The organism is Streptomyces paromomycinus (assembly GCF_003865155.1).
In the GTDB taxonomy this organism is placed as follows: domain Bacteria; phylum Actinomycetota; class Actinomycetes; order Streptomycetales; family Streptomycetaceae; genus Streptomyces; species Streptomyces chrestomyceticus.
The window spans coordinates 630,755-861,440 of the sequence record NZ_BHZD01000001.1 but is presented as its reverse complement, the minus strand read 5'-3'; the positions used below and the strand labels follow the sequence as shown (position 1 = coordinate 861,440).

The following is a 230,686-nucleotide window of genomic DNA, read 5'->3' as shown; positions in this document are numbered from 1 at the left end:
CACGGCCGACCCGGCACGTCCCGTCGGCCGTATCGACTTCCTGCTGCCCGGCGAGCGCGCCGAGGTGCTGCCCGTACGGTCGGCGGCGGACGGTCCCGAGGCCGGCATCCCCGTGACCGGTACTCCCGAGGCCGGTACACCCGGACCGACGCTGCCGACGCTGTTCGAAGCGCAGGCAGCGCGCACCCCCGGGGCCGTCGCCGTCGTCACCGAAGACGGCGAGCTGACCTATGCCGAACTCAACCGCCGCGCCAACCGCCTGGCGCGCCTGCTGCTGAAGCGGGGAGCGGGCCCGGAGCGGCTGGTGGCCGTGGCGCTGTCGCGCTCCGCCGACCTCGTGGTGACGCTGCTCGCGGTGGTGAAGACGGGCGCCGCGTACCTGCCGGTCGACCCCGGCCACCCGGCGGAGCGGATCGCGCTCATGCTCCGTGACGCCGACCCGGTGTGCCTGGTCACCACGGGCGAACCGGCCGACGGGGCTCCGTACGGAGCGGACGTCGTACGGCTGGACGACGCCGCCACCGTACGCGCCCTCGCCGCCGGGCCCGGAGACGGCCTGACCGGCATCGGCCTGACCGACGCCGGCCTGACCGACGCCGGCCTGGCCGACACCGAGCGCGCCGGGCGGCTCGACCCCGCGCACCCGGCGTACGTCATCTACACCTCCGGGTCGACCGGCACCCCCAAGGGCGTGGCGGTCCCGCACCGCAACGTCGTGCGGCTGTTCCGGCAGACCGAGGCGTGGTTCGGCTTCGGCCCCGACGACGTGTGGACGCTGTTCCACTCCTACGCCTTCGACTTCTCCGTGTGGGAACTGTGGGGGGCGCTCCTGCACGGCGGCCGGCTGGTCGTCGTCCCGCAGGACGTCAGCCGTTCCCCCGAGCGCTTCCTCGACCTGCTCGTACGCCACCGGGTGACGGTGCTCAACCAGACGCCGTCCGCCTTCTACCCGTTGACACGGGCCGACCGCGACCACCCGGAGCTCTCGGCGCGGCTGGCGCTGCGCACGGTCGTCTTCGGGGGTGAGGCGCTGGACCCCGGCAGGCTGCGCGAGTGGTACGAGCGCCATCCGGCCGACGCGCCGCGCCTGGTGAACATGTACGGCATCACCGAGACCACCGTGCATGTCACCCACGCCCCGCTGGACGAGCGGGACGCCACCGCCGAACCGCCCCGCAGCGTGATCGGCGAGCCGATACCCGACCTGCGGGCCCATGTGCTCGACAACGCCCTGCGGCCGGTGCCGCCGGGCGTCACCGGCGAGCTGTACGTGGCGGGCCCCGGCCTCGCCCGCGGCTACCTCGGGCGGCCGGGCCTGAGCGCGCAGCGTTTCGTGGCCGACCCGTTCGGCCGCCCCGGGGAGCGGATGTACCGCACCGGGGACCGGGTGCGCAGGCACCCGGACGGCAGGCTCGACCACGCCGGACGGGCGGACGACCAGGTCAAGCTGCGCGGGTTCCGTATCGAGCCGGGAGAGGTCGAGGCCGTACTGGCCCGGCACGAGGCGGTGGCGCAGGCTGTGGTGCTGCTGCGCGAGGACCGGCCCGGCGACCGGCGGCTGGTGGCCTACGCGGTGCCCGCTGACGGCCCCCGCCCTGAGCCCGCCGCACTGCGCGAGTTCGCCGGACGGCACCTGCCGGGACACATGGTCCCGGCGGCCGTCGTCGTCCTGGGCCGACTGCCCCTGACGGCCAACGGCAAGCTGGACCGGGCCGCTCTGCCGGCCCCGGAATACACCCCGGGGGCGGCACACCGCCCGGCGCGCGACACGGCCGAGCGGGTGCTGTGCGACCTGTTCACCGAAGTCCTCGGCGTGCAGCAGGTGGGCGTCGACGACGGGTTCTTCGACCTCGGCGGGGATTCCCTGCTGGCGACCCGGCTGCTGAGCCGGATACGGACCGCCCTCGGTGCCGAACTGCCGATCCGCGTCCTGTTCGACACGCCGACCGTGGCGGGACTGGCCGCGGCGGTACGGGAGTCGGGCGGGGAAGCCCGGCCGGTGGTGCTGCGCACGGAACGGCCCGAGGCACTGCCGCTGTCGTTCGCCCAGCGGCGGCTGTGGTTCCTCAACCGGCTGGAGGGCCGCGAGGCCGGGGCCGACTACAACATCCCGTTCGTCCTGCGGCTGGAGGGCGCACTCGACCGGGCCGCGCTGGAAGCGGCGCTCACCGATGTCGTGGCGCGGCACGAGAGTCTGCGTACGGTCTTCCCCGAGGTCGACGGCGTGCCGCGGCAGGTGGTGCGGAGCCCCGGCGCCGCCGCCGTCACCCTGCCGGCGCGCGGCATCGACGCGGCCGGGCTGACGGAGGTCCTGGCGCGGAGCGCCGCCACCGGCTTCGACCTGACCAGCGAACTGCCCCTGCGCGCGGCGCTGTTCGCGCTCGCCCCGGACCGGCACGTGCTGTCGCTGGTGGTGCACCACATCGCGGGCGACGCCTGGTCCATGGTGCCCCTGGGCCGTGACCTGTCCACCGCCTACGCGGCCCGCCTGCGCGGCGAGGAGCCCTCCTGGGCCCCGCTGCCGGTGTCCTACGCGGACTACACGCTGTGGCAGCTGGACCTGCTGGGGGAGGAGCGCGACGAGGACAGCCTCATCGCGCGGCAGGTGGCGTACTGGGCCCGCACGCTGACCGGGCTCCCCGACGAACTCGCCTTGCCCGTCGACCGCCCTCGCCCCGGCGTGGCGAGCCACCGTGGCGGGACCGTGCCGCTGCGCCTGGACGCCACCCTGCACGCGCGGCTCGCGGCGCTGGCCGAGGCCCACGGGGTGACCCTGTTCATGGTCCTCCAGGCCGGGCTGGCCGCGCTGCTGACCCGGCACGGCGCGGGCACCGACATCCCGCTCGGCTCGCCCGTCGCGGGACGTACCGACGACGCCCTGGACGACCTGATCGGCTGCTTCGTCAACACCCTGGTCCTGCGCACCGACACCTCCGGCGATCCGAACTTCGGCGAACTGCTCGCCCGTGTACGGGAGACGGACCTGGCGGCCTACGCCCACCAGGACGTGCCCTTCGAACACCTCGTGGAGGTGCTCAACCCTGCCAGGTCGCTGAGCCGGCACCCGCTGTTCCAGGTGCTGCTGACGCTCACCGGCCGGACGGCGGCGCCGGACGCGCTGCCCGGGCTGCGCGCCGAGGCCGAGCGGGTGGAGTCGGGTACCGCCAAGTTCGACCTGACGTTCAACCTGACCGAGGCCGCGGATGCCGGGAGCGGTCCCGGTGGTGTCGAGGGGTACGTCGGCTACAGCGCAGACCTGTTCGAGCGGGGAACCGTCGAGGCGCTGGCGGCCCGTTTCGTACGGTTGCTGGAGGCAGCGGCGGCCGACCCGGACCTGCCGCTGGGCGCCCTGGAGATCCTCGGCGAGGCCGAGCGGCACCGACTGCTGACCGAGTGGAGCGGCAGCGGCAGCGGTACTGGCAGCCGCACCGGTAACGGAGCCGCCGCTGAGGACGTCCGGCCCACCGCGTCGCTGCCGGAGCTGTTCGAGCGGCAGGCCGCAGCCACCCCGCAGGCCCGTGCGATCGCCGCGCCCGACGCCGAGTTGTCGTACGCGCAGGCCGACGCCCGGGCCAACCGCCTGGCCCGCCTGCTGATCTCCCGGGGCATCGGTCCGGAGCGGGTGGTCGCCGTCGCGCTGCCCGGCTCCGCCGAACTGGTCGTCGCGCTGCTCGCGGTGCTCAAGACCGGCGCCGCCTACCTGCCGCTCGACCTGGCGCAGCCGGGTGCCCGTATCGCCGGGCTGCTCGCTGACGCCGCCCCCGCCCTGCTGCTGACGGACGGCGCCTCGGCGGCCGCGCTCTCCGACGACACCGGCACCGCCCGTCTGCTGCTGGACGACCCGGACACCGCGCGGGCGCTGGAGCGGCAGTCCGCGACCCGCCCCACCGACGCCGACCGGAGTGCTCCGATGCTGCCGGAACACCCCGCGTACGTGATCTACACCTCCGGCTCCACGGGCCGCCCCAAGGGCGTGGTGGTCACCCACCGCGGCCTCGCGCACTACGTGGCCCGCGCCCGGCGCGTGTACACGGGCTTGGACGGGACGGTCCTCGTCCCGACCTCCCTGGCCTACGATCTGGCCGTCACCGGCCTGTACGGGGCGCTGACCTCCGGCGGCTGCGCGGTCGTGGCCGGGCTGGACGACGACCCCTGGCTGACGGCGCTGCTGGCCCGTACCCCGGCGACGTTCATGAAGGCGACCCCGAGCCACCTGGGCCTGCTGGCCGCGCTGCCCGCCGAACTCGCGCCGGTGCGGCAGATCGTGCTCGGCGGCGAGGCGCTGCCGGCAGCCCCCCTCGAAGAGTGGCGGGCACGCCACCCCGAGGTGGCCGTCGTCAACCACTACGGACCGACGGAGGCGACCGTCGGGTGCCTGGACCTCCATCTGGCTCCCGGCGAGACGGCGGACGGCACCACCGTTCCCGTCGGCCGGCCGATGACCGGTATGCGGGCGTACGTTCTCGACGCCGGGCTGCGTCCGGTGCCGCCGGGCGTGGCGGGGGAGCTGTACGTCGCCGGGCCGCAGCTCGCGCGCGGCTATCTCGGCCGTCCCGGCCTGACGGCGGAGCGCTTCACGGCCTGCCCGTTCGGTGCGCCGGGGGAGAGGATGTACCGGACCGGCGACCTCGCCCGGTGGACCGCGGACGGGGTGCTGGTCTTCGCGGGCCGCGCCGACGAGCAGGTCAAGATCCGGGGCCACCGGGTCGAGCCGGGGGAGGTCGAGGCCGCGCTGGCCGGTCATCCCTCGGTGGCGCGGGCGGCGGTGGTGGTACGGGAGGACCGGCCCGGCGACCAGCGGCTCGCGGCGTACGTCGTACCGTCCGACGACGCCGGTGCGGAACCGGTGGACCCGGCGGAGCTGCGCGCGTACCTGGCGCGGCGGCTGCCCGAGCCCATGGTCCCGGCGCTGTTCACCACCCTGGGCGCGCTGCCGCTGACCCGTAACGGCAAGGTGGACCGGCAGGCCCTGCCCGCCCCCGCACTGGCGCCGGCGAGCACCGGGCGCCCGCCGCGCAGCCCGGAGGAGGACATCCTCTGCGGCCTGTTCGCCGAGGTGCTCGGCGTCCCCCGGGCCGGTGTCGACGACGGGTTCTTCGACCTCGGCGGCCACTCCCTGCTCGCCACCCGCCTCGTCAGCCGGGTGCGGACCGTGCTCGGCGCCGAACTGCCCGTACGGGCCGTGTTCGAGACGCCCACGGTGGCCGGGCTCGCGGCCCGGCTGAAGGACGGGTCCGGCCGCAGGCGCCCCCCGCTCCGTCCCTTCCCCCGGCGCCCGGAGACGGTGCCGCTGTCGTTCGCGCAGCGCCGGCTGTGGTTCCTGCACCAGCTCGAAGGGGCTCCCAACTACAACCTGCCCTTCGTCGTACGGCTGGAAGGCCCGCTCGACCGCGCCGCGCTCACCGCCGCGCTCGGCGACGTGGTGGCCCGGCACGAGAGCCTGCGCACGGTCTTCCCGGACAGCGGCGGCACACCGCGGCAGGCCGTGCTGGACGCCGGTCCTGCCGCCGCATCCGTCGAGCTGCCGGTACGGCACGTCGAAGACGAGGACGAACTCGCCGCGACCGTCGTCGCGGCGGCGGCCCACCGCTTCGAGCTGACCCGAGGGCTGCCGCTGCGCGCGGAGCTGTGCGCGCTCGGCCCGGACCTGCACGTCCTGATCGTGGTCGTCCACCACATCGCGGGCGACGGCTGGTCGAACGGTCCGCTGGCCAGGGACCTGTCCGAGGCGTACGCGGCCCGCCGGGCCGGGCAGGCGCCGCGCTGGGAGCCGCTGCCGGTCCAGTACGCGGACTACACCCTGTGGCAGCAGGAGTTGCTGGGCAGTGAGGACGACCCGGGCAGTCTGGCCGCCCGGCAGGTCGCCTACTGGTCCCGTACGCTCGACGGGCTGCCCGAGGAGCTGGACCTGCCCGCCGACCGGCTCCGCCCGGCGGTGCCCGGCTACACCGGCGGCGTGGTGACCGTCTCCGTCGACGCCGGTCTGCACGCCCGCCTGGAGGAGCTGGCCCGTACCTCGGGCGCGAGCCTGTTCATGGTGCTCCAGGCAGGCCTCGCCGCCCTGTTCACCCGCCTCGGCGCGGGCACCGACATTCCGCTCGGCAGCGCCATCGCCGGGCGCACCGACGACGCGCTCGACGACCTCGTCGGATTCTTCCTCAACACCCTCGTGCTGCGCCTGGACACCTCCGGCGACCCGGCCTTCGAGGAGCTGCTGGGCCGGGTGCGGGAGACCGCGCTGGCCGCCTACGCCCACCAGGACGTGCCCTTCGAGCACCTGGTGGAGGTGCTGAACCCGGCCCGCTCGGCCGCCCGGCACCCGCTGTTCCAGACCATGCTGACCCTGCACAACAACGCCCGGCCCCGGCTCGACCTGCCCGGACTGCGGGTGAGCCCGGACATGGCCGAGGTCGGCACCGCCAAGTTCGACCTGTCCTTCGGGCTGGTCGAGGAGCGCGGCCCGGCCGGCGAGCCCGCAGGCCTCGGCGGCATCCTGGAGTACAGCACCGACCTCTTCGACCACGCCACCGCCGAGGAACTGGTGGCCCGCTTCGTCCGGCTGCTCGGCGCCGCGGCCGACGGCCCCGGACGGCGCATCGGGGAACTGGACATCCTCTCCCCGGCGGAGCGGGCACGGATTCTGGGTGACTGGGCCGGCACCCCGCGGGACGCGCCCGCCCTCACCGTCCCCGAGCTGTTCGAACGGCAGGCGGCGCTGACCCCCGACGCGCCCGCCGTCGTCGCGGCCGGCACGACGCTGACGTTCGACGAACTACGGGCCCGGGCAGACGGGTTGGCCCGTGGGCTGGCGGAACGCGGTGTCGGCCCCGACACGCTGGTCGGGCTGTGCGTGTCCCGGTCGGCGTGGATGGTCCCGGCGATGCTCGGGATCTGGAAGGCCGGCGGGGCGTGCGTGCCCCTGGACCCGGACTACCCGGCCGAGCGGCTGGCGTTCATGGTCGCCGACTCCGGGGTGCGGGTGCTCGTCGCGGAGCCCGGCCTGGCCGGCGTGCTGGAGGGCCAGGCCGCGGACACCGTCCTCCTCGGTACGGGGGAACGGCCGGACGCGGACGGCGAGCCGTTCCCGGTGCCCGCCGTCCGGGCCGATCACGCCGCGTTCATCGTCTACACCTCCGGCTCGACCGGCGTGCCCAAGGGCGTGGCCGTACGGCACGGCGGCATCGCGAACCTGTTCGCCAACCACCGCGAGCGCGTCTTCGCCCCGGCGGCGCGGGCGGCGGGCGGCCGGCTGCGGGCGGCGCACACCGCGTCGCTCTCGTTCGACCTGTGCGTCGGGCAGCTCCTCGCCCTCCTCGCGGGCCACGAACTGCACCTCGTCGACGAGGACACCCGCCGCGACGCCGTCGCGCTGGGCGCGTACGTGCGGGACCACGGCATCGGCTACCTGTCCATCACCCCGACCCTCACCCAGGAACTGCTCGGCCTCGGCCTGCTCGGCGCGGAGGGGCACCAGCCCGCCGCGATCCTGCACGGCGCCGAGGCCACCGGCCCAGGGTTGTGGCAGCGGCTGCGGGACCTGTCCGCCACCGAGGTGCACAACTACTACGCGCCCAGCGAGTGCACGGTCGACGCGATCGGTGCCACCGTGTCCGGCAGCGAACGGCCCCGCATCGGGCGTCCGGTCGCCGGCATGGCGGCGTACGTGCTCGACGCCGGGCTGCGTCCAGTGCCGCCGGGGGTACGGGGCGAGCTGTACCTGGCGGGCGCGCAGCTCGCCCGGGGCTACCTGAACCGGCCGGTCCTGACCGCCGAACGGTTCGTGGCCAACCCTTTCAGCGGCGTGCCGGGCGCCCGGATGTACCGGACCGGGGACCTCGCGCGGTGGACCGCCGACGGCGAGCTGGAGTACGCCGGGCGGGCCGACGACCAGGTCAAGCTCCGCGGGTTCCGTATCGAACTCGGTGAGGTCGAGGCGGTGCTGGCGCGGCACCCGGACGTGGCCCACGCCGTGGCCGTCGTCCGCGAGGACCGGCCCGGCGACCGCAGGCTGGTCGCCTACACGGTCGCGGCGCGCGGCGCCGTGCCGGACCCGGCCGGGCTGCGCGCCCACACCGCCCGGACGCTGCCGGAGTTCATGGTCCCCTCCGCCGTGGTGCCGCTGGACGCCCTGCCGCTCACCCCGAGCGGCAAGGTGGCCCGCCGCTCCCTGCCCGTCCCGGGCCCCGCCGTACCCCAGGGCGGCCGGGCACCGCGCACGGCCCGCGAAGAGATCCTGTGCGGGCTGTTCGCCGAGGTGCTGGGCTGCAGACGGCCCGGTGTCGACGAAGGGTTCTTCGACCTCGGCGGGCACTCCCTGCTGGCGACCCGGCTGCTGTCGCGCGTCCGCGCCGTACTGGACGTGGAACTGTCCGTACGGGACGTGTTCGAGGCGCCCACGGTGGCCGCCCTCGCCGCGCGGCTCGACGCCGGAGGCGCGGCGCGGCCCGCTCTGCGCCTTGTCGAACGCCCCGGCACACTCCCGCTGTCGTTCGCGCAACGACGCCTGTGGTTCCTCAACCGGCTGGACGGCGCCGGCGCCGCGTACGCCATGCCGCTCGCGCTGCGCCTGCGGGGCGATCTCGACCGTGCCGCGCTCGCCGCCGCCCTCGCCGACGTCGTCACCCGGCACGAAGTCCTGCGCACGGTCTACCCCGAGACCGCCGGCACCCCCGAGCAGGTCGTGCTCGCCCCGGAGCGGGCCGCGCCCGCACTGCCGTGCCGCGCCGTGGACGAGACCGGCCTGGCGGCGGCGGTGGCCGCCGCGGCAGCGCACCCGTTCGACCTGGCCGCCGAACCCCCGCTGCACACGGAACTGCTCGCCCTCGGCCCCGACGACCACGTCCTGGTGCTCGTGCTGCACCACATCGCGGGCGACGGCTGGTCCAACCTGCCGCTCACCCGGGACGTCACCGCCGCCTACGCCGCCCGCCGAGCGGGCGAGGCCCCGCCCTGGACGCCGCTGCCGGTCCAGTACGCCGACTACACCCTCTGGCAGCACCGGCTCCTCGGCGACCCCACCGACCCGGACAGCCTGATCGCCCGGCAGACGGCGTACTGGACCGAGACGCTGGCAGGACTCCCCGAGGAACTGCCGCTCCCCACCGACCGGCCCCGCCCTGCCGTGGCCCGCCACCGGGGCGGCCGGGTGCCGTTCACCCTGGACGCCGCCGCGCACGCCGGGCTCGCCGCCCTCGCCGGCGCCTGCGACGCGAGCCTGTTCATGGTCGTCCAGGCCGCACTCGCCGCCCTGCTCAGCAGGCTCGGGGCGGGCGACGACATCCCCCTCGGCACACCGGTGGCCGGACGCACCGACGACGCGCTGGACGATGCGGTCGGCTGCTTCGTCAACACCCTCGTGCTGCGCACCGCGACCGGCGGCGACCCCGCCTTCACCGACCTGGTGGCGCGGGCCCGCGAAACCGCGCTGGCCGCCTACGACCACCAGGACGTGCCCTTCGAGCACCTGGTGGAGCACCTGGAACCGGTCAGGTCACTGGCCCGGCACCCGCTCTTCCAGGTGATGCTGGCGCTGCGGAACGCCGGTGAGGCGCCGCTGGGCCTGCCGGGGCTGGCGGTGAGCGCGGTGCCGGTGGAGACCACGGCGGTGAAGTTCGACCTGGCGTTCACGGTGAGCGAGCGGACCGGTCCGCAGGGCGAGGCAGGCGGGCTCACCGGCGAACTCGACTACGCGAGCGACCTGTTCGACGCGGAGACGGCGCACCGCATCGCCGCCCGCTTCGTGCGGGTGCTGGAGGCGGTGGCGGCCGACCCGGCACGGACGCTGGAAGACCTGCCGGTACTGGACGAGGCCGAGCGGGAGCTGGTGCTGGCGGGGTGGAACGCCACCGAGCGGCCGTTGCCACCGGTCACGCTGCCGGAGCTGTTCGCGGCGCAGGTGGCCCGTACACCTGACGCGGTGGCCGTGGCCGGCGAGGGCGGCACCCTGGCGTACGCGGAGCTGGACGCGTGGACGGACCGGCTGGCCCGGGCCCTCGTCCAGCAAGGCGCGGGGCCGGAGCAGGTGGTGGCCGTAGCCCTGCCGCGTTCCGTGGAGCTGGTGGTGGCGCTGTTGGCGGTGCTCAAGAGCGGCGCGGCCTATCTGCCCGTCGACCCTGAAAACCCTGCCGAGCGCACCCGGGCGATGCTGGACGAGGCGCATCCGGTGTGTGTTCTGGATGACGTGGACGGCGTGCGCAACCCCCGGCTTGAGACGGCGGGCACCGGGCGTACCGCGCCGTTCTCCCCGTCGCACCCGGCCTATGTGCTCTACACCTCGGGCTCCACCGGCACGCCCAAGGGCGTCGTCGTGCCGCACGCGGGCGTCGTCAACCGGCTGCTGTGGGCGCAGGCCGAGTACGGGCTGGACGCCTCCGACGCCGTGCTGCAGAAGACCCCGTACGGATTCGACGTGTCCGTCTGGGAGTTCTTCTGGCCGCTGATCACCGGCGCCCGGCTGGTCGTCGCCCGGCCGGACGGCCACCGGGACCCGGCGTACCTGGCCGCGCTGATCCGCGAAGAAGGCGTGACGACCGTGCACTTCGTGCCGTCGATGCTGCGGGCCTTCCTGGACGAGCCCGCCGCCGCGCAGTGCACGAGCCTGCGGCGGGTGCTGTGCAGCGGTGAGGCGCTGTCCGCACAACTGGCCGCACACGGCCGGGACATCTTGGGCGGCTCGAAGCTGCACAACCTTTACGGTCCGACCGAGGCGTCCGTCGACGTCACCTCCTGGGCCTGCGCGGACCGGCCGGGCCCGGTGCCGATCGGCCGTCCGGTCCACAACACCCGGGCGTACGTGCTGGACGCCGCCCTGCGGCCGGTCCCGCCGGGCGTGACCGGGGAGCTGTACCTGGCCGGGGTGCAGCTCGCCCGGGGCTATCTCGCGCGACCGGGCTTGACGGCGGAACGGTTCGTCGCCTGCCCGTTCGCGCCGGGCACGGGGGTCCCCCCGGCCGAAGGCGGGGGCAGGATGTACCGTACCGGCGACCTCGCGCGGTGGGCCGCGGACGGAGTGCTGGAGTTCGCCGGGCGCGCCGACGACCAGGTCAAACTGCGCGGCTTCCGGATCGAACTCGGCGAGATCGAGACCGCCCTGTCCCGGCACGGCGACGTCGCTCAGGCCGCCGTCGTCCTCCGCGAGGACCGGCCCGGCGACCAGCGGCTGGTGGCGTACGTGGCACCCGCGCCGGGAACCGGTCCGGAGCCGGACGGGCTGCGCGAGTCCGTCGCCCGCACGCTGCCCGCCTACATGGTGCCGGCCGAGATCGTCGTCCTCGAAGCGCTGCCGCTGACGCCGAACGGAAAGCTGGACCGCCGCGCCCTGCCCGCCCCGGACACCACCGCCCAGGCCCCCGGACGCGCTCCGCGCACCCTCCACGAAGAGATCCTGTGCGGCATCTTCGCCGACGTGCTGGGCCGTCCCCTGCCCGGCATCGACGACGGGTTCTTCGATCTGGGCGGACACTCGCTGCTCGCCACCCGGCTCGTCTCCCGCGTCCGGGCCGCTCTCGGCGCGGAACTGTCCGTACGGGACGTGTTCGAGGCGCCCACGGTGGCCGGCCTGGCCGCCCGCATCGGCACCGGGGGCAGCCGACGGCCCGCCCTCCGGCCCGCCACGCACCGCCCGGACGCCGTACCGCTGTCCTTCGCGCAGCGCCGGCTGTGGTTCCTGCACCGGCTGGAGGGCCCCAGCCCGACCTACAACATGCCCTTCGCACTGCGGCTGTCCGGCCCGCTGGACACCGCAGCCCTGCGCGCCGCCCTGGACGACGTGGTCGCCCGGCACGAGACCCTGCGCACCGTCTTCCCCGAGATCAAGGGCGCTCCCGGCCAGGTCGTACTCGGCCCGGACGAGGCCGCCGTGGAGCTGCGCACCCACCGCACCGACGAGGCCGGACTCACCGGGGCGCTGGCCGAAGCGGCCGGGTACCGCTTCGACCTGACCGCCGAACCGCCCCTGCGGGCCGACCTGTTCGCCGTCGGCACCGACGATCACGTCCTGCTCCTGGTCCTCCACCACATCGCCGGGGACGGCTGGTCGAACGTCCCGTTCGCCCGGGACCTGTCGACCGCCTACACGGCCCGGTGCGCGGGCCACGCCCCGGCGTGGGCGCCGCTGCCCGTCCAGTACGCCGACTACGCGCTGTGGCAGCACGGCCTGCTCGGCAGTGAGAACGACCCCGACAGCCTGATCTCCGCCCAGGTCGCCCACTGGACCGAGGCGCTGGCGGGCCTGCCCGAGGAGCTGGCGCTCCCCGCCGACCGCCCCCGCCCGGCGGTCGCCGCCCACCGAGGCGGACGGGTGGTCTTCGCGCTGGACGCGGAGCTGCACACCCGGCTCGCCGGGCTGGCCCGCGAGCACGGCGCGACCCTGTTCATGGTCGTGCAGGCCGGTCTCGCCGCCCTGCTGACCCGGCTCGGCGCGGGCACCGACATCCCCCTCGGCTCCGCCGTCGCCGGCCGGACGGACGCGGCCCTGGACGACCTCGTCGGCTTCTTCGTCAACACCCTCGTGCTGCGCCTGGACACCTCCGGCGACCCTGATTTCAGCACCCTGCTGGACCGGGCCCGCGAGACCGACCTGGCCGCCTATGCCCACCAGGACGTGCCCTTCGACCACCTCGTGGAACTGCTCAACCCGGCCCGCTCGGCGGCCCGGCACCCGCTCTTCCAGGTGATGCTGACGCTCCAGAACAACGCCACGCCCGAGTTCGCCATGTCCGGCTTGCGGGTGACGCCCGACGTCGCCGAGCTGGCCGCGGCCAAGTTCGACCTGCTGTTCAGCCTCACCGACCACTACACCGAGGACGGCGCCCCCGACCGGGTCGACGGCGTGCTGGAGTACAGCGCCGACCTCTTCGACCACGGCACCGCCGAAGCCCTCACGGCACGCTTCGTCCGGCTGCTGCGCGCCGTGGCGGCGGCACCGGACCGGCCGATCGGCACCGTCGACCTCACCGACGCCGCCGAGCGTGAGCGACTGCTGGAGACGTGGAACGGCGCCGCCCTCAGCACGCCGCCGGTGACGCTGCCCGAGGCGTTCGAGGCGCAGACGCGGCGCACGCCGGTCGCGGTGGCCGTCACCGACGGCGCCACGCACCTCACCTACGCCGCACTGAACGCGCGGGCCAATCAACTGGCGCGGCTGCTCATCGGGCGCGGCATCGGCCCGGAGCAGCTCGTCGCGGTCGCCCTGCCGCGCTCGGCCGGGCTGGTGGTGGCGCTGCTGGCCGTCCTCAAGACCGGCGCCGCCTACCTGCCTCTCGACCCGGCACACCCGGCCGAACGGCTGCGCTTCCTGCTCGGCGACGCCCGGGCCGCGTACGGGATCACCGGCTCGGCTTTGGCCGGGGACCTGCCGGAGACGGACACCCGCTGGCTCACGCCCGACAGCGACGAGGCACGGCGGGAGGCCGGGGCACAGCCGGAACACGACGTGACGGACGCCGAGCGCACCGCGCCGCTGCGCCCGGAGCACCCCGCGTACGTCATCCACACCTCCGGCTCCACCGGCACACCGAAGGGCGTGCTCGTCGAACACCGCGCGCTCGCCGCCTACCTGGCGTTCGCCCGCGAGGCGTACCCCGGCACCGCGGGCACCGCCCTGCTGCACTCGCCCGTCTCCTTCGACCTCACCGTCACCGCGCTGTACGCGCCGCTCACGGCGGGCGGCCGGGTACTGATCGCGGAACTCGCCGCCGACGCGCCGGCCCCGGGCCCGTACACCTTCCTCAAGGTGACACCCAGCCACCTCGCGCTGCTCGGCGCCACCCCGCCCGGCCCCGGGACGGCGGTCGCGGACCTCGTCGCGGGCGGCGAACAGCTCACCGGTGAACAGCTCGCGCCCTGGCGGCGGGCCCAGTCGCAGGCCGCCGTGGTCAACGAGTACGGGCCGACCGAGGCGACCGTGGGCTGCGTCGCCCTGCGGATGCCGCCGGGCGCCACGGCCGGGGACGGCCCGCTGCCGATCGGGCGGCCGGTGCCCGGCACCCGGGCGTACGTGCTGGACGAGCGGCTGCGGCCGGTACCGCCCGGCGTGCCGGGCGAGCTGTACCTGGCGGGCGCGCAGCTCGCGCGCGGGTACCTGAACCGGCCCGCGCTGACCGCGGAGCGGTTCACGGCCGACCCGTTCGGCGCGCCGGGCGGGAGGATGTACCGCACCGGCGACCTGGCCCGGTGGTCCGCCGCGGGCGAACTGCACTTCGCCGGCCGCGCCGACGAGCAGGTCAAGGTGCGGGGCCACCGCATCGAGCCGGGCGAGATCGAGACGGCGCTGCTGCGCCACCCGGCCGTCGCCCGGGCCGCCGTCGTCGCACGGGAGGACCGGACGTCCGGCACCCAGCTGGTGGCCTACGTCGTCCCGTCGGACGGCGGGCGCGGCGGCGACGCTGCGGCACGGGCCCAGCTCGACGAGTGGCAGCAGGTCTACGACTCCCTGTACGGGGACGCCGGGCACCAGGACGCGGAACCCGCTCCGTTCGGCGCCGACTTCAGGGGCTGGACCAGCAGTTACGACGGGCGGCTCCTGCCCGTCGAGCAGATGCGCCGGTGGCGGGACGCCACGGTCGCCCGGATCCGCGAGCTGCGCCCGCGCCGGGTGCTGGAGATCGGCGTGGGCAGCGGACTGCTGCTCTCCCGGCTCGCCCCGGACTGCGAGACCTACTGGGGCACCGACATCGCCGCCGGCGCCGTCGACCGGCTGCGGACCCAGGTGGCCGGACGGCCGGACCTGGCCGGACGGGTGGAGCTGCGGGTACAGGCCGCCGCCGACGCGGACGGCCTGCCGGCCGGCTCCTTCGACACCGTCGTGATCAACTCGGTCGCCCAGTACTTCCCGGACGCCGGCTACCTCACCGACGTGCTCGACACGGCGCTGGGCCTGCTCGCACCCGGAGGCGCTGTCTTCCTCGGCGACGTGCGCGACCTGCGGCTGCTGCGGTGCCTGCACACGGCGGTGCAACTGCGCCGCGCCACGCCGTCCGCCGACCCCGCCGCCGTACGCCGTGCCGTGGAGCAGGCCGTCCTGCTGGAGAAGGAACTCCTGCTAGACCCCGCGTTCTTCACCGCGCTGGCGGCGGAGAACCCGGACATCGCGGGTGTCGACCTGCGGGTCAAGCGCGGCGCGTACGTCAACGAGCTGAACCGCTACCGGTACGACGTCGTCCTCCACAAGCGGTCCGCCGCCGATCCGACGGAACTGACGGCCGCGCCGGAACTGCGCTGGGGCCACGACGTGACCGGCCCCGACGATGTCGCCCGGCGCCTCGCCGCCGAGCGCCTGCCCGCGCTGCGGGTGACCGGCGTGCCCGACGAACGGCTGGCGGGTGAGGCCGGTGCCACGCGCGGACTGGACGAGGGACGGCCGCCGGCCGACGTCCTCGCCCTCCTCGGCCCCGCCGAGCAGCCGACAGCGCCGGACCTCGGCCCGGACACCTTCCACGAGCTGGGTGAACGCGTCGGCTACCGGGTCGCGGTCACCCGCTCGGGCGACGACGCCGAACTGCTTGACGTGCTCTTCGCCGACCCGGCGGCGACCGCCCTCAGCGGTGTCCACCGCCCGGCGGCGAACGCGGCGGCCGAGCCGTCGCACCCGCTCGCCAACGACCCGGCGGCCTCCCGGCAGCGCGGCGAACTGGTCGCCTCGCTCACCGCGTCGCTGCGCGCGGAACTGCCCGCGTACATGGTGCCTGCCGCCGTACTGGTCCTCACCGAACTCCCGCTGACCGGCAACGGAAAGCTCGACCGGGCGGCGCTGCCCGCCCCCTACCTCGGGTCCGTCGAGGGTTCGCGCGGGCCCTCGACCCCGCGCGAGCGGGTGCTGTGCGCCCTGTTCGCGCAGGTACTGGGCCTGGCGGCGGCCGGCGTCGACGACAACTTCTTCCACCTCGGCGGACACTCGCTGCTGGCGACCCGGCTCATCAGCCGCGTCCGTACCGCCCTCGGCGTCGAACTGCCCGTCCGCGCCCTGTTCGAGGCCCCCACGGTCGCCGGACTGGCCGCGCGCCTGGACGACGAGGAGAGCCGGGAAGCGACCCGGCCCGCACTGCGGCCGATGCCCCGGCCCGAAACCCTGCCGCTGTCGTTCGCCCAGCAGCGGCTGTGGTTCCTGCACCGGCTGGAGGGCCCGAACGCCACCTACAACATGCCGATCGCCCTGCGTATGCGCGGCGCCGTGGACCGTACGGCACTGCGCGCAGCGCTGGCCGACGTGACGGCCCGGCACGAGAGTCTGCGCACCGTCTTCCCGGTGACAGATGGAGTGCCCCGCCAGCTCGTCCTCGACACGGACGGCGCGCGCCCCGAACTGCTCGTACGGCACACCGACGAGGCCGGGCTGCGCGAGGCCGTCCAGGCGGCGGCGCGCTACCCCTTCGACCTCGCGGCCGACCTGCCGCTACGGGCCGAACTGTTCGTTCTGGGCGAGCGGGAGCACCTGCTGGTGCTGGTGGTGCACCACATCGCAGGCGACGGCTGGTCGATGGCCCCCCTGGCGAGGGACCTGGCCACCGCCTACGCCGCGCGGACCCGGGGGCGGGCGCCGTCGTGGACGCCACTGCCCGTCCAGTACGCCGACTACACGCTGTGGCAGCGCGCGCTCCTCGGGGACGAGACCGACCCGGACAGCCCGTTCGCCCGGCAGATCGCCTACTGGAGCGAGACCCTGGCGGATCTGCCCCAGGAACTCGCGCTCCCGACGGACCGTCCCCGGCCCGCCGTGTCCACCTACCGCGGCGAGATGCTCGGCTTTGATCTGAATCCCGAGCTGCACCGCCGTCTGACAGAGCTCGCCCGGGACACCGGAACCAGCCTGCACATGGTGCTGCACGCCGGCCTCGCCGCCCTGCTGACCCGGCTCGGCGCGGGAACCGACCTGCCGATCGGCAGCGGCGTCGCCGGGCGCCACGACGAGGCGCTCGACGACGCGGTCGGACTCTTCGTCAACACGCTCGTGATGCGTACCGACACCTCCGGCGACCCGTCGTTCGGCGAACTGCTGCGGCGCGTACGGGAGACGGCCCTGAACGCCTACGCCCACCAGGACGTGCCCTTCGAGCACCTGGTGGAGGCGCTCAACCCGGTCCGCTCCCCGAACCGGCACCCGCTGTTCCAGGTGGCGATGGTGCTGCAGAACACCCCGGAGGCCGGGCTGGCGCTGCCCGGCGTCGAGGTGACGCCCGAACCGGCCGCCTCCGGGACCTCCCGGTTCGACCTGTTCTTCAGCGTCACCGAACGCGGCTCTTCAGGGGGCGTGCGCGGGACGCTGGAGTACAGCACCGACCTGTTCGACCGGCGGACGGCCGAGACGTTGGTGGAGCGGTGGGCACGGCTGCTGGAGGCGGTCACCGCCGACCCGGCGCGGCCCATCGGCGAGGCCGATGTCCTCACCCCCGTCGAACACGCCCGTACGGCCCGTACGCTCCGTACATCGGGCGCCGACGGTCCGCAGGTGCCGCCCGCCACCGTGCCCGAGCTGTTCGCACGCCAGGTGGCCCGGCACCCCGCAGCCCCGGCGGTGCTGTCCGGTTCCGGCACGCTGACCTACCAGGAGCTGAACGTCCGGGCCAACCGCCTGGCGCACCTGCTGCGGTCGCGCGGCATCGGCCCCGGGCACGTCGTCGCCCTGGCATTCCCGCGCGGCGCCGACCTGATCGTGGCGCTCCTCGCGACGCTCAAGGCGGGCGCGGCCTACCTCCCCCTCGACACCGGCTACCCGGCCGAACGTCTGTCCTTCATGCTCGACGACGCCCGCCCGTCGCTGCTGCTGACGGGCGTCGCGGGCCAGGAGATACCCGGCTCCGGCCGCCTGCCCCGGCTCGATCTGGAGAAGGGCGACGGACGCCTGGCCGGTCAGCCGGCCACCGACCCCGGCGCCGAGCAGGCCGGACGGCCCGCCCCCGCACACCCGGCCTACGTGATCTACACCTCCGGCTCGACCGGCGTGCCCAAGGGAGTGGCCGTCACCCACGCGGGCGCGGCCGCCCTGGCGGCGACGCAGACGGACGCCTTCGGCGCCGGGCCGGGCTGCCGGGTCCTCCAGTTCGCCTCGCCGAGCTTCGACGCGGCGTTCTGGGAGCTGTGCATGGCGCTGCTGACCGGCGCGGCCCTGGTGGTGGTCCCGGCCGAACGGCTCCTGCCGGGCCCCGACCTCGCCGCCGTGCTGGCCGAGCACGAGGTGACCCACCTGACCGTCCCGCCCGTGGCGCTGGGTGTCATGACGCCCCACCAGCTCGCACCGGTGTCCTGCCTGGTGGTCGCGGGAGAGAGCTGCCCGCCGCGGACGGCGGCGGCCTTCGCCCCGGGCCGCCGGATGGTCAACGCCTACGGGCCGACCGAGTCGACGGTCTGCGGCACGATGAGCCGGCCGCTGACCGGCGACGGCGCCGTCGCGCCCATCGGCACGCCCATCACCGACACTCGCGCGTACGTGCTGGACGCGGCGCTGCGCCCGGTGCCCACCGGAGTGGCGGGCGAGCTGTACCTGGCGGGCGCGGGCCTGGCCCAGGGCTACCTGGGACGGCCGGGAGCGACCGCCGAGCGGTTCACCGCCGACCCGTTCGGCGCGCCGGGCGCCCGGATGTACCGCACCGGGGACCTCGCGCGGTGGAACGCCGAAGGCGAGCTGGAGTTCGCCGGGCGGACCGACGACCAGGTCAAGGTCCGTGGCCACCGGGTCGAGCTCGGCGAGGTCGAGGCCGCGATGGCCGCCCACCCCGAGGTGGCGCAGGCCGTCGCGACGGTCCGCGAGGACGGTCCGGGCGGCACCCGTCTGCTCGGGTACGTGGTCCCGGCGGCGGACGGACCGCAGCCCGGCGAGGCCACCGGCGGACCCGAGTCCGCGCAGGCCGCCGACGGCGCGCCGGAGCGGGTCCTCGGCGAGTGGCGGCAGCTCTACGACACCCTGTACGGCACGTCGCAGACCGCCCCGTTCGGCGAGGACTTCACCGGATGGAACAGCACCTACGACGGGGAACCCCTGCCCGCCGACGAGATGCGGCAGTGGCGGGACGCCACCGTCGCGCGCATCCGGGACCTGCGGCCCCGGCGGGTGCTGGAGATCGGCGTCGGCCGCGGCCTGCTCCTGTCGCGGCTCGCCGGGGAGTGCGAGGCGTACTGGGGTACGGACCTGTCGGCGGCCGTGATCGAGTCGCTGACGGCACAGGTCGCCGAACGGCCCGCGCTCGCCGGCCGGGTGGAGCTCCGCGCGCAGCCGGCGGACGACCTCACCGGACTGCCGGAAGGTTTCTTCGACACCGTCGTCCTCAACTCGGTCGCCCAGTACTTCCCGGACGCCGCCTACCTGACCGACGTGATCGGCGCCGCGCTGCGGCTGCTGGCGCCGGGCGGCGCCCTGTTCCTCGGCGACCTCCGCAACCTGCGGCTGCTGCCGAGCCTGCGGGCGGCCACCGGCGCCACCGCACCCGAGCGGGAACTGCTGGTCGACCCGGACTTCTTCCCGGCCCTGCCCGCCACCGTCCCCGAAATCGGCGCCGTCGACCTGCGCCTCAAGCGCGGGGCGTACCACAACGAACTGTCCCGGTACCGCTACGACGTCGTCCTGCACCGCGCGCCGCTGACCGCACCGGCCCGGCCGTTCGCCGACGCGCCCACCCTGCCCTGGCACCCGGGCCTGGGCGGGACGGCGGAGATCGCCGCGCTGCTGACGGAGCGGCGGCCGGACCGGCTGCGCCTCACCGGCATCCCCAACGCGCGGCTGGCGGGCGAGGCAGCCGCCGGACCCCCGGTGACCGTGGACCCCGAGACGCTGTGCGCGACGGGGGAGCGGCTGGGATTCTGGACGGCCGTCACCTGGTCGGGCACGGCCGGTGACGACTGCTTCGACGCCTTGTTCGCCGCTCAGGACGCCGCCACACCGGACGGCTCCGCTCCGTACGGCAGCGCCCCGGTCACCGGGGTCTACGTACCGGCGGTCGACCGCACCCCGCCGCCGTCCTTCACCAACGACCCGGCGGCGGGTGCCGCGCCGTCGGCGGCCCTGGGCTCCTCGGTACGCGCCTGGCTGCGCCGACGGCTGCCGGAGTACCTGGTGCCCTCGGTGGTCGTTCCGCTCGACGCCCTGCCGCTGACTCCGAACGGCAAGGCCGACCGCACGGCGCTGCCCGCGCCGCAGACGTCGGCCGGGGCCACGGCGGGCCGCCCCCCGGCGACCGCCCGGGAACGGCTGTTGTGCGACATCTTCGCGGACGTGCTCGGCCTTCCGTCCGTCGGCGCCGACGACGACTTCTTCGAACTCGGCGGCGACAGCATCGTCTCCATCCAGGTGGTCAGCCGGGCCCGGGCCGCCGGTATGGCGATCGGCCCGCAGGACGTGTTCCGGCACAAGACCGTGGCGGCCCTGGCCGTCGCCGCCGGAACGCCGGACGCGGCGCCCGCCACCACGGAGGCACCGCAGGCCGGCATCGGCGCGGTGCCGCTGACACCGGACCTGCACGCCCTGCGGGAGCGCGACGCCGGCCCCGGCACCGGATACGAGGCGATGACCGTACCCGTCCCGGCCGGGCTCGACGGCGAAGCACTGGAGACGGCCCTCCAGGCGGTTCTCGACCACCACGACATGCTGCGGGCGCGCCTGACCTCCGGCGGGCCCGTGGCAGCGGACGGGCCGGGGTGGCTGCTCGAAGTGCTGCCGCCCGGCACTGTCCGGGCCGCGGACCAGGTGCGCCGCACCGGCACCGCACCGCACGAGCCCGCCGTGGCCGAAGAGGAACGGGCCGCCGCGCACCGCCTGGCGCCGGAGTCCGGAGTGCTGGTCCAAGCCGTCCACTTCGACGCCCCACCCGGGCGCCCCGGCCTGCTGCTGCTCGTCCTGCACCGCCTCGTCACCGACCCGCAGACCTGGCGCATCATGCTGCGGGACGTCACGGACGCCTGCGAGGCGGTCGCCGAGGGCCGGCAGCCCCGGCTCGCTCCGGTCGGCACGTCCTTCCGGCGCTGGGCCCAGCATCTGCGCACCCAGGCACGGGACCCCCGGCGAACGGGGGAACTGTCCCGGTGGGCCGGCATGCTCGCCGCGCCCGGCCGACCGCCCGAGGACGCGGACGCCCGCCCGGCACAGGCGGCCGGGGACGGCACGCTGACGACCCTCCTGTCCGCCGAACGCACCGGGCAGGTGCTCACCGACGTACCGGCGGCCTTCCACGCCGACGCCGAGGACGTGCTGCTCACCGCGTTCGCGCTGGCGGTCGCCGACTGGCAGCGCCGCAGCGGGGCCGCCGACGGCACCGTGCTCGCCGACGTACGGCGCCCAGGCCGCGCACCCCTCGGCGAGGGCATCGACCTGACCCGCACCGTGGGCCGCTGCACGACCACCCACCCGGTCCGCCTGGACCTGGGCGACCCGGGCGGGGAAGCGCTGCGGGAGGACGGCGGGCACGCCGCCGCGACGGCTCTCAAACGCGTCAAGGAGGAGCTGCGGTCCCTGCCGGACGGCGGTCAGGGGTACGGCCTTCTGCGCCACCTCAACCCCGGCACCGCCCCCGAACTGGCGGCCCTGCCCGCGCCCCGGTTCGCCTTCCACTACCTCGGACAACTGCCGCGGGTGCCGTCCGGCCCGGACCCGGCCGGCGAACCGGCGCGCTACTGGGCCGAGGTGAACGTCACCGCCGTGGACGGCCCCGGCGGGCCCCGGCTGGCCGCGACCTGGCGCCGGGCCCACGCGCCGCTGACCGGCCGCGACCTGAACGACCTGGCCACCGCCTGGACCCGCGCGCTCGAAACGCTGGCCGCCCAGGCCGCCCGCCCCGACGCCGGTGGCCGCACCCCGTCCGACGTACCGCTGGTCCGGCTCAGCCAGGACAAGCTCGAACAGCTCGAAGCCGCATGGAGGCGATCACAATGACGCAGGCCGGGCCGCAGGCGGAACTGGAGGACATCCTCCCCCTGGCACCACTCCAGGAGGGGCTGCTGTTCCACGCGCTGTACGACACGGCAGCGCTCGACCTCTACACCTTGCAGAGCGCCTACGACCTGGACGGGGACCTCGACGCGACGGCGCTGCGCGAGGCCGCGCGCACGCTGCTGCGGCGCCACGCCGCCCTGCGCGCCGGCTTCTGGCACGAGGGGCTGGACGAGCCGGTGCAGATCGTTCCGCGCGACGTCGCCCTGGCATGGCATCAGGCCGACCTCTCCGGGACCGCCCCCGAGGAGCGGGAGGCGGAGGCGGAGCGCGTCGCGGCCGAGGACCGGCTCCGCCGCTTCGACCCGGCCCGCCCGCCCCTGCTGCGCTTCACGCTGCTGCGGTTCGGCCCGGCACGGCACCGGTTCGTCATCACCGCGCACCATCTGGTGCTCGACGGCTGGTCCGTACAACTGCTGCTCGACGAGTTGTTCCAGCTGTACGTCCGGGGCGGCCGGGAGGACGGGATGCCGCCGGTGGCCCGCTACCGCGACTACCTGGCCTGGCTGGCCGGACAGGACCGGGCCGCCGCCGAGGACGTGTGGCGCCGGGTGCTCAAGGGCGTCGAGGAGCCCACCCGCGTGGCGCCCGCCGACCCGTCCCGGGTACCGGCCCTGCCCGGCCAGGTCCTGCACGACCTGCCGGACGGCCTCGCCGCCGCGCTGGACGCCCTGGCCCGCCGCGAACGGCTGACCCTGAGCACGGTCTTCCTGGGCGCCTGGGCCGTCGTCCTCGGCCGGCTGACCGGCAAGGACGACGTGGTCTTCGGCACCACCGTCTCCGGCCGCCCGCCCCAGGTGCCCGGCGTCGAGCGGATGATCGGCCTGTTCGCCAACACCCTGCCGGTACGGGTCCGCCTCGACCTCGACCAGCCGCTGACCGGGATGCTGGCCAGGCTCCAGGAGGCACAGACACACCTGCTGGCCTGCCAGCACGTCAGTCTCTCCGGCATCCAGCGCACGCTCGGTTCGGGTGAACTGTTCGACACGGTGACCGTGTTCGAGAACCTGCCCGCCGGGGAGAGCGGCCTCGCCGCCACCGCGCACGGCAAGGGACCACGGGTGACGGCGAGCCGGAGCCAGGGCGTCACCCACTACCCGCTCAACTTCATGGTGATGCCCGGCCGGCCGCTGCGGCTGCGGCTGGACCACCAGACCGGCCTGTTCGACCGGGACGCCGCCGAGGCGATCATGGCGCGGGTGGTCCGGGTCCTGGAGAACCTGGTCGCGGACCCCGGCCGGCACCTCGGCGAGCTGGAGATCCTGACACCGGCCGAACGGGCCCGGGTGCTGGGGGAATGGAGCGGTACGGCCGGCGAGCCGCCGGCCGAGCTGATGCCGCAGGCGTTCGCGGCCCGGGTGGCGGCGACCCCGGACGCGGTGGCCCTGGTCTGCGGTGCGGCGTCCTGGACGTTCGCCGAACTGGACGCGCGCGCGGACCGCCTCGCGCGACGCCTGGCCGCCCGGGGTGCCGGGCCCGACGTCCTGGTGGGGCTGTGTGTGCGCCGGTCGGCGGACATGATCGCCGCCGTGCTGGCGATCTGGAAGGCCGGCGGGGTGTGCGTACCGCTGGACCCCGGCTACCCGGCGGAGCGCCTGGCGTTCATGCTGGCCGACGCGGCTGTACCCCTGGTGCTGACCGAACGGGAGCTGGCCGGGCGCCTCGGGGAGGACCGGGCGGCGTCCTTGGTGCTGCTGGACGAGGACGCCCCGCCCGAAACCGGTGTGGCCCTCCGTACCCCGCCCCTGCACGGCGACCACGCCGCATACATCGTCTACACCTCCGGCTCCACGGGCGTGCCGAAGGGCGTCGTCGTCACGCACCTGGGCCTGGCGAACCTGTACGCCGACCACCGCGACCGGGTGTTCGCCCCGGCGGCCGGCGCCGTGGCCGCGACGGCCGGACGGCGGCTGCGCGTGGCCCACACGGCGTCGGTGTCGTTCGACGCCTCCATGGGGCAGCTGACCGGCCTCGTCGCCGGCCACGAACTGCACCTCGTCGACGAGGAGACCCGCCGCGACGCCACCGCGCTGCTGGCCTACGTACGCGAGCGGAGCGTCGACTACCTGGGCGTCGCCCCCTCGCTGATGCGGGAACTGACCGCGCTCGGGCTGCTGGACGGCCCCGGACACCGCCCGGCGGTGATCCTCCTCGGCGCGGAGGCCGTCGACGCGGCGCTGTGGGAGACGCTGCGGGCCCACCCGGAGACCGAGGTGCACAACTACTACGGGCCGAGCGAGTGCACGGTGGACGTCGTCGGCGCCCGGGTACGCGACAGCGCGCGGCCCGTGATCGGCCGGCCGGTCGCCAACACCCGGGCCTACGTGCTCGACGCACGGCTGCGCCCCGTGCCGCCCGGCGTGGTGGGCGAGGTCTACCTGTCCGGCATCCAGCTCGCCCGCGGCTACCTGGCCCGGCCCGGCCTGACCGCCGCACGCTTCGTCGCCGACCCGTTCGGCACGCCGGGAACCCGGATGTACCGCACCGGCGACCTCGCCCGCTGGACGCCCGACGGACAGCTGGCCTTCGCCGGACGGGCGGACAACCAGGTCAAACTGCGCGGCTACCGGGTCGAACCCGGCGAGATCGAGACGGTGCTGGCCCGGCACGCCACCGTCGCGCACGCGGCCGCCGCCGTACGTGAGGACCGGCCCGGCGATCAGCGCCTGACCGCCTACGTGGTGCCCGTGCCCGGCGCCCGGGCGCACGCGGGGGAGCTGCGCGAGTTCTGCGCCGGGTCGCTGCCCGAGTTCATGGTGCCCGCGCAGATCGTCGTGCTCGACGCCCTGCCGATGACCCCCAGCGGCAAGCTGGACCGCCGCGCGCTGCCCGCCCCCGGCGCGCGCACCACCGGCGGCCGGGAGCCGCGCGACCCGTTCGAGGACATCCTGTGCGGCCTGTTCGCCGAGGTCCTCGGCGTGGACCGGGTCGGCGTCGACGACGGCTTCTTCACCCTCGGCGGCCACTCCCTGCTCGCGACCCGGCTGGTCTCGCGCGTCCGTGCCGCCCTCGGCGCGGAACTCGCCGTACGGGACGTCTTCGAGGCCCCGACCGTCGCCGGGCTCGCGGCCCGGCTCGGCACCCCGCGCGAGGACGCCCGGCAACGGCCGCGGCTGCGGCCCGCCGCCGAACGCCCCGCCGAACTGCCGCTGTCCTTCGCCCAGCGGCGCCTGTGGTTCCTGCACCAGATGGAAGGCCCCGCACCGACCTACCACATGCCGTTCGCGCTGCGCCTGACCGGCGAACTCGACGTCGCGGCCCTGCGCGCCGCCCTGAACGACGTGGTGGCCCGGCACGAGGTACTGCGCACCGTGTACCCGGACGCCGTGGGCACCCCGCGCCAGCACGTACTGGAACCTGCCGAAGCCCCCGCGCCGCTGCCCGTACGGACGGTCGCCGAGGACGCCCTCACGGCGGCCCTCGCGGACGCGTACGCGCGCCCCTTCGACCTCGCCTGCGAACCACCCCTGCACGCCGAACTGTTCGCGCTCGGCCCCGACGACCACGTCCTGCTGCTCGTACTGCACCACATCGCGGGCGACGCCTGGTCCAACCTCCCGCTCGCCCGCGACCTGTCCGCCGCGTACGCGGCCCGCCGTACGGGCGAGGCCCCGGCCTGGGCGCCGCTGCCGGTCCAATACGCCGACTACACCCTGTGGCAGCGCGGCTTCCTCGGTGAGGAGAACGACCCGGACAGTGCGCTCTCCCGCCAGGTGGCGTACTGGCGGACGGCGCTCGACGGACTGCCCGCCGAACTGGAGCTGCGGCACGACCGGCCCCGGCCGGAGGTGTCCGACCACCGTGGCGGGACGGTGCCGCTGCACGTCGGCCCCGCCACCCACGCCCGGCTCGCCGGGCTGGCGCGCGCGCACGGCGCGAGCCTGTTCATGGTCGTCCAGGCGGCCCTCGCGGCACTCCTGACCCGCGAGGGCGCGGGCACCGACATCCCGATCGGCACACCGGTCGCGGGGCGCACCGACGAGGGCCTGGACGATCTCGTCGGCTGCTTCGTCAACACCCTGGTGCTCCGCACCGACACCGGGGGCGATCCCTCCTTCACGGACCTGCTCGACCGGGTCCGCCGGGCCGGCCTGGCCGCGTACAGCCACCAGGACGTGCCCTTCGAGCACCTGGTGGAGGTGCTCAACCCGGCTCGCTCGGCGGCCCGGCACCCGCTGTTCCAGGTGCTGCTCTCCCTCCAGCACGCCGCGGACCTGCCGGTGGAGCTGCCCGGACTGCGCGTCCGGGCCGAGGAGACCCGGTCCCGGTCGGCCAAGTTCGACCTGACGTTCCGGCTGGCCGAGCGGAAGGGCCCGGACGGTGGGCCCGGCGGTCTCGAAGGCGGCGTCGAGTACCGCACCGACCTGTTCGACCGGAGCACGGCGGAGGGCCTGGCCGCCCGCTTCGCGCGGCTGCTCGACGCCGTTGCCGCCGATCCCGGCCGGCGGATCTGGCGGCTCGACGTCCTGTCCCCGGCCGAGCGGGAGCTGGTGCTGGCGGGGTGGAACGCCACCGAGCGGCCGTTGCCTCCGCTCACGCTGCCGGAGCTGTTCGCGGCGCAGGTGGCCCGTACGCCTGACGCGGTGGCCGTGGCCGGGGAGGGCGGTACCCTGTCGTACGCGGAACTCGACGCGTGGGCGGAGCGGTTGGCGCGCTCTCTGGCCGGTCGGGGTGCGGGGCCTGAGCGGGTGGTGGCCGTGGTGCTGCCGCGTTCGGTGGAGCTGGTGGTGGCGCTGCTGGCGGTGCTCAAGAGCGGCGCGGCCTATCTGCCTGTCGACCCCGCCCTGCCCGCCGGACGCGTCCGCCTCCTGCTCGACGAGGCGCGTCCCGTGTGCGTCCTGGACGATGCGGACGGCGTGCGGAACCCCCGGCCGGAGTCGGCGGGCACCGTGCGTCCCGTACCGCTCTCCCCGTCGCACCCGGCCTACGTGCTCTACACCTCGGGCTCGACCGGCGCCCCCAAGGGCGTCGTCGTCCCGCACGCGGCTGTCGTCAACCGGCTCCTCGGCATACAGGAGGAGTTCGGCCTCGACCCCTCCGACGTCTGCCTGTACAAGGCGCCCGCCGCCTTCGACGCATCAGTGTGGGAGTTGTTCTGGCCGCTCACCACAGGCGCACGCATCGTCGTGGCCGCCCCCGAGGGGCACCGGGACCCGGCGTACCTGGCCGCGCTGATCCGCGAACGTGCCGTGACCACGGTGCACTTCGTGCCGTCGATGCTGCGGGCCTTCCTGGACGAACCGGCCGCCGCCCGCTGCACGAGTCTGCGACGCGTCCAGACCGGCGGCGAATCGCTGCCCGCCGAGCTGCGTGACCGTGCCGCACACCTCCTCGGCGCGCCCCTGAACCACCTGTACGGACCGACGGAAACCACCATCCACGCGACGACCTGGTCCGGCGGCCGGCCCCCGGCCGCCGCACCGGACACCACCGACACCGCCCGTCCGGTGCCCATCGGCCGGCCCGTCCGCAACACCCGGGCGTACGTGCTGGACGCGGCGCTGGGGCCGGTGCCGCCGGGTGCGACAGGGGAGCTGTACCTGGCGGGTGTGCAGCTGGCCCGTGGTTATCTGGCGCGGCCGGGCTTGACGGCGGAACGGTTCATCGCCTGCCCGTTCGGCGCGCCGGGGGAGCGGATGTACCGCACCGGTGACCTCGCGCGGTGGACCGCGGACGGAGTGCTGGAGTTCGCCGGGCGCGCCGACGACCAGGTCAAACTGCGCGGCTTCCGCGTCGAGCCCGGTGAGATCGAGGCCGTCCTGGCCCGGCACGAGGACGTCGCTCAGGCGGCCGTGGTCGTCCGCGAGGACCGGCCCGGCGAGCAGCGGCTGGTGGCGTACGTGGTCCCCGCGCCGGAAACCGGGCCGCACCCCGCCGACTTGCGGCGCCACGCCGCGCGGCACCTGCCGGAGTTCATGCTGCCGGCCGCCGTGGTGATCCTGGCCGCCCTGCCCCTGACCTCCAGCGGCAAGCTCGACCGGCGCGCCCTGCCGGAGCCGGGCGGCCCGCTCTCCGTGACCGCCGGGCGGCCCGCCCGCACCCCGGAGGAGGAGGTGCTCTGCGGCCTGTTCGCCGAAGTCCTCGGCCTGACCGGAACCGGGATCGACGACGACTTCTTCGTCCTCGGCGGGGACTCGCTGGCGGCCATCCGGCTGGTCCGCCGCATCCGGGAGGCGGCGGACGTGGAGCTGTCGGTCAGCGACCTGTTCGCGGCGCCCACGGTCAGCCGTCTGACGGACCGGCTGCGCCTCGGCGTCCGGGGCGACGCTTTCGACGTGCTGCTCCCGCTGCGCGACTCCGGGGGGCTGCCGCCGCTGTTCTGCGTCCACCCCGCCGGCGGCCTCAGCTGGGCCTACACAGGACTGTTGCGGCACCTGGGCCCCGACCGGCCCGTGTACGGACTCCAGGCCCGCGGCCTTGCCCGTCCCGAGGCGTACCCGACCGGTATGGACGAGCTGGTCACCGACTACGTCCGGCAACTCCGCTCGGTCCGGCCCTCCGGCCCTTACCACCTGCTGGGCTGGTCCTTCGGCGGCCTCGCCGCCCACGCGATCGCCGTCCGCCTTCAGGCCGAGGGTGAGAGGGTCGCCTGCCTCGCCCTGCTCGACTCCTATCCCCGCGACCCCGAAGCCGCGGTGCCGCCCGTGGCGGAGCGGGACGTCCTGGCGACGCTGCTCGACTTCGCGGGCCACGGCGACGAGGTCACCGACGCCGAACGGCTGCGCGTCGAGGACGTCATGGAGATCCTGCGCCGCGGCGGCGGCCCCCTGGCGGACATCGAGGAACGCCGCGTGGGGGCCCTGGCCGACGTCTTCGTCAACAGCGCGGAACTCGCGTCGGCGTACGCGCCCCGCCGGTTCGACGGCGATCTCCTGCACTTCACCGCGACCGCCGGCCGCCCGGACGGAGCGCCCACGGCGGCTGCCTGGGAGCCCTTCGTCACCGGACGCGTACGCCGGTACGCCGTGGACTGCACCCACCACGACATGTGCCGTCCCGGGCCGCTGGCCGAGATCGGCCGGGTGGTTGCCGAGTGCCTGGACGGCACGGACGACGGCCCCGACCGGTAGGCCGCCCGGAGCCACCCGCCTTCCGTACCTCACGCCCCCGAACTCCTGCTCCCCTCCCCGAAGCCCCGAAACCCCGAAGCCCCGAAGCCCCGAGACCCCGAAGCTCCGAGACCCCGAAGCCCCGAAGAAGAAGGACCGCGCCATGACCAATCCTTTCGAGAACGCCGACAGCACCTACCTGGTACTGGTCAACGACGAGGGCCAGCACTCACTGTGGCCGTCGTTCGCCGAAGTCCCCGCCGGCTGGACGGTCGCGCACGGCGAGGACACGAGGGACGCCTGCCTCGCCCATGTCGAGGAGAACTGGACCGACATGCGCCCGAAGAGCCTCGTCCGCGTCATGGACGAAGCCGGGTCGCCGTCCGCCCGTTGACCGCCGCGGACCGCGAGGAGGAAGACACCGCTGTGCTGACGTACCAGGAATCCCCCGGCGGCAGCGCCGGGGCCGAGACGGTGGAGCTGACGCCGCAGGAAGCCGGGCAGTTCCGCAAGGTCGCCGACGAGATCACCGGCATGCTGCCGTACGGGAAGCCGGCCGGGCCCGAACAGCTCGACGACCCCGGGCTGCTCGCGGAGATCGAGGTGGCGGCGCGCTGGCTCCCGCCGCGACTGGCCCACGCGCTCAGCCGCTTCCGCAGGCAGGGCAACCCGCACGGCGTCCTGCTCGTACGCAACGTACCGCTCGACGACGGCCTGCCCCCGACCCCCGCCGACGGCGCCGCGCCCGCCTGGTCACGGCTCGGGACCGCGACTGTCGGCCAGCTCGCCGTGGTCTCCTGGCTCGGCGACGTCATCGCCTACGCCGACGAGAAGGCCGGCCGGCTGGTCCAGGACATCGTCCCGGTCAGCGGCGCCGAGGAGTGCCAGGAGAACAGCGGCAGCGTGCTGCTCGAACTGCACACCGAGGACGGCTTCCACCCGTACAAACCGGACTTCGTGACGCTGCTGTGCCTGCGCGCCGACCACGAGCGCCGGGCCCGCACCACCTACGGCGCGATCACCCGGGCGCTGCCCCGCCTGTCCGCCGAGTGCGTCCGTGTCCTGCGCCGCCCGCTGTTCCGGATCCGCTTCAGCAGTTCCTTCGGGGGGCCGGGCGCCGGGGCGAAGGGGAGCGGTGCGGGTACTGGTACCGGCGTGGTCTCGCCGCCGCTGCCCGTGCTGTCCGGGCCGGACGGCGACCCGGAGATCGTCGCGGACTTCCACGCCATGGAACCTCTGGACGAGACCGCGGCGCGCGCGTTCGACGAACTGCGCGAAGCCATGCTCGCCGTACTCGACGGCGCGGTCCTCGAAGCCGGCGACCTGATCGTCGTGGACAACCGCACCGCCGTGCACGGCCGCACCGCCTTCCGGCCCCGCTACGACGGGCGGGACCGGTGGCTGCGGCGCTGCTTCGCGGTCGCCGACCTGCGCCCGTCCCGCGTCGTCCGGCCCCCGGGCTCCCAGGTGTGCGCGCCGCTGAAGCCGGTGGGCGGGCCGTGACGGCGAACCGCCGCGCCGTCGCCCCGGCGGCCGCGGCCCCGACGGCTGGGGACTCGGCCACGGACCCTCGGCGGGCACACCGACGCCCAGTGGTCCGACGCCCGGCAGACCGACCAGCACTTCGGAGGCAGCAGTGATCGGCACGGGCTGGTCAGCCGGGTCGCGGCGCTGACGGGCCGCACGGACACCGTGGCGGCCACCTGCGGCGCCTCGCCCTTCATGGTGGAACAGGCTTGGGCGCACGGCATTCCGGTGGCGCGGCAGCGCGCCGAGTCGCTGCTGTTCCGCGACGCGCCGGTGGCGGCGTGCTGCTCGCCCACGGCAGCCACCACAAACCGGCCGCCCAGCGGGGCACGGTGACCCGGTAGGAGATACGAGTCCGTCAGCCCGGCGGGGGGTCCGTGCTCCGGCGGCGGACGCCGCGCGGTGGAGACGTCCCGGTCCGCGGGCAGGGGCGGGGCGGGGGGCGGGTGGTCGGTGACGATGCCTAGGCAGGCGCTCGTGGTCTGCGGACGCAGGCCGGTGCGGCCGGCCTGAAAGGCGGATTCCCGGCACGCGGCCCCGCCTCCCGGCTTCCGGCTTCCGCCTCCCGCCTCTCAGCTCTCGTCGTCGGAGAACTGCCGCGCGAGGTCGCGGAGCCGGTCGGCGGCCAGTCTGCCCTGGGCGGGAGTGAAGACCGAGCCCACCATGCGGCACATGCGTTCGACCTCCGCCGCGAAGCGCAGGTGCTCCCGCCGTGCGTGCTCACGGCAGGCGAGGCAGGTGACACGGTCCGGACGCCGTGAGGTCATCACGTACGGAACCCGCAGCCCGCATCCCGTGACGATGACGCTCGGCAGGTCACTGACCAGACCGAACGTGGATGCCATCAGGTTGCGGGCAGCGGCGTCGTCGTGGAGCGTTTTCACCGGAACGTGGATGTGCGGATCGTCCCCGCCCCTGGGCTCCCTGGGGTCCATGGGCCCTCCCCTGTCGCGGTGACCGGGCCGGACCGGAGCGCTCCCGCCCGGTCGCCTCCTTCGGAACGAGTCTGCCAGGAAGGAGTCTGCCAGGCGCCCCGGGATTCGCCGCGCCGGAAGGGGAGCAGGGGGCGCACGCAGGTTCCGCACATCGTCGGGTGGGGAGCGCGGTGCGCGGCGCGTGCGCCGGGTGTGTCGGTGGGTGTGTGAGCCTGTGCGCCGTCCGGTGGTGGTTGATAAGCGCACGGCTTTGCGGTCCCCTCATAAGGCCCGCCTGATTGCCCGCTGGAGAGGGGTCGATGTCGGCGACTGTCCGCAGTGCAGAAACCTTCGCGCACGGAAGACCGCCCCGGCTGCCGCACGCACGCGCCCGGCCTTCCGACTTCCGGGCGGATCATTTCTCGCCGCAGTAAGAGAACTGTGCAGAAATCTTCGAACGAAAGCGCCACCAGGACTGTGATTGCGCAGTGACCGGAATTCCGTCATGCCCGCATGTGCAACTGCTCCCCGCTCGACCGGTACCGGGCCCGAAAGTAATGATTGCGGCCTGTGTACCGCGGAGCTACCTTCTTCGGTAAGGCGCATTCGCCCGTCGGGCAGCTGAATTGTGGCGCTGCCGGACGGCGTCGAGCGGCGCCCGTGGCAATTCCATGGCGACCGCCGCTGGTTCGGCCCTGTCGCACACTTCTTCGGCATCAGCCGCACTCATCTCGTTGGGAAGTGATGCTCCGCATGCAATCTCACACCCTGGCCGATGGGCGCGGTGCGTGCGCACGCGAGGTGATGGTGGCCGGAATCCGTACCGGATATCTGGAGTCCGGCGAGGGGCCGCCGCTCCTGCTGCTGCACGGAAACGAGGGAACGGCTCACGACTGGGACGCGATCGCCCCGGCCATGGCGCCCGGGCACCGCGTGATCGCTCTCCATCTGCCCGGTTTCGGCATCACGGATCCGCTGCCGGACGCCCGGCCGGAGCGTGTGGCCGGCTTCGTCTGGGACTTCGCCGACACGGTGGGGCTCGGCCGCCCGGCCGTGGTGGGGCATTCGGCCGGCGGGCTGGTCGCGCTCCATGCCGCCTTGCAGCAGCCCGCCCGGGTGCCGCGCCTGGTCTTGATCGCGAGCGCCGGTCTCGGGCGGCTGATCGACGTGGCGCTCGTCCTCAAGGCGCGTACCGTCCTGGGGGACGCCGATGCCCTGGTGCGCCGGCTGCCGGGCATCTCCGAGGTGTCTTCCCTGGTGCTGTCCGCGTGGTACTTCCGGCAGCCGTGGCGCGTTCCGCTGTCCGCCTGGGCCTACCGGTTCTCCCTGGGGCACTCGCGGCAGTTCATGGAGATGTCCCTCCAGGCGCTGCGAGGGTCCGTGGGCTGGACGGGACAGAAGTCCACGGTCCTGCCGAGACTGCGTGAGCTTTCGATGCCCGTGCTCGTCGTCTGGGGGGCGCTGGACAATGTCATTCCCGCCTGGCAGGGATGTCACGCGCTCCGTCATCTGCCGGACGGCCGTCTCCAGCTGATTCCGGTGGCCGGCCACATGCCCCACCTGGAAGCCTCGGCCGAAGTTCTGGAAGCGCTGCGCCCGTTCGTCAATGCCGGGTCCGGCGGAAAAGAAGCGGGGTGGGCACGCGGAATTCCTTCCCGGGCCGGTTAGCGCGCGAGGGTCGGCCGCCGTGGCCGTGCCCGGAAGAAGTGCCCGGGGTGTACGTCATGACCATCCACAGGAGGGGCAATTCATGAGTGACCCGCACATCTTTGCGGAATTCGTCGAGCTGCTGGGCGCGACGGTGGAGGACTTCTCGCCCGAGGGCGTCGTCCTCGACGACGCGTTGAAGGACGACCTCGGCTTCGACTCCCTGATCATGCTGGAAGTGGTCGTGGCGATCGAGGAACGGTGGGGGATCAGCGTTCCGGAGAAGGAGGCGGAGAAGCTCACCACGGTGCGCGCGGCCGTCGACTACGTGGCGGCCAAGGTGAACGGCGTATCCAGGACGGCATGAGCAGATGCCGGACGGAAGGGCGGTGCTCGTGGGGACACGAGAAAAGCAACGCACTGTCGTCGTCACCGGTCTCGGTGCCACGACACCGCTGGGCGGCGACACGGCCACCAGCTGGCAGGGGCTGCTCGACGGCAAGTCCGGTGTGCGCCGACTGGATCTGAGTACGGACGGACACCCGCTGCCGGTGACGCTCGCGGCCCCCGTGGCGGTCGACCCGGCGGCGTCGTTCAGTGCGGTCCGCTCCCAACACCTCGACCGCTGCGCTCAGTTGGGGCTGGTCGCGGCGCGCGAGGCGTGGCTGGACTCCGGCAGGGAACTGCCCGACAGGCAGGAACGACTCCGCGGCGAGAGCGCGCGGACCGCCGTGGTCGTGGGGGCCGGGCTGGGCAGTCTCCTCAGCCTCACCCGGCAGTACGACCAGCTCACCCGGTACGGTCCGCAGCGGGTCGCCCCACGCTGCATACCGATGATCCTGCCCAACCACCCCGCCGTCGAGATCGGCCTTCTTCTCGGGGCGCGGGCCGGGGTCCACACGTCGGTCAGCGCCTGCTCCTCCGGGGCGGAAGCCCTGGCCCAGGCGCTGCGGCTGATCCGCTCCGGGCCGGCGACCTGCGTGCTCGCCGGAGGCACGGAAGCCGGCCTCCACCCGCTGATCGTCGCGGGTTTCGACAAGATGCAGGCCCTGTCCCGGCGCAACGACAGCCCCGAGGACGCCTCCCGTCCCTTCGACACCGCGCGGGACGGCTTCGTCCTGGCGGAGGGTGCGGCCATGCTCGTACTGGAGGACGCCGAGCGCGCCGCCGCCCGGGGCGCCCGGATCTACTGCGAGCTGGCCGGCGCGGGCGTCAGCAACGACAGCCACCACGTGGCGCGCCCGCACCCGACAGGAGAGGGATACGTGCGGGCCGTTCTCTCCGCCCTGGCCGACGGCGGGCTCGCCCCGGAAGCCCTCGACCACGTCAGCGCCCACGCCACCTCGACACCGGTGGGGGACCTCAGCGAAGCCATCGCGCTCAGCAGGGCCCTGGGGCCGGCGGCGCAGCACATCACCGTCTCCGCGGTGAAGGCCGCCACGGGCCACAGCCTCGGCGCGGCCGGCGCGATCGAGGCCATGTTCACCGTACTGGCGCTGCGGCACCGCATCGCCCCGCCCCACCGCAACCTCGGCGACCTGGACCCCGCGGTCCACCTCGATGTGGTGGGCCCCGAGCCGCGTCCGCTGCCGGACGGCGACCTGGCGGCCCTGAACGCCGCCCTCGGCTTCGGCGGCCACAACGTCGCCCTCGTCTTCCGCCGGAACGCCACCGATCCACCCGCGCCGCCGGCTCCGCTCCCCAAGACCCAGCACACCGCCCCGCGACAGGACCTCTCATGACGGCGCCCAGCGTCCTGCTCTGCCCCGGCCAGGGCGCGTACGTGCCCGGTGCCCTGGCCGAGGTGCGCCACCTGTTCCATGTCCGCGACACCCTGCGCGCGGTGGACGCCTTCTCGCCCGGCGGCCCCTACACCGCCACCCGGCTCCTGACCGATCTCTCCGCCCCTCCGCCGGAACAGCTGATCCGCGCGTCACCCCTCGCCTTCGACCTGGCCACCTACGCCGGTACGGTCGCGGCTGCCCGCGCACTGCGCTTCCACTTCGGGCACCGGCCCGACGCCGTGGTCGGCCACAGCGTCGGCGATCTCGCGGCCCTGGCCGCCGCCGAGGCGATCGCGCCCGTCACCGGGGCGGCCGTCCTCGCCGCCCGCCACCGGTTGCTCGTCGGTACGCCCACGCCGCCCGGCGGACTCGTCGCGTTGGCGGCGTCCGCGGAGGCCACCGAGGAGCTGCTGAGTCTGGCGGACGGGCACGGGGTGCGGGTCGCCGCGGACAACGCGCCGCGGCAGACCGTCGTCTCCGGACCCGAGCCGGGCCTCACCGCCGTCGAGGCCGTCGCCCGCGGCAAAGGGGTGCGGACCACCCGGCTCACCGGACGCACGCTGTACCACCATCCGCTGCTCACACCGGTGGCCGGCCGGCTGTCCGCTCTGCTGCGCCGGACGACGGTCCGCCCGCCCACGGTGCCGCTCTACTCCTCGGTGCGCGCGGCGCCGCTCGTCACGCTGGAGGACATTCGCCGCTCGGCTCTCGCGCACCTGATCCATCCGGTGCGCTTCCGGCAGGCGCTGCTCGCCCTGCAACGTTCCGGCATCAGGCTGTTCATCGACGCGGGTCCTGGTGCGCTCCTCGGCGCACTGGCCAGGGCCACCGTGCCGGCGGCCCGCGTCCTCGCGCCTTTGCACCGGCGGAACACCCTCGAACGCGTCGAAGAGCGGCTTCGGCCGGCCCTCGGCCGAAGCCGGCCCTCGGCTGAACCCGTGCGGGGCCGACCGTGAGAATGCGTCTGGTTCGTCTGGCTGAGGTGGCGTCCGTGGACAGGAAATACGTTCCTTCGCGACAGTTCCTGAACAGTCTCGAAACCCTGATGTGGCGTGCGGAAACGGATGTCTGCCGCTTCGACGCGGTACTGATCGGCGTGCTGGACCGGGCTCCGGAGTGGGAGCATCTGACGTCCTTCTGCGGGCACCTGGCGCGCCACCTGCCCCGGATGCGCCAGCGGGTCGGCGCGGCGCCCGCCGCCGGTCAGCGGCCGGCGTGGACCCCGGACCCCGCCTTCGCCGTCACCCGCCACATGAGGCGGATACGGGCCCCGGGGACCGGCGGGCCGCGGGAGTTGCTCGACCTCGCGGGCAGGATCGCCCAGTCGCCCCTGGACCGCGCGAAACCGCTGTGGAGCCTGGCACTCGTGGAAGGGCTGCGCGGTGGCGAAGCGGCCGTCGTGCTGCGCATCCACCATGCGGTCACCGACGGTATGGGGCTGTGGTGGGCCCTGCAGGCCAGACTGCCCCGCAGTCGCGAAGCGTCGCTGGCGCCCGTACCCGCAGCGTCGTGCGGCTTCGCCACAAGGACGCACGCCCCGTCGCCGCGGCCCTCCGGAGTCACCCCGTACCTGCTGGAGAAGCCCGCCTACGCGGCCACGTACGCCGAGCGGCTCGCCCAGTCCCTGCGCCTCCTCGTGCCGCCGCCCGCCAGCCCCTCGCCCCTGCTCGGCGGCCGCAGCCGCGCGGGACGGTTCGAGGCCGAGGAACTGCCCATGGCGAGACTGCGGGCGGTGGGCAGGGCGCTCGACGCCTCGCTCGGCGCGCTGTGCACGGCCGGACTGCTGGGAGCGCTGCAGGACTACCACAGCCACTTCGGTGTGCGGGTGCACACGATCCCCATGGCCGTCCCGGTCAGTCTGCGGTCCCTGGCGGACCGAGGCCCGCAGAACTCGTTCGGAGCGGTGCGCCTGCCGGTGCCGATGAGCGCCGCCGGCATGGCCGATCGCGTGCGCACACTGGAGAGACTGCTCAGCCGCCGGACCGGTGGTGCCACGGACCTGGCGGTTCCCGCCGCGGCCGAAGTCCTGTGCCCGCTCCCCGGTTTCCTCTCCGCACGGATCGCCTGGCCGCTGCTCAGATCCAGCGACCTGCACACCAGTACGGTCCCCGGGTTCTCGCGGCCGGTCTACCTCTCCGGCGCGCGTGTGACCGCCATGCTGCCGTTCGGTCCGCGCGGCGGCAGCGCCGCGATGGCCGCCTTCATGCCGCACGGTGACCGGTGCGCCGTCGGCGTGCACCTGGATCCGGCGGCGATCACCGATCCGGACCTCTTCTCCCGTCTACTGCACCAGAATTACGACTCCCTCCTCGCCAGCGCGGACGGTGCCCCACGGAGGATTCGAAAGAGCCACGGCCGCGGCGTGGCGGAAGTCCGGAACCAGACCTTTGAGAGAGATGAACAACTCCGTGAGTGAATCGCGGTCGTTACGGGGTGGTGTGCGTCAGCCGTGCCTCCATTACGGTTTCGATTGCCGTGGTGTACGTCAACTCCGCAGTTCTGAGATGGCATTCGACGGTCGCGCCGCCGGTACTCGGTACACAGGTAAGTATTGGCAAACCGACTGCCGCGCCCGTAGCGTCGATTACGGTGCCGGCACTACCTTGCCGGAATCTCACGTATAGCCTGGGAGGCTCATATGGGCATCGCTGTGCCGTTTCTCGGCTCCCGCTCCCTTTCCCTTTCGTCGCTGCTGGGTTCTCTCACGTCGGCGTGGAATGCCGACAGCGGCGTGGAAAGGGACACTTACCGGGTGGCGGGCGTCGGCGGTACACCACTGGAGGCCGTCGTGTACCGGCCCGCGCACCCCGCCAAGGCCACACCGCATTCGCACCCGGTCGTCGTGCTGCCGACCAGTTGGGCGTCCCCGCCGAGCGAGTACACCCTGCTCCTGGAATGGCTGGCCGACTCCGGATATCTGGCCGTCGCCTACATGCCGCGCGGTTTCCTGGGGTCCGGCGGGCGGATCGAAGTCGCCTCACCCACCGACGTCGGTGATTTCGGCGCCGTACTCGACTGGATCCTGGCGGAGTTCCCGATCGCCGACCCCGACCGCGTCGCCGCGGTGGGCCTCTCCTACGGCGCCGGGATCAGTCTGCTGGCGGCGGCCGCGGACCGGCGCCTGAAGACCGTCGTCGCCGTGGACGGCTGGGCGGACCTTTTCGCGGCGGTGAACCCCGGGGAGACGCCCCGGCTGTCCACCGCGCTGCTGGCCGACGGGGGCCTGCTGGGAGGAAGGCCCTCGCCGTCGTTGGTCGAGGCGGTGATCGACTACTACAGTGGCCGTCACCGGCAGCGGTTCCGGCGCTGGACAGCGGAACGTTCCGCCGCATCGGTCGTCGAGGAGATCAACGACCGCCCGGTCACTCTCCTGCTGGCCGCCGGCTGGAACGACACCGTGCTGCGCCCCGAACAGACCGTCGCCTTCCACCACGAGCTGACCGGCCGCGCCGTCCTGCTGCTCCACCCCGGTGATCACCCCGTCGTCCCGTTCGCCTCGTTCCTCGGCCGGGCCGCGGACGTCTGGACGTACGTACGCCGCTGGCTCGACCACGAACTGCTGGGGCTGCCGACGGGCGTGGAGGACGACGGCCCGGTCATCATCCTGCGCCCCGACGGGACGGACCAGCACGAGGAGACCTCCTGCACCCCGCCCGGCGAGCTGACGCGCCACCACCTCGGCCCACCGCCCACGGCCGGCAACGGCAAGCTGTCGGACCGCCCGGCGGCCTGGGAGAAACGCCTCGTGGGCGGCCTGCCGTCCGGCGCGGTCGACCGCGTCCCCGTGGTCTCCCAGTGGGCGGAGACGCTGGGGCTCTCGCCGATGGTGTTCTTCCCGCTGCTGCCGGGGCTCGTCGCGGGAAGCTGGCTGACCGAACCCTTCCACGAGGTGATGCAGGTGCGCGGCTCCCCGCACCTGCGCCTGTCCGTCAGCTCGCCGAAGTCCGCCACGACGCTCACCGCGCACCTCTACGAGGTGGACCGGACCGGCCTGGGACGGCTGCTGACGCAGGCGACGGCGACCGTGCGCACCGGGAACGGGGCGGTCCCGGTCGACCTCCGGTTCCGCACCACGGTGGCCGAGGTGCACGAGGGCCGGCGCATCGGGCTGGTCGTGGGGACCGTCGACCCGACGTGTGTGAGCCGTACCCTTCCCTTCAGCAAAGTCGTCCTCCACTCCCGCGGCGAGGCCCCGGCCCTTCTCTCCCTCCGTCTGCGGCGGCCTTGAGGGGAGGCCGGGAGCGCGTACCCTGCCGGTCGGCCGGCAGGGGCGTCGCACGGTCGGCAATTCGCACATGAAGCCGCAAGTGACTCGTTGGAGTGACATGGGTCGCCGCCCTCTTACCAGGGGGCGCCGCGTCAGCCGAGAATCATTTCAGAAGATTTCATGACATCACCAAGCCCGGACGGCGCGGCTGCGCCTGAGTCCCGGCAGCAACTCTCCGACGCGCAAAGGCACTGCTCCCACGCCACAGGGAAGGTGATCAGTGACGTCCCCGGACTTCGCCCCAGAAGACAGCGGTGCACCCGGACCAGGCCCCGGACCCGGACCAGGCCCCGGACCCGGACCCGGAGCAGGGCCGGCCGGCGCGGCAGAATCCTTGGCCGCGCAGTTGGGTAGGGCCTCCCGCCTTCTCGACACCGTGGCCTTTCTCTGTTCACGGGTTTGCCTGCTGCTCGAAGAAACACCCGGCGGACCGGGACACCGCCCGACGGCAACAACGGCAACAGGGGAGCCCGGCCGTCCGGACGCGATCGCGCACCCGCCCGTCGCGGTGCCGAAGAAGTCCCTCAGCTGTCAGGAAGAGCGCGTGGTGGTGCTGATGAGCGGCGGCATGTCGAACCGGGAGATAGCCCGCGCCATGGGCCTGTCGGAGCAGACGGTCAAGAATTATCTGTCGACCGCTTTCCGGAAACTGGGGGCGAAGAACCGCACCGAGGCCGCAGCGCGTCTTCTGCACCGGGCCCCCGGTTCGCCGCGCGGCAGTTCCGGCGCCCGGCCGCGCTCCGACTGCCCCGGAACCGGCCGCGCGCTCCCCGCCGAGGAGACGCAGTGACCCTCTCCCTGAGCCGCCGCAAACGCACGGTCGACACGGTCTTGTCACTGCCGTCCGCAGCCGAGGAAATCAGCCGACTCGCACACCGCCTGCGCTGCGACATCCCGTCCGCACGGCGGAAGGTGCGGCGCTGCCTCACCGAACTGGCGGCCGGTGACGGCACGTACACCGAACGGTTCGGGGACCGGCTCGGCAGGCTGCTCGTCCGCGGGTGGGAGGTGGACAGCGACGACGGCGCCCGGGACCTGATCCGCCGGCTGGTGACGACCGGCACCGTCGCCTTCCTCCCCAACCACCGGGCGTACGCCGACCCGCTCTACCTGAGCCGTGTCCTGCGCCGGTGGGACCTGCCCCGCAACATCTGGTTCGCCGGCGACAACCTCAGCCGGCTGCCGCTGGTCTCCGCGCTCGCCCGCAGGGCGGGAGTGGTGTTCCTGCGCCGCGCGGTGTCCGGTTACGACCATGCCTACCGCGTGGGGCTGCACCTCTACCTGACCCACCTGATCTCCACCGGGCGCCCGCTGGAGTGGTATCTGGAGGGGAGCCGGTCACGGAGCGGGCTGATGCGCCCGCCGAAGTACGGGCTGTTGGAGTGCTTGCTGGAAGCCGCGAGTCGCGCCTCCGGGAGGCCGGTGTGGGTGGTGCCGGTGTCCTTGACCCACGCGCCCCTGCCGGGGGCGGCCGCGCTGGCGGACGAGGCGGAAGGAGTCCGCAAGCGCGGGGAGGGCGTGCGGTGGGCCCGGGGCTACGTGCGCGAGCAACGCAGGACGCGGGGGACCGTCCATGTGCGATTCGGCACGCCCGTCCGGGCCGGGGACTACCTGGCGTCCTCGCACGGCAGGCCCTCGGCGGTACACGCCCTGGGGCGTGATGTGCGGCAGGCCATCGGCCATGCGACTCCGCTGACTCCGTTGCCCCTTCTCTCCTTCGTGCTCCTCCACGGCGCGGGCAGCCACACCGCGACCGGCATCCAGCGGGCACTGACCCCGCTGCTGGACGCGGTGGAGCGGTGGGACCTGCCACGCACCGCGCTGGACACATTGCGTACGCGGGAAGGCGTCCGGACGCAGCTGCACTCGCTCTGTGCCGCCGGGGGCGCCACAGAGGTGCCCGGCGCCGAGGAGCCGGTCGAGCCGGTCTTCCGCGGGCGGCGACACCTCACCGCGATGTACCAGAACCAGTGTCTGCACTGGTTCTGGCCGCGCGCAGCGGCGGAAGTCGTCGCCGTCCGGGCCTCGCGCTCACCCGCCGCGACGACATGGCGCAGCATGGTCCGTGACCTGCGGGGCGTCCTGCGCCTGGTCTCCTGCGGGTCCGGCATCGAGGCGGACCCGCTGCTGCTGCACCTGGCTGTCGCCGAGCTGCGCCACCTGGTGGGGCCGGCCCTCCGCGACGGCCGGGCCCGGGACGTCCGCAAGGCGATCGCGTCCAGCGGTCTCGTCCTCGCTCCGCAGGCACTGGGCACCGCGGCCCTCTCCCTGCTGGCCGTCCTGCTGAAGATCCAGCCGAACTCGTCCGGCCCCGGCATCGTCCTGGACCTCATGCCCGCCATCGCGGTACGGCCAGTCGAAGTGCCGCCTCAGGCTCGGGCCGACATTCTGCTCGACATGCGGCGCCAAGGGCTCCGCAACCCGGCGGCCGTCCGCGCGGAGATACGGTGCGCCCTCGCCCTCATGACCGATCTGGAGGAGCTCCAGCACCTGCGGGACTTGCCGTGCACGGAAGGCGGCACGGGAGGAGGTGCCCATGTCTCCGCCTCCTGACTCCGCCCCCTGGCGGACGCACCGGCCCGGCAGCGTACTGGAGGACCTGCTCGCCGACGTGGCCGCGTCCCCCGACGGCCCCCGGACAGCTGCCTACTTCGACCTCGACGGCACCCTTCTCCAGGGCCACTCGGCCCTCGCCTTCTGCGCCAACCGCCTGCGGCACGGCGAATGGCCCGCCGAGGTGTGGCACGGCTTGACCACGGTTTCTCCGCACCGGATGATCCGCGGCCTGCTCCAGGCACTGTCCGGCACGGAGGAACCTCTCGCCACCAGCATGTCGGCCGCCGCCTCCGCCTACTGGCACGGGCGCCGCACGGCGGAGTTGGCGGCCCTGGGCGAGCGTGTCTTCCAGGAGGAGACCGCGTCGCTCCTGTCCCGCCCGGCCTGGACCCTGGTCCGCGCCCACCAGGCGCGCGGCCACACCGTGGCCATCGCGACCGCCGCAAGCCGCGCCCAGGCGCTGCCCGTCGCCGAGACGCTGGGCATCGGGCACCTGATCTGCACCGAAGTGCCGGCCGCCGACGGCCGGGTGCACGCCAGCCCGCCCCCGCCGCTGTGCATCGGTCCCCGCAAACTGGCCCGGGTACGGCAGCACGCGCGGCGCAAGGACATCCGGCTCGACCAGAGCTTCGCCTACTGCGACGGCACCGACGACCTGCCGCTGCTGGAGAGCGTGGGACACCCCCGGGTCGTGGACCCGCGCGCCGCGCTGCGCGCCGAAGCGTTCCGCCGCGGTTGGCCGGTCGTCCGCTCCGGCTCCGGTACCCGGGCGTCCCTGGCCCCCCTCGTGTCGACCGCGGCGGGGTCCGCGGCAGCCGTGGCGGCCACCGCACTCATGACCGTACTGACCGACGGACCGGCAGAACCGGGACTCCGGCAGTCCGCCACGGCAGCGGTCGGGCTCGGCTGCGACCTCGTGCTGCGGGCGGCGGGGGTGCGGGTCGCCGTGACCGGTGAGGAACACCTCTGGTCGCACCGCCCGGCGGTGTTCGTGGCTAACCACACCAGTCCGATGGACGCGGTGCTCACCGGACATCTGCTGCGCGACGGCTGGTTCCCCCTGGCCAAGAAGGAACTCGCCGGCACCCCGGTCATCGGGCGGTTCCTCGCCGCGACCGGCGCCGTCTTCGTCGACCGGGACCGTCCCGGGCAGAGCGCCGCCGCACTCGCCACCGCCCTCGGGCGGCTGCGCCGAGGACTGTCCCTCGCCGCGGGCCCCGAAGGCACCAGGGCACGGACACCCGACCTCGGTCCGTTCCGGCCCGGCCTCTTCGTGGTCGCCCGTAAGGCCGGTGTACCGGTGGTGCCGATCGTCATCCACAACGCCACCGACGTGATGGCCAGGGACGGCCGGCTGCTCCGGCCCGGGACCGTGCGCGTCACCGTGCTGCCCCCGGTGGACACGAGTGACTGGCACAGAACCGACATCGACCGGCACACGGAACGGATACGCGACCTCTTCCTGACGACACTCGGGATGCCCCGCTGAGTCGTCACGATGCCGCGGTAGCTACGCGCTGTGCATGATCTGGATCAGATTGCCGCAGGTGTCGTCCAGGACCGCGGTGGTGACCGTGCCCATCTCCAGGGGCTCCTGGGTGAAGGTCACGCCGAGCCCGCGCAGCCGCTCGAACTCCGCCCGCACGTCGTCCACGGCGAAGGAGGCGGCCGGGATGCCGTCCTGGACCAGCGCCGTCTTGTACGGCTGCACTGCCGGGTGGCCGGAGGGCTCCAGCAGCAGTTCGGTGCCGTCCGGGTCCTCGGCGGAGACCACGGTCAGCCACCGGGCCTCCCCGCCCAGCGGGACGTCGTGCTTCTTCACGAAGCCCAGCTTGTCGGTGTAGAAGGTCAGCGCCTTGGCCTGGTCGTCGACGAAGACGCTGGTCACGTGGATTCTCATGGGGTGCTCTCCGGCGTGTCGGTGCTGAGCCATCGGGTCATGACGTGCTCAAGGGGTCCGGTGTCCAGGTCGTGGAACTTGTAGCGGCCCTGGCGTCGGGTGCGGACCAGGCCGGCGGATTCGAGTACGGCCAGGTGCTGGCTGACGGCCTGCCGGGACAGTCCCAGGCCGTGCTTGGTCACCAGCCGGGCGCATATCTCGAACAGCGTCTGGCCGTTCCGCTCCGCCAGCTCGTCGAGGATGCGCCGGCGGGTGGGATCGGCCAGCGCCTTGAAAACATCCTCTGCCATGACCCCACCATAGGCAAGTGGAGACTTGCCTGACGATGCGGGGGCTCCGGTGGTGGCCGGGGAGGGGTGCTGCCGGATCGTGCCGGACGGTCGGTGGTCCGCTGTTGCCGTCCCGGCGTGTCGGGCGTCAACTGGCAGCAAGGGTAAGCGGGTTGGCGACGTTTGGTGTGCGCACCCTTCCGTGCGGAGCCATGCCCGGATGGAAGATCGAATAGCCCCGGCCCCCTGCTTGGCGTCCGCGGTGCGGCCCGCTGCGCCGTGGCCGCCTCGTCCTCGCCGGTGCCGCCTGGGCGGCCCGCGCCCTGTGGCAGATCCGGCTCGCCACCGCCGGGATGCCGGCTTCCGGACCGCCGGACCAAGGCGAAGGAAAGCGCCGCCCGCTGACCGCGCTGGAGGACGGCTACCACATCGTCACCACCCTGGGCAGCGCGGCCACGGTGCTCTGCGCGACCGCCTTCCCGATCTGGCTGTCGCGTGTCCGGGACAATGCCCGCGCCCTCTCCGGACAGTCGCCCCGCTACGCCAGGCCGTGGCTCTACGCGGGCTGGATCGTGCCCGTCGCGAACCTGTGGGTGCCCCGCGGCATCGTGGCCGACATCCACCGCGCGAGCGCCCCGGGAGAACGGCTGCCGCACGCCGTGAACTGGTGGTGGGGCCTGTGGCTCGCCGGGATGCCGAGCGGGACGGGCCTGATGTACGCCGTCCCCACGGACCACGTCATCGAACGCGCCTACCGGCAGGTGTACCCGCTCCTGGCCGCCGACGCGGCCGTCGTCGCGGCGGTGGTGGCCGGCGTCTTCGTCGTCCGCGCCCTCACCGCGGCGCAGCGGCGACGCGGCGTCGATTCCGTACGGGCCCGACCGACCGCCGAGGCCACCGGGCGCGCGTGACCGGGCAGCCGGACGGGAGCTAACCTGCGGAGTTGTGACCAGGGTGCATCAGCTCACCGGCGCGGCCGGTTCGGCCGTGTCGGAGGCGACGTCCGCGGCGTACTACGCGTCGATCGCGCAGGCCGAGGAGAGCGGCGACGGCACGGTGCGGCACCGGCTGCGTCCGGAGGTCGGCGACGGCACCATCGAGGTGACGTCGCTGCGCAGCGGGTTCGACATCGTCCGCTACGACGTCGCGTTCGCCGGCGGACACCGGGTCGGATTCCGGTTCCCGGGGGACCACTTCGAGCTGGAGCACTGTGTCGACGGGCGCATGCACATCAGCGAGACCGGCGCCGGCGCCGGTGACCTGCGCGCCCGCTCGGTGGCGCTCAGCCCCCGCGGCGCCCTCGACGGTGTGGTGGCGCACGGCGACGGCGAGCGGTACCGCGCGGTGTCGGTCACCGGTACCTGGTCCGGGCTGGAGTCCTACCTCGGCGGCCTCGGCGCGGGCGCCCTGCCGCCCACCGGACCGGAGAGCGTCGCCCGCGAGCGGTATCTGGGCCGGTCCGCCGCGCTGCGCCCGGCCGCGGGACCGCTGGAGGAGATCTTCCTGCACCGGCGCTCCTCACCGGGGCGCCTGCTGTTCATGGAGTCGCGGCTGGTGGCGGCGCTCGCCGCGCTGATCGACGGGCTCTCGGCCGGCGCGTCGCCCGCGGACGCCCGGGACCGCGCCGCGCCGGCTCTGGCCGGGCACGAGACGGCCGCGCTGCGCCGGGTGCCCGAACTGCTGTGGCGGGAGCGCCACGCACCGCCGACACTCGCCGAGCTGGCCCGGGTGTCCTCGATGTCGGTACGGCGCCTCACCACCGGGTTCCGCGCGCTGTACGGGACGTCGGTGATGGAGTACCACCGGCGGCACTGCCTGGACCGGGCCGCTGTGCTGCTGGTCGAGACCGACTGGCCGGTCTCCCGGATCGCGCACGAGATCGGTTATGCCTCGGCCGGCAACTTCGGCTATGCCTTCCGGCGCGACCGGGGGACATCCCCTGCCCGGTTCAGGCGGGCGCACTCCTGAGACCGTCCGTACGGGCCGCGAGTCCTGCCGGCCCGGATCGCGGGCGAGTTCCCCCCGAGGCCGTCCGCCCAGGTGCCCCGCGCTGCTGGACGGACGTACCTCCGACGCCACCCGCCGAGTCAGCCCCGTGCTCCACATCCCCGGGCCCGGCGCTCCACACCGCGGCGCGTCCTCGGTGCCGACGATGGTCGCGCAGGCACCCCCGGAGGGAGACCGATGACCGTCCGCACCACTTCCGTACGCCCACGGAACGCCGCACCCCCACGGACCGGAACAGGACTACTGATCATGGTCCTTGGCGGGCTGTCGGCGGTCTCACCGTTCGCCATCGACATGTACGCGCCCGGCTTCCCGGAGATCGTCACGTCCTTCGGGACCTCGAAGACGGCTGTCCAGCTCTCCCTGACGGCGTGCCTCGTCGGGCTCGCCGTCGGACAGGTCGTCCTCGGCCCGGTCAGCGACGCGACGGGGCGGCGGCGCCTGCTCCTGGCCGGTTCCGGCCTGTTCAGCGTGCTGTCCCTGGTGTGCGCGGTGGCCCCGTCCATCGCCGTGTTCGACGCGGCCCGGCTGTTGCAGGGGGTCGCGGGCGGCGCGGGCATCGTCATCGGGCGGGCGGTCGTCAGCGACCTGTTCACCGGCGCCTCCGCGGCCCGCCGGCTCACCACGCTGAGCGTCATCGGGTCGACCGCGCCGGTGCTGGCCCCGGTGGCCGGCGGCCTCGTCCTGGGCGTCGGCTCGTGGCGGCTGGTGTTCGTGGCGCTGGCCGTGACCGGGCTGCTGTTGCTGACCGCGATCTGGGCGTGGGTCCCCGAATCGCTGCCCGCCGAGCGGCGCGGGACCGGCGGCCTGCCGGCCGTACTCCGCGCGACGGGCGCACTGCTCCGGCGCCGGGAGACGGCTGGCCACCTCTTGGTCATGGGATGCGGGCTGGCCGCCCTGTTCGCCTACATCACCGGCTCGCCCTTCGTCTTCGAGAACGTCTACGGCCTGTCGCCCACCCAGTACAGCCTGGTCTTCGCCACCAACGCCGTCGGCACGGTGCTGGCCGGCGCGGTCTTCGGACGGCTGGCCGGGCGGGTACGTCTCAACCTCCTGCTCACCGTCGGTGTGGCCGTCACCGTGGTCGCCCTGGTCACGCTGGTGACCCTGCTCACCGTCGGCATCAGCACGTTCCTCACCACATGGGCCTGCCTGTTCGGCCTGACGTCCGGGTTCGGACTGCTGCTGCCCGCCTCGACCACCATCATCCTCGCGATCGGCAGCGACGCGCCCGGAGCCGCTTCCGGGATGCTCGGCGGCGCTCAGTTCATTCTCGGGGCCGCGGCCGCGCCCCTGCCCGGAGTGCTGGGGGACACCACCGCCATGTCGACGGCGGTCGTCGTCCTGGGCTGCGTACTGCTGTCCGCGACCGCCCTGCTCACGCTCGCCCGGCCGTGGGAGGGCCATGGCGAGCCGGCCGGCTCACCCGAGTGAGCCGCGTGCAGCACCTGAGCCGCGCCCGTGCCGTCACGGTCTCCACTCCTCCCGCCACTGCCGGTGCAGTTCGTACGGCAGCGCGAGCACCTTCAACCGCAGCAGGGCGGCCAGTTCGTTGTGCGGCCAGTCGCGCGCGTCGTGATCGGGGTCGCGGAGCGCCTCCTCGCAGTCACGGGCGAGGCCGTGGCGGATGGTGACGTCATGGCGTACCCGCTCCGGGACGGGACAATGGCACGCCGACGTCCCGGCGTCGGGGCAGCCGGTTTCGTGGAACAGGTCCGCGGTGTTGCCCTCCTCGTCCAGACGGGCGTGCACGAAGGCGGTCAGCAGGGCGAGCTGGGCCGCCCGGGAGGTGGCGCCGCAGCGGATTTCCGTGGCCGGAAACCGTCGGAAGCCGGAGACGGCGTCGGGAGGGCGCCCGGACTTCATCCGTTCCATGTTCTGGCGCATCCGTACGGCCCGGAGCCTGGCTTCCGCCGCCTCGGCCCGCATGCGGCGGGCCCGGTCGGCCGCCTCCCGGGCCGAGCGGCGTAACTGCGCACATGTCTCGAACGTGTTGGCGGTGTGATGAAGGTCGATGGACCGGTGCATGACGCCTCCGAGACGACCTACGGACAGCAGTCTGGGTGAGGATGAATGTGCCCGAGGAAGGGGGAACCGGACAGGCGGCTTTCAGCCACTCGACGTCGGCGCGCCACTGTGGCAGCCCCCGGCGTCAACACTGGGTCCATGGACCAGAAACGGGAGATCAAGGCACTGATCGGCGACGCCCTCGGCCCCGCGGCCGTCGGCAGCTACCTGCACGGCTCCGCCGTGCTCGGCGGCCTCCGGCCGGCCAGTGACCTGGACGTCCTAGTCGTCTCCCGGCGGCGCACGACCGCACCGCAACGGCGTGCCCTCCTGGACGGGCTGCTCGGCATCTCCGGCTTCACGGGCGGCGCCCGCCCGGTCGAACTCACCGTCGTCGTCCACGACCAGGTACGCCCCTGGCGCTACCCTCCGACCTGCGACTTCCTCTACGGCGAGTGGCTGCGCGACGCGTACGCCACCGGTGTGGTCCCCGAGCCGGAACCGATGCCGGACCTGGCCCTGCTCGTCACCATGGCGCTGGCCGGTGACCACCCCCTCACGGGCCCGCCCCCGGCACAGGTCCTCGACCCCGTCCCGTGGGCGGACGTGGCACGGGCGAGCGTGCACGGCATCCCCGGCCTGCTGGACGAGGTGGACAGCGACACCCGCAACGTCGTCCTCACCCTCGCGCGCATCTGGAGCACCCTCGCCACCGGCGAGATCAGAACGAAGGACGCCGCCGCCGACTGGGCCCTCGACCGCCTCCCGCCCCGGCACCGCCCGGTCCTGCGCCACGCCAGGGACCTGTACCTCACCCGCCGGTACTCCGAGGAGAGCTGGAGCGACGGCCTCAGGTCGCGGGTGCGCCCCCACGTGGACCACGTGCTCACCGAGATCGGCGAACTGCCGTACGCGTGACGGTGGTTCACGGACGCACCGGCTCGGCCGGCGCCCCTCGTACCTCCTTCTGAAGCCGCTCGCCGATGTGACGGATCAGATGCTCCAGATCCGCGCAGTACACCGAAGGGTGATCGAAGCCCGAGCCGTGCAGGTAACGGTCGGTGTACCGGCCGCCCCCGCAGACGCCGACGACGGGACAGCGGCGGCAGCTTCCGCAGAGCGAGTCCAGCCCCCGGGCCTGCGCGGCCACGGTGTGCGGGTGGTCCAGGGCGTCCTCGAAGTCGTGCCGGAAGACGTCCATCCCCAGGTCGGGCGCGCCCGCGTAGGCGGTCTTGAGGGAGTCGAGCCGCTGGAGGGAACCGTCGGTGTCGATCACCACCACGGCCAGCGGGGACAGCCCCACCGCCTCGGACTGGCTCGCCGCCCCGAGCAGCAGCGCCACGATCTCACCGAACAGGCGTACCGGCACGGCCCGTCGGCCCCGCGGCGTGTCCCACCACAGGTCGAAGACCCGGGCGAGCCACGCACCGTACGGGACAGGGCGCGCTGCCCGGCCGACGGGCCCGGCGAACGGGCCGATGCCGGGCGGCGGCTCGCTCCAGTTCCCGTACGGGAGCAGGAAGTCCAGACTGGTGGGCTCCAGCGCGATCAGCGACCGGTAGACCTCGGCAGGGTCGGTCTCCACGTCGACGGTGCAGAGGATGCCCCCGTATGCGGCAGGTGCAGCGGCCAGCAGGCCGGCGGCCCGCCGTACCGCGGGCCAGGAGGAGCGGCCCGCGTGGTCGACACGCCGGTGGTTGAGCCGGGCGCTGCCGCCGTCGAGGCTCAGACCGACGCTGATGCCGGCCGCGCCGAACCGCCGCAAGGCGTCCGAGGTGAGCAGCGTGCCGTTGGTCTGCACCGAGACGGCGACGGCGCATTCTGAGGGCAGGGCGTCCCGGACGGCGCGCGCGTGGTCGATCAGTGCGCTGGGGCCGAGGAGAAGGGGCTCCCCGCCGTGCAGATCGACCCGTATCGAACGCAGCCCGTGTGTGGTGACGTGCTGGGCGATCCGTTCCGCGGTGCGGCGTACGGTCTCCTCGGCCACCCGGGCAGGGCGCTCGCGCCAGCTCTGGTCGGGCCCCTCGTACACGTAGCAGTAGGTACAGGCGAGGTTGCACCTGCTGTGCACCTTGAGCACGAACTGCCGGAACGGCACGCGCCGCCGGGACGGAGCGCTCCGGTCCGTTTGCCTCATTCAGGGGGCGCGTCGTCGTAGAACGCGACGACGTCCGAGCTGTCCATGCGGTCGCGCACGCCGGGCAGCAGCGTGCTCAGCACCGGGTGCCCGGTACGGGCGGACAGCTCGCCGAGCGGCAGGCCGGTGAGGTCGGGTAGCCGCGCGTCACTCGGTTTCGCGGGCGGCGGCTCCACGGGCGGCGGTTCGACGGACAGCGGCTCTACGGGCAGGCGGGTCTCGGTCATGCCAGGGCCTCTCTCGCTCGTCGGTCTCCCAAGGTTTCCACGGCGCGGTGGCGAATCCAGCGCACCATTCCGGCCAACGCCCGCAGCCGCCCGGGGGAGGGGCGGCGTCGGGCTGATGGGATCATGAGGCGTGATGAACGCGGAGACGGAAGCGCGGGGGCAGGCGGCGGCGGAGGCGCGGGCCGAGTCACCGATACCGGCGCAGGCAGCGGCAGCGGCAGACCTCATCGGGAGCGAGCCCGCAGCGACCGGCTGGGGGGACGTACCGGGCGACACCGCCCTCACGATCAAGGTCCCGGAAGCCGATCCGGTGGTCCGCGCGGGCTTCCCCGCCCATGTGACCGTGCTCTACCCGTTCGTGCACGAGAGCCGCATCGACGCCGCGACGCGGCACGACCTCACCCGCCTCTTCGCCGGGCACGACGCCTTCACCCTGACCCTCGACTCGTTCGGCCGCTACCCCGGCGTGCTCTACCTCGACCCGTGGCCCCACGCCCCCGTGACCGCGCTGACCGAGGACCTCACCCGGCGCTGGCCGGAAGCCGTGCCCTACCGCGGGGTGTTCGGCGCCGGACTCGCCCCGCACCTGACGGTCGCGAACCACGAGGGCCCCGCCACTCAGGAGGCCGCGTACGACGCGTTGCAGGCCGAGCTGGCCCCTTCGCTGCCGCTGAGCTGTTCCGTACGGGAGGTCCACCTCATCGTCTGGGACGGGCGGCGCTGGCGGGACCGGGCGGCATACCGGCTGGGCGCGCCGTACCGTGTCGCTTGACCTTGTCGCAGCGACAACGTTTCTACTGAAGCCATGCGAATCGGAGAGCTCGCCGGCATCGTCGGCGTCACCACCCGTGCCGTACGGCACTACCACCGCACTGGGCTGCTGCCCGAGCCGCCGCGGCAGCCCAACGGCTACCGTGAGTACTCGCTGCGCGACGCCGTCGAGCTGGCCCGGATCCGGCGGCTGGTCGAGCTCGGCCTGAGCCTGGACGAGGTCAAGGACGTGCTGGCGGACGACGCGGGCAAGGACCTCGTCGAGATCCTCACCGAGCTGGACGCCGACCTGGCACGCCAGGAGGAGGCCATCCGGCAGCGCCGCGCCCGGCTGGCCCGGCTGTTCGAACAGGCCGAGCGGACCGGCCGGCTGCCGGCGGAGGCTCCCGTCTCCCCCGAGCTCGCGGCCGTCTTCGACGACATGGCCCGCGCCTCGGCGCAGGTACCCGGACCGGAGCCGGCGATGGCGGCCAAGGAACGGCAGCTCCTGGCCCTGCTGGAGACCGGCTCGCCGGGCGGCGACCGCGGCTGGTTCAACGGTCTGATGCACGCCTTCCGGGCCGATCCGGCGGCGATGCGGCGGGCGTACGACGTCTATGCCCGGATGGACGAGCTGGCCGAGGCCGCCGAGGACGACCCACGGGTGGAGCGGACCGCCCGGGCCATCGTCGACAGCATCCCGGACGAGGCGCTGCGGGCGATGCGTCTGCCGGCCGCCGGTGCCGAGGAAGCGGGCGACGGGTTCTCCGACGCCTTCTTCTCCGACTTCGCCCCCGCCCAGGCCGCCGCCGTGCACCGCGCCATCGAACTGCTCACGGAGCGTGCCGGGTGAAGACGCTGAGGAAGGCCGTGCGGTGGTCCTGCGCGGCACTGGTGCCGGGCGAGCTGGTGCTCGTCCTGTGCGTGGCCGGCGGGGTCCGCATCGCCCCGGCCGTCCGGTCGGCCACGGAGCCGGCCATGATCACGCTCGCGGCCGCGGCGGCGGCTCTGATCGCCCTCGACCACCGCCGCCACCGCCGCGCCGGGCTCGGCCGCCGCGCCGCCTTCGTCGCCGCGATCGCCGACACCGTCCCGGCGCCGGTGCGCAAGCTGACCGCCCACGAGGTGTTCCTCTCTACCAGCTTCCTGCGCTGGGTGACCCGCCGTGGCCCGCACGGGGTGCGCGACGGTGACCTGCCCGTCCCGTACGCGCCGGGACAGACGGCGACCATGTACGGCTTCCTGTTCGTCTGCGTCGTCGAGACCGTGGGGTTCGCCTTCCTGATCCCGTGGCCGGTGGTGCACGCCGTGACGCTCGTCCTCGACATCTGGGGCTGCTACTTCGTCATCGCCCTGCACGCCTCGTGCGTGGTGCGCCCGCACGTGGTCGGCGCCGACGGTTCGCTGCGCCTGCGCTACGGCGCCCTGCTGGACATCCGGATACCCGCCGACCGGGTGGCCTCCGTCCGCCGGGAGCAGAAGTTCCCCGACGGCAAGCTGGCCGTCGTGGACAAGAACGGTGTCGCCGACATGGCCGTGGCCGGCCGGACGACGGTCCTTGTCGAACTCACCGAACCGGTGCGCTTCGTACGCGCCCTGGGCAAGACCGCCGAGGCCCGCGCCTTCCGCTTCTACGCCGAGGACCCCGCGGCCGTCGTCACCGCGCTGAAAGCCGGTGCTCCGTCCGCCTGCTTGGCCTCGACCCGTCCGACTGCGTCCGGGCCGGACGCCAGTGCCTCGCACGCCGCCTCCCAGGCGGAGTCCCCGGGGTAGAGCCGCGACCGCAGGTAGGCCCAGGTGAGCCGCTGCACCGCCGACACCCGTTCGGGGCTCTCGTCGGTGGTCTCGGCGACGTCGTACCCGGAGATTCCGCCGAGCCCGTGCTCCGCGCCGAACAGGGTGAGCAGGGACTTGGGGCCGGGGGAGAGGACGTACGGGTCGGTGTGCCAGCCGGGGCCCCGGACCGTCAGGTGGGCGGAGTCGTCCTTGTCCCCGGCGACCACGAGCGTGGGCGTCGCCATCCGCGAGAAGTCCGTGGTCGCCAGGAACGGGAACGCTTCGGCCACGGACGCGGTGAGGGCGGCACCGCCCCTGCCGGGGGCGGCGAGCAGGACACCCGCCTTGATCCGGGGATCGGTCAGGTCCACCACCGCCCCGTCGTCCGGGTCGGTGAGCCGGGCGCCGAGCAGCAGGCTCGCGGTGTGTCCGCCCATCGAGTGCCCGGCCACGGCGACCCGCTCGCGGTCCAGGCGCCCCGGAAGCTGCGGGACCGCCGCTTCGATCACGTCGAGCCGGTCGAGGACGTGCCGCATGTCCTCGGCCCGCGAGCGCCAGTGCAGGGGTGCGCCGGGGGTGGCGGGGTCCAGGTCGAGGGTCCGCGAACTGAGGTGGGTGGGCTGGATGACGGCGAAGCCGTGCGCCGCCCAGAAGTTGGCGAGGGGCGCGTAGCCGTTCAGCGAGGAGAGGTGGTGGGAGTAGCCCTGGCCGTGCGAGAGGAGGACGACCGGCAGGTCGCTCCCGGTGACCGGCGCGGAGATCCGTAGCTGGAGGTCCACGGCCCGGCCGGGCACGGTCAGCACCACCGGGCCGACCGAGAGGACGGGGGCGGGCGGGCCGAAGGTGCCGGCCGGGGAAGTCGATGCATTCATGAGGCACACGTCCCTTCAAGGGCCGCTGCCGGTGGCCGCGTTCGGCGGGCACGGGAAACGGCGGTCAAGGGCGTCCGGCTACGGCGCAAGCCAAAGCGGAACGCTGTTCCGGTTACGATATGGAACAGCGTTCCGCTTTGTCAACGGAGGTGGGGCGCCTACAGGCCGAGATCCAGGGCCAGGCACGAGAAGTGGTTCCAGGAGCCTTCGGGGGTGTACGCGTTCGGCGTGCGGCTCTCCGGCGAGGGCCGCTCCGTGACCATGTCCTCGAACGGGATGCGCTCGGGCAGCTTGCCGAACTTGGCCTGCCGGGCGGCTGTCGGGGTGTCCGTCGTGTTGCCGGTGTTCATCGTGGGCCTCCGTGCGGGGCGGGTGTGGAACGACTCTGACAGGCGGCGCGTCACCGGTCAAGGGGGTGACGCTGGAGGGATGTGACGGATCCGGCGGTGTCGGGCGGGGCGGGGCGGCGGCGGAGGTGTGTCCCACAACTCGGGCGCCTGGTGAGGCCGGTGCGCCGTGCGCCGGAGGCGGTGCTCAGCGGCGGCGCGCCCGCTGCGCACCTACGAATCGAGGTGGTCGAGGCTGAGCAGGCCGGAACGGCGGGTGAGTGCCGAGGGCGGGCGGCCGCCCAGTGCGGCGACGACGGTTCCCACATCGATTCCGTGCTGCTCCAGCACCGGCCGGACCGGAGCGGCCCGCAGGTGTTCCCGTGACCTTGCGGCGATGAGCTGTGCGAGCTGGGCGTGCTGTGAATCTGGTTGGCTGCCCATCGGGGCACCGCGCGACCTGTGGGACAGCGGGCGGCCGGTGCGGTCAGCGTGCGGCCGCGGCGGGTGCGCCCCTCTTGCGCGCGCGGTAAGCGGCGGCCTTGATCTTGTTGCCGCAGGACTCCATGCCGCACCACTGCCGCCGCGCGCCCCGCGACCGGTCGATGTAGACCCGCGTGCACTCGGGATTCCCGCACTCCTTCAGCAGCGGCACGTCCGGCCCGCTCAGCAACTCCACCGCCTGGCGGGCCACGGCGGACAGCGCTTCCTCCGGGGTGGCGTCGGTGCGGCGGCCGGCGCTCGTCAGCTGCGGCGCCGCGGAGGGTTTCCGCGCGGCCTTGTTGAGTACGTCCAAGGCCCGGTCGCCGAACGGCTCGCCGAGGCGACGCGCGGTGATCAGCTCGTAGACCGCCTCCCGCACCGACTTCGCGCGCTCCACCTCGGACGGCCGGACAGGCGTCACGGAATCCACCAGCCCGGCCTCCACGTACCACGCCTCCAGCCGCTCCGGCGTCGCGAACATCTCGAAGCGGACGGTGCGCCGGGCGCGGAGCGTCGCGGCGAAGTCGAGGGCGGGATGCCCGCAGACGAAGACATGGTCGGTGTTCACGATCACCATGCTGACGGGTGACGAGGGGCGCGGCAAGGCGCGTCGCGTCACCGGGCGGAGGCGCCGGGCCGGAGCCTGCCTTTCATGTCGTCAGTGCGGTCCGTGTTCTTCGTGCTGTCCGTGCCTACGCGCTGCCCGTGCCCTGCGTGCTCTCCGCGCCGTCCGAGGGCACCGGGCCGCCGGAGCGCAGTCGCAGCCGGCGGCCGGCCCAGCGCCCGCGCAGCCACCGGTCGTGACTGGCCACGACGATCGCGCCCGGCCCGGCGTCAAGGGCGTCCTCCAGTTCGTCGCACAGGCGCGGGGAGAGGTGGTTCGTCGGCTCGTCGAGCAGCAGGAGGTGCGGCGGGTGCGCCACCAGGAGGGCCAGCGCGAGCCTGCGGCGCTGGCCGACCGACAACTGCCCCACCGGCTTGTCGAGATCCCTGACGCCCAGCAGCCCCAACGATCCCAGCGGTACCGCCTCCGCCCGCTCGGCCCCCAGCTCGTGGGTGTACGTGTCGCGTGCCGAGCGGTCCGGGCGCTCGAACACGGTGTCCTGCGCCAGCAGGCCCACGGTCAGGCCGGGCCGTCTGCGTACCGCGCCCTCGCGCTCGGCATCGAGCCGCCCGGCCAGCAGGGACAGCAGGGTCGACTTCCCGGCCCCGTTGTCTCCCGTCACCAGGAGTCGGTCCCCGGCAGGGATGTCCAGGCGCGCGATGTCCAGCCGACCGGGCACGCGTACGTCACGCAGCGCGACGAGTGGGCTGTCCACGGGAGCGCTGGCCGCCGCAGTGCCGTGTACCGGACCGCTGTCCGCCGGAACACCGTCCACCAGCGCGCCCGTCAGCGCCCCGACGTGCAGGCGCAGCGGTTTCGGAGGTCTGCCGACCTGGGTCCGTTCCAGTTCGTCCAGCCGGCGGGCGGCGTTGCGTACCCGCCGGGAGACCTGTTGCTGCACCCGGCCGGCCCGGTGGCCGTACCCCATCTTCTCGTTGTCCCGGGGCCCGCGGTCCGGGGCGACGCGGCGCGCGGTCACCCCGGCCGAGCGGCGCAGCGCCTCCAACTCCTCCTGCTCCGCGGCGTACCGCTGGTCCCAGCGCTCGCGTTCCGCCTGTTTCTCGGCACGGTAGGCGCTGTAGTTGCCGCCGAAGCGAACCGGACCGTGCACCGCCGGGTCGAGATCGATCAGGTCGGTGCAGACCGCGTCGAGGAACGCCCGGTCGTGGCTGGCCGCCACGACGACGCCGGGCAGTGCGCGGAGCTGCTCCTCCACGAAGGCGGCCGCTTCGTCGTCGAGGTGGTTGGTCGGCTCGTCCAGCAGGAGGGCGGCGGGCCGGCGGACGAGGAGCGCGGCCAGCGCCAGCCGGCCGCGCTGCCCGCCGGACAGCGAATCGAGCGTCCGGTCCTGTCCGAACCCGCCGAGGCCGAGTCCGTCCAGGACGATCGCGGCCCGCCGGTCGGCGTCCCAGGCCTCGCTCTCCTGGGCGTGTTCGAGCTGCCTCCCGTACGCGTCCAGCAGTCCGGCGTGGCCGGGGCGGTCGTCCGGGGTATCGGCGAGCAGCCGGGTCAGCCGGTCGAGTTCGGCCAGGACGGCGCGGGCCTCCCGCAGGGCGTCGGCCAGCACCCGCGCGATCGTCGTGGCACCGTCGAACGGCATCTCCTGGTGCAGGAAGCCCAGGTCGGCCGGGCGGGTGACCTGGCCGGTGTCGGGTTCGTCCACGCCCGCGAGCAGGCGCAGCAAAGTCGATTTGCCGATCCCGTTCTCGCCGACGAGACCGACGCGCCGACCGGGGGAGACGGTGAGCGAGACGCCGTCCAGGACCCGTCGGGTCCCCAGCGTACGGACGAGATCATGGGCGAGCAGGGCGGGTCGGGGCATGGTGATCCTCCTGGAGCGGTGGAGCGGTGGAGCGGTGGGCGGCCCGCCGGGTGGACACCTCGGACGCGGGCCGGGCCGTGTTCCGCTCCCTCACACCTCGGGGGCCGCCGTCTCCCGCAGCTCGCCGCCGGCCAGCCGCAGCCACCGGTCGATCCCGATCCGGGCGAGGAACCGTTCGTCATGGCTGACCACGACGAACGCGCCCTGGTAGGACGCCAGCGCGCTCTCCAGCTGCCCGGCGCTGACCAGGTCGAGGTTGTTCGTCGGCTCGTCCAGGAGCAGCAGCTGCGGGGCCGGTTCGGCGCACAGCACACAGGCCAGGGTGGCGCGCAGCCGCTCGCCGCCGGACAGCACGTGGACCGGGAGGTGCGCCCGGGAGCCCCGGAAGAGGAAGCGCGCGAGCAGGTTCATCCGTTCCGCCGCCGTACGCTGCGGCGCGAACGCGGCGAAGTTCTCGGCCACGGTCCGGGACAGATCCAGCACGTCGAGGCGCTGCGAGAGGTACGCGATCCGGCTGTCGGCCCGCTTGATCTGCCCCGCGTCGGGTGCGAGGCCGCCCTCCAGCAGGCGCAGCAGCGTGGTCTTGCCGGCGCCGTTGGGGCCGGTCAGCGCGATGCGCTCGGGGCCCCGGATCGTCAGGTCGACCCCGCCGCCGGCGAACAGCGGCCGCTCGCCGTGGCTGACGCGCAGGCCCTCGCCGAGGAACAGGTTGCGCCCCGCGGGCACGTTGGTGTCGGGCAGGTCCAGCGTGATGCGCTGCTCGTCGCGCACGGCACGGCCCGCCTCGTCCAGCCGGGCCTTTGCCTCGCTGACCCGGGAGGCGTGCATCTGGCCCGCCCGGCCCGCCGACTCCTGGGCCCCGCGCTTCATGTTCCCGGCGAAGATGCGGGGCAGCCCCGCGTTCTTGAGGTTGCGCGAGGCGTTGCTCGCCCGGCGGTCGGCGCGCTCGCGGGCCTGCTGCAACTCCCGCTTCTCCCGCTTGAGTTCCTGCTCGGCGTTGCGGACGTTCTTCTCGGCGACCTCCTGTTCGGCCTGGACGGCTTCCTCGTACGCGGTGAAGTTGCCGCCGTACAGCCGCAGGGCGCCCGGCTCCAGCTCGGCGATGCGGTCCATGCGGTCGAGCAGGGCCCGGTCGTGGCTCACCAGGAGCAGGCAGCCGTTCCAGTCCTCCAGCACGTCGTAGAGCTTGTGCCGCGCGTCGAGGTCCAGGTTGTTCGTCGGCTCGTCGAGCAACAGCACGTCGGGCCGCTTGAGCAACTGCGCGGCCAGGCCGAGCGAGACGATCTGACCGCCGCTGAGGGTGCTCAGGCCGCGGTCCAGGGTCAGTTCGGTGAGGCCGAGCCGGTCGAGCTGCGCGCGGGTGCGCTCCTCGATGTCCCAGTCGTCGCCGATGGTCGCGAAGTGTTTCTCGTCCACGTCGCCGGACTCCACGGCGTCCAGGGCGCGGATCACCTCGGCGACGCCCAGCACCTCGGCCACGGTGAGGCCGGCGGCGAGCGGGAGGCTCTGCGGGAGGTGGCCGAGGGTGCCGGAGACGGTGACGGTCCCGGCGGCGGGGCGCAGTTCACCGGCGATCAGCTTGAGCAGGGTGCTCTTGCCGGAACCGTTGGGTGCCACCAGACCCGTACGGCCGGTGCCCACGGTGAAGGACAGGTCCTGGAAGACGGGGGTGTCGTCGGGCCAGGAAAAGGACAGGCTGGAGCAGACGACGAAAGCGTCGGACATGGGGATACCTCGGAAAACACGACGGGCCCGGCAGACACCGGTGCCCGGAGAGCGGGCAGGAGGGTACGACAAGGCAGCCACCACGGCGGTGCTCCGCGCACCGGCCGGCGGCCGTCAGGTCCGGGTATCACCCGGAGATGTCGTCGTCGCCCGCCACAGCTGCGTCTCCTCGATCCGAGATCAGTTCCTCGCCAGGCTAACACCCGTGCATGCCTGCCGCGTACTGCCGACGCCGTAAAAACTGGACTTGTGGGTCCATTTTTGCCGTCCTACGCTGCGCCGCAGTTGACGGTCGGCGGTGCGACGAGCCCGCCGGGGAAAGGACATGCGCATGCACGCGATCCGTATGGACCGGCACGGTGGCCCCGAGGTCATGAACTGGACCGCGATACCGGACCCGGTGCCTGGAAAAGGCGAGGTGCTGGTGCGGCTCTCCGTCGCTGGAGTGAACTTCATGGACATCGGGGCCCGGACGGCCGGCGGTCCCGGCTGGGCCGCTCCCGCGATCCTCGGAGCCGAGGGCACGGGCCGGGTGACAGCCCTCGGAGCGGGCGTCGAGGGCTTCGCCCCGGGCGACCGCGTCGCCTGGTTCTACCACCCCGGCAGCTATGCCGAACTGCTCTGCATTCCACAGGAATCGCTGGTCAAGGTGCCCGACGAGGTGTCCGACGAGACGGCGGCCGCGGTCATGATGCAGGGCCTGACGGCCAATCACCTCACCACCGAGACCTACCCCGTCGGGCCGGGGGACACCGCCGTCGTGCACGCCGCGGCGGGCGGCGTCGGACTGCTGCTGACCCAGATGATCAAAGCGCGCGGCGGCCGGTGATCGGGCTGGTGTCCCGGGAGGAGAAGAAGGCGGCGGCGCGGGAAGCCGGCGCGGACCATGTCCTGGTTCCCTGCGGGGAGGGCTTCGAAGGCCAGGTCAGAGAGTTGACGGAAGGCGTGGGCGCGCATGTGGTGTACGACGGGGGCGGCAGCGCGACGTTCCGCTCCTCGCAACGGGCGCTGCGCCCGCACGGAGTCCATGCCTACTACGGGCCGTTCATGGGCGTCCCGACCCTCGCTCCGACCGATCTCCCCGACAGCATCTTCCTGACGTACCCCGTGGTGCACCACCATGTGCCCACGCGTGCGGCCCTGGTCCAGCGCACGGGAGAGGTCTTCGGCCTGATCCGGGGCGGACGGCTGACCCCGCGCATCGGGGGGCGTTACGCCCTGTCGGACGCCGCGCGGGCGCACGCCGACCTGGAATCCCGCCGGACCACGGGCAAGCTCCTGCTCGTACCCTGACTGCCGTGCCTCCGCCGGGCCTCCGGCCCCGGACTTCGGCCCCGGACTTCGGTCTCCGGCCTTCGACGACAGGGAGAACCGTCATGCCGCTGACCCGCAAGGGCGCCGCCACCCGGCAGCGCATCGTCGAGGGCGCGGCCTCCGAGATGCGCCGGCTGGGCATCTTCGCCCTGACGCTGGACGACGTCATGCGGCACACCGCGACCAGCAAGAGCCAGCTGTTCCACTACTTCCCCGGCGGGAAGGACGAGCTGTTGCTGGCCGTGGCCCGCCACGAGGCGTCCGGTGTGATCAGCGATCAGCAGCCGGAACTGGCCTCGCTGAATTCCTGGAGCGCCTGGCGGAGTTGGCGCGACAAGGTCGTCGAGCGCTACCGCGAGCAGGGCCCCAACTGTCCGCTCAACGCGGTCATGGGGCAGCTCGGCCCGACGACGGAGGGGGCCCAGGCCGTGGTGCGGGAACTGTACGCCCGGTGGGAGGGCGAACTGGCCGCCGGCATCCGCGGTATGCAGAGCCAGGGCGAGATCGACGCCGCCCTGGACGCCGGGCGTGGCGCACGTGCCCTCCTGGCCGGCATCCAGGGGGGCGTGCTGATCCACCTCACGACCGGGAGCCTGGAACACCTGGAAGCGGCCCTGGACCAGGGGATCGAGTTCCTCCGCCGGTCGGCGGCGAAGGCGTAGCGCCGCACGCGGGCCTCGCCGCGACCGCTGCCGGACCGCCGCTCCTCGGTGCGGCGTCCCTCAGGCCGTACTGGGGTGCCGGCGGCTGTCGGGAAGCGCGGTGCGGTCGCGGTCCTGCTCGTCCTGGACGAGCAGGGACAGCAGGGACGCCACGGTCAGGCCCGCTTCGGCCGGGTGGCGCAGCACCTTGCTGGGGTCGATCCGGTAGGTGTTGCTGCGGCCCTCGCGGGTGTGCGAGAGGTAACCGTCGCGCTCCAGGTCCGAGATGATCTTCTGGACGGCGCGCTCGGTCAGCCGGCAGTGCGCCGCGATGTCACGGATGCGGGCATGGTGATCGTCGGCGATAGCGGCCAGCACCCGGGCATGATTGGTCACAAATGTCCAGCCGCTGTGCGGTTCGGGTACCCCGTTGTTCGACTCGGTCAGTCCGTCCATGCTCCAACTCTACCGACCGAACATTCACGCGTCTCGATACACGCAACGATTTTCGTGTATTAGTTGACGGGTGTCCGTCGATGGGCGAGCCTGAGATGGACGGCGGACGAGCCGATGACGACGGGAGAGGAAGGTCATGCCGGAAGCTGCGCACTGGGCGCGCCTCCCCGACGATCCGGCTGCGGGCAACGGGAACGGCGGCCCGCCGGCCGCGTATGCACCGAGCCTGGCGCGGACCGGGACCTCGCGAAATGGCGACCGTACGGCGGTGTCGGTGCACGGAGAGCTGGATCTGAACGCCTGCGGGACGATCGAGAGTGGTCTGCACGAAGCCGTGAACCGTTCGTCCCGGGGTGTCGACCTCCACCTCGGCTCGGTGACGTTCTGCGACTGCTCCGGCCTCAACATGCTGCTGCGACTGCGGCAGCGGGCCGGCGCGCAGGGCAAGTCCGTCGTCATCGTCTCCAGCAGCCGTGCGGTCGAGCGGCTGCTGGAGCTGACGGAGGCGCGCGAACTCTTCGTCCCGCCGGAGCCGGACCCCGACCCGGCCCCGGATCCGAACCCGGCCCCCGGCCCGGCCTTTGTCCCGGCTCCCCACTCGGACCACGGCGCGCACCACGCCCCGAACGGCGCTCCGGACAGCGCCCCGCGTCATGCCCCGGACGGCGGACGTCCGGCGTTCTCCGCGATCGACGACCCGGCCCGGTACGAGGACGCTTCCCGGGATCTGCCCACGGAGATCGCACAGCTGCGCCGTGCCATGCGGACCCGCCCGGCCATCGACCTGGCCCGCGGCATCCTGATGGCCACCTTCACCCTGAGCCCGGAGGCCGCCTGGTCCGTCCTGGTCAGTGCTTCCCAGAACACCAACATGAAACTGCATGTTCTCGCTCAAGAGCTGGTCGACAGCGTTCAGGGAGCGGCGCTGCCCGAAGCGGTGCAGGGGCAGCTGGGGGCCGCGGTCGCCAGGGCGAGGGCGGCTCCGGCGGTCCCGGCGCAGTCGGGTACGGCCGCCGTACGGAACACCGGGCCCGAGCCGTGGCGCGCGGCGCCCGGCGAGTAACCACGGAGCCTCGGGACTACGGAGCCCGGCCCGGCGAAACCGGCGGGCGGCCCCGTACTCCCTCACCCAGTCGACGGATTCCGGCGCGCACGTTGACGAGATACCTCCGCAGCGCGGCGCTGCGGAGAGTCGCGTACCGCACACTGACAAGCATGGACCACATCAGTCAGCCGGGGGCGGTGTCCTCGCGGCGGTTCCCGCCGCGGCCGGAGAGTGCGGGCCAGGCCCGGCGCTTTGTGCGGGCCGCTCTGGCCGACTGCGCGCCGGACGCGGTGGAGACCGCCGAGCTGCTGGTCAGCGAGCTGATGACCAACGTAGTGCTGCACGCGCGTACGGAGGCCGAGGTGTCGGCCCGGGTGCTCGGCCACGTGGTACGGGTCGGAGTCGGCGACAGCCGGCCGTGCCGCCGGCCGGTGCCGAGGGAGTCCGCCCCGTACGCCGGTCCGGGACAGGGACTGGCGGTCGTCGGGCATCTGGCCTCCCGGTACGGCGTCGACACCGGGGGCGGGCGCAAGACGGTGTGGTTCGAACTGTGGCTCGACGGGCGGCCACCCCCGCCCTCCACCTGGGCGACCGTCGCGCCGCCCTGCGGCCCTACCCGTACGGTGACGCTCGTCGATCTGCCCGGCACGCTGTACCTGGCGTCCCAGCACCACCGGCACGCACTGCTGCGGGAGCTGACGCTGGCCGCGTCCACCGGTGCGGACACCGGAGTGGACCCGGACGACCTGGCCGCCGCGCACGACGCGAACCATGCGATCAGCGCGGGCGTGTCGGCGGCGCTGGACGGCCGGCCGACGGTGAGCCATGTCCACTCCCTGAGCGTCTCCCTCCCGGCGGGCGTCGCACGGGCGGTACGCATCCTGGGCCGGGTGCTCGACGCGGCCGAGGAGGCGGCCCGGGACGAACGCCTCCTCACCTGGCCGTCGCTGCCCCAGAACCGTGTCTTCCGCCGCTGGCTGCTCGACCAGATCACCGGCCAGCTCACCGGCGGACCGCCCACCGCGTGGACCATGGTGCCCCGCGAGCCGAGCGCCAGCCCCTCGGAACTGGTGGCCTGGGACGCCAGTCAGGTGTGGGCGAGCAGGGTGCCCACCATCGCGGCCGACGACGACAACCGGATCGTCGTGGCGAACGGCCCGGCCGCCGACATGCTCGGCTGGCAGGAGGACGAACTGGTCGGCCAACGTCTCACCGTACTGATCCCGGAACACCTCAGGGACCGTCACGTGACGGCCTTCACCCGCCTGCTGCTCACCGGTCAGCCGCACATCCTGGGCCGCTCGGTACCGCTTCCGGCGCTCCACCGGGACGGCAGGCTGGTCCCCGTCCGGCTGTTCATCCAGACCCAGGTGACGGCTGACGGCCGTACCGTCTACGTCGCCCAGCTCGCCCCCAGGACCGCCCCGCCCGTTCCCGCGCCCCTCACCTCCGGGGAGAGCCAGGCCATCTCCCCGCAGCCGCCCGGCGGACCGGAACTGCCGGACGATCCGGAGCGCGTCACGGAAACGGAAAGTGACGAGCCGGACGGGCCGGCCCGGGAACGCCGGCTGCTGGCCGACATCGGGGAATCGCTGAGCAGCACCCCCAACCTGGACGAGGGGCTCCAGCGGGTCTGCAAGATCCTCACGCAGCGGCTGGCCGACTGGTGCGTGGTGGACCTGCTCGACGACGGCGAACTGCTGGAGCGGTTCTGCGTGGCGCACCACAGCTCCACGGAGCTGCCCGCCGAGGCGTACGCGGGCCGGCTCCCACCGGTGACCGGCGCGGCACGGGGGCCGCTGGCCCGGGTGCTGCGCGGCGCCGGACCGCTGCTGCTCACCGAGGGCCCGGAGCCGAGCCAGGTCAAGAGCCCGCTCGATGTCCACGACCGCGAACTGTTCGAACGGGTGGGGGCCAACAGCGCGGTCATCGCCCCGCTGCGGACCCGCGGGGCCGTCTTCGGCGCCCTCACCCTGATCCGCACCGACGGGGAACGGCCGTTCACCGAGGAGTCGCTGCCCCTCATCGGCGACCTGGTCCGCAGCCTCGCCCTGGGCGTGGAACACGCCCGCCTCTACCAGGAGACCCGGCACATCGCCGAGCGCCTCCAGCGCTCCCTGCTGCCCGAACTGCCCGAGATCGCACACCTGCGGATGGCCGCCCGCTACGCGCCGTCCTCCACGACCGCGCAGATCGGCGGCGACTGGTACGACAGCTTCGTCGTCCCCGGCGGCCGGACCGCCGTGGTCATCGGCGACGTCACCGGCCACGACCTGGAGGCCGCCGTCGCCATGAGCCAACTGCGCAGCATGCTGCGCGGCATCGCCATCGACCGCCAGGAACCGCCCGAGGAGGTGCTGCGCCGCCTGGACGTCGCGAACCACAGCCTGTCCGAGGAGGCCACCGCCACCTGCATCTACGGCCTGGTCACCGGCTCCGCCGACGGGCCCTGGCAGCTCAACCACTCCTCCGCCGGGCACCTGCCGCCGCTGCTGACGACCCGGGAGGGCGACACCCGGTACCTCGACGCGGGCTCCGGACTGCTGCTGGGCATGGAACCGGACATGCCCCGCCCGGGCGCCACCGACCCGATCCCGGCGCACGCGACCGTCCTGCTCTACACCGACGGCCTCATCGAACGCCGCGACGAGTCCCTCGACCACGCCATGGACCGGCTCCGCCGGCACGCCGCCGCCCTGGCGGCCGAACCCCTCGACGTCTTCTGCGACGAACTCCTCATCGCGCTGAGCGCCGACAGCGCCGACGACATCGCCCTGCTCGCCTTCCGCCCGGTACCGTGCGCCTGAAGTCCACCGCCCGTCCGCGAGAAGCCGCCGGCCCACGCCGATGAGCCGTCCGCTGCACGGCGAGAAGCCGCCTGTCCGACGGCGGGGAGCCGCCCGTCGCACGGTGCGGAACCGCCCGCCTCACGGCGAGAAATAGGTCCCGGGCGGCACCCCGACCACACGCCGGAACGCCGCCACGAACGCGCTCGGTGACGCGTAACCGACCCGACACGCCACCGCCGCCACCGTCGCACCGCCCGCCAGCAGCGGCATCGCGCTCTGCAGCCGGGTCCGGGTACGCCACTGGCCGAACGGCATCCCCGTCTCCGCGGCGAACGCGCGAGCCAGCGTCCGCGCGCTGGCCCCGACCTCCGCGCCCCACTCGGCCAGGGTCCGGTCGTCCGCCGGACATCTGCGCAGGGCGTGCGCGACGCGGCGCGCCCGGTCGTCGCGGGGCAGCGGCGCCAGCACCGTCGCCACCGACACCGGCCGTAGCTGATCGAGAACGACCGCTTCCGCATGTTCCCGGGCGCATGCCGACAAGCTGTCGTCCGCCAGGTACCCGATCAACTCGCGCAGCAGGGGCGAGACGCCGACGACGGTCGGGGCCGTCCAGCGCACCGGGCACCGGTCCGGCACGTAGTACAGGCTGTGGCCCTCGACCGGGCCGGTCGCCCCCGTCGCGTGCTCGACGCCGGCCGGGATCCACAAGGCCATCGTCGGCGGCAGGACCCAGGTGCTGCCCCGGGCGCGTACGGCGATGACTCCCTTCTCCGCCCAGGCCAGTTGGTGCGTCGTGTGCCAGTGCCGCCCGTACCACTGGCCGTCGGCCACCACGAAAGTGCCGACCACCACCGCCGCTTCCGGCGTCCCGTTCCCCGGGACGAGGTGTCCGTATCGCGACAGGACGTGTCCCCCTACCTCGTGGTGGACGTCCTCCGCGCTTCCTAGCATCGCCACATGGCCTCCATGAATCGCTTGCACCAGTGGATCTGCAGTTCCGGCAGGTGGGCCCGGGGGGTCGAGCAGAAACTGCTGCCCTGGGCCCTCGACGGAGTCGAACTCGGCACCGGGACCCTGGAGATCGGTCCCGGTTACGGTGCCACGACGCGCGTCCTCGCGCGCCGCGCACCGGGTCGCCTCAGTGTCCTCGAAGTCGACGCGGAGTTCGCCGGGAAACTTCAGGACGTCTACGGGGGACGGGTCGAAGTCGTGCACGGCGACGGGACGTCGATGCCGTTCCCCGACGGCGGATTCGACACCGTCGTGTGCTTCACCATGCTGCACCATGTGCCGTCCCCGGAACAGCAGGACCGGCTCTTCGCCGAGGCCCGGCGGGTGCTGCGCCCCGGGGGCGTCTTCGCCGGCTGTGACGGCCGCGCGAGTACGGCGTTCCGTCTGCTGCACCTGGGCGACACCTATGTGCCCGTCCCGCCGGAGACCCTGCCGCGGCGGTTGCGTGCCGCCGGGTTCGGCCCGGCCGAAGTGACCCTGGGGAAGGGGAGATTCCGATTCCGCGCCGTACGGGAGTGAGCCACTTCGGGCACGCGTACGGCGGTCCGGGAGAAGGAGGCCCGGGGAGCGGGGGAGCACGGTCGTACGGTCCCCGATCGGCGAACGGGGGTGGGGACCGTACGGCCAGGCGGTACCGAAAGTCAGACAGGCAGGCCGTCCGCGCTGGGAACGACGAGCCCGAACAGGTCGGTGACCGTGGTCAGGGCCGCGGTTTGGAGGGCGGCGGCGGACAGTACGGAGCCGTCCGGCGCGGCGAGGGCACGGGTGGCGGTGGTGTCGGCGACGACGGTGGGCCGGTACCCCAGGTTGAAGGCGCCCTGTGCGGTGAAGGCGACGCACATGTGCGTCATGAAGCCGGCCAGCACCAGATCCTTGCCGCTGCCCGGCCCGAAGCCCAGGCCGGACAGGGTCTTCTCCAGCTCGGTGGCGTGGAAGGCGTTCGGGAACTGCTTGACGACGACCGGTTCTCCCGTGACGGGGGCGACCTGGTCGCTGATGGCGCCGATGTGGGCGCGGATGTCGTACGGAGTGCCCTCGCCGCCGTCGTTGACGATGTGGACGACCGGGGTGCCCGCGGCACGGGCACGCTCCAGCAGGCGGGCGGCCGCCCCGAGGGCCTCGTCGGCGCCCGCCAGGGCCATGACGCCGGTGCGGTAGGTGTTCTGGAAGTCGATCATGAGCAGGACGGAATCGCTCAGCCGTGGCGGCCGGCCGTCCAGCCCGATCACGTCGCGCAGGGGTGTGGCGGGGGAGTCGGCGTTCATCGGGAACCTTTCGTCAGGGAAGGGCAGGCGGGAAAAGGGCACGGCGGGGCAGGGGCTACCGCCTCGCTGTGCCAGGGGAGGAAAACGGATGGGCGTGACGCTGGTGCGGCGGGTCAGCCGGCCCGGGTACGGAAGCGGCGTCGGTAAGCCGCCGGAGTGGTGGCGAGCTGCCGTCTGAACGCCCGGTGCAAGGTCTCCGCCGAGCCGAGCCCGGCAGCGGCGGCGACCTGGTCGAGCGGGCAGTCGGTGGTCTCCAGCAGACGCCGGGCCAGTTCGACACGGGCCGCCTCGACATAGGCGGCGGGGCTGCTGCCGGTCTCCTGTTTGAAGACGCGGGCGAAGTGCCGTTCGCTGAGGCACATCCGGGCGGCCAGGGCCGGTGCGGACAGATCCTCGTCGAGGTGGTCGGAGATCCACAGCCGTAGCTCGTCGATGTCCCGGCGCTCGGCGGCGGGGCGGCTGAGCGGTACGGAGAACTGGCTCTGGCCGCCCTGCCGTTTGAGGTACATCACGAGGTGCCGGGCGACCGCCAGGGCCGTCTGCTCGCCCAGGTCCTCGGCCACCAGGGCCAGCGCGAGGTCCAGGCAGGCGCTGATCCCGGCCCCGGTCCACAGCCGGCCGCAGTCGGAGCGGACGAAGATCGGGTCCGGGTCGACCGTGACGTCCGGATGGTCGGCGGCGAGCTGGGCGGAGGTCGACCAGTGGGTGGTCGCCGTCTTCCCGCCCAGCAGCCCGGCCGCGGCCAGCAGATGCGCGCCCACACACACCGACGCGACCCGCCGTGCGTACGGGGCCGTCTCCCGCACCCACGCCACCACAGCGGGATCGGTACGGGCCACCGGGCCGTCGTCGGTCATGTCGACCGCGCCCGGTACGAGCAGCGTGTCCACCTGTTCCCCCACATCCGCGAAGGCCACGTCGGCGAACAGCCGCACACCCGCCGACGTACGGACCGCGCCCGCGGCCGGCCCGGCGAGGCGCACCCGGTAGCCGGCGCGGCCGCCGGTCTCCCGGTTGGCCAGCGCGAAGACCTCGGCCGGGCCGGTGACGTCGAGGAGGTCGACATCGGGGAAGACCGCGATGACGACACGGTGTGCAGTGGGCATGAAGCGATCCTCACCGCTGCCGTCGGTGACCGCAATGACGATTACCTGTCACATCCGGACATCGCCGTCACCGTGCGGGCGCTGCCGCCAGACGAGCGTGTACCGCCAGAACAGCCGACGGCGCAGGCGGGCACCGGGCAGGATGCGGCGGGCCTCGCGGACGAGGGTGGGGAATCCGGTGTCCGCGGGGCGGGTCACGGCGGTCATCGCGAGCGGCCGGGGAGCGGGCGACGTACGGCCGCGGTTCTTCAGCCATCCGGTGGCGGCGTTGAGCGGGGCGGACACGGCGGCGAGCAGGTGGTCCACGGGCGTCTGCTGACGGGCCAGACCGACGACGACCAGGGTGCCGCCGGGAGCCAGGTGGTCGCGGAAGGCGGCGAGCGCGTCGGCGAGCGGCAGGTGGTGGAGGACGGCGACGCAGGTGATGACGTCGTAGGAGCCGCCCGGGATCCCGGAGGGCGCGTCGGCGACCGTGAAGGTCACGCCGGTCGTGTTCGCGGCCGGCGTCAGCTCCCGTGCCAGGGCGACGATCGCCGGGTCGGCGTCGACGCCGTGCACCGTGACGGCACGGGTGGCCAGCAGCCTGACCAGGTCACCGCTGCCGGATCCGACGTCCAGGGCGCTGCCGAAGCGCCGGGGGAGCTGCCGCAGGATCCACGGGTGGAAGTGGGCGTTGTGATCCCAGGGATGCGCGGCGTTGAACCGGTCGAGTGCTGGGAGGAGGCGGGGCAGCAGCGACGTCATGCCGTCAGTTCATCAGACCGGGCCTGTCGACCGCGCCGATCGTCGCTGCTGGCCGCCGACCGCCGCCGGACACGGGCAGGAGCGGTGGTCATGCCGCACCGGTGTCCCGGACCGGTGGGGCCGCCGCCTCAGGCTCGTGCGCGCAAGGAGGGCACGGCCGCGGCCCGGGAGGCACCGGTCCGCCACAGCGGGGCGTAGGAGAGCAGGAGCAGTACGGCGCCGAGCGGGATCAGATCCTTGAAGGCGGAGGTGAGCAGGGAGGTGGCGAGGACGAGGACCGGCGCCCAGGGTGCGAGGGCACGCAGGGCGGCCAGCCGGCCGGTGAGCAGCAACTGGCCCACGGAGAACAGCAGCGGGCCGACGAGGTAGAAGGCGAATGTGACGCCCGGTACGGACTGGAAGTCGCCCGTCAGCTCGGCCATCTCCGTATGGCTGTCCGCCATCAGGCCCGTCGTGATGTCGACGCTGAACTGGACCGCGAGGGCGACGACTCCGGCGCCGCCGGTCCAGAACCCCGCCGAGGACCACAGATCGCTTCCCGCCGCCTTCCGCATGGCGGCGAATCCCTGGGCGAAGAAGACGAGACCGACGAGAAAGCACAGGTGCCCTGCCGTCCAGGCGAGCCCCGGCCCCTTGACGCCGTCGAGCCCGTCGAGGAGCCGGATCACTCCGTAGGCGCCGAACAGGAGAGGACCGTAGAGAAGCGAGCGCTGTGCTGTTGTCGTCATGCCCCAAGGGTCGTGATGCCGGACCGCAACGTCATCCGGGACAACCCTGGTTGTACCCCGTCGTACCCCAAGGGCGGACTGGGGGTCGGACGGGGACGGGTCGGGGCGGGGGCGACGACGTCCGCGTTGCCCCCCGCCCGGTACCGGAGCGGCTCAGCTCCACGTCATCTTGATCTCACGCTCGAAGTTGCGGTAACCGGCGCGCCGGAAGGCGTTCGCCATCGGGACGTTGCCGAGGTCGGTGGACGCCCGGATACGGGGGACGTGCTGCTCGGCGAGTACGCGGGTGCCCTCGGCGAGGATGTCGTCGATGTAGCCGTTGCCGCGGTGCGCGGGCAGGACCGCGATATAGGCGATGACCGGGTTGTAGGCATTGCGGGCCGGGACGACGAAGCCCACCGGCTCACCCGCGGGCAGGGTCGCGACGCGCCACCAGTCCCTGGGACTCGTGTAGCGCGCCAGCTCGTCCTCGTAATGCTCGACGGCCGCCTCGCGCACGGACATCCGGGCCAGGTCGGCACGGCTGTGGGCGTCCAGCGTCCCGTCCAGGACCGACGTCATCAGGGCCACGAGCTCCTCGCCGTCGTGGACCGGCCGGAAACCGAGGCGCTTCCCGGGCTCGGGGAGCGGCGATTCCGGGCGCCACTCCAGGCGCAGCCTTTCGACGAAGAGCCGGGCGCCGGTCCGTTCCAGTACGGCCATGCGGTCTTCGACGGCCTGCCTGGTCGCCGGATGCCCACGCCAGTGCGGCGGGACGAAACGGCTGTATCCGACGGGGCCACCGGCAGCGGGACGTGGCCCGCCCGGGAGGGTGGCGGCCATCGCGGTCCGCAGCAGCCGCACGCCGATGTCCACGAGGTCGTCGCGTTCCGCGGAACCGTCTTCGACGTCGACGATGTCCAGGAGCTGCGGTGTGTCGCCGGCCGACCGGCCCCACCAGGCCACTCTGGCCAGCAGGCGGTCACCGCGCAGAGCGACCCACATCCATTCCGGGCGTCGGCGGCCGGCGGCGAGGTCGTCCGCCAATTCGTCGTTGAGGACGTACGGCAGGCGGCAGAAGAGGTCGAGTTCGGCGCGCCCGGTGATCGGGCGCATGGTCAGGTCGTTCGCAGGCACGGTCGAGACACGCTCCGGTGAAGGCTGAAGGCGCCCGTCCGCTCCGGGGTCAGACGCGGTCCGTACCCCGGAAGGACGCAAGCGCGACGATCTTGCGGATCATGGACATGTCCCTCCTTTCGGTGTCGTGTCCCCGCACCCTGCACGGCGAGGTCCAGCGGTACTGTCTATCCGGCCGAAGCCCTGCCCGCAAGCGCTTTTGATCACGCTGTCGGCAGGCAGAGGCGGCTTGTCCCGGTCGCCGCGGTACGCACCAGAGCACCCTCGACGCCCGAGGACGAGGAGCATGCATGCGCTTCACCGACCGCCGGCACGCAGGCCGGGCTCTCGCCCAGTGGCTGCGCGCCCCGACCGGCACCGAGACCGGCCCGCCGGACCCGGCCGGCCCGACCGATACCGAGACCGGTCCGTCAGACCCGGCCGGCCCGGCCGGCCCGTCAGCCGCCTACGGCCCGTCCGGCATGTCCGACGTACCCGACACCGCGCCATGGCCGTACGGCGCCGCCGACCCGCTCGTCCTGGCCCTGCCGCGCGGCGGTGTGCCCGTGGCCGCCGAGGTCGCCCAGGAGTTCCGGGCGCCGCTCGACGTGCTGGTGGCCCGCAAGATCGGCGTACCCGGTTCACCCGAGACCGGCATCGGCGCCCTCGTCGGCGAGGAACAGCCCGTCTTCGACCAGCGGGCCCTGCGGTTCCTGGGCCTGGCCGAGGACGGGCTCGCGCCCTCCGTCGCCCGCGAACGCGCCGAGCTGCACCGGCGGGAGGACCTCTACCGCGAGGGCCGCCCCGAGCCCCGCATCACCGGGCGGGCCGTACTCCTCGTCGACGACGGCCTGGCGACCGGCCTGACCGCCCTCGCGGCCCTGCGGTACCTGCGCCGACGGCAGCCCGCGCATGTGGCGCTCGCCGCGCCGGTCGGTTCCCGTAACGCCGTCATGGAGCTGTCGGGGGAGGCCGACCGCGTGCTCGTCCTGCACCAGCCGGACCACTTCCGTGCGGTCGGCGAGTGGTACGACGACTTCGACCAGGTCGGTGACGACGAGGTGATCGCTGTGCTGCGCGCCGCGTCCTCCGCGGCCTGACAGGAGCGCTGCGGTACGTACCCGGACGGTACGTACGAGGAGCCCGGAAAACCGGTCGACGCGGCGGGCCCCGGCGGAGCGAGACGACCCGGACCGCCTGCCGCCCGAGCGGACCGACAGCAGGAGCCGCGCGTGGCGACCGGGCCGTCCGACGACTTCCGTCCCGCCATCACCACCCCCTTGGTCGAACGCCTGATCGCGACGCAGTTCCCGCAGTGAGTCACAGGTGTCCCGCTCCACCCCGTCGGACTGGATCACGCCGGCCACGCTCGATGCCGTCACCTGCGCCGGCCAGCAACTGGTCCATCACCGACATCGCGTCACGCGCGAACGCGGCGTGGGACCATGCCTCCTCACGGCCGTCGAGACCGCATGCACCACCGACAAGCTGTTCACCTCGACCCACGTCTCCAACCACCCCATGCGGCACCTGCTGCGACGCGTCGGCCGGCGCCCGGTGGGCCTGCTCCATGGGCTCGACGAGGAAGGCCCCGAACTCCTCCACCGCTGTCCGAGTACGCGACTTCCGGCAGCCGCCGGCACCGGGGGCCGCCGTACCACCAGGTGAGTGCGTGTCTGCGGGGGCTCCTTCCTTCCGTACCACGAACCGAAAGGCAGCCACGTGAGCGCACAGCACTCCGCCGCGGGTACCGGAAACGACCGCCGCGACACCGGTGACTGGTGGCGGCAGGCCGTCGTCTACCAGGTCTACCCGCGCAGCTTCGCCGACTCCGACGGTGACGGCGTCGGCGACCTGCCCGGCGTGACCTCCCGGCTCGGCCACCTCGCCGGGCTGGGGGTGGACGCCGTCTGGCTCAGCCCCTTCTACCCCTCCCCGCTCGCCGACGGCGGCTACGACGTCGCCGACTACCGCGACGTCGACCCGCGCCTGGGCACCCTCGCCGACTTCGACACGATGGCCGGCGAGGCACACCGGCTGGGCCTGAAGGTCATGGTCGACATCGTGCCCAACCACTCCTCGGACCAGCACGCCTGGTTCCAGGAGGCGCTCCGCTCCGCCCCCGGTTCCGCCGCGCGGGAACGGTACGTCTTCCGCCAGGGCAAGGGCGAGCACGGTGAACTGCCGCCCACCGACTGGATCTCCTGCTTCGGCGGGCCCGCCTGGACCCGGCTGCCCGACGGCTGGTGGTACCTCCACCTCTTCGCGCCGCAGCAGCCCGACTTCAACTGGGACCACCCCGAGGTGCGCGCCGAGTTCCGTACGACGCTGCGCTTCTGGGCCGACCGCGGGGTGGACGGCTTCCGCGTCGACGTGGCCCACGGCCTGGCCAAGGATCTTGCCGCGCCGCTGCGCGACATCGGCGGTGTCGAGGCGTACGAACCGGACGACCTGCCCGAGGACGGCAGCCACCCCTTCTGGGACCGGGACGAGGTGCACGAGATCTTCCGCGACTGGCGCACGGTCTTCGACGAGTACGACCCGCCGCGCATCGCGGTCGCCGAGGCCTGGGTACGCAACTCCCGCCGCTCCGCCTACGCCACTCCGCAAGAACTCGGCCAGGCCTTCAACTTCGACTTCCTGACGGCGTCGCTGCACGCCGACGAGTTGCGCGCCGCCATCGACACCGCGCTCACCGACGCCCGCGCGGCCGGAGCCACCGCGACCTGGGTGCTCTCCAACCACGACGTGATCCGGCACGCCTCCCGGCACGGCCTGCCGGACGGCTGCGACGAGGAGGCGTGGCTGCTCTCCGACGGCCTGGCGTCCGCCCTCGACCGCGCGTACGGGCTGCGCCGGGCGCTCGCCGCCACTCTGCTGATGCTGGCGCTGCCCGGCTCGGCCTACCTCTACCAGGGCGAAGAACTCGGCCTGCCCGAGGTCGCCGACCTCGACCGCGCCGACCTTCAGGACCCGGTGTGGACCCGCAGCCAGGGCCGGTCGAAGGGCCGGGACGGCTGCCGGGTGCCGCTGCCCTGGCGGCGCGACGGCAGCTCGTACGGCTTCGGCAGCGGCGGGTCCTGGCTGCCGCAGCCGCCGTACTGGGGCGAACTGTCCGTCGAGGCGCAGGAAGGCGACCCCGCCACGCCCCTGGAGCTGTACCGCGCCGCACTGCGCCTGCGCCGCGAACTGCTCGCCGACGAGACCCTGGAATGGGTCGGCGCCCCGGCTGTGGTCGCCGAAGGGCTGCTGCACTTCCGCCGCTCGGGCGGCTGGCACTGCCTGACGAACCTGTCCGGCACGCCGCAGCCGCTGCCCGACGGCACCCTGCTGCTGTCCTCCGCGCCCGTCCCGGGTGACTTGCTGCCGCCGTGGACGACGGCCTGGGTGCGGGTGGCGACGGACTGAACCGAGCGGACGGGCGCACCGGGGCTCCGCGGGGCTCCGCCGGGTGGGATGCGGGCGGGCGGCCGCGTCCGGCCGTGTCTGTCGGAGCGCCGCCGCCGTTTCCTCCACGACCGGTGCGCGCCGCGCGGCCGCGCGGCCTGGCGCCGCTTCTGGGAGGAGACCGCTCATGAGGAGTCGCGGAAGGCCGAAGAGGAGGGCCGGGGCCACGGTGATCGTCGCGTTCCTGTGCGCGGGGACCGCGGCTCCGGCCGCACCCGCCGGCGCGCGGCCGGAGCCGGGCGCCGGACAGGACCGCGTCACCGTACGGACCGACACCGGCCTGGTGCGGGGCATCCGGACCGCCCGGCACCGGACCTTCCGAGGCATCCCGTACGCCGGACCGCCCGAAGGCGCCTACCGCTGGGCGGCTCCGCGCCCGGTGGTGCCGTGGCGCGGGGTCCGGGACGCCACCCGGCCGGGGCCGCTGTGTCCGCAGGTCCCGTCCCCGTACGCGCAGGTGTCCAGCGAGGAGGAGGACTGCCTGGTCCTCAACGTCACCGCACCCGCCCGCGTACGGGAGCGCGCCCCCGTACTGGTGTGGATCCACGGGGACGGCTCGGTCGGCGGCGGCAGCTTCTTCGACGCGCGCCGGCTCGCGGACCGTGGCCTGGTGGTCGTCACGGTCAACTACCGGCTGGGAATCTTCGGCGGCTTCGCCCACCCGGGCCTCAAGGGCTCGGGGACCTTCGCCCTCCAGGACCAGCAGGCCGCGCTGCGCTGGGTGCGGCGCAACGCGGGCGTCTTCGGCGGTGACGCGGGGAACGTGACGGTGGCGGGCTCCTCGTACGGTGCCTCGGCCATCACCGGGCACCTCACCTCGCCGGGCGCCCGGGGGCTGTTCCACCGGGCCGCGCTGTCCAGCGGGGAGGGCATGATGGACATGCCCGCCGGGGCCATGGGGCCCGGCGTCCCCGGCTATCCGTGGTTCGTCTGGCGCCCGGCCCGGGAGATGGAGGAGATCAGCGCGGAGATGACCGCACCGCTCGGCTGCGCGGCGCCCGACCCCGCACGGACTCTGCGGTGTCTGCGGGCCCTGCCGGTCAAGAAAATCCTTGCGGTGCCGTACATCATGAACGCCTTCCAGGCGTTCGGATACGGCAACGCGACCCTGCCGGAACTCCCGCCGAACGCCCTGCGCGCGGGCCGTCTCCACCGGGTACCGGTGCTTTCCGGGGCGACCCGCGACGAACACCGGACGTTCGTGGGCATGCAGTACGACGCCGTCAACAAGCCCTTTACGGAAAAGAATTACCGGCAGGCTCTCGCGATTGCGTTCGGCGAGCGGGCGGGCCGGGTGCGTGCGCGGTACCCGCTGACGGGATTCCCTTCCCCGGCCATCGCGTGGTCCGCGGTCGTCACCGACCGGATGTGGGCCAGGGGGACGTACGCCCAGCACACGGCCCTGGCCCGGCGCGTACCGACCTACGCCTACGAGTTCGCCGACCGGAACGCCCCCATGTACCTCCCCCTGCCGGGCCGTTTCGACTTCGGCGCCTATCACGCGGGCGATACGCCTTATCTGTTCGAGGAGGAGGCCGCGCAGCGGCGTTTCACCGCTGCGCAGCGATGGCTTTCGGACGTGATGACGGACCACTGGGCGGCTTTCGCGCGCACCGGGACGCCCAACGGGCCCCGGCTGCCGGTGTGGCGCCCGTACCGGAACGCCGACGCGCGACCGTACACCCATGGTCTGGCGACCGACCGGATCGCACCGGTCGATTACGCGGGGGAGCACGCCCTGGAATTCTGGCGCCGGTTTCCGTGAAGTGACGTGCCCGGCCCCGTCCTTCGGTTTCCGGCCCCGGTCTCCCGGTCAGGCACCGACGTACGCCGCCAGGTGCTCGCCCGTGAGGGTGGACCGGGCCGCCACGAGATCGGCGGGTGTGCCCTCGAAGACGATCCGGCCGCCGTCGTGGCCGGCGCCCGGGCCCAGGTCGACGATCCAGTCGGCGTGCGCCATGACCGCCTGGTGGTGCTCGACGACGATCACCGACTTGCCGGAGTCCACGAGCCGGTCGAGCAGGCCGAGCAGCTGCTCGACATCGGCGAGGTGCAGCCCGGCGGTCGGTTCGTCGAGGACGTAGACGCCGCCCTTCTCGGCCATGTGCGTGGCGAGCTTGAGCCGCTGCCGCTCGCCGCCGGACAGCGTGGTCAGCGGCTGGCCGAGGCTGAGATAGCCGAGCCCGACGTCCGCGAGCCTGCCGAGGATGCGGTGGGCCGCCGGGGTCCGGGCCTCGCCGTCGCCGAAGAACTCCGCGGCCTCGGTCACCGGCATCGCGAGCACCTCGCTGATGTCGCGGCCGCCGAGGCGGTACTCCAGCACCGACGGCTGGTAGCGCTTGCCCTCGCACTCCTCGCAGGTGGAGGCGGTGCCGGCCATCATCGCCAGGTCGGTGTAGACGACCCCGGCACCGTTGCAGTGCGGGCAGGCGCCCTCGGAGTTGGCGCTGAACAGCGCCGGCTTGACGCCGTTGGCCTTCGCGAACGCCTTGCGGACCGGGTCGAGCAGCCCGGTGTACGTCGCCGGGTTGCTCCGCCGCGAACCGCGGATCGGCGCCTGGTCGACCGACACCACCCCCGCGCCGGGCGGCAGCGAGCCGTGCACGAGCGAACTCTTGCCGGAGCCCGCCACGCCCGTCACCACGCACAGCACCCCGAGCGGCAGGTCCACGTCGACATTCCGCAGGTTGTGCTTGGTGGCGCCGCGGATCTCCAGCGCGCCGGTGGGCTTGCGCACCGTCTCCTTGAGGGCGGCCCGGTCGTCGAAGTGGCGGCCGGTGACGGTGCCGCTGGCCCGCAGCCCCTCGACGGTGCCCTCGAAGCAGACCGTGCCGCCCGCCGTACCGGCGCCGGGGCCCAGGTCGACGACGTGGTCGGCGATGGCGACGGTCTCCGGCTTGTGCTCCACGACGAGCACCGTGTTGCCCTTGTTCCGCAGCCGCAGCAGCAGGTTGTTCATCCGCTGGATGTCGTGCGGGTGCAGCCCGGTGGTGGGTTCGTCGAAGACGTACGTGGTGTCGGTGAGCGACGAGCCGAGGTGGCGGATCATCTTGACGCGCTGGGCCTCGCCGCCCGACAGGGTGCCCGACGGCCGGTCGAGCGAGAGGTAGCCGAGGCCGATCTCCACGAACGAGTCGAGGGTGTGCCCGAGGGTGGTGAGCAGCGGTGCCACCGAGGGGTCGGTGACGCCGCGTACCCAGGCGGCCAGGTCGCTGATCTGCATCGCGCAGGCGTCGGCGATGCTGGTGCCGTCGATCAGCGACGACCGGGCCGCCTCGCTGAGCCGGGTGCCGTCGCACTCGGGGCACGTCCGGAAGGTGACCGCCCGGTCCACGAACTCCCGGATGTGCGGCTGCATCGCCTCCCGGTCCTTGGCGAGGAACGACTTCTGGATCTTGGGGATCAGCCCCTCGTAGGTGAGGTTCACCCCCTCGACCTTGACCTTCGTCGGCTCCCGGTGGAGGAAGTCCCGCATCTCCTTCTCCGTGAAGTCGCGGATCGGCTTGTGCGGGTCCAGCAGGCCCGACTCGGCGTAGACCCGTACGGTCCAGAAGCTGTCCGACTTCCAGCCGGGGATGGTGAACGCGCCCTCGGCGAGCGACTTCGTGTCGTCGTAGAGCTGGGTGAGGTCGATGTCGGAGACCGTGCCCCGGCCCTCGCAGCGCGGGCACATGCCGCCGGTCCGGCTGAAGGTGGCCTTCACCGCCTTCTTGCTGCCGCGCTCGACGGTGATCGCGCCGCTGGCCCGGACGGAGGGGACGTTGAAGGCGAACGCGCCGGGCGAGCCGATGTGCGGCCGCCCGAGCCTGCTGAAGAGGATGCGCAGCATCGCGTTGGCATCGGTGACGGTGCCGACGGTGGAGCGCGGGTCGGCGCCCAGCCGCTGCTGGTCGACGATGATCGCGGTGGTCAGCCCCTCCAGCACGTCCACCTCGGGCCGGGACTGCGTCGGCATGAAGCCCTGCACGAAGGCGCTGTACGTCTCGTTGATCATCCGCTGCGACTCGGCGGCGATGGTGTGGAACACCAGCGAACTCTTGCCCGAACCGGAGACCCCGGTGAAGACCGTCAGCCGGCGCTTCGGGATCTCGATGCTGACGTCCTTGAGGTTGTTCTCCCGCGCGCCGTGCACGCGGATCAGGTCGTGACTGTCGGCGACGTGCGGCGCAGGGGACTGCGGGTCCGGTCGTACGGCCTTGCTCATCGGGTCTCCCTCGTTCGCGAAGTCCGCCTGCGCGGTCTCTGCGGTGCGGACGGTGCTGTCCACGGCCATGACGCTAGCCGGGGACGGGGCCCGGCGCTTCTCGATTCGTGATCGATCCGGCCGCCCGCGCGGGGCCCCGGCGGGCGGCGGGCGCGGCCTCCTTCGGACCAGTGATCCACTGTTGGGCTTTTTGTGCAAAGATTCGCTGCCCGGCCCGGGGTGGGCCGGGGTGACAAGGGGAAAATTCGTGACATCAACGATCCTCAGATCCGCCGTCGGCACGGTGCTCACCGTGGCCGCGGTGGCCGTGTGCCTGCCTGCCTCGTCCGCAGCCGCCGCGCCGCGGACCACCGCCGCGGACCAGGCGACGACGCAGACCTTCAGCCGCACCGCCGACGCCCTGCTGACCCAGCGGACGGCGGCGCTGCTCGACAACCGCTCGGGCCGAATAGCCGAGCTGCCCCGCAAGCAGGTGCGCCTGTCGGCGCGCCTGGCGCGGGCCGAGGACGCCGGGGTGTCCTCGCTGCGGGCCCGCAAGAAGCGGCTCGCCGGCCTGGGCGAGGCGTACACCGCCGCCGACACCCGCGTCACCGTGGACAGCACCCGGCTCACCGGCCGGCACGCCACGGTGGAGGTCACCGAGAGCACCACGCTCACCTACAAGAAGATCCGCGGTGACGAGCCGGCCACCACCGGCTTCAAGGCCCGCCACGAGATGGACTTCACCGCGGTCCCGGGCGGCACCTGGGAGCTGACCGGCATCAGGTCCCGCGACGAGGGCCCCGGCGCGATCAACGCCCCCACCCTGCGGGCGGCGACGGTCGCGGACGACGGCAACACCATGCCCAGCGCGCCCCGCGCCGGCATCTCGCGGCCCTCGCGCCCGTCGCCCCGCAAGCAGCTGACCGGCGGTCTCGACTACGCCGCGATGGCCGCGTACTCGGAGAAGTACTGGCGGAACTACAACCCGGAGTACCGCAAGTTCAACGCGGCCGGCGGCGACTGCACGAACTTCCTCAGCCAGGCCCTGAAGGCGGGCGGCTGGAAGACGGAGGGCGGCTCGGCCTCGGACTACCGCAAGTGGTGGTACGACGCGAGCTACCAGTCCGACAGCTGGGTGGGGGCCAACGAGTGGTCCTGGTACGCGCTGAACTCCAAGCGCGTGACCAGCCTGTCGAACGTGTACCAGATGGACGTCGGCGACGTCATGCAGATGGACTTCGACGGGGACGGGTCCAAGGACCACTCCATGATGACGACGTACCGCAGCAGTTACGGCGTGCCGTACCTGACGTACCACTCGACCAACACCTACCGGAAGTCGGTGGCGAGCATCATCGCGTCCTACCCGGACTCGGTGTACTACGCCTACCGCACCTGACGGCAGGCCGCGGGCCCGGCGGACCGGCCGGGCCCGCGGTGTGCGGTGTGGCGCAATTGGGTGCCGGGGCTGATGAGTGGCATGACTCCTCTGTGATACTTGGGTCAGAACACGTGTTTTGGTGCCAGGGGGTAGGGAAATGTCGAAGAAGAGCGTGCTCGGCGCGCCGGCGCTGGTCACCGTGGCGGCTCTCGCCCTCGGCCTGACAGCCTGCGGCTCCGACGACCAGGGCGGGGACACCAAGGCGGCGCCGACGCAGGACGCCGCCCAGCCGCGGCCGGCCCCGCCGGAGGGCGGCGCGGGCAAGGAGACACCGAAGCCGAAGCCCGAGGAGAAGTGGGACGGCAAGGTCAAGGTGCTCGGGGACGGCTCGACGTCGTACACCGGGCCCCAGCCGAACCAGCCCAAGCCCGCGAAGCTCAAGCCCGGCGAGAAGCCGCCGCAGTTCGTGGTGTTCTCCTGGGACGGCGCGCTGGAGGGCGACGACCATCTCTTCTCGCATTTCCGGGAGGTGGCCAAGGAGAACAACGCCAAGATGACGTTCTTCCTCACCGGCACCTACCTCCTGCCGAAATCGAAGGCGACGATGTACAAGCCGCCGCAGCACAAACCGGGCGCCTCGGCGATTTCGTACGCCACCGACGAGCACATCAAGGACACGCTGCGCCAGGTCCGGGGCGCGTGGCTGGACGGCAACGAGATCGGCACCCACTTCAACGGCCATTTCTGCGGGGCCAAGGGCGGTGGCGACTGGAGCGTCGCGGAGTGGAAGAGCGAGATCGACCAGGCGTACTCCTTCGTCCAGAACTGGAAGACGAACACCGGCTACACGAGCCTGCCGCCGCTGCCCTTCGACTACAAGAAGGAGCTGGTGGGCGGGCGGGCGCCGTGCCTGGAGGGCCAGGAGAACCTGCTCACCGCGGCCAAGGACTACAACTGGCGCTACGACGCCAGTTCGCCCGGCGACTTCCAGATATGGCCGTCGAAGAAGAACGGTATATGGAACTTCCCGCTGCAACTGCTGCCGTATCCGCAGAGCGAGAAGCAGGTCCTGTCCATGGACTTCAACTTCCTCTACAACCAGTCCGGTGACAACACCAAGGGCGACCCGGCGAAGTACGCGCAGTGGCGGAAGCTGACCCGGGACGGTTACCTCAACGGATTCAACCGCGTCTACCACGGGAGCCGGGCGCCGCTGTTCATCGGCAACCACTTCGAGGACTGGAACGGCGGCATCTACATGAAAGCCATCGAAGACCTCGTGAAGTCGGTCTGCAAACGGGACGGCGTGCGCTGCGTCACCTTCAAGCAGGTGGCCGACTGGCTGGACGCGCAGGACCCCGCGGTCCTGGAGCGGATGCGCGGACTCGACCCGGCGCAGATCACGGACTGGTCGTCGGTGGTGAAGTAGCCCGGCCACGGCCACGGCCACGGCCACGGCCACGGCCACGGCCACGGCCACGGCCACGGCAGCCGGTGCACCGGGAGCACGCGAAAGCCCCCGGCCCGCGGTCCCGGGAACAGGGACGCGGGCCGGGGGCTCTCCCGGTGTACGCCCCTACCGGGTGGCGGTCATGTAGCGCGTCCAGATGTCGGTCGGGTACGGGCTGCCGACCGCGCCCTTCGCCCGGCCGCCGATGCCGTCCAGCGGCAGCAGCTCCTGGCTCTTGGGGTCGATGCGGGCGAGCGAGACGGCGGTCGACACGGTGCCCCGGTAGCCGACGAACCAGGCCGACTTGTTGTCCTGCTCGGTGCCCGGCTTGCCGGCCGCACCCGGGCCCGCCGCCTTCGCCGCGGTGGCCGATCCCCGGCTGACGGCCTCGCGCAGCGCGTCGTCCACGGCGCCCGCCACGTCCTGCGGCAGCACCTGCGTGGCGGCCGGCTTCTCGACCGGCACGTCGCTGCCGTTGCGCATGAGCTTGCCGACCGAGTACGGCTCGCTGTGCTTGCCCCGGCCCGCGAACGTCGCGTACGCGTCGGCCATACGGATCGCGCTGGGCGTGGCGGTGCCCAGGGCGAAGGACGGCAGCTTCTCGCCGAGGCTGCTCTCCAGCAGCCCGGTCTGCACACCCACCTTGCCGACCCGCTCCAGGCCCACGTCCATGCCCAGCTGCATGATGCTGCTGTTCACGGACTGCGCGACCGCGCTCTTGAGGGGAATCCTGCCCCAGGACTTCCCGCCGTCGTTCTCCGCCTTGGCGATCTTTCCGGCACGGTCCCAGTACGGGCCCTCCGGCGTCCGCAGCGTGATCTTGTTGTTGCCGTCGTAGACCGTGGCCGGCGTGACCGGGGTACGGGGCTTGCCGCGCTCGCGCTCGACGCCGTCGCGCAGCGCCGCCGCGTAGACGAACGGCGTGAAGGCGCTGCCCGCCGGCACCACCGAGGAGTTGGCGTCGTTGAAACCCTGTTCGAGGTAGCCGGGCCCGCCGTACAGGGCCACGATCCGCCCGTCCGTGGTCACCGAGGCCGCGCCGATGCGCGCGTGGCGGTCGGCGGCGCGGCGGCCCGGGTCGAGTTTGGTCCGTACGGACTCGACGGCCTTGGTCAGCGCGGTCGTCCGGGGCGCTTCGAAGGTGGTGTGGATCTGGTAGCCGCCGAGGGCGAACTCCTTCTCGGAGATGTCGGTGTGCGCGCCGACGTAGGCCCGCGCGGTCTCCACGAGGTAGCCGTTCTGGCCAGTCAGCCCGGCGGGCTTGGGCGGGGCCTGCGGCTCGGGGAAGCGGGTGTAGCGGGCCCGCTCCTCGGGCGAGAGCTTGCCGATGGCCACCATCCGGTCGAGCACCCAGTTCCAGCGCTCCACCGCGCGCTTGCGGGGCTCGGCGCCGAGCGCCGGGTCGTAGAGCGCGGCGCCCTTGAGGAGGCAGGCGAGGAACGCGCCCTCGCTGGGGTTCAGCTGGGCGGCGTCCTTGCCGTAGTAGGCGTGCGCGGCGCGCTGGATGCCGTAGGTGCCGCGCCCGAACCAGCTCGTGTTCAGATACCGCTCAAGGATCTCGTCCTTGGTCATCTTGTTGTCGAGCTTGATCGCGATGAACATCTCGCTGAGCTTGCGGGTGAAGGTCTGGTCCTGGTTGAGGTAGGCGTTCTTCACGTACTGCTGCGTGATGGTCGACCCGCCCTGGGTGTCGCCGCCGGTGACCATCCTGGTGGCGGCCCGGAGGATACCGCTGGGCGAGATGCCGCTGTCGGAGTAGAACGTCTCGTTCTCGGCGGCGAGCGCGGCCCAGCGGACGTGTTCGGGGACGGCGTCGAGCGGGGTGTCCTGCCGGTTGATGTCACCGGTACGGGCCATCTCGGTGCCGTCGGCCCAGTAGTACACATTGTCCTGCTGGGTGGCGAAGGCGTTGAGGTCGGCGGGTATCTCGGTGCGCGCGTACATGATCGCCACGAGGACGGCCAGGACGCCGAAGCAGGAGCCGCCCAGCCCCAGCGTCTGGCGCCAGGACGGCACCCAGCGCCGGAAGCCGGTGCGCCCCGGGCGTGGGTAGGCCGGCCGGCGGAGCCGGAGTCTGCGGCGGTTCGCGGCCCACCACCGGTTGAGGACGGACCAGCGGCCGCCCGCGGCGGCGGTGGTCCGGGCGTGTGCCCCTTTTCGACGTTCGATCACCGCTCGACCCTATGGGATTACTCCCCGTACGAATGTTCTGCTCTGCCACGAAAACGTTACGTTTCCCTGGCGCGGGGGCGACAGGACGACGGGATCGATGGTGGAGCCGCCGGCCGGCCGTGGTGCGGTACGGCCGGCCGGCGGCGGGCGGACCGCCGGAGACCGAGGTGCGGCGCCCCGGCCGGTCGTCGTGCGCACGGGGGACGGCCGGGGCGGCCGCGTGGTCTCCGGCGGCCCTGGGGGAGGACCTGGATTTCGGCGGCCGCCGGGCCCGGCGGACCGAATGGAGCAGTTATTCGAACAACGGCCGTAATTCCTGGGCGTGGTGCGAATCTTCCATGATGCCGGGTGTGCGGTTACGCCGCGGTTACAGGCCGGATTCCGTGGAATAAGGGCATACCGAGAATGTCCAACCGCCCAATGGGGGCGGTTGGACGTACTGCCGGAAGGTCAGAACTCGGAAGGCAGACTCGGCGCCTTGGGCGCCGCCGGGCAGTCCTCGGTGCAGGTGAAACCGAGCTGCGGAGTCTCGGGCGTCACCGCCGCGGGCTCCTTCGGCAGGCTGCTGTTCTCGGGCAGTTTCGACGCGCAGGCCTTGGCCGCGGCCCGGTACGCCTTGGAGACCGGGTTGATGTTGCCGCCGGCCTTCAGCTGGAGCTGCCCGTTCTCCTTGACGGTGATCCCCGGGAAGTCCTTGATCCCGTTGTCCTTCATGCACTGCGTGAACGCCTCGGCCTGCCGCTCCCGCGCCGCCGAGTCCCCGGTGGCCGCCTTGCCCGTACCGGCCGAAGCGGACGTCGAGGACGCTGCCTGCGCCGCCCTGGCGACGGACTGCGACGAGGCGGCCGGGGCCGCGGACGACGAGGTCTGGAGCACCAGGGCGGTCCCGCCGGCCGCCAGTGCCGCGACGAGCAGCGGTACGGCGAACAGCCTGCGCTTCCTGCGGGGTGGTGTTTCTTCTTCGGACGGTGCCGACATGTCAACTCCTCTGGGACGCTGGATGTCTGGAAGCCAGTTCAGCAACCGGGCGGTTACCGCGGCGGAACATCGGGTGTTAGGCGTCTGTAACCCCGGTCAGCCCTTACCCCGCTGTAACCGCCCACCGCGCAAGATCACGGACAACGGTGCCGAACCGACGGTGGGGGCCATGCGGATTCTGGTGGTGGAGGATCATCGCGATCTCGCGGAGACGCTGGCCGCGGGCCTGCGCCGGGAAGGCATGGCGGTCGACGTCGTCCTGGACGGGACGGCCGCGCTGGAGCGCACCGCCGTCAACCGGTACGAGGTCGTCGTCCTCGACCGCGACCTGCCCGGCCTGCACGGCGACGAGGTGTGCCAGACGCTGATCACCGAGGGCTACCCGGCGCGGGTGCTGATGCTGACCGCCGCCGCCACGATCGAGGACCGGGTCGAGGGCCTGACCAGCGGCGCCGACGACTACCTGCCCAAGCCGTTCGCCTTCGCCGAACTGGTCGCCCGGATCCGGGCCCTGAGCCGCCGCAGCCAGCCCGCGCTGCCCCCGGTCCTGTGCCACGCCGACCTCAAGCTGGACCCGGGCAAGCGCACCGCGCAGCGCGCGGGCACCCGCCTCGACCTCAGCCCCAAGGAGTTCGCGGTGCTCGAACTGCTGCTGGCGGCCGGCGGGCGGGTGGTCTCCGCCGAGGAACTGCTGGAACGGGCCTGGGACGAGGCCGCCGACCCGTTCACCAACACGGTCAAGGTGACCGTGAGCCGGCTGCGGCGCAAGCTGGGCGACCCGCCGCTCATCGAGACCGTCGCCCAGGCCGGCTACCGGATCTGAGGGAGGCCGGGGATGCGCCGCACACTCTGCCCGGTCCGCCGCACGTCCGGCGGCCGCCCGACCGACGACCCGAAGCGCGGACGGGGGCCGGCCGGCCGGCCCCCGTCCGGCCGCCCCGCGCCCAGCCGTCCCGCCTCCGGCCCCCTCGCCAAGGTCCGCTGGACCATCCGGCTCCGGCTGACCCTCCTGTACGGGGCGCTCTTCCTGGTCACCGGCGTGCTCCTGCTCAGCGTGGTCTATCTGCTGGTGGCCGGCCGGCCGCCGTGGGCCGGTGTCGAACCGCCCGCCCCCCCGGCCGCGTCCGTGACACCCAGCGGCCTCGGCCTCGGCGCCGACGTACCGGCGCCGACGGTGGACCTGGAGCAGCAGCTCCAACAGCAGCGCGGCGACTACCTGGAGAAGCTGCTCACCTCCTCGGGGATCGCGCTGGTCCTGCTGACCTTCCTGTCGGTGTGGCTGGGCTGGCTGGTGGCCGGCCGGGCGCTGCGGCCGCTGCGCACCATGGCGGACACCGCGAAGGAGATCTCGGCCAACGACCTGCACCGGCGGCTCGGCGCGCCCGGACCGTCCGACGAGATCAAGGACCTGGCCGACACGTTCGACGCGCTGCTCGACCACCTGGAGGGCGCCTTCGAGGCGCAGCGCAGGTTCGTCGCCAACGCCTCCCACGAGCTGCGCACCCCGCTCACCTTCGAACGCAGCCTGCTGGAGATCACCCTCGCCGATCCGGACGCCGGCGCCGCCGAGCTGCGGGAGACGTGCGTCCGCGTGCTGGGCAGCAACGCCCGGCAGGAGAAGCTGATCGAGGCACTGCTGACGCTGGCGCGCAGCCAGCGCGGGCTGGACCGGCGGGTGCCGGTGGACCTGGCGGCGCTGGCCGCCGACCACCTGGACCGGCCGCGGGACGACGCCGACGGCCCGGCCGGTGTGCGGATCGGCGGCGAGCTGGCGCCGGCCGCCGTGCTGGGCGACCCGCCGCTGGTCGAGCGCCTGATCACCAACCTGGTCGACAACGCGGTCCGGCACAACGTGCCCGACGGGCAGGTACGGGTGCGGACGGGCCTGTGCGCGGGCCGGCCGGCGCTGAGCGTCCGCAACACCGGGCCCGAAGTCCTGCCGTCCCAGCTCGAACTGATCTTCCAGCCGTTCCAGCGGCTGCGCGCGACCCGGCTCGGCGGCCACGACGGCCAGGGCATCGGCCTGTCGATCGTCGCCGCCATCGCGGCCGCCCACGACGCGGAGCTGCATGCCGAGGCGCTGCCGGAAGGCGGTCTCGAAATCCGGGTCGAATTCCCACCTGTCGCACACTGAGGCCGCAGGGAATTCCTCTTCTTCTGGACGTCGATGTTCCGCTGTCTGGACACTGCGCGGGCCCGTCGCGTTACGGGTATGTTCGCCGCAAGAGCTGCCGCCGCGCGCCCCGGATAACGGTGTGGCGCGCGGCGTTGTAATTCATCGGGGGGAGCTCGGCGTGCGCGGAAACCGGAATAACCGCGGTGACCTGACGGAACCGACGGGATTTCCGTTGTCGTTCGGTCAGCAGCGGATGTGGTTCGTCAACAGGCTGGAGAACGCGGGCGCCGCGTACACGATGGCCATGGCCGTCCGGCTCGTCGGCAGGCTGCGCACGGCGGCGCTGGAAGCGGCGTGGGCCGATGTCGTCGGGCGCCACGAGGCACTGCGTACGGTCTTCGCCGAGGCGGACGGGGAGATCTGGCAGCGGGTGCGGGACGAACCGCCGGCCGGGCTCGGGAACCGCGGCGTGACCGAGGAGGAACTGGCGCGGGCCCTCGCCGCCGAAGCGGGCCGGGAGTTCGACCTGCGGGCCGAGCCGCCGTGCCGGGCGACGCTGTACGCCCTCTCCCCGCGCGAGCACGTACTGCTGCTGGTGGTGCACCACATCGCCGTCGACGGCCGGTCCCTGGAGGTGCTGGCCCGCGACCTGTCACGTGCCTACGCCGCCCGGTCGCGGGGCCGGACCCCGGAGTGGCCGCCCCTGCCCGTCGCGTACACCGACTTCGCCCGGCGGCAGCAGGAACTGCTCGGCGCCGAGCAGGACCCGGAGAGTGTGTACGGGCGGCAGCTCGCCTACTGGCGCCAGGCCCTGGCGGGCCTGCCCGCCCAGCTGGACCTGCCCTGCGACCGGCCGCGTCCCGCCGAGCCCCGGCACGAGGGAAGTTCGGTGCCGGTCCGCGTCCCGCCGGACACCCACCGGGCCCTGCTGAAGATCGCGGACGACTGCGGCGCCACCCCGCTCACGGTCGTGCGGGCCGCGCTCGCCGTCCTGCTCTCGCGCCTGGGCGCGGGGGACGACATCCCCATCGGCTCCCCGGTCGACGGACGGACCGGCCAGTCGCTCGACGACCTGGTCGGGTTCGTGGCCAACACCCTGGTCCTGCGGACGGACCTCTCCGGAGATCCCGCCTTCACCGACCTGGTACGGCGGGTCCGTGCCACCGGCCGCGCCGCCGAGGCCCACCAGGACCTGCCCTTCGAACACCTCGTCGGCGTGCTCAACCCGGACCGCTCGCTGGCCCGCCACCCGCTGTTCCAGGTGCTGCTGGTGATGGAGGACTCGCCCGGCTCCGCCTGGGACCTGCCCGGCCTGACCGCCGTACCGGAGCGGGTCGGCATCGAGGCGGCGCGCGACGACCTGACGTTCGGCCTCTTCGACCTCTACCTCAACCTCACCGAACGCCACGACGCGGACGGCCGGCCCGACGGCATCGACGGCGGGCTCTGGCACAGCGCGGCACTGTTCGACCGGGAGACGGCCGCCCTGCTGGCCGCCCGGCTCACCGCGGTCCTCGCCCAGGTCACGGCCGACCCGGCGCTGCGGCTGAGCGAGACCGGCGTCCTGCTCGACGGCGAGGAGACCCGGCTGCTCACCGAGGTGAACACCGGCCGGGAAGCCGCCCCACGCACGACCGTCCCCGCACGGTTCGCGGAGGTCGCCGCCCGCTTCCCGGACGCGGCCGCGGTCGTCTCGGACGCGGACACCCTCACGTACGCGGAACTCGACGCACGGGCGAACCGGTTCGCCCGGTACCTGCACGCCGGGGGAGTGGCGCCGGGCCACCGCGTCGGCGTGGTGCTGCCCCGCTCCGCCGGACTGGTCGTCGCCCTGCTGGGCATCGCCAAGGCAGGAGCGCTGGCCGTACCGGTGGATCCGTCCTACCCGGCCGAGCGGGTGCGGTACCTCCTGGAGGACTCCGCTCCCACGCTGGTCGTGAGCGGGGAGGAGGCGCTGCGGGAAGCTTTTCTGCGGGACTTCTCGGCCGCGCCGCTCCCGGTACGGGTGCCGCCGGAGTCGGGCCTGTACGTGATGTACACCTCCGGATCGACGGGCACGCCCAAGGGCGTCACGGCCACTCACGACAATGTGGCGACGCTCGCCCTGGACACGTGCTGGGACGGCATCGGCACCGGGCGCGTCCTCTTCCACGCCCCGCACGCCTTCGACGCCGCCACGTTCGAACTGTGGGTGCCGCTGCTCAACGGCGGGTGTGTCGTGGTGGCACCGGAGGCGGAACCGACCGGAAGCGCCCTGGCCCGGCTGGCCGACGCGCACGCGCTGACGGCCGTCCACGTCACGGCCGGGCTGTTCCGGGTGCTGGCGCAGGAGACACCCGACTGCTTCAAGGGGCTGCGGCACGTCCTGACCGGCGGCGACGTGGTGCCCGCCGAAGCCGTCGCCCGCGTCACCGAAGCGTGCCCGGACACCACGCTGCACCATCTGTACGGGCCGACGGAGATCACCCTGTGCGCCACCACGTACACCGTCCCCCCGGGGGCGCAGGCACCGGCGGTGCTCCCGATCGGCGGACCGCGCGACGGCGTACGGGTCTTCGTCCTGGACCGGGCCCTGCGCCCGGTACCGCCCGGCGTGGCCGGTGAGCTGTACGTCGCGGGGCGGGGCGTGGCCCCCGGCTACCTGAACCGCCCCGCGCGCACCGCGGAACGTTTCGTCGCCTGCCCGTACGGCGGCGGGCGGATGTACCGTACCGGCGACCTCGTCCGCTGGGACCGCCACGGCCGCCTGGTCTTCCTGCGCCGCGCCGACGACCAGGTGAAGGTCCGGGGCTTCCGGATCGAGCCGGCGGAGGTCGAGGCCGTCCTCGGCCGGGCACCGGGCGTGGAGCAGGCCGCCGTCGTCGTCCGGGAGGACCGGCCCGGCGACAAACGCCTGGTCGCGTACGTCGTCGGAACGGCGGACGGCCTACCGGACTTCGCCGCCGAGCACCTGCCCGACTACATGCTCCCCGGCACCGTCGTCCCCCTCGACGCCCTGCCGCTGACGCCCAACGGCAAGGTCGACCGGGCCGCGCTGCCCGCCCCCGACCACGCGGCGGCCACCTCGGGCCGTCCGCCCCGCACACCGCAGGAACAGACCCTGTGCCGGCTCTTCGCCGAAGTCCTGGGCCTGGACCGGGCCGGCATCGACGACCGGTTCTTCGAACTGGGCGGCGACTCCCTGCTGGCCATGCGGCTGATCAGCAGGGTCCGTACCGTCCTGGGCGTCGAGATTCCCCTCACCGTGCTGTTCGAGACGCCCACGGTCGCGGGGCTGGCCGGGCTGCTGAACGAACTGGGCGCCGGCCGCCCGCGCGTGGTCGCGGCGCGGCGGCCGGAGATCCTGCCGCTGTCGTTCGGGCAGCAGCGCATGTGGTTCGCGAACCGGCTGGAGGACACCGGCGCCTACAACATGGCCATGGCCGTGCGCCTGACCGGCAGCCTGGACCTGCCCGCGCTGCGCGCCGCCTGGGCGGACGTGATCGCGCGCCACGAGCCGCTGCGTACGGTGTTCCCCGAGCGGGACGGCGTACCGCACCAACTGGTGCTGGACGCCGGCCGGCCGGAGCCGGGGGACGCACCCGGCATTCCGGACCTGCCGGTCGTCCCCGCCGACGAGGAATCACTCGACGCCGTACTGACCGAGCACATCGGCCGCCGGTTCGCCCTCGACACGGCACCGCCCCGGCGGGCGACCCTGTTCAACCTGGCCGACGACGCCGCCCACGTATTCCTGGTGGTCGTGCACCACATCGCCGCCGACGGCTGGTCGATGGGTGTCCTGGCCCGCGACCTGTCGACGGCGTACACGGCGCGGAGCGCGGGGCGCGCGCCCGACTGGGCGCCCCTGCCCGTCCAGTACGCCGACTTCACCCTCTGGCAGCACGCGCTCCTCGACAGCGGCAACGGCCTGCTCGACACCCAGCTCGCCCACTGGACCGAGGCCCTGGCCGGCCTGCCGGACCAGCTCGAACTGCCCACCGACCGGCCGCGCCCGGCCACGGCGAGCCACCGCGGCGCCGTCCTGCCGTTCACCGTCGAAGCCCGGACGCACCAGCGGCTCGGCGCCGTCGCCCGCGCGTGCGACACCACCCTGTTCACCGTCGTGCAGGCCGCGGTCGTCCTGCTGCTGTCCCGGCTCGGCGCGGGCGAGGACATCCCGCTCGGTACCCCCGTCACGGACCGCACCGACGAGTCCCTGGACGGCGTGGTCGGGTTCTTCCTCAACACCCTGGTGCTGCGGACCGATGCCGGGGGCGACCCGTCCTTCACCGAACTGGTGACGCGGGCCCGGGACGCCGACCTCGCCGCCTACGCCCACCAGGACCTCCCGTTCGAGCACCTCGTGGAGGCGCTGAAGCCCGCCCGTTCGACCGCCCGGCACCCGCTGTTCCAGGTGCTGCTGGTGCTGGAGGACGAGCTGCACCCGGCGTGGGACCTGCCCGGCCTCGCCGCGGCACCGGTCCCGGTCGCCCCGGCCACGGTCGAGTTCGACCTGGTCTTCGGCCTGGGGGAGCGCCCCGGCGGCACCGGCCTCGACGGCTATCTGGAGTTCGCCACCGACCTCTTCGACCCGGACGGCGCGCAGCGCCTGGTCACCCGGCTGCTCGCGGTGCTCGACCAGGTCGCCGCCGACCCGGAACTGCGGGTCGGCGAGGTCGAACTGCTGGCCCCCGAAGAGCGGCGACGGCTCGTCACCGGCGTCAACGTCGGGGCGGCGGACCCCGGCGGCCGTACGGTCCTCGACCGGTTCGACGCCACCGTGCTGCGCTCCCGCGCCGACACCGCCGTGACGGCGGGCGCCACCTCGCTGACGTACGGCCAACTGGACGCGCGGGCCAACCGGTTCGCCTGGTACCTGCGTTCCAAGGGCGTCACCCTCGGCGACCGGGTGGCTGTCACGCTGCCCCGGTCGACGGAACTCGTCGTCGTTCTCCTGGGCATCGCGAAGGCGGGGGCCGTCTTCGTACCGGTGGACACGTCCTATCCGGCGGAGCGGGTGCGGTTCTTGCTGGCGGACTCCGCTCCGGTGCTGGTGGTGGGCGAGGAGGAGCTGCGCGAAGCCGCCGCTGGGGGATTCCCGGCCGCTTCGTTGCCGGTGCGGGTGGTGCCGGATTCGGCGCTGTACGTGATGTACACGTCCGGTTCCACGGGAGTGCCGAAGGGCGTCGTGGCTACGCACGGGGGTGTCGCGGGGCTGGCCCTGAATTCCTGCTGGGGTGACATCGGCACGGCCGGCCGGGTCCTGTTCCATGCGCCGCACGCCTTCGACGCTTCGACGTTCGAGCTGTGGGTGCCGTTGCTGAACGGCGGGTGTGTGGTGGTGGCACCGGAGGTGGGCCTGGACGGCGGTACCTTGGCCCGTCTGGTCGGTGAGTACGGGCTGACCGCTGTCCACGTGACGGCTGGGCTGTTCCGGGTGCTGGCGCAGGAGACGCCCGAGTGCTTCACCGGTCTTCGGCACGTCCTGACCGGCGGCGACGTGGTGCCCGCCGAAGCCGTGGCCCGGGTCGCCGAAGCATGCCCCGGCGTCGAGATCCGCCACTTGTACGGGCCGACCGAGACCACCCTGTGCGCCACCGCGTACGTCATCGGTCAGGGGGCGGAGGTGCCGTCGGTACTGCCGATCGGCGCGCCCCGGGACGGCCTGCGGGTGTTCGTTCTGGACGGCTTCCTGCGGTCTGTTCCGGTGGGTGTCGCCGGGGAGCTGTATGTGGCCGGTGGCGGGGTTGCGCGGGGATACCTGGGGCGTGCGGCGCTGACGGCGGAGCGGTTCGTGGCGTGCCCGTACGGGGACGGGCGGATGTACCGGACCGGTGACCTGGTGCGCTGGGACCGGGACGGCGATCTCGTCTTCCTCGGGCGGGCCGACGACCAGGTGAAGATCCGCGGCTTCCGGGTCGAACCGGCCGAGGTGGAAGCCGTGCTCGGGCAGTGCCCCGGCGTGGAGCAGGCCGCCGTCGCCGTACGGGAGGACCGGCCCGGCCACAAGCGCCTGGTCGCGTACGTCGTCGGGGAAGCCGCCCGGGTGAGGGAGTTCGCGGCCGAGCGGCTGCCGGACCACATGACTCCGTCGGCGACGGTCGTCCTGGAAGCGCTGCCGCTGACCGTCAACGGAAAGGTCGACCGGGCGCTGTTGCCCGCCCCCGATCACGCAGCGCCCGAGTCGTCCGCCCGCGCGCCCCGCACGCCGCAGGAGCAGATCCTGTGCCGGCTGTTCGCGGAGGTGCTGGGGCTGGACGTGGCCCGGGTCGGTATCGACGACGGGTTCTTCGATCTCGGCGGGGACTCGCTGCTGGCGACGCGGCTGGCGAGCCGGGTCAAGGGTGCGCTCGGTGCGGAGATTTCCGTGCGGGCGCTGTTCGAGGCGCCCACCGTCGCCGGGCTGGCCGGACGGCTGGACGAGTTCGAGGCCGTACGCCCGACGCTGGTCCCGGCCCAACGCCCTGATCCGCTGCCGCTGTCGTTCGGTCAGCAGCGGATGTGGTTCCTGCACAGCCTCGAAGGGCCGAGCGCCACCAACAACATTCCGCTCGCCGTCCGGCTGACCGGCGAGTTGAAAGCCGCGGCGCTGGAAGCGGCCTGGGCCGATGTCGTGGCCCGGCACGAGACGCTGCGCACCCGCTATCCCGAGCACGGTGACAGCGCTCGGCAGGACATCGTGGACGCCGCCGAGGTGCCCGTACATCTGGCCGTCGTCGGGATCGGTGCGGACGACGTGGAACGGGCGCTGGCCGCCGGTGTCGCGCAAGGGTTCCGGATCGAGCGGGAACTGCCGTGGCGGGTCACGCTGTTCGAGGTGGCGCCCGCCGAGCACGTCCTGCTGATCGTGGTGCACCACATCGCCGCCGACGGCTGGTCCATGGGCGTCCTGGCCGACGACCTGGCGACCGCTTACGCCGCACGGGCCGAGGGCCGCGCGCCCGGCTGGGCGCCGCTGCCCGTCCAGTACGCCGACTTCACCCTCTGGCAACGCGACCTGCTCACCCAGGACACCCCGGACGGCCTGTTCGGCAGGCAGGCCGCCTTCTGGTCCGAGACCCTGGCGGGCCTGCCGGAGCACCTGAAGCTGCCGTTCGACCGGCCCCGACCGCCGGTGGCGACCCACCGGGGAGCGTTCCTGCCCTTCACCGTGGACGCCACGGCGCACCGGCGCCTGGCGGAGATCGCGCGCGAGTGCGACGCGACGCTGTTCATGGTCGCGCAGGCCGCCGTCGCGGTGCTGCTGTCGCGCCTCGGCGCCGGGGAGGACATCCCGCTCGGCACGCCCGTCGCGGGCCGTACCGACGAGGCCGTGGACCACCTGGTCGGCAACTTCCTCAACACGCTGGTGCTGCGGACGGACCTCAGCGGCGACCCCTCCTTCACCGAACTGGTCGGCCGCGTACGGGAGACCGACCTCGCCGCGTACGCCCACCAGGACCTGCCCTTCGAGCACCTGGTGGAAGTGCTGAACCCGGTCCGCTCGCTGGCCAGGCACCCGCTCTTCCAGGTCGCCTTCGCCCTCCAGAACGCACCCGAGACGCACTTCGACGCCCCGGGGCTGGAGTCCCGTCCGGTACCGGTGGAGATGTCCACCTCGAAGTTCGACCTGTCGGTCCTGATGTGGGAACGCCGGGACTCCGACGGCGCCCCTGCCGGCCTGGACTGCTACCTGGAGTTCGCCACCGACCTCTTCGATCCCGCCACGGCGGAGCGGCTGGTCGCCCGGCTGCTGCGGGTGCTCGACCAGGTCACCGCGGACCCCGCCGTACGGGCCGGGGCGGTGGACGTGCTCGGTGCGGACGAACGGACCCGCGTCACGGAGGCGGTGGCACCGCGCCGGGCGGACACCCGGGACACGACCGTGCCGCAGCGCTTCGCGCAGGTCGTCGCCCGGCACGGCGACGCGGTGGCGGTGGAGACAGCGGACGGCACCCTGACCTACCGCGAACTGGACGCGCGGGCCGACCGCTGTGCCCAGTACCTGCACGCGAAGGGCGTCACCGCCGGCGACCGGGTCGCGGTGCTGCTCGACCGCTCGGCGGAACTGGTCGCCGTACTGCTCGGCATCGCCAAGGCGGGCGCGGCGGCCGTACCCATCGACACGGCATACCCGGTCGAACGGGTGCGGTTCCTGCTGGAGGACGCCGAGCCCGTCCTGGTCATGACGCGCTCCGAGGTGGTGGAGGCGCTGCGGTACTTCCCGGCCGTCCCACCGTCCGCGCCGGTCGCGCCGGACTCCGGGCTGTACGTGATGTACACCTCCGGCTCGACCGGGACACCCAAAGGCGTCCTCGCGACGCACGCGAACATCACGGCGCTCGCCCTCGACCCCTGCTGGCGCGGCATCGGCACCGGCCGGACGCTCTTCCACGCCCCGCACACCTTCGACGCGTCCACCCTGGAGCTGTGGGTACCGCTCCTCAACGGCGGGTGCGTGGTCGTCGCGCCGCCGCTGGACCTGGACGGGGAGACGGTGGCCCGGCTGGCCGACGCGCACGCGCTGACGGCCGTCCACGTCACGGCCGGGCTGTTCCGGGTGCTGGCGCAGGAGACACCCGACTGCTTCAAGGGGCTGCGGCACGTCCTGACGGGCGGCGACGTGGTGCCTGCCGAAGCCGTCGCCCGGGTCACCGAAGCCTGCCCCGGCGTCGCCGTCCACCATCTGTACGGGCCGACCGAGACCACCCTGTGCGCCACCACCCACACCCTCGCACCCGGCACGGCAGCACCGGCTGTCCTGCCGATCGGCCGCCCGCGCGACGGCGTACGCGTCTTCGTCCTGGACCCGCTGCTGCGCCCGGTGCCCACGGACGTGGCGGGCGAACTGTACGTCGCCGGGGAGGGCGTCGCCCGGGGGTACCTCGGCCGGGCGGCGCTGACCGCCGGACGGTTCGTGGCGTGCCCGTACGGCGGGGGACGGATGTACCGGACCGGCGACCTGGTGCGCTGGGACCGGGACGGCGGCCTCGTCTTCCTCGGTCGGGCCGACGACCAGGTGAAGATCCGCGGCTTCCGTATCGAACCGGCCGAAGTCGAAGCGGTCCTCGGGCAGTGCCCCGGCGTGGACCAGGCCGCCGTCGTCGTACGGGAGGACCGGCCCGGGGACAAGCGCCTGGTCGCCTACGTCGTCGGGGAGGCGGACGGGGTACGGGACTTCGCGGCCGAGCGGCTGCCGGACTACATGCTCCCCGGTGCCGTCGTCACCCTCGACGCGCTGCCCGTCACGGACAACGGCAAGGTCGACCGGGCCGCGCTGCCCGCACCCGACCACGCGGCGGTGTCCGGGAAACGCGCGCCCCGCACCCCGCTCGAAACGCTCTTCTGCGGTCTCTTCGCGGAGGTGCTCGGACTGATGACACCGGACGCGCGGACCGGTCCGCCCGTACCGCGGCCGGACGTGCCGCACCCGGACGTGCCGGAACCGCTCGTCCCGCGCCCGGACCTCCCGGACCGTCCGAACGGCCCGAACTCCGGTCCCCCGAGGCCCCCGGCGGCCCCCGCGCCCCCGGCCGCCCCCGAGGCCCCGGACCCGGCCTTCGCCGTCGGCGCGGACGCCAACTTCTTCGAACTCGGCGGCGACAGCATCATCTCCTTGCAGCTCGTCGCCCGCGCCGCCCGGGCCGGCTACCGGATCAGCGCGACGGACGTCTTCCAGCACAAGACCCCGGAGGCTCTCGCCCTCGCCGCCCGGCCCGTCACGGAGGAGGAGACCCGGCACGACGACGGAGACGGCCCCGTCCCCCTCACTCCGGTCATGCGGCAGCTCGCCGACCGGCGGGCCCTGGCCGGACCGCTGCACCAGAGCGTCATGGTCTGGACCCCCGTCGGCCTGACCGCCGCCGACCTCACCACCGCCCTGCAAGCCGTCCTGGACCACCATGGCGCCCTGCGGCTCCGCCTCGGCCCCGACGACACCGGCACCCTGCCCGACGCCACCGGCGCCACCGGCACCCTGCACATCCGGCCGCCGGGTTCCGTACACGCGGCGGACCTGCTGCGGACCGTACGGGTGCCCGGGCCGGCCGAGCAGATCACGGCGGCGATCGTCCGCGAGCAGTGCGCCGCCGCGACCGGCCGCCTCGACCCGCGCTCCGGCACCGTCCTGCAAGCCGTCCGGTTCGACGCGGGCGCGCACCGGCCGGGCCGGCTCTTCCTCGCCGCCCACCACCTGTGCGTGGACAGCGCCTCCTGGCGTATCCTCCTCGACGACCTGGCGCTCGCCTGCGAGGCCGTCCAGGCGGGCACCACCCCGGCCCTGCCACCGGTCCGCACGTCCTTCCGCCGCTGGGCCGAACTGCTGCGGCAGGCCGCCCACGACCCCGCCCGGACCGCCGAACTCCCGCTCTGGCAGCGGGTCGGCGCGCCCACCGCCCCGCTGCTGCCGGCCGCGCCCACCGGGCCGGGCGGGTCCGGGACGCTGAGCATGTCCCTGGCCCCCGAGACGTCGGCAGCCCTGCTCACCACCGTCCCGGCGGCCTTCCACGCCGAAGTGACCGAAGTGCTCCTCGCCGCACTCGTGCTCGCGGTCGCCGACTGGCGCGGCCGGCCCGGCGCCGTCCTGGTGGACCTCGAACGGCACGGCCGCGAGAGCGGCCTCGCCCCCGGCACCGACCTGTCCCGAACGGTCGGCTGGTTCACCAGCGTCCACCCGGTCCGGCTCGACCCGGGCGGCGCGGAGCCCGGCGCCCGCAGCGGCGCCCCCGACCCGGGGACCGTACTCAAACGCGTCAAGGAGCAGCTCAGGGAACTGCCCGAGCACGGCATCGGCCACGGACTGCTGCGCCACCTGAACGCGCGCACGGCCCCGGCCCTGGCCGGACTCGCCACCCCGCCGCTCCTGTTCAACTACCTCGGCCGCGTCCCCGCCGCGGACGAGCGCCGGACGGCCGCCACCGCGTGGACCGCCACCGGCGACGCCCACCCGCCCGAAGGCGTACGCACCCACCCGGTCGACCTCGACGCCCGCACCGTGGACACCGACGACGGCCCCCGGCTGACGGCGCACTGGGCCTGGGACCCCGCGCTGGTCTCCGAGGCCGCCGTGCGGCGCCTCGGCCACGCGTGGTTCCGGGCCGCCGAGGCCCTGGTGGCGTGCGCCGCGCAGACGGACGCGGGCGGCCGTACCCCGTCGGACCTCGACCTCGTCGCCCTGACGCAGGACGACATCGACCAGCTCGAAACGGAATGGGGAAAGTAGCCGTGAGCAAGCCCGGACTGGCCGACATATGGCCGCTCGCGCCGATGCAGAAGGGCATGTTGTTCCACGCCCTGTACGACGCCGAGGCCACGGACATCTACCGGGGCCAGGTGGTCCTGGACCTGGACGGCCCTCTCGACACGGACGCCCTCAGGTCGGCGGGACACGCGCTGTTACGCCGGCACCCGACCCTCAGGGCCGGGTTCCGCACCCTGAAGTCCGGCGACACGGTGCAGATCGTCCCGCAGCGCGCGGAACTCCCGTGGCAGGAACTGGACCTGCGCCCCGTACCGGCCGACCGGCGCGAAGACGCCCTGGACGAGGCGGTACGCGCCGAGTGGACCCGGCGCTTCGACCTCGCGGCACCGCCCCTGCTGCGCCTGACCGCCCTCCGCGTCGGCGACACCCGTACCCGCGTCGTGCTGACCGTCCACCACATCCTCTGCGACGGCTGGTCGACCTCGATCATCGCGAACGAGCTGGTCGAGTTGTACCGCAACGGCGGTGACGAACACGCCCTCCCGCCGGTCACCCCGTACCGCAGCTACCTCGCCTGGCTGGCCCGCCGCGACGGCGCGGCCGCCGCCGAGGCCTGGCGCCAGGCGCTGCGCGGGGCGCGGCCCACCCTCGTCGCGCCGGAGACGGGCCACCGCGCGCCGGTCGACCCCGACGAGGTACGCATCGAACTGCCCGCCCCGCTGGTGACGGACCTCGCGGCGCTGGCCCGCCGCACCGGGGTGACCATGAGCACCGTGATGCGCGGCGCGTGGGCCGTGCTGCTCGGCACGCTGACCGGACGCGACGACGTGGTCTTCGGCGGGACCACGGCCGGGCGCCCGCCGGAGATCCCGGGCATCGACACCACCGTCGGCCTGTTCATCAACACCCTGCCGGTCCGGGCCCGCTGGTCGGCCACCGACACCGTCGGCCGGCTGCTCACCCGCCTCCAGGAGGCCCAGGCGGAGCTGCTGCCGCACGAACACCTGAGCCTGGCCGAGGTCCAGGGCATCGCCGGGACCCGGACCCTGTTCGACACCCTGACCGTCTTCCAGAACTACCCCGTCGACCTCCTCGACCTGACCGGGACCACCGCACGGGCGGTGTCCGGGGACCTCGACCTGGCGAGCGTCGGCGGCCGGGACGCGGCGCACTACCCGCTGACGTTCACCGCGATGTCCGAACGCTTCCGGCTGACCTACCGCCCCGACCTGTTCACCCGCGCCGACGCCCAGCTCCTCGCCGACCGCCTGGTGCGCGTCCTCGGACAGCTGGCCGCCGGACCGGCCACCCGGATCGGCGACCTCGACGTCCTCGTCGACGGCGAACGGGACCGGCTGCTGCACGGCGTGAACACCGGCGCCCCGGGGCCCGCGCCGACGACCGTTCCCGCCCTCTTCGAGCGGACCGTCCGGCGGTACGCGGGGGAAGCGGCGGTGGTGTCCGCGGCGGAGACCCTGACCTACGCGGAGCTGGACACCCAGGCGAATCGATTCGCCCGGTACCTGCTCTCCAGGGGGGTGGCCCCTGGTGACCGGGTGGGCGTGGCGCTTTCCCGGTCGGCGGAGCTGGTCGTCGTCCTGCTGGGGGTCGCGAAGGCGGGAGCGGTGTTCGTGCCGGTGGATCTGTCGTATCCGGCGGAGCGGGTGCGGTGGCTGCTGGCGGATGCGGCTCCGGTGCTGGTGGTGGGGGAGGCGGAGGTACGCGAGGCCGCTCGCGGGGCCTTCTCGGCCGCTCCGCTGCCGGCGGAGGTGTCGCCGGAGCCGGAGTCGGCGCTGTACGTGATGTACACGTCCGGATCGACAGGGACACCCAAGGGTGTGGTGGCCACGCACGAAGGCGTGGCGGGGCTGGCGCTGGACTCCTGCTGGGGTGACATCGGCACGGCCGGCCGGGTCCTGTTCCATGCGCCGCACGCCTTCGACGCTTCGACTTTTGAGCTGTGGGTGCCGTTGCTGAACGGCGGGTGTGTGGTGGTGGCACCGGAGGTGGACCTGGACGGCGGTACCTTGGGCCGTCTGGTCGGTGAGTACGGGCTGACGGCCGTTCACGTGACGGCTGGGCTGTTCCGGGTGCTGGCGCAGGAGAGCCCCGAGTGCTTCGCGGGGCTGCGGCACGTCCTGACCGGCGGCGACGTGGTGCCCGCCGAAGCCGTGGCGAGTGTCCTGGACGCCTGCCCCGAAGTGACGTTACGGCACCTCTACGGCCCCACGGAGACCACCCTGTGCGCGACCACCCTCACCGTCGGCCCCGGCGCGAAGGTGCCCTCCGCCCTCCCCGTCGGCAGACCTCGGGACGGCGTACGGGTGTTCGTTCTGGACAGTCTCCTGCGGCCTGTTCCGGTGGGTGTCGCCGGAGAACTGTATGTGGCCGGTGGCGGGGTTGCGCGGGGGTACCTCGGGCGTGCGGCGCTGACGGCGGAGCGGTTCGTGGCGTGCCCGTACGGTGGCGGACGGATGTACCGGACGGGCGACCTGGTGCGCTGGGACCGGGACGGCCATCTCCTCTTCCTGGGCCGGGCCGACGACCAGGTGAAGATCCGTGGTTTCCGGGTCGAGCCGGCCGAGATCGAGACCGTCCTCGGGCAGTGCCCGGGTGTGGCACAGGTCGCGGTGCTGGCGCGGGAGGATCAGCCGGGCGACAAGCGCCTGGTCGCGTACGTCGTCGGGGAAGCGACCCGCATACGGGAGTTCGCGGCCGAGCGGCTGCCGGACTACATGGTGCCGTCGGCGACGGTCGTCCTGGACGCGCTGCCGCTGACCGTCAACGGAAAGGTCGACCGGGCCGCGCTCCCGGCCCCCGACTACGCGGCAGCGGCAGCCGCCTCGGACCGCGTGCCCCGCACGCCGCAGGAGCAGATCCTGTGCCGGCTGTTCGCGGAGGTGCTGGGGCTGGACGTGGCCCGGGTCGGTATCGACGACGGATTCTTCGATCTCGGCGGGGACTCGCTGCTGGCGACGCGGCTGGCGAGCCGGGTCAAGGGAGCGCTCGGTGCGGAGATTTCCGTGCGGGCGCTGTTCGAGGCGCCCACCGTCGCCGGGCTGGCCGGACGGCTGGACGAGTTCGAGGCCGTACGCCCGACGCTGGTCCCGGCCGAACGCCCTGATCCGCTGCCGCTGTCGTTCGGGCAGCAGCGGATGTGGTTCCTGCACAGCCTCGAAGGGCCGAGCGCCACCAACAACATTCCGCTCGCCGTCCGGCTGACCGGAGAGCTGAACGTCGCGGCGCTGGAAGCGGCCTGGGCCGATGTCGTGGCCCGGCACGAGACGCTGCGCACCCGCTATCCTGAGGACGGCGGCAGCGCCCGCCAGGAAGTCCTGACAGCCGTACCGGTACGGATACCCGTGACCGCCGTCACCGGGGAGTCGGTGGACGCGGCGCCGGCCGCCGAGGCCGCCCGCGGGTTCCGGCTGGACACGGACCTGCCGTGGCGGGTCACGCTGTTCGAGGTGGCGCCCGCCGAGCACGTCCTGCTGGTCGTGGTGCACCACATCGCCGCCGACGGCTGGTCCATGGGCGTCCTGATGCGGGACCTGTCGGCGGCGTACGCGGCACGGGCCGAGGGCCGCGCGCCCGGCTGGGCGCCGCTGCCCGTCCAGTACGCCGACTTCACCCTCTGGCAACGCGACCTGCTCGACCGGGGCACCGAGGACGGCCTCTTCGGCAAGCAGCTCGACTTCTGGACCCGCACCCTCGCCGGCCTCCCCGAACAACTGGAGCTGCCCTTCGACCGGCCCCGCCCGGCCACGGCCAGTCACCGGGGTGCGATGCTCCCGTTCACCGTGGACGCCGCCGTGCACCGGCGGTTCCTGGAGATCGCCAAGCAGTGCGACGCGACGCTGTTCATGGTCGCGCAGGCCGCCGTCGCCGTGCTGCTGTCCCGGCTCGGCGGCGCCGAGGACGTCCCCCTCGGCACACCCGTCGCCGGACGTACCGACGAGTCCCTCGACGGCCTCGTGGGCAACTTCCTGAACACCCTGGTGCTGCGGACGGACCTCAGCGGCAACCCCTCCTTCACCGAACTGGTCGGCCGCGTACGGGAGACCGACCTCGCGGCCTACGCCCACCAGGACCTCCCCTTCGAGCACCTGGTGGACGTCTTGAACCCGGTCCGCTCGCTGGCCAGGCACCCGCTCTTCCAGGTCGCCTTCGCCCTCCAGAACGCCCCGGACACGGCGTTCGCGGCGCCCGGGCTCGGCGCCGAGACCGTCCCGGTGGGGCTGGCCTCCTCGAAGTTCGACCTGTCGGTGGTGCTGCGGGAGCGTCCCGACGGAGGCGGTCTCGACGGCCTGCTGGAGTTCGCCACCGACCTGTTCGACCCGGCCACCGCGCAGGCCCTGGCCACCCGGCTGGTGGAGGTGTTCGGCCGGCTCGCGGCCGATGCCCGGGCCCGGGTGGGTGATCTGGACATCCTGCTGGCCGGGGAGCGGGAGCGGCTCGTCTCGGGGGTGAACATCGGGCAGCCGGGCACCGGCGCCGCGGACCGCACGGTGCCCGCCGTGTTCGCGGAGGTCGCGGCCCGCCGCCCGGACGCACCGGCCGTCGTGTCCGGCGCACTGACCCTGACCTACCGGGAACTGGACGCGCGCGCCAACCAGTACGCGCACCACCTGCACGCGCAGGGCGTCGGCCCGGGGGACCGCGTGGCGGTGCTGCTGCCGCGCACCGCCGAGCTGGTGACCGTACTCCTCGGCATCGCCAAGGCGGGAGCCGTGGCCGTCCCCGTCGACACCGGCTACCCGGCCGAGCGGGTACGGCACCTGCTGGAGGACTCCGCCCCCGCGCTCGTGGTGACCGAGACCGGGACGCGGGAAGCGCTCGACGGTTTCCCCGCGTCCCCGGCCCCCGCGTCGGTGGCGCCGGGGTCCGGCCTGTACGTGATGTACACCTCCGGCTCGACCGGGACACCGAAGGGCGTGCTGGTCACTCACGGGGGCGCGGCGGCCCTCGCGCGTGACACCTGTTGGGGCGGCATCGGCACGGGCCGGGTGCTGTTCCACGCGCCGCACGCCTTCGACGCGTCCGTCTTCGAGCTGTGGGTGCCGCTGCTGAACGGCGGCTGTGTCGTGGTCGCGCCCGCCGTGGACATGGACGGCGGGACGCTCGCCGGGCTCGTCGCGGAGCACGCGGTGACGGCGGTGCACGTGACGGCCGGGCTGTTCCGGGCGCTGGCGCAGGAGACCCCCGAGTGCTTCGCGGGGCTGCGGCACGTGCTGACCGGCGGCGACGTGGTGCCCGCGGAAGCGGTCGCCCGGGTGGCCGGCGCCTGCCCGCACGCCGAGGTGCACCACCTGTACGGGCCGACGGAGACCACCCTGTGCGCCACCACCCACACCGTCGCGCCCGGCACCCAGGTCCCGTCCGTCCTGCCGATCGGCCGGCCGCGCGACGGCTTCGCGGTCTTCGCCCTGGACCGGTTCCTGCGGCCGGTCCCGGTGGGGGTGCCGGGTGAGCTGTACATCGCCGGGGAGGGCGTCGCGCGGGGGTACCTCGGCCGGGCGGCGCTGACGGCGGAGCGGTTCGTGGCGTGCCCGTACGGCGGCGGGCGGATGTACCGGACCGGCGACCTGGTGCGCTGGGGCCGGGACGGGAATCTCGTCTTCCTCGGGCGGGCCGACGACCAGGTGAAGGTGCGGGGTTTCCGTATCGAACCGGCGGAGGTCGAGGCCGTGCTCGGGCAGTGCCCGGGGGTGGAGCAGGCCGCCGTCGTCGTACGGGAGGACCGGCCCGGCGACAAGCGCCTGGTCGCGTACGTCGTCGGAGACGCCACCCGCACACGGGAGTTCGTCGCCGAGCGGCTGCCGGACTACATGGTGCCGTCGGCCACGGTCGTGCTCGACGCGCTGCCGCTGACCGTCAACGGAAAGGTCGACCGGGCCGAACTCCCCGCACCCGACTACGCGGCCGCGTCCGCCGGACGCGCACCCCGCACGCCGCTCGAAACGCTCTTCTGCGGTCTCTTCGCGGAACTCCTGGGTCTCGGGACACCGGAAGCGGAAGACGAGGGGCAGGTCCCCCCGGTCGCCGCGGACGCGAGCTTCTTCGCACTCGGCGGGGACAGCATCGTCTCCCTGCTGCTCGTCGCCCGCGCCGCCAAGGCCGGCTACCGCATCAGCGCCTCGGACGTCTTCCAGCAGAAGACTCCCGAGGCACTGGCCCGCGTCGCCGAGCCCGTCACGGAGGACGACGCCCAGCACGAGGAGGGCCACGGAACCGTCCCCCTCACCCCGGTCATGCGCGAACTGACCGCACGCGGCGGTCCGGCCACGCTGGCTGCCAGGTTCGCGCAGTGGACCGTCGTACGCGTCCCCGCCGACGCCGGTCTGAACCGGCTGACGCGGGCCGTCGAGAAGGTGGTGGCCCACCACGCGATGCTGCGGGCCCGCCTGGTCGTCCCGGACGACGCCGAGCCGTACCTGGAAGTCGGTGACGCGGCACCCGTACCGGACCGGGTCCGGCGCGTGGACGCCGAGGGGCTGACGGATCAGACGCTGGAGGAGCTGATCGACACCGAGGCGCGGGCGGCGTCCGGACGCCTCGACCCGAGGACCGGCACCACCCTGCGGGCCGTCTGGTTCGACCGGGGGAGCGGACGGCCGGGACGGCTCGCGGTCGTCGTCCACCACCTGGTCTTCGACGCGGTGTCCTGGCGCATCCTGCTGCCCGACCTCGCCGCGGCCTGGACGGACCCCGACGGGAACCTGGCACCGGTCGCCGCCTCGTTCCGCACCTACGCCCGGAAGGTGGCGGCGGCCGGCCCGCCGCGGGCCGCCGGTCCGGCGCAGGGCACCGAGGGGCAGATGCGGCAGCGGACGTTCACCGTGCCCGCGCGCACGGCGTCCGCGGTGCTGACCACCGTCCCCGCGGCCTTCCACGCCACGACGGGCGACGTCCTGCTCGCCGCGCTCACCGCGGCCCTCACCGAGGAACGGCCGGGCCCGGTCGACCTGGACATCGAGGGGCACGGCCGCGACGGAGACCTGGACCTGTCCCGCACGGTAGGCTGGTTCACCACCTTGCGCCCGGTCCGGCTGGACGCGGGCAGCACCGACTTCGACGAGGTGCGCGCGGGCGGACCGGCCGCCGGCCGGCTGCTCAAGCGGGTCAAGGAACAGGCCGCCCAGCCGTACGGGGGCGGGCTGCCCGCGCCCACGGCCGGATTCAACTATCTCGGCCGGTTCTCCGTCGCGGGCCCGGAGGCGGACGACTGGCAGCCGGCCGGCCCCCGCTCCATGGGCGCCGACGCGGACCCGGAGCTGCCCGCCCTGCACACGCTGGAGTTCGGCGGCCTGGTCCGGGACGGCGACACCGGCCCGGAACTGGTGCTGCTGGTGTCGTGGCTGGCGGGCGCCCTCACCGAGGAAGCCGCCGTCCGGCTGGCCGACCGCTGGACCGGCCTGCTGACCGGCCTGGCCGCACTCTCCGAAGCACCGGACGCGGGCGGCCTGACCCCCTCCGACCTGCCGCTGGTCGACCTGACGCTGGGTCAGCTGGAGGCGCTGGAGGACGACTTCAACGAAGCACCCGGTGGAGGAGGTATGCCGTGGACCGCCGCATAGAAGACGTGTGGCCGCTGACACCGCTGCAGGAGGGACTGCTGTTCCACTCCCTGTACGACGGGCAGGCCGAGGACACCTACGTCGTCCAGGACGTCCTGGACATCGAAGGCGACCTCGACACGGCCGCGCTGCGGGCGTCCTGGCAGGCCCTGGTGGCCCGGCACGCCACCCTGCGCGCCTGCTTCCGCCAGCCACCGGGCCTCGAACACCCCGTCCAGGTCATCCCGGCCCGTGTACAGGTGCCCTGGCGGGACGTCGACCTCACCGACAGGCCGCCCGAGGACGCCCTCGCCGAGGCGGAGCGCATCGCGGACGAGGAACGCGCCCGGCGCTTCGACCTGGCCGTACCGCCGCTGCTCCGGCTGGTCCTGCTCCGGTTCGGCCCGGCCGCACACCGCCTCGTCCTCACCAACCACCACATCCTGATGGACGGCTGGTCGCTGCCGACCCTCCAGCGCGAGCTGTGGACCCTGTACGAGGCGGGCGGCGCCCCCTCCGGCCTGCCGCCCGTGACGCCCTACCGCGACTACCTCGGCTGGCTGAACGCCCAGGACAAGGACTCGGCCCGCGCCGCCTGGCGGGCCGACCTCGCCGGGCTCCGCGAGCCGACGCTGCTGGCACCGGCGACCGGCCGCCCGCCGTCCGCCGCCGGGCACGGCCAGGTGCACGCGAAACTGGACCGGCAGGCCACCGCGGCGCTCACCGAACTCGCCCGCCGCCACGGCCTGACCCCCAACACCTTCGTCCAGGGAGCCTGGGCGCTGCTCCTCGGCCGCCTGCTGGGCCGGGACGACGTGGTGTTCGGCGCGACCGTGGCCGCCCGGCCCGCCGCACTGCGCGGCGTCGAGTCCATGCTCGGGCTCTTCATCAACACCGTCCCGGTCCGCGTCCCGTTGACCGCCTCCCGGCCGGTGTCCGACCTGCTCACCGAGGTGCAGACCCGGCAGGGCGCGCTGATGTCCCACCAGTACCTGGGGCTCAGCGAGATCCAGAAGGCCGGCGGCCCCGGTGCCGAGTTCGACAGCCTGCTGGTCTACGAGAGTTTCCCGCGCGGCGCACCGGCGGAGGAGAAGAACGGGCCGCCGCTGAAGCTCACCCCCGTACGCGGCCACAACGTCAGTCACTACCCGGTCAGCCTGGCCGCCTTCCCGGGCCCCGAGCTGCTGTTCCTCCTGACCCACCGCCCGGAACTGATCAGCGCCCGGAGCGCACGGCTCCTCGCCGCCCGGTTCCTCCGCATCCTGCACCAGCTGGTCGCCGACCCGGACGTCCGCGCCGGTGACCTCGACATCCTCGTCGACGGCGAACGGGACCGGCTGCTGCACGGCGTGCACACCGGCCTGCCGGGGCCCGTACCGACGACCGTCACCGGCCTCTTCGAACGGACCGTACGGCAGCACCGGGACGACATCGCGGTGGTGTCCGGGGAGACGGCCCTGACGTACGGCCGTCTGGACGCCCGGGCCAACCAGGTCGCCCGGCACCTGCACGCGTCGGGCGCCCGGCCGGGGGACCGGGTGGTCGTCACGCTCGCCCGCTCGCCCGAACTGGTCGTGGCCCTGCTGGGCGTCGCCAAGGCCGGGGCGGTGGCCGTGCCGGTGGACACCGCACAGCCGGCCCGGCGGGTACGCACGCTGTTCGACGACGCCGCGTCCGCCGTCGTCCTGACGGAGACCGACGTCGAGGAAGCACTGCGCCACCACTCCGACGCGCCGCTCACGGCCCCGGTGACGCCGGACTCCGGCCTGTACGTGATGTACACCTCCGGATCCACCGGGACGCCCAAGGGCGTCGTCACCACCCACGGAAACGTCGCCGCCCTCGCCCAGGACACCTGCTGGGACGGCATCGCCGCCGGCCGCGTCCTCTTCCACGCCCCGCACACCTTCGACGCCTCCACCCTCGAACTGTGGGTGCCGCTCCTCAACGGCGGCCGGGTGGTGATCGCGCCCCCGGCCGACCTCACCGCGAAGGCGCTGGCCCGCCTGGTCACCGACCGCGGGCTGACGGCCGTGCACCTCACGGCCGGGCTGTTCCGCGTCCTCGCGCAGGAGACCCCCGAGTGCTTCGCCGGTCTCCGGCACGTCCTGACGGGCGGCGACGCGGTACCGGCCGAGGCCGTCGCCGGGGTACGGGACGCCTGCCCCGACGTCACCGTCAGCCATCTGTACGGGCCGACCGAGACCACGCTGTGCGCCACGGCCTTCGTCGTCGGGCCCGGCGCGCCCGCCCCGGCCGTCCTGCCGATCGGCGGGCCGCGCGCCGCGGTACGGGTGTACGTGCTGGACGCGGCCCTGCGGCCGGTGCCGCCCGAGGTCACCGGGGAGCTGTACATCGCCGGGGAGGGCGTCGCGCGGGGGTACCTCGGCCGGGCGGCGCCGACCGCCGAGCGGTTCGTGGCCTGCCCGTACGGCGCCGGGCGGATGTACCGGACCGGCGACCTGGTGCGCTGGGACCACGACGGGAACCTCGTCTTCCTCGGGCGGGCCGACGACCAGGTGAAGGTGCGGGGCTTCCGGATCGAGCCGGCCGAGGTCGAAGCGGTCCTCGGGCAGTGCCCGGGGGTGCGGCAGGCGGCGGTGATCGTGCGCGAGGACCGGCCCGGGGACAAACGGCTGATCGCGTACGTCGTCGGGGACGCCTCCGGGACGCGGGACTTCGTGGCCGAGCGGCTGCCGGACTACATGGTCCCCTCGGCGACCGTCGTCCTGGACGCGCTGCCGCTGACCGTCAATGGGAAGGTCGACCGGGCCGCCCTCCCCGCCCCCGACCACCCGTCCGGCTACAGCGGGCGCGGCCCCGGCTCGCCCGTAGAAGAAATTCTCTGTGCCCTGTTCGCCGAAGTCCTGGGCGTGCCGCGGGCCGGCGCCGAGGAAGGATTCTTCGACCTCGGCGGCGACTCGCTGCTGGCGACCCGCCTGGCCGGCCGCGTCCAGGCCGTCCTCGGCAAGGACCTCGAAGTACGGATGCTCTTCGAGGCGCCGTCCCCGGCCGCCCTGGCCGCCCGGCTGGCGGACACCGGCGACCGGCACGGACTCGCCGCCGGGCCGCGCCCCGACGTCATACCGCTGACCCCCGGCCAGCGGTCCATGCTCTCCGGTGAGAGCCGGTACAACATCCCGCTGACGGTCCGCCTCGGCGGCCCGCTGCGCACCGACGCACTCGAAGCGGCCTGGCACGACGTGACGGCCCGGCACGAAGCCCTGCGCACCCGCTACCCGGAGACCGGCGGGCAGCAGGTCACCGCACCCGCCCGTACACCGCTGACCGTCGTCCCCGTCACCGAGGACGAACTGCCCGGGGCGCTGGACGCGGCCCGCGCCCGGCCCTTCGACCTGGCCGCCGGACCACCGGGCAGGGCGGACCTCTTCGCCCTCGCGCCCGACGACCACGTGCTCCAGATCGTGGTGCACCACATCGCCGCGGACGGCTGGTCGACCGGGCTGATCGCCCGCGACCTGTCCACCGCGTACACCGCGCGGGCGGCGGGCGGCGCACCCCGGTGGGCGCCGCTGCCCGTCCAGTACGCCGACTTCGCCGTACGCCTGAACGAGCGGGCGGCCCGCCTGGACGAGCCGGACAGCCCGTTCGGACAGCGCCTCGCGTACTGGACCGGCGTACTCGCCGACCTGCCGGAAGCGCCCCTGCTCCGCCCGGACCGGACACCGCCGGCCGAACCCACCGGCCTGGGCGGCAGCGTCCCCTTCGCGATCGACGAGGCCGCGCACCGGGCCCTGCTGGAGACCGCCCGGCGCGAACGGGCGACCCTGTTCATGGTGCTGCGGGCGGCCATCGCCGCCCTGTGGGCGCGGCGGGGCGCGGTGAACGTACCGATGGGCACGGTCTCCGCGGGCCGGGCCGACCACGCGACCAGCGACGTCGTGGGTCTGTTCGCCGACCACCTGGTGCTCCGCGCCGACGCGGGCGGCGACCCGGCGTTCGCCGAACTCGTCCGCCGGGTCCGCGCGGCCGACCTCGCCGCCTACGCCCACCAGGACCTGCCGTCCCAGCTCGTCGAGGAACGCCTGGGGCGGCGCCCGTTCCAGATGATCACCGGCATGGAGAACCTGCCCGACCCGCCCTGGGACCTGCCGGGGCTGACGGCCCAGCCCCTGCACCCCGCACACCGCAACCGGGGCGCGGCCCGCAGCGAACTGGCCGTCACCCTGCGGGAGCTGCGGACTCCCGGGAGCGGGCCGGCCGGCGTGGAAGGCGTCGTCTGGTACAGCGCCGACGTGTACGAGCGGCGGACCGCCGAGGTGTTCGCGGCCGAGCTGACCGGCGTACTGCGGCAGGTCGCGGCCGAGCCCGCGGCCAGGATCGGCCGGCTCCGGACGGAACTGCCGGAGCTGCCGGAGTTGTCGGAGCTGTCGGACGGTCCGGAACTGCCGGCCTTTCCTGACGCCGCGCCCACCGCGCCCACCGCATCCACCGCACCGGCGGACGGCGGCTCCCGCCGGAAGGCGAGCGACCGCACATGACCAGACACCTCGCGACAACGGCCTCGGCGACGGGGCGGCGACAACAGGAAGGTGCCCCGATGACCGGCAATCTGGCGATCCACGCCGACGGTCTGCGCAAGAGCTACCCAGGGCCGGGCGGCGGTGAGTCGGAGGCCGTCCGCGGTCTCGGGCTGAGCGTGGCGAAGGGGGAGTTCTTCGGACTGCTCGGACCCAACGGCGCCGGCAAGTCCACCACCATCGGCATGCTGACCACGATGGTCCGGCCCACGGCGGGCCGCGCGGAGGTCTGCGGCCTGGACGTGGCCGCCGACGCGGTGGCGGTCAAACGGCGCATCGGCGTGGTGGCGCAGGACAACACGCTCGACATCGAACTGACCGTGGCCGAGAACCTGGAGTTCCGCGGCCGGTACTTCGGCCTCGGCCGCCGGGACGCCCGGGCCAGGGCGCGGGCCCTGCTCGCCCTGTTCGGGCTGGCCGACCGCGCCCGGGCCCGGGTCTTCGAACTCTCCGGCGGCCAGCTCAAACGCGTCATGATCGCGCGGGCCCTCGTCCACCGCCCGGACGTGCTCTTCCTCGACGAACCGACGGCCGGACTCGACCCGCAGTCCCGCCTCCACCTCTGGGACGTGCTGCGCGGACTGCAGGCCGAAGGGCAGACGATCCTGCTCACCACGCACCACATGGAGGAAGCCGAGACGCTGTGCGACCGGCTCGCCGTGATCGACCACGGCCGGGTCCTGGCCTGCGACAGCGTCCCGGCCCTGCGCGAGTCCGTCGGTGCGGAGACCGTGGTCACCATCGTTTACGAGGGCGGCGACTTCGACCTCGCCGCGGTGCGCGCGATGGCGCGGGCCGACCGCGTGGAGGCCACGGACGGACAGGTCCGGGTCTTCGCCGAAGACCCGGACGGGGTGCTCAGCGACCTGGTGGCGCTGGCCGCCAAGGCGGGACTCACCGTCGTCGACGCGTCCCAGATCGCCCCCAGCCTGGAAACCGTGTTCTTGACCCTCACCGGACGGGAGTTCCGCGAATGACCATCACCGTGCCCACCCGGGCACCGGCCGCCAAGAGCCGCGCCCTGCACACCTTCGCGGCCATGATGGCGCGCGACGCCAGAGTGCTGCGGCGCAACTTCGTGATGAGCGCCGTCCGTGTCGTCATCCAGCCGCTGCTGTTCGTCTTCGTCTTCGCGTACGTACTGCCGAAGGTCGGGGCCGGCGGTGCCGGACCCGGGGGAGAGGCGTTCTCGACGGTCATGGTGCCGGGGCTGGTGGGCTCCTCCATGGTCTTGCAGGCGATGGCTGCCGTGACGTTCCCCCTGGTCATGGAGTTGTCCGGGCCCGGCGCCATCGAGGACCGGGCACTCGCCCCGGTGTCCGTGCGGGTGCTCGGGCTGCAGAAGATCCTCTCCGCCGTGGTCGAGGGACTCGTCGCCGGGCTGCTGGTCTTCCCCGTCGTCCTGCTGGTGCACGCGCAGGGCCACGCGCCGGCGGTGGAGGTGGCCGACTGGCCGATGCTGGTCCTCGTCCTGCTGACGGGCGCGGTGCTGGCCGCGTCGATCGGCATGTATCTGGCCACCCGCATCGACCCGCGCCAGATCCAGGTCCTGTTCACCCTGGTGATGTTCCCCGCGATGATGCTCGGCTGCGTGTACTTCCCCTGGACGGCGCTGGAAAGCACTCCCTGGCTGCAGTACGCCGTCCTCCTGAACCCCATGGTCTACATGAACGAGGGCCTGCGCGCCGTCCTCACGCCGCAGATCGACTCCATGCCCGCCTGGGCCTTCCTGACGGCCCTCCTGGTGGGCGCGGTGGGATTCGGTCGGCTCGCCATGCGCTCGTTCGCCCGCCGCGTCCTGCGGTGACCTTCCGCCCACCGCAGTCCCCGTGCCACTCGCACCACTCTCCGAAGGGAAACACCATGTCCACATCGCCCGAGAACGCGGAATCCGGCGTCCGGATCCCGGCTCCGCCCCGCCCGCCCGCACCCGAGCCCGTCGCGCCCGCCCCGCCCCCGGCTCCGGCCGTACCGCGGCCGGCCCGCCCGAAGTCGGCGGCCGAGGAACCGCCGCCCTTCGAGGCCCCGGCGGCTCCCACGGCTCCCGAGCCGCCGGTTCCGCCGGAGATCCGGCACCCGTGACGGGTAAGGGGAACGCGCGTCCACCGTCGCGGCCGTCGATGTCCGCCGCGCCGAATGGGATACCCCGAACCGGGCACCCGGCGGGGCATGGGAATGCTCACGCGCATGGAAAAGACGGTGGAGCACTGGGAGAGCGCGCTGGTCGACAAGGTGCTCGGCAACGATCCGGTCGAGCTCTGCGACGACCTGCGACGTGAATGCGACCGCCACGCCGTGGTGTGCGGCCGGCGCCGCGTCCTCGTCCCCAACGCCTACAAGGTGGAACTGACCCCCGCCGTCCACGAGCAACTCGGCGAGCGTGACGGGCAGATCGGCCAGGAACTGACCGACGTCCTGGCCCGGCACGCCGCCGAGCACGACTACGAGTGGGCCGGTCCGCTCACCGTCCACGTGACCGGCGCCGAGGAACCCCTCGACGGGCGCTACCGCATCACCAGCCAGGCCATGCCCAACATACCGGCGGACGCGTTCAGCGAAACGCCCCCGGAAGCGCCCCGCACGACGGCCCCCTCCCCGTGAGACGTACCCCACACCACCCCGCGCCCGCGGTGCTCCTTTTGCTGTCAAACGCACGATATGCCCCCTCCGTTGGTCTGTATTGCGCCACTGATGGCCCGACCTGCGCCGACTGTTTTTGATCTGTGAGGAATGAGTGGTGTGGATCTGGGAACCCGCTCCCTCACATCGTCGTCGACGCAGGAAAGGGCGAGTCATGACAACGGCAGCAGTGCGGACTGTGGAACTCGGGAAGACGGCCGGTACGGACCGGCCGGCGAGCGAGTCGCGGGGCGTTGCCGAGGGACTGCCGTGGGTCGAGGACGCGGGGAAGGTCGCTCCCAAGGACGCGCGTGAGCTGTCCAAGCTGTTCTTCGAGCAGCTCTGCCACCTTGAAGAAGGCACGCACGAGTACCAGTACGCCCGCAACACGCTCATCGAGATGAACCTGTCCCTGGTGCGGTTCGCCGCCAGCAGGTTCCGCAACCGCGGCAGCGGCGAGATGGAAGACATCATCCAGGTCGGCACGATCGGCCTGATCAAGGCGATCGACCGGTTCGACCTGTCGCGCGAGGTGGAGTTCACCTCCTTCGCGGTGCCGTACATCGTCGGCGAGATCAAGCGCTTCTTCCGCGACACCAGCTGGGCGGTGCACGTCCCGCGCCGGCTCCAGGAGCTGCGGGTGGAGATAGCCAAGGCCAAGGAGCAACTGGCCGGCGCCCTCGACCGCGACCCCACGGTCAAGGACCTGGCCACCCATCTGAAGATCACCGAGGAAGAGGTCCTGGACGGTCTGGTCGCCGCCAACGGCTACGCCGCCGGCTCCCTGGACTCGCCCAACGAGCAGTCCGAGGACGGCCCGGCGAGCGGCAAGGCCCGTACGGTGGCCGACACCATGGGCGACACCGACCCCGCCATCGAGACCGTCGAGAACCTGCACGCTCTCGCCCCGCTGATCCAGGAGCTGGACGACCGGGAACGCCAGATCATCGAGATGCGGTTCGGCCAGGAGATGACGCAGTCCAAGATAGGCGAGGCGCTCGGCATCTCCCAGATGCATGTGTCCCGGCTCCTGGCCCGCACCCTCGGCAAGCTCCGCACGGGCCTGTGCGTCGAAGCCTGACGCGACCGCGCCACGACGTGTGGTGAAACCCCGTGAAAAACCCTACGGCCATGGAGGGAAAGAGACCGTGTTGACGGCCCACCCCGCGATTCTGCGGGATCTTGTCGAGCAGTACGAGACGCTGCGGGTGCTCCATGCGGAGGAGGGCACGCACGCGTCCCGGCAGCGGCTGGAGGACGTCTCGTACACCTTGTGCGTCTCGACGGGAACCCGGAGGACCGAGGACGCCCTCGCCGTCGCGCATCGGCAGCTCGCCGCCGCACCCCGCGTGACGGATGCCTCACCCCGGACCGAGGACGCGGCCCCGGCTGCCGGTACGGACGTGCGGCTGACCGCCTGAGCGCGGTGGCGTGAGCGCGCCCGAGCCCCCTTCCTGCCGTGGGCGGGAAGGGGGCTCGGTCTGTAGGTCCGGTCGCTCGGCTCTTGTGCTGCGAGGGCGGCGGCGCTGCCACGGCGTCCGCGGCGCGGGCGACGGTCAGCACGGAGCCCGCGCAGGCAGCGGCTGCGATCCCGGAGATGCTGTTCTGATGTTCGGGCAGACCGGCGAGGTCGACGTGCGCGCTGAGCCCCGGTCAGCCGGCCGTCGGCTGCGGCACGCCCCGCTCCGTGCCTTCCTTCAGTACGAGGGTGAGCAGGCCGGGGAAGCGGCGGTCCAGTTCCCGCGTGCGCAACGAGTTGATCCGGCGGGTGCCTTCGTCCCGCTGGCTGATGACGCCCGCCTCGCGCAGCACCCGCAGGTGCCGGCTGAGCGCGGACTTGGCGATGGGCAGGTCGAAGGTGCCGCAGGGCACCGCCGACTCGGTGGCGAGCCGCAGGACGATGCTCAGCCGGACCGGGTCGGTGAGCGCGCTCATGACGGCGAACAGGTCGAAGTCCCGCTCGTCGGGATGGAGCAGGGGGGAGGACGTACGGCTGGCCATGGCTTCAGTATCCCTCACCGGTCCCCTGCGTGACCTCCGTGACCGCCCATGGATTCATGTTCACTTTAACGCGAACATGGGTTACGGTCGTGCTCCTCGCTCGGCACCGAGCGCCCCACCGCGTGACCGGTGAAAGGAATCCGCCATGCCCGCGCACTCTCCCTCCGCCGCCCCTGTCGGCGTCGGCATCATCGGCCTCAGCGCCTCCGGCGGCTGGGCCGCCCGCGCCCATCTGCCCGCACTCGCCGCCGTACCGGGGTTCGAACTGCGTGCCCTCTCCGCCACCACCCCGGAATCCGCGCGCGCGGCGGGGGAGAAGTACGGCGTTCCGCTGGCTTTCGGCAGCGCCCGGGAACTCGTGCGGCGCGACGAGGTCGACCTCGTGGTCGTCGCCGTGAAGGTCCCGCACCACCGTGAACTGGTACTGGCCGCCCTCGAAGCCGGCAAGGCGGTGCTCAGTGAATGGCCGCTGGGCAACGGCCTCGCGGAGACCGAGGAGCTGGCCGCCGTCGCCGAGGCCAGGGGTGTCCGCACCTTCGTCGGGCTCCAGGCCCGCTCCGCGCCGCCCGTCCGGTACGTACGGGACCTGGTCGCCGACGGGTACGTGGGAGAAGTGCTGTCCACCAGCGTCATCGCCTCGGGCCGCCGCTGGGGGGCGCGGTTCGAGCCGGCCGGTGCGTACCTCCTCGACCGTGCCAACGGCGGCTCCCTGCTCACCATCCCCTTCGGGCACACCGTCGACGCCGTGACCATGGCCCTCGGCGAGTTCACCGGCCTCGGTGCCGCCATGGCGACCCGCCGCCCCAAGGTGCACAACGACGTGACCGGTGAACCGGCGCGGATGGACGTGCCGGACCAGATCGCCGTCAGCGGCGTACTCGAAGGCGGCGCGGTGGCCTCGCTCCACTTCCGCGGCGGCCTGTCCCGCGCCACCAACTTCCACTGGGAGATCAACGGGACCGCCGGCGACCTGCTGGTCACCGGCGACTCGGGGCATCTGCAGTTCGGCCAGGTCACCGTCTTCGGCGCGCGCGGAGCGGGTGCGGAGTTGGCGGAACTGCCGGTTCCCGGTTCGTACGACGCGGCGATTCCCGCGCTCGCCGGCCGCACCACGGAAGTCGCGTACACCGTGGCCCATGCCTACGAGCAGATCCGCCGCGACCTCACGGACGGCACCCACCACGCCCCGGACTTCGCCCACGCCGTCCGCCGCCACCGCCTGCTCGACCGGATCGAGCGCGTCGCCGGGTTCTGAGAGGCCGACGGCCCCGGAGCCCCGGTGTCCGGGCCGGAGAGCGCTGCGCGTCAGCGGCTCTCCAGCTTCCACCACTGGCCCGGGCGGTCCCGGTCCTCCCACTGCTGGACGTTGGCCCCCGGCTCCGTACTGTCGTCGGCGACCTCCAGCAGCAGCCCGCTGGCGTAGTTGGTCAGCGTGAACGTGCCGGGCTCGGCCACGTCCTGCTCCAGCAGCCACTCCTGCGCACCGTAGTTGTTGGCCTTCCACTGCTGGACGTTGGCGCCGTTCTCGGTGGAGGCGCCGGTGACGTCCAGACGCTTGCCGCTGCCCACGTTGGTCAGATGGCGCAGTCCGCTGCCGGGGTGGACCTCGGTGACCCGCCACAACTGGGCCGGTGAACCGTCCTCCGTGCCCTGCCGCACGTTCGCCCCGCTGCCCTTGCGGCCGTCCTCGACCTCCAGCAGCAGGCCGCTGCCCACATTGCGCAGCGCATACGCCCCCTCGCCGACCGCCGCGAGACCCTCGGCACCACTCACGTCCGCCCCTTTTTCCCTCGTCGCGGCCCGTCGCCGCCATATCGCTCAAGTGTACGAATGTGGGTGGGGCCGACGGGACTCCCGCGCCGGGAGGCAGTACGGGAGACGGCCGAATCATGATCGTCAGGGCTGTCGGGCGGACCGCTCGAAAATGGTCATGGTGCAGCCGCTGCGTTGACTGGCTCCGAGCCAATATACTCGGCATGGCTTCGGAGGCCCGTTTCCGTCGTGGGCGGGCTCCGGCCGAGGCTGCCTGGGTCGGGTGGTGCGGGGGATCGTCCGACTCGGGTCCAGCCGCTGCCCGGCCGCTCCTCCCGGCCCGCGTACGCGGGTGGTGGGGGGAAGGGAGGAGCGGCGGGCGGAACGGCGCCGGGACAGGGGACTTGGCGCCGTTCCCCATGCCCGTACGGGTGCGGGTCCGCTCAGGCCGGGAGGATTCCCGGCACGCACGCCGCGCCTTCGAGGCGGAGCAGCTGCTCCTTGCGGCCCAGGCCACCCGCGTAACCGGTGAGCGTGCCGTTGGCGCCGACGACCCGGTGGCAGGGGCGGACGATCAGCAGCGGGTTCCGGCCGATGGCGGTACCGACCGCGCGAACCGCGGCGCGCGGGGCACCGATGCGGGCGGCGATGTCGCCGTAGGTGCGCGTCTCGCCGTACGGAATGTCTTCCAGGGCCTGCCAGACGCGCTGCTGGAAGGGGGTGCCGCCGGACACGAAGGCGATGCCGAAGCGGGTGCGGCCGCCCTCGAAGTACGCGGTGAGCTGCGCGGCGATCTCCGTGAACGCCTCCGGGGCGTGGGTCCACGTCCCGTCGACCGTGGCGCCGCCCTTCTGGTCCGGTACGGACAGCGAGACCAGCGCGGTGCCGCCCGGCGCGGTGGCGGACGGCTCGCCCACCAGCAGCAGGTCGCCCAGCGGGCTGCCGAGTGTCGTGTGGACCGTCGTGGCCGTCATCGTCCGGCCCCTTTCTCTGTGCTGTGTGCTGTGTGCTGTCGAGCCGTTCGCCGGCTCGTCCGTCAGCCCCACTGTGCCGCCGCGATCACCTGACGGCTGGCGGTATCCGGACGTCGCGTTCCCGCCGGTGGGGCGGGGTGGGGGCGGAGCCCGTCGGTGTTCCGGCTGCGGGCGGCGCGTTCGGTACGCGGTCGACGCGCGAGCGGTGCCGGGAACCGGGTGGCGGGCACCGGCCGGGGCGGCCCCGTAGCGTATCGCGGCCCGCGAGGTGGCTGTCCTGGTCCGTGGCCCGCACGGCGCCTGCCCGGGCCCGCGGCCCGCCCTCCGTTTCCGCTGCTCGCGGGCGCCATGACCGGCCCGCTTCGTGGGCAGGATGACCATGGAGGACCCCGGCGGGCCGTGCGGCGGTGAGGCGGGGGAGCCGGGGCGGGGACCGGTCGAGGGGCTCCGGCGCACCCGTTACGATCGGCGGCATCGTGGCCGTCGCCGGGAGGAAGAGATGGGCTTGTTCCGCCGTGGACCGAAGCGGGACCCGCGCGAAGCCCCGCGTGACGGGGAGTTCTCGTTCTTCTCGGAGCGGGAGGGCGGCGTCTTCCGCTCCCAGGTCCGGCAGGCGTTCGCCGAGCGCGGCCTGGAGGTCACGGTGTACGCGGGGATGGTCGCCGACTCCGGCGGGCGGCAGTTCGGCCTGGGCAATCTGGCCGCGGTGTGCCACCGCGACCGGCGCGGCGAACGGGTGTGGCCCGCGATGATCCGCGACCACGTGGGCAAGGTGCTGCGCACCATGGACGGCCCGCAGCCGATGGAGACCCTGTCGGAGGACGAGATCCGGGCCCGGCTGTTCCCCCGGGTCGTCGCCGAGGAGACGCTGCCGCCCGCGGAGTCCTTCCGGTACGGGCGGGCGCCGGCCCCCGGGCTGCGCGAGGTGCTCGCCCTGGACCTGCCCGAGGCCGTGCAGATGCTCAGCGCGGACTCGCTGTCCGACCTCGGCGAGGTGGCCGAGCTGCGCATCAGGGCGCTGAACAATCTGCGGGCGCTGCCGGTGGAGGGGCACGAGACGGTACGGCGCGGGGACGGCTCGTCCTTCGAAGTGGTGCTGGGCGACTCGTTCTTCACCGCCAGCCGGGTGCTGGTCCTGGACGACCTGGTCGAGCGGATCATGGGGACGCCGCTGACCGGGGACGGCGCGCTGGTCGCGATGCCCTTCCGCCACCAGCTGGCCTTCCACCCCATCCACGACGCGCAGGTCGTCCCGGCGCTCCAGGCCATGGCGCAGTTCGCCGCGGCGGGCCACGAGGACGCGGCGGGGGCGATCAGCCCCAATGTGTTCTGGTGGCGGCGCGGTGCGATGACGCGGCTGAGCGAGCCGGACGGGGACGGGCTGCGGGTGGTCGTGGACCTCGAATTCCAGGACATGCTGGAGCGGCTGGTGCAGGACGAGGCGTGAGTGCGGCGGGCGGCCGGTGTGCGGGCTGACGAAAACTTTTCGTAAAGTCCGCTTCGGCGGGGAACCCCCTCCCGGGTCCGGTCGTTCAACTGGGTGAGGCCCCGCGTCATCCCCCGTGCGCGGGGCCTCACCAGCTCCGTGGCCAGGGGCCCGGCCGGTGCTCAGCCGTCGAGCCGTGCCCGCTCCTCCGCGCTGAGCAGCCGCGAGCGGATCAGGAAGCGCACCCCCTCGGGAGCTTCGAGCGAGAAGCCCCCGCCGCGTCCCGGTACGACGTCCACCGTCAGATGGGTGTGCCGCCAGCGGGCGAACTGGTCCGCCGCCATCCAGAAGTCCACGGTCTCGGCGACCCCGGGCACGGCCAGCCGCCCCAGCAGCACGTCCGCCGCGCCCGTACGGAATTCGCCCGCCGGGTAGCACATCGGGGAGCTGCCGTCGCAGCACCCGCCGGACTGGTGGAACATCAGCGGCCCGTGCGTCTCCCGGAGCCGCCGGAGCAGTTCTCCGGCCGCCGGGGTCAGGGCGATGCGCTCGGTACGGTCCTCGGCGCGGCGCTCGGTGACGTGCTCGGCCCCGGTGCTCATGGCGTCCTCCGGGGCGGTCCCGGCCTCTCGGGCCTGCAGCGGTTCATGTGCCCCTCCTTCGCCGTTCGTCTTCGTCCGGATCAGGTGCGGTGCCACTCCGGGTGCATGCCGCGGAGACGGCCGGCCGGTGCTGCCGTGCCGACGCTGCGAGCAGTGTAGTCAGGAGGTGTCCGGCCGTCCGGTACGGGCGGCCGGGCCACGGATCACCGCTGCCGGGCCACCCGGGCCGGCCCCGTACCTCGCCCGTACCTCGCGCGTGCCGAGCCGTACCGTGCCCCGTTCAGTGCACCGACAGGCCGCCGTCCACGAAGAGCGACTGCCCGGTGACGTACGCCGAGGCGCGGCTCGCCAGGAAGACCGCGGCACCCGCGAAGTCCTCCGCGAGACCGTTGCGTCCGGTCATGGTGCGGGCGGCCAGCGCCGCCACCTTCTCCGGGTCGGAGGACAGCCGGGCGTTGAGCGGCGTCATGACGAAGCCCGGCACGAGCGTGTTGCACGTGACGCCGTACGGTGACCACGCCTCGGCCTGTGAGCGCGCCAGCGACTCCAGCGCCCCCTTGGACACGCCGTACGCGCCGCTCTGGACGAACGCCCGGTGCGCCTGCTGGGACGTGATGTGGATGATCCTGCCGAAGCCCCGCTCGGCCATGCCGGGGCCGAAGCGCTGCCCCAGGAGGTAGGGCGCCTCCAGGTTCACCGCCATCGTGGTGTCCCACACGGCGTCGTCCAGTTCGCCCATCGGCGGCCGCAGGTTGACCCCGGCGCAGTTGACGAGGATGTCGGGCTCGCCGAACACGCCGGCCGCCCGGTCGGCGGCTTCGCGCACGGCCGCCCGCGTACCGAGGTCGGCGTTCACCCACGCCGCCCGGCAGCCGTCGGCCGTGAGCTCGTCGACCGTGGCCCGGAGTCCCGCCTCCTTGCGCGCCACGACCACGACGCTCGCGCCGGAGCGGGCGAGCGCCCCGGCGACGGAACGCCCGATCCCGGAGCTGCCGCCGGTCACCACGGCGACCGTTCCGTCCAGCGAGAACAGTTCGTTGAGATAGGTGTGCGAAGTCATTGCCGCACCTTAGACGGGGGCCGGGTGCCGTAGATCTCCGGGACGGCGGTACGGACACGCCTCGGGCGCGGCGGGACGACGACGGCCCGGACGCCCCGGGGGACCGGCGCCGGACCGGCGGTCCGGCACCCGGGGACAGCGGCCTCGGCCGTGCGGAATCGGCCGCCGGAGGTAGCGAACCAGCCGTTCTTGGCCCGGTCGGCGATCGCAGTCCGGGCAAGGCACGTATCAGGATGAAAGATGGACGAACCTGTCGGGTGTAAGGACGTCCCGACATATTCATGTCTATGGGGAGGGCTGTCGATGCCGTTAACCGGTCGTGAAGCGGAGCTGGCCCGGCTGGACGGGCTGATCGGGCGGGCCGGCGGCGGCGTACCGGTGATCGTCGCGGTGCGGGGTGAGCGGGGCGTCGGCAAGAGCGCGCTGCTGGAAGCGGTGGCGGCCCGCGCGGCGGACGCGGGCTTCCGGGTGGGGACCGCCGCCGGGGGGCCGGCCGTGCGGGACTCCCTGTTCGCCGCGGCCCGCCAGGCCCTCGGCCGCCCGGACGACGGGACGGACACCCTGGACGGTTACGTCGCCCGCGGCCGGGACGTCATGACGCGCACGCCCCTCGCGCTGTGCGTCGACGACCTCGTGGACGTGGACGCGTCGTCGGCGACCTGGCTGGTGGCCCTGGCCTCGCTCGACCGGCCCGTACCGCTGCTGATCGTCGCGGCGGCCGGCGACGACCCGGGAACCGGCCGGACGGCCGGCGCGGCCGAACTCCTCGCCCGCGCCGAGCACCTGGAGCTGACCGGCCTGCCCGAGGCCGGGATCGCCGAGTTCGCCGCGCGGCACTGCGGCCTCACCCTCGACGCCGCGGCGGCCGCCGTGTGCCACGAACTGACCGGCGGCAACCCCGGCCTGCTGCTCGCCCACCTGGCGGGCCGCCCCGGCCCGGCCGTCACCGCGCGGGAACTGCGCGGCGCGGCCGGACCCGAAGCGCTGCGATGTACCCGGCGGTGGCTCGACGACCTGCCCCGACCAGCCCTGGCCATGGCCAGGGCTGTCGCGGTTCTGGGCGACAGCGCGGAGGTCGCCCACGCCGCCGCGCTGGCCGAGCTGCCGGTGCCCGACGCCCTGCACGCGATCGACACCCTCGTGGCACGGCAGGTGCTCGCCAACCGGGTGCCGCCGGCGTTCCGGCACCCGCTGCTGGGCACCGCGGTGCTCGCCGGGATGCCCGTCGGCTCCCGGATCGCCGCGCACCTGAAGGTGGCCCGGTTCCTGCGGGACGAGCAGTGGGGCGCGGAACGGGTCGCCCAGCAGCTCGCCGCGGCGGGCCCGACCGGGCTGGACTGGGCGGTCGAGCCGCTGCGTGCCGCGGCACGCAAACTGCTGCACGAGGGGCGGGCCGAGGAGGCGAGCCGCTATCTGCGGTGCGTACTGCGGGACCGGCTGCCCGCGGACGTCCGCTCGGCCGTCCGGCGCGAACTGGCCGAGGCCGAGACCTTCGTCGACCCGGACCTCGCGCTGAGCGAACTGGACACCCTGCTGCGCGAGTCCGAGGACCCCGAGGTCTGCGCCGAACTGGCCCTGGACGTGGCCGGCATGCTCATCGACCGGGCCAGACCGGCGGACGCCGCCTCCGTGCTGGACGAGACGGCCGAACGGATCGGCCCCGGCCACCCGGCGGCGGTGCGCAGGCTCACCCTCCGGAAGGCGAGCGTCTCCCTGCTCGACGCGGCCGGCCCGTCGGCCGAGGCCCGCCGCCTGGCGGACGGGGACGCGGACGCACCGGAGCGGGTCGGCGGCGGACGCAGCAGGGAACTGGCCAACCTGCGGGCCGCGATCGCCGCCGACCGGGGAACGGACCGGGACGCGGCCCTCGCATCGGCGCGCGAGGCGCTGACCGGCGGGGAGGGCGGCGACCTCGGGCGCCTCTGGCAGAGCTGCGCCACCCTGATCCGCGCCGACGAACTCGTCGAGGCGCGGGCCCACTGCTGGCGCACCGGCAGGCTCAGCCAGGCCATGTCGGGCCGGCGGGCCGGGCTGGCGGCGGACATCTTCCGGGCCCGGATCTGCCGGGTCGCCGGGGACCTGCCCGGCGCGGTGGCGATCCTGCGGCCGGTGGTCGAGGAGATCGGCCCCGGCAGCGCCGCGCTGCCGACCGTCGCCGGCTTCGCGGTGGCCGGCCTGGTGGAGGCGCTGGCGCAGTCGGGCGACCAGGACGAGGCCGCCGCGCTGCTGGCCGCGCACGGCGTCGCCGGCCACGGCCCGGACGACGACCTGCACGGATGCTACGAGGGCCCGTACCTGCTCGCCGCTCGGGCGGCCCTGTGGCGGCTGCGCGGCGAGCCGGGCCGCGCGGCCGGGGATCTGCTGGCCGCCGGACGGCAGTTGGTGCGCCGGGGCGCCGTCAGCCCGGCGGTGCTGCCGTGGCGCTCCCGCGCGGCGCTCGCCCTGGCCGCTGACGGCGCCACCGACCGGGCCGAGACCCTGGCACGCGAGGAACTGGAGGCCGCCCGCCGCTGGGGCACGCCCCGCACGATCGGCGTCGCCCGGCACGCCCTGGCGATGACCCGGTCGGGGGAGCGCAGGCTGATGCTGCTGACCGAGGCGGTGCGCCACCTCGAAGCGTCACCCGCCCGTCTGGAACTCGCCGTGGCCAGGGCCGACCTGGGCGCCGCGCTGCGGTCCGCCGGGCGGGCGGCCGAGGCGGACCGCGAGGGCGCGGCGGCGCTGGCCCTGGCCGGTGAGTGCGGTGCCACGCCGCTGGCCCGGCGGCTGCGTGCGGCGCCGGAGCCCGTACCGGCCCACGACAAGCCGGTCCGTACCCATCCGCTGCTGACCCCGCAGGAACTGAAGATCGCCGGGCTGGCCCGGAGCGGACACACCAACCGGCAGATCTCCCAGATGCTGTTCCTGACCATGCGTACGGTGGAGTTCCACCTGTCCGGCGTGTACCGGAAGCTGGGTATATCCGGGCGCCAGGGGCTGGCCGAGGCGATTCCGGCGGAGCCGTCCGCCGAGCCGCCGGAGGACCAGGCACGCCCGGCGGCCCAGCAGGCCGACGGCCGCACCCGCCGCACCGGGCCCGAACCGTGCTCCTGCTCCCGGACCCTGCCGCCCGGTCAGCCGTGCGCCGACGCCCCGGTCCGGCCGTCCCGGTGGCACGACGGCCCCCGGTCCGCGGAGCTGCGGCCCAGCCGGTCGAGGTGACGGGCGGGCCCGCCGCACGGGGGCGGCGGGCCGGGAGGCACTGCGGGACGGAGAGTCAGCGCACCGGCAGCGACGGCAGGTCGGAGACGATCCGGCCGGCCAGGAAGCGCAGGTGGTTCTCCTCGCTCAGGGTCAGGCCGAGCCGGTTGTTCGCCAGGTGCGCGCAGCGCAGCAGGATCAGCGTGGTGGCCGGGTGCGGCAGTGCGGCCAGGTCGGGGCCCTGGTTGAGTGGCGAGCGGGCCCACTCGGAAGTGAACGTGCCGGCGTCCTCCCAGCCGCTGAGCCGGTCCCGCAGCGTGCGCAGCGACCGCAGCCAGTGCGCCTGCGGGGTCGCCCCGGTGGGGTCCGGGGCGAGCTGCCACACGCGCAGCGCGCGTTCCCGCAAGTGGTCCCGCCGGGCCAGGTAGTGCTCCTCGGTGGCGGCGGGTTCGGCGCCCTCGGCGAAGGGGATCAGCGGCTGCCCGCTGTCCACCCACTGGGCGCGCAGCTCGTCGCAGAGGGCCAGTACGGCCAGCATCAGGTCGAGGGCGATCGCCGCCCGCTGCTGGCCGGTCGTACCGGCCGCGATCAGCGCCAGGGCCAGTTCGCTGGACTCCTGGAAGTGCTGCTCGGTCGCGGCCATGGCCGGGCCGTGCCCGTACACCGCGTGCTCGCGCAGGTACGGCAGGAACTCGACGGTGTTGTTGGGCCGGAGTTCCCGGTCGTGATCGGAGAGGTCTTCCAGGGCGGCCAGTTCGCCGGCCAGCCCGGCGTACCGCGTGCGGTCCACCGTGTCGGGCGCCGGGTGGTCCCGCAGGAACGCGCCGACCGCCGTGGCCACCCGCTGCCGTAGCTCGCGGGAGGCCGCCGTACCGGTGGGCAGGAAGCGCATCCGAACGTGCGGGCCGCCTTCCCAGTACCGCAGGAAGAAGTACCGGTGCAGCAGCCCGTCGGCGGACAGCGCCTTGACCAGCGGCCGCAGACAGCCGGTGAGCAGGGCGTCGTGGCCGGTGTCCTGGAAGACGTGGGCGCAGACCCAGTCGGACGCCCCGGCGGTGCCGGGGTCCAGGGTGCGGTCAGCTGTGGCCATGGTGGCCGACCTCCACGAGGTGTTCGGTGACGCGGGCTCCGGCGTCGCCGTAGTGCGGCGCGGCGGACGGGTCGGGCAGGGCTTCCTGGAGGAACAGCAGGTTGCCCCGCTCGGCGAGCATCCGCTCGAACAGGCCGGTCAGAAGCAGGTTCGCGAAGTCGATGTACAGCGGTTTGCGGGACTTGAGCTGCCAGACGTTGCCGTCGGTCAGCATGGACGGGTCCAGCGCGCGCACGAAGCAGCGCTCGGGGACGCCGTGTTCGCGCAGCCAGGCGGCCAGCCGCAGCAGGTACGGGCGGTCCGCCTCGCCCTTGGCGCGTACCGGCGCCTCGTCGGTGCGGAACACCCACTGGCGGCGGCTGACGGTGACCGTGCCGATCGTGATCCTGGGCTCGTGCAGCAGGCCCTGTGCCGTGGCGGGGGAGATGTCGCCGAACATCCGCCGTCCGGGGATCAGCAGTGTCGGCGTGTCGCCGAACGCCTGGATCAGCAGCCGCATCGCCGGCGGCAGCCAGAACTCCGCGATCAGGCTGGGGTGCACCGGCCGCACCTCGCGGTCGCGGGTGCGCGACCACAGTACGAGGAGGTCCAGCGCCGGGTCGTGGCGCACCTCCAGGTCGCGCAGCGGGATGCGCCGCTCCGCCGGGCGCGGGCTCGCCGAACCGGGGTAGTCGAGCTCGTCGGTCATGGTCAGGTCGCGCAGACCCACGTTGCTGCCGTAGTGGCGGCAGGTGTCCGCCAGGATCACGTCGCCGGGCGGGCCGGACGGTTCGCCCGCCACCGTGACGCCGGCCTGGCCGAGCAGCCGCCGGATGCGGTCGCGGCCCCGCCCGTGCCCCGCGTTGACGGCGTTCACCACGAACCCGGCCGGATCCGCGGGCCCGCCGGTCAGCTGGCCGTAGAACGCGACCGAGCCGGGCGGCCGCATCCACGCGGGCCAGCTGTCGGCCAGCGCGGCCAGCCGCGCGGGGTCGACGTGCACCACCCCGTCGGCGTCCGGCCGCGCGTTCAGGGCCGCGCCGGTGAGCCCGGCCCGTACCCGCAGCAGCTCCTTGATCCGGGGCAGCGGGCTGTCCGCGAGCGGCGCGTAACCGTGCTGCGAGACGGACAGCAGGCCGGGCAGCTGCGGGTCCGTACGCATCTCTTCCTGGACGGCACGGTGGAACGCGAGGAACGGCACGCTCGCGCCGGTCCCGAAGCGCGTGGTGAACAGCCGGGCCAGCGCCACCCGGCCGGGCAGCGCCGGGTCGAGCGCCGCGTAGCAGCGGCGGACGGTGTCCAGGTCGCGCAGCACCGGTTCCCACGCTGCCCGGTCCTGGGCCGGCGGCGGCCCGACGAGCAGGGCGTTCTCGATGATGTAGTTCTTGGGCGGCACGACGACGTGCTCGGGGCCGACGAGTTCGGCGACCCGGCCCAGCGCCCGGTGGATCTCCTGGGTGCGCCGTTGGCGGGCGTCCGGGTCGGTCAGCTCCGGGTATCCGTCCAGCAGCGCGGCCACCTCCTTGAGCCGCGCCGACACCTCGGCCAGCTCCGGGCCGCCGGTGTCCACCCACGCCCGCAGTTCGGCGAGCGGGTCCGCCGCCTGCTCGGAGAAGGGGGGCACGGTCTCCAGCACACCGACTTCGGTGAGCCGCGCGACATAGCGCTCGGCCTGCTCCGGGGAGGCGCCGCTCCGCTCGGTCAGGTGGGCGGCCACCTCGTGGCGCGGGCGGGCGCCGTCGGCGAGGAAGTCCAGGCATGCCTGGACCGGCGGGGACACCGGCAGGGTGCGCAGCGGCTCCTCCTCGCCGGGGCCCAGGAACTCCCAGTGCCCGTCGCCCTGGTGGGCGCTCGGGTTGACGCGCAGCCGGACGGCGGGCGCCAGGGCCGGGTGCTCGCGCAGCCGCCGGACGAGCTGCTGGACGAGCCAGAGGTTGATCTCGACGGTGTCGCGCACCGCCGGTCCGGCCGCGTCCGGGCGCGGACCGTCCCAGCGGCCGAGGCCGCTGACGGTGAAGGTGCTGAACGGGCTGGTCTTGGCCGCCACCCGGGCGAGGTACTTGGCCAGCCGGAGCGCCAGCTTGCGGTCCGGCACGGCGCCTTCGGGACGCGCCAGCCACTTGCGCAACTGCTCGTGGAGGACCGGGCTGCCCTGGATCAGGCCGTGCCGGAACACCGGCTGTGCGGCCGCCTCGCGCAGGACGGCGTGGCGGTCGGCCGCGTCCTGCGGGAGCAGGCCGTCGAGGGCGGCGGTGCCGGCCCGGTGGGCCGCCAGCAGCTCCGCCCACCGTTCGACGTCCGCCACCACCTCGGCGGGCAGGGCGGCGCGCACCTCGTCGTTCCAGCAGCGCTCACCCGGCGTCCGCTGGTTGTGCACCGCGCGGCGCAGCGCGACCAGCGCCGCCTTGACGCCGGTCTCCTGCCCGATCAACGCGTAGAGCGCGTCGGAGAGTTCCGCGCCCCGGTCGGCCAGTTCCCGCGCGCCGTCGAGCAGCGCGCCGGTCCGCCGCCACACCTCGTCCGACCGCAAATCGTCCAGCACCGACACCGGCAGACCACCGATGCGTACGCCGAACGTGTCCGCGACGTGGAAGCCACTCATCGTTGTCCCTGCCTTCGCGTGCGGGTCGGTTCTGGTCGTGCGGGGAAGCGGCCCCGGCCGTACGGGGAACACGGGGAAGCGGACGGCCGGGGCGTCACGGGAACGGGTGCGGATGCGGGTTGACGTCGGCCGGCTCCAGCGGCCCGTCCCGGTACCCGAGCCGGGCCGGCAGGTCGTACAGCCGGGGCAGGCCGTGGGTACGGCTCATCCGGTGCCCGAAGGTCATCGGCAGCAGACCGGGGATGATCACCTTCGCGCAGGCGAAGCCGGCGGCGCGGTGCTCGTCGGTGGTCTGGTCGACCACGATCACGTCCAGGCCGCGGGCGGTGAACTGTTCGACCACCTCGGCGAGGTCGTCGCGGAGGTCCGTGTTGCGCGGCCGGCAGGTGGCGCGCGCGAACGCCTCGGCCACCGGCCGCGCGGTCTCCTCGCCGGGCAGGAAGGCGAACCGGTCGTAGGCGTCCGGATGGCAGTACAGCAGCGCGTGGTCGCGCATCTCCCGCACCTGGTGCGGGTCGGCGACCATGCCCTCGATCCGGCGCAGTTCCTCGCGGTAGGCGGCGCGGTTCCAGCCCAGGTTCGCGGTCAGCTCCAACAGGCCGTTGAGCAGCGCCTTCTCGGGGTCGAAATGGGCGCCGGCGGCACAGATCGCGGCGGGTTCCACCGCGTCCCCGGGGTGTACGGCCATCACCCAGGACGTGGCGATGCCGTGTTCCGGCGTGGTCGCGAACGCGGCGACCCGGTGTCCGGTGTCCTGCCGGATGCGTTCCACCAGCAGCCGGATCGCCGGGTCGGCCACGGTGTCCAGGTCCACGCGCGGCACCGGCAGCCGGGCGTACCAGGTGAGCAGGAAGGCGTCCCGCTCGGCCAGCTCCAGGATGCCGTGCAGCGCGGCCTCCTCCAGGCAGCCGCCGAGGGCGCAGCCGTTGGAGACCTCGTACGCCAGCGGGCGGGCCGTCTCGTTGCCGTGCCGGGTGCGGTAGTAGGCGTAGTCCTCGGGCACCAGCACGGGGCCGCCGCGGCCGAAGGAGTGCCCCCACACCCAGTTGATCTCCAGGTCGGGGGTGAACGCCGGATAGGGGAATTCCGGGTCGGCGTAGCGGTCCGGCGGGTACAGGCCCAGGTCGGTGGGGCGGACCGCGCGGTCGGCGACCTGCTCGTAGCCCGCGCGGACGGCCGTGCGCCGGCCGCCGGGACGGGCGCCGCCCAGCCGCTCCAACGCCTCGGCCAAGGCTGTGCGTTCGCAACCGGTGTAGTCCAGTCCGCGGCCGAAGCCCGCCTCCTGGATGCCGTCGGGCAGCCGCAGCGGCGCCGAGACCATGGGGTAGGCGTAGTCGGTCCGTACGTCGAGCTGCTGGACGATGCCGGTGTGTCCGTCCACGTACGTCCGCAGCAGACCGTCCCAGCCGGTGTCGAGGCTGCGGACGCGGTAGGTGTCCCGGTCGAGCTTGGGCCGCGGGGTGTCCATCAGGACCGGCGGTCCGTCGTCGGGAAGGCTGCCGCAGCGGGGGCAGCAGGGGTCGGGGAGGAACGGGTGGGAGTCGGCGGTGAGTCCGGCCAGGCCGATGATGGTGATCGCGTTGCGGGTGCCGGCGCGCTCCGGGTCGTCGAGCACGGCGGCGGCTTCCGCCTCCACGAAGGCCGCGACGGTGTCGCGCGCCCAGGCGGACAGAAGGGGGGACGGCCGTTCGGCGAGCCGGTCGCCGTGCCGGCGCAGCAGTTCGGCGCGGGGGCTGTCCTGTCCCAGGGCCCGCTGCCTGCGGGTACGGGCGCACTGCGCGCAGCCCGGCCGGCCCGGCAGTTCGAGCGGCCCGATGACGACATTGCCCAGCTCCACCCGGACGGGCAGCCACGGCAGGTCCGGCCGGCCGGTCCGGTCGGCGTCCTGCCAGCCGTCGTCCACGGTGAGCAGTGCGGCGCACCGGTCGCTGTCCTCGGCGGCCGGCGGGTGCCGGCGGGAGACCGCCGCGCGGACCGCCTGGGCGAGCAGTCCCTCGCCCCGTACCGCGAGTCCGGCCGGCCGGTCCGCCACGTTCCCCTGCTGCATCCTTCGCACGTCCCGTCTTCCAAGTCCCGTCAGTGGCACCGGGCCGTGTCCGGCGCGCGGAACGCGCCGGACACGGCCCTGCAGCGCGGCCTGATCAGCAGCAGCAGCAAGAACAGCAGCTCGCGGGCGAGCCCTTCGAGGTGCAGTTCGAAGCGCCGATCTCGACCATGGCGTGGCCGACGTTGATCGACTCCAGGGTGGAGCCGGGGGCCGTCGGGAGAATGTCGAGCTGGTCCACGCTCAGGTCGTCGAGGTCCAGCACCAGGTTCGCGTCCATGTCGTGTCCCTCCTTCCTCTGTGGGTGACGACTGCGGGCGGCGGTCGCCCGCTGTCCGAGCTGATTCTGTGATCCGCGGGGGCCCCGGGTCTCTACGGAGCACCCGTAGGGTCTGCCGTGGGCCCGTGGCCTACGGTGCCTGTGGTCACCAGTCCAGCGGGGGTTCGTACTGGGAGGTGGCCTGCCGCCGGCCCAGCACGATCGCGAAGATCGGTACGTGTGCGTCCCCGCCGCCCAGCAACTCCCGTACGACCCGGTCGTCGTACCCGTTGGTGATCCGGGCCGCGAGGCCCTCGGCGGCGGCCAGCACGCTCAGCCGCTGGGCCACGATGCCGCCCTCGTGGTGCAGGACGCGGTAGCCGCGGTCCCCGAACCGGTGGGCGCCCTCGTAGCGGTCCACGGTGAGGAAGACGACCGCGTTGGCGCGCGCGGTGTTCACCGAGGGCGTGCGGTCGCACAGCATGGCCACCGCAGGCCGCCCGTCGCGTCCGGGTACGGGGACGAGTGCGGGGGACGGGTCCAGCCGGTACAGGCCTGCGGTCCGGCCTGTGGTGTTGAGGGCCAGTACGTGGCAGTCCAGCAACGGCCGCAGCGGTGTGCCGCCGTGGTCGGAGGGCACCGGGTCCAGTGCGTACCGCAGGAGGTCCGCGAGCTGCCGCTGCGGCAGCGCTGCACGGTCCGGCTGGAACATCCGCCCGCCCGAGTCCCGGCGCCGCAGCGCGTCGCCCAACTCGACGCTGCCCGGCGGCCGCTCGTCGTCGGCGAAGGGCTCCGCGGGGCCGTCGGCGGGCCGGTGGAACGGGGCGGGGGCGACCGGTTCGAAGCATGCCTCACCGGTCAGCCGGCTGCCGGCGTCCAGGGTGGTCAGCCGGGACCAGCGCGCCGTGTCCTCCCGGTTGGTACGGACGTGCTCCGTCACGAGGGGCGTCAGCTCCCGCGCCGGAGCCGCGGCCACGCCGTCCCGCGCCCCGATCTCCAGCACGGCGAACGTGGTCTCCTCCGTGCCGTCCAGGCCCAGCGCCCGGTTCACCGGCTCGTCCAGGAACCGGTGGTGGACCCGGGCGTCCAGACCGAGCGCACCGGCCACCAGCAGGGCGTTGCCGGCAACCATGCCGGACTCCTGCGCGCACAGCCGGTAGGCGTAGTCGCGGTACCGGAAGGCGGTCTTGCGGAAGTACGCCGAGAGCAGGACCAGCGCGGCCGTGTCACGGCCCTTGCAGGCCACCGCAGCCCGCAGTTCCTCCGGGATGCCGCCGGGGCGCAGCGCGGTCAGCGCGTGGTGGAGCGGGTCGTAGTGGTAACACCCCGCCGGTACGTCCCCGGTGTCGCCGTCCAGCCACACGTACAGTTCCACCGGGTAGAAGCAGCGCGCCGAGGCCACCAGCCGGTGGTACGGCCACGCGGCCTGCGGGCCCAGCTCCATCCGGCCGAGGCCGTAGGTGTGGTGCAGCAGCGCGGACAGTGTGCTCCCGTCCCAGGGCCTGCGCGGCGGGCCTTCGGGGTGCCGCTCCCGGAAGCCGGGGAAGGACCAGCGCGCGTCGCCGATGCGCCGGGGCGGGGCGGTCAGTACGTGGCGGGGCAGCCCCCGGTAGGTCTTGCTCGACAGCGGATCTTCCGGCCCGCCCTCAGAACCGTGCCCCTCGGCGAACAGCTCCCGTACGCCCTCGAAGGTGTCGTACCAGAACCGCAGCCCCAGCGCTCCGGCCTCGTCGGTGGCGGCCCCGGTCATCCGGCGAGCACCACCCGTACGACGTTCGGCAGCACCTCGTGCACGGCCGGGTCGTGGTCGAGCGGCACCACGACGGGGGACTGGCCCCGCGAGGCCAGCGCCTCCACCAGCGCGGGCAGGTCCGCGTCCGCCGGTACGGCCGCGCCGTCCGGCCCGCGCGGCGGCGCGCCGAGTCCGGGGACCGGCTGCGGAGCGTAGGCGGACTCGCCGGTCAGCTCGGCCTGCCGGTCCAGCAGGACCAGTTCGAGGCCGTCGGTGACCGCGCCGGGGCCGCAGGTCACCCCGACCGGCCGGACGCCTTGCCACCAGGCCAGCACCGGCACACCGAGCGCCGTACCGATGTCGGCGACCGTGCCCTCGCCGCCCGCCGGACGCAGCATGTCCAGATGGCGGCGGCCCGCCTCGTCCAGCGAGGCGCCCGCCACGTCCAGCCGGACCGGCTCGGCCGCGCCCGTCCGCACGTCCTCCGCCGCCAGCCGCGCACACTGCTGCGCGACCGCCTCGGTGACCGCCCCGGACCAGTCGAGTGCGGCGGCCACGCCGGGGCCCGATGTGAACACGTCCCCGGCCGGGACCGTCGTGACCTCCTTGCCGGCGAGGTCCCAGCCCCGTACCGACCCGTCGTCGGCGAAGCGCCGCGGATCGGCCGCCGTCACCGCGTACCGGGCCAGCCCGCGCAGCGCCGCCCGCTGCCGGGCCTCGGCGAAACCGGTGCCCCAGCCGAAGACCCGCTCGCCGGCCCCCTCGGGCCGTACCGCCTCGGTCACGTTCAGCGGCAGCTGCGTGAAGTCGCCCTCCTCCAGCGCCCGCAGCACTCCCGTGTACCGGTCGAAGCAGGCCGCGGCGCGTGCGGAGAACTCCGCCGGAAGCAGCGGCTCGGCCGAGCGGAGGCGTTCGACGCGCTGCCCGAACTCCTCGGTGCTCTCTTGCGGCGCGTCCACCGTCGACGGGTGGGGGAGGAAGGGGTGCGTCGAGGTGCGCAGGGTCTCCAGGTCGATCCGGGTCACCGTCGGCGGCCCGTCGTCCCGGGCGCCCGTCAGCGCGGTGAAGCAGGCCAGGCCCAGGTGACCGGCGACCACCGCCGCGGTCGGCCCGGTGAGGAAGGTGCTGGGCCGCGACGGCTCCGGCGCCGCGAGGCGCTGCCAGGCCGACGCCCAGGCGGCGCCGGACGGCCCCAGCCACGCCACGTCGTCCAGCACGACGCCCTGGACCAGCAGCTGACCGGCCCGCTCGCACAGCCGGTGCAGCCGTACGGCCCGGTCCGTCACCGGCGCCGAGGACACGTGCAGGACGGCGTCGGCGCCCTCCAGCGCCGCCGCGAGTTCCGCGTCGGAGTCGCCGGACAGCACCGTCCGGATCAGCTCCTGGTCCGGATCGCGCCGCTCGGACCCGCCGGTCAGTTCGGTCAGCCGGTCCTCGTCGGTGGGGAACTCCGGGGTGCACACGGCGCGCAGGCGCCGGACGCCCGAGTGCAGCGCCGAAGCGATCAGCGCGGTGAACGCGGGCCCGGCGCCCAGCACCACCACCGAGCTGTTGCGGTACGTCTCGAAGCGCCGGGCCGCCGAACCGCGGTGGTACTCCACGAAGGCGATCTCCGGCGCGTACGTCTCCAGCTCGCGGTCCGTCAGGCCGTGCGGCTCGTCGGCTTCGGCGTCGGTCAGGCAGCCACCGTCCTCCAGGCGCTTCAGCAGGGCCGCGACCACGGTCCGCTTGTCGTCCGGAAGGCCGCGCAGCAGGTCGTCCAGGGTGACGGTGCCGTTCAGGTGCGGCGCCAGCCGGTCCACCCACTGGTAGATGGCGCCGCCCCGCAGTTCGAGGTTGGCGCCCGCGCCGAACAGGTGGACCCCGTCCGCGGTGGGCACGTACAGCACGTCGGGCTTGAGTTTCGGTCGCATCGTCTGTCCTCGGGGTCGGCGGATCGCCCCCGAGTGTCACCACCGCCCGCGCGAGACGTCTCTACGGCCGGACCGTAGACCGACCACAGTGATCGGGCGGCGGTCCGGGCGACGCCCGGCGGCGGTTCGCGTGGAAAAACTCCGTACACCGTACGCGGAAAGTGTGGGAGAGTACCCCGGCACGACGGGGGACCGCGGTCCGCTGCCCGCCTCCGCCGCGCCCGGCCGCGCGCCACCACCGCCCGGCCCGCCGTACCGCCGTCCCGGAGGAGAAGAGACCTACATGCCCGCCGACCCCACCAGCCCCCAGCCGGCCGCCGCCGACCTGCACCACGTCATCGAGGTACGCGGCGCACGGGAGAACAACCTCGCCGACGTCTCCCTGGACCTGCCCAAGCGGCGGCTCACCGTCTTCACCGGCGTCTCCGGGTCGGGCAAGTCCTCGCTGGTCTTCGGGACCGTCGCCGCCGAGGCGCAGCGGCTGATCAACGAGACGTACACCGCGTTCGTCCAGTCCTTCATGCCGAGCCTGGGACGCCCGGACGTGGACGCGCTGCGCAACCTGAGCGCCGCGATCATCGTCGACCAGGAGCGGATGGGCGCCAACTCCCGCTCCACGGTGGGCACCGCCACCGACGCGTACACCATGCTGCGGATCGTCTTCAGCCGCCTCGGCACCCCGCACATCGGCACCTCCAGCGCCTTCAGCTTCAACAGCGCCGAAGGCATGTGCCCGGAGTGCGAGGGCCTCGGCCAGGTGTCGACGATCGACGTCGACCAGCTCGTGGACCGCGAACTCTCCCTCGACGAGGGCGCCGTCACCGTGCCCAACTTCGCCGTCGGTTCCTGGTACTGGCAGGTCATGGCGGGCTCCGGCTTCTTCCCGCCGGACAAGAAGCTCAAGGACTACACCGAGCGGGAGTGGGAGGACTTCCTCCACAGACCCGCGACCAAGGTGAAGGCCGCCACCCTCAACACGACGTACGAAGGGCTGGTCACCAAGGTCCAGCGGCTGTTCCTAGCCAAGGACCGCGACGCGCTGCAACCGCACATCCGGGCCTTCGTGGACCGGGCCGTCGCCTTCGCCGACTGCCCCGTCTGCGAAGGCACCCGGCTGAGCGCCGCCGCGCTCTCCTCCACCATCGACGGCGTCAGCATCGCCCGGTGCTCGGCCATGCAGATCAGCGACCTCGCCGCGTTCCTGCGCACGGTCGAGGACCCGTCCGTGGCGCCGCTCCTGGCCAACCTGCGGCACCTGCTCGACTCCCTGGTGGAGATCGGCCTCGGCTATCTGAGCCTGGACCGGCCCGCCGGCACCCTCTCCGGCGGCGAGGCGCAGCGCGTGAAGATGGTGCGACACCTCGGGTCCAGCCTCAGCGACGTCACGTACGTCTTCGACGAACCCACCGTCGGGCTCCACCCGCACGACATCCGGCGGATGAACGACCTGCTGCTGCGCCTGCGCGACAAGGGCAACACCGTACTCGTCGTCGAGCACAAGCCGGAGGTCATCACGATCGCCGACCACGTCGTGGACCTCGGCCCCGGCGCCGGGACGGACGGCGGACGGATCTGCTATGCCGGGGACGTGCCGGGGCTGCGCGCCTCCGGGACGCTGACCGGGCGGTACCTGGAGCACCGGGCCCGGCTGCGCGAGACGGTGCGCACGCCGCGCGGCACCCTGGCGATCCAGGGCGCGGACCGGCACAACCTGCGGGACGTCAGCGTGGAGATACCCCTGGGGGTGCTGACCGTCGTCACCGGAGTCGCGGGCTCCGGCAAGAGTTCGCTGATCCACGGGTACGTCGCCGGGCGGGAGGGCGTCGCCGTCGCCGACCAGTCGCCGATCCGCGGTTCACGCCGCTCCAACCCGGCCACCTACACCGGGCTGCTCGGCCCGATCCGTACCGCCTTCGCCAAGGCCAACGGCGTCAAGGCGGCGCTGTTCAGCGCCAACTCGGAGGGCGCCTGCCCGCACTGCAACGGCATCGGGCTGGTCTACACCGACCTCGCGATGATGGCGGGGGTGGCGTCCGTGTGCGAGGAGTGCGAGGGCAAACGCTTCACGCCGAAGGTGCTCACCTACAAGCTGCGCGGCAAGGACATCAGCGAGGTGCTGGCCATGTCCGTCGCCCGGGCACGGGACTTCTTCCCCACCGGGCAGGCCCAGGCCCTTCTCGGGCGGCTCGCCGGTGTCGGGCTGGGCTACCTGCGCCTGGGACAGCCGCTCAACACCCTCTCCGGCGGCGAACGGCAGCGCCTCAAGCTGGCCATCCACATGAACGAGAAGGCGACCACGTACGTCCTGGACGAGCCCACCACCGGCCTGCACATGGCCGATGTCGACCAGTTGCTCGCCCTGCTCGACCGGCTGGTGGACGAGGGCAACTCGGTGATCGTCATCGAGCACCACCAGGCGGTGATGGCCCACGCGGACTGGATCGTGGACCTCGGCCCGGGGGCCGGGCACGACGGCGGGCAGGTCGTCTTCACCGGCACGCCCGCCGAACTGATCGCCGGCAGCAATACGTTGACGGCCCGGCACCTGCGGGAGTACGTCGGTCAGGCCGGGCCCGACGAGCACGGGCGCGCCGGGGGCTGAGAGCCGGTGACGGGGCCGGGGCCCGGCGTGGCGGCCCGGCTCCGTACGGTCCGGACCGTGATCCGGCCCGGACTGTGATCCGGCGCGGACCGCGATCCGATCCGGCCAGGCCGGAACTCGGCCCGACCGCCCCCTGGTTATCGTTGCTGCCCATGACAGTCACCGAAACGGACATCACGGCGGAACTGATCCGGGACCTGCTGCGCGAACAGCACCCGGACCTGGCGGACCGCCCGGTGACACTCGGGGCCCTCGGCTGGGACAACCAGGTGTGGCGGCTCGGTGACGACCTCGCCGTGCGGATGCCCTGGGCTACGGAGACCGCGGACGCGCTGCTGCGCAAGGAACACGCATGGCTGCCCGCCCTCGCCCCGCACCTGCCGCTCCAGGTGCCCGTACCGAAGCGTCTCGGCGAGCCCTCGGAACGGTTCCCGCGGCCCTGGCTCGTCACCACCTGGGTACCGGGTGAGCCCGCCGACCGCGCCCCCGCGACGCGAGGCGCGGAGGCCGCCGAAACCCTGGCCGCCTTCCTGACAGCCCTGCACCGCCCCGCACCCGACGAGGCGCCCGACGGCCGGGACCGCGGGGGCCCGCTGGCCGACACCGCCCAGTACTTCGCCGAAGGGCTCGCCTCGGTCGTGGAACTGGGCCTGGTCCACGACCCGGACGCGATCCGTGCGGTCTGGGAGGACGCCGCCGCCGCGCCCGAGTGGGCGGGCCCGCGCCTCTGGCTCCACGGCGACCTGCATCCGGCCAACGTCCTGACCACGGACGGCACCTTCTCCGGCGTGATCGACTTCGGCGACCTGTTCGCCGGCGACCCCGCCTTCGACCTCGCCGCCGCGTGGCTCCTGCTGCCGGACGGTGCCGCCGACCGCTTCCACGCCGCCTACCGGCCGGGCCCGGACACCGCGACCCTGCGCCGCGCCCGCGGCTGGGCGGTGCTGCGCGCCTTCGGCGGCCTGCTCGTCGGCGACGCCGGTGTCCACGGCCGCCCCGGCGGCAAGGCCACCTGGGGCCCGCCCGCGCAAGCCGCGATGCGCCGTCTCACCGCGTCCGTCCAGCGCTGATCACGCACCGTTCCAGGACCGCCGGAGCGCCGCGTACGGGCCGTCCACGGCGCTCAGTTCCGCGTGCGGGCCCAGTTCGACCATGCGGCCCGCCTCCATGACGGCGACCCGGTCGGCGTCGTGGGCGGTCTGCAGCCGGTGCGCGATGGAGATCACCGCACGGTCCGCGCGGACCGCGGCCCATCGCCCGCTCGGCGTACCGGGCGGTCGCCGGGTCCAGCGACGAGGTGGCCTCGTCGAGGCTGAGCGTGTGCGGGCCGGCCAGCTCCACGCGGGCCGGCCCACCGTGGCCGGCTCCGCCTCCGGCACTTCGCCCGCCAGGACCGCCCCCGACGCCGGCGACCGTCCCCGTACGCAGTACGCCCGGCACGCCCGCCGGATGTGGCGGGCGTGCCGGGCGCGCGAAAGGTGACGGGCGTTGCCTCACCAGGCAACGGGCAGGGCCTCCAGGCTGAACTGCCGTGTCTGCGAGCCGCGGAAGCGGACCTCTTCCGGAGGCACCGCGAGCCGCAGCCCGGGGAACTTCCGCAGCAGCGCCGGATAGACCGCGGCCATCTCCCGCTTGACCAGCGGCGCGGCGACGCAGTGGTGGATGCCGTACCCGAAGGCCATGTGCGGTGCGGCCTCCCGGGTGATGTCGAAGCGGTCGGTCTCCGCCTCGTCCTGCGCGCGGTTGACGGCGAACAGGGAACAGGCCACCCGTTCACCGGCCTTGATCACATGGCCCCCGACGGCCACGTCCTCCCGGGCTGTCCGGGGCGCCACGGTGTGGATGACGGTGACGTACCGCAGCAGCTCCTCCACGGCCCGGTCGATCAGCTCCGGCCGCTCCCGGAGCAGCGCGAGCTGGTCGGGGTGGTCGAGCAGTGCCAGTGTGCCCAGCCCCAGCATGCTGGAGACCTGCAGGAAGCCGTCGGACACGAAGGTCGCGCCCAGGCCCGCCAGCTCCTCGTCGCTGATGTCCGCGCCGTGCGCCCGCACCACCGACCCGAACAGGCCGTCGCCGGGATCGCGGCGCTGCCGGCCGGCGAGCGTGACCATGTACGCCCAGTACGCCTTCCCGGTGGCCGTCTGCTGCTCCGGCGACCCGGCGTCGTTCTGCGAGACGTCCAGGTAGCGTGCCAGTTCCGCCCGGTCGTCCCGGGGAATGCCCAGCAGTTCGCAGGTGATCAGGCCCGCCATGGGCCAGGCGAAGTGCCGCATGAAGTCGGCCGGCGGCCCGACCCGTTCCAGGGTGTTCAGGCACTCCGCCACGATCTCGTGGAGGCGCGGCTCCAGCCTGCGGGTCCGCCGGGCGGTGAATTCCGGCGCCACCATTTTCCGCAGCCGGGTGTGGTCGGGCGGGTCGCACGTCAGCAGATTCCCCGGCAGGGCCCGGGTGCCCGTCCCGTCCTCGCCGTCGGGCAGTGCGGAGCTGAACCGGGTGAGATCGCCCAGCACCTCCCGTACCTCGGCATCTCCGGTGGCGAGCCATTTCACCTGGCCGAGGGGCCCGAAGTCGATGTCGGCCGCTGTCAGCGGCGCCTTTCGTGTCTGCTGCCGGAGTTCGGGGACCGGGTCGAACCGGTCCCGGCGCAGGTGTACGGGTATTTCCTGGGGCTGGGTCATCCTGACATCCCTTCTCCGTCGTCGGCCGAGGTGGCGGGAGGTGTCCGTACGGGCGCCGTGGCCGGTCAGGGGCGTACCCCGGAACGTGCCGGGCGGGAGCCGGAACGCGGTGCGGACCGCCGCCGCGGAACACCGGCGGCAGCGGGGCGAAAGCGGCCGCTCACCGCGGAATCGGCGCCGGCCCCCGAAGAGGGGTGGCCGGTGGCCGGGCCGGGTCTCTTCCTTCAGCCCGTCCTTTCCGCGGCCGCGTGTTCCGCCTCGGGGCGGGGAGGACGCCGTCCGGTGCGACACCGGACCGTGCATTCCTCCCCCTTCCGAAAGGCCGCGGCGACCGTGACGAGCCGATATCTCCGCGGAATTCTCACGGACGGCCGGGCGCGACGGGTTCCGTGTGCAGTGCGCATCTCAAACATTCCGCACGTCCGGCTTGATCGATGAATCCCCGTGAATCCTCGTGAAACCCCGTGTATTCCCGTGCATGCCGCGTCGACGGCCGTCCGGTTGCTGGATCGCAGAAAGTGACGAATCGATTTCCCTCACTCTGCTGGTCGGCTGAGCACCGGGTCAACCGGGAGCAGTTGGACGAGCGGCCGGACAAGAGGTGTGTCCAACCGGTGGGTTGCCCGTGTTGGACAGCGCGGCCGGAACCGGCGCCCGCGTCGGCCGCGCCACCGCTTCGGCCGCGCCACCCCGTGGACGGACCTCCGTACGGCATGTGCAAGCGGACTGGCCAGCGGGCATATCTCCTGCGCAAGGTGCAGGAGAGGTCAAGGCCGGTCGGCAATGCCCCTTACGTGATCTGCGCCCGTCGATTCCGCTCGGTTGTCGACATCCGGCCCGGGCGGACCGGACGGTGACGCCGCTGCTCACGGTGACCTTCCGCGCCGCGAGGCAGGAGGAGGGCACATGCGCCTGGACCGCGACCGCGGATGGCTGCTGTTCGCGCTGCTGCTGGGCGTTCCCATAGCCGTAGGAGATCTCGTACTGGGTCCGGCGCAGAGTCTGGTCGGGCTGCTGATGCTCTGTACGCTGCTGGCCGCCACTCGGCTCGACGGACCGTGTACCGGTTCCGTCGCCCTGTACGTGGTGCTGCTGGCCGCCGGTGTCGCGGTGTGGGAGGGCGACCTCGGTGAACAGGGCATGCTGGTGCGCCTGGCCGTGCTCGCGCTGGGCGGCGCGTACGCCACCTGGAGCGCCGCTCAGCGGGTGGCGCGCGAAGGTGAGCTGACCGAGACCTCGTCCGTCGCCCAGCGCGCCATCCTCCAGCCCACCACCTTCCGGCTCGGCGGGGTGACCGTGTGCGCCCGCTACCACTCCGCCTCGCCCCAGGCCCTGCTCGGCGGGGACCTGTACGCCTTCGCGCACACCGCCGCCGGCCTGCGCCTGCTGATCGGCGACGTCCGCGGCAACGGCCTGCCGGCCGTACGCCTGTCGGCCGCCGTGATCAGCTTCTTCCGCGACAGTGCCTACACCCGCCCCGACCTGCCCGCCGTGCTGGACGCCACCGACCGGCGCCTGGCCGCCCTGCTCGGCGCGGAGGACTTCGTCACCGCCCTGGCCGCCGAGTTCCGCACCACCGGCCGGTCCGCCGGCGTCCGGGTCCGCCTGGCCAACTGCGGTCACCACCCGCCCCTGCTCCTGCCCGCCGGCGCCCCGCCCCGCCTGCTCGCCCCGGCCGAACCGACCACCCCGCTGGGACTGCACCCGGTGCCGGTCGTCCAGGACGTGGTCCTCGGCCCCGGCGACCGCCTGCTGTTCTACACCGACGGCCTGGCCGAGGCCCGCAGCCCCGAGGGCGACATGGTCGATCTCGCCGGTCTGCGCTCCGCCTGCTCCCAGGCCGCGCTCGACGACGCCGCCGACGCGCTCCAGGAGGCCCTGCTCCGTCACACGGACGGCGTCCTCGCCGACGACGTGGCGTTCATCCTGGTCGAGTCCTGCCCGCCGGTGCCCTCGCCGGACGCCCGGGGCGCGTCCGGTGCGCGCGGCCGGTCCGTTCCGGCGGGCGGCGCGCCGCGCGCCTCGCGCGACCCCCTCCGCCCGTACCGCAAGGAGCGGCGCGGCCCGCGGCTGCCGGGCCCGGAGCCCAGCCCCGGGCCGCCCGACCGCTGAGAAGGACCGGAGCGCCGGCCGGGTGACCCGCGTCTCACCTGCGCGGTGCCGCTTGTCTATGCAACTCGTTGCATAGCAGGATCGGGGCATGGCGCTCGACCACGCGATCCTCGTCTCCCTGCTGGAGAAACCGGGCTCCGGCTATGAGCTGGCCCGCCGCTTCGAGCGGTCCATCGGCTACTTCTGGACCGCCACCCACCAGCAGATCTACCGCGTCCTCAAGCGCATGGAGACCGACGGCTGGGTCGATGTCCGCGAGGTGCCGCAGCAGGGGCGGCCGGACAAGAAGGAGTACTCCGTCGCCGCCCTCGGGCGGACCGCCCTGTCCTCCTGGCTGCACGAGCCGATCGAGCCCGAGAGCGTACGGCACGACCTCGCCGTCAAGATCCGCGGCGCGGCCTTCGACGACCCGGCCGCGCTGATCCACGAGGTCGAGCGGCACCACCAGGCGCACACCGACCGGCTCGCGCACTACCTGGCGGGGGAGCGGCGGGACTTCACCGGCCCCGGAGCACCCGCCGCCCTCGACGCCGGACAGCAGCTCCAGCACGCCGTACTGCGCGGCGGCATCGCGTACGAGCGCATGACGATCACCTGGCTGGAGGACGTGCTCGACACGCTCCACGCCCTGAAGCCCGAGCGGCCCTGAACCGGAGCACCGGACCACGAACGCCGCACTGCAGCGCCCCACCACAGCGCCGAGCCCGCCGCCTGCCCGTTGCCGACGGTCCGGGCCCGCGACCCCGCCCTCCTTCTCCACCCACCCTCGACCCGAAAGGCGGACCCCATGGCCGACCCGCTGCTCTTCAACCCGCGCACCTACGACCCGGCGCACTTCGACCCCGAGACCCGCAGGCTGCTGCGCGCCACCGTCGACTGGTTCGAGGACCGCGGCAAGCGCCGGCTGATCGAGGACTACCGCTCCCGCGCCTGGCTGGCGGACTTCCTCGCCTTCGCGGCCAAGGAGGGGCTGTTCGCGGCCTTCCTCACCCCGGCCGCCGCCGCGGACGGCCATCCGGACAAGCGCTGGGACACCGCCCGGATCGCCGCCCTCAACGAGATCTTCGGCTTCTACGGGCTCGACTACTGGTACGCGTGGCAGGTCACCATCCTCGGCCTCGGCCCGGTCTGGCAGAGCGACAACGCCGCCGCCCGCGCCCGCGCGGCCGAACTCCTCGCACAGGGCGAGGTGTTCGCCTTCGGCCTCTCCGAGAAGACACACGGCGCCGACATCTACAACACCGACATGCTGCTGGAGGCCGACGGCGACGGCGGCTTCCTCGCCAGCGGCGCCAAGTACTACATAGGCAACGGCAACGCCGCCGGACTCGTCTCCGTCTTCGGCCGCCGCACCGACATCGAGGGCCCCGACGGCTACGTCTTCTTCGCCGCCGACAGCCGTCACCCGGCGTACCACCTGGTGAAGAACGTCGTCGACTCCTCGAAGTACGTCAGCGAGTTCCGCCTGGAGAACTACCCGGTCGGGCCGGACGACGTGCTGCACACGGGCCGCGCCGCCTTCGACGCCGCGCTCAACACCGTCAACGTCGGCAAGTTCAACCTCTGCACCGCCTCGATCGGCATCTGCGAGCACGCGATGTACGAGGCCGTCACCCACGCCCGCAACCGCATCCTGTACGGCCGCCCGGTCACCGCCTTCCCGCACGTGCGCCGCGAGCTGACCGACGCCTACGTCCGCCTGGCCGGCATGAAGCTGTTCAGCGACCGCGCCGTCGACTACTTCCGCTCCGCCGGCCCCGACGACCGCCGCTACCTGCTCTTCAACCCGATGACGAAGATGAAGGTGACCACCGAGGGCGAGAAGGTCATCGACCTGATGTGGGACGTCATCGCGGCCAAGGGCTTCGAGAAGGACACCTACTTCGCGCAGGCCGCCACCGAGATCCGCGGCCTGCCGAAGCTGGAGGGCACCGTCCACGTCAACCTCGCGCTGATCCTCAAGTTCATGGGCAACCACCTGCTGAACCCGGCTGAGTACGCGCCCGTACCCACCCGCCTCGACGCGGCCGACGACGCCTTCCTCTTCCGGCAGGGACCGGCCCGCGGCCTGGGCGCCGTACGGTTCCACGACTGGCGCGCCGCCTACGACGCGTACGCCGAGGTGCCCAACGTCGCCCGCTTCCGGGAGCAGGCGGACGCGCTGTGCGAGTTCGTCGCCACCGCCGCCCCCGACGAGGAGCAGAGCCGCGACCTCGACCTGCTGCTCGCCGTCGGCCAGCTGTTCGCGCTGGTCGTGCACGGCCAGCTCATCCTCGAACAGGCCCGCCTGACGGACCTCGACGCGGACGTCCTGGACGAGCTGTTCGGCGTCCTCGTCCGCGACTTCTCCGCGCACGCCGTCGAACTGCACGGCAAGGACTCGGCGACCGACGCCCAGCAGTCCTGGGCTCTGTCCGCGGTCCGCCGCCCCGTCGTCGACGAGGCCCGCTCCGCGCGGGTCTGGGAGCGCGTCGAGGCGCTGTCGGGGGCGTACGAGATGGCGCCGTAGCGGAAGGTCCGTGCGGACGCGAGGTGATCCACGGTCACCCGTCGCAGGAAATCGGGAGCAATCAGGAACTGGTCCCTCCAGTGCGACTTTTGGCCAGATGCCCCTCGCGTCCCGCACATCATGTCCAGGCGCGCCATGCTCAGTGCAACCGGGCCAGCCGTACGGGCGCCCGCCGAGCAAGGGGGAACCACCATGACACTGAAGAAGCGCGCGAGACTCGCCGCGGCCGTCGCCGCACCGCTCCTCCTGACAGGCGCCACGCTCACCGTCACCGCTCCGTCCGCCAGCGCCGCGCCCACCGGCGCGGACGCGTGTACCCACCCCGGGTGGTCGAACAAGTCCTCCGGCAAGGGCACCGCGAAGGGCGACAGCGTCAAGGTCCGCACCGGCCCCAACAAGGAGTGCGGTGTGGTCGCCACGGTCGGCACCGCGCGCGTGCTGTTCTACCACTGCTGGGTGAAGAACTCCGCGGGCAACAGGTGGACGCACGTACGGATCGACGGCCTCAACGTCGACGGCTGGGTCTACAACAAGAACCTCGACGACGGCGGCTCCGACCACCCGGACAACAAGTGCTGACCTGACGCCTCACCCGTACCACCCGCACGACCTCAGGAGCGGGCCCACTGCCACCACGGGCCCGCTCCTGAGGGCTGAGCGGGCCTTCCGCGCCGCGACGTCCCCTCCCGTACCGCCTCTCGAACCGGTGCGCGGATTATTGGATGATCGGGCCGCGCGATCTGATCGAACTACGGCGACGAGCGGACGAAAACGGTCGCTGGACGATCGACAGAAGTCTTTCGTGAAGGTTTCATTGATGAGTGAACATTCGGCTTCGTCTGCGCGTGTGGGGTCCGTAAGCTGCCAGCAGCCCGCCGCAGACCCCGTCGTGCGGGCCGCGCCGCGCAGTCCCCGAGGAGTTGGCCGCCATGAACACCCGGTGCCCCGAGCTGAGGGAGGGCTGCCGGGTGGTCTGCCCGGTGGGCGAGATCGACCTGGCCACGGCGCCGGCGTTCCGGGACCAGCTCAGAGGGAACGATGCTGCACTCCCGGCCTTCGTCGTCGCCGACCTGCGGCAGGTGCACTTCATCGACAGCAGCGGACTGCAGGAACTGATGACGGCCCGGACGCGCTGCGAGGCGGTCGGCGGCTGGGTGCGGGTCGTCTACGACCACGAGGCCGTCGACCTGCTGTTCCGGCTCACCGGCTACGCCGAACAGTTCCCCCGCTACGCCAGTGTCGAGGACGCCTGGGGCGACCGGGCGCCGGAGGCTGCCGACAGGTGAGCGGGTCACGGGTGTGTCCGTGACGGAACCGCCGGTGCTGCCGGTGACGGCGGCCCCGTCCGGGTTCACGCCCCGGGGCCCGCGCTCACCGGGTGCGGGGGCGGCCAGGTGGGACGGTGGTGCACGGGCAGGCTGGCCAGCGCCCGGGTCACGGTGGGAAAGACGGCCAGTACCTCCTTGCTGCCGGTCTGCTCCAGCATCCACAGCACCCGGCGCCCCACACCGGCGAGCAGGAGGCGGCCGCGGCGCCGGCTGAGCAGCCAGTGCAGTCCGAGCAGGCAGTTCAGACCGCGGGAGTTGCAGTAGACCAGCGCCGCGCAGTCCAGGACCACATAGCGGTAACCGGCGTCGACGTGGCCGCCCATCGTCGTACGGAAGAACTGTTCCCCGGTGTGGTCGAGAGCTCCGCTGACGCGTATCACCGCACATGCGGCACAGTCGGCGACCATGTTGACCAGCAACCCGTCAGCGTGCGGCATGTCGCACCTCCGAGCGCGTTCGCACCAACACCCATGGGGCCGGGCCGACCACGCTATCCGTACGCAGGCACCGGTACCAGGCGGGCCCGGCCCGGTAGCGGCGAGTTGCGCCACCTCCGGGCGCAAGGCGCGCGGCCCGGACGCCGGACGCGGGCCTTCCGCCGCCCGGCGGACGGCCCCGCGGCACGTCCTTCAGCTGCTGTGCGGCCGAGTGGATCCGTACACGGCCCGTCGGCGGCGCACGGCGAGGCGGCGGGAACCGCTGCCCGCCGAACGGCTGCTTCCCGTCGTCCCCGCCGGGCGGGCGGCGGCGGTGCCGGTGGCGGGCAGCAAGGCGAACGGGCGCGACAGCGGCACGAGTTGCAGCACGCGGTACACGCAGCGTGGTGGCTGGCGCAGATAAGTCTCCCCGCCGTTCGCGGCCACGCGGGACCGCACCTCGCACAGCCACTGCAGTCCGCTGCAGTCGAAGAAGGTGACCTGGCTCAGGTCCAGGACGACCGTGCGGACGGACCGCGAGGACACTTGGGACAGGGCCGGGCCCAGGCGTCGGGCGAGCTCCAGATCCAGGTCGCCGCAGACCGACAGCAGCAGCGTCTCCCCGTCCCGCCGCGCGCGCCAGCAGGGTCCGTCACTCTTCGGATACGAACCTGCGGGCCGCCTGCGCGGCCGGCCCTCGTACCGCCACCAGCGGGCGCCGGCACGGCCGAGGCGGCGGGGAGCGACACGGCCACGGAAGCAGCGTGCGAGACCAGACACAGGCGTCTCCTCCGTCGGTGGACGAGTCCCGGCCCGCAGGGAGGTGGCCGGGCAGTCGTGGCCGAGCGTGTGGGCGGTCCGGTGCGGTGCAGGGCGTTCGCCGACCCGCCCGTCGGCCTCAACCGGTCTGATGCCCCCGATTCCGCGCGGACAAGCACGCGCCGGGGGAGCGTCCCACCGGAGGCACGCGGCCCCCGGACACCTGAACGGCCGCCCCGTCACTGTGCGAGCCGGTGCCGGGCGGTGCCGCGGCGCCCGTGGCGCGGGCGGACGGCCGGTGGTGCACGGCCGGGGCGGGCGGCGTGCGCGGACCTGGGGCAGCCGGTGCCGTCCGCAGACGGTGGTCACGCCACCGGATGACCCGTACTACGGCGGAACCGTGCGTGGCTGTCACCCGAACGGGGCATGTGTGGTACAGACCAGCCGCCGCGATCCGGCCACCGAGGCGTAACTCAAGGGGGCCGACTGGCCCTTGGGGGGAGTGAGCCGAACGTTGCGTACCCGTCGCCGTGCCCGCGTCCGGACGACGCGGGTCGAATACCTCTTACCCCATGCCCACGAAACCGTCTTCTGGGCCCGCTGGCTGACCGCCGCCTTCCTGACCCGGGACGCAACCGCCGCGCCCTGCCCCGCCGACCCGGCGGACGCCTTCCTGATCGTCACCGAACTGGTCGCCAACGTCACCCGGCACACCCGCAGCAGCTGCCGGCTGCGCCTGTGCTTCCAGGACGGCACCCTGACCGTCGAGGTGAGCGACGACTGCCCGGACCGGCCCCGGCTGCGCCCGGCCGGCGACGGCGAGGAGAGCGGCCGCGGGCTGCTGATCGTGTACGCCCTCGCGCACACCCTCGACGTCCTCGACGGCCCGGCGGGCGGCAAGACGATCCGGGCCACCCTGAGCACCGGGTGAGCGCCGGCCGGGCGCCGGCGAGCGGGCCACCCACCGGCCGACGAAGATCACCATGGGTGCACAATGAGCGATGTGCCGATAACACACTCCCCGCAGAGGGCGACGGTCGACGACGCCCGACTGGTCAGCAGTACCCTGGCCCGCGCCTTCGGCGACGACCCGATGATGCGCTGGTTCTTCCCCGACGACCCGTCCCGCGAGGCCGGGCTGGGCCGTTACTTCACCACGCTGTTCACCCGGCAGTACGCCCACCACGGCGTGTGCGAGCGCACCGGCGCGGCGGCCGCCTTCTGGGTACCGCCGGAGGGGCAGGCGAAGGCCGTACCCGACGCGGAGACCGTCCAGGAGCTCCAGGACATCCTCGGCGACCGGGCCGCGCTGTTCCGTGACACCGTCATGGCAGCGGCCGAGCACGCGCCCCAGGAGCCGCACTGGTACCTCGCGGTGATCGGCGCCGACCCCGCCGCCCAGGGTCAGGGACACGGTGCCGCGCTGCTGCGCTCGGGCCTGGCCCAGGCCGACGCGGCGGGCCTGCCCGTCTACCTGGAGTCCTCCAAGCCGTCCAACGTCCCCGTCTACGAGCACTTCGGTTTCGTCGTACGCGGCGAGATGGAACTCCCCGGCGGCGGCCCGGTGCTGTGGTCCATGCGGCGCGAACCCCGCACCACCGACAGCACCTGAGCACCGGAGCGCCGCGGCGTTCAGACCCGGTCGGCGGCGATCAGCAGGTACTGGAAACTGCCGTTCTTGTAGGCGGTCAGGAACGTCTCCTCGATACCCGTGGCCAAGGAGGACGCGGCACGCAGTTCCCAGTACGGCACGGTCGCCGCGGTCAGGTCCACCACGCTGCTCGGCACGAGCCGGTGGTTCGCCATCTCCCGGAAATAGGCCGAGCGGGGGTGGATGTCGCAGATGTAGTGGGCGTTGATCGTCGAGACCTCGCGGGAGGGCAGCCCGTAGGTGTCGTTGTAGCAGCCGGTGATGGTGACGTACCGGCCGCCGCGTACGAGGAGGCGGGCGTATTCGGCGAACAGGGCCGACAGGTCGACGTACATCGTGGACTCGTTGTTCCAGATCGCGCGGAACGAGCCCTTCTCGAAGCCGGTGTCGAGCATGTTCTTGACGTGGAAGCGCACCTTGTCGCCCACACCGTGCTTCTCGGCCTGCGCGGTGGCGAAGGCCACCTGGGCCTCGGAGATGGAGATGCCGTCGACGTGGCAGTCGAACCGCTGGTGGGCGACCAGACTGCCACCGCCCCGGCCGCAGCCGGAATCCAGCAGCCGGTCGTCGGGGCCGACGGCGCCGAGGTGGTCGGCGAGGAAGTCGGCCTGGGCGCACTCCAGCCGGTGCAGTTCGGCGATGGTGCGCTCGTCGCGGGTGTCCGCGGGGCCCTCCAGGACGGACCGGTCGACGTTCCCGATGCCGTAATGGTGATGGTAGAAGCCGTCGACCTCGCCCAGGCGGAGGTTGACGGCGTTCCTCTCGTGGTTCCAGTAGTCGGCCACCGACTGCTGGTAGGGGCTGACGGCCGGGGCTGCTGCCGCGCCGCCGCGCTGCGCTGTGGTGGTCATGCGGTTGTCTTCTCTCACCAGTAGTTCGGCAGGGAGTAGCGGTAGGTGTTGGTGTGGTGCCATTCGTGGTTTCCGGCGACCCAGGCGGCGAGACCGGTGGTGTAGCGGGCCAGGACCGGGTTGTGGGCAGCCAGGACCGCGGCCTCGTTCTCGAAGGCGTGCATGATCTCGTTGTGGATGTCGACGGCCTTCAGGTACGCCTCCTTGAGGCCGCCGCGGTCCTCGGCGGCGATCACCACCGGAAGGTTCAGATGGTGCTCGTCGACGGCCATCTCCTTGGTGAAGGAGTACAGGTCGTTGACGAGCGTGGTGGCATTGCAGGCCAGCGCGGTGACGCGTTGGACTTCGGGGCGGGAGTAGAACGGCTCGGACAGTTCGTAGCCGTCCACCGCGTCCACGATGGACAGACAGGGGCGGAAGTTGTTGAACTGCCGCATCACCAGGTACTTCCACACCGGCGGGGTGGTGCGGGTCTGTGCCCAGGCGCCCTCGGCGAGATAGCCCAGGTGCAGGCGCGCCATGTCGTGGACGAACCGGGTGACCTGGCTGGGACTGGCGATCTCGCGGAAGGCCCGCATCGCGTCGGCGTAGGAGCGCAGCGGAGCGTCCGCGCCCAGGCCCTCGTGCCACTGCTGCTGGTAGCCGTCCGCGCTGTGCAGAGGGTCCAGGGCGCTCTGCGCGATGATGAGCCGGCCGCCCAGGCCGATGGGTGACCCGCCGTAGTCCTCGCAGTAACAGTCGTCGACCACGTTCTCCGCCACCAGCAGTTTGCCCGCGACGACGAGGCGCTCCAGGCTCGCCGCTGCCGGGTGTTGCAGCACGACGGCACGGCCGACCTGGAATCCGGCGAAGTCCCCCGCCCATTCAGGGGGAAACAGGTCGAGGTCATGGGCCCAGGCTTCGAGCCGCCGGTCCACCTCGGCGACCTTGGCCGGGTCGGCCGGTACGGCGGGCGGACAGTACAGCCCCGGAACCGGATCACCGGGGCGGGGCCCGGCCCCGGTCCCGGGCCCGTCCGCGGGGCCCGGTGCGGGCCGGTCGGGTTCTGCGGGCGGCGGGAGGAGGGCTCTGGCCGCCGATGTGCCCAGGCCGGTGGGGCCGTCGGGCAGCCACGGGCGCTCCGCCGGGGGCGCGGGCAACGCGGCCGCCGGCTCGCACGGTGGCGCGACCGGTTCCCGTTCCTCCGGGCACGCCAGGCCGGACAGTGCGGCGCTCACCTCGTCCGCCACCTCGTCGACGGCGGGAGCGGCGAACATCCGGGACAGCAACGACACCGTCTCAGCCCTCTTCCCCTCGCCGGGCCGGGTGCTCAGTCACGCGGTCGCACCTCGACGTTTTCGAGAATGCCGATCGCGTCCGGCACGAGAACGGCGGCGGAGTAGTAGGTGCTGACGAGGTAGGAGATGATCGCCTTCTCGTCGATTCCCATGAACCGGACGTTGAGGCCGGGCTCGATCTCGTCGGGCAGGCCGGTCTGGTACAGGCCGACGACGCCCTGGTCGTTCTCGCCGGTGCGCATGGCGATGATCGACGAGGTCTGGTGCTCCGAGATCGGGATCTTGCCGCACGGCAGGATCGGCACGCCGCGCCATGCGGGGATGTGGTGGCCGTCGACATCGGCGCTGCTGAGGGAGAGGCCGCGCCGGTTGCACTCCTTGCCGAAGGCGGCGATGGCGCGCGGGTGGGCGAAGAAGTACCTGGTCCCACGGCGCATGCTCAGCAGGTCGTCCAGGTCGTCCGGGGTGGGCGGCCCGACGGGGGCCGGGATGCGCTGGTCGAAGTCGGTGTTGTGCAGCAGCCCGAATTCACGGTTGTTGACCAGCTCCTTCTCCTGGCGCTCGCGCAGCGCCTCGACGGTGAGCCGCAACTGCTGCTGCGTCTGGTTCATCGGCTGGTTGTACAGGTCGGCGATCCGGCTGTGCACCTTGAGCACCGTCTGCGCCACGCTCAACTCGTACTCACGCGGCGCGAGTTCGTAGTCCACGAACGTGGTCGGCAGCGTCGGCTCACCCTCGTGGCTGGAGAGGAACTCGATCGCGGCCTCACCGGACTTGTTCGCCGGCTTCTGCGCGTCGGTGCTGCGCTTGTCGACGTGCGACCGCAGTGCCTCGTGCTGGCCGGCGATCGTCTTGTACGCACTGTGCGGCAGCGTCAGGACCGTCACCGCGGTCGCCGCGCGGACCGTGAAATCCCACTCGCCGTCGGCCCTCGCCAGCGCGTTGCCGCCGAAGCTGTCACCGTCCGACAGCCGGCCCACGACGGCCTCGCCCTCGTACTTCGCCGGCCTGAGCTTGTCCACCCTGCCGTGCACGATCAGGAAGACATGATCGGCCTTCCGGCCCTGCTGCACGATGATCTGACCGGGTTCGAACTCCTTCTGGACGAACTTGTCGGCCAGCGCGCCCAACGCCGTATGATCGTCGAATCCCCGCAGCAGCGGCAGTTCGGCCAGCTCCTCCGGGATGACACGTACCGTGGCCCCGCTCTTCTCGAACGTCACCTTCCCGTCCCCGACGGTGAACGACAGCCGCCGGTTCACCCGGTAGGCGCCGCCGGGAACATTGACCCACGGCAGCTTCCGCAGCAGCCACCGTGAACTGATCCCCTGCATCTGGGGTTCGGTCTTGGTGGTGGTCGCGAGATTTCGCGCCGCCGCTGTGCTGAGGCTGAGCTGCTCCTGCTCCGGGTCCTGCGCCCCGGCGGCTGCTGATGGGCTCGTCTCGACCGTCATCGACTACCTCTCCCGATCCATGGGAAACCCGCCTGACGCCGACAGGGCAGACATCACCGCCGGGCAGGCGTGATCACTTTGCGTACGCATTCGTAACGCATACGGATGTGCGGACGTGGCAGGCGCGCCCGCACAGGGGCGCGTACTGCGCACCGGCGTCGACGTCTCGGAGTAATCGTTTACGGGCCGCACCCGCATCCGAACCCGCACCCGCACCCGGACCGGGCCCCGCGCACCGCTGGAGGCCGCACCGCGCCCGCCACTCCCCGAGCGCGGTGTGCCTGGCCGCCAGAGGCCGGCCAGGCGGATGCCGAGCAGATCTCCTGGAGGCTGTACGTCTTGCCGGGCCGCATGCCTGGGAACGCTGCGCGGCGCGGCTCATGAGCCGATTTACCTCAGGACGGCCCCAGTTGGGCTCCGGTGGCTGCCCGGATGGTGCCCCGAGTCGCACATCAGCAGGCTGGACCCCGCAGCCCCAGCCGCGTACACGAGGAAGGCCCGTCATGCCGAAGCGTTCTCATCGTCGTCGGATCACCGTGGCAGTCGTGTCGGCCGCCACCGCCATGTCCTTGGCGGGCCTCCTGCCCGCCTCCGTCGCACAGCCCCGGGCCGCCGGCCCCGTGCAGCGCGGCCTGGACCGGCTGGTGCACGAGGACGGCTACCCGGCAGCGCTGGCCGCCGCCACCGGCCGCGACGGACGCACCCGCAATGCGGCCGCAGGCGTCGCGGACCTGCGGACCGGGGCGAAGGCGCCGGTCGGCGGCCAGGTGCGGGCCGCGAGCGTCACCAAGTCCTTCACCGCCGCCGTCGTCCTGCAACTCGTCGGCGAGGGCAAGGTCGCGCTGGACGCCCCGGTCGAGACCTACCTGCCGGGGCTGCTGCGCGGCGACGGCATCGACGGCCGTCGCATCACGGTGCGTCAGCTGCTGCAGCACACCAGCGGGCTGCCCGACTACACCCAGTACCTGGGCGACCTCCTCGGCAACCGTCACCGCTACTACGCGCCCCGCACGCTGCTCGACCTCGCGCTGCGGCACAAGGCGGAGTTCCCGCCCGGCACGGGCTGGCGGTACTGCAACACCGACTACGTGGTGGCCGGGCTGCTCATCGAGCAGGTCACCGGCCGCCCGGTGGGCGAGGAGATCACTCGCCGGGTGATCGACCGCGTCGGGCTGCGGCACACGTACTTCCCGGCCGTGGGCGAGCAGGGCATCCGGGACGCCCACCCACACGGCTACGTCGCGTCGAAGCCCGGCACAGCGCTGCTGGACGTCACCGGACTGGACCCGTCGCCTGCCTGGGCCGGCGGCGCCCTGATCAGCACTCCCGGCGACCTGAACCGCTTCTTCCGGGCCCTGCTCGGCGGCAGGCTGCTCAAGCCCGCACAGCTCGCCCGGATGCGCACGACCGTGGCGATCCCGGCCGACGCCGGATACCCCGCAGGCACGCGGTTCGGGCTGGGCCTGTCCAGCCAGCCGCTGAGCTGCGGCGGTCTGATGTGGGGGCACGACGGCGACTATCTCGGCTACGCGACCGACTCGGCCGCCACCGACGACGGCCGCGCCGCGACCATCGCCGTCACCGCCCAGCCGGGCCCCGCCGAGCAGGGCCGCCGCCACGCCGCACACCTGCTGCACACCGCCCTCTGCAAGTGACGTGCCGGGCTGAGGGCCACCGCCTGGGCGGGTGAACGCGGTTACGGCTCGCTGCGCATCGAGCTGGTGGAGGCGGAGCGACGGGTGGTGGCCTGTGCGGTTCTGAGGAGGCGGCGTAGCAGGTGGCCGTCCGGGGCGGCGGCGGTGACGAGGGTGGCGGGTCCGGCGAGCGGGGCGAGGAGTGCGTGGCCGTCGTCCGGGGTGAGGTCGAAGAGGTGGGTGTCGGGGGGTGTGGTCTCGTAAGCCGGGTCGACGGTGAGGATCTGGCCGGTGGCTCGGTGGCCGGCCAGGACGGCGGGGCCGTCCCAGCCCGGTGCGCCAGGCCCGTAGGCGGTTTCCTGGTCGAGCAGTGTGCGTCCGCCACGTCGGACGGTGAGCCGTGTGGTCACCCGGCCGGAGGGTTCGCCGGTGCGTCCGAGGAGTTGTTCTTCGCGCAGGACGAGGCGTGCGGTGGGGGCGAGGTCAAGGGTCCAGGTCTGCCGTAGGTTGCTGCCGGCCGCGCAGATCAGGGGCTTGGGGGTCCAGCGGAGTTCCGCGTGTTCGGCGACGGTCAGGTGGATGTCGTAGGTGGCGTGTTCGGCGGTGGCGCCGCGCAGGGCGAGGGTCGCGGCGGCGGTGGTGATGTGCAACCTGGCGCCCGGCAGGGCGGTGGCTTCGACACGCAGTCGGTCGCCGCCGAGGGGCGCGCTCATGGCGCCGATGACGCATACGCGCGCTTCGGGTCCACGGGAGCGTAGGCGCCGCAGTTCGAAGGGTCCGTCGCCGTCGAGGACGGGCAGGACGGTGGTGTCGCCCCTGGCGGCTGCGGAGATGCGGGCGGTTGCGTGGATGCCGCCGGCAGCCGCTGTGGGAACGGGCGTGGTGGTCAGGGTCATGCGGGGCCTGCGGTCCAGTCGGCGAGGCGTGCGCGGACCCAGTTTGTCACCGGCTGGACGCCGTTGTCGCTCTTGAGCGAGGTGAAGGTGACGGGCAGGTCGCCGCGCTGGGCCTTGGCGTCGCGGGCCATGCCCTCCAGGTCGACGCCGACGTACGGGGCGAGGTCAGTCTTGTTGATCACCAGCAGGTCGGCGGTGGTGACGCCGGGGCCGCCCTTGCGGGGGATGTCGTCGCCGCCCGCCACGTCGATGACGAAGATCTGCGCGTCCACCAGGCCCCTGGAGAAGGTCGCGGTGAGGTTGTCGCCGCCGGACTCCACCAGGATCAGATCCAGCGGGCCGACGGCGTCCTCCAGGTCCTCGACGGCCTCGAGGTTGGCGGAGATGTCGTCGCGGATGGCGGTGTGCGGACAGGCACCGGTCTCCACGGCCGTGATCCGCCCGGCCGGCAGCACCGCCTCACGCAGCAGGAACTCGGCGTCCTCGCGGGTGTAGATGTCGTTGGTGACCACCGCCAGGGACAGCTCGTCGCGCAGCGCGCGGCACAGCGCGGCGACGGTGGCCGTCTTGCCGGTGCCCACCGGCCCGCCCAGCCCGAGGCGCAGCGCACGCCGGGTCCCGTCGGGACGCCCGGGGGCCGCGGCACTGTAGCTGTGCCGGTGCGGGAAGCGTGCGTCGAGGTCGTGGTCGAGATGCATGAGCTGCTCCGTGATCGAGTCGGGTGCGGGACGGTGCCAGCGGTGGGTTGCGGGGCGGGCGTGGTCACGGACGCGGCACGGCTACGAGGCGAACAGCCGTACCGGCCAGGCGGCGTGCTGCTCGGCGGTGATGTCCAGCAGCGGCGCGGAGGCGGCGGGCAGCGCGCCGCTGCCTTCGCAGGGGACCCGCCGCGCCGCCTCGACGGCCCGCGCGGCGACCCGGTCCAGCGGCCCCGCCAGCCGGGCCAGCACCGCGCTCGCCTCGAACGGGTCCAGACTCAGCAGCCGGACGGCGGCGGTGGCCGGGCCGCTGACGTTCTCGTACCCGGCGGCGTAGGCGGCATCAAGCGGCTCCAGCCCCGCCGAGCGGGCGGCCAGGCCCAGCACCACGGGCTGATGCGCGCCGCGCGGCCGGGCGGCGGCCAGCGCGTCCAGCCCGGCCGACGGCCAGGTCGCGCGGGCCGCGCGCATCATCTGCCGCCCCAGCCGCCGCGCCGTGAGCCGCAACGCCGGCACGGGCGTACGGGCATCGGCCGCCTCGTCCAGCACCAGCGGATCGCACCCCGCCGCCGCGGCCGCGGCCAGGGCGGCCGCGACCAGCCCCGCCGTGTGCAGCCGCCCCCGGCAGAACTCCTCCAGACTCACCGCGTCCCGGATCCGCCCCGCCTCGACGGCCGCCTCCGCCCCGCCGGAATGCGCATGCCCGCCCGCCGGAAACCGGCCGTCCGCCAGGACCAGCAACGCCGCCCTGCTCATCTCCGCACCCCCGCTCCGACCGCTCACTCATCCCCAGCCCGCTCAGAAAAGGAAGTATCGCTGCGCCATGGGCAGTTCGGATACATAAGCCCGGTCGACGATCCGGTCGTCGACGAACGTCGTCACGTCCGTGACCTTCGCTCCGCCGATGACGACCTCGTAGGTGTCGGGGTCGATGCGCACGTCGGGGGTGGCGTCGTTCTCCTTCATGTCGGCCTTGCGTACGGTGCGGGTGTCCGTGATGGCCCGGAACTGCTTGCTGAGCTTGCGCCGCTCGGCCAGGCCCTTCTTGAGGGCCCGGTCGGTGACGAAGTTGTAGGAGATGGCGCCGGGAGCCAGGCCCGTGGCGCCCCACATGCGGCGCGGCAGGACCGGTTGCGGGGTGGGGATGGAGGCATTCGCGTCGCCCACCTGGGCGTAGACGATCTGGCCGCCCTTGATGACCAGGTGCGGCTTGACGCCGAAGAACTTCGGCTCCCACAGCACCAGGTCGGCCAGCTTGCCGGGCTCCACCGACCCCACGACACCGTCGATGCCCTGGGCGAGGGCCGGGTTGACGGTGTACTTCGCCACGTACCGGCGGGCGCGCCGGTTGTCGGCCGGCGGTGACTGGGGCCCCGGCGTCCCGCCGGCCGGTGCCGCGCCCTCCGGTCCGGCCTCCGGCCGGTCCTCCTCCAGGAAGCCGCGGCGCATCTTCATCACGTGCGCGGTCTGCCAGGTCCGCATGATCATCTCGCCGATGCGGCCCATCGCCTGGGCGTCCGAGGACATGATGGAGATGGCGCCGAGGTCGTGCAGGATGTCCTCGGCCGCCATCGTCGAGGGCCGGATCCGGGAGTCGGCGAAGGCCAGGTCCTCCTCGACCTGCGGGTTCAGGTGGTGGCAGACCATCACCATGTCGAAGTGCTCCTTGACCGTGTTGACGGTCAGCGGCCGGGTGGGGTTGGTGGAGGCGGGCAAGACATTCGGCTCGCTCACCATCTTGATCATGTCGGGTGCGTGGCCGCCGCCGGCGCCTTCGACATGGAAGACGTGCAGGGGCCGGCCCTTGACGGCGTCGAGGGTGTCCTGGACGAAGCCGGCCTCGTTGAGGGAGTCGGCGTGCAGCGCGAGCTGGACGCCGGTCTCCTTGCAGACCTGCAGGCACTGGTCGATGACGGCCGGCGTCGCGCCCCAGTCCTCGTGCACCTTGAGGCCGATGACCCCGGCGTCCACCTGGTCGAGCATGGACTCCTTGGACATGGTGGCACCCTTGCCGAGCAGCCCGATGTTGACCGGGAACCCGTCCAGGGCCTCGAACATCCGGGCCAGATGCCAGGAGCCGGGCGTGACGGTGGTGGCCTTGCTGCCTTCCGCCGGGCCCGTGCCGCCCCCGATCAGGGTGGTCACTCCCGCGGCCAGTGCCTCACCCACCTGGCCCGGGCAGACGAAGTGGACGTGGGTGTCGATCCCGCCGGCGGTGAGGATCCGGTCCTTGCCCGCGATGACCTCGGTGTCCGGCCCGACGACGAAGTCGGTGGGGGCCGGGCCGATGCCGTTGTGACGGCTGTCGTTCTCCTCGTGCAGCGGGTCCATGGTCTCGGGGTTGTACGCCTTGCCCAGGGCGATGACCTGGCCGTCCCGGATGGCGACATCGGCCTTGACGATGCCCCAGTGGTCCAGCACGACCGCGCCGGTGATGACGGTGTCGGGCGGCAGTACCGGGCAGTCGGCGGCCTGGCCGGTCCTGCTCCGGCCCGGATCGCGCGGTGCGATGGACTGCCCCATCGACTCGCGGATCACTTTGCCGCCGCCGAAGACCATCTCGTGGCCGCTGCGGCCGGGGCCGCCGGACCAGTCGTCCTCGATCCTGATGCTCAGCGCGGTGTCGGCCAGCCGGATGCGGTCGCGGGTGGTAGGGCCGAACCGGTCCGCGTACGCGGCGCGCGGCAGGGGATCGAAGGGGCCCGGTTCTGCCGGGCAGCAGGAACAGTCGGGGCACGAAGGCATGGTCGTCACACCCGTTCCTGGCCGAACGAACCCCTGATGTGGTCGAGCGAACCCCTGATCTTCTCGGGCAGCCCTTCGATCTTGCCGCGCAGGCCGTGGACCACCCGTTCGCCTTCGATGGGGACGAGTTCGACTTCTTCGGTGATGCCGGGCTCGAACCGTACGGAGCTGCCGGCGGGGACGTTCAGCCGCTTGCCCCACGCGCTCTTGCGGCGGAACTTCAGCCCGTCGTTGGCCTCGGCGAAGTGGTAGTGGGAACCGACCTGGATGGGGCGGTCGGTCGGATTCTCGACCGTCAGCGTGGTGATCCGGTCCGCCAGCCGGTGGCGCTCGTTGCAGACCACCACCGCGTCGCCCTCCCGCGGGGAGAAGTCCACCTTCCCCGGCCAGACGTCCGGAGCCTCGTCCTGGCCCACGGCGGGGAACGGATCGTGGAGGGTCACCAGCTTCGTACCGTCGGGAAAGGTCGCCTCCACCTGCACGTTCTCGATCATCTCCGGCACGCCTTCCATCACCTCCTCCCGAGCCAGCAGTTTGCGCCCGGAGGACATCAGCTCGGCGACGGTCCGGCCGTCCCGGGCCCCCTCGAGAACGTGCGCGATCAGCAGCGCCATGGTCTCCGGATAGTTGAGCCGCAGCCCGCGGGCCCGGCGCTTCTCGGCGACGTCCGCCGCCACGTGCAGCATGAGACGTTCTTGCTCGTGTGGAGTCAGGTGCACAGCCGCATCCCTGCTTTCGCTCCTGCCCAGAACTTCTGTTCCGTGCGGTCGCGTTGGGGCCGGCGCCGCACGGTCGGCAGTCCGGGCGCAGCCCCGGATGCCGCCCTCCCGTGCCGGTGCCCCGAGCAGCAGTCAGCTACGGCTGCTCGGCCCCGACTTGACGTAAGGCCATCATCAGTACGCTGCCGCCCCGAAGATGACGGACCGGACCACCGGCACCCGAAGGAGTGACGGCAGGGCAACGGGGACGACGCGGTGACGGGGGAGGGGGCCGACAGGGGAACGGTGCCCCATGCGTCCAGGACACTCGTAACGCCGTGTCGAGGAGGGCAGGACCTGACGGAAGTCGTCCGGTGCCTCGAACGCTCAGCCGCCCGGCAGACGTTCAGATCGAGCGCCCTCCGTACGCGCGTTCTCTGCCCCTCGACGACGGTGCTGAACGATGGACCGGTGCATCGCGGAGGACGGAGCACCGGGGCCGGCCGTGATGACGAGCCGTCCCGCACAGGCCGGTCCGGTGGGCGAGCACACAGGCTGTTGTCAGCTACGGGCCGAATGGGCCTGAACGTGCCCCGTGTCGTCCCTGCCGGGGTTCCGGGCCGGGTGGGACCTTGCGCGTATGGCGAAGGAGGTGTCGCCTCATGCGCGCTGCGAAAAGGCGGTGGCGCTGGCGGCGTAACCCGTTACGCCGCAGGATCGACGTACTCGATGCGTGGCTGGCCCTGGCGGCGACGGTGCTGCTGGTCGTCGGCGCTCCGGCGGCCGGCGTCTCCGTGGGGTCCTGGTCCTACGGAGAGCAGAGCCGGAGCATGCGGGAACAGCAGCGGGCACGTCATCCGGTCACGGCAGAGCTGACGCAGGACGTATCGATGCCGAAGTCCCAGCGGGACGGAACCATGAACAGTGCGTATCCGACGAAGGTCCGCTGGCGCGCGCCGGACGGGGCAGTACGCAGCGGAGAGACCGAAGTGGCAACCGGCAGACGAAAAGGGGCGCACGTCACCGTGTGGATCCTGAACGACGGCCGGCTCACCGCGAAACCCCTCGACCACGACGGCGTGCTGTCGGCCGCCACGGCGACCGGGATGTGGGCGGCCGCGGGCGCGGGCACGGTCGTTCTTTCGTCCGCATGGTGGGCACGTCGCGCGCTGGACCGCCGGCGTCTGCGTACCTGGGCCGAGGAGTGGGCCGAGGTCGGGCCGCTGTGGCGTGGCAGGACGGGCTGACGGGCCAGAAGGATCCGAGCAGCGGGTACACGGCCGAAGTAGGTGAGGGGGAGGGGCCGGACGGCTCACTTCGTGGCGTTGGACGTGGTGATGGGCCATCTGCTCAGTACGCCGGGAGACCGCGCTGACAGCAGAACACCCCGCCCCTTGTGACAGAGCCGGGGTGGCCGGGCAGAGGCCGGGTGCGCGAGCGGCCCTCGTACGTACGAATCGCCGTCCGGCCCGTCCACCCGGTACGAGGAGGCGCCCCCGTAGGCCGCCGTGGAGTTCGACGACAGGGTGCCGCCCTCCACGAGCGACCGGAGGCGGAAGCCATCCGTGACGCCGGACTCACTCGCAGAGGGCCTTGTTCTGCCAGGTGATCTCTTCAGGGGTCTTCCGTCGGTCCTTCGTCACTTCTTCGGCCTCGCGAGGTAGGTGCTGACGACCGCTGCGAGGGCGAAGAGCGCGGCGATGACAACCAACGCTGTCGGCCAGTTCATCGGTTCCTCCCCGTACTCGTCCTTGTGCTGACTGGGGACAACGCCTCGGCGGGCAGGCGATCGCGTCGGCCCGCGAGCCGGGTGGGCGTCGCCGTACGTCCACCGTCGGTCCGGCACGGTGGCCGCTGCCAGGCACCGAACGGCCCTACCCGGCTCTGACCGGCCCCTGTGCGGTGCGGTGCCGTGGTACGACGCTGACACCATGAGTGGACAACAGCCGGTTCTCCGGTCCTTTCTTCGTGCGAGTGCCATCGTGGTGGCGGCCGCCGCCTACGGTGTCGTCGCCCGTCCGCGCCTGCTGACCTGGGGCGCGACCCATGCCGAGGCCACAGGCGACTGGCCCGGTGACGACCTGGTGCCCGGGTACGCCAGTGGGTCCACCATGGCCACGACGCTGCCGGGGCCCCCGGAGCGGGTCTGGCCCTGGCTGGTGCAAATGGGCTGCAACCGTGGGGGCTGGTACAGCTTCGACCGGCTCGACAACGCGGGGCGCCCGAGTGCGGACCGCATCGTCGCCCGGTGGCAGGGCCTGAAGGAGGGGCAGCGCCTGGCCGCGGTACCCGACGGCGGGGTGTGGTTCACGGCCGCCTTGGTCGAGCCGGAACGGACGTTGGTACTGCGCATGTCCGTGGAGCTGCCGTCCGGGCACCCTTTCGACGCGCGCTTCGGGCCGCTGTCCGGGGGTTACACGGACTCCGTGTGGGGCTTCCATCTCCGGCGCACCGCGGAGAACGGCACCCGTCTCGTCGTCCGTACCCGGGGCCGGAGCCGGCCGCGATGGCTCACGCGGCCACTGGACCTCGTGCTGTGGGAACCGGTGCACCTGATCATGCAGCTACGGCAATTCCGGAATCTGCGGGCACGCGTGAGTGGCGAGCCACGCGTTCGGGACGAAGCCACCGCAGCCCGCTGACCGGAAGCCGCACGACTGACGAGGTCGGGCCAGGGCCCGGACGGCATCCCGCTCTGGTCCCTCTCCTGCGCGAGCAGGGTGCTGGCCGCCCAACTATGGTGACCACGCATACTGCACATAGCGCAACACCCGATCCGCTCGGGCAGATATTCCATTGGGCTGTCCGCGGGCGATGGCGCCAACAGGCCCCGCGGAGGCGAGGGAGGCGCGTACATGTTCTGGAGGGGCGCCTGATGGGGCCAGGGTCAGTACGTTCGCTGTCACACCTTGTTGCTGCGGAAGGGTATTAGGGTAATGCAGGGGTCGGGGCGGTTCGGGCGATGAATGCATCGGTAGGGCTTGGCCGGCGCTTCATCCGTTCTCGTGTGGCGTGCTGAGTACTTTGATGTGCGCAACTTCTATAGTCAGCACCCTCGTTGGGAAGCCGGTTACCCATGAGCGGGGCGACTTGCGGCGTTTCGCGGTGATGGCTCGTCTGAAACTTCTCCTCTCCTGCTCCTTCCCGTATTCGGCGTCCGACCGCAGTGCGGTGGCATTCCTTCCCGGTAGCTTCGGCCCGTTCCGCACGCTGCGGATGCATCAACCGTCCTGCCGTGGATTTCCGGTCGTATGCGTGAAAGACTGCAAAGCCAGACACCGGATGCGGGATGTGAAGCGTCCATGACCGACGCTGCGGGGGACGAGCGGCACCTGTGGTTCACGGTGCTGGGACCGGTGGGAATCCGGCGCGGAGAACAGCGGCTCGATGCCGGTTCGCCGCAGCAGCGGGCGTTGCTGGCCGCTCTGCTGATGCGGGACGGGCGTGGCACCTCGGCGGTGGAGTTGATCCGTGCCCTGTGGGGGGAGACCCCGCCGCCGGACGCGGAGGTCGCCCTGCGGGAGTATGTGTGCCGGCTGGGTCAGGTCCTGGGCCCGGACGCCGGCATGCTGGTGAGCGAGTCGGACGGCTATGGGTTGCGCGTCGGTGAGGGCGGGCTGGACCTGGCATGTGCCGAGCGGCTCGCGGCCGAGGCCGGGCAGGCACGTCGTTCGGGCGACCCGGCCCGCGCCCGTGAACTGGTGGGAGAGGCCCTGGAGTTGTGGACCGGCGAACCGCTGGCCGGTGTGCCGGGCCCGTACGGTGCGGCCTGGCGCGCCCGTCTGGAAGAGCGCCGCCTCGGCCTGGTGGAGACCCGTATCGATCTCGACTTGGAGGCCGGGCGGCATGCGGAGGTGGTGGCGGAACTGACGCGCCTGGCAGCCGGGCATCCGTTGCGCGAGCGAGTGCGGGAACTCCTGACGCTCGCGCTCTACAGCGGAAACCGGCAGGCCGAGGCTCTGGCCGCCTACGCCGACACCCGGCGCCTGCTCACCCTGGAACGGGGCTCCGCCCCCTCCCTCGAACTCAGCGACCTGCGTCGGCGTATCCTGCGGTCCGGCCCCCGCCCGCCCGCTTCCGAAGGCGGGCACCGAAACCAGGCCGGTGGCGGCGCGGCTCAGGGCCGGCCGGCCCATCTTCCCCGCGACACCCGGGACTTCACCGGGCGGTCCGCGCTGGTCGAAGAGCTGATCGCACACCTCGGCGCGGGCGAGGGCAGCGGTCCGGCCGTGTGCGCGGTCGGCGGGATCGGTGGCGTCGGGAAGTCCGCCTTGGCGGTGCATGTCGCGCACGCGGTCCGGCCGTTCTTCCCGGACGGGCAGCTGTATGTCGACCTTCGGGGCTGCGGACCGTGCCCGGCCGAGCCGGAGACCGTACTGGGGGCCTTCCTGCGGGCCCTGGGGGTGTCGGACTGCGCCGTCCCCGCGGGCATCGGCGCGCGCGCCGCGCTCTACCGGTCCGTACTCGACGGCCGCCGCGTCCTGATTCTGCTGGACAACGCCCGTGACGCCGCCCAGGCCCGTCCCCTGCTGCCGGGTACGGACGGCTGTGCTGTGCTGATCACCAGCCGCCACCGGATGACCCACCTGACGGGGGTACATGTGGTTGCTCTCGACGTCATGCGGCCCCCGGAGGCCCTCGCCCTGTTCACCCGCATCACCGGCGAAGGAGGCGCGGACGCCCAAAAGGTGGTGGCGGCGTGCGACTGTCTGCCGCTGGCCGTCCGGATCGCCGCCGCCCGCCTGGTGGCACGCCGCGCCTGGACCGCCGCCGACCTGGTGCGCAAACTGGCCGACGAACACCGTCGGCTGGACGAACTCCAGGCCGGGGACCTCGGCATCACGGCCACCTTCGAGCTGGGATACGGGCAGCTCTCCGCCCGGCAGGCCCGTGCCTTCCGGCTGGTGGCGCTGCCGTGCGGGCCGGACATCTGCCTGGGCGCCGCCGCGGCCGTACTCGGCCTGGGCACCGAAGAGGCCAGGCGGACACTGGAAGCCCTGGTGGACACCTCGCTGCTGGAGTCCCCCGCGCCGGACCGCTACCGCTACCACGACCTGCTACGCCTCTACGCCCGCGCCCGTGCCGAACGTGACGAACCACCGGAGCAGTACGCAGCGGCGCGCTCACGGCTGCTGGACCACTACCTGGCCACGGCCGCCCGCGTGTACACGATGAACCGGCCCGGAGACCCCTTGCCGGACCACCTTGAGCCCACCCGGTACCCGGGCACGGTCTTCGACGACCGCAAAGGCGCCCTGGAGTGGCTGTACACGGAGGCCGGGAACCTGCTGGCGTGCGCCCGCGGCTCGACCGGCAAGCCCTTGCTGCGGCGCGCGACGGATCTCTTGCTGGTGACCAGGGACCTGGCCGATTCGGGTACGGGCGCCCGGCAGTACGAGCGGACGATCGTCTGCCTGTTGACGGCCGCGTCGAAAGCGCAGGACGCCCACGCCGAGGGGCGGCTGCGGCTGCTCATGATCCACATGGACGTCATGGCCGGCCGGCTCGCGGAGGCGGACCGCCAGGCGCAGGCCGCGATGGCGCTCCGGCACCGGTGCGCAGATCCCGTCCTGTCCTCCCACGCTCTCAACGAAAGCGGCATCATCGCGAGCCTGCGGGGCCGCCACGAAGACGCGGAGTCACTCCTGAAGCAGGCACTGGCCGCCTATCGCAGTTACGGGAACCACAACAGTGCGGCCAGTGCGCTGGGCAACCTCGCCCGTACCTACCAGGACACCGGCCGCATCGCCGAAGGAGTGGAACTGGCCGAGCAGTGTCTGGCCCTCTACCGGCATATCGGCGCGACGATGCGGCTGGCCGGCGGCCACTACGAACTCGGTGTGGCTCTGATGCAGGCCGGGCGCCCGGAGGACGCCCTGCGGCAACTCGAACAAGCCGTGGTCATCTACCAGGACAGCAAACAGTGCCTGTGGGAGGCGATGACGTACTGGCGGATGGCAGAAGCCCATCTCGCCGCGGGCTGCCCGGCGCAGGCCGCGAGGCGGGCCGAAGAGGCCCTCGCCATCCTGCAAGGCCCCAGCGGCCGCTGGGTCCGCGCCAACACCCTCACCGTCCTCGGCCACGCACTCCGGAGGACCGGTCACGCGGACCGGGCCCAGGTCTGCTGGCGGGAAGCCCTGGAGACGTACGAGACGCTGGGGTCCCCGGAGGCACCCGCCGTACGGAGACTGCTCGTGGCGGCCGGCCCGCGCCGGTGAACGGCGCTGGTGTTCAGGGGACTTCGGCGCTCCGTGGGACTGTGTCCGTACCGGGGCGTACGGCTGCTGCCTTCCCGGTGAGGCCCCGCAGAGGCCCGTAAGGCCTTGCCGTTGCGAGGAACACCCGAGTCGTTCCTCGCGACCGCGCCCCTAACCGCGCGATCTCTTGTGCCCCTCCGAGCAGTCCGCAGGGTGCCGGGCCAGTCTCTCCTGCACGTCCTGGTGGGCGAATTCGTAGTGCGCGCCGTTCTGGCGCAGTACCCCGCGTTGGTGCGCCTCGTTGAGGAAGCTCGTCAGCCGCCTCGGCAGACGGTCGCCCCGCAGCGCCAGCCAAGTACGGGCGACGGTGTAGCGCCCGTACGCGGCCCGCAGGAAGCCGAACGCCAGGCCCACCGCGACCGCGTTCGCGATGCCGACCCGGAGCCCGAAGGAGAAGTCGCTGCCGGGCCCCGGCGGAAACCGGGGCCCGAGACCGGTACTGACCCCTACCGCGAGGCCACCCGCCAGACCAGTGGCCCAGAAGGTCCGTCGGTCGCCGGCCAGCGACAGCGCCGGGCCGGTGAGAGCCGCGGTGTCGGCCGGGGCTGCCTCCAGGCCACCCGCGACACTGCCCAGAACGGCGGTGACGACGGCCAGGAGCAGCCCCCGGCCCGGCCCTGCTTGCAGTCCGGCCGCCAGGCCCATGGTGAGTCCCGCGGCCAGGCCGGTCAGGAGGCCCGTCAGCGACCAGTGGTAGCCGCGGGCGGGCTCGGCGTGCCGGGCGAGCACCGCGGCGCATCCGGCGCCGAGGCCGAGGCCCAGGCCGTTGACGAAGGGGGCTACTGAGGTTGTCTGCGCGTTGTCGTGAGTGCGAGTCTGGTTGCGGCGAGGCAGCTGTCGATGAGGTTGCTTCGGTACTGGAGTTGGCGGAGGCCGCGGCGGAGGGCTGCCAGTAGTTGGTCGTGGTCGCTGAAGGCGGTGCTGGCCTGGCAATTCCTGCGCAGGAGCGACCAGATCCCCTCGACCGGGTTGAGGTCGGGAGCGTAGGGCGGCAAGTAGTAGCAGGTGATCCAGTCGCGAGCGTCGATGAAGGTCCGCAGGCGCGCGTCCTTGTGGACGTTGAGGTTGTCCCAAATCACAACCATCGGTGCGCCGAGCTGATGGTGTGCGGCGGTCAGCAGGTCCCGGTAGTCGGTCCAGGCGAGGCTTCTGCGGGCACTGCTGTCGTGGCGTCCATGGAGTCTGGGCCGGAAGATCAGCCGGGAGCGTTCGCCCGCCTTGTAGCAGGCCAGGGCTGCGACTGAGAAGCGGCGCTGGGTGCGGCCGCGGACGCGGATCACCGGGGTGTGCCCGCGCCGGGCCCAGGTGCGGCGGGTAGGCGGCGTCAGTGAGAATCCGGCCTCGTCCTCGAAGCAGATCCAGGCTCCGAGCGCCGCCGCGGCGCTTTTGCCTGCGGCCAGGTCTCCTTCACCCAGCCGGTCACCTTGTCCTCGTCGCGTTCCAGGGCCCGCCGGGCGGGCACCTGGTGGCTGAAGCCGTGGCGCCGCAGCATCTTTGCGATGCCGGACAGGGTGAAACACTTGTGGAACCGGCGCCCTATCAGCGTCTTGATCCTGGCCAGGGTCCAGGTCTGGTCGGGCCAGCCGTGTGCAACCGGGCCCTTGGCCAACTCCTGTTCCAGGACCGCAAACAGGGCTTCGCGCAGCGCGGGGCGGGAGGCCGGCCCCGTTGAGCGCAGGCCATGTGGCCCCTCGTGCTCCCAAGTCCGCCGCCACCGCTGCACGGAGCGGACGCTGACCCGCAGTTGCTTCGCGATCACGTCGTTGCCCTGCCCGGCGACGAACATCGCGCCCGCATCCATGCGGATGTGTTCGCGAAACGCCCGCCGGTCGGCACTCAGGCCACCGCCTTGCGGATACCTCATGGTTCCGGCGTACCGCAACGACCGCCGATCGTCAGCACCGACGACAACGCGCAGACAACCTCAGTAAGGCGGTGACCTCCGGCCGGCCGGTGAGGACCGCGGCGAAGCCGCCCGCGAACGCCCCGAGCAGACCGGCCCGGAATCCGCCCATCGACCCGACCGTGATACAGGCCGCCAGCGCCCCGGTGAGCGAAGGCCCCGTGCCCTGGACCGCGCCGAACGTCAGCATCGCCACCACCGTGCCGGCCACACCGCCGATCAAGCCACCGCCGAGCGCCCGTGCCATGCTCGACCCGGCACCGAACAGCCGCCGCCCCAGGAGCCCGCCGCCCACGGCGGCCATCAGCCCGATGCCGGCCGAGGCGGGAATCCGCAGGCCGTAGAACCCCAGGACGGCCGCCAGGCCACCGACGAGCAGCCCGGGAAGCAATGCCGGCCCGGCGTCGCCCAGGCGCCACCAGTCGAGTTCGGTAACGTTGCGGCGCATGTGCAGGTCCCGGGCGAGGAATCGGAGCCAGCGCACTCTCCGCCGCAGGGCCTCGGGAGCCAGATAGCGGTAAGCGGCCGGCACGAAGGCGTCGAGCAGGTGGTTGCGGACGTCGTCGGGCGTAGCGAACTTACGGGCGAGAAGCTCGGCCGGGGTGTGCCGGACGCTGGAGAGCAGTTCTCCCTGACGCGGGTTGTAGATGACGTCGGCCATCCGGGCCATGAGCGGGGTGGTCAGGGCGACGGCCGCCGGGGCGGTGGGGTCGGCGCCGACCCGGGCCGCCAGCTCCTCCCAGCGGGCCCGGGCAGCCGGTCCCATGGCCCCGTACCGCAGGTGGTCGACCACCTCCACGGCGGGTACGGGCAGCAGCTCCACGCCGGCCGCTCCCGCCACTTCGACCTCGATGCCGTCGGGCGGACGCAGCGCCGCCCGCAACTGGGCGCTGCGCGAGGCCAGGACGAGGCCCCGCCCACCCGCCCCCAGTGCCTCGTTGATGCGGTTGACCGCCATGCCGCGCAGGTGCTCCGGCAGTTCGTCGAGGCCGTCCAGGACGGGCAGCACCAAGTGCTCCTGCAGCAGGGCACGGGCGAGGGTGCACCGTCGGCGGCGCCCGTGGACGCCCCCGGCCACCCGGCGGTGCAGCCCCTTGAAGTCGACGATGAGACGCTGCTCCAGCAAGTCGTCCAGTTCCTGCTGGACCGGGTCCCACGAGGAAAGGGAGGTGAGGAAGGGCACGGGTGCGCCGGCGGTGCGCTCGGCGTCCGACAGCAGGTCCAGGACGAGGCGGACCAGCAGGATCGTCTTTCCCGTGCCGGGTTCGCCGAGGACGATCAGGCGACGGGTCGGAATGCGCCGGAGAACGTCGACCAGCCGGTTCTCGCCCGCGAGTTCCTCCGGGGCGGCGGCCCACCGGCCCTTGAGGTCGTCCGGCCGGCCAGGCCACGTCCCGACCAGCGCGGCGAGCGAGTCCCAGGGCTGCACCAGCTCCGGGTCGGCGGGTCTCCAGCGCACGGACAGCGGGTGGCCGAGCAGGCGCAGCCGGTACTCCCGCTGCCAGTGCTTCGCGATCTCGGCGGCAAGAGCGTCGGCCCAGGCGGCCGGTGTCCGCCGGTCCCATCCGAAGACGTTGACCGAGATGTCCCCGCCGGCCTGCAGTATCCCGCTGAACCACCGGGCCCTGGCACGCTGGTCGACACGGCGGGAGGCGGCTCCGCTGTCGTCCGCCTTCCCCGGTGCCATCACCGCTTGCCTAGAGGTCGCCGTGGATGGTGACGTTCTCCCCGGCCTGTACGACCTTGCTGCGCCGGTCCGCCTGTGCGGTCTGCCGGATGCTCGTCACGTGTTCCCGCTCGGCCCGGGGGAGCAGCGGGGCCAAGTCCTCGTCCAGCAGCCGCTGGAGCTCCGCCCGCAACTCCGCGTTCCCGTCGACGAGACGGGCCAGACGCCCCTGCCAGACGATGATCAGTGCCTGCTCCGCTTCCGGGTCGGGTGTCGGCTGCGCGCGGGCGGCGCGCACGTCGTCGCGGAGCCCGGCGAGCTCGGCACCGACCCCGTCCGCCCGTTCCGGATGCGCCCGTCGCCACAGTGCGACCACGGCGTCCGTCACCCGCCGCCAGGCGTCGGTGGCCATCGCCCCCACCAGCGCTGTGGCCACCGCCGTCGTGATGGGATCCATCCGTCGCCCCCTGCCTGCATTACCGGACGGTGGACCGCAGCCGCCCGCCGGAGCAACAGGTTCGCGGATCTCAGAGCGCCGGGCAATAGGCCGGACTACATCGAACGGTGCCCGAACGGGGCGTGGAATCAGGGGCGTTGACGACCGACGTATCTGCACCCGTCCGTACGCCGCGCGCCCGCCGGCACACGCCTCCCGTCATGGCGGTGGAGGTATGCAGGGGATGCCGAACCGCCCGCCGTCACCAGCCCGGCGCGTGCACCTTGACGCGCATGAGGTGGCGGGTGACGCCTGCCGGTCCGACGTCGGTGCGACCGTGCAGCAGACGCCGGTTGTCCAGCAACAGGAGTTCGCCCGCGCGCAGCAGGAAAGCCGTGGGCAGGTGCTGCGCTTCCAGGGCACGTTCGAATGCCTGAAGTGCGTCGGCGTGCTCGGTGTCCAGGGCGTGGCGGGCCAGCTGCACGCCGGCGGCGACGCGGACCGGGCAGTACCGCACGGTGAAGTCCTCACCGGACCTGGTGAGGATGGGGTAGGTGACGGTCGACGGCTTGTCGCTCCTGGTCGCCGGGGGCACGGCGAACGGATAGCAAGGGTCCTGGAGCGCCCGGAGGTGCTCGTGGCTGGTGATGGCGGCAGCGATGTCCGCAGCGCTCACCAGAACGCTCCGCCCGTCGCCCGTCGGGCTCGGGCGGACGCACAGCAGGCCGAGGTAGGCGTGAGGGCGCTCCTGCAAGGGGGAGTCGGTGTGGAAGGGGTCCGCATCCCGGTAGGGGCGCGCCGCGCTGTCGATCACATGGTGCACGAGCGTGTCCGGGGCCGGGCCGTTGTTGGTCGGGTCGACCCTGCCGAGAGCACCTGCGGCGGTCACCAACGAGACGGTGTCGAGGGGGAAGTTCTCGATGATCACGGCGAGCGATGCGCGTACGGTGGCGGCGGCCTCGTCCAGCAGCCTGTGCAGTCCGGGGACCTCATCGCGGGCGCGGCGAACTGCCTCCTGCTGGATTCGCTCGCTCCGTAGTTCCGCCGGTTGCCGGACTGGCTTGAACTCGGCCAGCGCGACGGCGGTCGGATCGGCCGTCACGAGTCGCGGTGGCCACGTCGTGTCAGGCGTTGAAGGGGAATTCTCGATCACCGTTCCTGGCCCATCGTGTGGTCCGTCAGCTGTATTTTCCGGTGTCACTCGCGTAATGCCACCGGTACGCCGATGACTGTTCGTCACCCATGAGCGGCCGTAGGCAACAGGCGGTGGCAGGTTGCCGCACTGCTCACATCACGCCATGCGATCGCCCCTTTACCGTTCGCATTGACCGCGCCGGGGAACTCTCCTAGCCTGGTCGCAAAGGTCCGGAGAAACGAACGATCTCTACTCGTTTCCCTCTGGCAGCTGTGTGCCGCCCGCATCGACGCGCCTCCTGCCACTCAGACGTAGCAGATACGGAGTGTCGCACGGATGGGGACCAGCATGGCACATGCATACGCCAGGAAGGACGCGCTCAGCAGCCTTTCCGAGATCGATCTCGATCACCCGGTCCCGAGAGTGGCGTCATTGCTCTCCGAGGAGCGGAACGACGAACTCCTCGGCTACGTGCAGGCCGAAGCGTTCACCCACGTTTTCACCGGTGATGTCGAGAGCGATCCGTACGAGTTCTTCGCGGGGTTGGAACGGGAACTGCGCGAGGCGCCGTCCTTTCACCTGTGGGTGGATATTCCGCTCTGTCGGTACCGCTGCCATTTCTGCCAGTTCCCGACACTCGTGACGAGCAGCCGGTCCGAGACGGCGGACGCGACCGCACGCCGGTGGGTGGACGCGAACATCAAGGAGGCGCGCGCCTGGGTGGCGGCGGTCCCGGCGCTGCGTACCACTCCGGTCGGCGAGTTCTGCCTGTTCGGCGGAACGCCGAGTGTCCTGCCCGCCGACGAGATCGAGCGGCTGGTGCGTTTCTACCGGGAGACGTTCGCCATCGACGAGCGGACCTCGATGCGGGCGGAGGGCAGCCCGGACTCCCTCACCGAGGACATCCTGACGACCCTGCGCGCATCGGGATTCACCGCTCTTTCCTACGGCATCCAGTCCTTCGACGACCGGCTGCTGGCGATCGCCAACCGCCGGCACACCGGGGAACAGGCACTCCAGGTGCGTGCGGCGGCGGAACGGCTGGAATTCGACCGGGTCGACGGTGACCTCGTCTGGGGTCTGCCCGGCCAGACGGTCGCCGGTTTCCTCGACGATGTGGACCGCATGATCGAAGCCCGGTTCAGCACCGTCGTCGCGATCAAATTGCATCTGCGGTCCTTTCATGACGTGGAATCGGCCATCGGCCATGTGTCCCCGGCGCCGTGGGAGGACCCGCGAGTACGCGAACAATTGGCACGGCGCGGTGATGCGTGGCCGTCCTTGGGGCAGCAGCTGCAAATGCGGGAGGGAGCCGTCGACCGGCTCACCGCTGCCGGTTACTACGAGCACCCCACGACGTACTTTCCCCGGCGCGACATGGGGCCGGAGCTGTGGCGTTCCCTCAACCTCGACCAGGACCGACAGGTTCCGCAGGTGGGTATCGGCCTGGGTGCCTACAGCTGGTGCGGGTACGCGGAGGCGAATGTGGTGGCTGCTCCGGCGGCATATCTCGGCCTGGTGGAGAAGGGCGAGATTCCGTTCGAGAACGTCACGACGGTCAGCGCGGAGCACCGTGAGGTACGGGCGGTGCAGATGGCACTGTCGACGTGTCAGCCGCTGCGCGAGGACGTTCACCGCTCCCGCTTCCCCGGCAGTTCCCTGCTGTCCGGCCGGTGGGGCACGATGTTCGACTCGCTCGCCGACCGCAGGCTGGTGCACATCGACCGGGAGGCCGGCCGCGTCGCGCTGACCGAGGCGGGCGCCACGCTGGTGGAGGCCGTCATGAACACGCAGATGGGCCGGTGACGCCCCATGCGGATAGGACTGGTCTGCGGGGACGGCGTGCCGGCCAGCGGCCTGCTGACGATCTTCCGCAACGTGGTCGCCCTCGGCGTCGACCTCCACCTGCTCGACCTGCCCGTCTCCGCCGACCTGGGCTACGCGTGGCGGCCCGACAAGCCCGCCTTCCACCCGTACGGGCCGCCGGAGCAGGAGTCGTCCGAGCTGCTGGAACCGGCCCGGCAGGCCCCGCCCGCGCTCGGGGACGCCGACCGGACGGCGGCCGAGTGGACCGCCATCCGGATGTCGGTCGCGGACAGTACGACGCTGGGCCCCGTCGAGCGTGCCGGGCTGCACGAACGGATCGACCGTCTGGCGGCTCACTACCGGCAGCACTTCACGCAGTGGATGCGCCGGAACGAGATCGACTGGACCGTCGCGGTCAACATGACGCTCTCGGACGCGGTGCCCGTCACCAAAGCGCTGCACGCCGCGGCGCACGACCGCTACCGCGAGAAGCGGGCCGGCGGCGTGCTCTTCTGGGACCACGACCTCTTCGGCAGCTGCGCGGTGTACGACAAGGGCGTACGCATGTATCCGGACCGCCCCAACGCATTCACCCCGCTTCCCGAGGCCGGTCCGGGCGTGCGGTGGGCAGTGGTGTCCGAGAAGCTCGCGGAGGAGGCCGCCGGTTATCCGGTGCCGGAGCCGCCCCGGGTGGTGCCCAACATCCTGCCCCGCGTGCCCACCGGACCGCTGGAGCCGCGGCATCAGCAGTTTCTCGACGGCCTGGGTCTGGATCCTCGCAGGCCGATCCTGCTCGACCCGGTACGGGTCTTCCGGGTCAAAGGGGTGGAGCTGGCCCTCGAACTACTCGCGGCAGCCCGGTCGGCCGCCGCCGAACGCGGCCTCCCCGCCCCGTACCTGCTCGTGTTCGGCAGCCTGGCGGAGGACCCCTCGTACGCCGATGAGGTGCAGAGCACCGCGCGGCGCCTCGGCCTCCTCTCCGACGTGCGGTTCCTCGACGGGGTCCCGCTGTGCAGCGTCCGGGACGCCACCGGCTCCTGGCGGCTGGACGAGACAGACCTGCTCCGAACGGCGGCGGCGAGCGGCGGCGGGGTGGTCTTCACCCCGAACACCGACGACGTCGAGACCGTCGGACTGGGGCCGGCACTGGCCGCCGTGGCGGGGCTGCCGTGCGCGAGCACGAGCTACGCCGCCTTCACACCGGTGTACGGCGAGGACTTCTTCGTCGTCCGGGTGGATCCCCACCCGGCCGGCATGGCTCGCGCGGGCGCCGAGCTGGTGACCGCCCTGCAGGCGCATCGTGCCGGGGAGCCTCGTATGGCCGGCCTGCTGCGGCGCAACCGGCAGATCGCCGACCGCCGGTTCCCGGCCGGGCCCTGGGCCAAGCTCCTGACCGAGCTGGCGGAGAGCGCCGGGTAGGCCGCCGGGCCGTGCCGCCTCGGCCAGACATCGGACGGCAGAAGGGTACGCACATGCGTGGATCCGCCCCCGTGCCCGACATCCAGGAGATCGTGCTCACCGCGCGGGAGACACGCCGCCCGGACCGCGTCATCCGCCGGCTCGTGAGCGAGGACGGCGCGACGGACGACCTCGGCCTGCTGACGAGGCTCGCCGGACACCGGGACCTCCTCCCGGTGCGTCTGCTGGACGCACTGGCCGGTGTCCGGCCCAGGCGGGGCAGCCCGGTCACCGTGGTACGGCGGCCTCGCCCGGACGAGGACGTCGGTCCGACACCGCGGCACTGGAGACTGCGCGGGCGCACCGCCACAGCCGCCCACGATCTCTGGCTGGCTCTGGTGTCCCTCCAGGTCGGCGAACCGGTCTGCTGGCAGACGCTGCAGGACGGCAGGCTGTTCAACGACGTACTGCCGATCAAGGGACAGGAGCACGCGCAGACCGGCCACAGCAGCGCCGCCACCCTCGACTACCACGTCGAGGACGCCTTCGACGACGACCGGTGCGACGTGCTGGCGCTGCTCTGCCTGCGCAACCGGGACCTGACCGCCACGACGGTCGCCACCGCCGGTGGGCTCCACGTCGGCACAGCCGACCACGAACTGCTGCGACGGCCGCGGTTCGCCATCCTGCCCGACCCCGAGCACCTGAAGGCGAACGGGACCGCCGACGTGTCCCCGGCCTGGCGTCCGGTGCTGTTCGGCGACGCGCAACCGTGTCTGCGGATCGACCCGCCGTTCACCCGTACTGCGCCGGGCGACGACGCATCCGCCCAGGCGTTCGCCCGGCTGTGCCGACAACTGGAAGGCGGACTCGTACACGTCCGGCTGCACCCCGGTGATCTGGTGCTCATCGACAACTACCGGGCGGTGCACGGCCGGGAACCGTTCACACCCCGTTACGACGGCACCGACCGGTGGCTGCGCAAACTCACCCTCACCTTCGACCTCCGGCGGTCCAGCGGCCGCCGACGGGCCGGCAGCCGGGCCCTGTCGTTGTCATGACGGCCGGGGTGCGGGCGGAGACGCTGTCGGCCTCGTCCCGGTTCCGGTTCCGGTTCGTCAGCCGCGGCCGGCAGAGCGACGAGCTGGTGGTCCTGGCCGTGCGGTCGCTGCTGTGCTGTCACCCCGGCACACAGGTGGTCGTGGTGGACGCCAACGACGACCCTTCCCTGGCCAAGGAGCACTTCGGCGGCTCCGGAAACATCGATGTCGTCCACTTGGCCCCCGCTGCCGACCCGGTGGCCCGCGCCGCCGGACGAGGCACCGCAGCCCACCTCTACTACTGGCGCCATTCACCCGGGCTTCGGGACAGACTGCCGCCATGGCGCGGGTACGACGTCCACGCCGACGCCGACCTGCTGTTCCTGCGGCCCATGGATCTCGGAGCGCTGGACGGGCCGCTGGCGCGCGGTCGTATCGCGATGGTGGTCGACGAGTCGACCATGGACCATTACTCCGCACTCGGCTCGGTGGCCTCGACGCCGGTGGCCTGCCTGCTCGGTGCTCCCGGCGTCGGCGGCCCGCTGCTGCAAACCGGCCTGATCTTCAGCAACCCCACCGACGACGGCGGGCTCTACGACCGGCTGTGGACCTTCGCGACCGCAGCCGCCGAGGCCGGGCAACTGAAGGCCGTGCCCAGCGATGACATGGGTGTGGTGTCGTCGCTGCTCGGCCAGCGAGGTCCCCTGTGGGAACGCTTCCTGCCCTTGGGCCACGAGTGGAACTACATCAGTGGCGCTCTGAAGGAACCGGGTGCGTTCGGGTGCGTAGCGCATTTCGGCGGGCGGCGGGCGAAGAAATTCCTCCTGACCCAGTCCGATGTGCTCTTCCCGCCGGACGCCGACTGCCGCCGTACGCCATGGGGCACCATGCGGACCCCCGCTCACTCGGACCGGCCCACGGTCGTCCGCGGCCTCTGGCAGAGGAACTGGCTGGTGCCGGACGGGCTCAGCCCGGGCCCGGACACCAAGGGCCTCGAAGTGGGGCTGCCGTTCAGCCTGTCCTGGCGGGTGCCGCCGGTCGCCGCTTCGGCATTGGTCGAGGGAGCGTTCCACGCCGGGCGAAGCGCCGAACTTTTCCGGGAGAACGCCGATCCGGCCCTCTTCGTCTACCTCGACGGCCGCTTGCTGGACCGGGTGCCGGTCGAGAACTCCCGCTTTCGGTGTCCGGTCCCCGTCGGCAGGGCCGAAACCATCACGCTGATAGGGGCCGGCTCCCACGCGGAATGCACCCTTCGGCTCACAGATCCCTTCGGCATGTCCTGAGCCCGGCGAATGGAGGAATGAAAGCCATGTCATTCGTTCCCGTCGGCAGCGAACCGCTGTCCCCGAAAGAGCTGTATCTCTTCGACATGGCGGGGCACCTAAAGATCCCGGAATTCATCAGCCCGGCTGCGGCCTGCGGCGCACCGGGAACAGCAGGTTCTCCCTCCACAACGGCTTCAGCGAGGTGTTCCAGTACGGGAGCGGCCGCACCGCACGCCGCAACATGAGCCACCAGCACACCTGCCACGACGGCAACCTCTACTGCATGTTCGTCAAACTGCTCATCCACCTCACCGACGCCCGATCGGCCGAGGACGGGTCGTTCTGCTGCTTGCAGGGATCCCGCAAAGCCAACTTTCCGTGGTTTCCTGAGACGACGTCATTCTCCGCCTGCCCCGCTGTGACAAAGGAGAACTTCCCATCGCTGGACACCACACCGGCCGCGACCGGGGACGCGATCCCGCTCGACGAGGCACTCTTTCACGGCACCCGGCCCAAGAGCACAGGCCCCGAGAGGCTGGTCCTCGCGTTCAGCTATGCGCCGGCATTCGTGACCGACTGGGCGGAAATCGACATCGATTCAGAAGATATTGCCAAGATCGGCCATTATTGACGTCAGAACCGCACGTGGACGGCGGTTGCGTCGTCGGAGACACGGGGCCGGGGCCACCGGCGGCACCGAGGGTCGGTCGCCTCGAACGCCCGCACCTCGTCGACGAGCACCTGTGGTCCGTCCTTGGCGAGGGTGTCCAGCACCTGCTCCCAGACCGCGATCCCGAGGGTCACCAGCCGGGCGGCACCGCTGGACAACAGCGCGGCCTGCCGTACGCTGCTCAGCTCCACCCGGCCGGAGCCCGGCCCGCCCGTCGTCGGTTCACCGTCCGCCTCCGCACGGCGGGTGAGAATGTCGAGGCCGCCCGGCAGCTCCAGGATCACCACCGCGTCACGGACGACCAGCCACTCCACCGCATCATCGACGACCCTGACGACAGCGGCAGCCGGCCCCGGCGGACCGGCAGCGGTGACGTCGTGCGGGCCCCGCCCCGTTCGCCGGAGCTCCGTCAGGGCGTCGGACAGGCACGACTCGATGCTGAGCGTGCGGTCGGCGAGCCGGCCCAGTACGGCGGGCCCGAGAACGTCCACGCACCCCCGCGCCCAGGAGTCCGCACCGTCGAGCAGTGCGCCGGCGCCGGTGGTCACACCGACCCAGTTTCCGGCCGGCCGGTCGCTGCCGGCGGCAAGGGTGGCGAACTCGGCCCGCATCCTTCGGCCTCCTCCCCACCACGCGCCCGTGGCGTGCCTCCCGAGTCGTGTACGACCGAAGATAGGGGTCACAGCAGTGCATGGCGAGACGACCGCACTCGATGTTCTTTCCCTTCCCGATCTGGTGGAGAGCCACCTCGGCAGCCGCCCCCGGACCGAACTGTGGCGCTGGTCGCACCTGTCCACGGTCCTCGCCCTGGAACTGGCGGACCGGCGCCGGGTGGTTGCCAAGATCCGCCCGTTCACCGACCGGCTGACCGGCTGCTGCCGGACCCACCGGCTGATGTGGCTGGCGGGCCTGCCGTGCGCCGAACCGCTGGGCGACCCGGTCCGCGTCGGCAGCCGGATCGTGACCATGGAAACCCTGGTGGACGACGGCACGGCGATCGACGTCGCGCCCCGTTCGTCGGCGCGGTCGGCCGCCGAACTCGCCCGCTTCGTCTCGACCGCCCCCAGCGTGACGGAGGCCGGCAGTCTCGGCCCGCCGCCGCCCTGGGTGTGGTGGAACCACGATCAAGGCGCGACCTGGCCGTTCCCCGACGACCAGGCCGAAGACCTCAACCAGCACCCGGGGCCGGACTGGCTGGACGACGCGGCCACCCGAGTACGCGAGCGCCTGTTCGCGCACGACCTCGGCGCCCCCGTCGTCGGCCACTGCGACTGGGAAGCGCAGAACATCATCTGGAAAGGCGGCACCCTGCACGCCGTACACGACTGGGACAGCATCGTGGCGCTCCCGGAAATCGTCGTCGCCGGTGCGGCCGCCGCGGTCCACGCCGTAGTGGGCGGCCGGCCCGGCGAGGCGACGATCCCCCACACGTCGCAGTTCCTCCACGCCTACCAAGAGGCCAGGCAACTGCCCTGGACCGCCGCCGACCACCAGGCCGGATGGGCCGCCGGCCTCTGGGTGCACTGCTTCAACGCCAAGAAGGCGACGAGGCGTTCCGACGGCGCTGCCGCCGTAGCCCGGCTGGCCGGTCACATCGAGGAACGGTTGCGGCTCGCCGGCGCGTAGCAGGCCGGTCCGCAGGCGAGTGTGCCACGAGCATGCAGCGCACGGCCGCAGCACCGTGACCCGCCTGCCCCGCATCCGTACATCGGAGTGATCTTCTCCGTCGCGCCCCGGGCGCACGCCGGCTGCGGCCGGAAACCATGCGCGGCGTGGGGCGGCCTCTCAGTGCTCCCGGGACTCCTGGGCGGACACCCGCAGCAGCCCGGATCTGGCCGCGGTGACGACTGCCTCCAGTTGACTGTGCGCGCCCAGCTTCGCCATGACGCGCTTCACGTGGCCGCGCGCCGTGTGCGGGCTCACCACGAGTTGCTCGGCTATCGCCCGGGGGCCGAGTCCCCGGCCCATCAGCTGCAGGACTTCCCGCTCCCGTGCGGTGAGCCGGGTCCGGTCGCCGTTACGCCGGGACGGGGCCGTCTCGTCCGACGAGGGGCCGAGCGCCGCGACGAGGATGCCGAGGGTGGACTCCTCGACGTACATCGGTCCCTCGGCCGGGGCCCGGATGGCCGCGAGCACGGTGGGGAACGCGCTGTCCTTGACGAGGAATCCGGCCGCTCCCGCCGAGGTGCCGGCCACCAGCTGGCCGGGGTCGGTGTCCGCGGTGAGCAGGAGTACCCGGGTGCGGGGGTGCGCGGCCCCGATCCGCCGGGTGCCCTCGATGCCGTTCGCGCCCGGGAGGTGGATGTCCATCAGCACCACGTCGGGGCTGTGCGCGGCGACGAGGGGCAGGGCCGCTTCGACCGTCGCCGCGGCGCCGACGCATGCGAGATCGGGCTGGGCCCCGATCGCGATCTCCAGCGCGTCCGCCAGCGTGCGTTCGTCCTCGACCACAAGTACTCGGATCATGGAAAATCCTCGCGGAAAAGCTGGTGCGATGGCGCGGTGGACCGCCCTCCGATCGTAGTCGCGCGGGGCTCCGGCATGGCCGAGAACGGTCGTCTCGCTGCAACAAGGCTCTGGCAGGTGAAGACGGCACCGCATAACTTGAGGCGTGGGGCAGCCATACGGCGGAGGCTTCACGATGCGCAGTGCCGACGACCCGCAACCGTGCCGCGGACCGGCCACGTACTCCTTCACGCTCTTCGTGGCCGGGGCGACGGAACGTTCCGATGCCGCGCGCTCGAACCTGCGGGGTCTGTGCGACGCCCGGCTCGCGGACGGCTACGAGCTCACGGTGATCGACGTCGTGCAGCAGCCCGAACTGGCCGACCGGTACCGCATCCTGGCGACCCCGACCGTCATCAAGCTCTCACCGCTCCCGCAGCGACGCGTCATCGGGGACCTGTCCGACCAGGGCCGCGCTGCCCTCGCGCTCGGGTTACCGGACCCGGACGAGCGGTCCCGCACGAGGCAGGGATGATGTGATGACCGCAATCGACGCCATCCCCAGGATTCCCACCGGCATCAACGGCTTCGATCAGATCGCCTTCGGCGGACTGCCCGCGGGACGCTCCTCGCTGGTGTGCGGGACGACGGGCAGCGGCAAGACCCTGTTCGCCATCGAGTTCCTGGCGCGGGGCGTACAGCACCACGGTGAGCCCGGGGTCTTCGTCACCTTCGAGGAGACCCCCGACGCCATCCGGACCAATGTCTCCTCCCTGGGCTTCCCGATCGCCCAGTGGGAGGAGCGGGGCGAGTGGGCGTTCATCGACGCCTCGGCGGACCTCGCCCAGGAGGCGCCGACGATCGGCTCGTACGACCTGGCCGCCCTGGTGGCGCGGATCACGCACGCGGTCCGCAAGGTCGGCGCCCGGCGCGTCACGCTCGACTCGATCGGCGCGATCCTCACCAACTTCGCCAGTGCCGGAGTCGTCCGCCACGAGGTCTACCGGATCGTCTCGGCGCTGGACGCCCTCGGTGTGACCACCGTGGTCACCGCGGAGCGGTCCGAGGAGTACAACGGGGTGTCGCGCTTCGGCGTCGAGGAGTTCGTGCTGGACAACGTCATCGTCCTGCGCAACGTCCTGCGGCAGGAGCGGCGCCGCAGGACCGTCGAGATCGTCAAGTTCCGGGGTGCCACGCACCGTACCGGCGAGTGGCTGTTCACCATCGGCCCGCAGGAGGGCATCGTGATCATGCCCCTGGCCTTCCTGCAGTCGCGTGAGCGTGCGTCGACCGAGCGGGTCTCCTCCGGCAATGCGGGCCTGGACGCCATGTGCGGCGGTGGCTTCTTCCGGGACTCGGTCGTGCTGCTCACCGGCCCCACCGGCACCGGCAAGACCCTGTCGAGCCTGTTCTTCGCGGCCTCCGCCGTCGAGGCCGGGGAGCGCTGCCTGCTCCAGAGCTTCGACGAGACCCGCGAACAGCTCGGCCGCAACGCCGCGAGCTGGGGGCTCGACCTCGACGCCATGGAGGCTTCGGGCCTGCTGCGCGTCGTGTCCGAATACCCCGAAGTGGCCTCGCCCGAGGAGCACTTCCTGCGGATGCGGCGCGTCATCGAGGAGTTCCACCCCTCCCGCGTGGCCATCGACACCCTCTCCGCACTCGAACGCATCGTCAGCTCACGCGCGTTGCTCGACTTCGTCATCTCCCTGGGAGCGGTCCTGCGCCACCACGAGATCACGACGCTGCTCACCTCGGCCCCCACCGGCCGGGTCACTCCGACCGTCACACCGGCGATCGCGATGGAGGTCGCCAGCCTCACCGACGTGACGATCCTGTTGCGCTATGTGGAGGCCCAGGGCGAGATCCAGCGCGGCATCGCCGTGCTGCAGACCCGCGGCTCCCACCACGACCACAGCATCCGCCAGTTCCTGATCGACGACACCGGCATGCACATCGGCGAACCGATGCGCGGCCTGTCCAACGTCCTCAGCGTGGCCTATCCGCCGTCCGGCGGTGTGCCCCAGAGCGCGCCCCCGGTCGGTGAAGAGCAGCGGGCGCCCTGGACCGCGCAGGATCCCGGCGCGGGCCCCGATGGCTGACGGCGAGCGGCCGAAGGGCACGGCCCCCTCACCCGATGGGCCTGAGGAGGCCGAACCGGGCCGCTCCCCGGGCATCGGGTCGCACGGTTACCCGATCGAGGCGGTCGTGGCAGCGGCGCCCGACGGGATCGTCGCCGTCGACGAAGAGGGGCGCGTCAGGCTCTGCAACCCGGCCGCCGCCGAACTGTTCGGCCGGCCGACGCGGGAACTTCTCGGCCTCCCCTTCGGTTTCCCGCTCACGGCCAGGGGAGCGGCCGAGCTCGACCTCGTCCTGCCGTCGGGCTCGGGACGTGTCGTCGAGATGCGGGTCACGGCGACGCACGCCTCCGGCGAACGCCTCTACATCGCGACGCTGCGGGACGTCACCGAGCGGCACCGGGCGCAGCGCGCGCTGGAGGCGGCCCTCGCCCGGCAGGACACCGTGATCGCCGTCACGGCGCACGAGCTGCGCAACCCGCTTGCCACGATCAGCGTGCTCGCGCACACGCTGCGGGACGCGGGCGTGCGGCTGACCGACGCGCAGCGCACAGACATCGCGAACCGCATCATCGACAGCACCGGACGGCTGCAGTCCCTCGTACGCAAGCACCTGGCCGCGGCGAGGATCGACGCGAAAGTCACTTACGCCACCCCGCAGCACGTCCCCGTCCTGGAGTTCATCCTCGAACAGCTCGGCGCACTGGAAGAAGGCGCCCCCGAGGTGGACGTGGAATGCCGGCCCGACGTGGTGGCGTACGTGGATCGCGACGACCTGTGGGAGATGCTGGCCAACTACCTCGAGAACGCCTTCACCTACGGCATGACACCGATCCGTATCAGCGTCACCGCCTCGGCGGACCACCTGGACATCCGCGTCCACGACGCCGGGCCGGGCGTGCCGCCGGACGTCGTACCGCGCCTCTTCCGACGCTTCAGCCGTGCGCCCGCCGCGGCGCCCGGAAGGCAGGGCACCGGCCTGGGCCTGTGGATCGTCCGCAACCTCGCGCGGGCCGGCGGCGGGGACGCCTGGTACGAGCCGGGGGCACCGACGGGCGCCAGGTTCTGCCTGCGCCTGCGGCGCGCTCCACCAAATCAGGACCATGGGCCCGACGAGCCCCGCCCTGCCTCATGACGTGCCGAGAACCAGGCCGGAGCCAGGGGGCGCAGCAGGGAAACGGTCTTTCGACGAGACGAGGGCAGGCGGCCGTCGCCCTCGTAGGAGTGGCGTGCGGAACGTGGTTTTCGAGGCTTCCGATCATCTGTGGTGCGTCGTCCTGGTATCACACGCCGTAACGGGTGAGGACGATACGGGCGATGTCGGCACGGGGCAGCCTCTTGGAGATCGCGGTGGCCTGGAGCCAGGCGGTGGCGTCGTGGGTGCTGATGCCCTGGGCCGCGGCGAGGACGCCGATGGCGGTGTTGATGTCACCGGCGTCGGCGGCGACCCGGAGCTGCTGGGTGATCTCGGTGTCCAGGTCGGCGAGCAGCACCACGGTGGTGAGGTCGGCGAACGTCGGGGCGTCGGCGGGCGGCCCTTCGGGGTGGGGACTCGGCCGGGTGCGGTAGAGGGTGAGGGTGCCGAGTGTGGTGGTCGCGGTACGCAACGGGTACGCGAAGATCGCCGAGACGCCGGTCCGGCACACGGCGTCGGTGAAGAAAGGCCACCGGCCACTGTCCTGATCCACGGTGGGTACCAGCACGGGTTCACCGCTGCGGTACGCGGTCAGCGACGGGCCCTCCCCGGTGACCCATTGCAGTTCCTCGGCGCGGCGGGCGCAGGGGGAGCTGACGGCGAGGTGGTGCGGCGTGGTGCCGCTGTCGTGCAAGGTGATCGCGGCGGCGTCGACAGTCGGCAGTGCCCGCACCGCGGCTGCGCAGACGGCGTCGGCGCAGCCCGCGGGAGGGGCGGGGCGGGCGGCGTGGACGATCCGGTGCCACAGGGCGTCGCGGCGCGCGAGGCCGGCGGCCGGCAGCCCGCCGGGGGCGGTGCGGGCGGTTTCCCAGGCGCTGTGGGCGCGGGCGTAGCGCGCGGCGGCCAGCATGGCGCGCCGCAGCATCGCCGGCGGCTGCCGCGCGGGATCCCAGGTGTCGGCTCCTGTGCTCGGCGGGTCGAGGACTTCGTGGGCGGCGGTGATGTCCTCGACGTGGTGCAGCACGCCGACCACGCGCCCGTCGGCGTCGGTCAGGGGGGAGTTGACCGGGCTCCAGATCTTGGGGCGGAAGGTGGTGGGGGTGCCGGGGTCGGGGATGTCGTAGCGTTGCACCCCCATCTCGTGCGGTGTGCCGCGGCGCAGCACCCTTTCCAGGGAGGCGGCGAGGTTGCGTACGCCGGTCGCCGTGGGGTCCTCGGGGTTGTCGGGGAAGGCGTCGAAGAGCAGGGTGCCGGCCAGGTCGTCGAGCGTACGTCCGGTCGCCGCCAGGTAGGCCGGGTTGACGCCACAGATGCGCAGGTCGGTGTCGAGCACCACGTACGGGGCCGCCGTGACCTGGAACAGTTGGTGTTCGGCCGTAGCCCGCAGGACCTTGTGCACCACCGTGGGCCTCCCTGGAGTTCCTCGTCGGCCGAAGTCGCGTAGCAGCCATACTGCCCCGTCGGCGACGGGCATGTGTCAGCGTTGGGCCAACGCGCCCGGATACGCGTATTCGGCCGCGTCGAAGCCCCCATCGGGGCTGCGGACAGGGCCCGCTCCTTGGCGTCCGGCTGCCCGTACTGTGGGGCAGGCCGCGAGTCCTTGTTCAGGTGGGGGCGCGGGGCAGGCGCAGGCGCCCGGTCCCGATGCCGTGGGCGACGTCCGCGACATCCGCGACGGGGCGGCGGCGAACGCGTGGGGGCGGCCGGTGGCGAACGCGTGGGGGCGCAGGCGTGCCAGGGCGTGGGACAGCCGGATCTGGAGCTGCATGCATGCTGAGCAGACTCAACGACCTGCACATCCGGCACTCTTCTCACGACGACACCGGCGACTCCTGATCCAGCGCTCCACCCAATCACCGCGGGCTCACCTCCGCTCCAGGGAAAAGGTGCTGCCGCCGAGTGTTGCTCGCTTGCGGCACGGATGTGCCTTGAGGAACAGGAGCGCGCCGCCCGGTGCGAACAACTTGTCGACGTGATGCCGTCCGGCCGTTCCGCCGGGACGGCAGCGGCACTGGCGCCGGCTCTGGCACCGGCTCTGGCTTTGCCGTCAACTACTGTCGATCCCCACACTGTGACGCCTTGCCAGGGTTCTTGACGGGGCGTCACAGTTGCACATGCATCTGCCATTCAGGGCCGCTGACGGCTACCCAGGGGCTTTCGCGGCATCACCTCGGTCCACCACCCATGGGGCCATAGTTGGCGGTCAGAGTCTCAGCATATTCGTCTGGGACGGTCCGGTCGGCGAAGGTCAAGGGGAGATAGGACTCCAGCGCGCCTGCCACCTCCAAGAAGGGGCCGAACCGAGCACGCCATTCAGTTCGTGCTGCCGGACTCGGGAAACCACGGAAAACTGCGACTTCCGGATCCCTCTCGCCCCAGCACCCCCATCTCCCGGAAGGCCCGGTCACTGCAATGACCTTCGCCGAAATTGCAATCGATCCCATGATGTCGCCGTTCGGCTCATGTCCGACCTCTGCCCAATAGTCGTCCATGTCGGCATCGACAGACAGTGAGATTGCCGGATACATCCCATACTCCGGGAGGTGGAACCCTTCGGCATCTGGTTCGAGAACCAGCAACTCAACCCGCGTGTCACCGTGCCATCGGGCCATCGCGCAGAGCGCTGGCCAGAATTCCGGGGCCAGGACGGCGTCGAACTCGCAGAACAGAGAATCCTGCGCATCCTCTACGAAGACCTGGCGAGGCAGCCTGGCGTCGAGATTAAAGGCTGCTGCACCGTGAGAGCGGACATTCAGGTATCCACTTCGGTCGACGACCGAACTGGCCCCTGCCATCAGTCCTCACCTGGCCTGACCTCTATATCAGCGTTCTTGGATCCCGTCTTGCAGAAATGGGCAGTCCATCCTTTGTGGTTGTCAGCCTCTCCGCGAAGTAGGTACCTAGAACCGTCTACCTCGTACATGATGTCCGGCCCCTTGTCGGTGCGAGTGAACCCGTTCGCCTCAAGATTCTTTCCGAATTCCTCAGGCCCTGCGTCCGTTGCTTTGTTCAGCATGCGAGCGCCAGGACGGGTGATGTCCTCGTACTTTACGGGTGATGTCCTCGTCCTTCGAGGAAGGCGGGCACCCAGTGCTGTTGTGGACGAGCGCCCGACGCCCAGTTCGCTACCAGGTCAGTACTACTTCCAGGGGTCGGTGAAGGAACGACCGGGCACCGGCTTGGCGATGAGGGCCACGGCGCTGAAGAAGTTGACCTGACCGATCGCGAACATCAAGGTGGCCAGCGACTTGGCGTCGTAGTACTCGGCCACCTGGGCATACAGTTCGTCCGAGACCCGCTCACTGCCCGCGCACGGCTGCAGCACCGCCTCCACGAGCGCCAGCGCGGCCCGCTCGGCGGCGGTGAAGTACGGCGAGTCCCACCAGGACGCCACCGACGTGATCCGCTCCTCCGACTCCCCGCCCGTGCGCAGGAAACCGGTGTGCAGAACGGTCAGGTACGTACTTCCCACCAGCTGACCGGCCCGCAACTGGACCAGACTGATCGTGGCACGCGGCACCGAACCGTTCCCGACAAGCTTGAACAACGCCGCCGACACCTCCGCCAGCTCCGGAACAAGCTCCGCCGGGTCCTCCGGCATCCGCGGAACCATCGGAACCTCCGCCGTGATCGCACGCGTTTCCATAGTCGACAACTCCTCAAGCCTAGAAACAGGTCCTGCTGTCCTCCCTCTGACGGAGCCCGACGCAACGATGTGACAGGCGGACGAAAATCAAAGGAGCAGCAGCGGCATCAGTTTGTCGCCGGCGCGGTCGAGTGGGCCGACCGGTTGCGTGAGGAGTTCGGCCAGGCGTTCCCCGACGAGATCGCGCCGTCCGAGCGCACGTCCGGAGCCGAAGCCGCGGAGCGGGGCACCGTCGGCTCCGGCGGCCCCACCGGCAGCGCCGCCCCCGCCCCGCAACGCTCCGTCAGTCCTCCGCAGCGCGTCCGACCTCGGCCAGCGTCCCGCCGCCGGTCAGGCGTGCGCTGACCTGCGCCCGTGCGTTCGCGGGGGCCCGTACGGCGAGGGTCCGCCCCGCCGCCGAGGCCCGCACCGCCCCCGTCGCCTCGATGCCGGTGACCGCCCGGCTGCCCGCGGCCAGCAGGTAGGTGTGCCCGGACTGCGCGCGCCAGCCTGTGCTCGCGACGACGTGCTGACCGAAGCGGCTGCACGCTGCGGTCGACCGCTCCCGGGCCACCACCCGTGGCGCCGCCCCGGGCGCGGTGAACCGTACGCTCACCTGACAGCCACGCCTACCAGGGCTCCGACCTGGGAAAATCAGGCCGTCGTCTGGTCGACTGGGAGAGGAGTGGGAAACGGTGGCGTCCACAGGCCTCCGGCTGCCCGGTAAAAAACCCTCCCACCGCTCTTGCTGGGCCTCCACGATGTTCTGCTCCATCTTGAGGGTCAGGTTGCTGTACAGCCCTTTGACGCCGGCAAGCTCGTGTCCCATGCGGGTCTCGATGGCGGTATCGCTGTGCCCCTCTTCTTCGAGGCACTCTTTCATCCAGTGCCGCAGCCGGTAGATCGGCCACCCGCCCACCGCGAACTCCTCCACGGGCGGGATGGCGGGCCGCGGAAGGCCCCGGAGCCCCTCGCGGGCGGGGGCTCCGTCCCGGATCGGCCACCAGTAATCCCGTCCGAAGGATGCCCCGAGCAGCGTCCCGCCGTTGATCGAGGGGAACGACCACGGGGAGGTGTGCGATGCCGCGAGCGCGGTGTGCATGGCCGTCAGGAAGGGTGCCTGGACGAGGGTGCGGTGGGAGTCGTACTTCGGGGCGGTGAGTGTCTTCTTCCCGTCCACCCACTGGTGCTGGAACTGCACCCGGGTCGCGGGCATCCGCGCGTACCGCTCCTGGAACTCCTTGCGCTGCTCCCGGTCGGGCTCGGAGGTTGGCCAGGCCGGCGCCGCGTAGACCTTCTGCAGCCCGAACATCTCCCCGGGCCGCATCCCCTGGAAGGCCGCGTCCCAGATGTAGGTCCAGCCGGTGAAGCCCCACACCGTGTACGCGTTCACGGCGAGTTGGTAGACCGGGCCCATGGCCAGGGGGCGCTTCTTCTTGCGGACCTTTTTCACAAACCGGCCGCGGCGAGGAGTGGGCGGCGGGATGGGGGTGTCGGTCCGGAGCCGGTACCGCTGCACGGCGTCGGTCATCAGCATGCCGAAGACCATGAGGATGTCATCGACGTAGGTCCGGGCCAGTTCCTTGCGCTCCACCTTCTGGTGGAGCGCGTTCTTCCAGGCGATGTACTCCGGGGTTTCGATCTCGTTGACGCGGCGCCTGTCCCACTGCTTGTTGATCTGGGCTTTGAGTATCGAGCGGTACCGCTTGACGGACCCCGGACGCAGATCCTGGTCGGGCAGCCAGACCTCCGAGCCGTACTCGTCCATCAGGAGGTCGCTGCGGCTCGTGGCCATGCGCGTGCCGTGGCGGACCTCGTACTCGCGATCCAGACCGTAGGTGTAGGCGGTCTCCTCGTCGTCGAAGCCGCTCTTGCTCTCGTACTTCTTCCTGCCGTTCGCCAGGTACTCACCGGACCACCATTTGATCCGGCACTTGTTTCCGCGCCATTCGATGTACGGCATGCCGCCCCCGAACCTGCTGGATGGTCTCAGATGCCACCCGCCACGAGTTCCCTCCGCGGTGACGGGCAGCAGCACTGGCTGCCCGAGGTGCTGTCGCTGCGCTGACAGTCCGGCGCCTTCGGGGCGCCGGAAGGGACCGGCGGAGTCTCGTTTTGCGCCGCCCACGGTATACCGCCCGGCGGAAAGGGCCGTGGCGGTGCGCTCGGTGCGAGGAAGTCCGCGGTGGACTGTTGTGACACGTGCGTTGCGCGGGGCGTCCGTGCGGGACGGTTTGATCAGTACGATGCCCGCAGCCGGTGTGGTTGAGGCGGGCGGACGGGCAAGGCTCCATGGAGCCGGGTGTACTGAGCAGCTGCCCCGCACCAGACCGCGCGATGTGGATGTTCTCGGCAAATGCCCATGACGTCGGGGCACCGCTGCGACCTGCGCCATCCGGTGTCAGAAGCACGTCCTCGGCATCGTCACGCAGGGGCGACGGCGGCCGAATCCGCATTATCCGCCTGGTCACCGACCCGCACCACCAACGCGTCGCTCCGTCGGCGTGGCTTCGTGTTCGGTGTACGAGGAGCTCTTGCAGAGTGATCTTTTCAAGTGACGTGGTGGGGTGGGGACACTCACGTGCGCCGGACTCAATGACCGAGACGACGGAGCGCCCTACGCCTGGGAGAACCTGCGGTGGTTGTGCAGCCCCTCCCTCGGCGGCGAATCGCCCCCTGGAATTCGCCTGCGGGGAGGGCGTAGAGCTGGGCGACGACGCCGGTACAACGCCGGAACTCCGCCGCGCCTGCGGGGAGGACTACGCCCGGAGTCTTGCTCGTTCACGGCGTCTCGAAGCACCCCCGCCCCTGCAGGGAGGACTCCACCCCGTTTGCACGATCTGCAATCGCGACCGAAGCACCCCCGCGCCTGCGGGGAGGACCCCAACCTGCTCGCGCACTGGGACGGCGACGACGAAGCACCCCCGCGCCTGCGGGGAGGACCAGTGGAAGCCCGCCCGCACTCTCCCCTCGGACGAAGCACCCCCGCGCCTGCGGGGAGGACCCGCCCTCCCCCCCGGCGGTGGCTGAGCGCCATCGAAGCACCCCCGCGCCTGCGGGGAGGACGGTTATCCACACCCTCCGAGCCGGCATCGCACCGAAGCACCCCCGCGCCTGCGGGGAGGACCAGATATCCGGCACCTCGGAGACGTGGCAGACCGAAGCACCCCCGCGCCTGCGGGGAGGACTCCGATGACCGGAACCACGGCCTTGCCGCGCTCGAAGCACCCCCGCGCCTGCGGGGAGGACAAGCGCAGTAATGCTAGTTGAGCAGATCATGACGAAGCACCCCCGCGCCTGCGGGGAGGACGGCATCGACAGCGGAGAGCCGCCCGCCCGGCGCGAAGCACCCCCGCGCCTGCGGGGAGGACTCCAGACGGTCGTCCGGGAAGACGCCGTCGAGCGAAGCACCCCCGCGCCTGCGGGGAGGACCCTCCGTCGGGCGGGCAGGCTGGGCAGGTGAGCGAAGCACCCCCGCGCCTGCTGGGGTCCCTGCCCGAAGCACCCCCGCGCCTGCGGGGAGGACCCACAGGCGAGGCGCGTACACGTCCTCCCAGACGAAGCACCCCCGCGCCTGCGGGGAGGACGGCCGCATCGGCGAGGACGAGTGGGAGGCTCTCGAAGCACCCCCGCGCCTGCGGGGAGGACGCACCTGCCTCGCAGAGCACTCACCGGACGGGCGAAGCACCCCCGCGCCTGCGGGGAGGACGCCGCCAAGGACGCCGTGGGCGCCGTCGAAAGCGAAGCACCCCCGCGCCTGCGGGGAGGACGGGAACGTGACCCATTTCTGGGAGAACGTCTACGAAGCACCCCCGCGCCTGCGGGGAGGACCAGCGCTACATCCTCGGTGCGTCGGAGAGCGCCGAAGCACCCCCGCGCCTGCGGGGAGGACCGGAGGCCGTACTCCAGACGCAGGCCGACCGGCGAAGCACCCCCGCGCCTGCGGGGAGGACTCCGATCAGCGAGTGATGACTGAGGCCGACGGCGAAGCACCCCCGCGCCTGCGGGGAGGACCTGCGGCAGGGCCTGAGCGTGGTGGGCAAGGCCGAAGCACCCCCGCGCCTGCGGGGAGGACCCATCCCAGCGGTTGACAGCCGCCGGGCCGGTCGAAGCACCCCCGCGCCTGCGGGGAGGACCCTTTCTGACCTGCGACTTAAAAAGGGGTTTGCTCGTTCTTTGCCTTGTGTGTGCCGGTCATGCGGATAAGGGTGAGGCCGTCGAAGTCGATGGGGGTGCGGCGGCGGGTGCCTGCGGTGCGGAGGGCGTAGCCCTGTTCGGTGTCGGCAGGGTGGACGAGGAGGGCGGCGCCGTCTCCGACGGTTTCGGTGACGGCTTGCCAGAGTTGGTCGCGGACGCGTGCGGATACCGCGCCGACGAAGATGCCTGGGACGACTTCGCTGGTCCAGCGGCTGAGGGCGCCTCGGAGATGGTCGGGGACGGCTGTGGTGGCGATGACGAGCAGGGAAGGCATCAGCGGTCGCCGCCGGCGTAGTTGACTCCGGCGGGCAGGATGCCCTTTTTGGGGTCCCAGAGGTGGACCATGTCGACGTCGTGGCGTTCGCTGTGGTCGGTGGCGGTGGTGGCTTCTGGGGTGAGGAGGTGCTGGGTGTCGCGGACGATGCGGGGCAGCAGGCGCAAAAGACGGAGGTTGTCGCGAAAGCGGCGGCGGGCTTCCTGCTCCGGGTGGGGCGATTGGTGTAGGGCGAAGGCCAGGGGAAGGGTGGTTTCGGCTTTGTAGAGGTCGGCGATGTCGTAGACGAAGGCGTGCTGGGTGCCGGCGTGGACGAAGCCGAGGGCGGGGGAGAGGCCGAGAGCGAGCAGGGCGGCGTGCACGATGCCGTAGAGGCAGCTGTTGGCGGCGGACAGGGCGAGGTTGACGGGGTCTTGCGTGTCCCATTGGTCGGGGTGGTAGTTGCGGCGGAAGCGCCCGATGCCGTGCTGCTGGGCGAGGATTTTGTAGAGGGCCTTCATGCGCTGTCCTTCCATGCCGCGCAGTTGGTCGAGGTCGACGGTGTTGGGCAGGTCGGCATCGGCAAAGCGCATCTCGTACATGCGGCGGGCGGTGTGCAGGCGGCGGTCGGGGTCGGCCCAGGCGGAGGTCTGGAGTTCGAGCCAGTGAGTGGTCAGGGAGTCGGGCAGGATGCCGGCGTACGTGCGAACGCCTGCCGCGCCGACGCACACGACGGTGGTGCCGTGGCGGGCGAGGGTGGTCAGGGCGGGTGTGGTGATGGAGACGCCGGGGCCGAGGAGGAGGCAGGAGAGGGCGGCGGTGGGGAGGTAGACGAGGTCAGTACGGTCACCGGCCTGGATCTGCGCGCAGACGCCGGTGTCGTCCTGGACGACGCGGACCATGTCCAGGTACAGGAAGGACAGGGAGTCGGCGATGCGCGGCAGCATGGCCAGGGTGGGGGCGGCGAGCCGTCTGCGGGCGTCGCCGCCCTTGCGGGGCGTGCTCATCGGGTGGTGGCGGGGGCGAGGCTGAGGAGGCCGGCGCCGTAGGGTTTGGCTCGGCCGATGCCGGTGGTCAGGGCGTGGGTGAGGGCGGTGGGGTCGGTGATGGTGGCGGTGCCGTCGTAGCGCATGAGGCTGTGGCGCATGGAGGATGCGTCCTTGCCGTGCGGGCGCACGGGCTGCAGCGGGGTGGGGATGAGGGTGGTCAGGTGGAGGCCGGCGTCGGCGGCGCGGCGGGTCCACCACTGGTCGGCGTCGGCTCCGGCGAGGGGGATGATGCGGCCGCGTCTGCTGCCGGCGGACTTCGGCAGGAGTTCGCGTTTGGAGGGGTTGACGACGATGCGGTAGCGGACGGTGAGCTTTTCGCGCAGCGCCTGGAACATGGGGGCGAGGCTTTTGACCTCGCCGTGGCCGTAGCCGTCGCCGAGGCGGGTGAGGTCGAGGTGGCGGGCCTGGACGAGCAGGGTGCTGGCGGTGTCGCTCTCGTCGATGCGGTAGAGGAGGCCGGCCTGCTGGCGGGCGCTGTGGCCGAGGTGGTCCGGGACCAGGCGCATGGCGGTGCGGTGCATTTCGGTGGCGTCGCGCAAATCGCGCTGGACGTCGCGGCTGTGCGGGTTGAGCCGGATGCGCGCGAGCAGGGGGTGGTCGGTCATGCGTGGTCCCGGGCGTAGTCGATCAGTCGGGGGAGCAGGGTGTGCTGGGGGCCGGCGAGGGCGGCGGGGAGCTGTTCGGTGGTGCGGTGCAGGGTGCGCGAGCCGTAGGCGCGGGCCTGGGGGGAGAAGCTGAGCGGGATGTCGTTGACGCTGACGGTGTCGGCCTCGGCGCCGGGCTGCCCGTCGGTGGGCGGGTGTTCGTAGAGGAACGGGACGGCGAGGGTGGCGGTGCCGGAGCTTGTCGGCTGGGGGGTGCGGCTGAGCGGGACACGGGTGCGCAGTTCGGTCTCGGGGTCGGCGGCGCGGGCGTGCAGCAGGAGCGGCTCGTCGGGCACGCAGGAGCGGCGGCCGAGGTAGGGGGCCCAGCAGGGGCGGCGCAGGGCGCGGGCCAGGCGGTCGATGGTGGGCTCGGGCCCGGAGACCGCGACGACGAACACCGCGTCGGCCAGGTAGTGGCGGCGGGTGATGACGGCGGCGCCCTTGTTGCTGCCGCCGCTGGTGGCCGCCGTACGGGAGGTGCGACGGCCGCCGCCGGCGGTGTGGTAGTCGATCAGCGGGACGCCGGGCCGGTCGATGCGGATGGTGAACCGCAGCGGCCGGTAGCGGTGCAGGGCGCCGCTGTCGTCGCGGCTGATGCCTTCGGCGGCGGCGAACATCCCGGTCAGGGCGGAGCGGGTGGGAAACGGCGCCGTGTCGCGCACCGGGGCGAACGCGGAGCGTTCGCCCCAGGACTGCAGCGGTCCGGCCAGGCGCAGGATCAGTGCGCTCATGCCGGCTGCCCGGGGGCGGGAAGGGCGCTGTCGACCGCGGCTTGGGTGAGCTGGTCGAAGGAGTCGTGGGCGTCGCCGATCCCGGCCAGCTGCTCGTCGGGGGCGATGGTGGTGTGGCCGTGGAAGCGCCGGCGGCGCTGGCCGGTCAGCCGGTTGATCTGCGTCGCGTAGGAGGCCAGCGCGGTGCGTGAGGCGGGGGAGAAGCCGCCGCGGCCATCGGCGGTCACGGGGGTTTCAAAGGCGGCGGCCAGCGAGATGGGACGGTGCTCGCGCACGGCGAGGTAGGCCAGGTCGGGCAGGGTGTGCGGGGCGGTGCTGGTGCGCTTGGCCTGGGGCAGGGAGAACAGGAAGTGCTCGGCGAAGGACTGCAGCACGGTGCGGGCCGTTTTAGCGTCGCCTTCCAGGTTCTTGATCAGGTCGGTGACGTTGACGGTGGCGTAGCGGTAGAAGACCCCGGCGCTGAACTCCGCGGTGTCCAGGTGGCCGCTGCCGGTTTCCGTCTCGCCGGTCCAGTCGTCGACGGCGGTGAAGTAGTCGCGCTGGGGCTCGGCGGCGTGCGTGGTGAAGGCATGGGCGACCTGCGCCGCGCCGTCGACGTTGGCGCCGGGCACCTCCGCCAGCATGCGGCCGAGCAGGCTGATGGACGAGGTGCGCTGCTTGAGGATGTCCTCGATGCGCTCCGCGGGCAGCAGTCGTCCCGGCTTCTTGGCCGTCTGGCCCTTCTCCAGGGCCGCACGGTGATCTGAGCACACCGCGGCCAGGTCCTCGATCGCCGCCGCAGGCACGAACAGCAGCACGGAGGTGTGCCCCTCCTTTTCCGTGCCGATGCCCTTCTTCCCGACGCTGGCGACGACCTGCTCTCCCGCGAACTCCGCGAGCGGCTTCGGCCAGCCCGCGTCCTCCAGCTTTTGACGGACCTTGACGGGCACCATCCGGGTCCGCACGGCCTTCTCGCCGAGGTCGGTCTCCACGCCGTCGCGGATCACCCGCTTCCAGGACTGGCTGGAGACCCGGATGCGGGGTGCGTTGCCGTACCTGACCTGCTTGGGCGAGCCCAGGTCGTCCCGGTTGAGGTTGGCGACCGGGACCGACTGCAGGGCGCTGAGGTCCAGGTAGAGGCTCATGACTCGTTCTCCTCGGTGCTGTCGTTGAGTGCGTTCGGTACGGTCAGGTCGGCCGGGTTCTCGGCGTGCAGGACCCGGAAGTAGCTCTCCAGCCAGCGGGTGGCGATGCGGTCCCGGTCACGGTCCCAGCGGGCGAGGTCCTCCAGCAGCACCGCCCAGTCCACCGCCACGCCCCCGTTGGCCAGCTGCCGGGTGAGCGCCGGCAGCCCGGGGTGGATGCTCTCGGCGCTCTGCCGGCACATCAGGTGCAGGACGTTCTCGGCCGACCGGGCCTTGAGGACGCCGTCGGCCGCGGCGTATCCCAGGCAGGCGCCCAGGTTCGCGCGCGCGAACCAGTTCTCCGGCGGCCGCCCCTCGTGCCAGCCCGCCGGCTCGGCGTCGCGTACGGCACGGGGGCGGGCCGCGATGAGGGCGGCCACCGCGTAGTACGCGCGCCGCTGCTCGCGGGGGACCTGCTTGCCGTGGGTCGGGGCGAGGAAGGGCACCAGGTAGCGGTGGAGGTAGTTGCAGCGGTCGACGGGCAGGCCGAGCCCGCGGCGCAGTTCGGCGCGCGTGCGGTTGGAGGCACACAGCTGTTGGACGTAGGCGATGAACCGGTCGGAGGCGCGCTGTTGGCTCGGCCGCGCCGCGGGCGCGGAGGGTGTACTGCTCATGGCACTTCCCTAACGGGGGTGACGGTGGGCCGGGGCATCACCGCATGCGGTGACAGGTGGTGGTGGGGTGGAGCGGGGAATGATGCGGGTGCGGTCGGGTCAGTCGGCCGTGGCCGGGCGCAGCAGCGCCAGCAGCAGGCCGCGGGCCCGGCTGCGGGCCCGGGCCACGCGGATGTCGGCCCTGCTGACCCCGCCGACGGCCGCGTCCAGCGCGGTCAGCGCCGCCTCTACGAAGGGCCGCATGACCTCCGTCCCGGACTGCTCGGGGACGGCCAGGCGCCAGAACGTGTCCTCGGCGGCCGGCCAGAACCGGTGCAGCGCCGCGGACGCCCACGGTCCGGGCTTGCGGCGATCGAGACGGACCTTGGCCGTCGGCGAGGCGTCCGCGGCCGGGTCGGCGGACAGCTTCCAGCCGACCATGGCGGCGAGCTCCAGCCGTTGCCCGGTGCGCTCGGCCGCCTCGTGACAGCGGGCGATGTGGTGGGCCATGGACCGGTCGTTCTCCTCCTGCCACTGCAGCACCGGGGGAGTCGTCGCCTGGAACCAGACGCTGTCTTTCTGCTGCCCGTCCTGGTCGAAGCCGTACGCCCGCACCCGCAGCGTCGGCCGCAGGGCCTTGGGCAGCTCCTCCAGGCAGGGCGGGCGCTGCGCGTCGGTGCGGCTGGTCTTCAGCAGCAGCGCGTCCACATCGCGCCACAGCGCCCGGGCGCTGTCCGCCTCCCGCGGCTGGAAGTCGCCGTCCGCGCGCCGGTCCAGGATCTGGTACGGGTCGCGCACCCGGTGGAGCCGTTCGTGGGTGGCCCAGGTGAGGTAGGCGTCGGTGACCGCGCGGTGATCTGCGGACGGCACCAGAAGGGCGGCGTGCCGGAACCGGCCGGTCAGCAGCCGCCCCGGCCAGGTCAGGGGCTCAAGCGGCGCCAGCGGGGAGCGGAGGTCCTCCTCCCATGGACACGCATCCTGTCCTCCTTCGTCCGGGGCCGTATCGGGGCGGGGCACGGCCAGCACCAGCGTGGTGAACAGCTCTCGCCCCCAGGGGAAGTACGACACGGATTTGCGCAACGGGGCCGCGTCGGTGCTGCCGGTGCGCTGGTCGGTGATGCGCCGGGGGGTGCACTGGCCCGACGGGCCGAAGAACAGCTGCGCGATCAGGTGCCAGGCGGCCTCGGCCGCGGGGACCGGCGCCGGCGCGGCGTCGGTGAAGTGCCCGAACAAAATGGCGCCGTTGACGCCGGTCGGCCGTCCGAAGACGAGCTTGTTGACCCCCGACGGATTCGGCTCGCCGCTCGCCGTGACGCACTCCGTCGCCAGCCGCGGATCCTGCAGGAACGGCCGCGCGGCATCGAAGAGATCGAATCGGCCCGCCGGCACCGCCTCATCGAAGTACGCGTCCACCGCGCCGGGTTCGAACCTGCCGTGACGCAGGATCTTGTGTCGCAGTCGCAGCCAGTCCTGGAGGTTCTCCGCCGGCCCCGGATCGCCGAGTGTGTCCCCGTGTGCGCCGGCGACCCGGGCCGTCACCGCGGCCAGGATGCGCAGCAGGCCCGCCGCGGCCGGTGCCACCGGCAGCTCCAGGTCGGTGATCTCGTGCGCCCGCTGGAGAACCCCGCGCAGCCCCAGCCGCTGCGGCGCACCGTCTGCTAAGCGCACCGGAATCCACGGCTCGTCCCGCAGATCGAACCCCCCACCCACCGCCATCCCCTCTCACCGACGAAACGCAGCACAGCACACCCCGGACCGGGGCGCGCCTTCGCCAACGGTGTGCCTGCCGCGACGTGTTGCACATCCAAGCACCCGCCACTGACAACGGGCGTCCGGGGCCGGGTCCCACGGCCGAGTGAACCAGAGCCGGCGATCGTCCGCAGCCCAATCAAGCTGAAAGACCGGGGAGTTCAAGAGGGGGGTCGGTACGTGAGGGCGGTGCCCGCGATGGGCCGGATGGGGGGAACGAGCCGACGGCCGCCCGCACGCGCAGGCGCCGACGCTGCGTGCCGCGTCGGCTGCGGCGTATCGTGCAGCCGGGCGATGCCCAGTCCGCGCCTTCGTGTCACTGTTCCTCACCACCGTGGGGGTGTTCCGCTGAACGAGCGCGGACCGGTCCTCTGCGGAGCTCTCTCCCCGCCACCGTGGGGGTGCGCACTACACAGCCGACGCTGCCTACTGCCGTACCAGCCCCAGATCCTCGTCCAGGTGAAGCCTTTTGCCGCTCACCGCCACCGGCTGCGGCACCCCTGCCACCACCGGCTGGCACAGGACCAAGACCTCGCTGAGCAGCGGATGCTGCCCCCACGCGGCGGGCGGCGCCAGCCGTTCCCGGTCCTCTCCCGAAAACCAGGTCCCGCGCACCGGCACCGTGCGGCGCATCACGGCACGGACCGCAGCCGCCGTGACCGCATCACCGGGGCCGGCCGCAGGCAGCGGCTCCTGGCCATCGAGGTCGAGGGTCGTGCGGCCGTCCGGGTGCAGGTAGACGCACAGCAGCCGCGCCGATTCCGCTCCCAGCCGGGTGGCGGTCTCCCACTCGTCCTCCTCGCCGGGCAGGCTGTGCAGCGCATGCAGCCCACCCACCTGCTGCGCCCGGGGAATGGCCACCAGGCCCGCCTGCCCGCGCTCGGCGAGCTCCTTGCCGCGATGCGCGCTCCAGGCCGTCCGGCCCCGGGCGTCGAGGGCCTCCCAGTCGACGGGCTCCGCTGCCGCGCCGTGCACGGACTCCACCAGCGCCTGCACCTCGCCGGGAACCGCGACGGTGCGCCCGTCCAGGGCAGCGACGGCCGCGGACGTGGCGGCCAGGAGGTGTTCGGTATACACCTCGCCCCAGTGCCGCGGCACGCTGCCGCCCCCGGCCAGCGGATCCAGGACCACCAGCACCGGCTCCCCGGCCCAGGCCGGGCGACTGGGCCCGTCGGCCCGCGTGCGGCGGGCCCACCAGTTCTCGTGCCGCCAGCACCGGCCGGCCCGCTGCAACAACAGCGCCAGCGGCGCCAGATCGCTGATCACCAGGTCGGCATCCAGGTCCAGCGACTGCTCGACCACCTGCGTGGCCACGACGATGCGGCGCACCGGCCGCGGCCCGGTGCGCCCCAGCCCGCCGGTAACCGACGCGGTACGCCGCTCCCGCACCTCCCCGGGGAACCGGGCGTGCAGGAGCTGCACGTCACCACCGTCACGGTGGGAGCGGTCATCGACGCGCGCCCGCAACGCCTGATAGGTCTCCTGTGCGTCGGCCACCGTGTTGCAGACCACCAGCGCGACACCGCCCTGACCCTCGACGACCGGGGCCAGCAGCCGCTCGATCACCGCCAGCCGGCGGCGCGCCGCCGGCTGGGTCGGCCCGTGGGTGACCGGCTCGACCTGCACCCGCAGCGCCATGCTCCGCTCGACGGCCTGCGCCTGCTTGGCCTCCTCGGAGATCGCAGTGGCCCGCGGGCCCTTGCTACCTGGTGCCGCGGCGGCATCCACATACAGCCAGCCCGGGTACGGCGCCGGGAAGGACAGCTGCGCGAGGCGATCCGTGCGGTGGCCGGCGCCCCGGAGATACTCCTTGATCAGCCGGTCGCTCACGGAGGCCGGCAAGGTCGCCGACAGCAGCACCACCGGAACCCCGTAGGCCCCCAGCCAGTTCAGCAGCCGCGCCAACAGCACCTGCATATACGGGTCGTAGGCATGCGCCTCGTCCACGATGAACGTCTTGTTCGACAACGCCAGCAGCCGCAGGGCGTTGTGCCGCACCGGCAGCACCGCCATCAGCGCCTGATCCACCGTGCCCACCGTGAACTGCGCCAGCAGCGGGCGCTTCGCCCCCCGCAGCCACTGCCGCGGTCGCATGTCCGCCTCAGCACGCTCCCGCCCCACGGCCCGCTCGTCACCGTCGCAGGTCACCACCGGCGTCCCCGCGGCCAGGTCGTCGTCGCTGTAGGCGTCGTTGAGCCAGGCCATGCTGTGGACGAGCGTCAGCCCGGCACCATCCCCCGCCTGCCGGCGCAGCGCACCCGCCACCCGCCCGTACATCTGATCGCTCGTCGCCATCGTCGGCAGCAGGAAAGCCAGCCCCCGGGTCCCGAACGCGGCCGACACCACGCGCTCGGCCTCCAAAGCAGCCTCGCTCTTGCCGTCCCCCGGCGCCGCAGTGACCAGCAGGATTCCGCCCCGCCCACCACCTCCCACCGCACCGGGCAGCTCCTCCATGACGGATCGCTGCAGCGGGTTGGGCTCCCCGGCGATCCCGTACGCCTCCGAGAAGCCGCGCCGGGACAACTCCACCGGCGTCAGCCCGGCCTCGGCCAGCAGCCCCGCCGCATCCGCACAGGACCGCACGAAGTGCGCCTCCAGCGATGCCTCCAGGCTCTGCTGCCGACGCCGCAGGTAGTCCGCCTGGCTGACCAGCCAGTCCGCCAGAATCACCACACCCGTCACGAGCACGGCCGCAGGCGCATCAAAAGACTCCGGCTCCGCAGGCGCTCCCAGCAGACAGTGCACCGCCCTCACATGGGCCACCCGCTGCCGCTCCCACACACCGGTACCGAGGAAGGGATCGTCGCCCCCGGTGTCATCCGGGCGGTGGAACCGGCCGTGATGCCCCCCGATGATCTCCGCGATCCGTGCCGCGGCCCCGTACTCGTCCTCTGTATCGAACCCCAGGGCGGCCAGGGCGGCCTCGGCCGCCTTCAGACCGGCCACGTCATGCCCCATCCGGTCGGCCGTCATCGTCCCGGCATCCGCACGGAACACCGGATCAAGGTGTGCGCGGCCGTGCCGGGAACAGAACTGGAAGCCGGACAGCTTGCCCACATCGTGCAACCCGGCACACAGGCCGACCGCCGCCCGCGCCGCTGCCTCGTCATCGCCGACCCCCAGACCAGCTGCGATGCTGCACCGCTGGTTCGCCGACAGGTACTCGTCCCACAGATGCAAGGCCATGGCCGCCGCATCCAGCAGATGCCGCACCAGCGGATACGGCGGCAACTGCGGATCCAGCCCCCGCGACTTCCCCCACAACGACTCGTTCGGCACGTCCTCAGCACCCATGGACACCCCAACCCCTTCACTGCCTGACGTCGCCGCCCCAGTGCAACCGAGTGTGCGAAAAAGCCAAGCACACCCCACTGACAGCGCCCCGCCCGACGTGTCGCGTGCGTGGCCCGCTCGGAACAAGGGACGGCAGACGTCAGCAGGCCACCATCCGCCCGGTCGCCGACGGTTGGGTCGTCCTGGCCTGGAGGGACCTTCGCACTGGGTAGGGCAGTGACACTGGGGAGCCTGCCCGGCCGGTGTTGATCGAGGACCTGCTGGACACGGGATACGAACGGAGCCCCTGTCGCCCGCGCGAGCCCGGGGACGAGAGCTCGACCCAGACAAGACGCTGCTTGACCACCTGCGGATCCACTCGTTACGCATCCCGAGTCACCACGTGATTGCGACGTGCGGTGAGCTGCGTGACATCGCTGCGCAGTTGATGCACAAGGGAGAGAGCCCGGTGCATTCTCGCAGCGTGGCGTGGCACCCGGTTGGCCAGACGCCCCCCAATCCCTGCCGATACATCCATGCCGGCACACGATTGTGAGGGGTCAACGAAACGAGTCGAGAGCGTCGAATGGGCAGTCAAGAAGCAAGCGTCGCTTGTCGAATAACTAGTGCGTACGCAACAGTCATGTGAGAGGCTCACGCCAGAAGTAAGTCAACCCTGTACGCGCACCATCGAAGCGCATGGGTTACCGCAAAGGTGTGAGGAAAGCTGTGCGGGGCTGTAACGGTCCGTGCCCGATAGCCGAGCCGCTGGCCCCGGGGACACGTAGGACGTGTCCCCGGGGCTGGTGGGCACCCGGCCGCTGAGCGGCTGGCGAACCTGGTGGCGTAAACACCAGGTTCGTCAGCTACAGCAGGGCGTCCACGATCTTGGCTGCCACAGGAGAGACGACGGCTCCGATGACGATGAGTGCCAGCTCGCGTCGGCCCAGCCGGTCGGCCAGGTTCCCTAAGCGGCGTCGCATCTTGCGTACCTCCGGTGATCGGCCCCGGACTCGGTGTCCGAGCGCGTGGTGGATCGGAGGCAGAGCAGGATGCCGCGCGAATGGAGCCTACGGTCAGCGGCGCCTGCCGTAGGGGGAAATCGTGAAATCTGCGGTCGGTGTGCGCGGCAGAGGGCGCCGACGACGCTCATCGAGGTGTCCGGCGGCCGAGGACGGGCAGGTGCTCTTGTCGTCGTTGGTGCCTGCCTCGCAGTGGGACACGACAGCACCGCACCCGGCGTCTCACCCAGCGGCGACGCCGGGTGGACCGAACAACGGGGGTGTCTCGGCGAACTGGTCCCCGCGGGGGCAGCCCGCCCCGTCGGGATCACTGCAGCGCAGCAGTAGCTGCTCCAAGTCGGCCGCGCTCGGACGGCTGGGTGTCTTGCGAGCCTGTGCCCAGGGACGCGTAGCGGGGGCTCCCGGCCGGGGAAGCTTGGAGCATGCGTCGGTGCGCGAGTCCGCTCCGCGCCCCGCCCGTAACAATCGCCGAGCCACCCTGTTGGTGCGGAAGGCCGGGCGGGACGGGTATCAGGAGGCTTGCCGATGCTGTGTGACGGTGCTGGGGTACGTCCGCAGGTCCCGGCCGGGTGCATCTGGAACACCGGGAGAGGCGCCTGCCACCATCCAGGTAGACGCGGCTCGCCGGCCGGACGCTCCTGTCGTTGACCAGATGGCCGTCAGGCCGCGATGTTCAGTTCGGTGCGGACGCGGTGGACGAAGCCGCGGACAGCCGGCTCGTGGCGCCAGGGGGCCAGGGCGGTGGTGAACTCGCGGACGTAGTCCGAAGCCCGGGTGGACTGGACGCGGGCGAGGATGTCGACGGATTGGTGCCCGAGCGCGAGACCGCGGTCCAGGTCGCGGGCCTGGAGGTGGGCGGTGCCGACGATGGCGAGCCGCATGCCGACCGAGCGGGTGAAGACGCCCGCTGGCATGGCGGCGGCCTGCTGATTCCAGGCGAGGGCAGCCTCGGGGTTGTGCAGGTCCCGGAAGATTTCGGCCGCGTCGGCGGACAGCCGGGCGTGATGATAGAAGTCGATGTAGGCCGGGTCATCACCTTGTCGGGCGCCGGCCTGCCCGAGGAGGGTTTCTGAGGCGGCCAGGGCCCGGGAGGCTGCTGGGGCATTGTTGTCTCGGGCGTGGGCGCGGGCCTCGATGAGTTTGGTGAAGGCCAGCACCCGTGGGACGGCTTGGCCTTTGCCGCGTTCGTGGGCGCCCTGGGCCATGTCGATGGCTTCGGAGACGAAACCGCGCAGGAGCGCCTGCATGGCCATGGTGGTCAGGACGTAGCAGCCGAGTTGTACATTGCCGCCGGCGCGGGCCAGACGCAGTGCCTGGATGAAGTGGCGCTGCGCGGCGTCATGGCGGCCGACGTCGAAAGCGGTCCACCCGGCGAGGCGGGACAGTTCCGCGGTGACGGAGAACAGCTCGCGGCCGACGGCGTCGGAGAAGGAGCCGCGCAGCAGGGGAGCGGAGCGCTGGGTCAGGCAGGCGGTGACGGAACTGGCCTTCCAGTTGCCGCCGCCGTACTTGGAGTCCCAGCGGCGGGCCTCGTCAGCGGACTCGCGCAGCTCGGCGAGGTCGGCCCGGCCGACCCGCCGGCCTCCGCTGTGATCGGCCGTCTGGTCGGCGGGGATGGCCAGCCAGCGGGTCACCGGAGTGGTGAAGGCGGATGCGGCGAAGCCGGATCCGGTCAGAAAATCGCGACGGTTCACGCTGCTCCAGAACGAGGTGGCGACACGGACCGCATCTGCACGGTCCCGGGCGAAATCCAATCCCACCTGAGCATCCGGTGTCTCGTCCCGTTCCATGCCGATGTCGGCGAGGGTCACGGGCCGGCCGAGGCGTTCGGCGACCGCCTGGGCGAGCAGTACGGGCACGGGCCACTTCGGGGTCACGCCCCGCCGGGCCCAGTTGGCGAGACTGGTGTGGGAGTAGGAGGCCTGTATTCCGGCGTGGTGCGCCAACTGGTTCACGCGCAGAGCCAAGGACTTCTTGCTCGCGCCGCAGGCTTCGATGAGCCGGGCCAGTTCCGTGTTGGGCGGGCGGGCCCGGCGGTCAGTCATGGGCACCTGTCCCCCTTCCGGGGCAGCGCTGGAAAAGGCTTATGCGAAGAGACGGGGACAGTTGTCGGGCGCCGTAGGGCCTGATGATCAGGCCTGGGTGCCGAGAGTTGACCGAAGCGCGCAGGGTGCGCCGCCGAGGTTATTGCCCTGCAGGGTAGCGGTGAACCGCCGCTGCGAGCTGTGAGCCCTCGTGTGAGCCCTCCCCGGAGCGGCGGGCGGACGGTGAGATGAGGGCACAGGCCACCGGCGCGGCCCGGCGGCATCACGTGGAAAAGGGGCACTGGTGGAACGGTTGCGCATCGTGGTCGGCTCCGACCAGGCCGGTCACGCGTACAAGGAAGCCTTGGCCGCAGACCTGCGGTCCAGTGTGCTGGTCTCGTCGGTGACGGATGTCGGCGTGGACGCCCGAGGCGGTGCCGTCTATCCAGAGGTGGCGTTCGCGGCCGCGCAGATGGTCGCCGCAGGCGCGGCCGACCGGGGGGTGCTGGTGTGTCACACCGGCTTGGGCATCGCCATCGCGGCCAACAAGGTCCGGGGAGTGCGCGCGGTGACCGCCCACGACCCGCTGTCAATCCGGCACGCCGTGCTCCACAACAACGCCCAGATGCTGGCGCTCGGGCAGGGCGTGGTCGGTCTCGGCCTGGCCCGGGAGCTGGTCCGGCAGTGGATGACCTACCGGTTCGACGTGACCTCGTCGGCCGCGGCGAAGCTCGCGCTCATCACCGACTTCGAGAACCGCCCAGAGGGTCGCCAAGAGGACCGCCATGCCCACTGACCGTGCGACCGTGCCCCGCTCCCGGTCCCGCCTGCGGTGGCCGGTCGAACCGGCTCAGGGCGGCTGGTACACGGCCGCCGAGCACGCCGCGGTGGACGCGCTGCTGGCCGAGTCGGACAACTGGCGGATCGGCTGGAAGGCCGCCGTGGGCGTGGCCGCTTTCGAGGAGGCGTTCGCCGTCTACACCGGCAGCCGGTGCGCCGTCGCCTTCAACTCCGGCGGCACCGCCCTGGAGATGCTGCTGCGCTGCCTGCACCTGGGCCCCGAGGACGAAGTGGTCTCCTGTGCCGTGAACTTCGTCGGCCCGCACCTGGCCGTCATCGGTCAGGGCGCCCGCCTCGTTCTGGCCGAACCCGCGCTGCCCACGCTGAACCTTGACCCGGCGGACACCGAGCGGGTCCTCAGCGCCCGGACGCGGGCCATCGTGGTGACGCACTGGAACGGCGCGGTCTGCGACCTGCGCCCGTTCGTGGAGCTGGCCGCGCGGCACCCGCATCCGGTGCACGGCCCGCCCCGGGTGATCGTGGACGCCGCGCGGGCCTGCGGCGGCCGGTCCCCGTCCGGCGCCCGTGTGGGCGCCGAGGGCTGGGCCACGATGTTCTCCTTCGAGTCGAAAAAACTCATGACGACCCTCGGCCAGGGCGGCATGGTCACCACCAACGACGCCTTCCTGGCCGAGCGCCTGCGCCAGTTGCGCACCTACGGCGGCACCCAGGAATGGGGCACCAACCAGATGATGACCAAGGCCCAGGCGGCCGTCGGACTGGTCCAGCTCGCCCGCCTGGACGAGATGAACGACGCGCGCATCGCCCGTGCGCACCAGCGCACCACGCTCCTCTCCGACGTCGAAGAGCTGACACCGCCGCCGACCCTGCCTGATCGTCAGCACCTGTACTACCGGCACAACCTGCTCGTGCCCGAGACCTGGGCCGGCCGGGGGCGCGATGCGCTGATGGAAACCCTGGCCCGGGAGTACGGGGTCGGCAGCATCATCAGCGACCGGCCGGCCTACCTCTTCCACCGCCGGGTGCGCGAGCACGTCGGTGGCCGGAGCTGCCCGCGCGCCGAACGGCTCATCGACCGGTTGCTGTGCCCCTGCCTGCACCCGCGGATCCCCGCTGCCGACGAGCAGCAGATCACCGACGCCATCCGGCAGGCCACCGCCCAGGTCGCCCGCACGTACCCGGCACCGTGACCCCGAAGGACGACCGATGATGGCACGCCGCACCCCTGCTTCGCCCCGCCCCGACACCCGCCCCGCCGCCCCCGGCACGTCCGCCGACCGCGCCGTACCCGCCCAGGCGGCCCCCGCGGCGGAGCACTCGGAGACCCCGCACGGCCCGTCCGCCAACACCACGCCCGACCAGCCCCGCACTCACCCGCACCGCCGTGAGGTACCGCACGCCCTCAGCCCCGGCCCGGCGTCGGTCCTCGATGAGGAGATCGCCAACCTGCACGAGACCCGTCTGACCGCCCCGTACCCGCGCAAGACTTCCGGCGGCCTGCTGCGCATGGTCTTCATGCTCCCGTTCGGCCACGCCTTCTCGCTGATGTGCAACGGGCCGATGGCCTTGTACGACCTGGTCAACCGCAGTCCGCACATCCCGGCCGTCGCCGAACGGGCCCTGCAGTACGACTGTCTCGTCCGGGAGGGCAACCGTCTCTCCACCCCGGACGGTGTGCCCTACCGCACGGTCGAGTCGCCCCGTCCGGTGCGGGAGGCGGACATCGTCGGCATCTCCATGATCAACGCGGGGGATCTGCACAGCGTGCTGCGCCTGCTGGATCTGGCCGGGATCCCCCGGCGCAGCCGCGACCGTGTCCCGGGCCGCCACCCGCTCGTCATCGGCGGCAACCAGGGCCTGGCCGACCCCGAACCGCTGGCGGACTACCTCGACGTGGTGGCCATCGGCGAAGCCGAACAGTCCCTCGCCGAGCTGCTGCACCTCGTCCATCGGGCCAAGGCCGCGCACCCCGCGGCCGGCACGCCGCCCGCGCGGGCGGCCCTGCTGCAGGACTTTGCGCGGGTGCCCGGGCTCTATGTGCCGGCCCTGTACGAACCGCACTTCGCTCCCGGCGGCGGCGTCCAGGCGCTGGGCCCCCGGAGCGCCAGGGTGCCGGCGCGCGTGCACGCCCAGTACCTCGGCGTCGGCGAGCTGCGCGACGCACACTTCGTCTACCCGATCACCGACGGGACGGCCGCCGGCATGCACCCGGTCATCGGCTGCCGCCACACCTGCTCGTTCTGCAACCTCGGGATCCCGCCCTTCCGGCAGGCACCTCTCCCACTGCTGCTCGCCTACATCGACCGTCTCGAAGAACTCCAGGTCCCCACCGTCATCATCAGCGCACCGACCTTCACCCAGTACCGGCACCGCCAACAACTCCTGGAGCGCCTGCGCGCCTACGCCCACCGTGCCGCCACCGCAGGCCGCCAGGTGACCACGATCATCGGTTCTATCCGGGCCGACGAGATCAGCGCCGACTATCTCGACGCCGTCACCGAACTGGGCGAATTCGGCCACCTGTTCACCGAACTGCACGCGGCGAAGGCGCGCGGCGTGATCACCATTGCCCCCGAGTGGGCCAGTCCCGACCTCGTCGCGCTGTACGGCAAGACTCAGACTCCCGCGCGCATCCACCGGGCCCTTGAACTGTGCCGGGCGAACGGGAACATCAACACGGTCATGCTTTACTTCATCATCGGCGCCCCCGGCGAGCGCCCCGCAGACCGTCTCGCCATCGCCGACTACGCCGTGGACGTGCGGCGGCGGCTCGGTGCCACGGACACCAACGTGATCATCAAGCTGCACCAGTTCATGCCGAAGCCCGGCACGCCCACACAGCGTCTGGCGATGACGGACCCGGACGTGGTCCACGCCTACGGCGACCAGATCCGCGACCGCGTCCGCGCGCTGGCCGGTGACACGGACTTCGAGGCGTACTACCGGGTGGAGCAGTTCGCCACCGGCCGGATGCACCTGGAAGTCGTCTGCTCCCGCGGCGACCGTCGCGTCGGCCATGTCCTGGAAGACCTCTACGACGCCGGCACCGACCTGGCGGAACTGACCAAGGACCAACTCGTCGAGGCGCTCGACCGACACGGCCTGGACTATGACCGGCACCTGCGGCACATGGACGATCCCGTCCTGCCGTGGCACGCCCTCAACCACGTCAACCGCACCGCCGAGGACCGGCTCGCCACCGCCCTGGCCGCACGAGAGGCCGCCCAGTGAGCGGCGACGGGCTTCTCCCAGGTCCCGGCAAGCACACTCTCCCGGCGGTGACCGACCCCGCGGAGCACGCCGCCTATGTACGCTCCCGGCACCCGCATGCGACGCTCTCGGGCCTCGCCGGCGTCATCCTCGTCTACCAGCGGACCGTCCTGTACGACGCTCACGCCCGCTTCGCCGTGCACCCGCTCCCGGGGTGGGCTCGCGGTGAGCTGGGACTGATCGAGCGCCACGGCGCGACGGTGGGCCTGTGCGGTGGCTTCGGCCCGGGCGCTCCCGCCGCCGGCCTGGTGCTCGAACAACTGATCGCACTAGGTGCGCGCACGGTCATCACCGTCGGGACCGCGGCATCGCTGCAGACGTCCCTCACCGCCGGAGACGTGGTGGTGTGCTCCCAAGCCCTGCGCGACGAAGGCCTCTCCCGCCACTACCTCGCCCCCGCACGCTACGCCCGCCCCGCCTCCGCGCTGAGCCGGAGCCTGCACCGGACCCTTCGCACCCACGGCTTGCCGGCACGCACCGGCGCCGCGTGGAGCACCGATGCGCCCTACCGGGAAACCGTGCAGGAGGTAACGCGGTACGGCGCCGAAGGCATCCTCGTCGCGGACATGGAGGCCGCCGCCGTCTTCGCCGTCGCCGAGTACCGGGGCACCGCGGCAGCGGCCACCTTCGTCGTCGCCGACGCGCTCGTCAACCGTCGGCCGCGCACCGACGCCCCGCACGTGCGTGCAGTGCTGGGCGGCGTGGTGCGGACCGCGGTCGACACCTTGGCCCCGGCCCCCTGAACCGTCCGGCACAGGGGTGGCGTGCATTACGGTAAGGCGACCAGTAGGTGACGTTGCCGCTACCGAAAGATCCTGCCCGTGAGCACTGGCGCTTCCCGGCCGACCGTCGGCGCGGTCGTCCTGACCATGAACGACCGCCCCGATGAGGAACCGAGAAGCCTGGCTTCCCTCCTGGAGCAGGAGGGCGTCACCCTCGACGTCGTGGTGGTCGGCAACGGTGTCGCCCCCGCCCACGTCCCCGACGGCGTGCGCACTGTGGAACTGCCGGACAACGTGGGCATCCCCGAAGGCCGCAACGTCGGCGCCGCCAACGTCAAGGGCGACCTGCTGTTCTTCTTCGACAACGACGCCGTCTTGCCCGCCCGCGACGTGCTGGCCCGGCTCGCCGCCGAACTCACTGGTGACCTTGCGCTGGCCTACGTCCAGCCGCGTATCGCCGACCCCGTCACCGGCGTCACCTTGCGCCGCTGGGTGCCGCGCCTGCGCTCCGCCGACGCGACGCGCCCGGGCATCGTGACGGTCATGGCCGAGGGCGTCGTCATGGTGCGCCGGTCGGCCTTCGACCGCGCCGGGGCCTGGCCCGGGGCTTTCCGGCTCTTCCACGAAGGCGTGGACCTCGCCTGGCGGCTGTGGGACCGGGGCTATCGGGGCCTGTACCGGCCCGAGACCGTCGTCCACCACCCGGCCACCCATCCGGCCCGGCATGCCGAGTTCTACCGGCTCACCGCGCGCAACCGGGTGTGGCTGGCCCGCCGCAACCTCCCCGCCCCACTGATCCCGCTCAGCCTGGCGACCTGGGTGGCGCTGACCGCAGGGCGGGTGCGCGGCCGGGACGCCTGGCGGGCCACACTCACCGGACTCCGCGAGGGCCTGAGTGCCTATCCCGGTGCGCGCTCACCCATGAGCTGGCGCACCGTGATCCGGTTGATCCGTGCGGGACGCCCCCCGATCTTCTGACCAGCGGCACACGGGTACCCAGGCTGCACAGCGCCCGCATCCGACTGTGCTGCCGCCCCGGTACAGTCTGTCGGACACCAACTTCCACAGAAGGGTCTGTGTGCCTGCGTCCCAGCGCCCCTCCGTCGTCTTCGCCGGCCTCCTCATCGAAAACCGTGAAGGCCTCATTCTGTTCATGCGGCGCGCGAACACCGGGTTCGCCGACGGTATGTGGTCACTGCCCGGTGGCCGTGTCGAGCACGGCGAACTGCTGGTCCAGGCAGCCGTGCGGGAGGCCGAAGAGGAAGTCGGCCTCCACGTACCTGCCGAAGCCCTGCGCACCGCCCATGTGCTGAACAAGATCAGCGACGACGGCACACCCGTCGTCGGATGGTATTTCCACACCGCCCGGTGGGACGGCGTACCCGCGAACCGCGAACCCGATCGGTGCTCCGAGCTGGCGTGGTTCTCGCCAGATGCCATGGATCCCTGCACCGAAACAACGGACCGCCACGCGGTCCGCGCCTGGCAACTCGGTCGGGCAACAAGCTGGTTCTGACCCGGAGGACACCGGCCGGGGCACCGGGCTGGGCTGCACTTCGTGTCGTCCGGGCCGGCCGGTGGAAGGAACAGGCGTCGGTCGGGCGTTGGCACACTGACTGGACGCCTGAGCAGGGCCCGCCTGGAACAGATCAGTCAGCGGTTTCGGCCGGAGGCAGATATCCGCGCCGGCGCAGCTCCTCCACCACGTGCTGCTTCAGCTTGCGCACGTCAGCGGTCGTCAGGTTGTCCGTCGCGGTGATCGCCGCGGCCTGGACCGCCTCCTCGATGTCCCGTTGGAACACCTCCGGGGAGACCGCGCGGGGTGCCCCGTGCTTGGAGGATGTCATGGTCACGGGAGCCTCGCCGGCTCCGGAGAGAACCTCTCGGCAGGCGCCGGTGGCCCAGCCGAGCACGGGCTCGATCTTCCCGTACGTGATGTCCCGGACGGGGCGGGCGGCCTCGACCTTGTTGTAGGTGTTGATGGTCAGCCCGGCGGCCCGCGCCAGGTCGCTCTTGGTCATGCCCAGCTGGATGCGGCGTTCCGTGGTCAGGTCGGCGAGACGCTGCAGGGCGGCGCTGTCCGGGGTGGCGGCCATGGGGCACATCGTCCCAGAAACCCGCAGAGGCAGCCAGAGAAGCCCGCAGTGGGGGCGTGATCCTCGCAGAACCGCCGACGAGCACCGGCAGAATCTTTCAAATTACCGGCGCGTAATGCTGGTTAATGATATGAGAAACGATTACCTTGCTCTCGTGGAACCGCACCGCCCACCGCTTCGGTGAGCGGGCCCGTCGGCCGCTCACTCCCAGGACGCGGCACCATACGGGTCGATGTGAGCCGCACGGCAGCACGACCCGTCCCCGGCGCCCCAGGTCAGGCGGCCACCAACTCGACGAGATCCACGTGTGCTTCAGGGCCCCGTCGGCCCCTTCGTCCGCCGGACGGTGACCCTGGGAGAAGAGGGCACCGTGCCCGCTAAGACGCTTCCCGTCGTTCACGACGGGTTCATGAAACCCGGTGAGGCGGCCCGGGAACTCGGCTGCGGCGAACGCTGGTTGCGAGACGGCGCCAACCACCGCGGTTTCCCGCACCACCGGCTCGGTAAGTTCCTGCAGTTCAGCCGCCAGGACCGCGACGAGATCCGGTTCCTGTGCCGAGTTCCGACGCACGCGGCGAGAACGGTGCCACGCCGACGACCGAACCGCGCGGGACACCCTGTACGCCCGGATGCCTGACGCGGTTGTGGCTCCGCTGCCGCAGAGCCGCGCGGCGGTCGGAGCCTGGGCCCCTCCCAGCACTCCCTCAGAGACGAGGCAGATCGTGCCCGTAGCAGTTCAGAGCCGCGATGGTACGGCCGTCGTGGTGGTGACTTTCGATCTCGGGTCGGCGGTGCAGCCGCTGACCACCCGCCTCCCGGCCATGGCCGAGGACGTGGAACGGTACCTGCGCCGCCTCACCGAGGAGCCCCTCGACGTGCAGGTCAGTGCCCGTACCGGGCTGGGCGCGGTGTACGGCGGTGATCGCCGCCTGTTCGCCGCGTTCGCGTACGTCACGTATCCCCATGGCGGGAGCGTGGCGGCATGAGCGACGACGCGTTCTTCGCCGCGCTGACGGCGGACCTGGCCGACGAGTCTTACCGCCCCTTCCGTGCCTTGTTCGAGCAGGCGCAGACGCGCCTGCGGCACGAGCACCCCGACGGTGTCGATCCCGCTGTGATCGGTTTCCGTGCGTGGGAGGGGCTACGGCCGGAGGAGCAGGGGGCGGCGCTGGCCGACCTGTTCTACGTGTACTGGTCGGCGCAGCAGTGCGAGGCGGACGAGCAGGCCCGCTTCGAGTGGCAGATCTCCCAGTCGCTGCTGGACGCTCTTGACGAGTCGGTGCTGCAGCACGCTCTGGGATGCCCGACCGGCGAGTCGGTTCGGGTGGAACGCGCCCGGCTGGCCCGCGTGCTGGCGGAACTGGAGCGCCTGCAGTTGCAGGTCGATGAACTGGTCCGCCAGGTCGGGCTGCCCCTGCCCGAGGGAGGCGAGCCGCATGCCTGAGCCGATGCCTTCCGAGCAGTTGGACCTGGTGCGTCGGCGGCAGCTCGGCGAGTGGCTCGCGGGCCCGTGGACGATCCACGAAGCCGTTGCGTCCGACGGCGAGGTGTGGCAGGTCAAGCACGAGGGGCAAGTTTTGGCGACGCTGCCGGACTGGGCCGGAAACCTGGCCCTGTGGATCGCCGAGGCGCACGACGACCTCCCGCTCCTGCTCGCCGAGATCGACTGGCTGTTGGCTGTCGCTGCGCCCCTGTCGGAGCCGGAACGTGTCACCCTCGGCAGGGAGATTGAGGATGGGGCCGCATCGACAGACGAACTGCGTGCCGTCGCTCGGCGATTGCTCGCGGCGAATGAGCGTCTGACCCGTCTGTTGGAGCAGGCACAGGGCGAGGCCCGCACCGCTCTGACCGAGGCTGCCGAGTTTGGCATTCGGCTGCGCGCCGGGACCGCGGCCGGTGAACACGTCGTGGGCCGGACGCCGGACCGGGGCGTGGCGCGGACCCGTCTGGCCCGGTACCGCGACCGGGCGCCGGATGCGCAGCTCGTGGTTCGCACGGTGCGCTACGGCGCATGGGACGAGGAGCCGTCATGACGGCCCCGGCCCCGTGCTCGGACGCTCCCTTGCCTGCAGATGTCGCCGACCAGCTCGGCGCCCTGTATCGCGAGCACCATTCCCGGGTGGTGGCCTACGCGCGGCTGGGCGGGGTGGACGCCGTTCTCGCGGACGACATCGCCTCCGAGACCTGGCTGGCCCTTGCTTCCCAGCTGCGGCGGGGACGGCTGCGGGTCGGTCCCGCGCTGCCCCGGCTGTTGAGGATGATGGTGAGCAACGCCATCGTCGCCCACTTCCGTGTCGCCCGGAACCGGGAGCGCCCGGTGGCCTGGTGGGCTGACCCGGCCACGGTCGACGAGCGCTTCCCGGCCTGTCGACCTGCTGATCGTGCGGCACCGGACTACGACGGGCCGCAGTTCCCCGCTCGTCTGCGCCAGGCCATCGACTTGCTGCCTGATGCCTGGCGCTGGGTGGTCGAGTTCCGCAGCGAGGGCATGACCTACGCGGCGGTGGCCTCCCACGTGGGCTGTTCCGCCGTGCGCGTCCGGCAGATCGAGAAGGCGGCCATGAAGGCGCTGCGCCCGGTGGTGACCGGTGAGCGCGACACTCCAGCCGTTCCCGAGCGTGCCTGCGCCCGTCAAGGCGGCCCTCCCCGCATGACGCCGTCCACGCCGCTCAACCTGCTGGAGCCGGCCTGATGACCGGAACCGGAGCAACGGCCCCCAAGCCCACCCATCAGTCCTTGCGGGCCGACGCCCTGCTGGCCGAAGCGCGACGCCGCCCGCAGGGGAGGATCACGTCCGGTGCGGCGAGGGCGGCCTACGCCCGTCTCGGGCTCGCCGCGAAGCGGAGGACCGCGCGACGCGACCTCAAGGCGCTCGCGGCCGAGGGCCTGCTCACCGCGTGTGGGCCGGACTCGCAGCGCTACTACGTCGCCAACCGTGCGCGGATGGGCGGCAGTCACCCGGGCGGTGAGGCCGATGGCTGAGGCCGAGGCCCGTCCCTGCCACCGGGGCCGTGTCTGCCCGCGCACCGACACTGCCGCGACACACACCGCGCGCCCAAACCTCCGGAGGACCTGATGATCACCGTGATGTTGCGGGCCGTCCGCGTCGCACCGGACGGCACCTACCGCCCCCTGACGGTGCCTCGTGATGGGGAGGCCCGACGCGCCGCGCTGAGCGCCGCTGTCGGTGGCGCGCCCGAGTACGCCCACTACGGGCGCTTCGGACGCGGCGCCGTCTGTGCCGTCGTGCACGAGACAGGGTGCGGTGACGACCTGCCGTCGAACTGGCTGGCCACCGGCTTCGTCGCGCGGGTGCGCGGCGGCCCGCTCCCGTACTGCCTGTACGGCCCCGTCGTCCTCCTCGGATACGACCCGCACACCCGCCAACTGGCCGATCTGGGCGATGAGGACCGCCGCCGTGGAGCAACTCGCCGTGCGACGAAGCACCCCCGGCGCGCCGCACCCGGCTCAGGACGGCCCGACCACCGCCGACGAGCGGACGGTACCCCGCCCGGCACCCCACCCACGGAAGACGTGATTTTCATGAACCAGACCGCCCTCAACACCGCTGTGGCCGCTGCCTCCGGCCTGTCCCAAACCCAGGCCGCCCGCGCCGTCACCGCCCTGTTCGACGTCGTCGTGCGTACGGTGACAGCCGGTGAGCCGGTCAGTGTCACGAACTTCGGCACCTTCCGTCCGGCGCAGCGGCCCGCCGGTACCCGTCAAAACCCCCGCACGGGGGAACGGTTCACCGCCGACGCGAAGACGTGCATGCGCTTCAGGGTTTCACCGAAGACCCGCCGCATCGTCGCGGCGGGCGACCCGAACGCGGTGCGCCGCAAGGGCACCGGACAGCGCCACGCCGACCAACGGGGCCTCAGGGCCCGCTGAGTGCCCCCACCGCGCGGGCCGTGCGGCACTGTCCCCCAGCGCCCGGCCCGCCCCCGGCCGCCCGCCCCCCTCCTTGCTGCGGGCGGCCGGGCTCTCTCGCTCGGATGCCTGACCACCAACCCGCTATCGGGAGCCCACCATGGGACCGCTCCTTCACCGCACCGTGCGCCGTACCGGCCTTCGGCACGCGCCGCACTGCGCCCGCCCGCCCCTGACGCCCGGCCCGGCCCGGCACATCAACCGTGCCCGCCGCACCGTCATCGCCGTACCCCGGGTGGGCGCCGCATCGAACCACCGCACCGGAAGCGCCGTCGTCCGATGAGCACGCTCACCGACCCCCAACTGAAGGTTCTCCTCGCACCGGTCAGCCCCCAACGCGTCAGCACGTTCCGAGGACTGGCCCACATGGAGGCCTGGGACATCCGCCGCCAGCTCCTTCGTGTCTTCGGCTTCGGTGGCTACGGCATCCGCACCCTCGCCCTGGACCTGGTGGCCGAACACAGCGCCCAACTGCGCAAGAAGGACGCCGACGGCCGCCCCTACGGCGCCCCGTACACGGCCTGGACCGTCGTCTACCGGGCGCAGGTCCGTCTCACCGTCTATGCCACCGACGGCCGCCGGATCGGAGCCTGGGACGACGGCGCTGTGGGCGAGGCCGTACACCAGCCGTCCTTCGGCGACGCCCACGACATGGCGCTGAAGACGGCCCTGTCCCAGGCGCTCAAGCGCTGTGCCACCAACCTGGGGGACCAGTTCGGCCTGTCGCTGTACGACGACGGCTCCCGTGAGGCGGTCGTGCGCTGGTCGGCCGCACACCCGCCCCCAGGCGACGCCGGGAAGACACCGGCTGCCCCGGACCTGAACGCCGACCCACCCGTACGTCCGGAACCCCGCACGCCGCAGCCCACCGCGCCTGAACCAGCCGGACGGGACACGGCTACGGGGCACCCGGCGTCACCGGACGGCGAAGCTGTCGCCCGTGAGGCCGCGCTGGCCGGCATGTGGGACGCCGCCCGGCAGATCCAGTTCACCGACGCCCTGCCCGAGCAGTTTGCCGAAACCTTCGGCCACCCCCTGGCCAAAGGGACTACCACCGAATTCCAGCAGGCCCGCGCGCTGATGCTGGGAGGCGAAGCGGCATGAACGTCAAGGACGCGGTCGCCCGCGAGGCGGTCCTGCGCGCCCTGCTGGACGCGATCGGCACGGCATACCAGCAGGCCCGCGCTGAAGCCCAGCAACTGCTGGACGCGGCCGCACAGGACCATGGCCTCCGCCAGGTTGCCGCCGCGCTGCCCGACGGCCGTCAGGTCGCCGTGGTCAGCCTCACCGGTAGCACCGCCGAAGCACAGGTCACCGACGAGCGGGCGTTCACCCGATGGGTGGCGGCCGAGTACCCCACCGAAGTCGAGCGCCGGTTCGTCACCACCGTCCGTCCCGCGTTCGCCGAGCGGATCCTGCAGGACCTGACCGCCACGGGCCGCACGGCGTGGACCGACCCGCAGACCGGGGTCCTGCACGAGGTGCCGGGCGTTCGCATCGCGCCCCGCCGGGCCCGCACGCACTCCGTGCGCTTCGCCAGGACCGGCCGCGCCGATATCGCCCGCGCGTGGCACGATGGGCACCTGACTGCCCTCGCCCTGCCGCACCTTCCCGCCGACCCGGGGAAGTCTCCATGACAGGAAGGCGCGGGCAGAGTCCGCGCGGGCGGCCGTACGCCTCGGCACCGTCTGTGGCCCCGGACCGAGCCGAGACCGCGTGGCAGCGCCGTGCCGCCTGCCGCGGCCAGGACCCCGACCTGTTCTTCCCCAAAGGCTGGGGCGCGCTTTACCACGCTCAGATCGAGCGGGCCATGGCCATCTGTGACGGGTGCCCGGTCCGCGCCGCCTGCCTGTCCGCGGCCCTGACCATGGAACACGGCAAAAGCATCGCCGAGCGCGCCGGGATCTGGGGCGGTGCCACCGCCCTGGAGCGCCACCGGATGGCGCCTTCCGTCGGGCTCCCGGCACCGCAGACCACCGCCTCCGAGCGCCGCACAGAGGTCGCGCACTTCGCCGCGTACCATCTGGCCGAAAACGAGATCGCCGACCGGCTCGGCCTTACCCGCGGCTACGTCCACAGCCTCCTACGGGTGATACAGGGGCCGACGGTATGAGCCCGCGAGACCACGGCTATGCCCGGTACAAGCTCGACGGCTGCCGCTGCTACGTGTGCGGCTTCGCCGTCGCCCAGTGGCGCGACGCCCGCGAACAGGCCGTACGCCGGGGCCAGTGGCAACCGTACGTCGATGCCGCACCGGTCCGCGCACACCTGCGCCGGCTGCAGGCGTGCGGCCTGGGCCTGCGCCGCATCGCCCAGGCCGCCGGGGTGGACCGCAAGCGGCTGCAGGCCGTCCTGCACGGCCGTCCCGAACGCGGCACCCCACCGCAGCGGCAGGTACGCCCCGGCCTCGCCCAAGCCGTTCTGGCCATCGAACCCACCGAGGACCTCCTCGGACCGGCCACCGTCATCGACGCCACCGGCACCCGGCGGCGCCTGCAGGCCCTGGTCGCCGCTGGATGGCCGCAGGCCCGTCTCGCCGCTCGCCTGGGCATGGCCCGGGGCTGCGTCAGCGCCCTGATGGCCCGCGAACGGGTGTGCGTGCGCACGGTCCGGGCGGTCAAGGCCCTGTACGACACACTGTGGTGCGCCGATCCGCGTCGGCACGGCGTCGATGCCCAGGCATACAGCCGCGCCCGCAACCAGGCCCGCAGCCGATACTGGGCACCGGTGGGGGCCTGGGACGACGACACCCTTGACGACCCCGCAGCCGTTCCCGACACCGGGGCCGCAAACGAACCGACCCGTATGGAGCGGACCGCCGCCCGCCACGACGAGATCGTGCACCTGGCCTCGTTCGGCCTGTCCGCGCTCGAAGTAGGAGCGCGGCTCGGTGTGTCCTCCACCACCGTAGGCACCGTTCTCCGCGCCGAGCGCGCCGAACATGTCGGCCACCGCCGGGCACGGTCCGACGCGCGGCCCCGGCCCCCGCCCCGGGGCACCGCGCCCGGCGCCGCGCCGGACCGCGACTACGCCTGAGCTCTCGCATCTCTGCGAAGGAAGACGGCCGTGGGCATTCGCCTGTTCATCGAGGTGCTCGATCACGCACCCGACAGCCTGACCTGGCGCGAGCGCCACGCGCTGAGCGTGCTCGCCGAATGCGCCAACGACGCCACCCGTGAGTGCTGGCCCGGCATCGAGGACGATCCGCAGCTGGTGCGACGCATGCGGGTGACCGGGCGCTCCGGTCGCTACGCCGTGCTCCGGGCGCTGCGCGAGAAGAAGGTCCTGCAGACGGTGGTGGCGGGACACCGGGGGCAGCGCGCGGTGTATCGCATCGCAGAACTCGCCCCGGTCGCGGGTGCGGAGCCCCCGGACGCCTGGGGAGCGAAAGCGTGCGGAGACCGCGCATCCTGTGGTGCGGAAAGGAACCGGGAACAGCCACGGAAGGGTCCGGAACCTCCGGACCCTCCGGGGGAAGAAGTGTCCCGGCTCTGGGGACACTTCGGGGAAGGAAGGGTCCGGGATCGGCCTCCGAAGCGTCCGGAGATTTCGGATGCTAGGGACGAGGAAGCGTCCGGAAACCCCGGACCCAAAGGCGCAGAAAGGGTCCGGCAACAACGCCGGGAGGGTCCGGATATCACGGACCCCTTCCCCTCATATGTCACCAGCCGACCAGCTGGCCGGACCGGCCTCGCCTACGGCATTCCCGAAGCGGCACGCCCTCTCGTCGAAGGCCTCACCGCTGCCGGTGTCACCGTCCGCTGGCCCTTCCGCGGCGACGGGTGGTTCCCCGTCCTCGCTCTGATCAGCAAGACCGGCATCCCAGCCATGGTCGAACACGCCGTGAAGGCCGCCGCTCGGGCCCCGGTCGACTCCGCCCGCTACTTCCTGCCCGGCTGGGCCGAACTGCCGCCTCTCCCGGCCGGACCGCACCCTGCGGCGCCCGGCACGGCGGCCGCCCCTCCGCCGCACTGCGGCGCCCTCGACTGCCACCCCGAGACCCGCCTGCGCGAAGTCCAGACCGACGACGGCCTCCCCGTCCTCACCCCCTGCCCGCTGTGCCACCCGTGCGCCCAAGGAGCCCAATCATGACCGCACGCCACGACGAACCACCGCCCGACCACCGCGGCCTCCCGGCCGCTTCCGACGCCCCGTGCGACATCGAAGCCGAACAGGCCGTGCTCGGCGGCATGCTGCTCGCGACCACCGGCATCAACGACGCCGAACGGGTCCTCAGCAGCGGCCCGGCCTTCTACTGGCCACGCCACGAGACCATCTACCGGGCCATCCTCACCCTGCACGGAGCCCCCGACACCCGCCCCGACCCCATCACCGTCGCCGATCACCTCAAGCGCAGCGGAGACCTGGAGAAGATCGGCGGCGCCTCCTACCTGCACCACTGCGTGCAGATGATCCCCACTGCGGCCAACACCGAGTGGTACGCCGCCATCGTCCAGCGCCTGTACCGGCTGCGTCGCCTCGTCGCGGCCGGCCTTGACGCCGCGGCCGCCGCCCGTACGGCCCAGGCCGAGCCCGAGGCGATCCTCGACCGGACGCTGGCGACCCTGCAGACGCTGTGCGCCGACGCTGCCGGCGGCGCTGCACCGGATCTGTCCGTCGCCGGGACCTGGCCTGCCTTCGTCGACGAACTCAGCGCCGGCCACGACCCCGAGGCCCTGGACTCCCCATGGACGGACCTCAACACCACCGTCCAGTTCAAACCCCGCGAACTGACCGTCATCGGCGCGGCCACCGGCGCCTACAAGTCGCTGACTGGCATGAACCTGGCCGCACACGTTGCACTGCGCCGTGGCCGCCCGGTGCTGTTCGCCTCGATGGAGATGGCCCGCAAGGAACTCCTGGCCCGCCTCACGGCAGCCGAGGCCGGCGTCAAGCTCGGCCACCTGGTCCGGCGCCGGCTCACCGAGGACGACTGGAAACGTATCGCGCAGGTGTCGGACCGGCTGCAGCACGCCACGAACTTCGTCCTGGACGACTCGGCCGCCCTGACAGTAGCGAAAATCCGCGCCCGTGTGCGCTGGATGACCACCCAGGACATGGCGCCCGGCCTCGTCGTCGTCGACTACGTGCAACTGGTCACCCCCGAGGCCACGCCGCAGGGTGAGGCCAACCGCACCCAGGAAGTCGCCCGGATCTCCCGCGGCCTCAAGCTCATCGCCGACGAGTTCGCCGTCCCCGTGATCGCCCTGGCCCAGCTCAACCGCGGCAGCACCGGGCGCAAGCCACTCATCACCGACTTCAAGGACTCCTCCCAGATCGAGCAGGACGCCTCCGTGATCCTGCTGCTCTACCGCAAGCCGACGACGGCTCTCGGTTCCGCCGCCAGGCCGGCCGCCGACACGGTCGGCCTGATCGTCGGCAAGAACCGCAACGGCCGGCAGGGCCAGGAAATCACCCTCCACGTCCAAGGCGAGTTCGCCCGGCTCCGCTGCCTGGCCCCCGCCCCCGGGACGCCTGGCGACCGGGCCTGACCGTGCACGATACCGACCCCCTCCCGTCAAGGAGCGGCCCATGACCACCTCCAGCAGCGTGCGCCCCAGCACCCTGACCGGCTTCGTGTCCACCACCCGCCCCGAGCTGGTGCGCGACGACGAGGGCACCGCCGTCGAACTGCGCTTCCGTCTGGGCATCCGGGTGTATGACGCGGCCTGCCGCTACCGGCGCACCGAGTTTTACGCCATCGTCCTGCGCGACGAGCACAGTGACATCGCCCTCGCCTACCAGCACGCCCTGCATCCCGGCACCCGCCTGCATCTGCACGGGGACTGGCGTCAGCGCGACGACGGCACCGACGGCGACGCAACGGACGAGTTCGTGGTGCGCCGCCTGTACACCGAACTCGCCGTGCCGCCCGGGGCCTGGCCGGGCCGGGTGGCCGCGCGGCGGGAGACGTGGTGATCGCAACGAGGGTGACGCACGCGCGGTTCGTTGCCCGGCGTGGCGTCAGCCGTCTCGTTGCCGCAGTGGCCGAGGCGCTGGGAGCCGGGGGACGGACAGCCCCGTCCTCGGCCCCACCGGTTCTGGCCGAGCCCCCGACCGTGCGTGGTAGCGACGCCGCCGCAGGGCACGCTGGGCAGGAGCCAGGGGCGGCCCCACCCGACCCGATGCGCGTCCTCCTGACGCGGCTGATCACCGATGGGGCACACCACGCCCGGTGCGCCGAGCACGGTCGCGAACGGCAGCGCCCCGCTGAATGCATCGCCGTGCAGCAGGGATTCGCCGCAGGGTGCTGCCTGGCCGCCAGCTACGTCGCGGACCTGGTCGTCAGCGGACAACTGCGGTCGCGTGGCGGCCATCGGGTGCCGGACGCCGACGAAGACGCCGCCGTGCGGGTGGCCGACGGACTCGCTGATACGCCGCAGGGACGGGCGCGTCAGATAGTGGACGCCATCTATGGGGGCGGGCTGGAACGCGCAGTAGGGGAGAGCCGGTGAAGAAGCTGGACGCGCAGCCGGTCACCGGTATCGGAACCCGGGGCAGTGTCGGCACGGCCGCTACGATGCCCCGGCCGAACCCTCCCGTACGATTGCCCTACCGCCCCCACGGCGGCCTCCCGTCGTGAACGCCGGGGCATCAGCGGCCGCCAAGGCCGCGGCGATCCGGGCGGCCGGGCGCGGCCGGTGGTGGCAGCGCGTCCTGCACGCTCTCGGCTTCCGGACGCAGGCCGCCGTCCGGGCGGCCGCCGCGGCCGCCCGCTGGGAGGCCGGCGCCGAGGGGGAGCGGCGCACCGCCCGCCTGCTGGCACCCCTGACGCACGACGGCTGGTGGTGCTTCGCGGACCGGGCGATACCAGGGGCCGGGCAGGCGAATGCCGACCACGTCCTGGTCGCCCCCTGCGGCTGTGTCTGCCTCGTCGACTCCAAGCTGTGGCACCGCCGCGCTTCCGTTTACGCGGCTGGAGGGCGACTGATGCACGGCAGAGACAACCGCGACCGGCACGTCGATCGGGCTCAGTTCGAGGGACGGTGCATCGGTCAGGCCGTGAAGTGCCCCGTAGCGGTGCTGATCGCGGTACACAACGCCCCCGTCGAGGCTGGTGGATTCACCCTGCGCGGCGTCCTGGTCCTGCCCGCTGAACACCTGGCCGAGGCGCTGCGCCACATCTGCGGGCAGCCGGACCCGGCGCGGGCTCGGCGGGTCGCCGCAGCCGTCGACACGCTGTTGCCTCCGTACCTGCCGGTTGATTTCAGGGCTCGGAAGTGTCGATGAGACATAGGAACACTGCCGACCCAGGAGCTGTGCCGATGGGCCCTGAGATAGCGGGTCGCGTCCGTTGTGACGGTGATGCTCGGGCGTGTTCCGGACGTGGTGGTGGGGTGGGGGGCAGTGCCCCACCCCGGCAGGTCAGTTGCCTTCGTGGGCGGTGAGGTTGTTCAGGGTTTCGTATGACGCGTCCTCGCCGGGATAGAGGACCTGGACATTCAGCGGCAGGGGCGAGCCCGGGTCGATGGTCTGGTTGGGGTTGGTGTTCTGGAGGACCACCGTGCCGTCGCTTCCGTCCTTGGCGACGTGGTAGGTCTTGTTGAACACCTGCTTCCAGTCCGGATCGACGGTAGTGTTCGCGGGTACGTCGAAGCTGATGGTCCACAGGGATACGCGGGTCCGCTTCGCCTGCACGGTCAGGGTGTAGGAGTAGATGAACTGGGGTTGGTCCCACTGCTTGCGCCAGTGGCTGACGAAGTGCGGAGTGACGTGCAGGTTCGGATCCTTGGCCATGAAGTGCACGGTCGCGGGCTGGGAGGTCCGGTCGGCTTTGTGGGCCACGGCCTGCACGGTGTGGGGCTCTTCGGACCAAGGGGGTGACGGGGTGTAGGTCCACGTCCCGGTGCCGGTGCTCAGGGTGGCGTCGCCGAGCGGCTCGCCGGCCTCCGAGAGGCTGACCTTGTCCACGCCGTCGGCCATCGTTCCGCTGATCACCTGGTCGGTGTCGACCGTGGTCCCGTCCTTGGGGGCCGTGATGACCGGGGGCGCGACGGCGACGGTGAAGTGCACGGTCGCGGGGGCCGAGTCCCGCTTGCCGATATAGGCCACGGCCTGAACGGTGTGGTCACCCTCCGGCCAGGGCCGGCCCGGCCGGAACTCCCAGGTGGTCGGGGTCACGAGGGCGGCCGGGCCGAGCAGCTGGGGCCGGCCGCCGAGCAGCTCGAAGACCTTGACCGTGTCGATCCCTTCCCCGTCGGTCACGGTGCCCTTGATCGCCTGGCTCGGGTCGAGGTGCTGCGCCCGGTCCTGCGGTTCCGCGATCACCGGTGGGTCGAGCGGGGTGATTTTGGCGATGACGCCGGCGGCGTTCATTACTTCGAGGTTGTCCACGGGCAGCGGCGTCCGGCTGAGCCGTTGCGATGTGCCGATCTGGCTCGGAGTGATCGGGTGGTCCCTGGTCGACGCGGTGAGGTCCAGGGCGTTGGCGTTGCCCTTGGAGTCGATGGCGTAGAACACGCCGTCCTCGCTGAAGAAGACGGCGGAGTACGACTTGCGTCCGCCGCTGGAGCTCTGTTCTGCCGGTGGGAAGACCTGCTGCTTGAGGGTCTGTTTCATAAGTGTCTGGGTGCGGTCGATGAGGAGCAGGTCGCCGTTGTCGCCTTCCACCGCATAGAGGCGGCCGTCCTCGGGGTGGTAGGCCCAGTCGTCCCAGCGTCCACTGCCCGGGGGGTGGCCGGGCGTCGCCTGGTGGCCGGCCAGGTCGATGTCGTACGAGGCGGTGTTCGGGTCCGGGCAGATGAACAGGGACTTCTTGTCGGGTGTGACGTCGCCGCCGTACCAGGTGGTGTCCGGCAGGTCCTGGATGGCCTGGGTGGTAGGTGTGCCGCCCTTCACCGGGTCGATGGTGACGAGGTTGTGCCGGCTCATCGCGTACAGCAGGCCGTCTCGCTCGCCCATGGCGGTGTAGCCGACGGAGAAGGCTGGTACCTGGCTGACCAGTTCGATGCCCCAAGTGTTGGGGTCGAAGCGGTAGATCTGGGTGTTCGTCCTGCCCACTGCGAGATGTACGTACTGACCGGCCATGCCGGCCCACCCCCTTCGCTGTGGTGGAAGCCCGTCCGGGGCACGAGGGTGGCCACGCTTCCTTCGTCTGAGGGGCGGGGCAAGGCCGCAAAGCTGCCAAGGTCACGTGGAGGCGGGCTCCTGGCCCTGGGCCCGGCCCTACCGTCGTGGAATGCGGTCCGGTTGCCCGGGTGAGCCTGCTACTGCTTTGGCTGATGCGGGCATCCCGAATTCCGGCCCAGCTGTCGACAGCGTCTTCGGCGACGGGGGCCGGCGTTACCGTCCGGCCAGCCACTACCGCGCCCCTTCGTACGCGTACACAGTGACCCAGGTGATCTGCAGTTCGGCGCTGCTGCCAGGTGCCGCGTACGGGCCGTCCAGTGCGGACTCGTTCTGCAGGACCCACGTCAGCGGCTGCGTCGGCACGCCATCGGTGCTGAGCCCGATCAGCCTGCCGTCCAAGTAGAACCGCACCGCTTCCGGTGTCCATTCCAGGGAGACGGTGTGCCAGGCGGTCCAGCGGGCTTCGGTGGGGAAGGCGTCCTGTTCCTCACCGTTGCAGGGGTGGTGGAAGGCGGCGAGGGTGTCGGTCCAGTTCTGCTCGGGGTAGTCGATCTCGCAGCCGTCACCGTGATGCAGCCAGGCGCTTTTGTAGCCGGGTGTGGCGTGGGTGACGCGCAGGCGGGCGGAGAACTTGCCATAGGCCTGGTGCATCGCCGCCTTGGGCACGATCGCGGCCGCGTGCACGGGGCCGCCGTCGGGCGGGCGCCACATGCGGATGCGCATCCGGCCGTCGCCGTCGGCGGCCGGGCCGACGCTGACTGTGTCCTCGGGGTGGTAGCGGCCGCCCACGGACCGGCCGTCGTTTCCGTCGGCGCCCGAGGCGGCCGTGTCGGACCAGCCGGTGGGGTAGGCCCACCAGTCGGCACGGTACTTTCCGCGCAGGCCGTCGCAGAAGGCATCAGGCTGCCCGGCCTGGTGGTCGCAGTCGGAGAACGCGCCGAGCGGCACGGTGTCCCCATTGAAGTTCTCGGCGAAGGTCTGCCGGAAGGAGCCGCAGTCACCGCGTGGCACGTTGGTGTTGACAGTGTGGCAGGCGTCGTCGGAGGGGGCGGTCTGCGAGGCATGTCCGGGCGGGGCCGGCAGCATCATGCTCACCAGCAGGGTGGAGGCCGTCACGAGTGCCCTGTGGAGTAGACGGTGCATGCGGATCATTCCCTTCGCGCGGCGAGCGGGAGGGGCACTGATCCGTTCGCCGCCTGAATGCTTGGTTACGAAGTCGTTGCCGGTGCCGAATCCTGCCGGGTCCGGCCGTCGGCCCATCGGCGTTCATAAGCGATTGACGGGATCGGCGCGCATCCGACTCTTTACGCCCAGCTCCGAACCATGGCTCGACGGCGCAGCCTCATGGGGTCGGCCGGAACGAAGCCCCGGTGCCGCACATCTGGCGGATTCTAGGGATCGTCGCAACACGTAGTCGTGTTGTTCAGGCCGCGAGTAGTTTATGCAGGCGCTCGGCTGGGGTTTCCCAGTCGAGCGTTTTGCGTGGGCGGCCGTTGAGCTGGGCGGCGACGGCGTCGAGGTGCTCGCGGGTGTGGACGGACAGGTCGGTTCCTTTAGGGAAGTACTGGCGGAGCAGGCCGTTGGTGTTTTCGTTCGAGCCGCGCTGCCAGGGGCTGGCCGGGTCGCAGAAATAGACGGGGACGTTCGTGGCGAGGGTGAAGCTGCGATGGGCGGCCATCTCTGCGCCCTGGTCCCAGGTCAGGGACCGCTTCAGGTGCTGGGGGAGCCTTTGCGCGGTCTCCGTCAGGGCAGCGCGGACGCTGGCTGCGGTGTGGTCGGCGGGCAGGTGCAGGAGCATCACGTAGCGGGTGCTGCGTTCGACGAGGGTGCCGATCGCCGAGCCGCTGTCCTTGCCGATGATCAGGCCGCCTTCCCAGTGGCCGGGCACGGCCCGGTCGTCCGCTTCGGCGGGCCGCTCACTGATCATGACCATGGGATCGGTGAAGCGGGGCTGGCGGCAGTTGGCCTGGCGGTGCGGCCTGCGGCGGGCACGTCCGCTGCGCAGCGCGCCCGCCACCTCCCGTCGGAGGTGGCCGCGTCCTTGCACGTAGAGCGCCTGGTAGACCGTTTCGTGGACCACGTGCATCTCCGGCCGGTGGGGGAACTGTCTGCGCAGAGCGTGACAGATCTGTTCCGGGCTCCACCGCTGGTCCAGGCCCGCCTGGACGGCGTCCCGCAGTTCGGAATTCTGGCTGATCTTCCGCGGTTTCGGCCGTGGCCTGCGGCCATCGGCGCGGGCCTGGGCGGCGAACGGCCGGTAGTGCCACTGCTTGCGGGTGCCGTCGGTGCGGTTGCGCCGGATCTCCCGGCTGACGGTGGAAGGGCTGCGGCCCAGTTCGGCGGCTATCGACCGGATGGACGCCTTCTCCCGGAGCCGGTCAGCGATGTGGATGCGCTCACGCTCTGACAGAAAGCGCGAGCGCACTTCCACGGCTGCGGCTGCGGCTGCGGGCACCCGGTCCTGGAGAACGGGTGCCCGCCTGGTGTGGACGCGCTCCTGGTCGGGGCGGCGCGTCGCCTGGGCCGCCGGCGGTCTGAGCCGCTGAGGATCCCACCGGCCATTGCGCCATTCACGTCCGGTGCGCTCGTTCACACCGACCGCCGCGGACGCTTCCTTGCTGGTGTATCCCGCATTCACGAGCCGGAAGTATTCCGCCCGCTCAGCGGTGAGCTTCCTGCGCCCCTGAGCCGAGCGGACCTTACGGACCTCGAAGTCCATCGCACCCCTTGAACTGGAGTGTTGCAACGACCACTAGAACCCAAGACAACCTGCGGCACCGGAGCTTCCGTCTTCGCCCATACAGCCCTCACGGCTTCCCCCTCGGAGGCGGACACCTTCGGCGCGGTACGATCTTGAAGGTGTCCTGGTGAGCGGAGTACACCACCTCGACATCCTCACCAGCCGCCCGCAGCTTCGCGACCAGAGCGTCCAAGGCCGGCAGCGAACGCGAATTCCCGGCAGGCAGCTCACGTGCTTCGGTGCCAACGTTCATGACGTCACCACCTCGGCCAGTTTCCGCAGGCGCGCCGCATGCTCCTCCATGCCCTTGGCCACCGAGGACGCCAACGACGCATCCAGCTGCACGACGTCACTGTCCTCAGCTATCTCTAGAGACAGAGACACCCGGCGGTCGCTCTCCTGGTCCGCGAACGGCCACTGGACGAGCCGCACAATGAGCACCCGTTCCTGGTCCGAAGAAGATGAGGGCACTGACAAGGCTGTCGGCGCGCTCTCGTGCACCACATCGTCGAGGAGCGCGTCGGACGCGTCTTCGTGGGCCGTTACGCACCATGGCGGGCACTCGATCACTACCTGCTGGTCGCGGACGCGCACAGTCGAGCGGCGGGGGACCGGCGGGCACGGTTCCGGCGGGAGGGAAATGCTCATCGGGGGATACTCCCTTCTGAACTTGTGGTGGTGTGCTGCTGGTTGGAGGAGCGCCGCCCGCAGGCCGTTGGCCGACTGGCGGCGCGCCCACGGCCGCTCCCCCTTGGGGCCACGTACTCGGGCCTGACCGTGCGAAATGCCGGAAATGATCAGTGGTGTCAGCCGAGAAAGTCGCTTGCGAGGCTGATCGATCCATCGCTGCAGTAGGGCGTGGAAAAGACCGGCATTGGTCAGGCAGTTGTGTGCGGCGTGCAGGCGAGCCGGGGTGGCGGCGCGTACGTGACGCCGTAGAGGTACGGCTCGATGCCCTGGTGCGACCATGTCGCTTCTCCAATAGCCTGTATAGGAGAGGTTGCGCTTCCTGTTCTGGTGTGTCAATGAGGTGGAATCGCCCGAGCCTCAACTCGTTTGTACAGGAGAGGTGTTGGCAGTTGGTTGGACAGGTACGGTGTCCACCACGCGTAGCGGCTGAGGGAGGAATCTTGACGAATCGAGCGCGTCCGAGGAAGCCGCGCTACCAAGAGATCGCGGACGAACTGCGCGCGGAGATCGAGACCGGCGTCTATGACGGCGGCAAGCGTCTTCCCAGCGAAGCGGGACTGATGCAGCGGTTCGGTGCTGCTCGTGGCACCGTGCGCGACGCGGTCGCCGTACTGCAGGCCGAAGACCTGACCGAAGCGAAGAAGGGATCGGGCGTTTACCTTCGTACCTTCGAACGCATCCGCCGAGATGCGGCTCAGCGTCTGGCGAGGAGCAACTGGGGCGCGGGGCGTGCCATCTGGGACTCAGACCTCAAAGGGCGTCGTCGCCACGAAGATGTAGAGGTGGAGGAGGTGGAAGCCCCCGAACACATCATGGCCGTGTTCGGTATGCGGCCCGGCAGTCGCGTCTGGAGGCGAAGCCGACTGCATCGCACCGAAGGGCGTTTCGTTCAACAGTCCACCTCCTATCTTCCTGCTGACCTCGTCGCTGGTACGGCCATCACCCGGCCTGACACCGGCGCCGGCGGTACGTATGCGCGGTTGGCCGACATCGGGCACGCGCCCATCCGCTTCCGTGAAGAGATCAGGAGTCGGCTGCCGCTGTCTCACGAGGCAAAGGTGCTCGGAGTCACCATGAGCACACCGGTGATGCTCATTGCTCGCACAGCGTTCGACATAGACGGTCAACCGGTCGAGGTGAACGAGATGATGTTGGACTCCAACAGCTATGTCCTGGAGTACAACTTCAATTCTTGACCTGAAACATTACAAGGGCCCTGCCTGTTCGCGGCGGGGCCACTTTTTTGCAACGCAGGATGTTCAGTAGAGATGGATGGCTACGGCCAGCCGTATGCGCTAACTTGTCCAGAACAAGCATTGGCTCGCATGGCAGTTCCATCGCGTAGCTCGGAGCTGCCTCGGTGGCAGCACACTCGCTGCCCGGACGGTTGATGGGGTGACTGTCACCCCTGCTGGTCTTTTGATCGACCACCACCGTCACCATCAGTATCCGAAGATACACGCGATGCGTGGAAGGCCCCCTCATGATCGAGCTTCCGGGCCCGCCTGGTGGCGCCATCAACACGTTCCTCACACAGAGCTGTTGCATCTGACGCCACGAACTCCCGTCTGCCGCCTGCGGCGTTCTCCGCTGGCCGGTGACGTCCGGCAGATGTGGTAGGCGGCGGCCGGGACCGGGCGCCCGTGCCACGTGTGTCTGCTCTGCTGTCAGTTTCACCAGAAGGTGTTTGATGAACTCCTCGAAACGGTCTCTGACCTTTGAACAGGCGCTTGCCGAAGGCAGGAAGGTCGGTGCACGCCGCGCTGACGACCCGGTGCTGATGGCGCTGTTCTGCGCCGAGACCTTGCAGTACGTCGTCGGTGCGGTGTCCCCGCAGCTCGTGTGGGAGGGGGCACAGGCGCAAGGCCTGCGAACCAAGGACCTCGTGCGTCTGTGCGCCACCGATGTTCTCGCCGTCAGTGCCCTGATGTGGGCCGAGACGGGAGGTGCCTGATGCGCCCCGCCGCCTGGCCCGCTCTGATACTGGCGGGGGTCCTGTGCGTGACGTGTCCCGCCTTGCCGGCCGCAGTGCTCGCCATCGCGTCGTGGGTCCTGTTCACGCCGCTGGCCGCTGCAGCCGCGCTGGCGGTGACGCTCATGTGGATCGCCGTCCGGCCCGAGGGCGAACGGAGGATGGCGCGATGACCCGGCGGAACCCTCGGAAGGTCCTCTTCGTCGAAGTCGGGCTCCTGGCTGTCAGCGGCGCGCTCGCAGCTGCCCTCGCTGCCCGGCTCCTCGAACGTGGCGTGGGCACTGCGGTCGTAGCCGCCGTTGTCTGCTGCACGCTCACCGTCGGTCTGTCGCTGGCCGCTCAGTTCGACCAGGGCATGCGCACCACGCTGTACACGTGCCCGGTCAGTGGCTGTGCCGTTTCCGTACGCGTGCGTGGTGCCAGCCCCGAGGCGCTCTGTCGGCTCCGAGCTCTGGCGACGGACCACAGTCGGCATGGAGCCACCTGATGATTCCGCGGGCCCGAGCCTGGACTGAGCAGCGTGGCCCACTGCTCGGCCGACGGCGGCGGCTTCAGCGGCGTTGGCCGGGCGGCTGCTGGGTGTGCTCGCGCACGCGGGCCGTGGGCCTGCCCACTCTCAGCTCTCCGCTGGATGTCGGCTGCGAAGGGCACGACCAGCGAGTCGCCGATCGCTCGTTCCCTGGTGCGGTTCCAGAAGAGCGCTGCGGCCGGGGCCACTGGGGTCGCCTCTCGCCTCGCGACCGGAGGACTGATGTGAAGTGAACTTCCCGGAGCTGCTGCGCTGGTTCGGCGAGCACGCTTCCGTGACCGTCGGAGGCGCAGGGGCGTGCGTCCTGGTGGCGATTGTGCTCGCGCGTCGCTGTCGGGCAAGTGCTCCTGGCCCCGACCGGCCCCGGCCGCCCGCTGCCGTCCTGGTGACCGCACTCGCCGCGGCCGGCTGCACCGCTTACAGCGCCGACACCTCGTGGCGCTTCGCCGAACACGTGCTGGGCATGGTCGCGCTGGAAGAGCGGGCAACGCTGTTCGGCGCCGCTGAGCTGGCGCTGTTCGCGGTGGCCCTGATGGCCCGACAGAACCTTCGGGAGAAGGGGATGCCGGGTACGCCGGGCGTGCTCGTGTGGGTCATCACCGGCGTGCAGATCATTCCGGCGTTCGCGGAATCCGGGTTCTGGGGCGGCATCGTCCGCGCCTTTGTCGGCCCGGTCATGGCGGCCTGGCTGTGGCACCTGGCCATGGGCATCGAGCTGCGTCACCGACAGCCCGATGCCGAGTCCCAGTCGCTGCCGAGCGTGCTGTGGCGCGAGGGCCGTAAGCGGCTGCTGTCTCGCATCGGGCTGGCGGTACGCGACCGTACGGCTGAGCAGATCACTCGCGACCGGTGGACCGTCAAGGCTGTCAGCCTTGCCACCCGCCTCGCCGAGATGTCGGCCGACGACAAGCAGCGGGAGAGGGTCGCGCGCAAGCTGTCACTGGCCGTCGGCCGCGCGCAGGCCGGCGCGCACCCGGAGCAGAAGCAGATGTTGCTGCAGCTGCTGGCCGCGCGTCGGCATGCCCGGTCGCTAGTGCTGTGACCGGGAAGGTTTGCCGGGTTGTCGGTTGTGCTAGTCGGGTGTGAGGACGCCGACTGGCATGGGAGGCGGGTATGGCTTTACCGGTCAAGGTCCGCAGGCTGACTGAGCAGGAAGGACAGAAGCTCCAGCACGTCGTTCGGCGGGGCAGCACGAACTCGGTGCGATTTCGGCGGGCGATGATGCTCCTGGCCTCGGCCGGCGGCAGCACGGTCCCAGTGATCGCGCACCTGGTCCAGGCGGACGAGGACACCGTCCGTGACGTGATCCACCGCTTCAACGAGATCGGGCTCGCATGCCTGGACCCTCAGTGGACGGGAGGCCGTCCCCGCCTGCTGAGCGGTGACGACGAGGACTTCGTCGTCCGGACGGCCGCCACCCGCCCCACTGTGCTGGGCAAGCCCTTCACCCGCTGGTCGATCCGCAAACTCGCCGATCACCTGCGCCGCGACGCCGCCAGGCCCGTCCGGATCGGCCGGGAGACACTGCGCTGCCTGCTGGCCCGCCGGGGGATCTCCTTCCAGCGCACCAAGACCTGGAAGGAGTCCCCGGACCCGACGTTCGACGCCAAGCTGGAACACATCGAGTACGCGCTCAATGAGCGCGCGGACCGCACGTTCGCGTTCGACGAGTTCGGGCCGCTGGGCATCCGCCCCACTGCCGGCTCCTGCTGGGCCGGACGCGGCAGGCCCGAGCGGCTGCCGGCCACGTTCCGCCGCACCCACGGCATCACCTACTTCCACGGCTGCTACTCGGTCGGCGACGACAAACTGTGGGGCGTCAACCGCAAGCGCAAAGGCATCGACCACACCTGGGCCGCCCTGCGGTCGATCCGCGCGGCCCGCCCCGACGGCGCCCCGGTCTACGTGATCCTCGACAACCTCTCCGCCCACCTGAACTGGCGCATCCGCAGGTGGGCAGCCCGCAAGAACGTCGAGCTGTGCTTCACCCCGACCTATGCGTCGTGGGCCAACCCCATCGAGGCCCACTTCGGGCCCCTGCGGCAGTTCACCCTCGCCAACTCCGACCATCCAAACCACACCGTCCAGACCAGAGCCCTGCACGCCTACCTGCGCTGGCGCAACCAGCACACCCGTCACCCCGACATCCTCGCCGCCCAACGACGCGAACGCGCCCGCATCCGCAGCGAAAAAGGCGTCCGCTGGGGCGGCAGACCATCGCCTGCCGCGACCTGACCACCAACCCGGCAAACCTTCCCGGTCACAGCACTAGCCACAGTGGAACTGCCCTCACCGTGGACGCCGGAGGCGGACATGTCCGACCGGCCTCGATCGCCGGCCGCTGTCGCCCACCGTGCACTCGTTGGAATGCACCCGATGGATGCCATTCGCAAGGTCGCGGATACGCATCCGGATCTGGCCCCCGCCGAGCTGGCGAGTCTGCTCATCGAGCACGGCGTCGTTGTCTCCGCGACCTTGGTCGAGATCGCTCTGCGCAGCACTGCCGCCGTACGACCACGTGGCCTGGAATGCGCATCCGCTGCTGATCAGCCGCGGTCGCGTGTAGAAGCTCGCTGGGTGCCGGACGGCCGTACGGGTGCGGATACCTGCGACGAGCCGGATGCGGGGGCCGACGCCATCCTGCTGCAGGGTGCCCTCCGCGTTGATCAAGCCGCCCGGGCTGAGACCGGACGCCCGGCCTCCCTACGTCGCCTGCAGACCGAGTTGCGCATCGGACAGAAGCGGGCGCAGCGAATGCAGCGACTGCTGCACGCCCCAGTGGAGTCGGCCGAGGAAGTCCCCACACGGACCACCGACTCCATCCGCAACTAATCGGCGCGCGGCTTCTGGTCGCGCGCACATCGTGGAGACAACCAATGGACACCACCACGACAGGGCCGCCGAGCTCGGACGAACTCATCGACTGGCTCACCGCCCGACTGGATCACTTCGGTCCCGACCAGCGCATCACCCCGTTGACCCTCAAGGCCGCACACCCGGGCCTGACCTGGACGCGCGCCAGGAACGCCCTCTATGAGCTGTATTCCAGTGGTCTGCTGCACCGGACGGGCCGCGGCAGCGTCTACGCGCTCCGTCCCGACCTCCCTGTCAGCGGTACTGGCCACCTCTGGCTGCGCCTGAGCAATCGCGCTGGCGCCGCAGTCGAGGTGGTCGCGGCCGTGCCCCGGCCGGCCAGCCCGTACCAAGCCGGAACGACGCGGGTGCGCTGGGTCTGCCACGGCTGCGCCCGGGAAGAGGCTGACGCGGGTTTCGGCGCCGCCGCGGAACAGGCCGAGCATCATGCGGCCGGCTGCCGCGGCGAGGACTTGTCGGATGTGGCCGGGTAGCGAGAGCCAGGTCATGGACGAGGACGTCAGGGACTTCGGGAAGACGCGGCGGCAGCGCCGCACCGTCCGGATCGCGGCTCACTGGCAGTACAAGATCAGGTCGGGCGCGGGGGAGCGTGAGCGTGCCCTGGTTCGGTGGGACTGGCTGCGCACCGAGGTCTCCCGTCTGCCGTACGAGCGCCGGGAGGCCGCCTGGAGCACGGTCTCCGCAGCCCTGGACCGGTGCCGACGACAGATCGCGGGGCGGTGACGCACGGTGAAGTACCCAGCCATGTACCCACCGACCGACGTCTGCGTACCCGGTTCCCAACGTCAGCCGTCGCGACGCGCGCGGGTGCGCGTCGCGCGCGAGGCCGCGCCGACGGGCCGTAACTGCGAGCGTGAGAAGGGAGGGCGTCATGCCTGGACTGGAAGCGGGGATCAGCGTGACGGTGGGTGTGGTCGCGCTCCTGGTCGCCGGCCTCCTGCACTTCGTCGGCGGCCGGGTGTGGCCGCGTATCACCGTCGTGCTGATCGTCGTCGGGATGATGTCGATCGTGGGGACCCCGGTGGGGGAGATGCTGCGCCGCTGGGTGCGTACCGCCGACGGGTGGCTGTCCGGTGTGCTCACGACGTGGTTGGGAACGGCGGTCACGGGACTGATCGGGATCGCCGTGGCGGTCGTCCTCGGGCTGGATGTGTGGA

At 72.5% G+C, this 230,686-nt stretch carries 165 protein-coding genes, 2 pseudogenes and 1 CRISPR repeat array (2 of these 168 cut by a window edge); of the genes and pseudogenes, 97 read left to right on the top strand and 70 right to left on the bottom strand.

Annotated features, from left to right (window positions below; all coding sequences use genetic code 11):
* The 5 genes from OEIGOIKO_RS03260 to OEIGOIKO_RS41375 form a co-directional block, all read left to right on the top strand.
* Positions 1 to 21,853, top strand: the 3' portion of a protein-coding gene (locus OEIGOIKO_RS03260; protein ID WP_170251535.1) for a non-ribosomal peptide synthase/polyketide synthase. Its footprint begins 1,277 nt before the window's first position; 21,853 of the gene's 23,130 nt are visible here — the last part of the coding sequence; its start codon lies beyond the left edge, outside the window; its stop codon occupies positions 21,851 to 21,853.
* Positions 21,835 to 28,980: an amino acid adenylation domain-containing protein gene (locus OEIGOIKO_RS03255; protein WP_125051662.1), complete on the top strand. Its 7,146-nt coding sequence runs from the start codon at positions 21,835 to 21,837 to the stop codon at positions 28,978 to 28,980. Before OEIGOIKO_RS03260 ends, OEIGOIKO_RS03255 begins: the two co-directional genes overlap by 19 nt.
* Before the next feature lie 142 nt (positions 28,981 to 29,122).
* On the top strand, positions 29,123 to 29,353 hold the full coding sequence (locus tag OEIGOIKO_RS03250) for an MbtH family protein (protein ID WP_125051660.1): 231 nt from the start codon (positions 29,123 to 29,125) through the stop codon (positions 29,351 to 29,353).
* The gene (locus OEIGOIKO_RS03245) at positions 29,350 to 30,462 is read left to right on the top strand and encodes a TauD/TfdA family dioxygenase (RefSeq protein WP_125051658.1); all 1,113 of its coding nucleotides are present in this window, start codon (positions 29,350 to 29,352) and stop codon (positions 30,460 to 30,462) included. The genes OEIGOIKO_RS03250 and OEIGOIKO_RS03245 overlap by 4 nt, the downstream gene beginning before the upstream one ends.
* Before the next feature lie 189 nt (positions 30,463 to 30,651).
* A complete protein-coding gene (locus tag OEIGOIKO_RS41375) occupies positions 30,652 to 30,822 on the top strand; it encodes a hypothetical protein (RefSeq protein WP_170251533.1) in 171 nt (56 codons plus the stop codon).
* Positions 30,823 to 31,058: 236 nt separating this feature from the next.
* On the opposite strand, the gene OEIGOIKO_RS03240 is transcribed toward OEIGOIKO_RS41375, so the two are convergent.
* The gene (locus tag OEIGOIKO_RS03240) at positions 31,059 to 31,421 is read right to left on the bottom strand and encodes a hypothetical protein (protein ID WP_125051656.1); all 363 of its coding nucleotides are present in this window, start codon (positions 31,419 to 31,421) and stop codon (positions 31,059 to 31,061) included.
* 732 nt (positions 31,422 to 32,153) lie between these two features.
* Between OEIGOIKO_RS03240 and OEIGOIKO_RS03235 the strand changes: the two genes are divergently transcribed.
* The 9 genes from OEIGOIKO_RS03235 (at position 32,154) to OEIGOIKO_RS03195 (ending at position 43,143) form a co-directional block, all read left to right on the top strand.
* Positions 32,154 to 33,068, top strand: coding sequence for an alpha/beta fold hydrolase (locus OEIGOIKO_RS03235; protein ID WP_170251531.1), 915 nt, complete (start codon positions 32,154 to 32,156; stop codon positions 33,066 to 33,068).
* A gap of 82 nt (positions 33,069 to 33,150) precedes the next feature.
* A complete protein-coding gene (locus OEIGOIKO_RS03230) occupies positions 33,151 to 33,414 on the top strand; it encodes an acyl carrier protein (protein ID WP_125051652.1) in 264 nt (87 codons plus the stop codon).
* A gap of 28 nt (positions 33,415 to 33,442) precedes the next feature.
* Positions 33,443 to 34,789 carry a beta-ketoacyl-[acyl-carrier-protein] synthase family protein gene (locus OEIGOIKO_RS03225; RefSeq protein WP_246177174.1) on the top strand — a complete coding sequence of 449 codons (1,347 nt, stop codon included), beginning with the start codon at positions 33,443 to 33,445 and terminating at the stop codon, positions 34,787 to 34,789.
* Positions 34,786 to 35,787: an ACP S-malonyltransferase gene (locus tag OEIGOIKO_RS03220; RefSeq protein WP_125051648.1), complete on the top strand. Its 1,002-nt coding sequence runs from the start codon at positions 34,786 to 34,788 to the stop codon at positions 35,785 to 35,787. The genes OEIGOIKO_RS03225 and OEIGOIKO_RS03220 overlap by 4 nt, the downstream gene beginning before the upstream one ends.
* Positions 35,788 to 35,822: 35 nt before the next feature.
* On the top strand, positions 35,823 to 37,247 hold the full coding sequence (locus tag OEIGOIKO_RS03215; RefSeq protein ID WP_170251529.1) for a wax ester/triacylglycerol synthase domain-containing protein: 1,425 nt from the start codon (positions 35,823 to 35,825) through the stop codon (positions 37,245 to 37,247).
* 315 nt (positions 37,248 to 37,562) lie between these two features.
* A complete protein-coding gene (locus OEIGOIKO_RS03210; protein WP_170251527.1) occupies positions 37,563 to 39,059 on the top strand; it encodes a CocE/NonD family hydrolase in 1,497 nt (498 codons plus the stop codon).
* Positions 39,060 to 39,432: 373 nt separating this feature from the next.
* The gene (locus OEIGOIKO_RS41370; protein ID WP_170251524.1) at positions 39,433 to 39,888 is read left to right on the top strand and encodes a helix-turn-helix transcriptional regulator; all 456 of its coding nucleotides are present in this window, start codon (positions 39,433 to 39,435) and stop codon (positions 39,886 to 39,888) included.
* Positions 39,885 to 41,651 carry a 1-acyl-sn-glycerol-3-phosphate acyltransferase gene (locus OEIGOIKO_RS03200; RefSeq protein ID WP_170251522.1) on the top strand — a complete coding sequence of 589 codons (1,767 nt, stop codon included), beginning with the start codon at positions 39,885 to 39,887 and terminating at the stop codon, positions 41,649 to 41,651. Before OEIGOIKO_RS41370 ends, OEIGOIKO_RS03200 begins: the two co-directional genes overlap by 4 nt.
* The gene (locus OEIGOIKO_RS03195) at positions 41,635 to 43,143 is read left to right on the top strand and encodes an HAD-IB family hydrolase (RefSeq protein WP_125051639.1); all 1,509 of its coding nucleotides are present in this window, start codon (positions 41,635 to 41,637) and stop codon (positions 43,141 to 43,143) included. Before OEIGOIKO_RS03200 ends, OEIGOIKO_RS03195 begins: the two co-directional genes overlap by 17 nt.
* Before the next feature lie 21 nt (positions 43,144 to 43,164).
* Here the strand turns inward: OEIGOIKO_RS03195 and OEIGOIKO_RS03190 are convergent, their stop codons facing one another.
* Positions 43,165 to 43,554, bottom strand: a complete 390-nt coding sequence (locus tag OEIGOIKO_RS03190) for a VOC family protein (protein WP_125051637.1) — start codon at positions 43,552 to 43,554, stop codon at positions 43,165 to 43,167.
* Positions 43,551 to 43,844 carry an ArsR/SmtB family transcription factor gene (locus OEIGOIKO_RS03185; protein ID WP_125051635.1) on the bottom strand — a complete coding sequence of 98 codons (294 nt, stop codon included), beginning with the start codon at positions 43,842 to 43,844 and terminating at the stop codon, positions 43,551 to 43,553. Before OEIGOIKO_RS03185 ends, OEIGOIKO_RS03190 begins: the two co-directional genes overlap by 4 nt.
* Before the next feature lie 332 nt (positions 43,845 to 44,176).
* Between OEIGOIKO_RS03185 and OEIGOIKO_RS03180 the strand changes: the two genes are divergently transcribed.
* The 3 genes from OEIGOIKO_RS03180 (at position 44,177) to OEIGOIKO_RS03170 (ending at position 47,264) form a co-directional block, all read left to right on the top strand.
* Complete coding sequence (locus OEIGOIKO_RS03180; RefSeq protein WP_371858876.1) at positions 44,177 to 44,734, top strand: DUF4328 domain-containing protein; 558 nt, start codon at positions 44,177 to 44,179, stop codon at positions 44,732 to 44,734.
* Between the two features lie 34 nt (positions 44,735 to 44,768).
* Positions 44,769 to 45,791 carry a helix-turn-helix domain-containing protein gene (locus tag OEIGOIKO_RS03175; protein WP_125051633.1) on the top strand — a complete coding sequence of 341 codons (1,023 nt, stop codon included), beginning with the start codon at positions 44,769 to 44,771 and terminating at the stop codon, positions 45,789 to 45,791.
* A 288-nt stretch (positions 45,792 to 46,079) separates the two neighbouring features.
* A complete protein-coding gene (locus OEIGOIKO_RS03170) occupies positions 46,080 to 47,264 on the top strand; it encodes a multidrug effflux MFS transporter (RefSeq protein ID WP_246177173.1) in 1,185 nt (394 codons plus the stop codon).
* A gap of 33 nt (positions 47,265 to 47,297) precedes the next feature.
* On the opposite strand, the gene OEIGOIKO_RS03165 is transcribed toward OEIGOIKO_RS03170, so the two are convergent.
* Positions 47,298 to 47,858 carry a DUF6221 family protein gene (locus OEIGOIKO_RS03165; RefSeq protein WP_125051629.1) on the bottom strand — a complete coding sequence of 187 codons (561 nt, stop codon included), beginning with the start codon at positions 47,856 to 47,858 and terminating at the stop codon, positions 47,298 to 47,300.
* Between the two features lie 138 nt (positions 47,859 to 47,996).
* On the opposite strand from OEIGOIKO_RS03165, the gene OEIGOIKO_RS03160 reads away from it, so the two are divergent.
* Entirely contained in the window at positions 47,997 to 48,755 is a 759-nt protein-coding gene (locus OEIGOIKO_RS03160) for an aminoglycoside adenylyltransferase family protein (protein WP_125051627.1), read from the top strand.
* A gap of 7 nt (positions 48,756 to 48,762) precedes the next feature.
* Here the strand turns inward: OEIGOIKO_RS03160 and OEIGOIKO_RS03155 are convergent, their stop codons facing one another.
* The gene (locus OEIGOIKO_RS03155) at positions 48,763 to 49,974 is read right to left on the bottom strand and encodes an FxsB family cyclophane-forming radical SAM/SPASM peptide maturase (protein WP_125051625.1); all 1,212 of its coding nucleotides are present in this window, start codon (positions 49,972 to 49,974) and stop codon (positions 48,763 to 48,765) included.
* Positions 49,971 to 50,201, bottom strand: coding sequence for a YxD-tail cyclophane-containing RiPP peptide (locus OEIGOIKO_RS03150; protein ID WP_125051623.1), 231 nt, complete (start codon positions 50,199 to 50,201; stop codon positions 49,971 to 49,973). Before OEIGOIKO_RS03150 ends, OEIGOIKO_RS03155 begins: the two co-directional genes overlap by 4 nt.
* A gap of 133 nt (positions 50,202 to 50,334) precedes the next feature.
* On the opposite strand from OEIGOIKO_RS03150, the gene OEIGOIKO_RS03145 reads away from it, so the two are divergent.
* Both OEIGOIKO_RS03145 and OEIGOIKO_RS03140 read left to right on the top strand, forming a co-directional pair.
* Entirely contained in the window at positions 50,335 to 50,973 is a 639-nt protein-coding gene (locus OEIGOIKO_RS03145) for a 2'-5' RNA ligase family protein (protein ID WP_125051621.1), read from the top strand.
* Between the two features lie 33 nt (positions 50,974 to 51,006).
* Positions 51,007 to 51,804 (top strand): MerR family transcriptional regulator, encoded by a 798-nt coding sequence (locus tag OEIGOIKO_RS03140; protein ID WP_125051619.1) that lies wholly within the window; start codon positions 51,007 to 51,009, stop codon positions 51,802 to 51,804.
* Between the two features lie 778 nt (positions 51,805 to 52,582).
* Here OEIGOIKO_RS03140 and OEIGOIKO_RS03130 read toward each other — a convergent pair.
* From OEIGOIKO_RS03130 to abc-f, 6 genes are all read right to left on the bottom strand, one after another.
* On the bottom strand, positions 52,583 to 53,599 hold the full coding sequence (locus OEIGOIKO_RS03130) for an alpha/beta hydrolase family protein (RefSeq protein WP_125051617.1): 1,017 nt from the start codon (positions 53,597 to 53,599) through the stop codon (positions 52,583 to 52,585).
* Positions 53,600 to 53,757: 158 nt separating this feature from the next.
* On the bottom strand, positions 53,758 to 53,949 hold the full coding sequence (locus OEIGOIKO_RS03125; protein WP_125051615.1) for a hypothetical protein: 192 nt from the start codon (positions 53,947 to 53,949) through the stop codon (positions 53,758 to 53,760).
* 210 nt (positions 53,950 to 54,159) lie between these two features.
* A complete protein-coding gene (locus OEIGOIKO_RS03120) occupies positions 54,160 to 54,369 on the bottom strand; it encodes a hypothetical protein (protein ID WP_125051613.1) in 210 nt (69 codons plus the stop codon).
* Between the two features lie 43 nt (positions 54,370 to 54,412).
* A complete protein-coding gene (locus tag OEIGOIKO_RS03115; RefSeq protein ID WP_125051610.1) occupies positions 54,413 to 54,976 on the bottom strand; it encodes a CGNR zinc finger domain-containing protein in 564 nt (187 codons plus the stop codon).
* Positions 54,977 to 55,100: 124 nt separating this feature from the next.
* Positions 55,101 to 56,834, bottom strand: coding sequence for an ABC-F family ATP-binding cassette domain-containing protein (locus OEIGOIKO_RS03110; protein WP_125051608.1), 1,734 nt, complete (start codon positions 56,832 to 56,834; stop codon positions 55,101 to 55,103).
* 90 nt (positions 56,835 to 56,924) lie between these two features.
* Positions 56,925 to 58,559 (bottom strand): ribosomal protection-like ABC-F family protein, encoded by a 1,635-nt coding sequence (gene abc-f / locus OEIGOIKO_RS03105; RefSeq protein ID WP_125051606.1) that lies wholly within the window; start codon positions 58,557 to 58,559, stop codon positions 56,925 to 56,927.
* A 331-nt stretch (positions 58,560 to 58,890) separates the two neighbouring features.
* Between abc-f and OEIGOIKO_RS03100 the strand changes: the two are divergent.
* Positions 58,891 to 59,852, top strand: a pseudogene (locus OEIGOIKO_RS03100) (quinone oxidoreductase family protein).
* An 83-nt stretch (positions 59,853 to 59,935) separates the two neighbouring features.
* Positions 59,936 to 60,535, top strand: coding sequence for a TetR/AcrR family transcriptional regulator (locus tag OEIGOIKO_RS03095; protein WP_125051604.1), 600 nt, complete (start codon positions 59,936 to 59,938; stop codon positions 60,533 to 60,535).
* Between the two features lie 60 nt (positions 60,536 to 60,595).
* Here OEIGOIKO_RS03095 and OEIGOIKO_RS03090 read toward each other — a convergent pair whose 3' ends face one another.
* Positions 60,596 to 60,970, bottom strand: coding sequence for a helix-turn-helix transcriptional regulator (locus OEIGOIKO_RS03090; protein ID WP_125051602.1), 375 nt, complete (start codon positions 60,968 to 60,970; stop codon positions 60,596 to 60,598).
* Positions 60,971 to 61,106: 136 nt separating this feature from the next.
* On the opposite strand from OEIGOIKO_RS03090, the gene OEIGOIKO_RS03085 reads away from it, so the two are divergent.
* The gene (locus OEIGOIKO_RS03085) at positions 61,107 to 62,033 is read left to right on the top strand and encodes an ANTAR domain-containing protein (protein WP_125051600.1); all 927 of its coding nucleotides are present in this window, start codon (positions 61,107 to 61,109) and stop codon (positions 62,031 to 62,033) included.
* A 152-nt stretch (positions 62,034 to 62,185) separates the two neighbouring features.
* Positions 62,186 to 64,822: a SpoIIE family protein phosphatase gene (locus OEIGOIKO_RS03080; protein WP_125051598.1), complete on the top strand. Its 2,637-nt coding sequence runs from the start codon at positions 62,186 to 62,188 to the stop codon at positions 64,820 to 64,822.
* Between the two features lie 120 nt (positions 64,823 to 64,942).
* Here OEIGOIKO_RS03080 and OEIGOIKO_RS03075 read toward each other — a convergent pair whose 3' ends face one another.
* Entirely contained in the window at positions 64,943 to 65,755 is an 813-nt protein-coding gene (locus tag OEIGOIKO_RS03075) for an AraC family transcriptional regulator (protein WP_170252007.1), read from the bottom strand.
* A gap of 6 nt (positions 65,756 to 65,761) precedes the next feature.
* Here OEIGOIKO_RS03075 and OEIGOIKO_RS03070 point away from each other — a divergent pair, with 6 nt between their 5' ends.
* Complete coding sequence (locus tag OEIGOIKO_RS03070) at positions 65,762 to 66,334, top strand: class I SAM-dependent methyltransferase (protein ID WP_125051596.1); 573 nt, start codon at positions 65,762 to 65,764, stop codon at positions 66,332 to 66,334.
* A gap of 122 nt (positions 66,335 to 66,456) precedes the next feature.
* On the opposite strand, the gene OEIGOIKO_RS03065 is transcribed toward OEIGOIKO_RS03070, so the two are convergent.
* The 5 genes from OEIGOIKO_RS03065 to OEIGOIKO_RS03045 form a co-directional block, all read right to left on the bottom strand.
* The gene (locus OEIGOIKO_RS03065) at positions 66,457 to 67,080 is read right to left on the bottom strand and encodes a cysteine hydrolase family protein (RefSeq protein WP_125051594.1); all 624 of its coding nucleotides are present in this window, start codon (positions 67,078 to 67,080) and stop codon (positions 66,457 to 66,459) included.
* A 113-nt stretch (positions 67,081 to 67,193) separates the two neighbouring features.
* Positions 67,194 to 68,186, bottom strand: coding sequence for a GlxA family transcriptional regulator (locus OEIGOIKO_RS03060; protein WP_125051592.1), 993 nt, complete (start codon positions 68,184 to 68,186; stop codon positions 67,194 to 67,196).
* A gap of 48 nt (positions 68,187 to 68,234) precedes the next feature.
* Positions 68,235 to 68,930 carry a class I SAM-dependent methyltransferase gene (locus OEIGOIKO_RS03055; protein WP_125051590.1) on the bottom strand — a complete coding sequence of 232 codons (696 nt, stop codon included), beginning with the start codon at positions 68,928 to 68,930 and terminating at the stop codon, positions 68,235 to 68,237.
* Positions 68,931 to 69,058: 128 nt separating this feature from the next.
* Positions 69,059 to 69,658 carry a hypothetical protein gene (locus tag OEIGOIKO_RS03050; RefSeq protein WP_125051588.1) on the bottom strand — a complete coding sequence of 200 codons (600 nt, stop codon included), beginning with the start codon at positions 69,656 to 69,658 and terminating at the stop codon, positions 69,059 to 69,061.
* 153 nt (positions 69,659 to 69,811) lie between these two features.
* On the bottom strand, positions 69,812 to 70,753 hold the full coding sequence (locus OEIGOIKO_RS03045) for a GNAT family N-acetyltransferase (RefSeq protein ID WP_125058408.1): 942 nt from the start codon (positions 70,751 to 70,753) through the stop codon (positions 69,812 to 69,814).
* A gap of 311 nt (positions 70,754 to 71,064) precedes the next feature.
* On the opposite strand from OEIGOIKO_RS03045, the gene OEIGOIKO_RS03040 reads away from it, so the two are divergent.
* The 4 genes from OEIGOIKO_RS03040 (at position 71,065) to OEIGOIKO_RS03025 (ending at position 75,965) form a co-directional block, all read left to right on the top strand.
* A complete protein-coding gene (locus tag OEIGOIKO_RS03040) occupies positions 71,065 to 71,853 on the top strand; it encodes a phosphoribosyltransferase (RefSeq protein WP_371858874.1) in 789 nt (262 codons plus the stop codon).
* A gap of 226 nt (positions 71,854 to 72,079) precedes the next feature.
* Entirely contained in the window at positions 72,080 to 72,421 is a 342-nt protein-coding gene (locus OEIGOIKO_RS03035) for a hypothetical protein (protein WP_125051586.1), read from the top strand.
* A gap of 54 nt (positions 72,422 to 72,475) precedes the next feature.
* Positions 72,476 to 74,161, top strand: a complete 1,686-nt coding sequence (locus tag OEIGOIKO_RS03030; protein ID WP_125051584.1) for a glycoside hydrolase family 13 protein — start codon at positions 72,476 to 72,478, stop codon at positions 74,159 to 74,161.
* A gap of 208 nt (positions 74,162 to 74,369) precedes the next feature.
* A complete protein-coding gene (locus tag OEIGOIKO_RS03025) occupies positions 74,370 to 75,965 on the top strand; it encodes a carboxylesterase/lipase family protein (RefSeq protein WP_246177172.1) in 1,596 nt (531 codons plus the stop codon).
* Positions 75,966 to 76,013: 48 nt separating this feature from the next.
* On the opposite strand, the gene OEIGOIKO_RS03020 is transcribed toward OEIGOIKO_RS03025, so the two are convergent.
* Positions 76,014 to 78,404 carry an ATP-binding cassette domain-containing protein gene (locus tag OEIGOIKO_RS03020; protein ID WP_125058406.1) on the bottom strand — a complete coding sequence of 797 codons (2,391 nt, stop codon included), beginning with the start codon at positions 78,402 to 78,404 and terminating at the stop codon, positions 76,014 to 76,016.
* Between the two features lie 247 nt (positions 78,405 to 78,651).
* On the opposite strand from OEIGOIKO_RS03020, the gene OEIGOIKO_RS03015 reads away from it, so the two are divergent.
* Both OEIGOIKO_RS03015 and OEIGOIKO_RS03010 read left to right on the top strand, forming a co-directional pair.
* Positions 78,652 to 79,785, top strand: coding sequence for an amidase domain-containing protein (locus tag OEIGOIKO_RS03015; protein WP_246177170.1), 1,134 nt, complete (start codon positions 78,652 to 78,654; stop codon positions 79,783 to 79,785).
* A gap of 139 nt (positions 79,786 to 79,924) precedes the next feature.
* Positions 79,925 to 81,196 (top strand): polysaccharide deacetylase family protein, encoded by a 1,272-nt coding sequence (locus OEIGOIKO_RS03010; protein WP_125051580.1) that lies wholly within the window; start codon positions 79,925 to 79,927, stop codon positions 81,194 to 81,196.
* A gap of 147 nt (positions 81,197 to 81,343) precedes the next feature.
* Here the strand turns inward: OEIGOIKO_RS03010 and OEIGOIKO_RS03000 are convergent, their stop codons facing one another.
* Positions 81,344 to 83,389 carry a transglycosylase domain-containing protein gene (locus OEIGOIKO_RS03000; protein ID WP_125051578.1) on the bottom strand — a complete coding sequence of 682 codons (2,046 nt, stop codon included), beginning with the start codon at positions 83,387 to 83,389 and terminating at the stop codon, positions 81,344 to 81,346.
* A 450-nt stretch (positions 83,390 to 83,839) separates the two neighbouring features.
* Entirely contained in the window at positions 83,840 to 84,367 is a 528-nt protein-coding gene (locus OEIGOIKO_RS02995) for a hypothetical protein (protein ID WP_125051576.1), read from the bottom strand.
* Between the two features lie 169 nt (positions 84,368 to 84,536).
* Between OEIGOIKO_RS02995 and OEIGOIKO_RS02990 the strand changes: the two genes are divergently transcribed.
* The 11 genes from OEIGOIKO_RS02990 to OEIGOIKO_RS02940 all read left to right on the top strand — a co-directional run bounded on the left by OEIGOIKO_RS02990 (position 84,537) and on the right by OEIGOIKO_RS02940 (position 113,781).
* Positions 84,537 to 85,190, top strand: a complete 654-nt coding sequence (locus OEIGOIKO_RS02990) for a response regulator transcription factor (RefSeq protein ID WP_125043527.1) — start codon at positions 84,537 to 84,539, stop codon at positions 85,188 to 85,190.
* 12 nt (positions 85,191 to 85,202) lie between these two features.
* On the top strand, positions 85,203 to 86,501 hold the full coding sequence (locus tag OEIGOIKO_RS02985) for a sensor histidine kinase (protein WP_125051574.1): 1,299 nt from the start codon (positions 85,203 to 85,205) through the stop codon (positions 86,499 to 86,501).
* Positions 86,502 to 86,715: 214 nt separating this feature from the next.
* A complete protein-coding gene (locus OEIGOIKO_RS02980) occupies positions 86,716 to 97,665 on the top strand; it encodes a non-ribosomal peptide synthetase (RefSeq protein ID WP_246177168.1) in 10,950 nt (3,649 codons plus the stop codon).
* Positions 97,653 to 105,221 carry a non-ribosomal peptide synthetase gene (locus OEIGOIKO_RS02975; protein ID WP_125051570.1) on the top strand — a complete coding sequence of 2,523 codons (7,569 nt, stop codon included), beginning with the start codon at positions 97,653 to 97,655 and terminating at the stop codon, positions 105,219 to 105,221. The genes OEIGOIKO_RS02980 and OEIGOIKO_RS02975 overlap by 13 nt, the downstream gene beginning before the upstream one ends.
* The gene (locus OEIGOIKO_RS02970; protein WP_125051568.1) at positions 105,206 to 109,702 is read left to right on the top strand and encodes a non-ribosomal peptide synthetase; all 4,497 of its coding nucleotides are present in this window, start codon (positions 105,206 to 105,208) and stop codon (positions 109,700 to 109,702) included. Before OEIGOIKO_RS02975 ends, OEIGOIKO_RS02970 begins: the two co-directional genes overlap by 16 nt.
* 59 nt (positions 109,703 to 109,761) lie before the next feature.
* Positions 109,762 to 110,718, top strand: a complete 957-nt coding sequence (locus tag OEIGOIKO_RS02965) for an ABC transporter ATP-binding protein (protein ID WP_125051566.1) — start codon at positions 109,762 to 109,764, stop codon at positions 110,716 to 110,718.
* Entirely contained in the window at positions 110,715 to 111,548 is an 834-nt protein-coding gene (locus OEIGOIKO_RS02960; RefSeq protein WP_125051564.1) for an ABC transporter permease, read from the top strand. The genes OEIGOIKO_RS02965 and OEIGOIKO_RS02960 overlap by 4 nt, the downstream gene beginning before the upstream one ends.
* 56 nt (positions 111,549 to 111,604) lie before the next feature.
* Positions 111,605 to 111,823 (top strand): hypothetical protein, encoded by a 219-nt coding sequence (locus OEIGOIKO_RS02955; protein WP_170251520.1) that lies wholly within the window; start codon positions 111,605 to 111,607, stop codon positions 111,821 to 111,823.
* 105 nt (positions 111,824 to 111,928) lie between these two features.
* The gene (locus OEIGOIKO_RS02950) at positions 111,929 to 112,342 is read left to right on the top strand and encodes a DUF3662 domain-containing protein (RefSeq protein ID WP_125051563.1); all 414 of its coding nucleotides are present in this window, start codon (positions 111,929 to 111,931) and stop codon (positions 112,340 to 112,342) included.
* Between the two features lie 193 nt (positions 112,343 to 112,535).
* A complete protein-coding gene (locus OEIGOIKO_RS02945) occupies positions 112,536 to 113,441 on the top strand; it encodes an RNA polymerase sigma factor SigF (RefSeq protein WP_246177166.1) in 906 nt (301 codons plus the stop codon).
* A 67-nt stretch (positions 113,442 to 113,508) separates the two neighbouring features.
* Positions 113,509 to 113,781, top strand: a complete 273-nt coding sequence (locus OEIGOIKO_RS02940; RefSeq protein ID WP_125051561.1) for a DUF5133 domain-containing protein — start codon at positions 113,509 to 113,511, stop codon at positions 113,779 to 113,781.
* Between the two features lie 232 nt (positions 113,782 to 114,013).
* Here the strand turns inward: OEIGOIKO_RS02940 and OEIGOIKO_RS02935 are convergent, their stop codons facing one another.
* Positions 114,014 to 114,361, bottom strand: coding sequence for an ArsR/SmtB family transcription factor (locus OEIGOIKO_RS02935; RefSeq protein ID WP_125051559.1), 348 nt, complete (start codon positions 114,359 to 114,361; stop codon positions 114,014 to 114,016).
* 145 nt (positions 114,362 to 114,506) lie between these two features.
* On the opposite strand from OEIGOIKO_RS02935, the gene OEIGOIKO_RS02930 reads away from it, so the two are divergent.
* Positions 114,507 to 115,616 (top strand): Gfo/Idh/MocA family protein, encoded by a 1,110-nt coding sequence (locus OEIGOIKO_RS02930; protein WP_125051557.1) that lies wholly within the window; start codon positions 114,507 to 114,509, stop codon positions 115,614 to 115,616.
* 50 nt (positions 115,617 to 115,666) lie between these two features.
* On the opposite strand, the gene OEIGOIKO_RS02925 is transcribed toward OEIGOIKO_RS02930, so the two are convergent.
* Positions 115,667 to 116,134 carry an RICIN domain-containing protein gene (locus OEIGOIKO_RS02925; protein WP_125043517.1) on the bottom strand — a complete coding sequence of 156 codons (468 nt, stop codon included), beginning with the start codon at positions 116,132 to 116,134 and terminating at the stop codon, positions 115,667 to 115,669.
* Between the two features lie 422 nt (positions 116,135 to 116,556).
* Entirely contained in the window at positions 116,557 to 117,087 is a 531-nt protein-coding gene (locus OEIGOIKO_RS02920; protein WP_125051555.1) for a methylated-DNA--[protein]-cysteine S-methyltransferase, read from the bottom strand.
* 499 nt (positions 117,088 to 117,586) lie between these two features.
* Here OEIGOIKO_RS02920 and OEIGOIKO_RS02915 point away from each other — a divergent pair, with 499 nt between their 5' ends.
* The gene (locus OEIGOIKO_RS02915; RefSeq protein ID WP_125051553.1) at positions 117,587 to 118,534 is read left to right on the top strand and encodes a hypothetical protein; all 948 of its coding nucleotides are present in this window, start codon (positions 117,587 to 117,589) and stop codon (positions 118,532 to 118,534) included.
* Positions 118,535 to 118,695: 161 nt separating this feature from the next.
* On the opposite strand, the gene OEIGOIKO_RS02910 is transcribed toward OEIGOIKO_RS02915, so the two are convergent.
* Positions 118,696 to 119,115 (bottom strand): DUF779 domain-containing protein, encoded by a 420-nt coding sequence (locus OEIGOIKO_RS02910; protein ID WP_125051551.1) that lies wholly within the window; start codon positions 119,113 to 119,115, stop codon positions 118,696 to 118,698.
* A 280-nt stretch (positions 119,116 to 119,395) separates the two neighbouring features.
* Positions 119,396 to 120,175, bottom strand: coding sequence for an SDR family NAD(P)-dependent oxidoreductase (locus tag OEIGOIKO_RS02905; RefSeq protein ID WP_125051549.1), 780 nt, complete (start codon positions 120,173 to 120,175; stop codon positions 119,396 to 119,398).
* Positions 120,176 to 120,478: 303 nt separating this feature from the next.
* Between OEIGOIKO_RS02905 and OEIGOIKO_RS02900 the strand changes: the two genes are divergently transcribed.
* Positions 120,479 to 123,376, top strand: a complete 2,898-nt coding sequence (locus tag OEIGOIKO_RS02900) for a helix-turn-helix transcriptional regulator (RefSeq protein ID WP_246177165.1) — start codon at positions 120,479 to 120,481, stop codon at positions 123,374 to 123,376.
* A gap of 55 nt (positions 123,377 to 123,431) precedes the next feature.
* Here OEIGOIKO_RS02900 and OEIGOIKO_RS02895 read toward each other — a convergent pair whose 3' ends face one another.
* The 6 genes from OEIGOIKO_RS02895 to OEIGOIKO_RS02870 all read right to left on the bottom strand — a co-directional run bounded on the left by OEIGOIKO_RS02895 (position 123,432) and on the right by OEIGOIKO_RS02870 (position 132,974).
* Complete coding sequence (locus tag OEIGOIKO_RS02895; RefSeq protein ID WP_125051547.1) at positions 123,432 to 124,445, bottom strand: lantibiotic dehydratase C-terminal domain-containing protein; 1,014 nt, start codon at positions 124,443 to 124,445, stop codon at positions 123,432 to 123,434.
* Positions 124,432 to 127,026 carry a lantibiotic dehydratase gene (locus OEIGOIKO_RS02890; protein ID WP_125051545.1) on the bottom strand — a complete coding sequence of 865 codons (2,595 nt, stop codon included), beginning with the start codon at positions 127,024 to 127,026 and terminating at the stop codon, positions 124,432 to 124,434. The genes OEIGOIKO_RS02895 and OEIGOIKO_RS02890 overlap by 14 nt, the downstream gene beginning before the upstream one ends.
* Before the next feature lie 94 nt (positions 127,027 to 127,120).
* On the bottom strand, positions 127,121 to 129,073 hold the full coding sequence (locus tag OEIGOIKO_RS02885) for a TOMM precursor leader peptide-binding protein (RefSeq protein ID WP_125051543.1): 1,953 nt from the start codon (positions 129,071 to 129,073) through the stop codon (positions 127,121 to 127,123).
* A gap of 94 nt (positions 129,074 to 129,167) precedes the next feature.
* Positions 129,168 to 129,350, bottom strand: coding sequence for a hypothetical protein (locus OEIGOIKO_RS02880; protein ID WP_125043509.1), 183 nt, complete (start codon positions 129,348 to 129,350; stop codon positions 129,168 to 129,170).
* Positions 129,351 to 129,495: 145 nt separating this feature from the next.
* On the bottom strand, positions 129,496 to 131,079 hold the full coding sequence (locus OEIGOIKO_RS02875; protein WP_125051540.1) for a SagB family peptide dehydrogenase: 1,584 nt from the start codon (positions 131,077 to 131,079) through the stop codon (positions 129,496 to 129,498).
* The gene (locus OEIGOIKO_RS02870) at positions 131,076 to 132,974 is read right to left on the bottom strand and encodes a hypothetical protein (protein ID WP_174857115.1); all 1,899 of its coding nucleotides are present in this window, start codon (positions 132,972 to 132,974) and stop codon (positions 131,076 to 131,078) included. Before OEIGOIKO_RS02870 ends, OEIGOIKO_RS02875 begins: the two co-directional genes overlap by 4 nt.
* A gap of 283 nt (positions 132,975 to 133,257) precedes the next feature.
* Between OEIGOIKO_RS02870 and OEIGOIKO_RS02865 the strand changes: the two genes are divergently transcribed.
* Entirely contained in the window at positions 133,258 to 135,576 is a 2,319-nt protein-coding gene (locus OEIGOIKO_RS02865; protein WP_125051538.1) for an ATP-binding cassette domain-containing protein, read from the top strand.
* Positions 135,577 to 135,728: 152 nt separating this feature from the next.
* Positions 135,729 to 136,646 (top strand): aminoglycoside phosphotransferase family protein, encoded by a 918-nt coding sequence (locus OEIGOIKO_RS02860; RefSeq protein WP_125051536.1) that lies wholly within the window; start codon positions 135,729 to 135,731, stop codon positions 136,644 to 136,646.
* Here OEIGOIKO_RS02860 and OEIGOIKO_RS02855 read toward each other — a convergent pair.
* Positions 136,647 to 136,923 (bottom strand): annotated as a pseudogene (locus OEIGOIKO_RS02855) (ABC transporter ATP-binding protein); the annotation flags it as partial.
* A gap of 146 nt (positions 136,924 to 137,069) precedes the next feature.
* Positions 137,070 to 138,254, bottom strand: a complete 1,185-nt coding sequence (locus OEIGOIKO_RS02850; protein ID WP_125051534.1) for a cytochrome P450 — start codon at positions 138,252 to 138,254, stop codon at positions 137,070 to 137,072.
* A gap of 906 nt (positions 138,255 to 139,160) precedes the next feature.
* Here OEIGOIKO_RS02850 and OEIGOIKO_RS02845 point away from each other — a divergent pair.
* From OEIGOIKO_RS02845 to OEIGOIKO_RS02825, 5 genes are all read left to right on the top strand, one after another.
* Positions 139,161 to 140,366: a PP2C family protein-serine/threonine phosphatase gene (locus OEIGOIKO_RS02845; protein WP_125051533.1), complete on the top strand. Its 1,206-nt coding sequence runs from the start codon at positions 139,161 to 139,163 to the stop codon at positions 140,364 to 140,366.
* Positions 140,367 to 140,454: 88 nt separating this feature from the next.
* The gene (locus OEIGOIKO_RS02840) at positions 140,455 to 141,015 is read left to right on the top strand and encodes a PadR family transcriptional regulator (RefSeq protein WP_125051531.1); all 561 of its coding nucleotides are present in this window, start codon (positions 140,455 to 140,457) and stop codon (positions 141,013 to 141,015) included.
* A 138-nt stretch (positions 141,016 to 141,153) separates the two neighbouring features.
* The gene (locus tag OEIGOIKO_RS02835) at positions 141,154 to 142,875 is read left to right on the top strand and encodes an acyl-CoA dehydrogenase family protein (protein ID WP_125051529.1); all 1,722 of its coding nucleotides are present in this window, start codon (positions 141,154 to 141,156) and stop codon (positions 142,873 to 142,875) included.
* 192 nt (positions 142,876 to 143,067) lie between these two features.
* Entirely contained in the window at positions 143,068 to 143,454 is a 387-nt protein-coding gene (locus OEIGOIKO_RS02830; RefSeq protein WP_125051527.1) for an SH3 domain-containing protein, read from the top strand.
* Between the two features lie 350 nt (positions 143,455 to 143,804).
* Complete coding sequence (locus tag OEIGOIKO_RS02825; protein ID WP_125051525.1) at positions 143,805 to 144,161, top strand: STAS domain-containing protein; 357 nt, start codon at positions 143,805 to 143,807, stop codon at positions 144,159 to 144,161.
* Between the two features lie 65 nt (positions 144,162 to 144,226).
* Here the strand turns inward: OEIGOIKO_RS02825 and OEIGOIKO_RS02820 are convergent, their stop codons facing one another.
* Both OEIGOIKO_RS02820 and OEIGOIKO_RS41365 read right to left on the bottom strand, forming a co-directional pair.
* Positions 144,227 to 144,640 carry an STAS domain-containing protein gene (locus tag OEIGOIKO_RS02820; protein WP_246177164.1) on the bottom strand — a complete coding sequence of 138 codons (414 nt, stop codon included), beginning with the start codon at positions 144,638 to 144,640 and terminating at the stop codon, positions 144,227 to 144,229.
* Positions 144,641 to 144,832: 192 nt separating this feature from the next.
* Entirely contained in the window at positions 144,833 to 145,399 is a 567-nt protein-coding gene (locus tag OEIGOIKO_RS41365) for an STAS domain-containing protein (RefSeq protein ID WP_170251516.1), read from the bottom strand.
* Between the two features lie 493 nt (positions 145,400 to 145,892).
* On the opposite strand from OEIGOIKO_RS41365, the gene OEIGOIKO_RS02810 reads away from it, so the two are divergent.
* Positions 145,893 to 146,309, top strand: a complete 417-nt coding sequence (locus tag OEIGOIKO_RS02810) for an ATP-binding protein (RefSeq protein WP_170251514.1) — start codon at positions 145,893 to 145,895, stop codon at positions 146,307 to 146,309.
* Positions 146,310 to 146,381: 72 nt separating this feature from the next.
* Positions 146,382 to 146,990: a GNAT family N-acetyltransferase gene (locus OEIGOIKO_RS02805; RefSeq protein WP_125051519.1), complete on the top strand. Its 609-nt coding sequence runs from the start codon at positions 146,382 to 146,384 to the stop codon at positions 146,988 to 146,990.
* Between the two features lie 20 nt (positions 146,991 to 147,010).
* Here OEIGOIKO_RS02805 and OEIGOIKO_RS02800 read toward each other — a convergent pair whose 3' ends face one another.
* Genes OEIGOIKO_RS02800 through OEIGOIKO_RS02790 form a run of 3 tightly spaced genes read right to left on the bottom strand, consistent with a single transcriptional unit; the run spans position 147,011 to position 150,611 of the window.
* Positions 147,011 to 147,880, bottom strand: coding sequence for a geranyl diphosphate 2-C-methyltransferase (locus OEIGOIKO_RS02800; protein WP_125051517.1), 870 nt, complete (start codon positions 147,878 to 147,880; stop codon positions 147,011 to 147,013).
* Positions 147,881 to 147,894: 14 nt separating this feature from the next.
* Positions 147,895 to 149,154: a family 2 encapsulin nanocompartment cargo protein terpene cyclase gene (locus tag OEIGOIKO_RS02795; protein ID WP_246177163.1), complete on the bottom strand. Its 1,260-nt coding sequence runs from the start codon at positions 149,152 to 149,154 to the stop codon at positions 147,895 to 147,897.
* Between the two features lie 35 nt (positions 149,155 to 149,189).
* The gene (locus OEIGOIKO_RS02790; RefSeq protein ID WP_125051515.1) at positions 149,190 to 150,611 is read right to left on the bottom strand and encodes a family 2B encapsulin nanocompartment shell protein; all 1,422 of its coding nucleotides are present in this window, start codon (positions 150,609 to 150,611) and stop codon (positions 149,190 to 149,192) included.
* 503 nt (positions 150,612 to 151,114) lie between these two features.
* Here OEIGOIKO_RS02790 and OEIGOIKO_RS02785 point away from each other — a divergent pair.
* Positions 151,115 to 152,266 (top strand): serine hydrolase domain-containing protein, encoded by a 1,152-nt coding sequence (locus OEIGOIKO_RS02785; protein WP_125051513.1) that lies wholly within the window; start codon positions 151,115 to 151,117, stop codon positions 152,264 to 152,266.
* A 41-nt stretch (positions 152,267 to 152,307) separates the two neighbouring features.
* Here OEIGOIKO_RS02785 and OEIGOIKO_RS02780 read toward each other — a convergent pair whose 3' ends face one another.
* The 5 genes from OEIGOIKO_RS02780 to OEIGOIKO_RS02760 form a co-directional block, all read right to left on the bottom strand.
* Entirely contained in the window at positions 152,308 to 153,141 is an 834-nt protein-coding gene (locus OEIGOIKO_RS02780) for an urease accessory protein UreD (protein ID WP_125051511.1), read from the bottom strand.
* Entirely contained in the window at positions 153,138 to 153,839 is a 702-nt protein-coding gene (gene ureG, locus OEIGOIKO_RS02775) for an urease accessory protein UreG (RefSeq protein WP_125051509.1), read from the bottom strand. The genes OEIGOIKO_RS02780 and ureG overlap by 4 nt, the downstream gene beginning before the upstream one ends.
* Positions 153,840 to 153,920: 81 nt before the next feature.
* Positions 153,921 to 154,595, bottom strand: a complete 675-nt coding sequence (locus tag OEIGOIKO_RS02770) for an urease accessory protein UreF (protein ID WP_125051507.1) — start codon at positions 154,593 to 154,595, stop codon at positions 153,921 to 153,923.
* Positions 154,596 to 154,637: 42 nt separating this feature from the next.
* Positions 154,638 to 156,584 carry an urease subunit alpha gene (locus OEIGOIKO_RS02765; protein WP_125058400.1) on the bottom strand — a complete coding sequence of 649 codons (1,947 nt, stop codon included), beginning with the start codon at positions 156,582 to 156,584 and terminating at the stop codon, positions 154,638 to 154,640.
* Positions 156,585 to 156,589: 5 nt separating this feature from the next.
* Complete coding sequence (locus OEIGOIKO_RS02760; RefSeq protein WP_125051505.1) at positions 156,590 to 157,303, bottom strand: urease subunit gamma; 714 nt, start codon at positions 157,301 to 157,303, stop codon at positions 156,590 to 156,592.
* A gap of 641 nt (positions 157,304 to 157,944) precedes the next feature.
* Between OEIGOIKO_RS02760 and OEIGOIKO_RS02755 the strand changes: the two genes are divergently transcribed.
* The 3 genes from OEIGOIKO_RS02755 to OEIGOIKO_RS02745 all read left to right on the top strand — a co-directional run bounded on the left by OEIGOIKO_RS02755 (position 157,945) and on the right by OEIGOIKO_RS02745 (position 163,500).
* Complete coding sequence (locus OEIGOIKO_RS02755) at positions 157,945 to 158,529, top strand: Rv1733c family protein (RefSeq protein ID WP_125051503.1); 585 nt, start codon at positions 157,945 to 157,947, stop codon at positions 158,527 to 158,529.
* A 684-nt stretch (positions 158,530 to 159,213) separates the two neighbouring features.
* Positions 159,214 to 159,924: a hypothetical protein gene (locus OEIGOIKO_RS02750; RefSeq protein ID WP_218039971.1), complete on the top strand. Its 711-nt coding sequence runs from the start codon at positions 159,214 to 159,216 to the stop codon at positions 159,922 to 159,924.
* Positions 159,925 to 160,584: 660 nt separating this feature from the next.
* The gene (locus OEIGOIKO_RS02745) at positions 160,585 to 163,500 is read left to right on the top strand and encodes an AfsR/SARP family transcriptional regulator (protein ID WP_125051501.1); all 2,916 of its coding nucleotides are present in this window, start codon (positions 160,585 to 160,587) and stop codon (positions 163,498 to 163,500) included.
* A 150-nt stretch (positions 163,501 to 163,650) separates the two neighbouring features.
* Here the strand turns inward: OEIGOIKO_RS02745 and OEIGOIKO_RS02740 are convergent, their stop codons facing one another.
* The 5 genes from OEIGOIKO_RS02740 to OEIGOIKO_RS02715 form a co-directional block, all read right to left on the bottom strand.
* Complete coding sequence (locus OEIGOIKO_RS02740; RefSeq protein WP_125051499.1) at positions 163,651 to 164,268, bottom strand: hypothetical protein; 618 nt, start codon at positions 164,266 to 164,268, stop codon at positions 163,651 to 163,653.
* Between the two features lie 50 nt (positions 164,269 to 164,318).
* A protein-coding gene (locus OEIGOIKO_RS44085; protein ID WP_461791925.1) for an IS630 family transposase occupies positions 164,319 to 165,403 on the bottom strand; the annotation gives its coding sequence in 2 pieces (ribosomal slippage) (positions 164,319 to 164,878 and positions 164,878 to 165,403; 1,086 coding nt in all).
* Between the two features lie 31 nt (positions 165,404 to 165,434).
* Positions 165,435 to 167,129, bottom strand: coding sequence for an NACHT domain-containing protein (locus OEIGOIKO_RS02725; protein ID WP_125051495.1), 1,695 nt, complete (start codon positions 167,127 to 167,129; stop codon positions 165,435 to 165,437).
* Between the two features lie 10 nt (positions 167,130 to 167,139).
* Entirely contained in the window at positions 167,140 to 167,565 is a 426-nt protein-coding gene (locus OEIGOIKO_RS02720) for a hypothetical protein (RefSeq protein ID WP_125051493.1), read from the bottom strand.
* Between the two features lie 241 nt (positions 167,566 to 167,806).
* Positions 167,807 to 168,646, bottom strand: coding sequence for a TauD/TfdA family dioxygenase (locus tag OEIGOIKO_RS02715; RefSeq protein ID WP_170251512.1), 840 nt, complete (start codon positions 168,644 to 168,646; stop codon positions 167,807 to 167,809).
* 381 nt (positions 168,647 to 169,027) lie between these two features.
* Between OEIGOIKO_RS02715 and OEIGOIKO_RS02710 the strand changes: the two genes are divergently transcribed.
* The 5 genes from OEIGOIKO_RS02710 (at position 169,028) to OEIGOIKO_RS02690 (ending at position 174,819) form a co-directional block, all read left to right on the top strand.
* Positions 169,028 to 170,485 carry a radical SAM protein gene (locus tag OEIGOIKO_RS02710; protein ID WP_170251510.1) on the top strand — a complete coding sequence of 486 codons (1,458 nt, stop codon included), beginning with the start codon at positions 169,028 to 169,030 and terminating at the stop codon, positions 170,483 to 170,485.
* Between the two features lie 6 nt (positions 170,486 to 170,491).
* Positions 170,492 to 171,904: a hypothetical protein gene (locus tag OEIGOIKO_RS02705; RefSeq protein ID WP_125051487.1), complete on the top strand. Its 1,413-nt coding sequence runs from the start codon at positions 170,492 to 170,494 to the stop codon at positions 171,902 to 171,904.
* A 53-nt stretch (positions 171,905 to 171,957) separates the two neighbouring features.
* Positions 171,958 to 172,944 carry a TauD/TfdA family dioxygenase gene (locus tag OEIGOIKO_RS02700; RefSeq protein ID WP_125051485.1) on the top strand — a complete coding sequence of 329 codons (987 nt, stop codon included), beginning with the start codon at positions 171,958 to 171,960 and terminating at the stop codon, positions 172,942 to 172,944.
* Entirely contained in the window at positions 172,941 to 174,206 is a 1,266-nt protein-coding gene (locus OEIGOIKO_RS02695; protein ID WP_125051483.1) for a hypothetical protein, read from the top strand. The genes OEIGOIKO_RS02700 and OEIGOIKO_RS02695 overlap by 4 nt, the downstream gene beginning before the upstream one ends.
* 265 nt (positions 174,207 to 174,471) lie before the next feature.
* On the top strand, positions 174,472 to 174,819 hold the full coding sequence (locus OEIGOIKO_RS02690) for a phytanoyl-CoA dioxygenase family protein (RefSeq protein WP_148112426.1): 348 nt from the start codon (positions 174,472 to 174,474) through the stop codon (positions 174,817 to 174,819).
* A 2-nt stretch (positions 174,820 to 174,821) separates the two neighbouring features.
* Here the strand turns inward: OEIGOIKO_RS02690 and OEIGOIKO_RS02685 are convergent, their stop codons facing one another.
* Positions 174,822 to 175,469, bottom strand: a complete 648-nt coding sequence (locus tag OEIGOIKO_RS02685) for a hypothetical protein (RefSeq protein WP_125051479.1) — start codon at positions 175,467 to 175,469, stop codon at positions 174,822 to 174,824.
* 76 nt (positions 175,470 to 175,545) lie between these two features.
* Between OEIGOIKO_RS02685 and OEIGOIKO_RS02680 the strand changes: the two genes are divergently transcribed.
* Positions 175,546 to 176,484 carry a phosphotransferase gene (locus OEIGOIKO_RS02680; RefSeq protein ID WP_125051477.1) on the top strand — a complete coding sequence of 313 codons (939 nt, stop codon included), beginning with the start codon at positions 175,546 to 175,548 and terminating at the stop codon, positions 176,482 to 176,484.
* Between the two features lie 159 nt (positions 176,485 to 176,643).
* Here OEIGOIKO_RS02680 and OEIGOIKO_RS02675 read toward each other — a convergent pair whose 3' ends face one another.
* Entirely contained in the window at positions 176,644 to 177,324 is a 681-nt protein-coding gene (locus OEIGOIKO_RS02675) for a response regulator (protein ID WP_125051475.1), read from the bottom strand.
* Between the two features lie 175 nt (positions 177,325 to 177,499).
* Here OEIGOIKO_RS02675 and OEIGOIKO_RS02670 point away from each other — a divergent pair, with 175 nt between their 5' ends.
* Genes OEIGOIKO_RS02670 through OEIGOIKO_RS02660 form a run of 3 tightly spaced genes read left to right on the top strand, consistent with a single transcriptional unit; the run spans position 177,500 to position 180,513 of the window.
* The gene (locus OEIGOIKO_RS02670) at positions 177,500 to 177,838 is read left to right on the top strand and encodes a circadian clock KaiB family protein (protein ID WP_125051473.1); all 339 of its coding nucleotides are present in this window, start codon (positions 177,500 to 177,502) and stop codon (positions 177,836 to 177,838) included.
* A gap of 4 nt (positions 177,839 to 177,842) precedes the next feature.
* A complete protein-coding gene (gene kaiC / locus OEIGOIKO_RS02665; protein ID WP_125051471.1) occupies positions 177,843 to 179,402 on the top strand; it encodes a circadian clock protein KaiC in 1,560 nt (519 codons plus the stop codon).
* Positions 179,395 to 180,513 (top strand): PAS domain-containing sensor histidine kinase, encoded by a 1,119-nt coding sequence (locus OEIGOIKO_RS02660; protein ID WP_125051469.1) that lies wholly within the window; start codon positions 179,395 to 179,397, stop codon positions 180,511 to 180,513. Before kaiC ends, OEIGOIKO_RS02660 begins: the two co-directional genes overlap by 8 nt.
* Before the next feature lie 148 nt (positions 180,514 to 180,661).
* Here OEIGOIKO_RS02660 and OEIGOIKO_RS02655 read toward each other — a convergent pair whose 3' ends face one another.
* From OEIGOIKO_RS02655 to OEIGOIKO_RS02590, 13 genes are all read right to left on the bottom strand, one after another.
* Positions 180,662 to 181,915, bottom strand: coding sequence for a PAS domain-containing protein (locus OEIGOIKO_RS02655; RefSeq protein ID WP_170251508.1), 1,254 nt, complete (start codon positions 181,913 to 181,915; stop codon positions 180,662 to 180,664).
* Positions 181,916 to 182,678: 763 nt separating this feature from the next.
* Positions 182,679 to 183,308, bottom strand: coding sequence for a hypothetical protein (locus OEIGOIKO_RS02650; RefSeq protein ID WP_125051464.1), 630 nt, complete (start codon positions 183,306 to 183,308; stop codon positions 182,679 to 182,681).
* A 344-nt stretch (positions 183,309 to 183,652) separates the two neighbouring features.
* Positions 183,653 to 184,159 (bottom strand): carboxymuconolactone decarboxylase family protein, encoded by a 507-nt coding sequence (locus OEIGOIKO_RS02645; protein WP_125051462.1) that lies wholly within the window; start codon positions 184,157 to 184,159, stop codon positions 183,653 to 183,655.
* Positions 184,160 to 184,442: 283 nt separating this feature from the next.
* Positions 184,443 to 186,101: an integrase gene (locus OEIGOIKO_RS02635; RefSeq protein ID WP_125051458.1), complete on the bottom strand. Its 1,659-nt coding sequence runs from the start codon at positions 186,099 to 186,101 to the stop codon at positions 184,443 to 184,445.
* A gap of 768 nt (positions 186,102 to 186,869) precedes the next feature.
* Positions 186,870 to 188,274: direct repeats of the CRISPR family, unit length 29 nt; unit sequence CGAAGCACCCCCGCGCCTGCGGGGAGGAC.
* A gap of 17 nt (positions 188,275 to 188,291) precedes the next feature.
* Positions 188,292 to 188,609 (bottom strand): type I-E CRISPR-associated endoribonuclease Cas2e, encoded by a 318-nt coding sequence (gene cas2e / locus OEIGOIKO_RS02630; protein ID WP_125051456.1) that lies wholly within the window; start codon positions 188,607 to 188,609, stop codon positions 188,292 to 188,294.
* Entirely contained in the window at positions 188,609 to 189,535 is a 927-nt protein-coding gene (gene cas1e / locus OEIGOIKO_RS02625) for a type I-E CRISPR-associated endonuclease Cas1e (protein ID WP_125058397.1), read from the bottom strand. Before cas1e ends, cas2e begins: the two co-directional genes overlap by 1 nt.
* Positions 189,536 to 189,591: 56 nt before the next feature.
* Positions 189,592 to 190,242, bottom strand: coding sequence for a type I-E CRISPR-associated protein Cas6/Cse3/CasE (locus OEIGOIKO_RS02620; protein WP_125051454.1), 651 nt, complete (start codon positions 190,240 to 190,242; stop codon positions 189,592 to 189,594).
* On the bottom strand, positions 190,239 to 191,012 hold the full coding sequence (gene cas5e, locus OEIGOIKO_RS02615; RefSeq protein ID WP_125051452.1) for a type I-E CRISPR-associated protein Cas5/CasD: 774 nt from the start codon (positions 191,010 to 191,012) through the stop codon (positions 190,239 to 190,241). The genes OEIGOIKO_RS02620 and cas5e overlap by 4 nt, the downstream gene beginning before the upstream one ends.
* On the bottom strand, positions 191,009 to 192,136 hold the full coding sequence (gene cas7e, locus OEIGOIKO_RS02610) for a type I-E CRISPR-associated protein Cas7/Cse4/CasC (RefSeq protein WP_125051450.1): 1,128 nt from the start codon (positions 192,134 to 192,136) through the stop codon (positions 191,009 to 191,011). Before cas7e ends, cas5e begins: the two co-directional genes overlap by 4 nt.
* Complete coding sequence (casB, locus tag OEIGOIKO_RS02605; RefSeq protein ID WP_246177162.1) at positions 192,133 to 192,789, bottom strand: type I-E CRISPR-associated protein Cse2/CasB; 657 nt, start codon at positions 192,787 to 192,789, stop codon at positions 192,133 to 192,135. The genes cas7e and casB overlap by 4 nt, the downstream gene beginning before the upstream one ends.
* A 99-nt stretch (positions 192,790 to 192,888) precedes the next feature.
* Entirely contained in the window at positions 192,889 to 194,484 is a 1,596-nt protein-coding gene (casA, locus tag OEIGOIKO_RS02600; protein ID WP_125051448.1) for a type I-E CRISPR-associated protein Cse1/CasA, read from the bottom strand.
* 459 nt (positions 194,485 to 194,943) lie between these two features.
* The gene (gene cas3 / locus OEIGOIKO_RS02595; protein ID WP_125051446.1) at positions 194,944 to 197,811 is read right to left on the bottom strand and encodes a CRISPR-associated helicase Cas3'; all 2,868 of its coding nucleotides are present in this window, start codon (positions 197,809 to 197,811) and stop codon (positions 194,944 to 194,946) included.
* Positions 197,812 to 199,471: 1,660 nt separating this feature from the next.
* Entirely contained in the window at positions 199,472 to 200,863 is a 1,392-nt protein-coding gene (locus OEIGOIKO_RS02590) for a sporulation protein (RefSeq protein ID WP_125051444.1), read from the bottom strand.
* Positions 200,864 to 201,137: 274 nt separating this feature from the next.
* Here OEIGOIKO_RS02590 and OEIGOIKO_RS02585 point away from each other — a divergent pair, with 274 nt between their 5' ends.
* The 6 genes from OEIGOIKO_RS02585 (at position 201,138) to OEIGOIKO_RS02560 (ending at position 207,145) form a co-directional block, all read left to right on the top strand.
* Positions 201,138 to 201,632: an RpiB/LacA/LacB family sugar-phosphate isomerase gene (locus tag OEIGOIKO_RS02585; protein ID WP_125051442.1), complete on the top strand. Its 495-nt coding sequence runs from the start codon at positions 201,138 to 201,140 to the stop codon at positions 201,630 to 201,632.
* A complete protein-coding gene (locus tag OEIGOIKO_RS02580) occupies positions 201,622 to 202,827 on the top strand; it encodes a DegT/DnrJ/EryC1/StrS family aminotransferase (RefSeq protein ID WP_125051440.1) in 1,206 nt (401 codons plus the stop codon). Before OEIGOIKO_RS02585 ends, OEIGOIKO_RS02580 begins: the two co-directional genes overlap by 11 nt.
* A 16-nt stretch (positions 202,828 to 202,843) precedes the next feature.
* Positions 202,844 to 204,868, top strand: coding sequence for a B12-binding domain-containing radical SAM protein (locus tag OEIGOIKO_RS02575; RefSeq protein WP_246177159.1), 2,025 nt, complete (start codon positions 202,844 to 202,846; stop codon positions 204,866 to 204,868).
* 47 nt (positions 204,869 to 204,915) lie between these two features.
* On the top strand, positions 204,916 to 205,650 hold the full coding sequence (locus tag OEIGOIKO_RS02570) for a nucleoside phosphorylase (protein WP_246177157.1): 735 nt from the start codon (positions 204,916 to 204,918) through the stop codon (positions 205,648 to 205,650).
* 78 nt (positions 205,651 to 205,728) lie between these two features.
* A complete protein-coding gene (locus OEIGOIKO_RS02565) occupies positions 205,729 to 206,607 on the top strand; it encodes a glycosyltransferase family 2 protein (protein ID WP_125051436.1) in 879 nt (292 codons plus the stop codon).
* 100 nt (positions 206,608 to 206,707) lie between these two features.
* The gene (locus OEIGOIKO_RS02560; RefSeq protein WP_125051434.1) at positions 206,708 to 207,145 is read left to right on the top strand and encodes an NUDIX domain-containing protein; all 438 of its coding nucleotides are present in this window, start codon (positions 206,708 to 206,710) and stop codon (positions 207,143 to 207,145) included.
* Positions 207,146 to 207,278: 133 nt separating this feature from the next.
* Here OEIGOIKO_RS02560 and OEIGOIKO_RS02555 read toward each other — a convergent pair whose 3' ends face one another.
* Entirely contained in the window at positions 207,279 to 207,725 is a 447-nt protein-coding gene (locus OEIGOIKO_RS02555) for a helix-turn-helix domain-containing protein (protein ID WP_170251506.1), read from the bottom strand.
* A gap of 764 nt (positions 207,726 to 208,489) precedes the next feature.
* Between OEIGOIKO_RS02555 and OEIGOIKO_RS02550 the strand changes: the two genes are divergently transcribed.
* The 16 genes from OEIGOIKO_RS02550 (at position 208,490) to OEIGOIKO_RS02475 (ending at position 218,885) form a co-directional block, all read left to right on the top strand.
* On the top strand, positions 208,490 to 208,711 hold the full coding sequence (locus tag OEIGOIKO_RS02550; protein ID WP_125051430.1) for a hypothetical protein: 222 nt from the start codon (positions 208,490 to 208,492) through the stop codon (positions 208,709 to 208,711).
* Positions 208,708 to 209,169, top strand: coding sequence for a hypothetical protein (locus OEIGOIKO_RS02545; RefSeq protein WP_125051428.1), 462 nt, complete (start codon positions 208,708 to 208,710; stop codon positions 209,167 to 209,169). Before OEIGOIKO_RS02550 ends, OEIGOIKO_RS02545 begins: the two co-directional genes overlap by 4 nt.
* A complete protein-coding gene (locus OEIGOIKO_RS02540) occupies positions 209,162 to 209,758 on the top strand; it encodes a hypothetical protein (RefSeq protein WP_125051426.1) in 597 nt (198 codons plus the stop codon). Before OEIGOIKO_RS02545 ends, OEIGOIKO_RS02540 begins: the two co-directional genes overlap by 8 nt.
* On the top strand, positions 209,755 to 210,417 hold the full coding sequence (locus OEIGOIKO_RS02535; protein ID WP_125051424.1) for a sigma-70 family RNA polymerase sigma factor: 663 nt from the start codon (positions 209,755 to 209,757) through the stop codon (positions 210,415 to 210,417). Before OEIGOIKO_RS02540 ends, OEIGOIKO_RS02535 begins: the two co-directional genes overlap by 4 nt.
* The gene (locus OEIGOIKO_RS02530; protein ID WP_125051422.1) at positions 210,417 to 210,707 is read left to right on the top strand and encodes a hypothetical protein; all 291 of its coding nucleotides are present in this window, start codon (positions 210,417 to 210,419) and stop codon (positions 210,705 to 210,707) included. Before OEIGOIKO_RS02535 ends, OEIGOIKO_RS02530 begins: the two co-directional genes overlap by 1 nt.
* 93 nt (positions 210,708 to 210,800) lie before the next feature.
* Positions 210,801 to 211,616: an HU family DNA-binding protein gene (locus OEIGOIKO_RS02525; protein WP_125051420.1), complete on the top strand. Its 816-nt coding sequence runs from the start codon at positions 210,801 to 210,803 to the stop codon at positions 211,614 to 211,616.
* Between the two features lie 139 nt (positions 211,617 to 211,755).
* Positions 211,756 to 211,938 carry a hypothetical protein gene (locus OEIGOIKO_RS02520; protein ID WP_125051417.1) on the top strand — a complete coding sequence of 61 codons (183 nt, stop codon included), beginning with the start codon at positions 211,756 to 211,758 and terminating at the stop codon, positions 211,936 to 211,938.
* Positions 211,935 to 212,759 (top strand): Rad52/Rad22 family DNA repair protein, encoded by an 825-nt coding sequence (locus OEIGOIKO_RS02515; RefSeq protein ID WP_125051415.1) that lies wholly within the window; start codon positions 211,935 to 211,937, stop codon positions 212,757 to 212,759. Before OEIGOIKO_RS02520 ends, OEIGOIKO_RS02515 begins: the two co-directional genes overlap by 4 nt.
* Complete coding sequence (locus OEIGOIKO_RS02510; protein WP_125051413.1) at positions 212,756 to 213,292, top strand: hypothetical protein; 537 nt, start codon at positions 212,756 to 212,758, stop codon at positions 213,290 to 213,292. The genes OEIGOIKO_RS02515 and OEIGOIKO_RS02510 overlap by 4 nt, the downstream gene beginning before the upstream one ends.
* Before the next feature lie 53 nt (positions 213,293 to 213,345).
* Complete coding sequence (locus OEIGOIKO_RS02505) at positions 213,346 to 213,768, top strand: WhiB family transcriptional regulator (RefSeq protein WP_246177156.1); 423 nt, start codon at positions 213,346 to 213,348, stop codon at positions 213,766 to 213,768.
* Positions 213,765 to 214,691 carry a hypothetical protein gene (locus tag OEIGOIKO_RS02500; RefSeq protein ID WP_125051409.1) on the top strand — a complete coding sequence of 309 codons (927 nt, stop codon included), beginning with the start codon at positions 213,765 to 213,767 and terminating at the stop codon, positions 214,689 to 214,691. The genes OEIGOIKO_RS02505 and OEIGOIKO_RS02500 overlap by 4 nt, the downstream gene beginning before the upstream one ends.
* 792 nt (positions 214,692 to 215,483) lie before the next feature.
* The gene (locus tag OEIGOIKO_RS02495; protein ID WP_125051407.1) at positions 215,484 to 215,747 is read left to right on the top strand and encodes a hypothetical protein; all 264 of its coding nucleotides are present in this window, start codon (positions 215,484 to 215,486) and stop codon (positions 215,745 to 215,747) included.
* A complete protein-coding gene (locus OEIGOIKO_RS02490) occupies positions 215,744 to 217,147 on the top strand; it encodes a replicative DNA helicase (RefSeq protein ID WP_125051405.1) in 1,404 nt (467 codons plus the stop codon). The genes OEIGOIKO_RS02495 and OEIGOIKO_RS02490 overlap by 4 nt, the downstream gene beginning before the upstream one ends.
* A 40-nt stretch (positions 217,148 to 217,187) precedes the next feature.
* Positions 217,188 to 217,574: a hypothetical protein gene (locus tag OEIGOIKO_RS02485; protein ID WP_125051403.1), complete on the top strand. Its 387-nt coding sequence runs from the start codon at positions 217,188 to 217,190 to the stop codon at positions 217,572 to 217,574.
* Positions 217,575 to 217,714: 140 nt separating this feature from the next.
* Entirely contained in the window at positions 217,715 to 218,110 is a 396-nt protein-coding gene (locus OEIGOIKO_RS02480; RefSeq protein ID WP_125051401.1) for a hypothetical protein, read from the top strand.
* Between the two features lie 124 nt (positions 218,111 to 218,234).
* On the top strand, positions 218,235 to 218,885 hold the full coding sequence (locus OEIGOIKO_RS02475) for a nuclease-related domain-containing protein (RefSeq protein ID WP_170251504.1): 651 nt from the start codon (positions 218,235 to 218,237) through the stop codon (positions 218,883 to 218,885).
* Between the two features lie 135 nt (positions 218,886 to 219,020).
* On the opposite strand, the gene OEIGOIKO_RS02470 is transcribed toward OEIGOIKO_RS02475, so the two are convergent.
* From OEIGOIKO_RS02470 to OEIGOIKO_RS02450, 4 genes are all read right to left on the bottom strand, one after another.
* Complete coding sequence (locus tag OEIGOIKO_RS02470; RefSeq protein ID WP_125051397.1) at positions 219,021 to 220,682, bottom strand: hypothetical protein; 1,662 nt, start codon at positions 220,680 to 220,682, stop codon at positions 219,021 to 219,023.
* A gap of 273 nt (positions 220,683 to 220,955) precedes the next feature.
* Positions 220,956 to 221,867 carry a glycoside hydrolase family 16 protein gene (locus tag OEIGOIKO_RS02465; RefSeq protein WP_246177154.1) on the bottom strand — a complete coding sequence of 304 codons (912 nt, stop codon included), beginning with the start codon at positions 221,865 to 221,867 and terminating at the stop codon, positions 220,956 to 220,958.
* Between the two features lie 280 nt (positions 221,868 to 222,147).
* Complete coding sequence (locus OEIGOIKO_RS02460) at positions 222,148 to 223,443, bottom strand: IS30 family transposase (RefSeq protein ID WP_125051393.1); 1,296 nt, start codon at positions 223,441 to 223,443, stop codon at positions 222,148 to 222,150.
* Between the two features lie 270 nt (positions 223,444 to 223,713).
* Positions 223,714 to 224,112: a DUF6907 domain-containing protein gene (locus tag OEIGOIKO_RS02450; RefSeq protein ID WP_125051389.1), complete on the bottom strand. Its 399-nt coding sequence runs from the start codon at positions 224,110 to 224,112 to the stop codon at positions 223,714 to 223,716.
* Positions 224,113 to 224,594: 482 nt separating this feature from the next.
* On the opposite strand from OEIGOIKO_RS02450, the gene OEIGOIKO_RS02445 reads away from it, so the two are divergent.
* The 8 genes from OEIGOIKO_RS02445 to OEIGOIKO_RS02410 all read left to right on the top strand — a co-directional run.
* Complete coding sequence (locus OEIGOIKO_RS02445) at positions 224,595 to 225,350, top strand: GntR family transcriptional regulator (protein WP_246177153.1); 756 nt, start codon at positions 224,595 to 224,597, stop codon at positions 225,348 to 225,350.
* A gap of 494 nt (positions 225,351 to 225,844) precedes the next feature.
* Complete coding sequence (locus OEIGOIKO_RS02440) at positions 225,845 to 226,108, top strand: hypothetical protein (RefSeq protein WP_125051385.1); 264 nt, start codon at positions 225,845 to 225,847, stop codon at positions 226,106 to 226,108.
* 776 nt (positions 226,109 to 226,884) lie between these two features.
* Positions 226,885 to 227,697, top strand: a complete 813-nt coding sequence (locus tag OEIGOIKO_RS02435; RefSeq protein WP_125051383.1) for a hypothetical protein — start codon at positions 226,885 to 226,887, stop codon at positions 227,695 to 227,697.
* 71 nt (positions 227,698 to 227,768) lie between these two features.
* Positions 227,769 to 228,890, top strand: a complete 1,122-nt coding sequence (locus tag OEIGOIKO_RS02430; protein WP_125051381.1) for an IS630 family transposase — start codon at positions 227,769 to 227,771, stop codon at positions 228,888 to 228,890.
* 141 nt (positions 228,891 to 229,031) lie between these two features.
* Complete coding sequence (locus OEIGOIKO_RS02425) at positions 229,032 to 229,487, top strand: hypothetical protein (RefSeq protein WP_125051379.1); 456 nt, start codon at positions 229,032 to 229,034, stop codon at positions 229,485 to 229,487.
* 44 nt (positions 229,488 to 229,531) lie between these two features.
* Positions 229,532 to 230,002, top strand: a complete 471-nt coding sequence (locus OEIGOIKO_RS02420) for a hypothetical protein (RefSeq protein ID WP_125051377.1) — start codon at positions 229,532 to 229,534, stop codon at positions 230,000 to 230,002.
* Positions 229,989 to 230,252 (top strand): hypothetical protein, encoded by a 264-nt coding sequence (locus OEIGOIKO_RS02415; protein WP_125051375.1) that lies wholly within the window; start codon positions 229,989 to 229,991, stop codon positions 230,250 to 230,252. The genes OEIGOIKO_RS02420 and OEIGOIKO_RS02415 overlap by 14 nt, the downstream gene beginning before the upstream one ends.
* Before the next feature lie 148 nt (positions 230,253 to 230,400).
* Positions 230,401 to 230,686, top strand: partial view of a hypothetical protein gene (locus OEIGOIKO_RS02410; RefSeq protein WP_125051373.1) — the 5' portion only. 155 nt of this gene lie beyond the right edge of the window; only the first 286 of its 441 coding nucleotides appear in the window; the start codon lies at positions 230,401 to 230,403; its stop codon lies beyond the right edge, outside the window.

Coding starts and splice junctions, on each gene's coding strand:
- OEIGOIKO_RS02520 (WP_125051417.1), top strand. CDS start 211,756: ATGGGACCGCTCCTTCACCGCACCGTGCGCCGTACCGGCCTTCGGCAC.
- OEIGOIKO_RS02985 (WP_125051574.1), top strand. CDS start 85,203: ATGCGCCGCACACTCTGCCCGGTCCGCCGCACGTCCGGCGGCCGCCCG.
- OEIGOIKO_RS03085 (WP_125051600.1), top strand. CDS start 61,107: ATGCCGGAAGCTGCGCACTGGGCGCGCCTCCCCGACGATCCGGCTGCG.
- OEIGOIKO_RS02685 (WP_125051479.1), bottom strand. CDS start 175,469: ATGCGGGCCGAGTTCGCCACCCTTGCCGCCGGCAGCGACCGGCCGGCC.
- OEIGOIKO_RS02825 (WP_125051525.1), top strand. CDS start 143,805: ATGAACACCCGGTGCCCCGAGCTGAGGGAGGGCTGCCGGGTGGTCTGC.
- OEIGOIKO_RS02960 (WP_125051564.1), top strand. CDS start 110,715: ATGACCATCACCGTGCCCACCCGGGCACCGGCCGCCAAGAGCCGCGCC.
- OEIGOIKO_RS02460 (WP_125051393.1), bottom strand. CDS start 223,443: ATGGACTTCGAGGTCCGTAAGGTCCGCTCGGCTCAGGGGCGCAGGAAG.
- OEIGOIKO_RS03110 (WP_125051608.1), bottom strand. CDS start 56,834: ATGCCCCGACCCGCCCTGCTCGCCCATGATCTCGTCCGTACGCTGGGG.
- OEIGOIKO_RS02690 (WP_148112426.1), top strand. CDS start 174,472: ATGTTCGTCAAACTGCTCATCCACCTCACCGACGCCCGATCGGCCGAG.
- OEIGOIKO_RS02895 (WP_125051547.1), bottom strand. CDS start 124,445: ATGGCCACAGCTGACCGCACCCTGGACCCCGGCACCGCCGGGGCGTCC.
- OEIGOIKO_RS02485 (WP_125051403.1), top strand. CDS start 217,188: ATGACCACCTCCAGCAGCGTGCGCCCCAGCACCCTGACCGGCTTCGTG.
- OEIGOIKO_RS02415 (WP_125051375.1), top strand. CDS start 229,989: ATGTGGCCGGGTAGCGAGAGCCAGGTCATGGACGAGGACGTCAGGGAC.
- OEIGOIKO_RS02720 (WP_125051493.1), bottom strand. CDS start 167,565: ATGGATCCCATCACGACGGCGGTGGCCACAGCGCTGGTGGGGGCGATG.
- OEIGOIKO_RS02955 (WP_170251520.1), top strand. CDS start 111,605: ATGTCCACATCGCCCGAGAACGCGGAATCCGGCGTCCGGATCCCGGCT.
- OEIGOIKO_RS03195 (WP_125051639.1), top strand. CDS start 41,635: ATGTCTCCGCCTCCTGACTCCGCCCCCTGGCGGACGCACCGGCCCGGC.
- OEIGOIKO_RS02650 (WP_125051464.1), bottom strand. CDS start 183,308: ATGGCAGGGGCCAGTTCGGTCGTCGACCGAAGTGGATACCTGAATGTC.
- OEIGOIKO_RS03180 (WP_371858876.1), top strand. CDS start 44,177: ATGCCGGCTTCCGGACCGCCGGACCAAGGCGAAGGAAAGCGCCGCCCG.
- OEIGOIKO_RS02450 (WP_125051389.1), bottom strand. CDS start 224,112: ATGAGCATTTCCCTCCCGCCGGAACCGTGCCCGCCGGTCCCCCGCCGC.
- OEIGOIKO_RS02495 (WP_125051407.1), top strand. CDS start 215,484: ATGGTCGAACACGCCGTGAAGGCCGCCGCTCGGGCCCCGGTCGACTCC.
- OEIGOIKO_RS03250 (WP_125051660.1), top strand. CDS start 29,123: ATGACCAATCCTTTCGAGAACGCCGACAGCACCTACCTGGTACTGGTC.
- OEIGOIKO_RS03045 (WP_125058408.1), bottom strand. CDS start 70,753: ATGCGCCCGATCACCGGGCGCGCCGAACTCGACCTCTTCTGCCGCCTG.
- OEIGOIKO_RS02575 (WP_246177159.1), top strand. CDS start 202,844: ATGATGGCACGCCGCACCCCTGCTTCGCCCCGCCCCGACACCCGCCCC.
- OEIGOIKO_RS02870 (WP_174857115.1), bottom strand. CDS start 132,974: ATGCGACCGAAACTCAAGCCCGACGTGCTGTACGTGCCCACCGCGGAC.
- OEIGOIKO_RS03020 (WP_125058406.1), bottom strand. CDS start 78,404: ATGAGCAAGGCCGTACGACCGGACCCGCAGTCCCCTGCGCCGCACGTC.
- OEIGOIKO_RS03235 (WP_170251531.1), top strand. CDS start 32,154: ATGCAATCTCACACCCTGGCCGATGGGCGCGGTGCGTGCGCACGCGAG.
- OEIGOIKO_RS03160 (WP_125051627.1), top strand. CDS start 47,997: ATGGACCAGAAACGGGAGATCAAGGCACTGATCGGCGACGCCCTCGGC.
- OEIGOIKO_RS02425 (WP_125051379.1), top strand. CDS start 229,032: ATGGATGCCATTCGCAAGGTCGCGGATACGCATCCGGATCTGGCCCCC.
- cas5e (WP_125051452.1), bottom strand. CDS start 191,012: ATGAGCGCACTGATCCTGCGCCTGGCCGGACCGCTGCAGTCCTGGGGC.
- OEIGOIKO_RS02490 (WP_125051405.1), top strand. CDS start 215,744: ATGACCGCACGCCACGACGAACCACCGCCCGACCACCGCGGCCTCCCG.
- OEIGOIKO_RS02580 (WP_125051440.1), top strand. CDS start 201,622: ATGCCCACTGACCGTGCGACCGTGCCCCGCTCCCGGTCCCGCCTGCGG.
- OEIGOIKO_RS02510 (WP_125051413.1), top strand. CDS start 212,756: ATGAACGTCAAGGACGCGGTCGCCCGCGAGGCGGTCCTGCGCGCCCTG.
- casA (WP_125051448.1), bottom strand. CDS start 194,484: ATGGCGGTGGGTGGGGGGTTCGATCTGCGGGACGAGCCGTGGATTCCG.
- OEIGOIKO_RS03050 (WP_125051588.1), bottom strand. CDS start 69,658: ATGACGACAACAGCACAGCGCTCGCTTCTCTACGGTCCTCTCCTGTTC.
- OEIGOIKO_RS03155 (WP_125051625.1), bottom strand. CDS start 49,974: ATGAGGCAAACGGACCGGAGCGCTCCGTCCCGGCGGCGCGTGCCGTTC.
- OEIGOIKO_RS02950 (WP_125051563.1), top strand. CDS start 111,929: ATGGAAAAGACGGTGGAGCACTGGGAGAGCGCGCTGGTCGACAAGGTG.
- OEIGOIKO_RS02890 (WP_125051545.1), bottom strand. CDS start 127,026: ATGAGTGGCTTCCACGTCGCGGACACGTTCGGCGTACGCATCGGTGGT.
- OEIGOIKO_RS02530 (WP_125051422.1), top strand. CDS start 210,417: ATGACCGGAACCGGAGCAACGGCCCCCAAGCCCACCCATCAGTCCTTG.
- OEIGOIKO_RS02975 (WP_125051570.1), top strand. CDS start 97,653: ATGGGGAAAGTAGCCGTGAGCAAGCCCGGACTGGCCGACATATGGCCG.
- OEIGOIKO_RS02785 (WP_125051513.1), top strand. CDS start 151,115: ATGCCGAAGCGTTCTCATCGTCGTCGGATCACCGTGGCAGTCGTGTCG.
- OEIGOIKO_RS03150 (WP_125051623.1), bottom strand. CDS start 50,201: ATGACCGAGACCCGCCTGCCCGTAGAGCCGCTGTCCGTCGAACCGCCG.
- cas2e (WP_125051456.1), bottom strand. CDS start 188,609: ATGCCTTCCCTGCTCGTCATCGCCACCACAGCCGTCCCCGACCATCTC.
- cas1e (WP_125058397.1), bottom strand. CDS start 189,535: ATGCTGCCGCGCATCGCCGACTCCCTGTCCTTCCTGTACCTGGACATG.
- OEIGOIKO_RS02850 (WP_125051534.1), bottom strand. CDS start 138,254: ATGACCCAGCCCCAGGAAATACCCGTACACCTGCGCCGGGACCGGTTC.
- OEIGOIKO_RS03220 (WP_125051648.1), top strand. CDS start 34,786: ATGACGGCGCCCAGCGTCCTGCTCTGCCCCGGCCAGGGCGCGTACGTG.
- kaiC (WP_125051471.1), top strand. CDS start 177,843: ATGACCGCAATCGACGCCATCCCCAGGATTCCCACCGGCATCAACGGC.
- OEIGOIKO_RS02525 (WP_125051420.1), top strand. CDS start 210,801: ATGATCACCGTGATGTTGCGGGCCGTCCGCGTCGCACCGGACGGCACC.
- OEIGOIKO_RS02745 (WP_125051501.1), top strand. CDS start 160,585: ATGACCGACGCTGCGGGGGACGAGCGGCACCTGTGGTTCACGGTGCTG.
- OEIGOIKO_RS03080 (WP_125051598.1), top strand. CDS start 62,186: ATGGACCACATCAGTCAGCCGGGGGCGGTGTCCTCGCGGCGGTTCCCG.
- OEIGOIKO_RS02725 (WP_125051495.1), bottom strand. CDS start 167,129: ATGGCACCGGGGAAGGCGGACGACAGCGGAGCCGCCTCCCGCCGTGTC.
- OEIGOIKO_RS03165 (WP_125051629.1), bottom strand. CDS start 47,858: ATGCACCGGTCCATCGACCTTCATCACACCGCCAACACGTTCGAGACA.
- OEIGOIKO_RS02845 (WP_125051533.1), top strand. CDS start 139,161: ATGCGCCTGGACCGCGACCGCGGATGGCTGCTGTTCGCGCTGCTGCTG.
- OEIGOIKO_RS02835 (WP_125051529.1), top strand. CDS start 141,154: ATGGCCGACCCGCTGCTCTTCAACCCGCGCACCTACGACCCGGCGCAC.
- cas7e (WP_125051450.1), bottom strand. CDS start 192,136: ATGAGCCTCTACCTGGACCTCAGCGCCCTGCAGTCGGTCCCGGTCGCC.
- casB (WP_246177162.1), bottom strand. CDS start 192,789: ATGAGCAGTACACCCTCCGCGCCCGCGGCGCGGCCGAGCCAACAGCGC.
- OEIGOIKO_RS02900 (WP_246177165.1), top strand. CDS start 120,479: ATGCCGTTAACCGGTCGTGAAGCGGAGCTGGCCCGGCTGGACGGGCTG.
- OEIGOIKO_RS02440 (WP_125051385.1), top strand. CDS start 225,845: ATGAACTCCTCGAAACGGTCTCTGACCTTTGAACAGGCGCTTGCCGAA.
- OEIGOIKO_RS02535 (WP_125051424.1), top strand. CDS start 209,755: ATGACGGCCCCGGCCCCGTGCTCGGACGCTCCCTTGCCTGCAGATGTC.
- OEIGOIKO_RS03125 (WP_125051615.1), bottom strand. CDS start 53,949: ATGAACACCGGCAACACGACGGACACCCCGACAGCCGCCCGGCAGGCC.
- OEIGOIKO_RS02865 (WP_125051538.1), top strand. CDS start 133,258: ATGCCCGCCGACCCCACCAGCCCCCAGCCGGCCGCCGCCGACCTGCAC.
- ureG (WP_125051509.1), bottom strand. CDS start 153,839: ATGCATCTCGACCACGACCTCGACGCACGCTTCCCGCACCGGCACAGC.
- abc-f (WP_125051606.1), bottom strand. CDS start 58,559: ATGTCCGACGCTTTCGTCGTCTGCTCCAGCCTGTCCTTTTCCTGGCCC.
- OEIGOIKO_RS02880 (WP_125043509.1), bottom strand. CDS start 129,350: ATGGACGCGAACCTGGTGCTGGACCTCGACGACCTGAGCGTGGACCAG.
- OEIGOIKO_RS03255 (WP_125051662.1), top strand. CDS start 21,835: ATGGAGGCGATCACAATGACGCAGGCCGGGCCGCAGGCGGAACTGGAG.
- OEIGOIKO_RS02885 (WP_125051543.1), bottom strand. CDS start 129,073: ATGCAGCAGGGGAACGTGGCGGACCGGCCGGCCGGACTCGCGGTACGG.
- OEIGOIKO_RS02820 (WP_246177164.1), bottom strand. CDS start 144,640: ATGCCGCACGCTGACGGGTTGCTGGTCAACATGGTCGCCGACTGTGCC.
- OEIGOIKO_RS02420 (WP_125051377.1), top strand. CDS start 229,532: ATGGACACCACCACGACAGGGCCGCCGAGCTCGGACGAACTCATCGAC.
- OEIGOIKO_RS03055 (WP_125051590.1), bottom strand. CDS start 68,930: ATGACGTCGCTGCTGCCCCGCCTCCTCCCAGCACTCGACCGGTTCAAC.
- OEIGOIKO_RS02750 (WP_218039971.1), top strand. CDS start 159,214: ATGAGTGGACAACAGCCGGTTCTCCGGTCCTTTCTTCGTGCGAGTGCC.
- OEIGOIKO_RS02780 (WP_125051511.1), bottom strand. CDS start 153,141: ATGACCCTGACCACCACGCCCGTTCCCACAGCGGCTGCCGGCGGCATC.
- OEIGOIKO_RS02915 (WP_125051553.1), top strand. CDS start 117,587: ATGGGCTTGTTCCGCCGTGGACCGAAGCGGGACCCGCGCGAAGCCCCG.
- OEIGOIKO_RS03185 (WP_125051635.1), bottom strand. CDS start 43,844: ATGGCAGAGGATGTTTTCAAGGCGCTGGCCGATCCCACCCGCCGGCGC.
- OEIGOIKO_RS02660 (WP_125051469.1), top strand. CDS start 179,395: ATGGCTGACGGCGAGCGGCCGAAGGGCACGGCCCCCTCACCCGATGGG.
- OEIGOIKO_RS02995 (WP_125051576.1), bottom strand. CDS start 84,367: ATGTCGGCACCGTCCGAAGAAGAAACACCACCCCGCAGGAAGCGCAGG.
- OEIGOIKO_RS03120 (WP_125051613.1), bottom strand. CDS start 54,369: ATGGGCAGCCAACCAGATTCACAGCACGCCCAGCTCGCACAGCTCATC.
- OEIGOIKO_RS02515 (WP_125051415.1), top strand. CDS start 211,935: ATGAGCACGCTCACCGACCCCCAACTGAAGGTTCTCCTCGCACCGGTC.
- OEIGOIKO_RS03095 (WP_125051604.1), top strand. CDS start 59,936: ATGCCGCTGACCCGCAAGGGCGCCGCCACCCGGCAGCGCATCGTCGAG.
- OEIGOIKO_RS03190 (WP_125051637.1), bottom strand. CDS start 43,554: ATGAGAATCCACGTGACCAGCGTCTTCGTCGACGACCAGGCCAAGGCG.
- OEIGOIKO_RS02500 (WP_125051409.1), top strand. CDS start 213,765: ATGAGCCCGCGAGACCACGGCTATGCCCGGTACAAGCTCGACGGCTGC.
- OEIGOIKO_RS02905 (WP_125051549.1), bottom strand. CDS start 120,175: ATGACTTCGCACACCTATCTCAACGAACTGTTCTCGCTGGACGGAACG.
- OEIGOIKO_RS02945 (WP_246177166.1), top strand. CDS start 112,536: ATGACAACGGCAGCAGTGCGGACTGTGGAACTCGGGAAGACGGCCGGT.
- OEIGOIKO_RS02910 (WP_125051551.1), bottom strand. CDS start 119,115: ATGAGCACCGGGGCCGAGCACGTCACCGAGCGCCGCGCCGAGGACCGT.
- OEIGOIKO_RS03040 (WP_371858874.1), top strand. CDS start 71,065: ATGCGCTTCACCGACCGCCGGCACGCAGGCCGGGCTCTCGCCCAGTGG.
- OEIGOIKO_RS02700 (WP_125051485.1), top strand. CDS start 171,958: ATGCGTGGATCCGCCCCCGTGCCCGACATCCAGGAGATCGTGCTCACC.
- OEIGOIKO_RS02620 (WP_125051454.1), bottom strand. CDS start 190,242: ATGACCGACCACCCCCTGCTCGCGCGCATCCGGCTCAACCCGCACAGC.
- OEIGOIKO_RS02800 (WP_125051517.1), bottom strand. CDS start 147,880: ATGACCACCACAGCGCAGCGCGGCGGCGCGGCAGCAGCCCCGGCCGTC.
- OEIGOIKO_RS02965 (WP_125051566.1), top strand. CDS start 109,762: ATGACCGGCAATCTGGCGATCCACGCCGACGGTCTGCGCAAGAGCTAC.
- OEIGOIKO_RS02670 (WP_125051473.1), top strand. CDS start 177,500: ATGCGCAGTGCCGACGACCCGCAACCGTGCCGCGGACCGGCCACGTAC.
- OEIGOIKO_RS03130 (WP_125051617.1), bottom strand. CDS start 53,599: ATGAATGCATCGACTTCCCCGGCCGGCACCTTCGGCCCGCCCGCCCCC.
- OEIGOIKO_RS03145 (WP_125051621.1), top strand. CDS start 50,335: ATGAACGCGGAGACGGAAGCGCGGGGGCAGGCGGCGGCGGAGGCGCGG.
- OEIGOIKO_RS02645 (WP_125051462.1), bottom strand. CDS start 184,159: ATGGAAACGCGTGCGATCACGGCGGAGGTTCCGATGGTTCCGCGGATG.
- OEIGOIKO_RS02830 (WP_125051527.1), top strand. CDS start 143,068: ATGACACTGAAGAAGCGCGCGAGACTCGCCGCGGCCGTCGCCGCACCG.
- OEIGOIKO_RS02935 (WP_125051559.1), bottom strand. CDS start 114,361: ATGGCCAGCCGTACGTCCTCCCCCCTGCTCCATCCCGACGAGCGGGAC.
- OEIGOIKO_RS03070 (WP_125051596.1), top strand. CDS start 65,762: ATGGCCTCCATGAATCGCTTGCACCAGTGGATCTGCAGTTCCGGCAGG.
- OEIGOIKO_RS03065 (WP_125051594.1), bottom strand. CDS start 67,080: ATGAACGCCGACTCCCCCGCCACACCCCTGCGCGACGTGATCGGGCTG.
- OEIGOIKO_RS02790 (WP_125051515.1), bottom strand. CDS start 150,611: ATGACGGTCGAGACGAGCCCATCAGCAGCCGCCGGGGCGCAGGACCCG.
- OEIGOIKO_RS02990 (WP_125043527.1), top strand. CDS start 84,537: ATGCGGATTCTGGTGGTGGAGGATCATCGCGATCTCGCGGAGACGCTG.
- OEIGOIKO_RS02695 (WP_125051483.1), top strand. CDS start 172,941: ATGACGGCCGGGGTGCGGGCGGAGACGCTGTCGGCCTCGTCCCGGTTC.
- OEIGOIKO_RS02860 (WP_125051536.1), top strand. CDS start 135,729: ATGACAGTCACCGAAACGGACATCACGGCGGAACTGATCCGGGACCTG.
- OEIGOIKO_RS02755 (WP_125051503.1), top strand. CDS start 157,945: ATGCGCGCTGCGAAAAGGCGGTGGCGCTGGCGGCGTAACCCGTTACGC.
- OEIGOIKO_RS02930 (WP_125051557.1), top strand. CDS start 114,507: ATGCCCGCGCACTCTCCCTCCGCCGCCCCTGTCGGCGTCGGCATCATC.
- OEIGOIKO_RS02545 (WP_125051428.1), top strand. CDS start 208,708: ATGAGCGACGACGCGTTCTTCGCCGCGCTGACGGCGGACCTGGCCGAC.
- OEIGOIKO_RS02705 (WP_125051487.1), top strand. CDS start 170,492: ATGCGGATAGGACTGGTCTGCGGGGACGGCGTGCCGGCCAGCGGCCTG.
- OEIGOIKO_RS02470 (WP_125051397.1), bottom strand. CDS start 220,682: ATGGCCGGTCAGTACGTACATCTCGCAGTGGGCAGGACGAACACCCAG.
- OEIGOIKO_RS02710 (WP_170251510.1), top strand. CDS start 169,028: ATGGCACATGCATACGCCAGGAAGGACGCGCTCAGCAGCCTTTCCGAG.
- OEIGOIKO_RS03230 (WP_125051652.1), top strand. CDS start 33,151: ATGAGTGACCCGCACATCTTTGCGGAATTCGTCGAGCTGCTGGGCGCG.
- OEIGOIKO_RS02430 (WP_125051381.1), top strand. CDS start 227,769: ATGGCTTTACCGGTCAAGGTCCGCAGGCTGACTGAGCAGGAAGGACAG.
- OEIGOIKO_RS03010 (WP_125051580.1), top strand. CDS start 79,925: ATGTCGAAGAAGAGCGTGCTCGGCGCGCCGGCGCTGGTCACCGTGGCG.
- OEIGOIKO_RS03240 (WP_125051656.1), bottom strand. CDS start 31,421: ATGGACCCCAGGGAGCCCAGGGGCGGGGACGATCCGCACATCCACGTT.
- OEIGOIKO_RS02540 (WP_125051426.1), top strand. CDS start 209,162: ATGCCTGAGCCGATGCCTTCCGAGCAGTTGGACCTGGTGCGTCGGCGG.
- OEIGOIKO_RS02765 (WP_125058400.1), bottom strand. CDS start 156,584: ATGCCTTCGTGCCCCGACTGTTCCTGCTGCCCGGCAGAACCGGGCCCC.
- OEIGOIKO_RS03075 (WP_170252007.1), bottom strand. CDS start 65,755: ATGCTAGGAAGCGCGGAGGACGTCCACCACGAGGTAGGGGGACACGTC.
- OEIGOIKO_RS02465 (WP_246177154.1), bottom strand. CDS start 221,867: ATGCACCGTCTACTCCACAGGGCACTCGTGACGGCCTCCACCCTGCTG.
- OEIGOIKO_RS02770 (WP_125051507.1), bottom strand. CDS start 154,595: ATGAGCAGGGCGGCGTTGCTGGTCCTGGCGGACGGCCGGTTTCCGGCG.
- OEIGOIKO_RS03090 (WP_125051602.1), bottom strand. CDS start 60,970: ATGGACGGACTGACCGAGTCGAACAACGGGGTACCCGAACCGCACAGC.
- OEIGOIKO_RS03140 (WP_125051619.1), top strand. CDS start 51,007: ATGCGAATCGGAGAGCTCGCCGGCATCGTCGGCGTCACCACCCGTGCC.
- OEIGOIKO_RS02675 (WP_125051475.1), bottom strand. CDS start 177,324: ATGATCCGAGTACTTGTGGTCGAGGACGAACGCACGCTGGCGGACGCG.
- OEIGOIKO_RS02875 (WP_125051540.1), bottom strand. CDS start 131,079: ATGACCGGGGCCGCCACCGACGAGGCCGGAGCGCTGGGGCTGCGGTTC.
- OEIGOIKO_RS03060 (WP_125051592.1), bottom strand. CDS start 68,186: ATGCCCACTGCACACCGTGTCGTCATCGCGGTCTTCCCCGATGTCGAC.
- OEIGOIKO_RS02840 (WP_125051531.1), top strand. CDS start 140,455: ATGGCGCTCGACCACGCGATCCTCGTCTCCCTGCTGGAGAAACCGGGC.
- OEIGOIKO_RS02920 (WP_125051555.1), bottom strand. CDS start 117,087: ATGACGGCCACGACGGTCCACACGACACTCGGCAGCCCGCTGGGCGAC.
- OEIGOIKO_RS03170 (WP_246177173.1), top strand. CDS start 46,080: ATGGTCCTTGGCGGGCTGTCGGCGGTCTCACCGTTCGCCATCGACATG.
- cas3 (WP_125051446.1), bottom strand. CDS start 197,811: ATGGGTGCTGAGGACGTGCCGAACGAGTCGTTGTGGGGGAAGTCGCGG.
- OEIGOIKO_RS02555 (WP_170251506.1), bottom strand. CDS start 207,725: ATGGCCGCCACCCCGGACAGCGCCGCCCTGCAGCGTCTCGCCGACCTG.
- OEIGOIKO_RS02635 (WP_125051458.1), bottom strand. CDS start 186,101: ATGCCGTACATCGAATGGCGCGGAAACAAGTGCCGGATCAAATGGTGG.